The organism is Flavobacterium olei (genome assembly GCF_039749035.1).
Lineage (GTDB): Bacteria > Bacteroidota > Bacteroidia > Flavobacteriales > Flavobacteriaceae > Flavobacterium > Flavobacterium olei.
Genome location: NZ_JBDKWC010000009.1, coordinates 1 through 165,568, shown reverse-complemented (window position 1 = coordinate 165,568; position 165,568 = coordinate 1). Strand labels below are relative to the sequence as shown.

The following is a 165,568-nucleotide window of genomic DNA, read 5'->3' as shown; positions in this document are numbered from 1 at the left end:
TAACTAACTAACTAACTAACTAACTAACTAACTAACTAACTAACTAACTAACTAACTAACTAACTAACTAACTAACTTTGTACTAATTTCACCTTTAAACAACATGACCTTTGCTGCCAACTTCGTCCTCAAGGGTAATACTACAAAACATTATAAATAGAAAAACAACCCGGAGGTTGTTTTTCTATTTATGCAATACTAATATAAAGCATATGCAATTTTCATCTGCTTTATGATTTAACTAACCGTCAGAAAATATGATTGATCCATCTCATTTAACGTGTTTAATAAAAGATGTAATCACCTATGATTTTTTCTAGTATCCAGTTTTCCTTTTCTCTTCTCATGATGACAAGGCATGGCTGAGAGCTTCCGGAAAATGCATAGGTGTTATAATAAAACATCGCATAAGCGTTGTCTTTATAATACATAGGGTCGGAAAGTGCGATCACCCTGTCTATTCCAGAACCGAAATATCTTCTCATAAAATCGGACCGCATAAGCCCCTTCTTATCCTCAAGCACGAAATTATATGCAGGAAAATCTTCTTTCCGCCAGTATTTTTTTATTGTGTCTCTCGAATAATCTGCATAGAGCTGCCTCCAGTACCTTTCTTCAAACAGCTCCTGCTCCTTCCCACTGCCACCGGTTTTGTCGGGGATATGTTCAGGCCCCTCTCCGCCGCTAAACAGCCGTAAGGCTTCCGTATATTTTACTTTATCACGCTGGAGAATGTACTTTTTGTTTTTCTCAAGATCCTGTGTTTTAAGAAAACAATCTACAGGATCGGTGCCTTCATTCTTCTGCGCTGATGCACAGGACAGAATCAAAGAAAATACCAGCACGCTTAAAATGGTGTTTTGTAGTCTCATAATTTATTATTATTAAATCATTTACACGATTTTCCAACCGGTGTATTCACTCCATATACAGACCCAAGTCTTTCAGCAGTAATTCTGCCGAGAATACGCTGACGGTCCTGATAATTTTTATGCGACGGATCATTCGGGTACGTTCTATTAAAGATTGTTGTGCCAATAAGTCCACCCCATGCTATATCAATATAAATCTGCTGGGGAAAACCTGGACGCCCCCTGCTTCCGGTATGAAACTCTTCAAGTGTTTCCGCAATGGAGTACACATAATCTCCAGCAATTACCTCATGATGCCTTTCAGGAAGAATGTTTCTATTTTTTTTAATCTCTGAATTCACATAAGCTTCATAAACTGTAGGAAAATCAGAGAGACAGGATTCACCGCAGGAATCATATTCCTGAGCAAGGCTGATAAGGTAGGCATGAATTACTTCATGCGCCATTGCCGCAGCAACAGACAGATCAGTTGGCGGCGAATCATTGCCCAGCCCGCTGATATAATCCTGATTGAAAACTATGCTTACGTCCGAATACGAATCCTTAACACGTTTTGTCTGTGCCGCTACGTTTGGATCATTATCCTGAACCTCTCCAGTACTCATGTTAATATTAAAAATGGAGCTGGGCATTTTGAATCTTTCAATCATTATTGCTATATCACCCTGCTGAAGGCTGATCAGCTTCTGATAAACGGCCCTTGTGCAAGGATCAAGCTGATCTGTTATTATGCTTTTTTCTATTTTTTGTGACTTGGTGAGATTTGAATTATTGGTCGACCCACCGCTGCTTCCTGCTCCGCCACCGCCATACCCGGGAGCTGGATCCCTATAATCATCAGGATCACCTCCCCCTCCATAACATCCCACTTCATACAAAGCTTCAAAATGTCCGTCTTCATACCAGTATCCATAATATACGCAGGCCTGCTCCCTCATCTTTGAAGTTAGCGACGGCTTAACTTTTCCGCCGTTTTTAAATTCAATCCTGCTTCCTTTTTTTGTGGATAGTTCCTGCACATACACTTCTCCGTCAAAATTATCATCGATTGAATAATAATTGTAATCCATATCTACAATATCAAAATCTTTCTGATCAGAAAAAATCTGGACATAAAAAAGTTTGTAGTTCTGCTTTTCATCTTTCACAAACAGGAAGCGGTGGTGGTCATTATAAAGCTTGACCTCCTTTCCAGAAGCACTCAGATTATCTTTAAGCGTAAATGGAACTTCAACTATTCGGCCCAGAGCACCTTCAGAAGTAATGCTTTTTTCCCAGCTAATTTCTTTGATGTAAGGCATAAATTCTATTGTAGAATCATTTTTTTTGCTGTAAAACCAATCTCTCGCACTTGAAACATCAGAATTATACTCTGAAATTGCGTTGGATTTTCCAGCTTCATCCGATCCGCAATTAATTAGTATTATCAGCAAACTTAAAGTGGCAAATAGCCGCAGCACCTTAATGGGATTCATTCTTTTTTCTTATTAATTAATATATAAAATAACAAGCATCAAATATATAAATTATAATATTTTACACACATAATTTATCCGACAAAAAAGCGTTCCCTTACAAAAAAAAGTATTAGGAGCACATACGTTCCTTCTGTATATACCAGATCTCACGCCTCTATACTATTTTAATAAAATTCCCGGTGTTTAAACATTCCTTTCCACGCTGCATACGCAGAAACTTCATAAAAACTGCTATGACAAACTGATGCTGAAGCATCTATTTGCTGTAAACCATTTAAGGTGTAATGCATCCCGGCTATAAAATCCCAATAAAGCGGTGCCTTTGCATTTTCCTGCTTCACCCATTGCCAGCCGTCGGAATGCCAATATCTAAAATCACAATAACAGCCGTCTTCAATAACGGAGATAATCTGCATTGTTTACCAATGTACTGGAGATTTCGAAAGATTCTAAATACGTTTTATGTCTGGCTGATTCATTATCAAAACTAAAACCCTTGCCTTTAAAACCTATTTCATAGACACCTTCTTTAATCGCAATGAATCCGTATTCCGCATCTATCCTTCCTATCTAAAATCCTCAAAACCATCACCGCATCCACGGTTGCCGGCCAAAATAATCATAAAAAAGCCTGCTTTACGCCTCAATTAAAAAAAATTGTAAACCTTCATCTCTTTTTCTTCTTCACCACCAGATGCCTGAGCGCCGGATCATTTAAAAGCCTGTCCATCTCGGTGTAGATAATCTCCTGCACATCCCGCCTGATCTGCAAAAAATTCTGCTGGATCATCGCACTATCCAGCTTCCGCACAGGCGGTATTTCTTTATAGCTTTCTTCCTCTTTCCTTAAAGCTTCATGGTCGTTGACGATCGATGAATGAAAGGTCTTCAGCTCGATCTTACAATCCGGATTATCGGCTGTCATCCCCACAAACTCTCCTGAACTTAAGGACGAAATCTTCGATGCGGGAACAGCCGATTCCAGCTGTCTGGAACGGCTGACCGAGGTATCGGAACTGTTAATCGAAATGCTCTCGCGGTCCTGCATGATCTTACCAAAACGTTCGGAAAGCTGCTTTGCCGTATCCCCTGTCACCTGTCCCGAAATAATGTTTCCGGTAATGTTCAGTATCACATCGGCCTGCTCGCGCCCGTAGTCTTTTCTAAGCTGGCTAAAGTCCTGCACGCCCAGGCACGTGCTTACCTTATTGCTTCTTGCCGTCGCTATCAGGCTGTCCATATTGTTGAGATAGATGGTCGGGAACTCATCAAAAATGAGGCTGGATTTGAGCTTGCCTTTTTTGTTTACGAGCTTGATCAGGCGGTTCACATAAAGCGATAATACCGCGCCATAAATCTGGATTTTCTGCGGATTGTTACCCATGCAGACGATCTTCGGTTCATCGGGATTATTGATATCGAGCGTAAAATCATTTCCAGAGAGTACATAGTAGAGCTGGGGCGACGACAGTCTTGCCATAGCTATTTTAGCTGAGGCAATCTGCCCTTCGAGCTGGTCCATCGCATCGTTGAGATAGGCATTGATAAAGGGGTTGATTAATACCTCGATTTCCTTATCAGTACGCAAAAGGGTAAAGAGGCTGTCGTAGTCGATCTGCATGAGCTCGATGACATGCGGCAGAGTGCAGAACTCTCCGTCGTTGTATCTTCGAAGGTACCAGATTACAGCCGATAAAAAATTGATTGGCGACTCCACAAAAAAGTCCCCCTGACGCTTGATCCATTCGCGGTTAAGTCCCATGAGAATCGTTCTTGCGGACTCCGACGCGTCTGTAATATCTTCCATGCTTTGCGGATCCAAAGGATTGCATCGGTGCATGATATTGTCAAAATTAATGAAGTAACATTTCGGCATTACAGCATAGACATGCTTGTATTTCTCAAAGGTATTGTACACGATTTTAGAAAGGTCATCATATTTGAAATCATAGACAAACATGCTGAATCCTTTGGCGATATGCTGGGTGATGACATGACGGATGACAAAATAGGATTTCCCAGATCCGGGCGTACCCAAGACCATCAGCCCGCGGAACGGATTGATGATATTAATCCAGCTGGAACGCAGCTTTTTTTTCAGATAATACTGAGCCGGAAGATTGATGGAATACTCATTTTCCAGAAGCCTTTCCTCCTGCGGAAAAGTTTCATTTTCGCTGTTGAAAATATCCCTGTCGGCCAGCCTGTTTCTAATCAGTCTGGACAGCAGCGTGCCTCCCGAAAGTACCAGCAGAAATCCCAATGCCGTAACACTCATATACAGTACTGCCGCATACAAAAAGTCGGTATTAAAAATCAGAAACAGTGCACTCAAAAAGTACACGACCAGTCCCAAAATCATTTTATAAAGCGCCGTCTTAAGCGCCAGTTTTTCGTCTTTCTTTCCCTTTGCCCCGAGCAGTGATATCAAGAGAAAACCAAGGGCAGCGAGCTTGGAAATATAAAAGTTCCCGAACAGCCCTGTTCGGTAAACCCCTTGAAAGATCCTATCGCCAAACTCCCCGGTAAGGCTCCATACTTTAAATGCCTCATAACAGTAATAGTAGCAGTGCCCCAGCAGCAAAAGAATGCTGATGAGCCTTGTCATGTCTACTATTTTTCTAAGCGCCTGTTCATTTTCTCCTGTCTGCATGGCTGTAGATTTTTAGTATTATTTTTATCTTTTAATTCAGATCCGAACCGCCTCTTTTTTTTCTTCGGCGGCGTTTTTTCTTCCATGCGGCAGGCACCTGATCCGCCTGCCACTCGGGCGTGAAAAGTTCCTCGAGAATCTGGACTAAAGTACCTTTTGAAGGGGCTTCAAAAGCCGTTTGCTGCTGCTCTTTAAAATCATGTTTCAATGCTGATTTCTCCTCTGAAAGACCTGCCACTTGGCTGCCGGTATCCAGGCGTTCCAGCATGCCTTTAGCACTATACTTTTTTCCCAGGGCGTTGCCGTTCAGAACACAGCGCGTGACGTGATCTACATAGGTGATCCCATAAAGTTTTCCTGTCTCACTCTTTCTGAAAACCATATCAATCCCCTCTTTCTTCAGCTGGGCGGACAGCCTGTTTATATCTATTTTTTTTCCAAGAAAAACAGCGTCCACGGCACTTCTTACCCGCTTCTTTTCAAAGGTCTTTTCACCGCTGTTCAACACGTAGCGTTTCGCTAAAAAAGCCAGGGTAGGTCTTATGGCAAAATCACTTGCCTTGACTGGAACTCCTGTGGCTTTCTGGTCCTTGTCCAGTATCCGGTAGACCAGCCCTCCGCTTTTAAAAATCCTCGAATCTTCACTTCCCCTGTCCGCCTTTATATTGTATAGCTGCAGCACCGCATTGAGCTCTGCCAGCGAGGTATATTTGTAATTGAAAAGCACCGAGCCCAGCACACCGGACATCGCTTTTTTGGATTCTGTTTTTCCATAGGAAACCTTACTTACTGCCACAGGCTTTACAAGAGAAATTACTTCGGGTTTCCTGCCTTCCGCCCTCACCAGATTAAACTGTTTTTCAATCTCTTTCCGGGCTTTTCCGGACTGGTTTTTCCCGATGTTCTGCATGTCGATCCGCGAGCCGTCGTCCCTTACTTTTACAGAGACCAGATGGATGTGCGGATGACCTGCGTCCTCATGCCGGTAGACCAGATACGGCTGCTGCCCAAAACCTATTTTTTCCATATAGGCTTCTGCTATTCTCAACAACTTTTCATCAGCATATTTTTCACAGGGATGGAAGTTCAGCGAGATGTGCACGCTGTTTCTTTTTACGTTGGCGTTCAGGGCATTCTGGCGGGTCAGTCTGCTTAGTTTCATAGACGCATCCATGTCCTGTATAGCAGCAGGATAATTGCCTTCCCCGATGCACTTTGCAACACCTTCTTTAACCTTGTTTTCATTGTAATGGAATATACTGTGCACCGAGTGTCCGGTTTTTATGACTGCAACCATTTCTGTGTTATTTTACTGGTCATTTTTTGGATTTCCAATACCTGAAACAGCAGTTTCTCGCGCTGTGCTGCAGTACCTACAATCCACTGTCTAAACTCAGGAATCTGCTGCAGGGTGTGCAGTTTTTTAACGGTCTGGTTGAAGTTGTTCCCCAGTGCTGTGAGCTCCTTTCGCAGTCGGATGAATTCGAGCATAAATTCATCCAGTGAGGCATCCCGGTGTTTAACTGTAACGGGTTTATGCAGCAGGCAGTTTCTCAGGTATTCGCTCATCTGCCTGCACGTAGTGGTCTTGAATCTTCTCTCAAGGGTGGCATATTCAGCCGCTGTAAAGCGCACCGCTGCAATACGGGTTCTGTTTAAAATCTTTTTTTTCATCTTCTTTCCCTTTCATTTTTTAAACTCTTTTCTTTTGATTTCACTGCCAGCGAGTTCCGAGCAGAGGGCAGCCGGATGCGTTTGTTTAACAAACGGACATCTGGCCGACTGCAGGAACGAGGCAGTCCAACCGCTTTATCAAAGCAAAATTCTTTTTAAGCTGTCTTAACTTTGTTTTAGCAGATTGTGAAAGCGAAAGTAGAAAACACTTATGGACTGCGCCTATCCCGTCCATATTTTGAACGGGGTGTTTTCAGGGCTTCTTCCTATATTTGAATCAATAAATTATTAATTTAAAACAAGTGGATTATGCTGACAGAAAATGATGTTGCCCAAGTTTTTGATACCATACTAAGTACCCCTGGTATGAACGAGCCGGTGAGGATTGACCTGAAGATCTCGCGAAAGAATGTGCTGTTGCTGAGCCATGTCATTGAGCGTGGCCTGTTTGAAAATGACGGCAGTCCGTCGGTGCTGCTGCAGCGCACAGCAGAAGAAAATATTACTGAACTCAAACAGCTTTCCGCAGACTGTCTGGCCAAAGCAGGCCTTACCGAACTTAGCGAGAAACTTACTGCATTAGGTGCAGAAAAAAAGAAGTAAAAAAGAAGAACCAAAGCCACCAGCCAAAATTTGCCGGTGGCTTTTTTATTTCTGAAAGGCAGACTATTTTATGGTATTAAAGGATGGATTCCAATGCTTTTTTATGCTATTTTTGAATAAATATTCCAATGCCCTATGAGCCCAGAAGAATTAAAAGCCTTTGAAGAAAGACAGTCTGAGATGCAGCGGACACGTGAAATTTTTGACCTCATCTGCAGCAGGCTCAACCTCAAACACGGGGAATTTTTCGGACTCCGCGATACAAGGGGATTCGTTGTCCTGAACCTCTATAACCATCAGGGCGGTAAGACAAGGGTGCTCAAAGTTTCGGAAACCGCAGAAATCCTCCTTGACACTCATAAATACCAATCAGTCCATCATCCGCAGACCAAAAGAAACGTTCTTTTATTCAGCGAGCAGAGAGATAAGCCTGACGGCTACAAGACCACCAGAGAGGGAGTGCTCGATGAGAATTTTGAGATACTGGTTCCTGCTGTGTACGACGCAGTAAGGGACATCAATGAAGACAGCTTTCTTGTCGTTATTGATGATAATGCAGGAATACTCAACTCTAAATTTGAAACCATAATCCCTTTAAAATTCAGGGAAATTGAGTACAATAAAACCCTGAAAATCTTCAAAGCCAGAGAAGAGGTCCATAAAGGAAAAGATGAAGACGGCAATGATATTCAATCCAGCAGGTATTGGATCTATGACCGGAACGGACCGCTGCTTCAAACCCTTGAATATGGTCTGGTCAATTTTGTCCATGATCCCTGCTTTTATACGGTTTATGATATCGGGACGTTCTACTCCCATTATGCCGACGATACCGCTATGATCAAACAGCAGGGGCTGCTGGACCAGAACTTCAAAACCATAATTCCGCCGCTTTACGACCTGATCTCCAAACGCGGCAAATCTATTCTGGTTTACGAAAAAAGAAACGCGGTATCCGGCAATGATTATGAATCGGAAGAGGCAGAAGCTGCTGAGTGCTATTATACTATGGATGGCGGAAAATGGGGTGCTTTTGATCAGGAAGGAAAGCTCGTTATCCCGATTGCGTATAACTGGATTGATCACACTTTTAAGGATGATTTATTTGTTATCAGCCGCACAGGTCTGATGTATTATTACCAGGGAGAACAGGAAGATGGGGTCTGGTGTCCAAAAGACGGGCTTTATGGACTTATCAATTCCAATAATGAAATCATAGTAGAACCTGCCTATAAATACTATCAGCACTACGAGGACAGAATCATATTCTTCAACAGTCATTCTGCCAATTTTGAAATCCTTGATATCGAGGATGCTCTTACCATCCATTTTTAGCGATCTGCCTTAAGACTGCGCATAAAAAAAACTCCCTAAAAAAGGGAGCTTTGGGCGGCCGGCGGTTGCCTGAAAAGTAGGTAATTAACTAAATCATTTGGGACAGAACCTCCAGACGAACCCCGCCGGTTCCCTTTCTTTTCTGACTGATTTAAACAGTAACATTACCAGTATTAAGACAAATTTACAGCGATATAAACAGCGGTGCCTTACAGGATCTTCCTCTAATCTTACAGCATTTCAAGCCTCCATGATAAGGGCAGAAACAATATTTAAAAAAAAAGAAAAAAGGCGCTATAAGGCGCCTTCATCTGCAAAGGAATAGTAGCTGTCAGCTGTCACGATCAGATGGTCCAGCAGCTTGATGTCCAGCAGCTCTCCTGCTGATTTAATCTTTCTGGTAATGCCTTTATCGGCTTCTGATGGGACAGTATTTCCTGATGGATGGTTGTGGGTGATTATGAACCCTACGGCATTGGCTTTAAGGGCTGCCGCAAAGAGCAGTCTGATGTCAACGACAGTTCCGGCTATGCCTCCTGAAGAGGCTTCATAAATGCCCAAGACCTTATTGGACTGGCTCAATAGCAGCACTTTGAACTGCTCGATGAATTCAATTTTATCGGGATCCCAGCAGTCCCTGAGAATCGCATAGGCAGATCTTGAAGAAGTAATAAGGGGTCTTTCGGAGCTTTTAATTTTGGTTCTGTAGATCAGGTCGATTTCCGATACGGTTTTCCAGCTGCTGTTTTCATTTGTTTTCATGGTACTGTATATTTAAGATTAATAACAGCACCTGCACCGGGCACGGGAAAGCGAGCGCAGAAAGCAACGCAATAAAGCAGGACGGATGTCCTGCATTTATGGGGGAATTTTTTGCGGCGAACCGAAGTCCTGCGCCCGAACTTTGTGATGGAATTAAACGAAAGTATGCTTCTTCACATTCCCAAGGCATGAATGGAAAAAAGGATGCGGAACACGGAAAGCAACCATGGCACAATAGCGGGAAAATATTCAACTGCTTTTTGCTATTTTTATTTTATTATAAAAAATTCCAAGAAAAACCATATCATATTGAACTCTGGCAGTTTATTAATATCTTTATTTTTTAAACTTATTTTATGGATCCTTTGTTCTCAGAAAATTTCCTTTCGAATTACATTCCCAACTTCAAATTATCTAATGTGCCCAATATAAGACTGGCCAGAAATATTATTGACGGCTTGCTAAGGGAGATGCATTCGGGAAAAATTGGAAATGCAAAGGAGGAAGAATTTAAATCTAGATTTTTAAATGAATTTTTCGGTGACATTTTAGGCTTTAATTACGGCACCCCAAACTATTGGACATTAAGAGAAGAAGCAAAGAGCAGAATAGACGGTACTAAACCAGACGGTGTGCTGGGCTTTTTTTCCAAGGACAAAACCCTTAATGATGTCAGGGCGGTAATTGAAATCAAAGATGCAAATACTGAACTGGATAAAAAACAGAACAGAACTGATGCAAAATCTCCTGCTGCGCAGGCATTTGAATATGCGACGAAAATGGGAGTAAACTGCAGTTGGGTCATTGTTTCAAATTTTAGAGAAATAAGATTTTATTCTTCAAAATTTCAAGGCAGCTATCAGGTGTTTTTTCTTGAGGACCTCGCCACTGAAAGTAAACTTAAGGAAATTCTATATCTATTCCATAAAGACCGGTTTATAATAAAAGAAGGAAGATCAGCCACCGATAAACTTTACGATATCAGCCTGAGAAAAATAAATGAAAATGAAAAACCAAGACACATCTTAGATGAGATACACACTTCATTAATCCAGTTCAATGGCCTTCAATATATTGACCCTAATTACCTGGTAGGCATCAAGCCATTTAATATCCTGAATGAAAATGTTTGGCACTACAGAGACAATAACCTGCTTAGCATAAATCCAAAGATTTACGAATTATTTACAGGTCTGGATTTTAACGAAGGGGCCATAACAATTAGTGAAGTTCTAAAAAAAGATTTAGAGGAAAGCCGGGTAATAGAATACAAGGACAAGATTTATGAAGTGGTAAGGATTCTAAACCACTGCCAGATTACCAAAATAAGCTGTATTGAAGATTATAAAAAAGTGATTATTGCCCGATCAAACGTAATAGGTTTTTCCCATAAGCAGCATTTTCAGTTTTCAGATAAAGAAGGATTTTCCAAAAATATTGACATCCTAAAATACAATCCTTGCGACTGCCTTTCCTGCAATTTCAAAACTCTGGATTTCAAAAACCTTTTAAGCAGACTTAAAGCTGGGAAAAATAAAGAAGAGCACGTAACACTAGAATATGCTTACGGCAATTACCTTGTATCGGCAAACAACTACAAGGATGCTTTTAATATATACAAGGCTTTAAGCGAAAGAATTAAAGGAAAAGAAGGTTTTGAAGTCCAGTACTTCTTGGCAAAGCTGAATATGAAATACCTTCTGAATTTAGTATGGGAAGATGAGACTCTTCAAGACACTTTTGAAATTAAGCAGGAAATACGAAATATTGATTTAAACAAAATCCTCTATGAAGAAATAGAATACAGCATTAGCGACGAGGTCAGGAATTATCTGCACAATATCAAAGACAATAAGCTGTTTTTATCAGTAAAAAATGAAGTTGAAAAATTAGCAGAAAACATTTCTGTCTTAAAGGCATATTACGATAAGGGCGAGCATCAAAGTCCCTTTGGTTCAAATCATATCAATGAACTGGCATATGAATATGACCGGCTTCAATTGCATCTAAACACAAACAGAATCATTTACAATGTTTTCAGCGATTATAAACTTCTCACTGCCAGAGTTTTTACGGCCTTTGTGGATAGCTATTTAACAAAAGGCGAAGGAATAGCTTCTTTCAAATCTTATTATTTAAAGGAGTTCCTGATCAATGTAGATATTGCTCAATTTAAAAAAATCCTTTCAAAAACCGATTCAGTAAAAATCAATGAAAAATCCGAAATTGAAATTGTAAACAGTATCACCAATCTGTTAAAATCATACTTCGGAATTGGAATGTTTGCAAATACCCCATATAAAAACAGCATCACAAAAGAGTATCTGATTGACTTTCATTTTCAAGAAAGATATTTAGGGCTCGTATCAAATGCATTTACCCTTTTATCAAAAATTGATATTTCAGAAAAAAACTTCAGTCCATTATCTCAGGTGCTTATTAATTATTTATTAATTGAGGATGAATTGGCATGGTATCATTTAGAAGAATTAGGAACCTTTATTCGGAAAAAAGGAGGATCATTTTTACCAGAACAGCTCATTAAAATATTAGAAATTGCTGTCGACAGAGATAAACCTAACAACAACAAGTACGAAGGGCTTTTAAAAGACACGTCAGTGGCTCTGCATAAGTTCTTTCCAGATACAAAAATCAGCAATAAACGGCTAATAAATAAGGTAAAAGGCAATATTGACGGCATCCATAAATGGAGAACGGTCTCTTATTTGCTCAACGTTACTGATGATCCATGCAGACAAATCTTGCATACTGAAATTGAAGAAATGCTCGACCAAAAATTCCATTCCCAAATTTATGACCATCTGATTAGAATGCAGTTATACGATTATAAAAAGAAAGACTATTTTAAAACGTATATCGAAGAAATAAAACTTAACCGGGAAAAAGGTTTTAATAATGAATTTATTCAAGGGAAGCCTGTTTTTGAAGGCCACACGTTTCATAATTTTATAATCTTATTAAATATTCTGGAAATTGACAGAAAATCAGAACTTCTGGAGGGATTCGGTCATATTTCCGAATTTGAAAAATGGCTGCTGGATCCTAATGAATATGACTATAGAGACTTTGATGCAAAATGGATATTAGCTGCAGACAACATATATATACTGAAGAGTCTCAAGGGTATTAAACCATTAATTAAATCGGTTGAAACAGAACTTAAGCAAAATTATAATGGACGGATTTCAGAGATATATTATAAAAATTTATTGTGAGCAAGATGTAAAGAATTAACGCTCGATTTATGTAACTATCATAGTCATTATTTAGCCCCGATAGCAGAGAAAATCCTTCTGCGACGGGGTTCGGCGCAGAAGATTGAAACGGATAGCGGGAACAGCTCCTAAAAGAGAATATAGATCCAGCATAAAAAAAAACGCCCCCATTATCCCGCGTCATCCCTTGACCCGTCTGCACTAATTGCTTATTTTCGCGATATGAATCCCGAAGAAATTAAACGTTATTTTGAGAGCAATCCCCCACCCGGGGAAGTCCAGTTGACCCCCTGGGCCAACATCACCGATACCCAGGTTTTTTTAAAGAGCTGCTACAGCACGATCCGGAACTTTAACGGTCCGGTGGAACGTTGTTCCGCATGGTGGCACCTGAGGGATTTTTATAACCTTATGAAAAAAACGGACCAGAAGGCTGCTGTGGAAAAAATACAGCAAACCCCTTTCGAAGAAATCAGCACTGAAGCTGCTTCTGAAACCCAGACCGCTGTTTAATTTAAGAGACTGCCTCCTGCAAGACAGCCCCGCATTATTTAAGCGGGGCTGTCTTTTTTATATCTGATGTATCACTCCAAAACAGCTGCATTTAAAATGCTCTATTAGCAGGTAGTACAAAATAACTTTATAAAAAAGGGCGATGCGTAAATTCTGAATAAAGGATTTCGGGCCTAAAAAAGCATGCTTTTGAAATCCCTGAAAAATAAGGATTTTAGAATTTTGTTATTATTTAGAACAAAATATTTTTAACAACTGTTAGTATCTGTCACTAATTTTGATTCGTATAAAGGAATAGAAATTATGACAAGGGCAATTGTACACATCGACATGAACACGTTTTTCGTTTCCTGCGAAAGACTCACCAATTCAGAGCTTAACGGCATCCCGCTGATCATCGGCGGCGGGGAAAGGGGCGTTGTGGCTTCGTGCTCGTACGAGGCCCGAAAATTCGGCGTGCGCTCTGCCATGCCGATCCATATGGCCATGAAGCTCTGTCCGCAGGCCAAAATCATGAAAGGAGACATGGAGCTCTACTCGAGGCTTTCACACGACATTACCGAGATCATCCAGGAAAAAGCGCCCGTGGTGGAAAAAGCGAGCATTGATGAATTTTATCTGGACATCACCGGAATGGATAAATTCTACGGCAGCTACAAATGGACCGATGAGCTCGCCCAGCGCATCACCAAGGAAACTGGCCTTCCGCTCACCTTTGCGCTTTCTGTGAACAAGACCGTATCGAAAATCGGGACCGGGGAAGGCAAACAGAAACAGAACCTGGAGATCCCCGAGCATCTGGTGCAGTCGTTTTTAAACCCGCTCTCCATTAGAAAAATCCCGATGGTTGGCGAACAGACCTTTCAGACGCTCTCGCGGATCGGGATCCGGACCATCCGCACGCTTTCAGAAATGCCCGCTGATGTACTGATGCAGATGATCGGCAAAAACGGCATGGAACTCTGGAAAAAAGCCAACGGCATTGACCACCATCCCGTAGAACCCTATACGGAGAGAAAATCCGTTTCAACCGAGCATACCTTTAGCCAGGACACCATTGACATCCCAAAATTAAACAGGGTGCTTTTGGGCATGGTGGAAAAACTTTCCTATCAACTCCGCGCCGAGCAGTGGCTGACCTCGACGGTCACGGTTAAAATCAGGTATGCCAATTTTGATACCGAAACCAAGCAGTGCCGCGTGCAGTATACCTCGGCAGATCATATCCTGACCAAAACCGTGCAGGAACTCTTTGATAAACTCTACCAGCGCCGTATGCGCCTTAGGCTTATCGGCGTGCGTTTCAGCGGACTGGTACGTGGCACCTATCAGATAGATCTTTTCCAGGATACCGAAGAAATGCTGGCCCTTTACCAGGCGATGGACCGCATGAAAAGCCGCTATGGTTTTGATGCGGTAATGCGTTGCGCCGGCGCATCCTTTAAGCCCAATACCAAAAATGAAATCTTAAAACGCAAACCCTGAAAAGCCATGTACCTCAACTGCCACTCTTTTCATTCCCTGCGTTATGGCACCATACCGCTGGAGGAGCTCGTGCCTCAGGCCGTTGCCTGCGGGGTTACCGCTATGGCCCTTACCGATATCAATACGGTAACGGGCATTTACGATTTTATCAAACAGTGTGGTGATGCCGGCATAAAGCCACTAGTAGGAATGGAATTCCGCTCGGAATTCCAGCTTCGCTTTATCGGGCTTGCCCAAAATGCGGCGGGACTCTCTGAGATGAACCGTTTTTTGACCGGGTATAATTTCGAGAAGAAACCTTTGCCACAGTTCGCGCCCTCTTTTTCAAATGTTTTTGTGATTTATCCCCTGGAAAATGCACCAGAAAAACTTCGTCCTCATGAATTTATCGGTATATGTCCCGACCAGATGCAGCAACTGGTGTTATCCAGGTGGAAGGACCGTCAGGATAAAATGGTCATTCTCCAGCCGGTGACCTTCCGGTCTAAAAAGGAATACAACCTGCACCGGATATTATGTGCCATCGACCGCAATGTAATTCTCTCCAGGCTGGCTCCCTCCGATACCTGTGGAAAGTCAGATAAAATGATTCCCATAGGAGAACTTCTAAGCTTCTATGAACACTTTCCCCACATCATTGCCAACACACAGAAAATTATAGACCACTGTAATTTCAGCTATGATTTCCAGACACCGAAAAATAAAAAATACTATACCAACAGCCAGAAAAGCGACATAGATCTCTTAACCTCTCTGGCAAAACAGGGACTGGTATGGCGTTACGGCACCCGAAATATTCGCGCAAGGGAACGCATGGAAAAGGAACTCAAGGTTATCGGCCAGCTCGAGTTCAGCGGTTACTTTCTGATCACCTGGGATATTATCCGTTTTAGCAACAGTCAGGGCTTTCTGCATATCGGCAGGGGAAGCGGCGCCAATAGTATTGTGGCCTACTGTCTGGGCATCACCGATATCTGCCCACTGGAACTGGATCTGTATTTTGAGCGTTTCCTAAATGAGAACCGCAAAAGCCCGCCCGATTTCGATATCGACTGGAGCTGGAAAGAACGGGATGTCATCCTGGAATATATTTTTAACCGCTACACTTACGAACATGTGGCCTTCTGCGGTACGAATGTCGAATTCAAATACCGGTCAATTTTCAGGGAGGTCGGAAAAGTATTTGGTCTTCCCAAAGAAGAACTCGATGTGCTGGCCAAAAACCCGATGAAGTTTCATGAACCCAATTCCATTGTAAAATTGGTGCAGCAGTACGGCATGATGCTAGAGAAATACCCCAATCAGAGAAGCATGCATTCCTGCGGCATCCTGATTTCCGAAGAGCCGATCACCAATTACACCCCGCTGGAGATGCCTCCAAAAGGATTTCCGATCGCACTTTTTGACATGCACGTGGCGGAAGACATCGGATTTGAAAAATTTGATATCCTGAGCCAGCGTGGTATCGGGCATATTGACGAGAGCGTCAGGCTGATCGAAAAAAACAGGGGCATCCGGATCAACATCCGTGATACTTCGATATCCAAAAATGAGCCTGCCGCTAATTTATTTCTTTCCGAGGGAAAAACCATCGGCTGCTTTTACATTGAAAGCCCGGCCATGCGCGGTCTGCTGCGAAGATTAAAATGCGACAATTATAAAACGCTCGTTGCCGCCTCCTCGATCATACGTCCCGGAGTGGCACAGTCCGGCATGATGAAGGAATACATTTTCCGTCACAACCACCCTTCCCAATTTGAGTACTTCCACCCGGTTTTCCAGGAGCAGCTGGGCGAAACCTACGGCATTATGGTCTATCAGGAGGATGTGATTAAAATTGCCCTGCATTACGGCGGGCTTCCGGCGGCAGACGGCGATATCCTAAGACGTGCCATGTCCGGAAAGGGACGCTCCAAGGCCGCACTGCAGAAAGTAAGGGATAATTTCTTTGCCTGCTGTGCGTTAAAAGGACATCCCAGACAGCTCAGTGAGGAGATTTACCGCCAGATTGAGTCCTTTGCCGGGTACTCCTTCTGTAAGGCGCATTCCGCCTCCTATGCCGTGGAAAGCTACCAAAGCCTTTATCTCAAGGTCCATTATCCTGTAGAATTCATGGTTGCCGTCATCAATAACGGGGGCGGTTTTTACAGGCTTGAGGTCTATGTGCATGAGGCCAGGATGGCAGGCGCGGTAGTCCATAATCCGTGCGTGAACAAAAGTACTTTTGAGACCACCCTTTATGGAAATGAGGTTTACCTGGGCTTTATGCACCTGATGAGCCTGGATTCCAAAATGGCGCAGTTCATCGCATCAGAGCGGGAAAGAAACGGTTTGTACCAGTCACTGGAAGAGTTCATCAACCGCGTCCCGATAGGAATTGAGGGGGTAAAGATCCTGATTTTCATCGGCGCTTTCCGTTTTACGGGAAAAACCAAAAACCAGCTGCTGGTCATTGCCAGCCTGCTGCTAAATAATTTCAAGCCCGAAAACCGGGGACTCATGCTGCTTCAGCAGCCGGTAAAGGAATACAAGCTCCCAACGCTCGAAAGGTCCGTATTTGAAGATGCCTTTGATGAAATCGAACTGCTGAGTTTTCCGGTATCCTGCACGGTCTTTGACCTGCTCCAGACCAAGCACCGCGGGGATATAAAGGTGCGCGACCTGCCCTCCTGCCATAAAAGACAGGTGCGGATGCTGGCCTATCTGATTTCGACCAAACAGGTCCCGACCAAAAAAGGCAATATGTATTTCGGCACCTGGATCGATAATGAGGGCGCGTATTTCGATACGGCCCATTTTCCGGATTCCCTTGTGCAGTATCCTTTCAAGGGGGGAGGCTGTTACCTGCTGCTCGGGACCGTGGAAATTGATTATCATTTCCCGACGATCACCATCCACAAAATGGCCAAAATGCCCTTTATACCGGATCCGCGTTATATGGACGCCAAAGACCAGTTCAGGACACAGGAGCTTATCCGTGAAGATGTCAGCACGACCGAAAGACTTCCCTATCCGCAGGAACATGAGATCAATCTGCCAAGGCATAAAATGAAAAAATGATAAATTTACAACATCAATATAACTAATTTACAGCAGTTTAAATTACAAATACCAAAGTTTGACTCAAGGACTTAGAAACTGAACATCAAGAATCGGTTTTTTTAAACTGAAAATTAATATACATCTGACACTTATATTAATATCTTGAAGCTTCAACAGCGTTATTTTTCCATTAAGTTTACACAAAAGACCAGGAGCTATTAACTTGTATAGTATAAATACTTTTAATAAAAATTTTCAATTATTTTAATAAGAGAAACGAAATCATTTAATTCCATAAGTTTAATGAGCTTTGCACGGTCATAGAATACTTCAAGATTTACTGCCCTGAAATTTCCATCGTTAAGTGCCGCTAAGTGTTCAATCCCTTCTTTTTCAAATTTACTGGAAGTTATATAAGCTGCTTTTAGCTTATAGCCAAAATCAATATCTGCCTGAAATCTTTCTTTTATAAATGGCAGCGTCCTGTTAAAGAACCATTTTATTGAATTCTTTGTTTGATAGGTTCCCAAAGGTATTTCATATTCTGAATGATAGCCCTTTAATTCAACTATCACTATCTCTTTTGGATTTGAGGACCTAATCACGTAATCATACTCGAATCCGCGCTTTTCATTTTTATTAGTCTCTTCATTGAACATTTCCTTTGAGTAATAATAGTTGGCAGTAATTTCAGCTGAAGGATACCTGTGTCTTAAAACCTGATATATCATTACTTCAAAAAGAGCTCCTTTCATAGCTTTTAACTGATCTTCTTGCCCAGAATTTTTTATAGCTGTTAAAGTCTCTTCAATCGTTTTTCCAAATTCTTCATATCGCTCAAGATTCTGGCTTATCTGAAGTTTTGACATGTTTTCCAGAATTGCAAATATATTTGACCCGTATATAGACCCAATATCGTAACATAGACACCCCAGAGCTTTAATTTTTTTTAATAGAAACGACGGACAGCTTTTGTAAATTATTACAGGAATTATCTTGCGTATTCCTGTCTTCACAGAATTAATATTAATCTGGACCCTGCTTATAAAACCATCTAAATCTATCTGGGAATACTCCTTTGACAAGACAATATCCAGCGCCACTAAAGTCTGTTTCTCAGCATCTGTATCAGCCGAACCGGAATATGAATGAAACCCCGTAGCTTTTGTATATCCAAATGCATCCCAAAAAACATTGTTATGTTCTGCACCTTTGTCCGGAGTGTTTTTATTTCTATACCTGCTGTCGGCTGAAAGTATAAGATTTGATTTTGTCAGCCAGTCCAAAACATCTTTCACAAATAATGAATCGACAAACATTTTACTGTAATGCTCTTTGACCAAACGCTCTTCAGATTCTTTTAAGCTGCTTAATATAATGTAATTAATATTGTTCAGATCAGCTGTCATATATATATAATTATTAGACCTTAATAATTCAACAAGATCTGCCAGATCATCTATTTTTGAGCTTGACCTATGTACTGGTGTGCCTGTAATTTTTATTGCTTCGTAATAAGAAATTATCCCGGAATTCAGCAGCAGGCTTTCAATTAATCTGTAAAGCGGAGGACGGTATTGTTTGGCTATCTTCTTTATGGTATCAAGGGTCAGTTTCTCATGTACCGAAAAATAAGCATACTGTCCTTTACCAAAAGTAATTGGAGATGAGGATTTGATAAATCCCTTGGTTACGGCCCGTTCAATTATTTTTCGGGCATAAACATCCGTTACTCCAAACTTTGCAGAAAGTACTGTTCCTATTTCTCCGCTGACAAGAAATTTTTTTTCACCGAGATAATCGACAAGGAAACGGTCATGCTCATTTTTGGATTTTGTTTTCATATTTAAAATAATTGTCACACTGCCCTTATATTTTTACCTATTACTTCTTTAGGCAGTGCAGAAAAAAGTTTATTCTGTGCATTTAAAAAATACAACGAATTTAAAATCAATAAATTAACAAAAACAAAATTAGTCAAAATTCTGCCTTTTAAAACCTTTTTTGTCACGCAGTACCTTTAAAAATGTTTATTTAAAAGTTTTCACGATAAAACCTAATTTTTGAATTTTTGAAATAGAACTGCTGTTTTTTCCTTTCGGAATAGCCCAGATAAGCAGGTGTTTAGGTCTTGAACTAGCCACATATGCAAATCTTACATATTCGCTTTCATTTATGCTGCCGCTGATCCATTGTTCAAAATGCCCTCCTCTGCTCTTTTTGCTGTCAGATGAAATTATCAGCGCAGCATCAAGAGTTTCGCCTTTGATATCGTGAAATGTAGTCAGCCTGAGCTTTTTGGAATACGAATTTTGGGATGATTTAAAAAATTCTCCAACCTCCATTTTTGCGAAGCCGCTGGGAGAACGCACTTTGCTCTTTGCGCTTTCCCAGTCACTTTCCGGTGTTTTTAGTTTTTCCCAGTATCTTTCCAGAACATTTTTTACCGAAGAAACCCAGTTTGTCCAGTTAATCTGCCCAAAAGGGAAAATACTATGCTCATTTAGATTTAATTCTGTCATTAAATTATAAAGCAGATCCCTCCATTCAAAGTTGGTATAAGATTGTGGACAATACTGATTCTGGTGGTTGCCTTCCCCCTTATAGGCAAGCTGGCACAAGGCTTTACCCAGCTGATGCAGAGCATCCTGAAGATCTCTTCCGCTGCGCGGACTGCTTGCCCAGCAGTTTATCGCACTTGCTATAAGCTCAGCTTTAGATAATTTTCCGCCGCGTGAATTTTTTAATGGAGAAAGAGAACTGTGCGATCTGGCCAGAACAGCAGATTTATCAATTTTAATTTTCAGGCTGTTTTCTTCCAAAGAATTATTAATCTGCTCGATTTTGTTTATAAAGTGCTGTGGAAGCAATTTATAATCCTGCTCTTCATATTCCCAAAGAAGACAGCATTCAGTAAACAATATTTTTTCGATTCCGATAATTTGCTTTCCGTCATCCCTTTTCCCTGATGATCTCAGACCGTCGGACACATTTACAATATGCTGATTGCTTCGGAAATTTTTAGTCAGACGCATTTCCAGCAGTTTATTAAGTTTTATAAATTTACGTATCTTCTCAATGGAGACTTTCTTAAACTCATATATCGACTGATTGCTGTCACCTACAAAATGTATCTTTGCACCGGCATCAAAGAGCTGCTGAAAAATCTGAAGCTGATTGTACGACAAATCCTGGCATTCGTCAACATAAAAAACGGAAAAGCGCTTTACGATCAGCTGTAATAAAACAGGATCATCCTTTAGAAGATTGTAAGAGATGTATTCGCAGTCAGCATAGGTTGCAAATCCGGCTTTCAAAAACTTATTTTTCCTGTAAATCATTGCACTTTTGATTTCATCAGAAAGTCCAACACAGCTCAAATATCTGCTTTGGGATTCCAACACGGGCGTAGAACCGCATTGGTAGTAATATTCATTGACCCAGGCTTCCTGATAGGGCTTTAGATTGATAATCGTCTTGTAGCCGGTTAGAAAATCGTATCTTTCTTTATTATCAATTATTCTAAAGCTTTTATCCTGATTTTTCCCCTCATAGCCGCCCGCTCTATGTCCGAATGGATGCATGATATAGGAATGAAGCCAGGAATCTATCGTGCCCACAAAGTGCGGATGGTGCGTATTGTCGTTCAAAGTATATTTCTTGATACGCTGTGAAATTTCCTTAGCCGCATTTTTAGTAAAACTCAGCACTGCAATCCCCATGAATCTCTCATCCCAATGCGCAAATTCATAAGCAGCCTTTATGCCTACTACCTCAGTCTTTCCGCTGCCTGGACATGCGCTTAAAAAACTGCTTGCAACTGAGGGGTTAACTATAAAATCCAGCTGCTCCTCACTTAAGTCTATTTCAAGCTTATCTATCCTTCCAAGAACATCATTAAGTTTATCTGCTAAAGTCAAATCCTCCATAATTATTTATTTATTACCCAGATTATCGCATCCTTAATATATTTGGGAACAGTAAAAGCATTTGGAGAAATACTGATGCTATATGCCGTTTTCTGTGCAAATTGTCCTTTGCCTAACTTCTGGCCATTTTTATTCTGGTAGTTTTCAATAAAGTACAATAACTGAAAAGCTATGTCAGCTTTCTCTGTATTTTTGGTTTTCCAGTCGTTATCTGTCCAGCAGTTCAAATCAGTGATCCACTTACTGATTGTAGTCTGGGTTGAACCTGCAGTGTCAATCCACTGATCAAAAATGGAAATCATAGGTATTAGATTTCTTCCCTCCATTGCAAGGTCATACTCAAAGGTCTTTAGATTGCTGAATAGTCGGCAGGTAGCCGAATTCTTTGCCATTTCCTCCTTTAAATAGATTTGCGGATTGCAGCATTTGCATTTGTTTTTGGGATGGGGCTTTTTTTCCTTTTCCGGATCGCAGTCTGTTATGCACGCAGACCGAACGGGAAGACATTCCACCGGCTGAACGGTATTAGTATCGCCATGAATTTTATAGCCTTTAAACAGCTGCATGAAATGCTGAAAATAAATACCATTTAAATTTATGATCGAAATACCGAAATCTTCCAAGCACTTTGCATTAGTCTTTCGGAGATATTTTTCCTGTATTATAATCGCAGACAGCTCTTTAATCACCAATGCCTCTGCAATTCCCTCCACAAAGATCAGTCCTTTTGCAAAAAACAGAGTTGACTTGGTAATATCTAACCATCTCTCTAAAAAGAATTCTGTTTCCGGGCTGATTTCACAGTCAGCTATTAATGTCGCTATTGGGTTCTCATTATCCTGCACCGTTAAAACATTTAATGATTTTAGTTTACAGGACGCAGTAATAGTAGCTGAATGGGTCGTTAGAATCACCTGGATATTGCTGCTTTCGGCCTGCTGCTCCATGTACTGGAGCAGTTTAACCTGAAGCTGCGGGTGAAGATGAGCCTCAGGTTCTTCAATGAGAAGAATCTTGTGCTTAGTGTCGCTTTGTTCTAATCCTTCCAGCTCAGCCAAAACCGTAGCGAGATATAAAATATTGTTGTAGCCTAAACTATTTTCTGAAATGTCTCTAAAATTACCGGGTACTGCCCCAGCAGAAATCTTTGGATAGAAAAGCAGCCGCAGCCGCTCTACAATGCGGTCATAACTCACTTCAGAAAATTGTATAATTGCATCCTGCCCCATAACTGCCCCAAGACTCTCTTTAAGATACTTTTTTATTGCATCATTTACAGTAATTATAGTGTCGTCATTAGCAAGTTTCTTGTTGAAGGCACTAAACTGCTTCTCCAGATTATGTACCTCTTCCCCCTTTTTCGGTTTATATCGTTTAAAGAGACGTGAAAGTCTTGATCCTCTATAAGCTTCCAGCTTATTCTGTGCATCACGCAGCGGAGGAAGATAAATACAGCTGATCGCGTTTAGCAGGTCCCATTCAAAGATGCCCAATGTAGCTTCACCTCCCCACATACTGTGATCAAACTGCCCCCTCCCGTTTAATTTATTTGTAATCTTTTTACTAAGAAACGCTTCGGAACTATCTGATTCATTAAGCCACGGCAGATAAGCCACCTGCTCTTCAATATCTAAATCTGCAAATACTGCGTTTACTTCGATGCTATCTGTGCTTTTTTCCGCTGTAACAGGGGTCATCTGCTTATGAAAATGCGAGTCCTGGATACCAATTCTTCCATATTCATCTTCATTTAAAAGCAGTCGGACCGCATCTATGACAGCAGATTTCCCGCTGCCGTTCTCACCTATAAGAACCGTCAGACCAGGATTGAACTTAATTGAAAACTCTTCATTAAAAGCCTTATATCCCTTAATTTTTAATTTAGATAAATACATTACAGTTAGATAGTTTGAAAGATAAAAATAGTTTTTTTTTATACATGTGCGCTTTTTCTTTCACTTAAAGTTTATTTTTTATCTTTAAACAAAATTAATTACTTACCAAACTTATCGCTTACTAAAAGATATGAATCTAATTTACTTGTGGGTTAGAAAATACAAGAATATTGAAAAAACCGGCTTTAACCTGTCAGGTAAAGTTTCTCTGCATACTATTATAGAGAGTACTGATTCCGACGGTACACTCAACCTCAATCTGTCAGTTGAAAACGAATATTCCCTAGACATTTTACCTGAAAACATCATCGATATTAAGGCTGTGTTAGGGCAGAATGGAAGCGGCAAATCAAACCTTTTATTCTCCCTTACCAATTTCTTAATGAATAACCAGACCAAATTCTTTGGTTTTCTTGTTACTGCAGATTACATAATTGTACGGGATAAAATAAATTTCACACACATTCCTGACCAGCTGCTTGGCAAAAAAATTAAGATTTTTGAACCGCATGATATTGTAAATTATACTAGAGGACATCATAAAGCAGAAGTAAGCAAGGAGGATGCATTCGGTTTTCCCTCCAATAATCTCATGGAAACTTACTTTGAAAAGAATTACTTAATTTCGTATTCACCGGCATTCAATCAGGACAATATTTTCAATAGTGAAGGGGTGCAGAACAGTTATGCCCTATACCAAAGTAGTGCACGCAACTATTTTGACCTATCAACCGAATCCCTAATGATTGGTGATTATAATGCCCATAAAAACAATACTGATTATATGATTTCAGGTGAAAGCGAGCTGCTGTCTTTTAAATCTTGGCAGTCAATCAGAGACCTTAATTTTCTAAGTATTGAAAAACAGCTTAACCTTACTATTACTTTTCCGATCCATAATATTGACATAGGTTTTACTGGTTATAATGCCAAATACTGGCAAAGCATTGACTTTTTAACATCAGGTAATTTCAAAGAAAATACAATCATTGAGGAATACCTTAGCTTTCACCGTTTTGATCTTTTTAACATGAGCTATAAAAATCAGTTCCTTATAGAATATTCTAAAGAGATCATGTACTGCGTTATGAGCTATCAGTTAAAGTACTATTACAGTTCCCCGGCAGGTGCACAAATTCCCGTGAGCAGACTCATTAACAATCTGCGTGATAATTACAACTCTAATCTGACCTCTTACAGGGCATTGTATAGCTACATAATAAAATGCGGTTTGTTTGAGCCTGAAGATGCTGATTTCATAATTGACCAGATTAAAAAAGCTAAAAGCTATTTCGAAGATAAAATCAAATCTGGAGAGATTCTCTGCGGGGGAATGCATGGTTTATCCATTCCAGAGTCTTCTGTTCGGAATATTATCAAAGATTTTATGCAGGGACCTCTTTTTGAATTAAAGACTTCTTTGCTTGAACAGGATGATGATGACGTAGAATCGATCAAATTAAATATTTTTGAGTTTAATCTTCATGGACTAAGCTCTGGCGAGAGAACATTCCTTTCGCTCTTTTCCAGATTGAATTACATTAAAAATAGAATCGAAACTAGAAGAGAAATATTATTCTTAATTGACGAAGGGGAACTTGGATTTCATCCGCAGTGGCAGAAAGAATATCTGATGGTTCTTACTGATTTTTTAAATAAATTTTTCCCAGATAATCAGATACAGCTAATTTTGACTTCCCACTCTCCTTTTCTCGCTTCCGATCTGCCTAAAGAAAATATAATCTTTCTGGAACTTGACGAAAATTTAAAGACAAAAATTAGTGACTTGGAAAAACATCAGCTGACATTTGCATCCAACATTCACTCGCTATACTCTGATGCTTTCTTTCTGAAAGGTGCCACAATTGGTAGCTTCTCAAAAACAATTCTCAATGAAATCATTGAGTATTTGAAAAGCAGTGAGTTTTCTGCGTCCAAAAACGAAAGATACCGGCAGATTATTCAGGTTATAGGAGAACCTGTCATAAAACGGAAAATGGAAGATTTGTGGATGCAGAAATTAGGGAGAGATGAAGAAATACAAATGCTGAAAGACAGAATTAAATACCTTCAGTCGCTATGATAAAAATCTTAAAATCTGATTTTGAACTGAAGCAGATGGCCAATAGATATTACAGTTTACTGGAGTCCGAATTTACTTTAAGTAAAAAGGCAGATGACATAGTGAAGGATCACCGTCTTGCTGCGTATGAACGTGATTTCTTTCGAAAACTCAGAAAGAACCTCAGAAAGATTATTGTGAGCCCTCCAGATGTTCTTGCTGGCCTTCAAACAGAGATTCATCCCCTCTACCAGTCCTATATTTCAAAAAAGACGCATGGTCTTCATGGAAATAAATTAAAAGCGGCAGTTAAAAAAGCAAATGACAAAATATTTACCGTCTTTGACTATAAATCTTTTACTAAAAGAAAAGATGGGAGATTTGCATATCAGTTCACAGAAAATATGGATATAAATGTATGTGTTTACTGTAACAGACAATACACATTCACGCTCAATGTGACGGATGGGAAATGCAGGCCAACCTTGGATCATTTTTTAGACAAATCGAAACATCCTTATTTTGCTTTATCTTTTTACAACCTAATCCCCTCGTGTTATACCTGTAATTCCTCTTTGAAAAACCAGAAGAAATTTACTTTTAAAGACAACCTTCACCCGTACTCCCATTCAATGTTTGAAATCTTGGATTTTAGCATAGACATCAATAATGTGGATTTTGTGGATGGGAGCAAAAAAGATTTCGAAATTTTTCTTAAAGAATCAACGCATTGTAAAGACAAGTCTTTGCTTGCAAAAGCACAGAAAAATGCTTCAGCATTTAAATTGCAGGAAATCTACAGACAGCATAAAGATTATGCGTCGGAAATTATTCTGAAAAGCTACTATTATGACGCCACCCGAATAGATGAACTCTTCGGGTTCAAAACTTCCTCAGGAAAAAAACTATTCGAATCCAGAACGGAGGTTTTAGAATTTGCTTTAGGAAATTATATTTCTGAGAAGAAACTCGGCAAAAAGGTATTATCAAAATTTACCCGGGATCTGGCATTTGATTTGGGGTTAGATAAGCTGATCTGAATCTTAGAAGCTGTAGCCGGTCAAATTCTATAATATTTGCAGATAAATTATTATTTCAGTTAAAAATGACAGAAATGTTTTTTGAACTTATCCGACTATTTATAGGCTCTTGCACTAAATGCTGTTAATCCTGCAGCACCAGCATCAACATTTTGCAAATAAAGTGATAAAAAGAGAGCAGCTTGGCGCTAAAAAAATCTATTGCAGCAAGCCGGCACTTTGTTTTGCATCTCTCCCACATTCAATGGCCTGTCTATGCCATATTGATTAGAATATGATATAAGAATATTTCTCGTGAAGATCTATCATATTTTGATTTAAAAATTTTAATCTCGGTTTCCTGTATCAGGCTTTCTGATTCATCAGTTGTACTTTTGAATACAAAATTTTCGATTTCATAATCCTTCATATAATTGAAATATTTTTTTGTGAATGAATCAAAATCTCTGCCTCCATAATAGGCTCCGACATACTTTTCGGGAAGTCCATTCGGATCATAATTTGAAATCGTTTTTTCAATGTGATTCGACAAATTAACCGTGTCAAGGCTTTTTAGGTTCAATCCTTCAAAAATGCTCACAATATTGCCTTCTCCGTCTTCTATCTTAATATCTAGTTCTCCCTGTGCCACTCCGGAGCTGGAAGATCCCCACTTGGACTGGTCCTTGGCAACTATTCCATTTTTTGAAAGCCTTTCGCTGATAAATGAATTTCTGGCATCCTCAGTCCCTATAATAATTTTATTCTGTCCCTGAAGCTGAGATGCTGCCGATAATATATCATGTATCAGCTTTTTGGCTGGTTTTAAAGAATTATAACCTAAAATCAATTCATTAATCCCAACGGTGAGCGTCGATAAATGGCAGTCGATCTCATTCTTGCCTCTCGATAAAAATTTCTTAAGGACACTGTAACTGTAATAGAATGGTTTTCCTTTTGCACACTGTACACAACTGCACGGAATTTCTTCCCAAAAATCAATTCCTTCTTTCATATTAAAATCTAAGTGGATGGATTTTACTTCATTTCGGATAACAGCCAGAAGATTTATCTTCTGCTGTCCCGAAATTGATACGGTAATCATTTTATTTGACCTTACTACTATGCCTTTGGCCAGATCATCCATAAATACAACACCATTCTTCCAGTAGTTGCTTTTGTAAATCAGGAAATAAAGTCTGCATATTAATTTAGTGATCAGACCGGAAGGCATGAATTCGTATCTGATCTGAAACTTTAAAGAATCGCCGTTTTGAATCTCATCGGCCAATTCACTGTCAGGTATTTCAGTTTTCAAAAGTTCAGGAATAACATATGTATTTTTAGCACCTACCAGTTTAAAGCAGATTTCAAAACGTTCCATCAGCTGTATGATTTCCACATGTTTCTCCATCGGATATAATTTCAGATCCCAGTAATTCTCCAGCTCGCTGATATCGAAAACACCGTTGTTTCTCTGTACTTGGATTGTATCAATTAGTTTATAAACTGCTTTTGTTGCCCATTGGGGATTAATTATGACAATGTTTTTCAATATGGGATCCTCCTTAAAATGAATGACATCTCCAATATCGTGCATGTATTCGCTGAATAGTGAAATCTCTCTTTTATCTGTTATTAGATTTTCATCCCCGCAGATGGATATAAAGGTTGAATAGCTGATATAATCTTCCGTGACCGCCTTTACTTTCTCTCTTACCTTTATCCATGATGCAGGAATTTTATCACCGATATGCGGCATTCTTTTGATGCAGTTCTCAATCTCCTCTTTCAGTTCCACTATTCCCTGTTTATTTAGGCAGGAGACCTCAAAAAAATTATGGATATTTTGAAACTTTTCCTTATAAGATTTCTTGTCAATATTCTTATATCTTATATCTAATTTATTCATTACAATCATAACAGGACTTCCGCCGCTTAAAAGTTTAATGGTGTTGAGCCAGTAATCAAAATCTTCTTCTTCATTGTCTTTCCTCGGTTCCCATACAAACACATAAATTGAACGTTTGGTTAAAAAAAATTGATGTGTTGCATGATAAATTTCCTGTCCGCCAAAATCCCACAAGTTGATTTTGACTTCTTTTTTGACAACAGTATTTCTGTAAAGTTTCTCCAGATCCTTGGATAAGAAAATTTTGGATCTTTCGTCTTCACTAAAACCATCTAAGATTTGTGCAACAGGCATATAGTGCATTCCATCTTTAACAAAACTGGTAAAATCAGCTTCCTCTCCATCGTCCTCTTCATCCTCATAACGGCCAAATGAGAAATCATCTTCATCCTTATCTTCATCTTCATCGTCCCAGTCATTATATCCTATTGAACTTGTGAATTCATTGAAAATATAGACATCATCTATATCATTGAAATTATTATAATGCGGCGGTCTGGCAGGAAATAAAACATCATAAATTAAGGAGTTAATATTGATGCCGTGTGTGGTTGCCTCTTTTCCTACTTCTACTTTGTAATTAGGTTTTTGCAGCACCTTCATCAGTGTGGTCTTGCCAACTTCTCCCCCGCCGACAAATATCAGTTTAGTTTCATAAAATTTATGGATGTTTTTCTCTTCTTTTAATAAATCCAAAAAATAAAGAATCTCATGAAAATTATAAAATTCGGTTTCTGCCGGCAGTCCTACCAGAAAGGGATTATTTTCAAATTCTATTGCTGCATTTTTTAGATAGCTGATACATCGTGGAATAGAATACAGAAAATTATGGGATATATCCAGGCTCATCAGGCAGCAGAAATCAGTAAAGCCGAAATCAATTTCCATAATGTAGTTATGGCTCAGATTCAGATGCAGTAAATATGGAAGTCTGGCAAGCTCCACAGGAAGTTTTTCAAATTTATTGTAACTCAGATCAATTTCCAGCAAAAAAGTTAACTCTAGTACTTCTTCGGGCAGCTCTGTGAGCATAAGTCCTCTCAAATCTAAAAATAGCTGCTTACTTTTTTTTACCTCTTGAATTCTTTCTTTAGCTTTTAAACTGCTCATGAACTTATATTTTATTTTGCTTTGCTGCCCAGTATGAGCCTCTATGAATTTGGTCTTGAAATATTAGGAATAATCCGTATAACTGAAAATTACTGCACGTGATAAAGATATCAAATTTCAATCTTTCTGCAATCGATTTTTATTTAAGGCGGTGCTCCGAAGCATGTGTATGTAAAGCTATTTTTATTCGAAACGGGTTAAAAGGTCAGCCAAGATAGTGTCCCCCGGACGCTGCATGCGCATAACGGCTTCGTTTCACTCCTCCGCCCTTCGGGACTTATAGCACTGCGCATCCTCAAGCGGTACACTTGATTCTTGCTTTCTTTTTTCCCGTTTTTTCTTTTGAAAATATTCTTTGGGAGAGCTAGAAAGAGACTTGAAATTTTTACTCATTTAAATTTTAAAATCATGGAAATCATTGGACGACTTACAAAAGATGCCGTAGTGGCAAAAGTAAACGCAGAAAAACAGGTGGTTAATTTCTCAATTGCCATAAACGACAGCTACAAACCTAAAAACAGCACCGAGGTTAAAAAAATTGTAACCTACATCGATTGTTCCTACTGGCTCTCGACAGGAGTAGCGCAGTATCTTAAAAAAGGGACTGCTGTTGAACTATTCGGACGAATCGGTCTGAATGTCTATATCGGTAATGACTCCGAGGCGCACGGAAACCTGACTTTTCACACTTCAAACATCAAGATTATTGCCTTTGTCAGCGATAACCCTCAGCACCCAAGCAAATAATGCAGTATCAAAACAGAATGAAAAAGAACCTGACGACTTGCCTTTCTAAGGTCGGAATTAATGTATAAACCTGAAAAAAAAAATAGTTATGTACGCCTTTTCAAACTCAATATACGCCAATATTCTGTAAGCAGGGTATTCAATAAAATCATTCTCTCGGATTTAGGGTCTTATGACGGGACTAAAAAAGAACAGCTCAAATCCTTTTTGGAGGATTTGCAGAGAATGGGATGCATCAGCGGGATGATTGGAGATTTTATCTATCACACCGACTGTAAAAATTTCTATATCAAACATCTTGATGATTTGGAAAATATCCGTGAGGAAATCGAGGATTCCCTTGGCGAAGCGGTGAAAAATCGCCACCGTCTGCCCCATTACACTTTTATGTGCTGGCTCTGTTTTGAGGAATATTGCTTTGACCTCTACGGAAGCACTTTTGAGAAATAGCTGACAATCTTAAAACATCCCTTATGAAAGGTTCAGAAAAATTCAAAACAAGGATAGAGGATTTCCTTAAAAAGAAATCCCAGTCGGATTCCGTTTTTGCGCCCATGCTTGAAAAGGCTTTAAAGAATGTGGAAAACTGCCTTAAATACATCATCTCAGAAGTAAAGAAAACGGGCGAATGCACCTTTGACGACAGCGAGATTTTCGACATGGCGGTAACATACTACACTGATGACACTATCGGAAATATACCCGAAATAAAATGCAGAGTGACCACAAATAAGTCCAAAGAGGCTGATTTGTTCTCCGCTCCCGCACCTATTGCAGAAAAAGCCGAGCAGGTAATTCCCGATGCACCTGTTCCGTTTTTAAAACCTGAGATATTAAACTCCCAAGTTCAGCTTCGTTTTTTGGCATATTAACATATTAAGTCTGCAAATATAAATGGAAAAACATACTAGAAAAACACGTATAAATACTTAATTTCTCATAGCTATTGATGTAAAAAGTATGCGTTGCACATCATAACCGTTCCCTCGCAAAAAAATAAGGCGAATTATACTGATTCTTCACTGAGTCAAGTTTATTGTAGAAGAGTGGCACATTATAAATTTAGTAAATCAAAAATTCATTAAAAAAGTTATGGCGTATTTTAGTGATGTTCTCACCAGTTTTAGTTTTGTGGCAGAATCGTGGCACATTGCTTTTCTCCAAAATAAAAACTCAGCAAAATTAGGGCCTCCCGAGTTTAGGTTCGAATCGGAGATGGAGATGGAAACCTAAAATAGTCGTAATTTTTACTGTTCTAAATTTTGTACCAAAATCGTGGGACAAGGAGTTTGAAAAAGAAAGATCAGTAAAAAACAAAGCTGTAGAAGCGTAGGCTCAAAACTGTATAGAATTTTACTGCTCTTCGGAGAACCAAATAACTCATCTATCTCCTACTCATAAACAGAGAGGCAATTACAAAATAAAGAAAATAAAACAGCCATCATTTCTGAGCGCTGTTGATTCTAACGGGCATACTTTTTATTAAGAACTCGCTTTTATCCTTACAAACTTGTTTACTAATAATCATAGCAAAAATTTTACCCTAACTTTTTTACAAGACCTCAAAATCAATAGTATTGCATTTTATTATAAAATTGGAATTAAGATTTTCTTCGAGATAATCAAAATAATCAATGGGGAAAAAATTGAACATTATTCTTTTCACTATAGCTATTTCAAAAAAAGTACGCTCCTAAGTAAACACTAATTTTAACTTCATGAGAATGAATGTTTCCATCAAATGTAAATTTGGAACCCAGTTCATTTTACCTACATCTACATTTCTCGAAGTAATAATATAAATATCAGTAGTCGTTCCTGATGTCTGTGAGCTTATTATTAATTGTTTGCAACGGTAGGAGCTATACTTCTGTAAATAGCTCTAAAAATAAAAGAGACAACCAACTAGGTCGTCTCTTTTTCTTCTCATGATTAATAATTTATTTTCTTTTTCAATTTCTTGCATTGTCATTCTATAAAAACATGTAGTCCAGGAATCACACTATAAAAAGTCTAAAAATTATTATCTGTAATTTTAATAAAAAGAATAATCAACAGTTGTGAACTTACAAAACATAGGCTCGAAAAACTCGAACTGGTTCTCTTTCGATCCGTTGTCACACATTCAGATGGATGTATACAGATAAAAGTATCAGGTTTATAAATGACAGAAACCAGCTAACAATAGATATATACTTAGCATTTCCTTTTTTAAATGCGAGAAATAATAATGCAGGCAAAATAAAAATTATATAATAATAAATATAATCATTAAACACCTCATATTTTCTAAAATTCCCAGAATTAGAGAATCTGAAATAAGATCTCACAATCAAAAGACCTATTACGCTTGTAAGTAGGATTACTAAAGATGATTTTATTTTACCACGTTCCATTTCCTATAAGTTTTCCTGAATAATTATCATATATTTTATAAAAGCTAGTACCTGCTCCCCCGCCTCCAAATGCTGGAATCGAAATTCGTGTCTCTTCTAATCGGATACCTTTCATGTGTGAAGGATTATTTTTATGTAATTCTAAATAATTACGCTGAATTTTAATCAATGTTTTAGACCCCTCTGATAAATCATCCGCAGCAAATTTAGCGACTTGTCCCACGAACATCAATGGTGTTGGTTTAAACTCCAATTTCCACATATCTTTCACAAAGTCTGCAACTCCTACTGATCCCAGCCAGTCTGAAGCTGTATCCATATAACCTGACCAACTATCATTAAATTCTAAATTTCGATGAACAAAATTTAGGAACTCTTTATGAGACATTTTAATCGAACTTTTTGTCGTGTAAGGATCTTTCTGATTGTCCCCAGTATGAAAACTATGATTTAAGCCACTGACAAATAAACCTGTAACGGCTCCCCTCCAAAAATTCCCTCCTGTCAAAGCTGCTCCAGCACCTCCTGAAATAGTACCAAAGGCAATCATTCCTATTGCATTATTTGCACCAACTGCCCCCCCTATTCCCTGATGGGAAAAAGTTTGTGTAACAAAGTGACCTTCTGTAAGGTTAGCGTTTGATTGAAAACTGGTTTCTGTTGTAGCACCTCCGTTCCAGGCACTAGATGCAATACTGCTTAATGCCCCAGCTGCGAAACCACTCCAAAATTTCCCTCCCGATATTGCGGTCATTCCCCCTTGAAATGTACCATGAGCAGCAGCACTAAATGCCGCCTGGGAGTAAAAATTAGAAAACATACTCGTCGCAGCACTTCCGATACCAAAGGTTACTGCAGAACTGGCCGCACCGATAAACGTAGCTTTTACTAATCCCCCGACACTGAAAGGAACATCGGCAACTAATGCTGTGATAGTATAAGTCAGTGCTGCTATAGCCGCTCCAATACCCACTGCAATAGCAAACTCATAAGATTCACCACTTGGATCAGTATACTTTAATGGGTTGTTAAGAACGTAAGCATACTTATTATAATTCTGAGTATTGAAAGGCTCCTGTACATAATTATCTGGCTGCAGGAATCTATGCAATTTAGGATCATATAGACGCCCATTCATATGGATAATCCCGACACTCTGTAGATGTTCGTGGCCTGTATAACCACGGTCTAATAGCATTAATCCTGTAAGGACATTCCCAGCGCCATCCTGAACCTTAATAATAGCTCCCCAGGCATCAAACAGTCGTTTCTCCACTACAGTGCCTCCCTGATCACTAATAGCCACAATAGTCCCTTGATAATCTCGGTGTAAATATAAATAATTTTGCGTTACTCCATTGCTTTTTAACACGACAGGCGCACTGTAAGCGTCACCACCGATATAAGTAATAAATTCAACTGTTCCGGCAGTAACATTATGCTTAATCTCCATACTTCCATCTGCTGAAAAATGTTTACGCATTGGCCTTAAAAGTTTGTCACTATCCAGACTTCCGTAAAAAATCGAACTTCTTTCATTTGAGTCATTGTAAGCGAAACTGATTTTATCTACTCCTGTTTCTTCAATCTCTACAGGGCTTTTGAACACATTATAACTTATTGTCTGGTTTGCCCTTGCTATATAATAACTTAATGCTTCAGGCGTGGGTGTTATAGCTTTGTTCTGATAGGTTTTGGAGCCATCATATTGGTAAGTCCCCACACTATTTTGTGTGATTCTTCCCCTGTCATCATACGCCTGGGTTTCCTGTATGCCTGCTACGTTAGTATATTCTGTGAGGCGATCCAGACTATCATACTTAAATGTTTCGTTTCTACTAAAAAGACTGTTCGTTCGACTATTCAGATTGCCTCTCTTAATCTCAAAATCAGTGTCAAGTGTCATTATATTTACAGCCGTTGGACTGGTCTTATCATGTTTAACCTGCTTGATATAACCGTATTGGTCGTAGATATTGGTCAACACAATTCCGTTTCCGAATGTCGCTCCTGTCACCTGAATCCTTTCATTTAACGAATTGGTCTGCCATAAAACCTGCTGGGTGGCATCATCAAGAATCTGCCATGGAAAACCATTCTGGTAGATGTTTTTGATAGTTTTTGAGCTTGTTTTACCCTCTGCAGTGGCAGAAGTTGTTTTTTTATCCAACCTTCCTAAAATGTCAAATGACAGTTGATTGACAAAAACTGCATAAGCACAACTCTCTGTAGTTTTATATAGTCTTTTCAGGCTATCGTATTCATACATAGTAGTGATGGTTTTACCTTCGGTATTATCCATGAAGGTCGATGCCGTAATTTGGTTTAATGCATTGTAAGCATAAGTTGTCTTACTATTTGTATTTGTTCCGGAAATTGTTTTTTCGGTTGTTTTTCCTGAAGCATCATACACAAACGCAGTTGTACCGTTTGGTGTGGATTCTGTTAGCAGCTGCCCGAACGCATTATAACTGTAGGAATACACTCCCGCAGTTGGATCGGTTAGTTTTATTTTATTCCCCCATCCGTCAATAACAACATCAACTTTGTTGCCTTGATAATCAGACTCTTTTAGCTGACCGTTGGCAAAATAGATAAAATTAATTGCACCTCCCGAATCAGTGCTTTGAACTTTATTACCAAAAGCATCAACTGTTGAAGTGGTAATTTTTCCATCGTCATTACCTGTAGTGGTCACCCCGGCGTAAGAAAAAGTCTGTATCTTCCCTGTCGAGGCAGTAATCTTAGTGGGTCTCATTAAAAAATCATATTCATAACTGTTCCAGAGGCTTGGTGAAGAAAAGTAAGGTTCGCTTTCTTTTTCCTTCCTACCCAGCCCGTCATAGACAGTTTGCCTGCTCACCATGGAATTGACAGCGAAACCTTTAGCAGAGTTTTTAACAATTCTTCCCAGAACATCATATTCTATTACTGTCTTAGCATCTAAATTGTTTGTAGTAGTTATAGTGTAACCTCCGGTACTCAGCTTTAGGTATGCATTTGCAGATGTAATCGGAATCAGCGATGAACCTGTCACTGTGGAACTCGTTAATTTTCCCCAATTGTCATAAACAAAATCACTCACTACCCCTAAATAATCTGATGACTGCGTCACCTGTCCCAGATCATTATATGTAAAGTTACTAATAAATCCCCGATGATCCGTTTTTTTGATAACAAAACGTTTGGTTGAATCGTACTGATCTATAATTGTTCGTGGAGCAGGAACAGGAGACGCACTCGGAGCAGTTATGGTCTTAGTCAAAAGATTTCCTAACGCATCATATGTCATATCTTCGACAATGGCGTAGGTATTATTTCCCTTTTTCTCTGTTTTACTTAAATTAAAACCGGAATAAGTAAAAACTTCCTCTGCATTCCTGGTATCGCCAGAAGCAGTATTTCGAGCTGTTGAAACCACTTTTTTGGGTCTTCCTATATAATAGGACGCTCCTGCTCCCAATGGATTATTTTCATACTCAGTATCAATGATAGTACTTCCCTGGAACGTAGAACCCACATAATGGTTTGTAGTGGCCCTTACCTCCAATCCATAATAATTACCACCTTCCGAACCACCATCATAAGAATAAACAGTCTCTGTCCTTACTCCGCTAACATGATCTTCCACTCTTTGTCCGGCCAAAAGTACATTAAAAGTACTTTTATTGGAATCCGGTGCTCCTGCATTTGGAGCAGCTGCCACTGTCGGTGATGCTGTAAATTTAGCATTTCCTGTACTGGCACTTGCTATAAAACCAGGCTGTAAAATAATCGTAGGGGCATTATAACTGACCGCTAAATTATCTCCAACAATGGATGACGCCATAATCAAGCTGCCTGCCCTAAATGTCTGGCCAGATGTCACATCATCGGTGATATTGAGTTCATCATCAATAGTAATTGTATTGACTTCATCTCCTTCCGAATATTTAAATGTATTAAAGAAATTGCTTTTTGTACTAAGCAGTTCCCCTGGCACATTATCAAATACAGTGGATTTCGATGTACTGGTCCATGTAAAAACATTAGCTCCTCTCAAATAGGGAATGTTATACTGAGTTGTCCATATCTTTTTATCAGAATCAGACAGGTACCAGCTGCTTCGTGTCGTCTTTTTAAAGCCAACCGTCCCGTAATTAAAATTAGATACAAATCCAAAGTATCTGAAATCCTGAAACTTAGAAATCCCGTTAATGGTAGCAGTCAGCTTGGAAACCAGATAATTATCTGAATTTCGCGTAATTTCAATATCAGGGTAATTAACCGCATTTTCTGAAGAATAAAAATCAGTAGAAGGTGCTCCCAGACCTCCACCAGCGGCTTCCATCGGCTTATAATCTATGGTTTGTTTGATATTTCCGCCAGATTCTGTAACAATAACCAATCTATTTTCCGTGTTGACATTTTTATTGAACTGGTAATATTCAATTTTATTATAATGTCCTCTTACCACAACTAAATCAGTATCACCACCATTATATCTGTAATTGGAGGTAATCGGGATAGGAATATCAGGAGAATTAGAAAACAGTACTCCGGAATCATATCCAGCACTAAATCCCGCTGATCCTACCTTGCCAATGTTATTAATAAAGCCTGTTACCTGCCATTCTGTATCGTGATTGTTGATGGTCCAGTCGTCTTTAAAGTATTTTCTCCAGACGCGTACCAGATCTGACTTGCCATCTTTATTAATATCTATAGCATAATAATTGCTAAAATGTGCCTGGGTAGTGTAGGGAACAGGTTCCTTGGTACTGTCGGGACGATATTCAACTATATTATGAGATTCTTTAACAAAAAAACTTCCTCCTGCCGAATTTGGATTGCTATAATAAATATCCCATCCCGTTTGCCCTGATCCGCCAGAGCCGCTTGCGAACATCACATCGGTTTTAGTATCACCATTAAAATCCCCTAACAAGATCTGCTTAGTATCATTATAATTAGTAAAATTACCATATCCAATTCTTACCATGTTGTACCAAGGTGCAGCATTGAGAGCCTGCAATTCTAAAACAGAATAATTACCACTCGGACTTATATACAGAATATCTGATTTACCGTCCCCATTCATATCAGCAATAAACCTTTGTCCTTTTGCAAACATGTAGGCGGCATCTCCCGTTAGGACCATATTGCCTTTTGAATTATCGGAAGTTGAAGCATTCGTGCTCAGGTCAATTAACCTTGCTTCCCTAAAATTGTCATTTTCATTAAGCTTCCAATAAAACCCTTCTGAATAACCACTCGAATTTATGTAATCTGTCCAGGTATACTTCTGGTCTTTTGACATAACTAGCACTTCAGAGATACCATCACCATTAAAATCACCTGATAGATAAACATTTCTTCTCTCCGACTCCGGAAAGGGAATTGTCGGCACATAACTTTCGTCTTCGTCCATGTAGGAAGGGTCTATATGAATTTTATTGTTCATAGGGACACTTTTAATGGCTGCACTGGTCAATGTGTTGCCAGAAAGTTCAAAAGTATTAAATTGAATATTGGTATTTGAACCTACCGGAACAACAACGGACTGATATTGATTAATTTTACTATAATTTTTAAGTAAGGTTGCCGAAAAAATCAGACTGTAAGGAATGTTATAGGGGAAATTTATAGGAGCATTACCGGAGGTACCTTCAAAGAGTTTGGTGAACATTTTATTATCTGAAACAAAATCAAGCCTTCCATCGCCATCAAAATCACCTGCCAGATCCGTTTTATCAAAAGCAAGATTATTGGTATAAGTCTTCTCTGTTCTTTCCTGATTTGCTGGACTTGGTGCATAGCTAAAGGTAACCGGATTGGAGACTTCCATCTGCCCGTTTATTTCCTGAATACTTTTCACCCTTTCATAGCCTAATCCTGAATCGGTATCATGCTGGAGCTGATAAGTTCTAAATAAATTATTATTAGCATAAACCTTTATATTGTCCAATATCTGGGTTGCATAAACAGCCTGGCCTTTGAGATAATCCCTTTCGATACGCTTGGCATCCCTGTAAGTAAATGCAATCTTGTTCTGCGCGGCAATTCCGGCTACGGTGTTACCACTGAATGTAATGGTATCGATATACAACTGACTGGTGCTGTTATAGGAAACGGTTTTATAATTATAATCCACAAAGTTTCCATAGGTATCCTCGTAATGGACAATATACCAGGAGTTCAGCGAAACCGAATTCTGCAGGCTTCCCGATCCTTTTGAACCATACCATCTTCTTGATCCGTCGGGAGCCGTAACTACAAAATACATCGTACTACCTTCCACTTTCATCTCTATCCGGGTATTGCTTTTATATTCTGTTTCGTAAGTAGATCCTGATGCCCAATAGGTGCCGGTTTTGATCAAAAGACGCTGACCGTCAAGTGCAAGTTTATCGTTATCATCAAAATCAACCCCATCCACAAATCCGTCTATATCGCGTCTTGTTGCGATACGGCTTATTGTCGAAATACTATTGATGCTCCATCCCTGTCCTGCAATACCTCCTCTTACCCCACTGCTGTAAACTAAATTTATTGCAGGAGCTACATTTTTAATACTTGGCGGCACAGCTATAGGAAGCGTATAGACAGCTGACCCTGATGATGAAATCTGAAGTTCCCCTTTAGTATCGGCAAAATTCTGCGAAAAGGAATAAACTGAAAATAAAAAAAAAATGAAATAATATAGTTGCTTCATAATTAAATTTATTGCTTGATGATTTTAATGGTTTTCTGGTCTCCGTCTTTATAATTAAGGACTACCAAATAAACCCCTCTGGAATATTCCCCAAAGGAAATAATCTGATTGTCTATGTTTTCTGTTCTGGAGAGACTCTGCAGCACTTGGCCTGATATTCCATAAACTACAATGGAAGAAACCTTATTGTCGTTTATAAGCTCCCATTTTATATAAAGCTGCTCTTTTACCGGATTGGGGTAATAGGAAATGACATCTTCTTTTGAGAATTTAAGCAGATCATCATCAGTAACCGCTTCAATCTCTTTAACTTCTTCTGCAGATTTCCCTGTCGGATTGCAGCCTGAAAGGCATAGACTCCGCACAATCTGGTTTCCAGCAGAATCATAGCTGAAAGTGATTTTCTGCTGGGCATTCGAGAAAGCGCAGAACCCAAATAACAAAAGTGTAATTAGTTTTTTCATTGTTTATTTTCAAGTTTATCTAAACGCTTGTTTTGTTCTGAAATAATCATTTTTAGGTTTTCAGTTCTCTTTTCCTGTTCAATCATATATAGTGTCAGTTCTTCAATTTTCTGCAAAAGCTTGGAATTCATTTCTCCCAAATTGATTCCGTTTTTTAAAACTTCTTCTTCACTTGGAATATTTTCTAAATGCCCTTTCTCTGTGATATGTCTTTCTACTTCTCCAAGTGTAGGAAGAGCATAATCCTTTTTGAAAACAAAATCTGGCCAGCTCCAGTTCATATCCACTTTTACTTCTTGTGAATGTATCGTTCCTTTGACATCTAATTTGTTGGTTGGGTTAGATTTTCCAATCCCTACATTTCCATCTCCAGATATCTCCATCGCGATGGCTCCTGAAAAAATCTGATTCTCTGTCACTGGAGCAGGATTAGAGGTGTAGAAAAGAATCTTTCCTTGATTAGGTCGGCCATTTCCAGGCAACATTATTGCTCCTCCAGACAGAGACGGATGTGTATTTGCAGTTTTTAAATCTTCATTATTAGAAAAATAAAGATTCGATGATATTAGAACACTTCCATGATTATTAGTGCTGAAATTTGCATAGTTTTTAGTACTTGTTTCTATATCCGACTGGCCAAATGCCGCATTGAAACTATTAATCTGCCCCGCAACCTCCAGTTTAGACTTTGGACTTAGCGTACCAATGCCTACATTTCCATTTTCTATTAGCCTTATAAAAGCGCTATTCAGATTTTTGCCAACAACATTTAATTCAGTGAAATCGCCAATTCCTGATGTCCAGCTGGTGTAAAGTATATTTTTACTTGCCCATCCTGTACCTCCTACAGACAATTTAATCCCATGGAACTCTCCGACCGTCAATGGAGACGTTAGCTGATTGGTGCCTATCCCGATATTGCTGAAAATGACATCTCCGCGGTCATCATTTAAAGCGTTACTAGTCAAATCTTGCGAAAAACATAGTGCATTAGAAAATAAAAGGAATAAATAAAGTATTCTTTGTTTCATTTTTTGTTTAATTTTTACGATGATATAATTAATTATTCAATTGATTCTCTAATCCTGAGATCCTTTCTTGCATCGATTTTATAGCTCGATTTTCTTTTTTAAGAGTATCAATTTCGTCACTTTGCTTTTTGTTTATCTTTTGCTGTTCGATCATATATAAAGTCAACTCTTCAATCTTCTGTAAAAGTTTTACATTCATTTCTCCCAGATTAATGCCGTTTTTCAAAACTTCTTCTTCGCTTGGAATGTTTTCCAAATGTCCTTTCTCAGCAATATGCTTTTCAATTTCTTCAAGTGTTGGCAGTTTATGATCCTTTTTGAAAACAAAATCGGACCAGCCAATCATATCTACTTTTACTTCTTGCGCATGCATGGTTCCTTTGACATCAAGTTTGTTCTTTGGATTAAGAATGCCAATACCTACATTTCCATTCCCTAAAATTCTTAGTTTCTCTGTCTGTCCTGTTAAATAGGATTCTTGAGTAAAAAACTGCATCCCATATGTATTGTTTCCTCCACTTTGAGTAATTGTTTTTATTGATGTACCAAATGTGTCTATATTTGCGATATTTATTGAGTGTGCAATCATAATTGTTGACTCATTATCAACATTTGAAGAGTTTCTAACCAAAATACTTCCATTATTGACCTCTAACTTGGCTAAGGGATTCCCCGTCCCAATTCCTAAATTTCCCAATGAAGAAAAAATAAACGTATCTTTAATTGCTGATGTCGTTGAAAAAACAATTGATGCGGCATCGTTAGCTGGATTGTATTCAGATCTTATTCGTGCCATCTCTTGATTATTATACTTTGAAAAAATAATATCGCCAGCATCATCTTGCCTAAAGGAATATGCTTGAAAATTCAAGTCTGTACCATTTCCCAATTTAATTCCCTGCTCAAAGTTTGTTTGCCCAAGAAGTAAAGAATTACTTGTTATCAATAAATAAAAAAATAATTTGTTTAAAATTCTCATAAAAGGTTAGTGATGTTTGCTTCCAATTTTTCTACACGTTCTAATAATGATTTATTCAGATCATCATTGTTTTTCTTTATCAAGGTATTTTCATTTAATAGATAATTAATCTGCTTATCCTTATTGATTAAATACAAAGTCAGTTCCTCTATTTTCTGAAGAAGCTTAGCATTTATCTCTCCCAAATTAATTCCATTCTCTAGAACCTCTTTTTCACTTGGGATATTTTCCAAATGCCCTTTTTCTTTGATGTGTTTCTCAACTTCCTGAAGTGTTGGCAACTTGTATTCTTTTTTGAAAACAAAATCTGGCCAGCTCCAGTCCATATCAACTTTTACTTCTTTAGAATGGATGGTTCCGTTTACGTCTAATTTGTTTTTTGGATTAATAGTGCCAATGCCTATATTACCTTTATTAATAGTCAAATAGGTTTGAGCATCAGTTCCCCATGATTGAATATTATCTAAAGGATCTCTCTCCCACCATGTTTTTGTATCGACATTTGGCGTTTTAAAAGAATTATCTATAGAAATACCATCGTGGAGCCTAGAATTGTACCAATTGTTTAGAGTTCCATCTCTAAAAGTCCATAATCTATTGATAATAGTATTTTCCCCCACGTTTCCACCTCTTTCATTTATTAATTGAAAAGAATTGATTGTATTCCCTAGAGCTAGTGGCTCGTAACTTTTAATTGTTCCATAAACATCCAATTTTGCAGACGGAGAAATTCCAATGCCGACATCCCCATTATGGCTAATATTCATTTTTTCATTTAAAACACTGTTTTCTCTAGTGAAAAATTTTAACCCACCTGAACCACCATTTGCAGAATCTAAATAATATGACGAAATTCTGCCTACTGTATGATATTGATTAGCGACATTAAAATCAATATCTATACGAGTTAAGTCAGCATTAGGGCTATCATTTGCTGACAATATTAGGTGCCCCATTTTAGCATTGTTAAAAACTTCTAGTTTAGCACCTGGCTGATTTGTTCCAATACCTACATTTCCTGAAGACGATTCAAAAATATTCTGAGCATACCCCATATTTATAGCAAAAACAGCAGAGATTAAAAAAATCTTTTTCATTATCTTATTTCTTTTTCAATTTTCTCCATTCTTTTTTTCAAGTCTGTATTTTCCTTTTTCATTTCAATTATATATAAAGTCAATTCTTCAATTTTCTGCAGAAGCTTGGCATTCATTTCTCCCAAATTAATTCCTTTTTTCAATACTTCTTCTTCACTCGGAATGTTTTCTAAATGACCTGTTTCGGCTATATGTTTTTCAACCTCTTCTAATTTAGGTAGAATGTACTCTTCTTTAAAAACAAAATCAGGCCAGCCAAAAATGTCAACCTTCACTTCTTTGGAATGAACTGTTCCATTCACATCTAACTTATTTAATGGAGTGCTTGTCCCAATACCAACATTCCCACCACCACCCTGAATAATCAAATCGCTCCACGCGTTTAATTGTGAATTATGTGCCCCAAACCAGGACTTACCACCATATTCTCCCATCACAATTGCATTTTTATCACCTGTTGCGACAATTCTTCCACGCCAAATATTGTCTGAACTTCCAGTTTCCTTAACGTACAATTTGCTTTGATATCCTTCTTCCCATGTTCCAATACTAATACTTTCATTAGCAGATATCGTAAAGGCAGGAGTAGATTGATTGACAGACCAATTGTAGATTGAAAAGCTTGATTCTGTAATCATATTAGCCCCCGAACTAATTGCCCAGGTATTTCCAGCTGGATTTTTAAGAAATATTTTTGTCGTATTTGCATTTACGCTTCCGCTGCCCAAAGTGAGTGCTCCATTTACGTGTAATCTAGTATCTGGATTAGTTAAACCTATTCCAAAATTTCCAGTTGAAATAAAGGAAGTGCCATTATCTTTAAAATATACAGTATTACCTATTAAAGTTCCACCACTAAAATCTTCTTCATGATTTAATGATAAAACATTCGATGGTGAATGGACAAAAGCTCTTCCTCCTGCTCCTCGACCTGCAAACCTAAAAGTCACTTCAGCCATTCCATTATAAGAAAAAATATTATTTCCATTGGGTGAGTTAATTTGGGAATAGGAACTTATTGTAAGGAAAAGAAAAATTTGAATATATGATTTCTTCATAACAAATTATTTAATTTTTGATTTAATAGACACAGATAAAAATTAACGGCGAAAAACTTTAGCAGTTGGATATTTAACATTGAGCATAATTATCAGCGAAAATAATTTAATATACTTACAATCCTTTACGGTTTTCCGTAAAATTTAGTCTTTTATGGCTTTTATTAAATTTTTCGATTTTCCTTAATAGTAAAATAGACTGACACATTTTAATCTCCATACCACTTCGCCTCACAATCATTTTTCAGTGTGCATCGGACTGTCGAATGAACTCTTGGGATCAATCCTTTATATTACAAACTACTGATCCCTATTGAGGTCCAGAGAAAAATTTGATACCAATGATCTTAAATAGTGGTATCATCATTTTGGAGGCATGTGATTATTCATGTTGTTCTGTTCTTACCCTAATAATTATTGGCAACTTCACCACGGCGAAAGATATTCACTACTTAAAGATCATTATCTTATTAAATGAAATTGATGAATTTACCTCCGAAGAAAATCGTCTTACCATGGCGCGAGACTTATTGTAATAAATAGTCCCCTAGCATCCAAATATAGTTTCGTAACTTAAAATCAGTTTAAATTCCGTACTCGAAATTTAGGTGGATTCTGTTGCATCTGTCGTATAAATTCGAAAGAAATCAACGGTCCCAAATTTATGCAGCCAATTTACAAAACAATTAAACATGCTTGTTCCGGGCTTAAGCATCTGATTCTTTCTCAATATATGTACCACTTCCATTCCACCCAAGGTTCATTTGGCAGATTCAAAACTTTTGAAACCCAAGCTATTTTGTATTCGCCATTTAATAAATCGATGATTCTGCTCAACTATATTGTTAAAATATTTGCACTCGCACGTTGCACTCCTAATACTTCTTCCATTGTTCGTCCTGAAATACCGGCGTGTGAGATGGCGGCGTTATTTACCAACAATGTAAGATATCCAAATTCACCTTTAATTCTTTTTACTGCTACATTAATAGAATCTGAATCTGTAATATCCAGCTGAATTGCTTTTGAAATATCGCCAATTTCTGCAGCAGCAGCTTGTCCTTTTTGAAGATCGCGAGAGCCTATATAAACTATATATCCATTGTTGGATAGCGCTTTAGCTATTTGAAAACCTACACCTGTATTAGCACCTGAAACTACTGCTACTTTATTTCCATTTGTCTGCATAATTTTAATTTATTTAAATTTTATGTTCAAAGATCCGCATTACTTAAACAGGTCATGTAGCCAAATCAAGAACATTTGTAGCCGAATCGAGGAATTATAACTCCACATTTCGATGGTAATATTATTTATATCAATAAGTTAGAATTACATTAATACAGTGACAAATACTGCCAAGCACGGCCATCATCTGCGAAATTTCACAGATTTTGTTTTGAATCATTAAATTCACGCACAAACATTAAAATTAAACTAATGCAGGGAGAAGACGATTTAAGAGGACTTGCCAAGATTATGGCTTTAATGAGAGCACTAAGTATCATTATAATATTGATGCACCTATATTGGTTCTGCTACGGTTTTTCAAGAGAATGGCTGGACATTGGAAATAATCAATAAAATATTAGGAAATTTCCATCGTACCGCCGGACTGTTTTGGCATACGTTATATACCAAAGTATTCGCTTTAATATTGTTAGCATTGAGTTGTTTGGGTACAAAGGGAGTTAAAGACGAAAACATAACCTGGAATAAAATTTATATGCCTTGGGGAATTGGTTTTACTCTTTTCTTTCTTATGTGGCCATTATTTAAACTCTCAGTGAACACGGCTACATTTTTTTAGGTCTTAACCACTGCTTTAGTTTATATCGCTTTAATGGTAGCTGGAGTTTGGATGAGCCGTTAACTACAGAGAATCCGAATAGAGGACAATAAAAAACAATATTCATAGAACTTATATATATTATTGAAATTTATTATTAAAAGAAACATACTAATTAGTATGTTTTTTTATTATCTTTACACCGTCAAATTATGTTCCGGATTAAAGATGGCGGAAGACGAGGAAAAATATAATATAATTTGTAATATTTAAACCATTGTATGCCTGAGGCTTTAGTCTTCTACTATCATGCATCTGTATAATATGCGATAAAATAATATTTGATAGTACTTAAAAAATCTATGAAGAAATCCGTTCTAGTAGCAGTTATCATCATTTTGGTCGGCTGTCTTTATTTTCTGATACGTAATGGAGATTTAATCTCAAAGAATGAAGATACAGTGCTGTTTAATCAAAAACTTTCACATTATGGTTTATTCCAAGGTAAAATTTCCGATTTAAAACCTTGTGACCAAGCAGAAATAATAGAACTGGCATCTCAACTATTTACCGATTATGCGGAAAAGCAGCGAATAATAGTATTGCCTAGAGGGAAAAAGATGAAAGGAAATGGTTCCGGTCTTCCAGATTTTCCTGACGGTACTATAATCGCCAAATCATTTTATTATTCGAAAAGAATTTTGGGTAAATCTACAAGTAGGTATATAGTGGAAACGAGGCTTCTATTAAAAGATAAAGCTATATGGAATGCTGCAACATACAAATGGAATGCTTCGCAAGATGAAGCTTATTTGTCTACCAACGGTGCAATGGTTCCTATTTCGTTTGTGGATGAGAAAGGTAAAAATAGGCAGATAAAATATAGAATCCCATCATCGCAAGATTGCATTTCATGTCACCCCCAAGAAGGACAGTTGATGCCAATCGGCCCAAAACTAAGAAATATTAATCTAGCTGTTAGTCGAGACAAGCAGCTTTTAAATCAAATAGAATACCTCAACCATAAAGGCAAATTAGAAATACTGGATACAAAATCTATAAAGACAATAGCTAACTATAAAGATGAATCTCAGCCATTGTCTAAAAGAGCACGGGCATATCTTGATATTAACTGTGCGCACTGTCATAATCCCGCCGGTTTGGCTTCATATACACAACTTGATTTGCGTTATGAATTACCTTTTAATGAGACAGGAATCAGACTGAAGCAAGGCAATATACCTACACGATTGACAATTTCTGGAGAAATGCACATGCCGAAAATAGGAACTACAATAAATCATGAAGAAGGAATAAATATGATTATGGACTATATCAGAAATCTTACAAAACACTAAAAATAAAGTAACATGGATATGGGATTTTATTTTATTGATTCATATTGTTTGGCGATAGCTATAGCTCCTTCTGTCTGGATTGCAGTAGGTCTTGGGTTAATTATAGATGTTACGAAACATAAAGAAATTAGTAGGTGGACAATGCCTATGTAGTTGTATGTAAGCCTGCGCGGCATTATTATCTACAGTCGTGATGAGACCTTATTAACAATAACCTCTAGTTAAGCGGAAGTATTGTATCTCCCTTATCAGACGAACTTTAATTTACTTTCTAAAAAAATAAACATAACTTTAAATAACTATCACATGAATCTAACAAAATTAATTGCATTATCAGGCCTAGTACTATTAAGCTGTAAAAAAGAAGAAAGCGAAAGACCGACTGTCACCACTTTCGAAAAAAACGTTTCTAAAAAGGACAGGCAAATTGATGTTGAAAATATACAAACTGCAAGTTTTAAAATCGAGGGAATGACCTGTGCGATAGGATGTGCAAAAACGATTGAAAAGGAATTATCTAATCTTGATGGAGTAGAAAAAGCTATAGTTGATTTTGAAAAAAAATCAGCAATAGTTGTGTATGACAGAACAGTACAAAATACTGAAATTTTAACTGTGACAGTGAAGAAAGTTGGAGACGGTAAAACGTATAAAGTTTCTGAAATTAAAATATGATCAGTCAAGGAATAGACAGCATTCAAGTGAGCGCTGTCTTTTTATTTAAAAATTAAATCTGTCGCTGCAATCTAGAGACGCTCTAAAATTACTAGTTTAACACTATGTCAAAAAGATAATTATTTTTTTTGCTGACAAGTACTATTTTTTGTTATTTTACAAAATACTAATTAGTATCTTTTATAAATATGAAAAAGGCAGAAGCTACACGATTGACGATTTTATTAAAGGCCTTTGAATTAATATATGCTAAAGGATATCAGACTACCAGTGTTGATGAGATTATTGCTACCACGCAGGTTACAAAAGGAGCATTCTATTATCATTTTAAAACAAAAGATGAAATGGGACTTGCTATCATCAACGAAATTTTAATACCAAAACTTACAAAAAATTTTATTGAGCCTTTTCAAAATGAATCCAATCCAGTCAACATAATTTATAATCTTATGCATTATCTTTTGATTGAAGATGATTTTTTAAAGGTTGAATATGGTTGTCCTGCTGCTAATTTTACACACGAAATGACTCCCTGGAATGAAGAGTTTAGAATAGCTTTGGATGCATTAACTCAACAATGGACAAAGGCAATGATCGTAATCCTCGACAAAGGAAAAGAAAATGGGCATATTAGAAAAGATGTAAATTCACAGCAAGTGACATTGCTCATCTTGTCAGGATACTGGGGCATACGAAATTTCGGAAGACTTGAAAATAGCAAAAAGATCTATCTACCTTATTTAAAAGAACTTAAAAATTATTTAAATAATTTAAAATAATTTTTTTACCAAAAAACATACTAATTAGTATGTTTTTGTTTTATCTTTGTACTTGAAATTAAAAAAAATTAAAAAAATGAACACACTTACTCATATTGTTCCCGAGTTTACATTTACAACTGCTCTTGCTGCTGTTGCAATCGCCATTATCTTCATATCAACAATGTCATTCGTTAAAGAACCACATAGGCAAAAAATAAATGCTCTTCTAATTGCAGGTGCAGGTGCTGTCTATTGGAGTGGTGGTTTGGGAATTTGGGAATTCATATTTGGTACGATTATGTTAATCGTTGCTTTTAAAGGGTTGAAGAATTACTATTTTATCGGAATTGGATGGCTACTTCACAGTTGTTGGGATATCCTTCATCATTTATATGGCAATCCTATTGTTTACCTTGAACCGTCTTCTTCGGCCGGGTGCGCTGTATGTGATCCAATTTTAGCGCTATGGTTTTTCTTTGGAGCACCTTCCATTTTTGACCTATTCAAAAAACAAAAATCAATAACAGCATAAAATGCAAACTTCTCTATTATTGTTACATTCATTTACCCGCTGGCTGGTATTGATCTTTATTCTTTATTCCATTTATAGAGCGTTCATTGGCTTTATGAAAAATAAGACGTTTACTAAAACCGATGATTCTTTACGACATTGGACGGCAACAGTCGCACACATCCAATTAATAATTGGAATAATACTTTACACAAAAAGCCCAATCGCAAAAGCCTTTTGGTCAAATTCAGATACATCGGTAAAAGATTTTGACATGATTTTTTTTGGAATAATACATATTACATTAATGTTGATATCTATCGTTTTCTTAACCATTGGTTCAGCAATGGCAAAAAGAAAATCAACTGACCGAGAAAAATTCAAAACTATGCTGATTTGGTTTACTGTTGCCTTGATAATCATTTTTATCGCCATTCCCTGGCCCTTTTCACCCTTATCAAACAGACCCTATTTAAGAACATTTTAATTATGACAAAGTATTTTACTACAACAGTCGGGCGTTTGAGGCTCATTGCCTTTTTAGAAGGTATTTCTCTACTTATACTTATTTTTATCGCCGTTCCGCTAAAGCATTATTTTGAAGATCCTTCATTAGTAAAAGCTATGGGACCAATTCACGGAGCACTATTTCTACTCTTTATTATCAATGCTTTAAGTGTAGGTGTAGAAAAAAAATGGAAATTCATAGACACAACTTGGAAAGTCCTTTTAGCATGTATCATTCCTTTTGGAACTTTCTACATAGATCATAAGATACTTCGGAACTTAAATACAGATTAATAACTGTAGGAAAAATATTTTGTAGACCAGCAAAATCAAATAATATTCCAACATATCTTTTATGTAATTTGGATATTAAAAAAAAAAAAAAATGTGAGTAGAAGTTGTCTCCAAACAGAACAATTAAAATAGTTTTGAAGTTTACTTTAGAACTATTTTAAACTCACATGTACAGAAACTATCAAATCAACTGAAATTGCCGTTAAAATGGGATTCACTATTCAGAGATAATCAATAAAGTATTTGTTTTTCCAATAAGATTAAAAGAATAACTTTCGAAATGCTTATTATAATATTGTTACTATATTTTAAAGTATGTCAATGGAAAAATTTTATAATGAAATTCTAGTAAAATAGAAGAAGAGTTATATGAATTAGAAATACTTGATGATTTGGACTCCAGGCACTTGACAGCCATAATCGAATTACTCTTTTAGAGATCATAGAGGACAGGCATAATAACGGCTATATAATCTTGACATCACAAATCCCAGTCCAAGGCTGGTATGACAAAATTGGAGAAAAACCGATGCCGATGCAATATTAGACAGTCTTATACACCAATCTCACAGGCTTGAATTACATGGAGAATCGATGAGAAAGAAAAGAGGAGTAAACAAAGAGTGATATTTTATTATATTTGAATACTAATTAACAGATGAAAAAATATGGTTTTTAATCAAAACGGAGGTGGTCATTTTGCTCCGAATTAGGTGGTCATTTTGAACTGGAATCAGGTGATCACTTTAAAACGGAATGGGGTGATCAATATAACCGGAATTTGCAAAAAACATTTGAAAATATATTTAATATTGATTTAGGGGACTTTTATCATACCTACTTAGAACTCGTAGCAGAAAAACTACCCGAACTAAATTCCTTGATGCACTGCGTATTAGTCTAACGTGAAAAATGGATGGACAAGATGAAAAATAGTTGTCGCTTTTAACAACTATTTTTTACTAATTTTTTATTATGTAAGTTCTTCACAGTGGTAGCCGATGTTTTGAAGTAAATTTATTGTCTTTTCTGCAATTTCTATCTGACTATCAATACGTAAAATTTTGTCACAGTCTTCTAGGTCAAAATTCCAAATAGAATTAGGTAACTGCATGTCAAGTAAAGGTTTAAGCTCCATTGCAGCTAAATCGTCAAATACATTTGTTTTGAATACAAAAATCATATTTTATTTTTTTTGCTCGTTTATAATCTTTTCTAGGTCAGTCCAAGCGCCACCATTATATATGTTTTTAAAACCTAGCTCCTTTAAAAGATCTTCTACTTTTACACTTCTTAGGCCATGAGAACAATTCGTTATATAAGTTTTTTTTGAATAAAGTTCGTTGTATCTCTCCCTTATAGCCCCTAATGGAATGTTGATGGAGCCATTAATGTGACCTGTCGCATACTCACCAGTTGTTCTGACATCTAATATTATTGCACCATTTGCAATTTTTTTATCAAGTCCATCGGCAATCATCACAAACGATAACTGCGGTATCCAACATATACCACTAAAAGTGATATTAGCATAATTACTGCTAATACGCAACTATATATGGGGTGGCTTTGAAAATACAATATTATTCCAAGGATTAATTGTATATAAGCTATAGCAACTGTCCAATGTATAACAGCATCGTCAATTTTAATAGATATAGATTTAAAAAAATATATTTTGTATGCTTTGTAAATTGCTAATATCAGGCTTGCTAATACGAGCCAACGCATAAAGTTGTGATAAAATGTGAATAACTGATACATCTGCTTCTGTAAATATTATGCAAATATACTCAAAAACATACTACATAGTATGTTTTATAGAATAAAATTTGGTCGCCGTTATATCCTCACATAATTATTTTTTGCTACGACTTCTGGATTCGAGGTACAAATAAGGTACAAATTTTAGCAAAAAAGTACCAAATATTGCAAAAAACAATTCAATAAAAAAAGATCTACAATGTTAATTACCAACATTTTAGCTCTTTTCGTTATTTTTGTATTGCGTTATTTTGTGCCTGTTACTTTCCTGCAAAAAAAAACAAATAAGCATGCTATTTCAATATTATAAGTAAGTAGTATGTAATTTGAACTAGGAATCAATATAAAATCATATTTTTTTTAAGTCGTCGACAAAATGGTTCGAGAATTGTCTCGTTAGGGTTAGAATAAAATAGAATTTTATAATTAAAAAAAGTTACAAATTACTATTCTAAGTTTTGTGGCAAAATCATGGCACACTTTACTTGGAAGAACTAGAAGTTCAAGCTGGAGTTGAAGCGAAAAAAAATAACTTAGACAAAGCAATCGTATTTTTAAAAAAAGCAATAGCAATTGAAGACCAGTTAAATTATAACGATCCTCCTGATTGGTTTTTCTCCGTGAGACATTATTTAGGTGTTGTTTTGCTTAAAGCAGGAAAATATGCCGAAGCAGAAAAATCTACAGACAAGATTTACAAACACTCCCAAAAAACGGTTTCGCCTTAATCGGACTTTATAATGCTTTAACCTTACAGAAAAAAGAAAAAGAGGCTTTAAAAATTAAAACCTCTTTTGATAATTCTTGGCAATATGCCGATGTGAAAATTGTGGGGTATTCTAATATTTTATAGTGAAAAATTAGATGTATTTCGATTTTACAAATTTAATTTATTAAAAAAAGCAGCTAAAATTACAATCAAAATCAAAGGTGAAATTATAAAGAAAATCACCAAAATACCATTTCTAATTTTCAATGTTTTAGATTCATTAATCCATCTTTCTCTAAAAACAAAATACATATTATTATATCTTTTTTTATTGTAAAGAAAAATTAGAAACATTATTGTTAAAACAATAGCTTTTTCCCATACAGGAGTATTATCTCTATCAGGAACCTCAAAAAAACTAAACAAAACAGCAAAAAATAAAAACAAAATGTATAAACTCATTATTAAAGTTAAAGTCAGGAGAGCTGTGATCGATTGTGATCCATCTCTTTTGAAATATTTTTTTGCTATTCGATAGTATGTGTAATCAAATATCTTATTCATTATTCTCATTATTCTTATATGTTTATCTTCCCACCTTTTCGTTAACATAATTACCAACACTATCAGTTATAGTTGTTCCTGTTATCAATCCAACACCTATATCAGCAGCAGCATAAGTTAGAGAGACTGGTGCTGATGCAAATAGCAGTGCTCCCCCTATTACAACTTTTGCTCCTGTTCCCCATGTCAGTCCGCTCTTGCTTGTGAAATCCTCATATACTGTTAATCCCATTCTTGCAACTCCAAGAGCTTTTCCTGCACCTGCAGTTAATTTAAGAGTTTTCGAAGCATGTCGCAGATTTGATACATTAGCACCCTTAGCACTATATTGGATTAAAAGTTCACTTTTGTTTAAAACCATTCCTTCGTAGCCTATTATCGCCGATCCAGATTTAAAATCACTTTTATTCTGCTGAGCTTTGGATCTGTTTTGTGAATTTTTACTTGGCGGATCGATCCTGTCTCCCCACATTTGATGAGCAGCATGATTTAATCCACTAACAACTAAACCCGATACAGCTCCCTGCCAAAAATTGCCTCCCGTCATGGCTGCTCCTGCACCTCCAGAGACAGTTCCGAAGGCAATCATTCCAATCGCATTATTTGCTCCCATTGCACCGCTTAATCCCTGATGAGAAAAAGTCTGTGTTACAAATTGCCCCTCAGTAAGATTCGCATTTGACTGGAAACTTGTTTCTGTCGTCGCGCCTCCACTCCAAACGCTGGAAGCAATACTACTTAAGGCTCCTGCTGCAAACCCACTCCAGAAATTGCCACCAGAAATTGCCGTCATTCCTCCCTGGAAAGTTCCATGCGCAGCAGCACTGAATGCTGCCTGAGAGTAAAAATTAGTAAAAAGGCTTCCAGCCGCACTTCCTATTCCAAAAGTCACTGCAGAACTCGCCGCACTAATAAATGTTGCCTTAACCAATCCTCCAACAGTGAATGGAACATCAGCAACCAAGGCGGTAATAGTATATGTCAGAGCTGCTATGGCAGCTCCAATACCAATAACTACACCAATGCCAATTTCTGCAACCTCCCCGCTAGGGTCGGTATACTTCAGCGGATTATTCAGAACGTAGGCATACTTGTTGTAATTCTGCGTATTGTAAGGCTCCTGCACGTAATTATCCGGCTGCAGGAATCGGTGCAGCTTCGGGTCGTACAGACGCCCGTTCATGTGGATGATCCCTACGCTCTGCAGATGCTCGTGCCCTGTATAGCCTCGGTCTAAAACCGTCAATCCTGCAAGAATATTTCCTGCCCCGTCCTGAACTTTTACAATGCTTCCCCAGGCATCAAATAAGCGCTTCTCTACAACAGCTCCGTTCTGGTCGCTTATGGCGAAAATGGTTCCCTGATAGTCTCTGTGCAAATATAGGTAATTCTGAGCAGTTCCGTTGCTTTTCAGCACGACTGGAGCGCTGTAGCCATCACCGCCTATGTAAGTCACAAATTCGATTTCTCCAGTAACGGTATTGTGCTTAACCTCCATAGTGCCGTCAGCCGAATAGTGCTTGCGGTAAGTCCTCTGCAGCTTGTCATCAGTCAGGCTTCCGTAAAACATCGAGCTTCTGTCATTTCCGTCATTATAGGTGAAGCTTATTTTGTCCACTCCAGCCTCTTCAATCTGCACTGGGCTTTTGAATACATTGTAGCTTATTGTCAGATTTGGTTTAGCCGTATAGTAGCTTAGCGCTTCCGTGGTCGGTACTATGGCTTTGTTCTGATAGGTTTTGGATCCGTCATATTCGTAAGTCCCCACGCTGTTCTGGGTGATTCTTCCCTTATCGTCATAAACCTGCGCTTCTTGGATGCCCGCTCCGTTGGTGTATTCCGTCAGACGGTCCAGTCCGTCGTATTTGAATGTTTCGTTTCTGCCGAACAGGCTGTTGTTGCGGCTGTTCAGATTGCCCCTCTTAATCTCAAAATCAGTATTGAGGGTCATTATATCCACTACAGACGGACTTGTCTTATCATGCCTCATCTGCCTCACATAGCCGTACTGGTCATAGCTGTTCGTAACGGCAATGCCGTTTCCGAATGTCCCTCCTGTAAGCTGCGCCCTTTCATTTAAGGAATTGGTCTGCCATAAAACCTGCTGGGTGGCATCGTCTACAATCTGCCATGGAAAACCGTTCTGGTAGATGTTTTTTACCGTTTTTGAACTAGTTTTTCCTGATGCTGTCGCTGTTATTTTTCTTTCTCTACCCTTCAACGGAACTCAGACTGTTCTTTACAACAGAGCCTTTCACTAACAGAAGCGGTCACCACAACCATTTCGTTATCGCTTTGGTGCTTATTATAAATTTCTTTAAATCTTCATATTTCATTTTGGTGGCTTGTTAGTATCTTGTTATTGGTTAGATACAAGAACTCCATACAAGGGAGTTAGTCAAGTATCTTGTTTATAAATACAAACGAATCTGAAAAAGTGTAGCTTATTGGCACTTTTTTTCAAAAATATTTTTTTACTGGGTAAATAACTGTTCCAAAATGAGACACTGTTTTGGGAGATTTGAAAAACTGTAAGTTTTCGCTTGAAGCACGGATGGTATCGGTTGGAACAGGTACACAATTTTATAGTACGGGAGATAACCTGAATCTTAAAATCTTGGCATTTGGTATCAAAACAGACGATACAGGGAGGGCGGTGGCCGTGAACAGTTACTTATCGTTTTGTTAAGGTTTCCTAGCAAAAGCAGGCTAATCTGAGTTCTATACTAACAGTTTGGTACCCTTTAAAGTGCCACAAAAGCAAAAGCCACTCCGTTATGGAATGGCTTGATAGTTTTGATTCTCTTCAGGAACGGGATATTTCTTTATCAACACATCTGATACATTAATTAAATTTTATTTCTATTACTTATAACAAAAACTTTTTTAGTAGCTCTAAATTCATTTGTTATAATTCTAGTTCTTTTCTCTTTCCTATTGTTTATGATTTCTATCGTATCAATCCATACTTCGTCTTTAATTATACCATCAATATAATTAATTCCTAATTTATCAAATTTTGTAAATAATGGAATAAATCTATTAGATTTTGTAAACATTGTATCTGTTGTTAGTTTTTTTAACTTTTCATCATCGTGAACTATTAATTTAGTTGTCACAAAACTATATTCTATCATTCTACTTTTTTTTCCTACAATTTCATTCAAAACTGTTGTTATAGTATCAAGGTCACTTTTATAATAAATCTTTCCTTCATAATATTTATTTATATCAACAGTATCTGGAAAATTAATATTAAATGTTGCATGTACATACTTTTTAGAACTTAAGTCTTTTTTAGTTTCATTTTTACAAGAAAACATAAAAAAACTAATTGTTAATATTAAGATTGGAGTTAATCTATTCATTTTATTAGTGAGTTTGTTTGTAAATAATTGTCTTCATTTCTGCTTCTTGTTTCTTTATCTTATAATTCTGTTTATTTAAAGAATTTATTCTTGCCGAGTCAGAAGGAACGACAGATGTATCTCTAGGTTTTCCTACATGGACTTGTGAATCATTTCCTCTTAGCGGGTCAGTTGTAGAATAATTCTGAATCTGCATATCTATCATTTGTGGATTAGTTGGACTTGTACTTTCGGTAGCTGGTTGATTATTGGAACCTCCATATTGTAATTTTAATCCTAAACCTATTGTTGTAGGGTTGGACATTAAGAAACTATTAAATAAATTACCTAGTACGTCTCCTAAATTAAGTAAATCACTTAAAACTCCACCACCAGTTGTATCTGCATCTATTGAACCAGAACCTCTGTCACTTCCTAAATCTCCGCTTCCTGCAACAGGGTCGCCTCCAGCACCGAATACTCTAATACCATCACTAGAAGCGTCATAATTATCTGATGCCGATATAGTACCATCAGAGTTATAATTTAGGTCATAAGTACCTGCATCATTAGAGACTTTTTCTGTAGCAGTTGCCCCAACATAGGTTTCTCCTTCCTTTAACTGAGTATAAGCATTTTCGCTTGTAAGGTTTGCATCAAAAACCATATTCCCATTACCATCTTTTTTCCAGTCATCAGGAGCCATTCCATCTGGGTCAATAAAATAAACAGGATTATTAAAAGCATAATTGTACGGACTAAATCTTCTCATCTGTTCTGCTAACGGGTCAATATTCATCCAGCGACCAAGTGCGGGGTCATAATTACGATTACCAAAGTCGTACATGTTAAGCCCCAGCTCGTCTTGGAGCTCTTTTCCGTTGTACTTATACTTATAAGGATTTACAAAATTTCCTTATACTAGTTTAGCAAAACAATCTTCATGTATATTTTGATTCAAAGAACTTTATTTTACGAAAATATAAGTATTCTAATTGAAAACCTAATATTTCATAAAAGAGGTTCTATAAAAAAATCCACCCGTTTTTGGGTGGATTATTATTTTAGATTATAAATGGTTGTTGTAGAGTTTTTGACTAATATTGTAAGGCTAAATATTATGAAATGAATCCTATCGATATCTCAAAACATACTAAAAATACATTAGAATTTATTTTCAATGAAGCTGATAAAATGGCTACTGAAATTTTAAAATCACTTGCAGAAAATACTAGTAAGTCTTTTATTTTAGTGGCAATTTATTCATCAATTTTATCGTATTCATTTTTTCAGATTGTTGATAAAAGCTATCTGTATTTAATTTTATTAGTTGGGTGCTCGATAAGCACAGTTATTCTGGGTAAAAATCTTTTCCCTAACAAAATAGTGATTAAAGGTTCACTACCCGAAATTATGATTGATGAGTATTTTAACTCATTTTCAGGCGAAGAATTGGAAAAAGAATATCTAGCGACTCAAATTGAAAACTATAATTTAGCTATAAATCAAAATAGAAAAACAATAGAAAAAATGGTCAGTAGATTTAAAAACTCAATTTATTCAATGTTGGTTTTTATGCTAATTTTTCTTGTTTGGTTTCTTCTCAGCTCTACAGAAAGTTTTCAATGTTGAGGTGGTATTTGGACGTAACACAGGTTTGGCTTCCGTTTTCACAATTTTACTACTTATTGTAGTTTTCTTTCCTTCTTCTGCCATAGTAGTGTAAATTTATCTGTCATTAACTTATCAAAGATAAGAATTATAGCGGGAAAAATCTATTAATCAATTCTCTTTGTTGCAAGTTATCAACTTTGAAGTACTTCTCTGTAGTGCCAGGCCACTTATGACCCGCCAACTCCTGAACCTTTTCCAAAGACAGTTTCTTTTCGTTGAGCCAATTGGAGATTACGCTCATTCGGATGGTCTTCGGGTTGAGGTTCTTGTCTGGGAACAATGGCTTTAACGGCTCAATCATGGCATGAATGCTGTTCACCGTTATGGGTTTTCCAAGCTTTGTAATGATTAGCTTATCGGTTGCGCTTCTGAGCATTTTGGGTCTGATTTCGTTGATGTATTTAAAGAAAAGCATTATTTGTTGCGGTAACAATTTCAGTTTTCTATTTTTCAAATTGGTGGAGGCTTTGATATAAATCGTTCCTGCATCCAAATCAATATCCTGGACATTGAGCCGTATAATCTCATCGCTGGTCAATCCTTGGTATATCAGTAAATTGATAAGAACGTTATTGCGTGTGTCCAGATTCTCGTATCGGTTCTCACGGTTCAAAAGAAGCTGGAGCTCCTCTGAGCTGAACAAATCCTGAACCTGAACCGCCTTATTACTGTTGACCTTGATATTAAGCTTCTTGCAGGGATGGTCTGCTCTGTAACCGCTCATAACCAGAAAATCATAGTATTTCTTGATGGCTGACAGGATAACGACCCGATATTGAGCATTGGGCTGTTGCTCACTGATTTCTTCCATGTACTCAACGATATTCTTGTACTTGTATCGTTTAGCTTTGGAGTTCATCTTCAAAAAGTGGTTGATGGCAAACATATAGCTGTCTACGGTCTGCTCGCTGTAACTTTGGAGCAGGAAATTTTCAATTGTCGGTTTAGTCATAGGCTATGTGGTTTAAAAGGTTGTAACTGGTTTTCTTTTCTTGTTTTTGATGGCGTAGATGTAGGTGGTATTGATTTGGGAATGACCTAAAAAGCCACGGATAAAATCAATTCCTGCATTCTTTTCCATGAGGTGGCTGGCAATGCTGTGTCTCAGGCAGTGGAGCGTTATGTCTTTCTGGATAAGCTCATAGTTGCTGGTCTGTTCAATGATTTTCTTTAGTGTATTGTTGAGGTATTCGCCATTCATTCGCTTACCGCTGTCATGAATGAAAAATGCATCTTCAATCTGGCTACTTCCGTTCAGCTTTTCTTGTCGCTCTTCGGCTATGTATCTTCTGACATGTCCAGCAACCATATCACTCATGGGAACTTCACGTCTTTTGCTTCCTTTTCCGTCTCTGACAATGAGCATTCCTCTAGTGAGCTGAATGTCTCTTGTGTTCAGGGCTTCAATTTCCAACGGACGTTCATCAGACAACATAACCAGCGATTGGGATGAGCAGACTCCAGTTCCTTTATCACTTGGTAGTATTCAATCGGAAGCTGGAAGTAAGCCTTCTTATGACAAACAATACAGGACACTTGGTGATTGCAGTTACGGAACATATACGGTCGAGTATAGTGAAGATATGGGAAATGTACTAATTTTTAAGGATATTAATACTAGTGAGGGCGATTTTCATAGTGGTAAGCTAGACAGAGGTTGGGAATATTGATAAACCATTTTAAACTCTTAATCTTAATTTAAACAAACTTTTATGAAAAATTTTTTACTGCTGTTACTAGCCAGCTTTCTTTTTATCAATTGCTCAAACTCTGATGAGTCTACTGATGATGTAAACAATCCCGTAAAGTCATCGGCAATAAATTTCAAATTAAACCAAATCGAGTACGAACAAAACTACTTGATGTCTGATGTAAATTGGATGAAAAATGATGATACAACAACTAGTGCTAATGAGTTTGAAATAACTGCATCCCCAAAAGTAAAAGGAAAGACTTCTGATATTTTAGAAATATTTAGTTTAACAATCAGGACAACTGATAATGTATTAGTTGCAAATAAAACATATAATTTATACACAAAAAACACATTTTACTTTTTACCTCTAAATGACTCCTCACTTTGTTATAAAGAAGTTAATCTTTGGGATAGAGACGAAACATCAGGAACAATAAAAATCACTAGTTTTGATGGAAAAACCTTAAAAGGGGAATTCAATATTAGTAACTTAACCAATGACAATGGTTTTCCATTAGGTTACTGTGACGGTACTAAAATAGTAGAAAAAAGATTCAATATCACAACAGGTACATTTACGGCTATTCCCTAAACCCGTAGCAACTCTATAAACAGTAAAAAGCCACTCCGTAATAGAAGTGGCTTTTCTTTTATTATTTACATCTTGACAATGCTAGTTCCAGTGCTTTTTCTAATTCTGTTTTGGGTGAATCGAATGGCAAGCTTACCTTTATGTCTTCTTTAAAACCAACAAAACCTTCTTTAGAACCTTTATTTTGGGTTGGTGAAAAAGTAATAGTATCATCTTTGACATAAATTCCTAAATTGATTGCTCCATCATGTAGAGCTTTCATTGTTTTTACTCCCATTCCTTTTAAAAACTCCTTTTGAAATTCTTTCCAATTATCGGGTTTTTCTAAAATCTCTTTACTAAATTCTAAAGTATATAAAATTTTCTCTAATAGCTCAGCATTAGACAAATTATATTCTATAATGAATGGCGCAGAAGCTATCGATATGAAACCTTTAATCTGTAAAAGAGGATGTAAAACTACTTTATTGTCCTTTATAAACTTGTAAATATTTATGGATTTAATCATTTTTTTTACTTTATAAATCTTATTGTTACATTAATATTTTTGTCTTGAGCATATTTTATCGCATCAGCAATCTGACTCCATTGTGATTCTGTACCTTTTCCTGTTTGAACAGCCAATTCTAATGATTTAGAAGTATAAGTAACTCCTTCTGTTACAGTTTGTCCTCCCCAAGTTGCACTTGTAAAATCATCTAGCTTATTGATATACCCTTTTAAAGTATTCAATACACTATTTCCTTTTTGATAAGTTCCAGCGGTCAAATCCATACTTTTTATGCTTGTGGCAACACCATCTTTTATTTTGTCGATAGTTGGGAAATTCCAGCCTAAATTTTCTCCTAGCATTGTTTCAATTCTTCTTCCTCGTTCAAATGCATTTGCCATCCAAACATTTCTCCCTTTACTTAATGCCCCAAACCCTTGAAAGACCTTTCCAATTGCAATATCCGTAGCCATCATTTCAGCACCGATACGAGCACCATCTGCTATCATCATTCCTGGGTCATCAAATCTAGCAACATTTATATCTCCTTTAGCAGGACGAATATCTCCAGTAGGAATACTTCTTGGGTCGCCTGACATAAGTTTATTCATAGCCCTGTCTACCTGAGCTTGTTTTTTAGCCATATGGCTTTTTAACTCTTGGAGTGTATAATTTCCATTAACCCCTCCTGTAACTCTTGGACCATTTTGTGCTGTGGCTAAATTTCCGTTTAGATGAAATGAAAGCTCCAAACCTTCAAGGTCTGTTCCACTTGAGACATTATTTTCTGCATATGCATAAGTCGAGTTATGCGCATATGTTCCTGCTAAAGGGTCTATCTGCCAAAATCTACCTAACGCAGGGTCGTAACTTCTAAATTTAAAGAAGTAGATGTTCAGTCCTAACTCGTCTTGGAGCTCTTTGTCGTTGAACTTATACTTATTCACAGCCGCCAAATAATCATTATATCCTTTATGCTTTAATCCGAAAGGGTAATAATTATTCTCTTCAATAATTTCAAGAACCTGTGTTGTCGGATTTTTAGCATAGCTTATACGAACGTTTCCTAAGTGATCTTTATATTGATAAACATACGAAAGCGCTCCTGCCGTATTTTTAACATAACCCTCTGCTGTCGGGAAAAACTCTAAAACATTATCCTTGTACTGGTAACCGTCTAAATAATCGGTAACAGTCGTAACTGTACCTTCCGTAACAGCTTTCTGTACTTTTTGCCCAGACGCATTGTAAAAGTATTCAATAGTTCCCGATGTTCCAAATGTTATTTTTTTTGGCAGGTTTAAATGATTATAGGTAATCTCGGTGATATTCTTATTTTTATCGCTAATCAGATTTCCATTATTATCATAACTATATTCATCATCCGTTTTAGTGGCATCATTAAATCCGCTGCTGTTGTTAGAATTATCTACAACTTGAGACAATTGGTTTGAATTTGTCGGATAAGTATACACCAAATCGTCAATATCCACATTGCCTACCTGAGAATCGTAATCTCCTTTACGGCTTAGGGTTTTAATATTGCCGTTTTTGTCGTACGACAGATACTCATCATAAGCACTTGTAGTTAAACCGTTATTTTCGTAAATCGCATTGGTTAGGCGGTTCAGATTATCGTATTTATAGCCGTAAGCTCTTTCGTTTAAGTCTGAAGCTGTTTTCCAGAACGTTTCTGAAATATTGCCGTTGTAAAGTTTTTTTACATCTGCTATTTCTGTTTCTGTATTATCATAATTAATCTTGAAAGCAAATAAATCTACAGGATCGGTATCCTGCTGAAGATTGGCTGTTTTATTAATTTCTTTCAGCCAGCCTCTGATGTTGTACTGAAAATCTACTTTCTGAAGCGGGTTTCCAGCATTATTCCCAACTTTTTTGCTTGTAAGCTGTCCTAAGGCATCATAGGTGTTTTCTGCCAGCAGTTCCACTATTCCGCCATTGATCTGGTGCGTGTGTGTAAGCAGTCGATCCTGAGGCGAATAGGTAAATTCTTCCCGCACTGTAATTTCAGCATGTCCTGATGTTCTTTTATGCTTGGTAACAGTATAAAGCGTTTTTCCTGAAAAATCAATTTTACTCTCGCTAGAGGTATAACCTCCCAAATAATTCTGCAGGTAATTTTTTATTGGTCTGGCTCTGTCATCATAAAATATGGTGCTGGTTTCACCTGCTGTGGAAGAGGCTATAGTTACTGCTCTTGTCCAGATTCCTGTTGCCATTCCTTTCGTATTCGTCAAAACATCCTGTCCCTCAATTGTAGATGGAACTGCCTGTGCATTCGGAAAATCATAATTGTCATAATAATTAACCGTCAGCAGCTTAAAGCTTACCGGTTCAATTGCATTGCTGTAATAGGCTTCGATTCCGTCAATATTTCCAGAAATCTGTTTGGTTTCAAATAAAACTGTAGCACTATTTTGAGCATCCTGCAACGATTTTCGGGTTGCAGCATTTGAAGTCTGATTGCTCCATCCTGTATACACCGGTCTGCCAAAAGCATCGTATTTTGTAATTATCCATCCTTTAGTATTCTCGCCTTTAAAAGGTGACAATGCTGGACCTGTAGCCACTGGCCTGTCCAGTTTATCGTATACAATAAATTCCCAATCTTTTCCAGGGAGTTTTTTCTCTACCAGACGGTTTTTATCATCGTATTTGTACTGGTAACATAAGCCATTTAAAACATTATAGTCTATTGTTCCCTCTGCTTTTGGAGGAATTACATAGGTCAGATTTCCATAAATATCATAAACATAGTAGGTATCATGTTTTTCTCCTCCATTATATGTTCTTTTTAAGATAACCTTTCCTTCTCTATTTTTAAATTCTACCGTAGATCCTGAACCTTCTGCGGGACTGGCTGTTGTATTTTCATCATAAGTAACGTTTTTATACAATTCATTATCCGCATAAGTTCCTGCATCTGAAAACGAAATATCATACAAACCGGAGCCTGCAGCCCAACTTGCGGTTGCTTTATACAGTTTGACAGCATCAGCTGAACCATTGGACTGGTATTCTAATTTTATTTCATGGCCATTATCCATAGCCCAAGAATTTCCTGGAGCCGCTTGTTTTAGTACTCTGTTTAATGGTGAAGACTCTAATTCCTTCTGTGAGTATGGGACAGCTGTATTCTCGTATTTTTCTGTATTGTAAAAAGCTTTCGTATTGTCTTTTGCATTTGGCTCGAATGCCATATTGGATGACGACAACACATACGGAAGATATTCAATATCTTGTCTCCCCATGTTATCATAACCGATGTGAGTAACAATATCTTTGCCTGTTGATGATTGTCTGTTTGCAATTTGCTGAATAGGTCGTCCAAGTCCGTCAAAGTAAGTAATACTAGTTTGGGCCTGTTCTAACGAAGGAGAAGATATAACTGCCTCTGTTGGCTGTTTATACTTTTTAGTAATGATGTAATTGTAATCTGAAGGAGATACAATATCATTACAATCTGTGCTGCTCCCAGCAATCTGAGGGCAATTATCTGAGATATTACGTACGTAGTTGCCGTTTGGTACCGAACATTGTTGCATGTAATTTGAAGGATCCCCTAATCCGTCTAAATCATTGTCGGTATACCATTTTGTGTTTGGGTTCAAGCTCGCATCTGCATCATTACAATCCAAATTATTTGTAACATATCCATTAGGCACTACACTGTAATAAAGACTTACTGAAGGATTTCCGAAAGCATCCCGATCAGCATCTTGATAGAATGTCTGCGGAGCTACATTAGTAATGTATGTTGTTGAATCATTATAATCAGCGTTATTATTCACATAACCAGACGGTTTAACACTGTAATAGATACTACTATTTGGATTACCAAAGCCATCACCATCTAGGTCTTGATAAAAGTATTGAGGGGCAATATTAGTTATGTTCCTTGTCGTATCATTGTAATCTGCAGCATTACGTACGAATCCTGCCGGTTGAGTACATGAACCAGTAGATGCTCCGCCATTTCCAAAACCATCCCCGTCGGCATCCTGATACCTGTAACCAAAATGGGGAATATCCCAATTCAAGGGCCGGCATTTCGCATCGACGGCATTAGTAGGGGGCAAATTTACGATAATATCTTCCACATTGTCTGTGCCAGAATCGGACGACAAATGGAAAGAAATTAAGGTGGTTTGGCAACAAACTTATCAATAAATTCAAAATTCAATTTATTTGATGAGGACCGGCAATAAATTTACTAATTTCGTTTTCTCTAAATTGCAGGACTGCAATTTTTATCAAATAATTATAAATTGCTTTAGCTTTTTTGTATTATAAAAATCTGGACTTCATACCTTTTCTGCCACAAAAAACTATGGCAAATTTTGCCGATGTTAGATTGTTTTAACTTTCGTGTGAAAATCGTGGCAAATCATTTGTGCAAAATTAAAACATCAATTAAAGGAAGGCATGCCGAGTTTAGGTTCAAATCGGATGTAGAAAGTAATATTGCCTTATGTAATAATGATCACCTATGGTTCGAGTCCCTTTCCCGCTACAAGGTAAAAGACCTATCTTTTTAGAAGATAGGTCTTTTTTTATGAATTTTTTCGAGTAAAATAAGGTTTTACCTCACAAAATAACGCGATTCATAAATCCCGTTAAGTGACCATGCTGGGGTTCGAACCATACTCCATCAGAATCTATTTCTCCATATTTTATCATCTTTGGACTATCACCAATACATCTGTAACAAACCGAGAGTCTTAGTTTAACTCCATTTTTTTCGACTCATGGCATCATAAAATAAAAACAGCCTGAAGGCTGTTTAAATTTTTATGCGATATTAATATAAATTATCTACAACCTTTAAATGTTAGTTCAATAATAACCACCAAACATTTGATAGATTATCTCTTTTTTTCATGATAAAGTACCTCCTAATTCCTCATATGACGGAATGCCCTAAACATCATACGTTTTCCATGTTTATTTCTGCTGACATCAGTAGGCTCTGAGGGTAATATCCACCGCAATACACTCCGTTACTCCTTCATTTTCCCTTACCAGAAAAATTTTATAGTGTTTAAGAAAATCCATAAGCTCCTGATTAGCGAGTTTGCGTGATCCTTCATTGATATAAAATCTTGAGTTCCTTATAAAATATTTTAAATCCAGCACTTTCATTGGTCTTAGATTTTTAAAAACTGTAGTTTCGGCAAAGCAGAACTCTTCACTTGTGTTGCTGTCCTGAATGAAAAACATCTTAGGAATATTTTTATTCTCAAAAATATAGGAATTATCTATTTTAAAAAAAAGCGTATCCTTAGTTTTTTCCTGCGCCTGAAAACTGATTGGAAACAGTAACAGAAACAAATATGTGATACAGATACTTGATTTACGTGTTAAACTTTTAAAGAAGGTTACCATATTTGATTTTTTTTAATAGAAAGGCTATTTGCAGGGAATCTTTAGACAATTTAAGAATTTTGTTGACAAATAGATCGTCAATGGAAGCTATTTTTCTTTTGGAAATTCTTTCCAAGCCAGTATCTTGTAATCCTCCCCTATAATTAACTGAAATTTAGCAGCAATTGAATATTTCAGTATTTAAATTGGCAAACAGGCCTTTTTTAATTGAGGAAGACACACAAAAAAACCTCAAAAAATAATTTTGAGGTTTAGACTTTATCTTTATATTATCCAAAAATCATAATTGAAATATTTACTTTAATATAATCGGTCCTTCCTTCACTTTCCCTTATTAAAATAATTTTATAATTTTTCATAAAATCCATCAGCCCTTTTATATCTAAAGATATTTTGCCTTCATTTATAAAAAATTTTGAATTTCTGATAAAATATTTCAAATCCAAGACTTCCATAGGTTTTAAATCAAACAAAATTTCAGCTTCTTGAAAACAAAATTCGGTGTGTCCATTTCTATCTTTAATAAAAAAGGTTTTAGGAATATTTTTTGTTTCAAAAAGATAGGAATTATCTATTTTAAAATACAGCGTATCTCTTTTTTCTTTTTCCTGAGCTTGTACATTATTTAAAAACAACAAATTTATAATAACTGTACATACTATAAAAACATAGATTCTAAATCTCGATATCATCATTCAAATCGAATTAATTTTTATATTATTTATTACAAAGACTAACTTGTGTTAGCTTTTTTGCTACATTATTGAACATCGTATTTATAGATGCTTTTTTTTCAGGAGTCAAATTGTTCCAAGCTACCACGTCCACCTCTTTCAAGCCATTCCAAGCCATTGCTTCATATAGTTCATCATTAGGCTCTGCACCGTAAAAATTTACGTATTTATCAAAATCTTCTCGCAAAACATTTTTGTGAAAATCTTTTAGAGCCGATTTCATACTACTCATATATTGGTTAGCCATAGCACTATGGTATTGCTCACCTGCATATCTTGAATAAACTTCTCTAAAATTTGCTGCCTCTATATCATTAACATCTGTTGTAAGTAATTTTCGCAGCATATCAGCGTGTATATATTCGTGTAAAATCAATCTGGCTGATTCTAAAGAACTTATACCTTCAACTTTAGAAGTACTAATTAATATTTTTATATCATTACTACCAACAGTATAAGTTGTACTTCCATTTATTTCTTCGTTAGAACTATTAAAAACTTTATCAGCTGAACCAATTACAATATTAAATTTCGCGTTTCCTTCAAAGTTACTTAATAATTTTTCAATAAAAGAATTTCCATTCTGATTTAGTAAATCATTTATACATTTTGCCTTACCAGTAAGATTATCAGTAATTTTTACTGGTTTTGGCAAATTTGTGTTTCCCCCACTGCCAGTTCCACCTCCACCGCCGCCATACTGAGGATAAGGTTCTCCATCATCAAAACCGCCTCCATCGCAATATAACAATTTTATTGGATGAAAACTTCCGCCTTCTCCCCAGTAGCCTAAAAAAGTGCAGTCATAAGTTTCCTCACGCCATTTAGAAGTGCTTGATAATTGAATTGTATTACCGTTTTTAAATTGTATAACATTAGTTTTATTACTTCTTAAGTCTTGAACAAAAACCTTTCCATTAAAATTATTTTTCATACCATAGTAGCTGTAACTTTTGTCTGAGTCATCTTTACTCGCATCATCGGTAAATATCTGTACATAATATGTTTGGAAACTTTCTTCTCCCTTTATAAAAACCAAACGATGGTGGTCGTTAAATAAATTGGCTTTTTCATTTGAAGACTTCAATTGGCTTTGTAAAGTAAATGGAACTTCAATTACTTTACCATCAATACCATCCGATATTAATGCATTCTCCCATTTTATAGAATCTATATATTCCAAAATAGCCGAGTTAAGTTCACCTTTATGACCAGTGTACCAGTTTTTCACTTCATCCACTTCACTAGCAGTCGAATTATCTTCAATTTCATTTGTACCACAATTCGCAAGTAGTAACAAAAAGCATAAAAGCATAAAGTTCTTGAGAACCATTGTAATTTTGCTCATGTTAATTTTTTTTAAATTATTGTGCTAATTTAAACTTTTCAATAAGTAAAAGATTACGGAAAACCGTAAAAAGAATAAAATTTAACTTTCAGTATTGAGTAGTTCTTTTTCAAAAAAATTTAAGACTGTCTTTTTTAGATTAATAAATATGGAAATTAAATACAATTTTCGATCTAGACTTTACACTATTTTCACCCTAAAAGCTAAGGTGAATTTGATTCATATTTCTCCCTTTAAGTTTGCGGAAGAAATTGAGGACATCACCTTTGAATTTCATTATTTTTTCAAACAGAAAGCTCCGGAGGATTATAAAAAAATCCTTTCACTTTAAAAATGGATGCCAAAAATCTGTCTTAATTTTATCTTCATTTTGGTCAGCACAATCAAGATTATAAATAAGATCCAAACTATTTCTGACAGCTCCTTTTGTTGGAGAGTTATTAATTTTAGGGTAAATGAAATTATCCGACCTTCAATTAAATAATAAGTTATCTTTTGCAAATCATCTTTAAAATGGTTCGAAAATTGTCCTTTTGGGGCTACTAAAGTGAGTTTTTGAAAGTAATTGTCGATAGCGGGAAGCATTCAATTATCTAACCAATTTATAAAGGATTATTATACGATTATTGCACTTGCATCTTAAATCTAATTTCGAAATATTAAGATAAATTTTTTAAAGAATAAAAAGAACCCCTTTATTTTTATAAAATGGGATCATATTCAATTTGCATGAAACTTTGATTCTTTATTTTTAGTTTAAAACCAAAATCATTTTGAAAATAGTCATGCAAAATAATTTCAATATTAAAATCGTAATTTTTTTCAATACAAATATCAAAGTTCGAAATGCTTAGACCATCAAACCAATCTTTTCCAACATTTGCAAGTTTGTGTGGAAAATTTGCTTCATTGTAAAAAAATAACATATCTTCTTTTGCTCCTCCAAGCCATACAATATATTCAATTACTACTTCTAATAAATTATTGTCGGGTTTTATATCCGAAAAAATGAAACAAGCATCATCTTCGTAAACAGGTTCATTTGGAACATTTTTATTCAAAATAACGATGTTCTTAATCTTGTCAGAAATTTTTATTTTATAGTTGCCATACATCTCTTGAGAGATAATAAGATCTTCAATAACTAATTTTGTTGAATCCTTTTTTATTTTGGAATCACGTAAATCTCTGTAAACTTTAGTTTCCCACGGATCTTCACTTCTCATTTCTGATTGTAAATTTTTTAATTTGATAGTTTGAAATGGATCACTAGTTTTTAAACTTTCTTCGATAATTCTTGAAGATAATGCTCTGCTTCCTACTAAAATATAGATCTTAATAAGGATGTATTTTTCTTCAAAAGTTATATCCTTCAATCCCTTTAAAAAATAAATTAGATCATATAGCTTTTCTACACTGTCTTCAGAAGCATTCGATTCTAAAAATTTAGATTTAGCATAAATAAATTTTTCGGTTATATTTTCCATTATTGTGTTTTATTAAAACGAATATAGAGAGTATTTTTTTCTAATGTCATTTATTTTGAAATTCTTGCAAATTATATAATGGTTTATAACAGATTTGAATATACTGACAAGAATGTTGGCAAAGTTAAAGATGTATGAAATATATCCTGAAATTGTTAAAAACCCACGATCGCTCCGATATATAGACAAAGATAGCGCAGATTTGTAATCTGTGCCCGTAAAGAGAATCAGAAAAAAGGTAAAAACCAAAAAAAAAGCTTCAGATTTCTCTGAAGCTTTTTATCGTTGTAGCGGGAACAGGACTCGAACCACACTTTACAAATCTTATTATAGTAATTTCCTTAAATAAATTACACTCCCCTACCATCATCGCTCTCACCGGCCAAAATCAATAAAAAAAAACTATCTTAATAAAAGCTGTCAACAACTAACTAACTAACTAACTAACTAACTAACTAACTAACTAACTAACTAACTAACTAACTAACTAACTAATACAGTTTGAAAGAAACTATATACTTATGGAACACCCTAGTATTCAGCTTGTTTAAGGCAATCTTAGAACAGAAGATAGGACCAATAATTCTCATCTTAAAAATTGTTCTTATTAATATTCAAGTACTTTCGAATCTTAATTTCATTAACTACGATTAAAATACTCTTAATTTTACGATCAATACAATGTGAAAACTAATATGATATTAATTACAAAGATGCTTTTACAGAACGAGGCATCTTTCCTAAAACTACATTTAAGCTATCAGCTTTTCTTCCATTTTTTACAATTCCTATACCCTCTTTATTTAATAATCTTAAATAATTTATACTCCCAAAATCATTGTTTCTAGCCCCTAAATCGATAAAGTACAATAAATATTTTCTCTGATTTTGATTCAATTTTTCAAAGTTATTTAAATACATTATTAAGCTAATTTCAGTGCCGTTATACTGAAACTCTTTTCCAGTATAAAATTCTATAAAATAATTAAACAAAGTACTACAGTACTTATACTTTTTATATTTCTCCACCATTATAAGGCAAAATGGTATAATTTCTTCACTTCTAAATTTACTTGATGAATAATGAAGTTCTAATTCACCAAATGCAATGTCACTTCCTTCATATTTAATTTTGTATTTGTCATCAAGTACTCTATCTTCTTTAAAATAGTTTGACTTTTTCGAAACATTTTCTTTATCTGATACATACAAATTGGACTTGTCGTTACAACTGAAGATTAACAATACTAAAGCAATTGATAATATTGCACGGTTTATTATATTCATTCTTATTTGTTTTATTTATTTTATTTATTTTATTTATTTTTTTACTTGCTTAACATATGTACCATTTTGAAATTTGTAAATCCAACTTCTGCCGGTTTTAGGTTAGAATCGCAGATGGAAACCTAAAATAGTTGTAAATTTTACTGTTCTAAATTTTTTTCCAAAATCGTGGAACAAATCCCCCGGCAGAATACTAAAAACCGGCTCTCCCATTTTAATAGTCTGATAAGAGGTCAGAAACTGCATCATATCTACTTTTCCATCTACAGGCACTTTAAGCACATACTTTGATTCCCAAAAATTTATTGACTGAATTAACTGCTGGTAGGACGATAAAGCCTTTATTTGCAAATCTGAAATGTTTACTTTTCTTTGAAAGCTTAATAAATCTATATTCTGCAAATTATCATTTATATTCAACCTATTTTCTATATCCCTTGCTTCGTAATTTTTCAGGTTTTCTTTTTCCCGCAGATAATTTCTCTGATCCTGTTCATATTCCGACTTAACTATCAAACCTTTTGCAAATAGGATTGAATCTTCTTCTACTCTGTTCTTTAATAATAAAATATCTTGATGCTTAATTTTCTTTATGCTTTTTCGCTGATCTATCATTTCAAGATATTTGCCTGTCTGATGATTTAAAACTGATTTTTTTTTATCAAACTCGTTAGGTATTTTTGCTTTTTCTAATAAATATAGAGAATTCACCAATTCTAAATAGTAATCTTCAATTTCTCCCAATTTGTAATCGACTGCAAAAGTGATATCAGCTTGCTTTAAATCAAAAATCCTGTTTTTAAATGTTTTCAGCTTTTTTTTCAATTCCATTACATCCTTATCGTCAGCAGAATTTTCAATTACTGCCAAAAAAGCATCTTTTTTTAAAACCTTATGAGCAATAAACTCTTTCAGGATAATTCGTCCCGAATTATGGGCAATAATTTCAATAGGTGGTTTTTTAGCAGTAATTTTTGCTTCTCCCATGATTATTTCAGGAGATTTAATAATTGACAGTATTAAAATTGTAATCCCGATAATCCCGATTAGAGAGTAAAATAAAATGGTATTAAATTCGGGAAATTGGCTCACAGTATCACTAAACTCTTCTGAGTATCTATTGTCCTTGTTCATTAGTTTCCAATATCATTTGGTTTTGAATTAATCTATAATAATGCCCTTTTCTCATCATCAGCTCCTGCTCTTTTCCCATTTCAACAACAGTACCTTTATCGAGAACTATAATATTATGTGCATTTTTAATAGTAGCTAATCTATGTGCTACAATTACCACGGTTTTTTCAACGAAAATTTCTTCCAAATTTTTTACCAAAATACTTTCATTTGTCGAATCCAAAGAATTCGTGGCTTCATCTAGAAATAGATATTCTGGATTCTTATAAAACGCTCTGGCAATCATTATTCTCTGCTTTTGCCCCTCGCTTAATCCCCGTCCGTTTTCTCCCATCAATGTATTAAAGCCGGCTGGAAGATTTTCAATTTCTTGTAATAAATTTACTTTTTTAACAGTATCATAAAATTTATCCATCTCAAATTCACCACCTAAAATGATATTATCTTTAATAGTCTCCTTGAAGACATCTGAATTTTGATTCACGACACCTAACTTATCTCTCCAAATTCCTAAATCTACAGATGCCATATTAGTACTTCCAACAAAATATTCTCCCGTAGTAGGTTTATACAATCGGGCTAAAATTTTTAACAAAGTACTTTTTCCGCTTCCGCTTGCTCCTACAATTGCAGTAATTTTTCCTTGTTCTATAGCAATGTTTATATTTGACAATGTATGTTTTGGAGAACCGCTGAATCCAAAATAAACGTTTTTTAATATTAAAGATTTATTCTCGGGTAATTCCCTGTGATAAATATTTTCTTCAATTTGTTCATCAACAGTGCTGCTGGATTCATTTATTCTGACAAAACTCATATAAGCAGCCTGATATGAAGATATAAATTGAATAATTGCTGAAAGGGGGCCTTTTAGCTGACCAAGGATATATTGAACCGCAATCATCATTCCCAGACTAATCTGTCCTTCGATTACAAAATAGACAGTTAAAAAAGTAAGTGCAATATCTGAGAGGGTACTTATAAGATTACCTCCAACTCCATCAATCTGATTTACTTTTAATGTTCGAAGATTTATATGATATAATTTAACCTGTATTTTTTCCCAAGACCATCTTTTGCCCTGCTCGTAATTGTTATTCTTAATTTCTTCAATATGAGTTAAGAGTTCAATCCAATGACTGTTACTTTTTGCTTTTAACGTAAAAAACTCAAAATCTAATTTTTTTCTTATATTCCAGAAAAACATTGTGAAGCAGATATACATAGTCGCCCCCACTAAAAAAACCAAAAGTAAAAGAGGTTCATAAAGACAGAGTATAATACCGAAAACTAATAAATTAAAAAATGCCAAAATGATGCTAAAAGCAGAATTCATTATGAAACTTTCCATTCTATCATAATCAAGAGCTCTCTGAAAGATATCTCCGACCAGTTTATTTTCAAAGTAACTTAAAGGCAGTTTTAATAATTTTATGATATAATTGGAAAGAATTGAAATTTTTATTCTAGAAGAAATATGTATGTTTATGGACTGCCTGATCCAGTTTCCTAAGCTGATGCTGACTACTAATACAACATTAGCAACCAGAAGCAAGACAATAAAACTGTAATCCTTTGATGTTATACCAGTGTCAACAATAGACTGTGTAATAAATGGAAGAACGGCCTGGACAAGAGTTAGAATTAACATTGTTAGCAAAAGCTGTACAGTCTGCTTTTTAAAAGGCCTTAAGTGGTTAATAAAATAATTAAAGGCATAAATTCTTGATGGATTTGCAGAAGGTTTGATTTCATTAAATTTATCAGTTGTTTCCAACAGAAGTAAAACACCTTTCTCTGCTGTTTCATCTGCAGTCTTGCCCATTTTCTGAAAAAATCATTCTTTGTATATTTAACCAATCCCAAAAGAGGATCAGATATATAGCAGTACTTACTGGTAATCTTGTATACCACTACATAATGTCTATTTCCCCAATGAGCTATACATGGCAATGGTATTTGATTTTCCAGATTAAACATTGTAGCTTTTACCGGCAGTAATTTTAACCCTAATCTTTCCGATGTCAGCCCTAAGTCATATAATGTTAATCCCTCTTTAGAAACTGAAGAGAGGTTTCTTATATCACTTAATGAAATGAACTTTCCATAATGTTTAGCTATAATCTGCAGACATGCAATACCGCAGTCTTTCGAATCTAATTGTTTATAATTAGGAAATCTTTTCATTGATTTTTTTTAAACAGTGTATATAAAATAGTTTTTCAGAATCATTTTTCAACAAAAGACTTATCAATCGGTCTACAACCTGAAAATGAAACCAGTTCGGCATATTGGTAACAATCTCAAACTTCACATATAAATTGATTTTTGGAAACTCCGCTAGATGTCTTAAAAGTTTTTTTTCATTTTTTATATTAGATGTTAAAAAGTCAGATTCTATTTTAGATTTTTTTTGTTCAAAATAACTTGACGACCTCCTTTTAGCGTTTAATTTCATTAAATAAAAATCATATAAATCTTTTATCTTTAAATTTGTTTGAGTCAGGTAATTTTCTAAAAAGCAAATCAGATAGTTTTCTTTAGGCAGCTCATTTTCATGAATCAAATTGATACATTCAATTAAAATCTGATTTATTTTTTTTTCATTGATTCTTCCTAAAAATTTAATTTCCGGATAATAATAGATGTTGTTGAAGGGAAAAATGTAATTATAATCTAAAAATTGCTTGTTGAAATAACTGAGCCATTTCTCCCTTTTCTTTTGAATATTTGCTTCAGTATTATTATAAACAATATAACAGCCGGATTTCTCCTGATTTTCTTCATCTACCTGATAAATAAAAAACTCAATAGAATTATCCATTGATTTGATTTTATCAATTATATCTTTGAGATCACTAAAAGAAAACAATTTTTCAATGTATAAAATCAGACTAGGCTGATTATAATTATCAAAAGACAAATCATTTGAATAATGGTCTCTAAAGGGTATTAAGTACTCATCGGCAATATTCTTATAACTTTGAAGAAATTTTTTCTGATCATAATTCTTTGGCGAATTGATGAGTTTTAGTATTTTCTTATTTTCGACAGGGAATTTTTTCTCAAAAAATGTTGCTTTAAATTTATTATCCGCTTTAACGTGATGAATTCCATTTGTGAGTAGAAACCAATCTATTAAATGATATATAATTTTTGATGATATCATGAAAAACTCTATCTCTGATAAGTAATTTTCAAGAGTCTGCTGGTATTCCGCCAATCGAAAACTGGTCTCATTTAAACTAACAGCAAGAATGTCCTTAATATGATGGGGATAGTCTTTTATAATAAACTGTCTAATGAATTGTATATCTTTTTTTTTATCCGACAAAACAATTCCCTCTTGAAAAACCACTTTATAAAAATCTCCCTGCATAAAAATGTTTGCAAGAATAGAGGAAACTTCTGATGAGGCAAATTTTATGACATTGAACTTTTTACCTTTGTAGATAATTAATTCTTTTGAAGAATACAAAAAGCCATCACTGATCAAAAGTAAATCAACATCATTTGCTTTAGAAGGATTTTTTATATAGCTTCCAAATAAAAGCACGCCATCAATTTCAGGAAAATTAATATCCAGAACGGATTTTAATAAATCATCTTTCATTACCTTATTATCAATTCTCTTTTTACAGTGCTGTCAAAAGGACATCCGCATTCTGATAAAATTTTGTTAGCGAAATTTTCATAATCGCCATAACTATCAGTTTTAAGAAAACCATCTTTCCTTAAAACCGCTATTGAATAATTACTTCTAAATGTTTTAAAAATATTCTTTGCATCTTGATTTTCAGCAGGAAAATATATATCAACATAGTTCTTGTAATTTTCAAATTGCTTCACTGTTAAAACATCAATCAGTTCGTTTGTTATATTGGCCCCGTAAATTAAATAATCATATGCCCCAGTAAATTTGATCACTTTTTTTTCTGCTTCATTATACTCTATTCTTTCATTTGCAGATATACGATACTTGTTATCTGTTGCTTTGGACATGACACCTTCCAGATAAGTTAAAGGATCTATTTTATTTTTAATTCTTCTAATTAAATTGCTTTCCTGTTCTTTTGTTATTCCTCCTGATGCCAAATTAACCCATTCAGCCATTTTTTTTATAACAAGACTGGTGTCTTTAGGACAGTTATACTGATAATTGGCATAATTATGTTTTATAACATTAATAGCATCTTTGCCTGTTATTTTTTTTCTCTGTTTCTCAATTTCTAATATCTCCTGATACTTTTCAAAGGAACCATATCTTAAATTAATGAACTGCAATACATCAGTGTATCTTTGTTCCCTATCTAAAATAAAACTCAAATTTTGATCTGATATCAATGTCTTTAGAACAAAATTATTAGAGTAAAATGAATCTGTAAAATATACAATCGATATTTTTTTCTTCTCTTTTACAGATTTCTCAATCTGCTGAATTAATGGATCATTTTCAAATAGTCTTACACTATTATTATATGTAAAAACGTATATCCTTCCAATGTAATAAACTAAATAGCAATCTTCATTTTTAAGCAATTTTATTTTTTTTTCTTTATCAAGATCTGCCTTATAAACCGGAAAAATCATCGCTTTATTAAATAATTCTTCTTTATTAGAAATGGTGATAATTTTACCCGTAATATTTTGACCTCTTGAATCCCTGTTTATATTCTCATAAATCATCTGTTTTTGAGACTCCGTTTGAGAAAAAAGAAATACAGTTATCTTAAAACAGATAACTGTATAAATGTATTTTTTTTTATTTATCATTTCACCCCTGTTATTTCCCAAGATTGCATTGATGTATTTATTGCATTAAATCCTACATAAGAATAACCTCCATAGATTGTATCTGCAATTGTAAAATTTCCTGTCGAGTAATCATAGCCGACTATTGTTACTTCATGTCCTGTATTCTGCCCAACCATTATAACACCCATTACCGGATGTCCCCTGTCTATGGCGGCTGTCATTTCAGTAACAGTACTAAGCCCAGTCATATTAAATTGCTGCAAAAGAAATGCCACCTGCTGATCGTGACCTAAACCGTTAAACAGAGCTAAAGTATGCTGCATCTGATTCATATTGTTTTTTGAACCATATTCACTCATCATAAACTCTGGGCTTTGAACTGAACCAAACAAACTTGCAACAAAGGAAGCCGAAGTCATAACACATGCTCCCTTATATTGTTGTACAGGAGGATATTGAGGAAGGTTAGGTAATGTTGTATCTACATAAGAATAATCCCCACCTCCGCCTCCTTGATTTTGTCCATTGCCATAATCCCATTGTGAACTATGATCCTGTCCCCAGCCCGAAGACCCCCAATCACCATAACTTCCAGAATTTGAACCTCCAGAACCATGACCTATAATTGTGATGCCATCTCCATTGTTATAATATCCTCCATTCGGTGGTGAACTTGAACTTCCATCGCCAGACCATCCACCACCTGGATTTTCATCATACAAATATCCACCGAGAATTGTTTTACTTTCAATTGGATCTATAATTTCTAAATCCAGATCATTGATTTCATTCCTTAGTTTTTTATTAGTTTTAACCATAATTAAAAAATTAAATTAATTTCATTTATTTTCAATTTAAGCAAATACAAATCATTAACTGCTTTTTGATGTTCGACAGTAATATTAAAAGATTCCGCTATTTGACTTTTATATTCCGCAATTGTCTTCCTCCCATTCTTTAATAAATCTACAAACATCTCATCAATATTATTCGAAATCAAAATCTGTTCTTTCAAGGACTGTATTTGAAAAACCAAAGACGACTTATAGTTTGACATATTATCTAAATCTTCATCTATTTCGCCCTCGTTTTGTAAAAATTCAAGTTCGGCCTTACTTTTTTCTAAACAAGCAATTGTATATTTTTTTTTAGAAACTCCCCAATCTATTATAGGAATTTTAGTTCCAATAGAGAAAAATTGACTTTGCGATGGCGTATCATATAGAAATTTCAATTCATCTGATGTAGAATTCAATCCCATGCCCATTTGGAGATTAATAGATATAGCCCCTTCTTTTTTAACTTTTTCTATATTAGATTCTATTTGTAATAATTTGATTGTCTTATCTAAATCAAATCCATTATTGATAATAGAAGATTTTAAATCCTTTTTATTAAATACAAATTCTTCCTGTGTAACGGGCTGTAACTCAAAATCTAAATCAGTTCCAATTTTCCTTTTTAATAACTGCAATCCAGCTGAATACTCCCCTTTACTGATTTCAATCTGTCGATTGAGTTGCTTTAAAGTCATTTTGGTTTGTTCAACTTCTAGTTTTATAGTCCTCCCGAATTTTAATTTCTCTTCTAATTCAAATAAAATACTCTTGGTTTTTTTTATGTTTTCAGCGATTTTATCAGTTTTTAGTTGCTGTAATTGGGTGTCTACATAAATTTTCGAAATTTCGTACTTCAGTTTTATTTTTTCTTTTAGATAATTCAAGGAATCTTTTTTAATTATCAAAAAGTTTAATTTTTTATTCCATTTTAAATTATTATATCCATTAACCGTTTGATTATAAGAAATGTTTGCCCAGTTACTTGAAAAATTAGAAACATTATTATTAAAATCCCGAGCACCATTTATTGAACTTGAAAAATTTATTGTGCCTCCTGTAAGCGGTACAACTTGAGAAATATCAAAATTAATAGTTGAATTTAAGAAATTTCTCTCTATAAATCTTTGACTTCCATCAGACTGAATCACTTCGCTTATGGATCTTTGATACGGAAAATTAATACTTGAAGTGATTTTTGGTAATAGTGATAAATTATAAAAATCAGCTTCTATATTTTGCTGACTAAAATTGTTTTCTATAATTTTAAATTCATAAGAGTTTAAAAAAAATAATTCATTCACCTTCTCTATTGTCATTACATTTTGAGAACATACTTTAACAGTGATAAGAATAAAAACAATATTTAAAAATTTTTCCAAAAAAAACTATTTTACCGCAGTCACTCAATTATTTAATTCTTTGAGAAACTTCTTATTTATTACTACTTATTTACATTAGACAATTCAGATTAATGATACTATTCTAAAAAAGCGATCAAAAATTTCACAGACCTCAATTACAAATTTGAGGCAAAAAAAAGCGTTTATTCTTACGGAAAACCTCATTTTAGTTATAAATAACATTGATTTGACACAGAATACAAATTAAAAAACTGGTTTTCAAACAAATAAACACAGACTATTTTATTTATTTAAACTTAAAACTCTTGATTCAATCTTTTTAAAACATAAAAATTAAAGCGAATTTTTAAATATTTGCTTTCATTTAAATATGATATTTAAAAAATAAGGGTTCAAAAATAAGGCCTTCCCTTTATATTTTTTTTTCGTTAGCATATCAATTTAAACCGAAACAGAAATTCATACGGCAAAAAAAAGACAATTCTGCATTAGGAATAGCAATTTGTCAATCCTCTATTAAAATTTCTATTTTATTATATTAGTTTACATAAACCAGCTGAGCTTTTAATTTTTTTACATCAATCCCCAGCAGGACAACTAAACCAAATTAGCAAAGCCAATGAAAGACAGACACTAAATATAGTAAGCCAATTTCTTCAAATCGCCCAAAAAAGATGTTGAAATTTGTCCCGTCCCCGTCACAGCCAAATGGCGCCAATTGAAGACAATTGGCCATTTTTTTATTATACTATTAATTAAAATTACTTCGACCTGCAGATTTTAATTTATCTTTCGCAATTCTAAATCCGAATCCGTCATTTCGTGTACCTTTTGGCGATTGATATCTCACTTCTGGCATATGAATTCCATATTCTAAGGGTCTTCCACTTACATCTTGTGTTTCGTAAAACCAACTGACACCTTTTGAAATTTTATATTGTCCATCTACAGGTCCTTGAGGGTTTCTTTTACTAACCAAGCTATCCTTTTCGGGGTTATACCAATCAAAAACCCATTCTCCAACATTTCCAGTCATATCATATATACCAAGTTCATTCGGTTTAAGAAGTCCTACTTTATGAAATGTGCTGTTTGAGTTTTCTTTAACCCAGCCAACTTCAATTGGATTATTACTACCACTATATTTGTATCTTTTTGTTTTCATTCCACCTTTAGCTGCGTATTCCCATTCTGCTTCTGTAGGAAGTCTTCCTCCTACCCATTTTGCAAATTCATTTGCTTCTTCCCAAGTTGCAAGCATCGGATTTTCGTCTATCCATTTGTAATAAACTTTAATACCATGAGCATTTTCAATAGGCGGATCAGGCATTTTTCTACCTGTTTCTTTACAAAACTCTTTAAATTGTTGAACCGTTACTTCATATTTACTAATATAAAAATCATCAAGTTCAACTATCCTATGCGGACTTGTAAATCCTTTTATAGAGTCCCCTTTCGGACTCACAACAATTTGGTTTTTGCCTTGTTCAAAAGTTCCACCTTCTACAAAAATCCATTCAGTTTTCTCTTCATTTTTTTTACAAGAATTAAGAAATAAAAATCCAATTAAAATTATAAATGTTCGTAAAGTCATTTAAATATTAGTTAATGTTTATTAAATATTACTGCCAGCTACTATGATATAACCTAGCAAAAGTTCACTATCATTTACTCAACAACCACCTTTCTGAGGTTTACGTTTATAAATTATCTTATTATCTCGTTCTACATAGTCGCCAGATATAATTGGATATGCATACTTTGGCGCGTGGGATATACTATGGCTTTTTATAATTATTGTGTCTTTAACTCTTAAGTTTTTTAACTGCTGGAATTCATCGCTGCCAGACTTTTCCAATCCAAAACTAAGTATATAATCATGATGATTAATCTTTATCATAATTCCAAAACCTAATCTTGACCCAGCCGGAAGAGAAAGAGAGGTTACAACTCCCATCATATTGGCATTATCATTAATAGGCTTTCTTATTATAGCTTCACTAGCGTAAACTCTATTGCCTGCGGGCGAAGCTTCCCATTTTTTAAACATTATGCTATCTGGGGTAGCCTCCCATTTTTTTTGGAGAGCTTTGTTTTCAGCTGCAGAAAGTTTTTTGACTAATGGCTTTTTAGAAATTTCATTTTTCATTTCACGATTAATAAATACAAATCCGCTTACTACAACCAAGAATAAGATTAGCACATAAATATTTTTTTTCATACTTTTTACAGCTTTAATTAATAACATATTTACCTTTTAAAAATTTATGCAGCAAAATTACTTTGATATATTTCGGCTTAAGAGATAAAAATTGTAAATAAAAATGTAAACTTTGTAAATAAATTATTGACAATATGCATCTTAGTCAAAATATGATCTCTGGAAAACGTACATATCTATTTGTATTGATATTTATCTTGTTTTCTGCTATAATCTACGCAGCTTTCCGCACAGAAGGTAGTGATGACTTTAACTTTGCCAGAAGAGAAATTTTACTTCGAAAAATCGGACATGAATTGCTTTTACAATCAGGCGACAGTACATCAAGAGTACTCCCTGTAAAAAAAATTTCAGAAAATGAATATCAGATTAGGTTTGAGAATAATTTTAGTTGGCAACCGGATTCATTGGTCAATATTACAAGTCGTTTATTAATCAAAGACTCGTTTGCAAGTCATTATATCGTTAACGTCCTGAATTGTGGCAACTCTAGTGTTGCATATGGATATGTTATATACAAAAATAAAAAAGATGATATTGTAGCCTGCCTAGGGAGAAAACAGCCCAGAGCCTGTTACATAATTAACATAAAATTCAAATCAACAGAAATAATTACAGTAAACAGTAAATATGTCTTGGGAAGTCTTTTAATTTTAGCATTTATCGGTTTAATTCTTCTGAAATCTGTTAAGTCAAAAAAAGGAACATCTGATAATCAAAATATTGATGTTTATTCTTTAGGATCAGTGTTGTTTGATGCAAATAGCCGAAAGCTTATTATAAATGAGAATATAATAGACTTAACTGGAACAGAAACCCGGTTATTGCTCATTTTCGCTTCTTCTCCAAATAAAATAATAGAAAGGAATCACTTACAAAAAGAGATATGGGAAGATGATGGTGTAATCGTTGGCCGCAGTTTAGATATGTTTATTTCAAAACTTAGAAAAAAACTTGAATCTGCCCCAAATATCAACATTGTTGTTGTACGCAGCAAAGGTTATAAACTTGAAATAACTAGCAGGAAATATACGCAATGATCAAAGAATTTCAATACTTTATTTTTGAAACTAAATGTACTGAATTAATAGGTTAAGTTCTTTTTTTATTGCATTTCTATCAATCCCCAACAGGACATCTAAACCAAATTTAGAAAACCAATGGAAGACAGACATTACATATAGTACGCCAATTTCTTCAAATCATCTAAAAATGATGTTGAAATTTGTCCTGTTCCTGTCACTACTCGGGACAAAAGAAAAATATCATCTTTTGTCCCGTTTTTTTTTGCCCGTAATCTATTGTTTACCAAATAGATACAGTTGACCATTTCATTCACTCGAGCGGTTTTTATTTTACTTTCTTGAAATGTGAAATTTTCGGGAAAAATTAAACCAATCATCTCCCGAGAATTAGCTAAAGTCCCATTTTCAAAGGCTTCACCCAGCTTTAAAAGGTTTTCCAATCCAGTCGTTGTTAAGTGCTCTATACTGGCTCTATCATCTTCCACATTTCCAATGTCTTTTTCCAATTTACTAATAATTGCATTGTACTCAATTTTCATAAGATTGTAATCTTCAGCATCGATTTTCTCGGTAACTAATAAATTTCTAGCCACAGATAATTTCTTTTCATAAACTGCAATCTGTTCAAGGGACTTCTTTTTTTCACCAGCTACTACTCCTGTATGCTCTCTATAACCTTCAAGCAGAGTTGTCTCATAACGACAGCTTTCTTTTTCAAAAAGGGGCATTTAGCTATGATTCCTGCATTCCCTATCCAAAGCTCAGTTCGTCTTTGATTATTGATTCAATAAATTTATAATTTTATCAAGCGCCGCTTTCGATTCACGCATCAAAGGCAATAAAGGCCAGATATGGGGCATTCCCTCCCCTAAAATTACAGTATGCTCGACTTTCAATTCTTTAAGCGCACTGCACAACAACAACTGATCTGGGTAGGTTATATCGTTTTCAGCAAGGAATAAATAGGTATTTGGAAACCCCGCAAAGCTGCCGAATAAGGGAGAAATCATAGGATTTTTTAAATTACCGTCATCGCAGCACATCTTCTTTGCACTTAACACTCCATTTTTAGAAAGCATAGGATCTATTTTGTCCATTGCAGCGATATCAGGATTTTCCATCGAGGCATCCATGACAGGAGATATTAGCAACAGCTTTGAAGGCAGGCCAATGCCATTTTTTATTAATCGCTGGACCATAGCAATAATTAAAGTGGCGCCTACTGAATCCCCTATCAAGGAAATATCTGCAGGATCATATTTACTTAGGGTCAGGTTGTAAACCAAATCGATATTGCTGGAAATTTCAGAAATTTTATGCTCAGGTGCCTTGGGATAATTACAGATCCATACGGTTTGCTGTATATTTTTTGCCATCTTCTCGACACTGTCCCAGTGATGCTGCGAGGGTCCCGACACAAATGCCCCACCATGAATGAATACCAATAATTTATCGGAATCACCCTTGGTCTTTATTTCAGTCACCTTTGTACCACCGATGAGGAAACTCGTGCTGCTGGTTTTAAAAAATATACTTTTAGGGAAGTAAACGTCCTCTTTTCTCAGTTTTAACAAATCAATAGGATTCTGCGAAAAGGTTTTTTTTATGCCCTTAAATTTAATAACAGATAATGTGAGGTAATAGGTGAAGCTTTTTGCCATCGGTTTTTACAGATACAGGTTAAATTAATTCTTATACTTTGCAGCAGGACTCAAGTCATTTGCGGGCAGGAACGAAGATATTGAAAAATGCGGCATTTAAAGAGTGATTGGCTTTTAAATAGGAAGCTTTAGCAGTGGTACTATTTCTTTAATAAAAGGGCCAAGTTATTTTTTTTTTTGCTTTTATTTAAATACACATGGAAGTAACGTGATTTTAAAATATATGCCTTTCGGGTATCCACCAATGCAAACTCAAAAGTGAATTCGGTTGTGAGAGGCCACTGTTTTTCAAAAGAATTTTTTCCCTAATTTACCTTTGTAGATACTAAATAGATATCACCAAATCCAGCAGTAGATAGTATTTATATACAAAATCCACTTTTTTCCCTACTGCCATAACTACTTTTGCTATTTTAAAACCATTAGCTAATAATACTTTCAAAGATTTTGATGGTAGTTTAAATCAATGTCAAAACTTATAGATTATGAAATCAAATCCGGAGTTAGGTACGTTTATACTAAATAGCGCAGTCTCACAAGCATTTCTTTATTTTTCATACGTAATACTTGCTTTATTTACAGCAATAAGCCTTTTTATTTATTTCAAAGCGATTATACCTATTAATGAAGGTACAATGAACTTTTCTGGGAACGTTAGTATTTTATATTACTGCATCGTTTTTATTATGGCACTGAGCCTGATTATATGTACAATAGCCATTTATTTATCAAAAGGAGCTGTCTTTAATTTATACCAAAATGCTATTGTTATAGATAATAAAGGCAGTAAGGAAACTTTATATTTTAAGGAGATTCAGGATGTTTATTGGTTTACTTCAGGCAAACGTATATTTGACATCAACAATATTGCGGTTCGAAAAAACAGCACAGCTCAGTGGCATACTATTTCGGCAAGATATTCAAATATTTATAAAGTAATTGCCCTTATACGATCCACACACCGTTCTGTCAATGTGCCCATTCTTTTGAAAAAACTAAAAGACGGTGAAAGCCTGACTTTTACTTATGTCGAATTTAAAGATTTAGCCATGAAACAAATTATGGCTATAAATACCAATGCCTATTTAAATATAAAAACGAAAACTATTTTCTTATTTCAGGATAAATTAGTTTTTGATTCGCAGGTTATTTACTTTAAAGAAATTCACCATTTTTGTATTACTGATTTGACAAATCAAATCCAGCTTATCAATAGTGATGACGAAACAGTGTTTAAAAAATCATACAATTCGGTTTTTAGCGCCGATACTTTTACAGCACTTTTAGATGAATTAATCAATAAGAATAAATTCAAAGACTAATATTTCACTCCCAAACATTAGTTGATTTATAGGAGGTAAAGAATTACATTTTCCTTTAAAGGACCTAATTACCAAAATTAAACTCATAACGTATATGTTAATTTTTATTTATCAAATTATAACCAAGCCTTTACAGACAAAACCAGTTATGGACGAAGTGTGTCCTGTTTGCCATCATAAAGACACGATAGAATTAACGCTCTACATGAGATATATCGCGATGGGAATACCGCTTTTTGGAATGGGCAGGCGAACCGGCGTTTTCTGCACTAACTGCGGAAATATCCTTAAGAGTCCGGATAGCTCCATATTTGCCAAAAAAAGATACTCCCCAAAGGTAGCGCAAGCGATTACTGATATCAGGCACAACCACAAAAGAACTTTATGGCAATTGGTATATCCTTGGTCCATTTGGTTTGTTATGCCGTTCCTGATTTTAATATTATGGGGAATTACTTCGATAAATAAAAAAAGGACCAGCGAAAAAGCAAAAGAATACAAAGAACTACTAATGCACCCTACACCAGGCGATATTTATAAATCAACATGGGTAGAAAACAGTATATCAGCAGGTGTATTGGTAAAATTAATGCGTATAAATGGTGATACTATGTATATAGTTAAAACCAAAAAAAATATTCCTTTTAGTTTTTCTGAAGACGAATGGCATAAACTGGAGGCAGATCCCGGGTCATTTGAGACTAAGGAATATAAAGTAAAGAAATTTTCGGCATTAAAAGAGGCAAATTATGGTGACTTCTTCATGTATCATACTGATGCAAACGGAAGAGAATACCCTAAATATCTGGGCGCGGTACTTAATAGTGAATGCGAAATGGACCTGGGCTTTGAAACTATATACCGCAAAAAATAAACTTTGTGCTATTTATATGCGCAATTAGAAATACCAAAGAAAATATATAAATTCCCCTGGCTTTTTGTATCAAATGGTATATGCTTATTTGAAAGTGACAAGCCTGGTAGCGATGGAATACTGTCATAGGCAGTGAAAGAAATAAACACTAATTATAATAGTTAGTAAAAACCTCTTCGAATTAACAGGTTTTACTATTGAGGCAAATCGGAAATTAATATGCTTTTTTATCCACAAATATCTTAATTCATTTTTTTAAGAAAAAAAAATTAACGCTATTGCGTTAGAATGAAATTTTGTTCTTAGAAGAGTTCCTGCTTCGACGAGGGATCGGAAAGATAAGTTGTTCTAGAATGGGCTTCATCTCCTACTATTGTTTTTTTTTACGTGCCCATATCGTTAAGTGTATATGCACTGATTTATTATATTTTCAGAATAGTGATAACTAACTAGACGAATTATCGATTTAGGGCAGATAGTTTTCCAAAATTAATTAGTTTTATTCCCTATAAAAGCATACAAATCAAATAATGGAGCATACCGATACGAAAAGGCTTTCAAGACTAACTGCCATTTTACTACAATTGCAAACACAGCGTATTATTACAGCACCCGCCCTTGCAGATAAATTCAATATCAGTGTCCGGACCATCTATCGTGATATTAAAGCACTGGAACAAGCAGGCGTTCCCATTTTAACAGAAGAAGGAAAGGGATACACCTTGATGGAAGGTTACAAAATTCCACCTGTGATGTTTACCGAGAGCCAGGCCAATGCATTGATTCTGGCTGAGCAACTGGTATTAAAAAATAAAGACCATTCTTTCATTAAGGACTATTCAGAGGCGATTGATAAAATTAAAGCCGTGCTGCGACAAAGCGAAAGAGATAAAGTGAATTTACTTAGCCAGAGAACGCGATTTAAACAAAATAGCAATAGAGAAAGAACAAGCAACAACCTGTCTTTATTACAGACCACAGTTACAAATTTTTCCCTTACTAAAATTACTTATGTTAACGAAGCCAATATAGCGACAGTTCGTACCATTGAGCCATTTGCGCTGCTTAGCACGACCGAAAACTGGCTAATGATTGCCTGGTGTCACAACCGGCAGGAGTTTAGGTACTTTCGCCTGGACAGAATCAAAAAAATAGAGGTACTCGAAAGGAAGTTCACCCCCCATAAATTAACCCTTCAGGAATTTTTTGACAAATACCATTAAATTTATTTGCACCCCTGACATAAGGCTGTCAAATGACTGTTTTATTTTCGCAAAGTCAATAATGGCAAAGTAAAATTAAACAAAATGATTCATTCAATCTCTGACTTTAACTGGCTGTCTGTCATCGCAGCATTTATTCCTTACTTTCTCCTGGGTGCCCTTTGGTTTACCCTGCTTTTTAAAAAACAGTATATCATTTCACTGGGAAAGGAAAACCATCCCGAACAAAAGCCCGCACCAATTTTTATAATTGGTCCCGCGGTCTGTTGTTTGTTTATCACAATAGCAACGGCATTGTTAATGCACCTTCTAAAAATTGACAGTTATCAATCTGCAGTCGAGTTCGCTATCATTGTTGGTATTGGTTATCTAGTTGCCAATACGATGAATATAGCAATTAATCCCAACATACCAAGGCCGATTTCCTACGGTCTAATCAGCGGTGTTTATCACCTTACAGGAATTCTTATGGTTTGTATTATCCTTTTCGCCATGCAATAATCGTGTATTTTTTTAATTTCAAATATTTGCCATTACAATTGTAATGGCAAACCTAATTATGGACTTTTGCATTTTTAGGCAATTGGACTGCATAGTAGATTTGATGCACGTTGTTGTTGTGGAAATGCGTTTTTGCAGACCTCTGCTATGATATCCGTTGTAATAAAACTCCTTATTCAACGTTTTAGCCCCGATAGTAGCAGAAATCCTTCTGCACCGGGGTCCGGCGCAGAAGATTGAAGCGGATAGCGGGAAAAAGCTCCCAAAAATATATATAATTGACATTAACCGGGCAAAGAAGATCGCAACGCAAAAGATAGAGTTCCAAAAAAACAGCATTATTTTAAGCACACACAGGAAGCGACTTTTGAGAAAATCCCGGAGAAGTTTCTTCCACAGCCAACGCGGCCCTTTAAATTATTCGTAGGCCCGCAGCAGGGGAGCCGCATTATTGCTCCATGCCTTTGTTTTTTAAATCCGGTTTCGCCTCCAGAGAACAGCATTAAAAAAATTTAAAATAAAAAAAGAGCTGCCAGGCAGCTCTTTGTGCGTATATAAATGTCAATTGGCAGGTACTGTAACAGGGATGATCTAAAATCATACCAAACTAATCATCTGTCTTAAATATCCCTCCAAGTACAGGTAAAACAGAAAAAGAGGTCATCTTAAATTGTAATCCATCTTAGAGTCCGGAATTATCGTTTTCCCTATGGTAGATGTCGCTGAATATTGCCGCGAGCTTTGAAGGCTCCTCTTTCCAGGCATTAAACATGCCGATACCCATTTCGTCGGGAACGATGTCTAAGTCGCCCTGCTCCACCCTGTCCAGTATTATTTTGGCTATGCTGTCGGGCGCCGGCATTTCCCAATCACTTCCCTTATTCATATCGGTATCAATTGCGCCGGGATTTACCATATGAACGGTTACCCCTTTTTTAAATAATTCTATTCGTGCCGACAATGTGGCCGAGAACAGTGCCGCTTTTGAAGCTGCATAACCCGCGATGGAAGGCAAGGGAGAGTATGCAGCAATAGAAATTATATTTATCATATTGGAAGGCGCATTGCTTTCTAAAGTTGGAGCAAAGGCCCTGATCATACGAACTGTCCCGTAATAATTAGTATCCATATCATGCTCCAACCCGGAAATTTCCCCTTCCAGGATGGTGCCGGCATTTAGTGAGCCTGCATTATTTATAAGTATTTGTACATCTTTAGTCCTCTGAGCCAGTGCGGCAATCTGATGGGGATCGGTGATGTCCAGCTGCAAGGGAACTACCCTGTCGCTTCCAAAATCGGGCATGGTATTTAAATCCCTGCCAGCAGCATAAATTTTCGCTGCACCTTTTTTCAATGCCGCGGTCACAAGCTCTTTTCCAATTCCTCTGTTTGCTCCTGTTACCAGCAGCACTTTGTCTTTTAATGTTTGCATATCCATATTTTTTAATTCCTAATTGTTACACAAAAATATACCGGCCAGATCGGTTATAAAATCTGAAACTTGCTCAATGGTTGCCTTCAGGGACATCTGATGCCATTTGGTAGATTCTATTCTGCAGGCTCTCAAGGCCTTCCCATTGGAATAAATTCCCTAAATTTGTGCATCACAGCGCTCTGTCCCTATCGCTGTATAAGGGGTGTGCCTTATAGTCTGCCTTTAATTATTTTAATATTATTCTGTTATGACCGATCCGATTTTAGAAAACCTTAATCCCAAACAGCTTCAGGCAGTTAAAACCACTGAGGGCTATGTGCGTGTTATTGCCGGTGCCGGTTCGGGAAAAACAAAGGCCCTGACCTCCCGTTTTGCCTATATCGTGGACAGGCTCGGCATCAATTCTTCCAATATCCTGTGTGTGACCTTTACCAACAAGGCCGCCCAGGAAATGAAAAAACGCGTCAAGGCGCTTATCGGCGATCTTTACGATGTGAGTTTCATCACCACCTATCACGGTTTTTGCGTTCGCTTTTTGCGGGAGGAAATAAACAAGATCCACTACCCAAAAAACTTTATCATACTGGATGCCGAGGACCAGAAAACCATACTGCGCGATGTTTTCAATGAACTGGAAATCAATTCCAAAAACCTGACTTTCAAGCAGGTCCTGCGCTTTATCTCCAAACAGAAAAGCACCTCGGATTACCTGGGCTATATGATTGAAAACAAAACCTTTATTGCGGATGAAAAAGACACGCTTTCCAGTCAGGTCTACCAGAAATACCTCGACAAACAAAAACGCAACTATGCCCTGGATTTTGATGACCTCATCCATTTTACAGCATTTATACTGGACAGCAATCCCGACGTGCTTTCCAAATGGCAGCAAATGCTGCATTACATACAGGTAGATGAGGCGCAGGACAGCTCCGACAGCCAGTTCCACCTCGTGGAGATGCTCTCGCGCGTACACCAGAACCTTTTTCTGGTAGGCGACCCGGATCAGACTATCTACGAGTGGCGTGGGGCTAAACCTGAATATCTTGTCGACTTCGACCAGATGTTCCCCGATACCCAGACCATCATCATGAACCAGAATTACCGCTCCACTCCCAACATCCTGAAAGTCGGCAACCATATTATCAAAAACAACAAGATCAGGGTAGACAAGGATATGGTGACCGACAACCCAGAAGGGGTTGAAGTGGTGCATTTCCACGGTAAAAATGATTTTGAGGAAACGCTTTGGGTGGCAACAGAGATCAAGGGAATAGTAAAGGATGAGAATGCGTCCTATTCCGATATCACGATACTCTACCGCTCGAACCATCTCTCCCGAAATATAGAGCAGGCGCTCATCAAGGACAATATCCCGTATATCATTTTTGGCGGGGTACGTTTTTTTGAACGCAAAGAAATCAAGGATGTACTCTCTTTTTTAAGGCTGATTGTCCAGGGGGACAACTTCTCGTTCCTTCGCCTGTTCAACCATCCTACAAGGGGACTGGGCAAAAAGTTCATCGAAAGGCTGAGCCTTCTGGCCGGGGAACAAAACCTCTCGCTGCTTCAGGCATTAGAAAGAAATATACAAGATAAGGAACTCCATAAAAAAGGTGCGCTAGATTTTCTCAGCCTGGTCGCCGAATTAAAAAAAGATGCTGAAACTAATTCTATATCAGATCTTGTAAAGATTATACTGGACAAAAGCGGGCTTTCCGAGCTCTACCGCAAGGATGGCGATGAGGACAGGCTCGAGAACATCAAGGAACTGGTAAGCTCCATGCTGCTGCTGGAAAAAGAAAACAACGGTCCGGTGAATATTATCGAATACCTGCAGGAGGTTTCCCTTTATACCGATCTGGATAAGGATACCGAAAATCAGGACAAGGTGCGCCTGATGACCATTCACATCTCTAAGGGGCTGGAATTCCCATACGTGTTTTTGTGCGGGTTTACCGAAGGGGTGCTTCCAAGTGCGCTTTCGATCAAAGAAAGGAGAAAACGCGCCATCGAGGAAGAAAGACGATTAATGTATGTAGCGGTGACAAGGGCCGAGAAAAGGTTCTACATGACAGACTCGGAAGGCTTTAATTTCACAACAGGACTCAACAAATACCCGTCCCGGTTCCTTTTTGAAATCAAAGAGGAATTCTATGTGCGCAAAGGAAAACTCTCTGCTGGGATCCTGCAGAACGCCCAAACTAGCGCTGCTGCAAAAACATTAGAAGATACCGCCTTCTCCGTCGGGGATATGGTCATGCACCCGGTATGGAACAAAGGGCAGATACAGCATGTGGACAGGGAAAAAAACCAGTATAGGGTCCACTTTTTTGAGATGGGAAAAGAAAAACCCATTGATTTTGCTTTTCGTTTTCTCACGGCCGCATCCGATGGACATCAGGATTCTTCCCCTGCTGAACTCTTAAGCCTGCAGGAAAGCCTGAAGACCGCTCCGGATCCCTTTCAGGATGAGTGGCAATCCGGCGCTGAAGCTGATGCTGTTTTCAAAAACGAAGACAACACTGAGCTGTTTGATGACGACAATAAAAAAAACGATTCCCAAAAAAAATGGTACAAGCCCTGGGAATAACTCCCCGCGGGATCAGTATCATTTTTCAGGATCCGGCTGCTTCTCCATACCGTCTATAATTTTGCCCACTTCGGTCTCGGTGGCCTTAAGCCTGCCCTGGCAGAACGCAATAAGCTCAGAAGCCCTTTTTACCTTAGCGGCAAGTTCATCTACTGAAATGGTTTCATTTTCTATTTCCCCGGAAATTGCTGTAAGCTCATTCCAGGCCTTCTCATAGGTCAGTGTCTCTTCCATCATAGGTTTCTTTGTTTGTAACGGTGGTTTTAAGTAGGGTATCGTAAAGGAGTACTTCAATCTGGTCTCCTTCTTTTATCTGCTCTGTACTGCTGGTAATTTTCCCTTGGGCCCTCACAACGGCATATCCTTTTCTAAGGATGTTCCGAGGGGACATCATCCGGATGCTTTTCTGCATATGCTCCAGATTCAGCTTCCCGGTTTTAAGGTACCCGGCTGTAAAAAGCTTGAGGTTTGCGGCCACAAATACTATCTCACTCCTGCGGCGTTCCATAAGGTTTTGCGAGAGGTTCGCGGTCCTCTGCCCGGTTAAGGCGAGCTGCCGATTGTTCTCATGCAGGATGTCCTTCACATTTCCCGCGAGTTTTTGCCTGGTACCATACAGCTGTTCTTTGTGCCGGGTCAGCAATTCCACTGAACTGCGGGAAATATTTTTCTTGAGCACTTCGAGCTCCCTGTATTGGTTTAAGAACAGCTTCTGGGACTTAATTACGATATGCTGCTGAAGCGAAAGCAGTCCCAGTTCAAATTTTCGGTTGTGGGCAATAATAAATTCCGCGGCCTTGGTAGGTGTTTTGGTATGGGTGTGCGCCATTAAATCTGTAATGCTTACATTTTTCTGGTGTCCGATCCCCGTGATAATGGGAATGGGGAATTTGGCTGTTGCCCTTCCGATGCTGTAATTGTCAAAGATCAGAAAATCGGACTGCGCCCCGCCTCCCCTTGTAATGACCAGGGCATCGTACGGGATACCACTGTTATAGACTTCGATGAGTTTATCCAGAAAAAGTTTTGCATTGTTGTCTCCCTGCACTATCGTATAATAAGCATCAATCTGGAAGCTATAACCAAAATCATTGTGCTGCAGGGTATGACGGAAATCCTCATTACCCGCCGAATTGCTCGCTGATATAACGGCAACCCGCTGGATCACCAACGGGAGTTTCAGACGGCTGTTCAGAGTGGAATATCCCTCAGGGGTCTTTATGATATAATCATTCTCGGCTTCCAGTCTTTTAAGGGTGGCATTTCGCTGCTGTTCCAAAACACCCAGCGTAAAATTTACGTCTATATCCAGCACATTTACAGAGAGCCCGTACAGCGGATGGTAATCCACACTGACCTTCACCAGTACATGAAGGTTATTGGTAAAACGCTGTCCGGTCTTCTTTTCAAAATCAGATAAATGAACTGCCCCCTCACCCCATGCCTTTCCCATGATTTTCGCGGTTATGGCGCTGTTCTTTTCCCCTTTCTCGACCAGTTCAAAATAATGGATCGTTTTATCGGCCTTATAACTATGGCTGGTCACATCGGCCACTACCCAATAGGTGTGCCCCTGGAAACGGTCCTGGACCGCCTGATGGATCTGGTAGTTCAGCTGAGAGAGTGTGATAAAATTTTCCGGTCCCATAGTGATTTAAGAAAGGGCGGCTTTCTATTTTCTGCCGAAAGGCTAAGATAGCAATAATATGCTCTAATGTAAAAATATGCCCCCAAGGTGGTCGTCTTGTCATCTAAAATAATGTAGACAGGCAATACTGCTCTGCCTATTATTTTAAGGTAATGCTATCGCTGAGGTTCTCTGAATTTATAAACGCTGCGATATACTGCTGCACTTCATTGCGCTTCTCACGGGCCGTTTCAAACGTATTGATATGAAATTCATCGTCCTGGTCCAGGATATGGATAATCTCGGTGTAGCCTTTTGAAATAAGGCTGCCTTTGAGCTTAAGTATCGTATGCTGCTGGCGGGCATCCAAATCTTTTCTCACCTTTAGTTGTATCGCGTTTTCCATTGTGAAAGATCAGCTAATTTGTTTTCGTATATTTCTGTATTCAAATATAATTATTTAGATCTGATGCACACTACGCCCCAATGTTAAAAACAATGTAAAAACTCAAATAAAATTTACCACTAAACAATTGGAAATCCTAATTATATAAAGGAAACAAATTCTATGAATGATCTCACGATTGTTTTTGAATATTACAAATGCATCAAGATTGATTTTAAAAATCAAACAATTGAAGCATATTATCGTGACCTATCTTGTAAAGACACTATTTTGTTTACTAAGAATGACCTCCTTAAACTAAATCAGGCAATATCACAAAATAAAATTGATAAACAAACGAGAGAATTCAGCTATCCTAAATGCAACTGGCTAATGCCTAGTTTTGAGGATAAGATAGAAGTGCTTAAAGATGGGAAAATAATTAATTCCATTAAAATAAATTATGCTCCCAATTGCGCTGACGACAAAAAACCTGGGGATGTGGAAAACAGAATTAGAACATTTGGAATTGAAGTTAGAAATTTAATCCTAAAAAAACCATTTTTCAAAAGAGCCTTAGATTCCTTAAAAGTATTTACATCAAAAAGAAAAGGGATAGTTTAATTCTGGCAGTTGAAACCATTCTTTCAATATTCTTGTGGATGATATTGAAGTGGTTCTTCTATGTAATTCCTCTTTGGTTAATTGAAAAATTTTTAATTATTATTTAATTTGTAAGCTTGATATGTATAATTTTCTATAAAACGGTTAGCAAATTTTATAATAGTATTGCTGTTTATTGCCAATTGTTCAGCAATTTTTAATAATTTTTTTCTCTTTATATAAACTATTTATAGCTCTGTAACTTTAAAACATTAAGTTGGATTTTTACTCACTTTATCTCGTTTAAGACAATATTAAAACAAAAAAAGATGAGCAGTACTGCTAGTCCTGCACTGATTGATATAGTGAGCGCAATAAATTAAAATTACCTAATAATATAAAAACCCGCCGATTTAATAGTATCAGCGGGTCGCATTGTGGCGTATAAATGATATACAAATTTACAAATATTACTCTAAAAACCAATTAATAACTTAATGTTTAACACTTTAAAAATATTCTCGCTCAAAATTATTACCTCTTACAGGTCAAAATTCAGCTATTTCCTGAAGTTTTACAACAGACGTTCCCTGGGGTAATTTCCAGGGTGCCTTGGCCAGTTTCATCGCCAACACTTCTGTTGAAAGAGGTTTATATCTCTTCAGTAGGCTGATGCTGTTGAAAAATCCTAGAAGTTTTACCAATATTTTCTCATTCGTTCTTTTACTTCCTTTGCGCACAAGGAGTCCGGGCCTGAAAATTATAAATTGTCCGAAGCCCATCGTTGTTATAGCGCTTTCTAATTCGCCTTTCATTCTGGAATAGAAAACCCTGCTTTTTGGTGATGCGCCAGATGAAGAAACAAGAACAACGGAATTCACCCTGTTATCCCTGGCTATTTTTGTAAAACCGACAGGAATTCCATAATCAACCTCCCACTGCCTCGGTTGGGAGCCGGCATCGTTGATAGTAGTTCCCAGACAGGAAAATAAAACATCTCCCGTGATATATTCACTGTATTGACTCAGCTGGGAAAAGTCAATCACATGCTCGACTAGTTTGGGATGTGACCTTCCGGTAGGACGTCTTACAAAGATGGTTATTGCGGTGTAATTGTCATCCTGTATTAATTCGTCTAAAAGGAATTTGCCCGTAGCTCCTGTCGCCCCTATTACTAATGCCTTCATATCCTGTGTATTAAATAATGAGTTTAAGTTTATCTGCTGTGTATCGGAAAATTTACTTACCTAAGTTAGCAAAAAATTATTTAATTACGATTTTAGACTCCCAATAGGATGTTTTCAGATTTATTGAAATTCTACTGTCTTACAAAGTTCGTCTTTTCCTGATTAGGCTTTTAACTACATCTTAACAATTAAAAAAGCAAAAATTAGTTTTAATTAAATGCTACATTAATTTTTTATGAAAGAACAGGCTAAGGCTTTTTTATCAAAACTCGCATGCCTAGTTCTCTCATATATTTGAGCACTGTAGTGTGTGATAATACAAAACCAGATTTTTTAAGCTCCGCAGCAATCCGATGGCATCCGTAAGTTTCTTTGGAAGCAGAAAAAATTGCGCTAATTTCCTTTTTCAAGTCAACTCTCCATTTTTGACTTTCCAACGGAATTCCTCTTTTCCAAATTCTATAGGTACCTCGATTTAATCCCAATGCCAGGCACATCAGTCTTACTGAGTATCTTTTCTCGTTTTCTACCATAAAAGAGAAAAGCGATTCCCTCCCGGCATTTATGCATTTACTTGCATTTTTAATGACTTCGAATCTCATTTCATTCTCTTTAATTTTCTTTTCGAGATTGTAAATCTTTTTTTCATCAGAACTCAATATCAGGTTTCCATATCCTGGAAAACTTGCACTTCCATATTTTTTAAACTCTTTACGCCAAAGAAAAAGCAGGTTTTTATCAATCTGCAGCTCTCTCGAAGTCTGAGCCAGATTTCCATTCTGATAGCTTAAGAATACCGCCTTGAATTTGAATTCACGATCATAATTTTTCCTTGCGCTTTTCATTCTTACCAGTATTTTCGTCATTGAACTCTTCTATTGTTGTATAATCAAGATAAGAATGGATTCTCTTTTTATTATACCAGTTTTCTATATAATCAAAAATTTCATTTCTCATTTCCATTGCTGATAATAATCTGGTTTGTTTATAAATCAATTCTCTTTTTAATGTATTAAAAAAACTTTCAGCTACAGCGTTATCAATACTGACTCCGGTAAAACTCATACTTCTTAGACAGTTCCATTCAGTTAGTTTATTTGTAAACATTTTATTGGCATATTGTGCGCCTTTATCTGAATGAAATACCAATCCTTCTGAAATAGGACGATTAGTTACTGCCTTTTCAAATGCAGGTAAAATGGTTGCTTGAGCAGAAAGTCCGTGACTTAAATGCCAGCCTATAATCTTTCGATCATATAAATCCATAATAATAGTCAGATATAAAAATCTTTTATGTATCTGAATATAAGTTATATCTGAAACCCATACTTTGCACGGTTCATCAATCTTAAATTGTCTGTTTAAAATATTTGGAGCAATGTATAGATTATGTTTTGAGTCAGTTGTCGCTTTGAATCTCTTTTTTACTTTACTGCGTAAACCAAGTTGCTTCATATAAAATGACACCTGTGTATCAGAAATTTGAAATCCTCGGTTTCGGAGTTCTCTAGTAATCAATATACTTCCCTTGTATTGTTTGAATTGAAAAAAAATAGAAGTTATTTCTTTCTTAAGCAGATGTACACGGTTTTTCGTCTTCGAAAAAGGTTGTCTAGTCCATAAATAATATGTTGAATGTGAAATTCCTAAAATTTCAAACATTTTATAAACAGAATATTTTTCTCTGTTTTGATATATAAAACTGCAAATTTCGTGCTTGCCTTTGTACATGTACTGAAGCCCTTTTTTAAATATTTCCAGATTCAATTCAGATTCGGTCAGTTTTACTTCTAAATCGTAAATTTTTTTATTGGTGTAATATACTCTTTTATGACCTAGACCCGGAAAGCTTCCTTTTCCAAACCTGCTGTAAATAACACGCCATTTGGAAAGTATTTTGGCGCTTATATTTAATTCTTCAGCAGTCTCTTTAACTGTGTTTCTTAGATAACTTAACAAAACCGCATTTTCTTTAAAAATAGGATCGTAATGTCTAATATTGTCCTTCATAAATCGTGGTTTTAATGACACAATAGATTCTACCAAACTGATAATACGCAAGTTAAAAACTATAAAATTAAGAATTAAAACGAAGACTATGCAAATTGAAATAAATCAATTTATTGCTGTGGCAGAAAAACTAGTAAGAATGAGCTAAATATTTATGTTAGGCCTTTCAAATAAAGGGTTCTATTTTATTTATAGAATATTTCAAATACCCTCCATCCTAACCCACTCCTTCTTCACCGGTCAAAATCATACTAAAAAAAGTTTCAACAATTAAACAATCTGAAAATAGAAAAGTATTAATAAAATATAAAATTGATAATATACAAAACAATAAGTACCTACCTACTTCACTAACTAACTAACTAACTAACTAACTAACTAACTAACTAACTAACTAACTAACTAAATAAATAACTAACTAACTAACTAACTAACTACAATAGTCAGGAAGCCCACATAGCAGTAATAGTAAGTGGGCTTCTTTTGACTTTTTATAAATGGCGTAATCGTATTCAACTATTACAACTTTTTATAAATGGCGTAATCGTATTCAACTGTTACAAATTGGATTCGAAGAAAGTCACCATTTTATCCCAAGGGATATAGTCGTTATCCCCGCCATCATAAAGATCAACATGTGTAGCATCTGGAACGATGTAGAGTTCTTTATTTTCCGGATAACGGTTACCCTTTATCATATATTTGAATGCATCTTCGCTGAAGAATCTACTATTAGCTTTCCCCCCATGTATCACTAATACCGGCGTACGAATTTCATTACTATAATGAAGGAAATCAGCATTGGCATAGGCTTGGGTGCCCCAAATATGCATGCCATTATTTCCGCTCCGTTCGTGATAAGCACGAGAAGTCTTGTAATAATTACTTAGCTCCTTTAGATAGGCAGGTGCATCCGCAGGAAGGTTTTCAGGATTAGGAATGCCACCTTCCATCACATAGTTCCCTGACAGTGCATCAGCAGTTCTTTGTTTAGACATAGTATCGCGCGCAGCATATCTTTCCTCTTCACTGCCTAATGCTTTTACGCGTGTCATGTTGTACATGGTTGATGACACCGTTGCCTTTATACGCGTGTCAGCTGCTGCCGCATTAAGGGCTATGCTTCCCCATCCACAAACACCTATAATTCCTATTCGATCAGCATCTACGTTGGATTGTATGCTTAGGCAATCTACTGCTGACATAAAATCGTCTGTATTTATGTCAGGGGAGGTAGTTTGCCGAGGTGTTCCCGAACTCTCGCCCGTAAAAGACGGATCAAAAGCCAATGTAATAAAACCATGCTCTGCCATAGTTTGTGCATAGAGACCTGCCGCTTGCTCTTTACAAGCGCCAAATGGACCACTTACAGCGATAGCAGGAAGTTTTCCATCAGCGACCTTGGGTATATAGAGATCTGCTGCTAATATGATTCCAAACCCGTTTTTAAATGTAACTTTACTGTGATTTACCTTTTCACTTTTCGGAAATACCTTATCCCACTCTTTTGTTAATGCCATTTTGTTATATATTTTAGTCAATACTTTTAATGTAAATTGCTCAAAGTGCAAATTTCGGTTGCAAATTTCAGTTATGATGTATACATAATATAGATTTGTTTACCATTTTTACAGATTTATGAATAAGTCAAAAAAAAAATAAAACCCTTAATTAACTTTGTGTTGTGATAAGATTGAAAATGGAAAACGTGACCAGAATTGATACAGTCAGAAAGTACAATGATTTAATGAATACTGAAACTTTACACCCTTTAGTAAGCGTAGTAAAGTTTAACGAAGTTCCGATTGTAGTGAACTTAAAGGCACAGTTTGGCCTGTATTCTGTATTTCTTAAAGATATTAAATGCGGCGACCTGACTTATGGTTGCAAGCCTTACGATTATGAGGATGGCACGTTAGTTTTTGTTGCGCCCGGGCAGGTGTATCGCTCAGACAGCGGGGGGAAGGAGATTATACCGACAGGCTATTCACTTACTTTTCATCCCGACTTACTCAAAGGTACCACGCTAGATAAATCGATAAAGAATTATAATTTTTTTAATTATGAAGTTAATGAAGCACTTCATTTATCTAAGAAAGAGCGGCAAACATTAGTTGAAAGTTTTCAGAAGATTGCTGAAGAAATTGAACATAAAATCGATAAGCACACTAAAACTCTTATAGTGTCAAACATCGAGTTATTCCTAAATTACTGCATGCGTTATTACGAGCGGCAGTTCGTCACAAGAAGCAATATTAATCAAGATGTGCTTATAAAGTTTGAACAGCTTCTTTCCGACTATTTCAACTCTGATAAAGGCCAGACTTTAGGTTTGCCAAGTGTAACGTGGTGCGCAGAACAGATACATTTATCGCCGAATTACTTTGGTGACCTCATTAAAAAAGAGACAGGAAGCACTGCCTTAGATTACATACAACGAAAAATAATTGAGGAGGCAAAAACGAGAATCTTGGATAGCTCAAAAACTATCAACGATGTTGCGAACGAGTTAGGATTTAAATACCAACAACACTTTACAAGACTTTTTAAACAACGCACAGGATTTACACCCAGTGAATACCGGAAGCTTAACTGAAGACTTTGCTATTTCAAACTAAATCAATTTCTACTATGATTAACCATCGTTTGAATAATTCAACGCGGAACCTCTTCATCCGCAACAAATTTACAATAACTCATCTCTAATCTACTTTGAAATTAGAAGTATGAAGTTTTGTGGCTGAATTATGGCACATTTCTTTTTGAAAAAAAACTAAGCAAGATGGGCTCTTTTTTACATAATAGGCACAGGCAACCCGATTGTCTATTACTACTTCTATAACTGAGCTTAACTTTTGTCGTATAACTATGCTATATGGCATCCATTAAACAATAAAAAACCCGCCGATATGAAGCATCAGCGGGAGCATAGGCGTATAAGTAGCAAACAAATTTGTGAATTTAAAATAAAAAAACAATAACAATTATAATTTTTAACACTTTAGCGAGCCATTGCTTAAAGTTGTAGTACCCCCTACTATTTACCTGTAGAATTTGTACCGACAAAACCCGATCATCTTCAAACAATATGCCAGATTACTTTATGGGTCCTGACAAAGGGGTACACAGAAAACTATTTAATTGTTATACTCATATTGGGCACCACAATATTTCCGTTACTGCCACTGTACCTTTGGGCATATACTTCAATATAGTCATTGGTTTGCATTTCGGTGCTTGCATTCAGTGGCAACACTACAATATCGTTTGTTGCGGCACCACGTCCATAGATTTTGTACTGGCTGATCACCACGTCATTCTTTGCTATATAAACTATATAGGTTCCTGCGGCCGGAACCTGAAAAGAGATCGAACCTGCAATGCCGAAAATCCTCTTCTTTTTGCCAACATATCTTAACCTGTTGGCGGCATCAGTGGAAAATCGAAACAAATTGGAATATACCGTAGAAGGACTTCCAGAACCGACCTTAACAATGTTGCTCGGGTTCGAGTTATTAAATGCAACTGCCAAGCCACTTCCAACAGGATAATCCATGGCAAAGTCCCCTGCGGCATCCGCATCGGTCTCACTAGGAAGACCTGCCGCCTTCACGGTCCAGCTGTTGTTGAAGTTATATCCTGTATAAGTTCCAGTGGTATAAGGCTTAACATAATTTGAGGGAACCGGTCCTGTAAAGACGACCGATTCCAATACTGCGTCGCCTTTTATATCAAGGCCTGCTGTCGAGACATCCAGTCCGACGGCGCCCGTATTTACATTGGAAAAACCACCTTGCTTTGCGACCAGATTAAAAGTGCCGGTCAATTTTTCATAAGTACCGGTGTTATTACTGAACCACGCCTGGTTGCTTAACAGCAGTTGACCAATATTGCTGTAGGTGATCCCGTTCGTATTTCCAGAAAAATTTACTATACTAAGGAAAGCAAGTCCATACCCTGCTACTGTTCCAACGCTTCCTGAATTCGCAATGATGCAGTCCCGAAGAAGAAAGCTCTGCGTTGGAGTTCCGTTAAGGTTGAAAACCGTCGCGCCAGGTGCAGCGATAGTGAGGTTTCGTAAACTACCACCTGTTGTGCCCTCGAAAAGGTTTCCTGATGTCTTCACTATTATGTCTTCATTAGCATCCAGACCGTCTAAATAGGCATTATTAAGATCAATTGGAAAATTAAACACAATCTGGCCATTTATTTCATATAAAGTATTGGGGTTAAGAACATACTTTGCACCGCCGCCCGAGGATAGTTCTTCACCAAGCACAGCAGTCAGATCATCTCCTGCACGTATGCGTTTAAAATTTTTCCGAAGCACGGTGCCGCTATTGATCTGGACCCATTGTCCAGACAAAGCGGAATAAAAGTAAAACAAACCTAAATCTAAATCAAAAACCTCGAGACCATTGGCCGGTGATACTATCGCATTTCTTTGGGCAGTTGTCATTCGCGGCAAAAGAAAACCCTGCGAAGTGGAAGATACATCCAGTATAGAACTGGCCTGTGGCGTTATTGTTCCAATGCCCACCTGAGCATTTGTCGCCAGTGAGAGTAAAAGAAAAACCGCTAGTCGGATGCGGTACGTATTAAAAACCTTTTTTTCTATCATGATTCTGTTTTTTTAGTAGTTGGTAATTAAATCTATTATTTGTAAGTAATTTTAGTCATCTTACATCTTACTCTTACTGCACACCGCTATTAGTTATAACTATTTTCTGCACTTTCTTCCCGCCTGTTGTGGACATAAATACCACCACATACATTCCCGATGCAATAGCGGCAGTTGGGAATCCATAATTCGTCTGAACTTGAAGTGCACTATCGGAAAGAATGATTCGGCCCAGGAGGTCATAAACAACCATCGATTTAAGGGGTATAGCATCAGGGTTTATTACTTTCAATACCTGGTGTTTATTATCCTGAATTATAAAAAAATTATTTTTTATCTGTTCTTCAACCGTAAGGGCTGCTTTGCTAAACGTGATGCTGAATCGCTTATCATATACTCCTGGAGGAATGGTTGTTTCATAAGTTTTAAATTTGATGTCATGATATGAATCATCAAGAGCGTCATAGAGATATATACTTTCAGAGAGATCAAAATTAATTACTTCAGGAATATAGAACTTCATCGATGAAGAAGCAGATGATTTAACGGTAAGGGCTATTTTCTTCGAGGGTTCAAAAGGTACTCCCTGAATCACGTAGGCTTTTTGTTCTATGAGGAAAGAAACATCATTGGGGAAACTCTGATCCATAGTAAGTGCATCGATTCCTACATCAATTCCATCGGTAGCCTCTTCCATAAGTGCCAAAGCGAGCTGTCGGGTAAACTTCTCATTAATAATCGTATTTATTTTAAAATGGGGGATTTGAGAATCTTCTTTCTTCTGTATCAATTTACCTGTCGAAAACTTAGCAAATTGGGAAAGTCCTGTATCTTCTTTATAATATGCCCTGTGTGAATTTTTAAACGTTACGGTGGCATTTTTGTTGCCATTTATTAAAAATCCCTGTCCCACAGGACTATATTTTCGTTCTATGCTTAAATTCGAGGATGTCCCTGTTGCATTTAAAGTGCCGTCACTGTTATAACTGTTAAATGTTGCGGCAACATAGATCCCATTAGAACCTAAAGATACTGGTGAATAAGTTCCATATCCACCTTTATAAGCTGAAAGATAATGCGAATTCACATTTTTATCCTGTTCCCAGAAGTACGCAACACCCGTACAGGCACTATTGGAGGGGTCCAACAAAAAAGCATTGAGATTTAAGGCAGAGGGATACGGATTGCCGGTTAACGTTGCGGCAGTACCTGTTGCCACACTCACGGTAATGTTACCGTCGTTGGGCCTTCCTCTGAAATCGTATCGCTGTTGACCTGAACCTGTATTGTTGATAATCCCTGTACTCTCCGGATCAGTATTATCTACGCCACTAGTCCCCTTCATTGTAAAACCTTCTCCCGCCGCAATTGTGCTGTTCGCTCCTACCTGTACCCACTTGGAATAACTGTCTGCACCAATTAATTTATAAATCCAATACGGAGCAATAGCCAAGGGATTGGCAGTTCCATCGTATGATCCTATTGGAAGAACTGTAACGGGGACCGAATTGGTAGATGATAGTGGTCTTCCCAACATGGTTATCCCAAAATTGGAGTTACCAGCTGCTGCAGTACTCGCACCTACAGGAGAGCACCAATAATTATATTCAAAATTATCTGACGTACCTTCCTGATATACCGACAAAATACCCAAACCCTTATTTGTGGAAACTCCGGACGTACCCTGCAATAATTGCGATTTATTTCTCAGATAAAGCCCGGCAGTGGATTCTAAATTCAAATCCTGATTGACAAATAATACCTGATCCCTGACATATATGGACGACCCCACTCCGACATAGAGCTGAGAAAACGATTGCACCGTAATAAAAAAGAAGAGTAAAGCTATTTTCATATGGGTCAGTTTAGTGGTTTTTAACATTTTTTGATTGCACCTTAACCTTTGTAATGGTTATAACGAATCCAAATAAAATTCCTGTACTCAGTAAGAGGTATAATGAAGAATCAATTGTGAGCACTACCGGTTGATCTGGTAATCCTGGGGGCGGCGGATTCTGAGACCAAGCCATTAAAGGGCTCAAAAATAAAGTCAGTAAGATAAATTTTCTCATAGTATCAAATTTTTAGCGAATTCTGAACTGGCAACGAAAAGGAAATACCTTGAAAATGAGATCCTGTCTCGATGCGTTACAAACATACTGTCATTGGCCGAGGGCTAGTTAATAAAAAGTAATAACTGTAAGGAGATATAGAATAAGTGTTTTTCCGTATTTTTACATTTAGTAGATGAATCACTATCCCTTGCCCTTCATCGATGTAAAATAAATTTACCATAGAGTCCTTTGCTATCAGGCAGTATAGTCCGGGAATCCTATTGTATTGACACTGATAATTAAAATAATGATTGTACCCGACATTTAAAGATGGCATTAAACTCTCCGTTTGTACTTCAAGTATTCAATGCTGTAGACAAATACATATTGTATCGTAATAAAATTAAATGCTTTGCAGGTATCACTAGCATGTTGAGATAAGATGATTTATGCCTATTATACCCATTATTTTACAGTTATTCCTTGTCGCAATTAACACGCAACAGTTTTAACTACATTTCGATATGCATGCTGATGATCTCATATAGTGCAATTTATAGAAATGAAGGATGCTCCATCGCGACCTACTAATGGATTTGCAGATGCCAAATCGGGACGGCTACCAGATAGCCAATATATCCGTTGCAAATTAAAAACAGTATTTCAATTATGGCGATTACAGCCCTTTACCGGTGGAAGAACTGGACCGATGTGGGAATGCTGGAATGACGGATATGTTCGTAAGGCCTTTAAGCCATAAGAACTGCTCGAAGCAATAAAGATTACTTTGAAAAAACAATTCCCGCTCGGCTATTTGTTAATAAGCTGATGAACTATAGCAGACCAACTTGTTTAGCTTAAAGTTTCTAGCAATTTAAAACTATCAGCACGGGTAACTGCAGGTCATTGCAATTACTTATAAATCCGAATTGAGCTCTTTTTCGTATATTAAAGCGGAAGTGCGATAAGAGTTCGATAAGGAAATAAAGCGAAAGAGTTTGAAAATGATCCCAATCTTCCAAAAAAACAATCATTTAAGAACGTCTCCCGCTTTTTTACTATTCATTGAGCAGTCTTTGAGTGGTATTTGCATCATTATATGAAAATGTCCTATATTCCGCAAACCTGTCGCTACTATTTTTTATAATTTCATAAAAAGATTAGAAGAATCTAGGCGAAGTGATTTGTCTAAAATTATTCAGGAATTCAAAACGCAGAAAGATCTCATGTGATCCTGAATTGTACTTACTTAAATCTGTGGTCTCCTGATCATATGCATACCCTATAAAAAATCCGTCTGTAATCTGAAACCCCGCGATGGCACTCCAGGCTGCAAATGATAACTATATTGAGACAGCAATTATTGCTGGTGACTTGCTGCTGCTGATTCTAAAAGAAAGATTACAACACCGATGAAAAAATATTGGAAGTCCTATCGGATGGTACGATTAAGTTTGTAATATAAGAAAACGTCTTATTCAGATCTAACGAACAGCTGCATGATTCTATGCAACACCTGAAATGGTAAGCTAAATAAATATTTTTAGTAATTACTATATTATAATTCTGATGGTTACAGTAAGCCATAACTAGTATTTATGTTCTAAAAAGAAAGTTTATGACATTAATTAGAAATATCTCATTTACCCGCATTAACCCTGAGAGTGTTAGATCTCTTGACATTAAAATTAAAAGACTTATAAAAAAACAGTAAAAAGATTTAAACATAACAACTACCAGTAAAATACATATGGCTAAAATGGTACACCAAGAGCGATTAGAAAGAAATCTTTCTGCACTTTATAGTATACTTACTACAAAACTATTGTAAAGGAAGTACAGCCTTACAGCTAAAGTAATAACTGTGGTCAATGGAGAATAACTGTTTGCCATTAAGGAGCGCACCGTGTCATTTCATACCGCTACCAAAATTGCATTATCTATCAAGGGAAATATCTGCTACCTATAAAGTAAGCAACTCATCCGGACCGAATAACGCTATATTAAGGTTTAATCATATCTTTTTGGCAAAAAAGTAAAGTATTCAGTATCCTTATTTAGCCATCCAATAATTTTTTTTATGTTTTGCATGTCGTTTGTCTAAATATGTGTAATTTTGGATTATAATACATAAAAAAACTGTAAATGAGAATTTTACGTGTAATTGTTATAGACAGCGATACTGAAACCATTAATCAACTGAAGCTTTTCGAAATTAACAATTCCGTCTTATTTACAATAACCAAGATTATTAACGATTTTGAAGAAATTATTGCGCACCTCAATTCTCACAAGCCCGATGCCATTATTGTAAAAATTGACAATTTTTTTATAACGGAAAAATTGGAGGACGTGCTAAATAATCTGGAAATCCAAAGGCCTAAATTAATTGTTATATCCAATGAGAAATCGAATGCTTATGACGCCTTTAAGCTTAATGCTATAGATTTTTTACTAACTCCCATTAACAACAATGAATTAATCATTTCTTTATATAAGTCTTTGAGGGCAATAGATATGGAGACCGCCTATCAAAATGATAAGATCACCAAGATAAAAGCAATCAATTCGCTTCACGATAACTTTGAATATATAGCAGTAGCTTCCATGGATAAGATAGAATTATTAAAAAACAATGATATAATTTTCTGTAAGGCTGACGGAAAGTATACCGAGTTCCATCTCACCGGCAAATCGAAGATTTTATCCAGCAGAAATCTGGGCGAATATAACGACAGCCTTGGACCAACTTTTTTCAGGATACATCATTCGTATCTAATTAATATTCGATATCTGACTAAAATTGTGAAAAAGGATGGATTATACTGTGAATTATCTAACGGTATAACCATACCCGTTGCAAAGAGGCGTCAGGAAGAATTTATTAGATATATAAAATTATAATCAATCAACCAATGAGTAACAAATACAAAAAAATCATGCTTATTGATGATAGTGAAATAGATAATTACATCATTAAATCATTAATTAAAAACCACAACAAATCTGCAGAAGTAAGTGTATTTTGCAAAAGCGAACAGGCGCTCGGTTATATACAGCAAAATAAGGACACGTACAATAATCTTCCCCACATTATTATTCTGGATCTTTATATGCCGGTTATTGACGGATTTGAATTTTTAGAAAAATTAATCGAAATGGATTCTATCTACGTAAACGCCATTCGGGTATATGTTGTTTCGAGTAGCATTGATGACAGAGATATAAAACGCTCAAAACTATATCCACTAGTAGAAAGATATATTAGTAAACCTATTCCGAGTGATTTTTTTGAAACAATTTGAACAACTGCTTAGCATCCGGCTAAAATTTGTAGGTATATCAGCTATTTTAAACATCGTTTGCTTTTTCCACAATATTTTTCAGGACTGCGTCCACTTCAAGGGATGTCTCCATTAGCATTTGTAAAATCATTTTTTTTTCGTTTTGTTTTGTCAACTCATTTACAAAAAGTTGGATCAACCCCATAATTCTTGCAATCGGTGCCCTGACCACATGTGATTGAATCCACGCTATTTCCTTTAACTTTTTATTCTGTGTCTGAATGGATTGAAAGTATCTAATTTCCTTGGTCAGATTTTCAATTGATAGTATAATTGATTCGCGGCCTTTGTACACAATCTTATTGGAGCGACAAGCTACATAGAGTAGTCCTCCTCCTTTTTTTTGATGACATTCGATTTTTTTAGCTAAGCTTTCAGTAACATTATGCGATAGATACTCGTTTAGGTCAGATATATATATATTTTCAACATTGAGATTTTCTACTTGCTTTGTGGTAAACTCCTCATAGGTATATTGATATGTATTGACTGCTGAGTAATTGACATCCACGATTATATTGCTCTCTTCGTTATATACTATAAGGGGATGCGGGCTTAGTTGAAAAAGGTCTAAATAGTACTGCTCAGAATTTTTAACTGTTATAATACTCTTATAGCGCTCTATATTATAGAGGATGCATTTATATAAGACAACCGAGGACAATTCCTCTTTCAAAAGATAATCCGATATTCCAAAAGAAAGGGACTGAATTGCAAAATCAAAATTGGGATGGCTGGTAAGAATAACTATAGGTATTGCATTTGCTATGTTCAAAGCTGATGTAATTAAATCCTCACCGCTTTTATCGGGCAATAACAGATCTAGAAATATAATATCGAAGTTGTTATTAATATCTTCAACTTGAGAAAGCCCAACAAAATCTTTCACATGAATTACCTCACTACTAAAAAAGTAATCATATACGTAATTTTTTAATAAAGTAAAGTCATCTATATTGTTTACCACCACTAAAAATCTAAGAAATTGATGTTGTTTTAGCATTCTACACTACTTAATTTTAATACTGTTACCGATTATTATAATGCTTGCAAAAGTGAAGTTTAATTACACTGCAAAGTAATGAATCACACACGCAATTCTGATATATAATCCTTGTTACTATTATTATAAACGAATTACGATATCCACCATCCTCTTTTTCCTACACTACTTTTATCAAGCCATATCTATATTTTTTTTCTAAAGTAGTAATTTCAAAACAATAAACATTAAAATTAGATAGGAAAATTCACCTTAACTAAGTTAACTCTTTTTTGAATTTAGGAGTTAAATTTAAATTTTAAATCCTAACATTTAAAAGGCAATGATTTTCATTATAGCTCCCTTCCATAGTATTGTGCATTTAAAGTGCACTTTTTAACGTATCACAATCATGTAAATACCTGTTTTATTGGTTTTTACAATAGGGCTCAATTCGTTGGGATAGCTCTACTAATTTCGCCGAATAAGGCACCATGCTATTTTTCTTGGGAAACAGCATATGTCCCCCCTTACTAAGTTTTACAGTAGAGAAATGCAGAGCAATAGTACCTAAACTTATTTGGCATCAATAATACCTTATGATAATTAATAAGTAAAAACATATAACTAAAACAATGCATTTTTTTGACTATTCTAGCGCGATCTACTAATGCTAGATTTTGTAATTAAAAACTAGCGAAATTATAAAATCTACCTGTTTTGTAAATAACGCACATTTTTCAGATGATACTTAGGTAGCATGGCAAGCAACTAATCTCAATACACTCATTATTCTGGTTTGCGTACAAACTCAGATGAAGGAAGATGATATTAGTTGCTATTGCCAAAAGATTAAGGCAAAAATTGCCACTCTTTTCCGGATAATCCGGCCTCATTAGTCTCGCTTAAATTCACAAGTCCCTGGTCTCTTAACAATAACAAATTTTCTAAAATTACCAGCTGCTGAATTTTTTCATATGCAATGCTGTCTGAAAATTTAAGAGAAAAACTAAGCAACGGATTAATAATTTTAGCAAGTTCCCGCACCGTCAAAGTACTAGTAGGATAATCTTTAAGAGTTAATAAAATTTCTGTAGGTAAATTGGAATGCACTATATTTTTTTTTCAAAGATAAGAAAAACGGCCCTATACAGTATAATTTTTAAATCAACTGGTCCCTTAAATTCGAGGTCAATGGCCTATCGTACTGCCATAGCCTGTGCGCTTGATTTAGTATTGTCGAAGGTTAATTAATAGAACAAGGTAATGCCAATTTATTATTATGAATTGCTAATATGGATATATTTCAGCTGCAAAAAAGCCACCCCGTCTCCTTTGAGGACCCTCTGAAAGGACCATTCTTATACACTGCGAGACTTTGTAAAAATAGCGAAGCATTAAGGGAATTGTGAGAATTAAATACTCCGCGTACAGTCCAATTTACCATCTTGAAATTTTTAAAATCACAAAAACCACCTCATATTAAATAAGTTGACTGTCTGCAGAATGTGCTTTTTCTTTATTTTTTCGCTGTTGAGCCGAAACTACGTTTACAGCAATAGGACCTTTACCATCTTTACTACATCCTATCAATCCTATAAGCCTGAATATTATCTGATAATCTGTTGCATGAAGCAATATTTCGCTACTCACTTGTTGGAGTTATAAATTCAAAACCTTATACTTAGCTGAAGAATTGTACTGTAACTTCTTGCATGTTATAAAATATAATTTCGCTAAAGGTGCGCTTATTTACAATACGAAACGGCAAAAAGAATTTTTATGTTTTCAAGATAATCTTAATATCGTACCTAGGTTAAGGCAGTTTACATGATCTCCCGCTCACAACTGATGCACGGGCTGCTTTAAACAAACATTACAGCTATGAGATACAGCTGTATATATTAAAATGTTCCGGCTGATTCCCTTTAGCGCACACCAATATCCTAAATAAAGGTTTTTATACGTAATCAAGGCGACAAACCCAGTACGAGCCTTAAATTTTATGAAATAATAAAATTTGAAAATAAAACATTACTTTTGTTTAACTTATTAATTAAAACATTAGACAGTTTATCATGAAACATATTGCGCAAAAAATCGACACTAGCTTGCTGCGTGATTTCCAAATCGATCGCATTATTGAGATGGCCTGGGAGGATCGGACTCCTTTTGATGCCATAGGCTTTCAATTTGGTCTCACTGAGGCCAACGTGAAAAATTTAATGAAAAAAGAATTAAAGTTCCGCAGTTATACGTTATGGCGCGAGAGGGTCGAAAAATGCAAAACAAAACATGCAGCAAAAAGACCTGATGGAATCGATCGGTTTAAATGTAAGAGGCAAAGAGCAATTTCCAATAATAAAATCTCCAAGCGATAAAAAGATAGCAATGAGCAGCAAAAACAAACCCGATAATGTGGTGTTTTCTAATGAAGACGGTTACAATGCAAACATTTTAAACTATGGTACCAATTTGGGCGCACCTGTAATTAAGGCAGATGATGTAGCAGGCTGGAAAAACTTGGGCATCCATAAAGTAAACAAAGAATTTGAAAGCAAATTTCACGAATTAAAAATGCAATATGAGCAATTGATCCAGGAATTCCAATGGAATGAACTGGTGTATAATGCCAGGTTCGCTTTTGAACCTATTGTGGGTGAAATATATCACCTATACCAAGACGCAGTGGGCTCTAACTTTCTTTCCCTGATAGGACCAGATGAATGGGATAAAAAACATATGGGCACTTTTAGACTTAACAGCGATAAAAAATGGGCGCGCATCGATTTCTAGTAATCTCTTATCTGGCTAAAATGAATTGTTGGATCCTATAGGTATATTTTAAAAATTCAGAAATTTGCACAAATTTACACCCACGTTCCTTTATTTTAACCCCTATAAATGGCCAGATGTACATCTGGAATCTACACTATTGCATGCTTAAATGGATCACTTAACTATCCGGTCCAGAAAATCTTTGGTGATGGGTTTTACCTGAAAACAGACCACATTTTTATTCGCCTCGGATCTGGCAATGTCTTGCTTATCTATAGTGGAAGACACAATATAAGTCCTGATTTCGTTTTTTAAAGAGGCATCAAATTTGTCGTACTCTTCCAGAAATTCAAACCCTGACATTAAAGGCATGTAGATATCCACGAAGATGATCTCAGGAAGCAAGGCTTTATCATCCTGATGGTCCCTAAGGTATCTCAGGGCCTCTTCGGCCGAAGTATAAAGCAATATGTTTTTGCCAAAATTATTTTTGGAAATCATCCGTGATGTAATATACAGATCTACATTATTGTCATCTATTATCATTACGGTTTCAAATTTTTCCCCCGATGCTGTACTCATGGTTTTAAATTTTTTAGTGCGATGGTAAATGTTGTCCCCATACCTTCTTGTGACTGAAGTGTTATGGAGCCCTGCAGTATTTCCAGGGCATCTTTAACTATATACAGCCCAATGCCCGAACCGCTTTGCTTTCCCGAGAGACGAAAAAACATCTCATATATTTTTTGATGGTACTGCTCAGCTATTCCAATTCCGTTGTCTTGAATGGTGAACTGAAAGCCTTTATCATCTGAATACCCGTTAATTTTTATAAATCTTCCGGACTCTTCTTTTCTGTGGTATTTGATGGCATTGGATATCAGGTTCTCCAGAACTGTGTTGAGCCGCAGGCCATCTGAGTAGAAAGGCTCTATTTCTTTGATATTAACTTGATAATTAATCCCCTTTGCTTGGGGAAGGCCTTGCAGTGAATCTACGACTTCAAGTATGGTTTGCTGAAGCGGAATTTGTTCAACTTCGAGCCCTCTGCGGTTATTTCGCGAATAGCTTAATATATTTTTAACGAATTCATCCAGGCGATTGACGCTCGTGCGTATTAGTCCGACATGAAAAAGCGTGTCGGCTTCCTGGCTTTCTGTTTCAATGAAAGCCAACAGCCCTAAAATTGAAGTAAGGGGCGATCGCAGGTCGTGCGATACACTGTATACAAATTTATCCAGTTCTGAATTGGTTTTAATCAGGTCCCGGTTTCTTTTTTCTAGATTTTTTTCTGCTTGAATGCGTTCCGTGATATCATTGGAGAGAATTAACCTTGCCGGTGATCCTTCGTACTTAATATCGTGCGCCACAATTTCCACAGGAATAATAGTGCCATTTTTTTTCAGATGATTCCATTTTCCCCGATTATAATTTGATCCGTTAATTTTGGAGGGGTCACTTGATTTTATAAAATGTTGCTGATCATCTAAAGGCCTTATGTCCAGAGCGGTCATGGAAAGAAATTCTTCCCGGGTGTATCCGTATTGAAGAATTGCCATTTTGTTTACATCAAGAAATTTAAAAGTCTTTAGATCAATCACCCACATGGACATTGGATTGTTATCAAAGAGATGTCTGTATTTTTTCTCGCTTTTCCGTAGCTCCTGCCGTGCAAGTCTTACCTCTGTAAGGTCGGCCAGCACAATCACAGCTCCTGTAATTACGCCCTGATCGTTACGAAATGGTACAGGATAAGGAAGCACATTACGTTTGTCCCCGTTAGGACGTTCGATAATTATTTCCCTGCCGAGGTTGGAATGTTCTTCCTCAAGTTCCGCAATGAGTTCACCTAAACTATGTTTCCGCATACTTTTATTATTATAAATATTCCAGGAATCGTACCATAAATCCTTCCCGATTTCCGGCTCTCTTCCCCACAACACGGCAGCGGCCTTATTATAGGTCAGGATCCGCCCATCAGCATCGCAGGAATAGGTTGCGACGGGTGATTTATCAATTAGATCCCGGTACATCTTTTCGCGTTCTTCAATTTTTTTTCTCGATATAACCTGTTCTGTAACGTCATTGGCAAAGAAAAGAATCCCATCCACATGGTTATCAACATCTCTGTGCGCCTGATAGATAAAGTTTAGATAAGCATCGGTTAAGGTGCCGTTGCCCTGTCGATCCAATTGAATCAGCATTTCATTGGCAGAAAAAGGTTTCCCTGTTAGATAGACCTCATCTAATATCTCGAAAATTCCCTGTGAGCCCAGTTCCGGCAGTACTTCTTTTACCGTTTTACCAATAATATCCTTCTTACCGATTAATTGTAAAAAAAGCTCGTTTGCCAGTTCATAAACATGGTTGGGGCCTTTTATAATCCCCATGCAAGATGGTGCCTGCGAATACAGATTATAAAAACGCCTCCTTTCTATCTCAAATGCTTTTTCAATGTTTTTTTTCTCGGTAATATCCCTTCCGATACAATAATTCACTTTATATTGTTGGTCCCAGATAACAGACCAAAGCAGGCACACCGAGCTGCCGTTTTTATGCAGAAATCTTTTTTCAGGTATATCAGAATGTTCGCTTTTTTTAGGAATATCGACAGTGTCCAATTCACAGCAATCTTTCTCAAACAGCAAGTCCTTGTAATTTGTGCCAATGAGTTCCTGGTCGTTGTAGCCCAAAATGTTCGCAACGGCTTTGTTCACATACAATAAGCTGCCATTTTCATCGCAGCAGCAAACCAGATCCATCGTTAGATCCAGTATTTTGGCAAAATCTAATGCAAGCCGTTCAGGAATAGTTACGTCGCTTTGGCTTTTTTTATACAATGCAGCTTTAACACTACCGGCTAATATGGTAAGATTCTCTTGCTCAATTACGTCATAAATCCCGATACGGATCAGCGCAATTGCTTCTTCCACCGTAATGCTCTGGGCGATAAAAATAAATGGCGTCTGCGGTGCCAATTGCTTTTGGATTGTGAAAAACGAAATACCATCCTGACCCTTAGACGCATAATTACAGATAATGAGATCGGGTTTAAAATTTCGGATAGCGGTTTCATATTCCTTTTCCGAACTGGCAGTTTCTGTAATACATATAATATCGCTGTCTTGAAGCGCATACTGGATCGCCTCAACAGCGGCATGATCCTGCTCCACAATTAATGTTTTTATTTTCATAGATATTGCACCTTTATAGACTGGATTACTAGTGAAACCATTTTACTCCACGCTAATAATCAATTTAAGTGATATTGTCGTGTTTTCTCAATTGCCTAATAGCTTATTAGGAAGTTCTTCTAGCCGCCATTTTTTTAATTCAAGAATGTGATGCTTCAATACGTCTAAATGTAGTAAAAAAAGCCGTTATGATAGCGAGAGTATTGTCCGTTCCCGCACTTCTCTGAATCTGGTCTAAGTCGACATTAAACGTTATGTTAGTAGTATTTCATGATGAATCCTCGCTATGATAATGCGTATTTGAATTTGGATCTTTTCATTTATTTGAATATAACAAAAATTTATTAAACTATTTTAAAATTTAAAGATTTTTTTTTAGAGAATTTCCAATCCTATATCAGCATAAAACTACGTAAGAATAAAGACTACGCCAACTAACCTTTTTTATAACTTAGTATTACAATTAAGTTATTTATAACTTACTATTGTCTCCCCTGCGCCGTGCAACTTTAAAGTCCAATTGCATAGCTCACAAAGGAAATGTCGCAACTCTTCCTAGGCTTCTTTATAAATATATGTTTAACAGAGGTTTGTGACTATAAAGGCTGGTAAATTACCAGTAGGGATATCGTGGAGTAAAACTCTTTTCTTTGATCCTCTCATTTTAAATAGTTGTCTATACGCTAAGGTTGTACATCAAATGACATGTAATAAAAGAGCACCTATTTCTAATTTTGATTCGACTGTCAAATTTTAAATACAATAAAGTGTCATAATGGACAACCAACCAAAGACGCCAAGTGAATACTATTGGTTAATCTCATTTCCAACACATTTTTTTATATATGTCAAAAATCTGAAATAATCGTTAAAGGGCGGTCATCACCTCTATTTACTATTTAATGGACCGCACTCAAAATTTGCGGTCATGAAAAATTATATTACAATCTGAGAAAGTTTTACGATCTTGCAAGAGAATCTAATACTAATTTGTAGTACCTTTCATTAAAATAATAACTATAGAAGCATACGCCATGGTGCGGATAGTAAACATAAAGTTGGAAGATTATGTTTATGGACAAGCCCTCCAAACTATAGTGAAGTGATTAATCACTATAATTGGAGGGTTATTTTTATGAAGACCAGAATTGTTTCAAGGATAAGATAAGGTACGTTTACTACTAATAAAAGTTAGGTTTACCAGCACTTAATGACTGTTGCCAAAGTTAGCAACACGCGTCAGGAGCTATGCTATGGATACAATAAAAAAGCATTGAGATTAAAGGCAGGCGGATACAGATAACTGGTTTGGGTTACGGCATTGCCTACCGTCACACTCAAGCAATATTGCCGTCAGGGTATCTTCCCCTAAAGCATACCGCTGTTGATCAGCACCGGAATGGTTGAGAATCCTTTTTCCCTAAGGATCGGCATTATCTTCGGCAAGTTCCCCTTGATTGTAAAAACTTCTCTTGCTGCAATGATGGTATTGGCCCCTACCTGTACAACAGAATAAGTATTTATTAAGGATTCGTTATTAATAAATTTCCACAGTGTCCTGTTATACCTTCACTTTAGGGATGCTTTAAAATCATGCGGATATTTTGCAAATAACAGTTCAATGTGCTATTAAAATAAAAAATAAATCTGACCGCCACCTTGCACTTATTTGCCGTGGTGCGGTTTAAAGGGGCTGGCAGAGGCTGCGTTAAAATAAAGCAAATTTCCGGCGATTAACTATAGCATGACGGATAAATTATTATGATCGGTTATACCTTGATATGTACCAGTTATTACTTCTAATATTTGAAACTAAAGACGCTTTCTTAAATTTGACAGTAGATCTTGATGATCTTGAGCCTGTTAAAGGAGAGCGCTCCAAGTGTGATTGCTGTATTAATATGATCAACAAAGTATATGAACAAAACACTATTGTTACTATCTGCATTAATTTCTTTGACAGGCTTTGCACAGGCTTCGAGAAGCAACGCCGAATTACTTGCAAATAAAGCAAAACCAATAGAACTACAAAATGTCGCATCAGCAACAAGCAGTGACGACCCGCCGGTTCCCCCTCCCTTGAACCCGTATTTTACCATCAATATTGCTATAAATAATGCTTTCACAAGACAACTGGGCATGTCATTTCATTTGGATGCGACGGACGGCGTAGATCAGGACTTTGACATTAAATACACTGGTATAATGCGTCCCAATGACGTTTTTTTTACTATCGCAAACGAGAATTATATTTTCCAGGGTTGCCAGTATTATGCCGGTATCGAAATTCCGCTTTCTGTTAAAGTCTCTGTACACAGTACTTTAAAATTTTTCATCTCAGAAATTGAAGCTTTTGATCAGGCAGAATCCATTTTTATTTATGATAGTTTAGATAAATCATATCATGACATAAAAAGCGGTTTTTATGAAGTCTCGGTAGCGCCAGGCACTGATTCAGAACGGTTTAAAATAGTGTTTACAAAAAATGCTGTCTCTCTACCACACGATGTCCATGCTCGCCTTTTAATTTATCAGGATACTACTCATCAGCACATCACAGTCTTAAATCCTGATAATGCGGATATAACATCCTTCACTTTGTACGATCTCCAAGGACGAGCTGTTATAAAAAAAGACTACTTAGGGACGCAAAAAAATCCAATAATTTCAACCGCGGGATTGTCCGTTGGATTGTATATCGCTGTTTTCATTACATCGGATAATTTGAAAGCCGTTCATAAGATTTTGATCAGTACAGGAAAATAGGTTCATACGCTTGTCCTACTAATTTTAAATTAGGAAAAGTAATCTCTAAGATTGCTTTCAATAACGATCATATCAGACATACCAGTTGCAATTAAAATATTTACTAAGGCAATGAAATCCCTTTCACTCACCCATGATGAATCCAAACGTATTGAAGCGCTACAGCGCTACAATATACTTGAAACATTACCAGAGCGCGCGTTCAATGATGCCACTGCCCTGGTATCTTATATCTGCGAGGTGCCCATTGCCTATATTTCATTTGTCTACCAGACCAGACAGTTCTTCAAATCACAAATTGGAATGGGCGATCCTAATATACGCAGGGAAGTTACATTTTCACGCTATACAATTATGGGTTCAAGACTATTAGAAATTCAGGACACGCTGGTAAACGAACGCTTTAAAGACGACCCGGACGTTATAGGCGGCCTGCAAATGAGATTTTATGCCGGAATACCGCTCAGAACACCCGATGGTTATAATATAGGGGTATTGTGTGCTGCGGACCATAGTCCGAGGAAACTCAATACCACTCAGCGCCTGGCCCTTAAAATTGTTGCCCGCCATGTCATAAATACGCTGGAACTAGGAATAAAGAACAGTGAGCTGGCCAGCCAGAAAAAAATAGCAGAATGCGCCGTGGCGGCCAAGGATGTTTTCCTTGCCAATATGAGCCATGAAATTAGAACTCCGCTCAACGCTATTACAGGTTTTACTGAATTGCTGGCTCAAACCAAATTAAATAGGCAACAGCTGGCTTTTGTTAAAAATGTGCATACTGCCGGGGAGCACCTTCTTCTGATTGTTAACAATATATTGGATCTTTCTAAAATTGAATCGGGAGGTCTTTCTCTTGACCTACGTCCCTTTGGTCTCAAAGAAGCCCTCCTTCGCGTCCATGAACTCTTGAAGGTAAAAGCTCGAGAAGGTGTGGAATTTAACCTTTATCTCTCTGTCGACCTCCCTGAAATGGTATCAGGGGACCAGGTAAGACTCACTCAGATATTGATTAACTTGGCCGGAAATGCACTTAAATTTACCCAGTCTGGCGAAGTGACACTGGCAGTAAAAAAGATAAAAGAAACCGTGGACAACTTCCAGATCCGATACTCGGTGAAAGATACGGGAATTGGTATCCCTAAAGATCGTCTTGAATACATTTTCGAACGCTTTACCCAGGCAGAACAGGGTACCAGCAGAAAGTATGGAGGTACCGGACTTGGACTCAGCATTGTAAAACAGCTCCTAGAATTGCATGGTTCTAAAATTGAGGTCCGAAGCGCTGAAGGACTTGGATCTGAATTTTTCTTCACCATTACTTATCAAAAAATAGCCCCGCAAGCCCCGCAAGATGAATCCCCCCTCTACAACGATCTGGGCAGGCTCCGAATTTTGCTTTGCGAGGACAACCATTTAAATCAGAGACTGGCCCGCCATGTCACGGACGGGTTTTGCTTTGATCTGGATATTGCCGATAATGGTAAGGACGGTATTCAACTGTTATCCACAAATTCCTATGACCTGATATTAATGGATTTGCACATGCCTAATTATGACGGCTACCAGACCGCCAGTTATATACGAGGCGAATTAAAAAATCCTATTCCGATTATAGCCATAACGGCAGTTTCAGCTCTAGGGGAACGGGATCGCTGTTTGACTGCCGGCATGAACGGTTATGTGAGTAAACCATTTAAGGCTTATGAACTGCTCGAAGCAATAACGCTTGCTTTGAAAAAGAAATCCCAATCGGATGCATTTAATTAGGAACAAAGGGAAATTTACCAGTGTGAGAATGACATAACAAATAAAGGATGAAGCAATAAAACTTGTAAATATTTTGGAGTTGACCAGTATATTTTAATTAATAGGGATCCAAAAGGTCAATACAAAGTAATCATATCATCGATTTACTGATTTAGTTATGTATTGCATTACCACATCACTTCGAGTGATGTCTACATGATCATTGCCAAAATCACTTTTGAGATGAATTCGCTATACGTAAATGTATAGTATGGCCTGCCGAATAATTAACATTACCTATTCTTTATTTCACTATTTTTCATTATAAACTATCGAACAATAAATTGGGGATTTTATATAAATAGCGGACACACGCACTTGACTCAGGGCGCACCCAATAGTAGGATCGGAGCTACTACATGCCTGCAAAATAAAATTGGTAAAATCAGTGTAATTGCTTAACTTGCTCCTTTGGGCTGCACTGCAATTTGGCTACCTTACCACAATAAATTTAATACAGATATGGATATCTTGGCAGCAAATCAGTTTTTTGCATCGGAACAACTCTTTTTTAAAATTAGCAGGCTTTGAGGCGCCAAAAGGAGCACTGCCGGTACTTCCCCCGTTATGTTACATCCTGACCCCAACTGCCCGCTACACTATGGGAGGGCACGCTGTTAAAACCGAAACCTTAGACAACCTTTGCATATTGCTTTCACGTGCCCTTAACTAATGGGATCTACAAGCCGTCCCATTCCGTCCTGGTCTTACCACACTTTTAGATGGACAAGATCAGAAAAACCCGGCTTATTGTTATTTAATTAAAAATCATATGAATATCGCAAACCAGCAGGAACTTTATACCATGTTAATGAATGCACCGGTAGGCATCTGCGTCCTGGATGCTAAATCCCTGATCGCCGAGATCGTAAATGACAGCTATATAGCCGTTACGGGCAAACCACGAGAAAAAGTGCTGGGACACTACCACTGGGATACTTTTCCCGAGGCGCGCCCCTATTATGAAAATGCCTTAGCCTACGTTGTCGCTAAAGGGGAGCCTTATTCGGTCAGCGAAGCTCAAGTTAAACTGGTCAGACACGGTAAAGAAGAGATAGTTTACCTCAGTTTTGTTTATATGCCCCTCTTAGACAGTACGCAAAAGATACAAAAAGTGGCCGTCTGGCTCATGGATCACACTCAGGAGGTACTGCAAAGGCATAAGGTGGAAGAAAGCGAGAAATTTGCGCGTTCGGTTTTTTATAATTCACCGGTGGCAAAACTGGTCTACACCGGCCCTCAGATGGTATTACAGGAAGCCAACGAGAAAATGCTCGAAATATTTGGCCGTGGCCCTTCCATCATTGGTATGCCAATCATGGAAGCAGTGCCCGAAATGAAAGAAACCTATTTGTTTCAGGCCTACCATAGGGTTTTAAGTACCGGTGAGACCCATACTGAAACCGCTGCCCGCATCATGTTCGTGCACAATGGGTCGCCATATTACGGTTATTATGACTACACCTATAAACCATTATACGATGCGCAAGGGAAGATTTATGGCGTTATCTGTACCGCCATTGATGTCACCAAGCAGGTACTGGCGCGCAACAAGCAGCAGGAAGCCGAAGAAAGCATGCGCGGCGCAGTAGAGCTTGCCCAGCTGGGCACTTGGAGCATTGATGTAGCATCGAACGGATTAACCTATTCCGATCGTCTGATTGAGTGGTTTGGTTATGACCCCGCATCAAAAAACTACACTGAAGTCATACCCATCCTGCAGGTCGAAGATCGCGAGAGGGTCGCCAAAGCAGTAGCATGGGGTCTTAACCCTGACTCGGGCGGACTTTATGATGAGACTTACACCGTCATCCATCCGGTTACCGGAAAAAAAAGAATTTTACATGCCCAGGGCAAAACTGTTTTTGACCCCGAAGGGAACCCGCTACGAATGAATGGGACGGCCCAGGATATTACCATTCAAATGGAGCTGCAGTCAGAACTGGAAAGTCAGGTAAAGCAGCGAACAGAAGAAATAGAAACCGTATTGGAGGAATTACGGATCACAAACGAAGAATTGGAACAGACCAATGTACAGCTAATCTATTCGAATCAGGAACTGGAGCAGTTCGCGTACATCGCCTCACATGACCTGCAGGAACCGCTTCGCAAGATCAGCGCCTTTACAGGATTGCTTGAAGGCCGGATCACCGCGCATCTCGACGAAAAGTCCCAAGGCTACCTAGGTAAAATAAAAGATGCTTCGGCGCGGATGACCAAGCTCATACGGGATGTTCTCGCCTATTCGGCGCTGCCGAAGGACGATCAGGTTTTCGTTGAAGTAAACCTGGAAGAAGTAGCCACAACAGTACTGGAAGATTATGAGGTGGCGATCGAGCGAACGGGCGCCAAAGTGACCTGGAGCACGCTGCCGGTTATCAAAGGGATCCCACTACAAATGTCCCAGCTGTTTTTTAACCTGATCGGCAATGCCTTAAAGTTTATACGCCCTGATGTGCAGCCCGAAATCCGTATTAATTGCACACTGGCCTCCACGGAAGAAATTCGTTCGGTAAATCTGAAAGAAGGGCATTGCTACTATAAAATTCAATTTGCCGATAATGGCATTGGCATGCAGGCTGAAGATACGAAGAAAATTTTCCATATTTTTCAAAAACTGCATGGCAATGCGGAATTTGCGGGGACCGGAATCGGTCTTGCCATGTGCAAGAAAATTGTACAGAATCATAATGGTGAAATCAATGCGGATCAAAGCAATAAAAACGGCGCGGTATTTACCGTTTATCTGCCAAAAATATAAGATAATTGCCGCTGTTTCATTTTATTGTGTCCTTAAAAGCTGGCTAAATGTATATATGGATAGCACATATAATAAGCAATAAACTGTTTTCATGGAACAGGGTTTATTATTGGCATTTGATCCCCAGTTAACAAGCACCAGACTAAGCCAAAGAGGTTGCAAACCTACACGGTAGAATCAAAAGTTAACCAAAAACGATTCCATTTAGGCAGATCATGCCCGCATATTAAAAGCATTGCTTCTACCACTGTATCATTTTACAGAAGCAGGCTCATTTAAAATAGTATTTTTTTAGTTATGGTATTTCCATCTTCAAAAAGTGCTTTTATTAGTAATACCTGATTACCAGACCCAATGTCATTAAGCACCAGATCAAATGTATTTAGATTGGGACTGTTATAAACCAGTCTTCCCGCTATGTCATAGACAGCAACGTGCTCCATTGCAGATCCGTATGATTTTAATGTCACAACTTTATTGTTTGAAGCAATGAGTACTTTCGAATCAGCAATTGTAACTTCCTCTGTACCCAGGCTCGCAGCGGTGCTATAACGAAGTATAAAACGATCTGTAAATACACCTTTCTCTGTTGAAAATGTATATAAACTTTTCTTCAAATTATGTATTGTACCTGTTTTTCGATCTTCAATATAAATATCCTGATCCGTTAATTTACCATCTGCCTGATCAATGGAAATCTTTAACTCTCCCGCGATTTCAGATCTGTAACCCAAAGGGATCATATCTGTTGTAAGGAATGGGAGACCGCGTCCCTGAATGACTAATTTTTTACCTTCATTAATACTGTAAAAATCTGCATATTTATTTGCGTTTGCAGTAACGGCATCGTAATTCTGATCAAAACCATTGGTTGCTCCATCAATGTAACCAATTAAAAGCTGCTTAAATAGCCCCTCATTATTGGTTAGATTAAGCCACACTCTGTGTTTTTCAATTTCATATGCAATACTATTATTTGAAATAAAAGATTTATAGTTACGAACTGCTGGCTTCTCTGTTGCAGTACGGGCATAAACAGGATTAGATAAAGAAAAGAAAATGGACAGCAAAACTACAAGGGATGAGTATTTTTTTTTCATAACATATAATTTAAGTGGGTAGATCTGATTAAAATTGGAGCATGATTATAATATTTAGCTTGAAAACCCTAGCCTTGTTGGACATTAAAGGAGTACATCACGGTAATGGAGAAATTTATAGGCACTTGCGAGCCAAAAAGGGAGGTGAATTAATTTGTATAACCATGGGATGAGAAGTTTACTTTTTAGTGTTAGTATCAAAAAACCTTGTGATTTTATACCGCCTCCCGCCGGCCTGTATTTTCCACCACTTTACTGAAAGTAGCCAATAAAGGAAAGCGAAATGTAAATCTCAAAAAAAAAAAAATGGTTCATGTTGGTGATTCGATACAGAAAAAAGAAGGAACTTTTCAGCACCTCACAGCTATCCATCCTGCATTGAACTAATATACAGGTTTCAAATCAGTACTTCACAATGCACGTCTGTGTACTTCCAGATATGTAGAATGTCCCTGACTGATAAATTAAAAGTACAAAAAGAAAACGTTGTAGTAAAAAATATTTTATTTTTTTTTATAAGATAATTTCTTGGTAACAGAGCTGCTCATTAGCATAGTTATCTGTGGACGATTTCCATATTATACTTAGGAAATCCCAGAGAGAGAGAGAGAGAGAGAGAGAGAGAGAGAGAGAGAGAGAGAGAGAAAGAGAGAAAGAGAGAGAAAGAGAGAGAAAGAGAGAGAGAGAGAAAGAGAGAGAAATTGGCCGTGGTTCACGAGTATATTTATTGAAAATAATCCACAGCACCAATAATTAAATCTGATAAAAATACAAAATCCCTAAAATGTATTCAGAACAAAGTCTGGAGCAGGCTCCCAGCTGTTCATGCGCAAAACTTTTTCTAAAAGCTTTTTCAAATCCGTAACATTTTTCGGCTTTACAGCATAAAAGTCCGCACCCAGCTCACGGGCTGTTCGTATAGTATCCGGATTAGCAGAAGTCGAATACATAATCACTTTAATATCTTTGAGATTATCCCCGCGGCTTCTTATTTCCCGCAGACAGTCAAATCCATTTTTAAGAGGCATATTAACATTTAAAAAAAGCACATCAGGCCAAGCCGCACAGCTTTTTCCCAGTACATCCATTAATTCCTGGCCACTACTAAATTGCCAAAATATCGCTGTTGAATCCGCATCGAATAATATCTCTGAGAAAACAATCCTGTCATCCTCATCATCGTCTGTCAGATAGATATTCCGTATCGCTTGTACCGACAACTGCATTTTATTAGACATCGATTTATCTACATGTTTTAAAAAATCGTGCTTACTATCAGTATGCATATAAAGTATTGTTTAACAATTTACAATTTTTGTTAAACAAAAATAAACTTTTTTTATTTAAAAATTTTAAGGTTAGAGATTAAATTTTTTATTTAATTACTCTGCTCCTAGGTTCTGTCGCGTCTAGTATTTAACTCAGAGGGAGATCAACAATCTCAAAATTATGCAGCAAATTTACAAAATGATTTAAACATACTTATCCCTGGCTTAACCATCTGATTCTTTCTCAACATGTGTACACCAAAGCTCTTGTAAAAAAAAATGTCCTTTTTATAAGCGTTTTTTTTAACCTATAAATTCAAAAATAAATTAGTTTTTAGGACAAATCAATCAATTTTGAAACATTTAGCAACTTTTTTTATGATAAATTAGATTTTACAAAAAAAGACTACTCAAGAACATAAAAATCAGTATATTAGCCATTTATTTTACATGTAAAAAGTTTTATGGCAAAATCATGGCACTCTGACTTTTAAAAAATAAAAAAGCAGGAAATATGTGGGTTTCAAACCTTAGGTTCGAATCCTGCTCTCCCCACGGAAAGGCCTAAAAGGCGGAAAACTTAAAGTTTTCATTCTTTTTAAAAAGCCACAAAAAATGTCTGAAGACCTGCAAATTCAAGGATTTGCAGGTTTTTTTTATTTTAGGCCTGTTTTCAATATTTATAAATCCTCACAAAATTAAAGGTGCAGAATCGGTGCACTTTTCGGCACACTGAAAAGTGCACCAGAAACAGCAAAAATCCCTTATATCATAGGGGTTAACGAGATTAACGACTTGATTTGGCAGTAATATTATTCTACATTTATTAATTTAAAAAGTAGGATTATGTTGGAAAGCAGTTTTGGTTTGGGATTCTTTTTAAAAAGACCCAAAATAGAAAGTAAAGAATGGATCGTATATTTCAGAATAACTGTTGACGGTATTCGTAAGGAAAGCTCAACTAAGAGGAAATGGGATAATACACGATGGGACCAAAGGTTCGAAAGAGCGGTCGGCTCAAAGGAAGATGCAAAGTCACTAAACTTCTTTTTGGATTCGCTGACTTTAAAAATCAATGAAATCAAAACCGAAATGATGTACAGCGGCAAAACCATAACCGCTGAGAAAATTATGGACGAGGTTCTAGGAAGGACAGCGCCAAAGATTAAGGTACTGGAAGAATTTCAGAAGCATAATGATGAAATGGAGGCGCTTCTTGGAAAAGGCTATGCAAAAGGCACCCTTGACCGGTTTACCATTACTAAAAACCATTTGACTGCGTTTATAAAATTCAAGCTTAAAAAGCACGATCTTGAATTTGCGGATTTGAATCTTGAGTTTGTAAAGGACTTCGAGTTTTACCTTAGAACTGTACGCGACTGCAGCAACAACACCACCCTAAAGTATATTGCAAATTTCAAAAAGATTGTAATCCGCGCCATTGATAAGGAGTTAATCACCAAGGACCCATTTAAGAACTTTAAGGGCCGTAAAACAAAACTGGTAAAAAAACCACTCACCGCACAGGAATTGTACGAACTTGAAAGTCATTATTTCACTACTGACAGGCTCAATGTCGTAAGAGATGTATTTGTCTTCCAATGCTACACTGGCCTGGCTTACATAGACGCTTATCAATTAAAGAAAACTGATATCAAAGAAGGCATTGATGGAAATCTATGGATTATGTCAGAAAGGCAGAAAACAAACTCATCATTTAATGTCCCTCTTCTTCCCCAAGCACTGAAAATAGTTGAAAAATATAAAGAGCACCCGCTGTGTATCCAGCGTGGATCTGTACTGCCTGTTTCATCCAACCAGAAAATGAATGAGTATCTAAAAGAAGTGGCAGTCTTGTGCGGCTTTCCTTTTACATTAAACACGCATATGGCCCGCCGTACTTTTGGAAGCACTGTGACATTAAATAACAACGTCCCTATTAATGTAGTTAAAGAACTGCTAGGTCATGCATCGGTAAAACAGACTGAGGCATATGCTATAACTGAGCAGGCCACAATCGGACGTGAAATGTCTATTCTCAATAAAAAACTCAATAAAACTGGGTCCAAAATGTCTAAACCTGATTTGGCGATTCTCAACAGGCTCGAAAAGGAAATTCAGGCAATCAAAAAGAAATACAACATTTCTTCGTGATAAATAATTTCAAAATATATTTGAACTTAAAAGAGGCTATCTCAAATGTTGAGATAGCCTCTTTTTACACAACTTAACTTCGCTTTTATATCCTGGATGATAAGATGGGGTGTACTTAATATATCCCAAATCCTGAAGCTGTTTAAAATACTTATGATAAGTCGGCAGCGTATTCACATGTGACAGCTCCATAAGTTTACTTCGGCTGACTTTAATCCTATGCCTCTCCCCTTGCCTGAATCCTAAACTTAGAATTGCTGCTAAAAGAGCCAAATGCCAAACGTTGAGTTTGGGATCATCCATATAAATGGATAAGTAACCTATGATTTGTTCTTCTCCTTTATTATTAGTTTGGCTCATCATTGAAAAGTTTTAGCAGATCTTCTTTATTGTAGTAGTACGAGCCAAGAACCTTTTTAAATCGGACTTTCTGTGTCATTCGAAGATTTTGAATCGAACCTGCAGAAATATCAAGCAGTTTCCTGACAGCTTTACTTTTTAACCATTGGGGTTCCAACGATTCTTTTTGCTTAGAATTCTTTTCTTTAAATATTGTTTGTATTTTATCCAGTAATAGCAGACCAAACTGCCTTAGATCTTCCTTAGTAACAATTTCTTCCATAACATCTTTATTTATGATTCTAAATAAAATAAATGCTGCTCCTTCTATTTTTATTTTTCGTTGGAACATAAAAAAGGTATCCGTATTCATGCAATTCACGCATGCACTTATGATATGTCTTAGGTGACATTATTTTAGCAATGTTCTGAATTTCTATGCTGTACGCTTGTATTGGGTTTATAAAACCTCTGTTTGCGCGAAATTCAAGCAGGGCGGCAAAAATTGCAATGTGAGTTGTGCTTATTCGGAAGTCCTTGTCAATCGCCTGAAAAAATCCCGATAAAAGTTTAAGATTTTCCATAACTATATACAATATATTAACATCACATGTGATGCGACTTTTTTGCGGTCTGAGTCTCAATATTCTGCTGCGGTTTTCGCAGCGGACTAATTTTACAGCCGTTTCTAATTTCTGTCAAACTAACTTTCTGCATCCTGTCGTTATAAAAAGTCAAGGTCTTAAAGCGTGGATTTGCTTCCAAAAAAACTTTCATTTCTCTCCCTTGAATCAGAAGCACGGCTTCTTCCCTCCTGCCCTTTTTCAAAGAATCGGCCAAGGATTCGAATGTCTCATGTCCATCATTTTTAAGAGGAATTGCTCTTAAAGCATTGCTGACGTTATATCCATACGCTTCCGGAAATTCATGCATCCGATAATTGTCATTAAGATCTTTATCGTAGAAGTTAAACTGTTTCCAAGTCCCGCTCTTAAGAACTGCTCTTCCTGCAAGCATTTCGTATGCCTCTACAGCGTTAAAGCTCTCAGATTTTTCATTCTTAAAGTAGTGCGTACTGCGGCTAGATGGCGACGAATCTGTATGAAGAATAGATCTGAATCCATCAAACTGGTAAGCTCCCTGTGCATCTTTTACAAATTGCAGTGAATGTTCAAGTCTTTCATTTTCTGAGATGTGATAAGAAACGGAAACAGAAAAATTTAACTGCTGTTCCTGTATATGCTCCAATACTTTGCCGTAAGCCTCATGAAAACCGCTTTTTAGAAGCTGTTCCTCTAAAGTCTTCTTGTTTAATTCCAGATCTCTAAGATAATCTCGTTTATCTATCCTTTCAAAAACAACAGCACTAATCGCTTCATTTAAAAGCCGGTCAACGATATTGGGATAGACCTGACGCCTCAATTTATTATATTCATGCTTAAGAAATCTCAAAGTTATTTTTTCGTCTACTGCTTTCGTCTTTTTATATTTAAAAAGCAACATCTTAAAAAATTTCAGTTTCTCTATGCCAAAAGAGCGTTCTATCGGTGGGCTATTTTGAAATAAAAATTTTAATTTTTCTTCCTTGGACATCCACAATTTTATCTCGTTTTCTACTCTATTGTTTTCAGAAGACATAGCTGATCCTTATTACTGCAGAGCCTTAAACCGATCTGCCCGTTTTTTTTGAACGGGAGTTACTGTTCTTTTCCTTCTGAGAGGGCTCATCATCGTTATTACTCTGGCTGTGATCTTTCTGCTTTGACTCAGCCTTTTTTTCCTCCTTGCTTTCGCGATGATTAATTCGCTGTTTATCGCCGTCGTAGACATTCAAAGTTTTAAATTGCGGGTTTGCCTCTACGTACATTTTGCTTTCCACGCCCGCTACAACAAAAGTTACAGACTGCAGGTTTCCTTTTTTTAGCGAGTTTAAAAGATCTTCTTTGTACTTTGGAGTATTGAGTTCTTTAATTGAATGTTTCTCAAGACTTGCTTCCAGATCGTAACCGTAATTTTGGTGGTAGTGATCCAGTTTGAAGTTTGAATTGCCGTCGCTTTCTTTGAAATTTAATTTCAGCCACGCGTTATAAACTTCACCCTCTTTGGTTTTCAGGTCTTTATTCACCGAGCGGCCTTCCATTAAATTATAAGCTTCTTTAAGGGTAATATTACTGCTGTTGTTATTAATATAAAAAGTCTGTTCCAATCCTTGTTTGGAATCTTCTTTTTTAAGGCTTACATGATAGGAATTAAAAAAATACAAATCGCTTTGATCTGATTTTTTAAAATTCAGCACTGCAGTCATGGAATCTGTTCCATAGACACCTTCCTTCATAAGCTTAAATTCTGTTTCTCCTTTAAGCATTTTCTCCTTCAAGTCCTGGTCGAACGTTTCTCCAAAGCCGTTATATTTCAGCTGATCTTTCAAGAATTCTAAATTTTTCTGATTCATGACAATTATTTTTTTTAGTTATTACTCATTTATAAGCTGTTTAGAACATCCAGATTTATTAGATCGTTATTCTTAATATCTATTTCTATATGCCTGCCGCCATTTTTTTCAATAAGCTGTATAGTGAGGTATTTCTTTTCGGGGATCGTAAATTTGGATACGGCATAAACTATATTCACTTCAGATTTGTCCGGAATTACAGAAGAGGCAGAAGTTGAATACAGAGGTATTACCTCTATTTCCTGAGAGGCTGTTCGCTTTGATTTCTTGCGGTCGCGTATAAAAAACCTCAGCTGGTCTATCTCATAATTAATTTTTGAATTATTGCCCAGCAAAAGCCTGAAGTACAATATATCCTGATGAATAAATATACCGGTAACATTCAGTTTCATTTCAAATCTTGAACGTTTTAGTCTTTCTAATTTTTTCTTTTTAGAAAAAGCAAGGCTAGCATAGTGCTCAATTTTCTTTTGATTGTCGTTGTCTAATGAAAACAAAATATCTCCATTTACAACAGCCGTATTATCAGCTTTAATATTTAAATCAGGACATGATTCATCATAGTTCAGAACAAATACATACAGCCGATTGTCAGCTGTTACTACAGTGAGGTTAGTCTGATTGAAATTCTCCTTTGCCGCTTTGACCAGTAAAATATTCTCAACCCCTTTAGCTTTTTGCATTAAAACATCCTGACTTCCTTTGTCGATACTTTTAATAGCATATGGAAAAACGATACTGGTAGTTTTCGAATATCCTATGTGAAGATTTTTAAACTCTTGTTGATTCAAACCTATTTTTTCATTAATAAATTGCGCATAGCCTGACAGCATTGTCAGCAAACAGCATAACATAAAAGTCCAATTTCTAATTTTCATTTTTTCATTTTTTAATTGTTCAAATTCTTTTGTTTCTCATCATACAGCAGTACCTGATAGCCGGCTTTAACAACTACTTTAATCAGTTTTACTTTTTTGCTCATCAGGCTTTTCGCCGCCTCAATTCCCATTCCAGCTGCCTGCGCTCCCCAGGAATCTGTAACTCCGGTCAGCCCTAAGGTTTGAATAGAACGGTCAACAGAAGCCTTGGCAACATCCCTGTTAATCGCACCTGGAATATAAATCCCGTCAATACCATCCATATCATACACCGTTAATTCCACCGGAAAAATTGAATTTAGAAACTGAATGTTGTTGATTTTAACTTCCAGCCTCTCCCCTTTTAAAGATGCTATTCCGTATAAAAATGTGTTTTTGGGAATCATAGTGCCTTGCAGAGATATATCACTGCTTAGTCTGAGCTTGACCACTGACCCGTTGACGATGGTCTGAGTTTCATGGATCACTGCCTCTATTGAATTTTGCTGTTTCTCCTCGTGCTCCAGACTCTCATCAGCTGTATAAAAGGAATTACTCTTTAAAGAACTTGAGATAGAATTATCCTTCTGAAGCGATGTTGTATTATCTTCTTCTTTTTTACGGTTAACCGTAAAGATTTTTCCCTTTTTATTATTTGAAGACTGTTTTAGTCTTTCCTGCACACGCGATGGATGCTGAATATCCAGTATGTTCTCAAGCATTCCTCCAAGCTGTTTGAGTTCCGGGTCAGGTTCCTGGGATTCTCCCATCTTACTCATCATTTGCTCAAGGTTCTTTACCTCATCGGAAACGCCTTTTGAGGATCCGTAGTTTTCAAACTCTCTCATGTCCTGACCATAATTGTCGGTTATTGCAGGCTGGCTGATCGCTTTTTGAAGTGCCTGCAGTTTTTGATAAACTTTCTGCTCGTTCCTGTTTTGAAATGATGACGAATTAAAACCTGTTTTGCCTTTTTGAAATCGTTGAACTTCAAAATCCGTATCTGAAAACTCTCCTATAGATTCTTGTACTGTTTTTTGATTGGAATAATTAGGATCCTTTTTGATCTCTTCCTGAAGCTTAATAGAATCTACTGCTGCCTGATCATAATAACTCATTTTATCAAGTGCTGAATCTTCTTTAAATTTTGGAAGAGGCAGATTAAAATTAAATCCCTTTTTAATTTCATCTTTTCCTCCCATCGCTTCCATTTTTCCTCCTCCCAAAGTGTAAAACAGAATAGTGATGAAAGGAAGTGTTATAAGGGGCAGAACCAAAAGCATTTTTCGCTTTTTGGATTCTTTGGGTGATATTGTTTTATGTTCCATAATTTTACTTTTTAAAATTGATAGTTCTAATTTTTGAAATGACAGCTGTCTTTTGAGTGGTTGGAAAATCACTTTCTGAAAATGCTGTATAAATGTTATAGATAAAGTAACTTCCTGTTAGAATGGTAAATGAAATCAGAAGGCAGATAAGCTTTCTTCTGGAAAGACCATTGATCAGTACATCCATTTTCTGAGCCCATTTTGTCTGTGCAGAATGATAATACCTGTGATACACAAAAGGCGTTTTCTGTTTTTGGAATAGTGATTTCATAGCCGTCTATTTTCTATTCTCAACGGTTAGATCTTTGTTTTCGATGGTATTGAAGCGTTCGATTAAAAAGCCGTGGGGATTATTATCGCTCCTTGAAACATTGCGAAGACTTCCCTCTGTTACAAGGTTTCTTTTTAAAATACTGGTTGTTCTTATAATATTCTGTTTTGCAAAACATTTAAACCGGTACGGATATTCACGGGTATCAATCGCGATACTATCAATCTGAATGGTCTGACTGATATTGCCCGAGATAATTCCGGAGTAAAATCCGTTTTCTTTCAGGTCATCATAAATACGTTTGGCACTGTCATCAGCCAGATAAAGCGCTTTTGTAACATTGGTTTTAATGACTTTATCATCGGGATCAAGAGTAAAGAAAAACTTGTGAAAGGTCTTTACGTGATCTCTTGCTTCCACCGATACATTATCTTTTCTCTCCGACGCATAAGCTTCAAGCGCTTTTCCATTTGCCAGTATATAAACCTTATCCTGCATTTGGGTTACCGACTCAAAACTTTTGTAAAGTGTATAACAGCATATCATAATACATCCCACAATAACCAGCATCGTAAAACCTCTGACATATTTAAAAGCGGTATCAATATTTTTCATTTTGGTAAACATGAGCAGATTTTTTTTGATTATTTTGAATTCCCTTTAAGCCTGTCGCTCATATAGTTTCCTTTCTCCTCAAAATAAGGAGCACTTCCGGTCGATGATGACATGCTTTGAGACATCCGCCCTGCTGCATTTCCCATTGAATCCAGCACCATACCAGCTCCCATTGATGTTTTGGAAACTACTGAACTGGTTGAATTACTAAAGAGTCCGGTAACTTTCTGACCAAAGGCGCCTCCTCCGGCAGCGTGGACTATATAATTGGCAACCGATGGAACGGTAAAATACCCTATGATTCCGATAATCATAAAAATCAAGTAAGACATATCGGTCCTGCTGAAAAAGGTGTCTCCTGTAGCCTGCACCTGGGACAGATCCAATTTTAACATCAGTTCCTGAATTTTCCCTATAATACTTCCAAAGATATTGGCTACTGGAAGCCAGAGATAAATGTTGATATATCTCGCCAGCCATACCGTGAGTGTATGCTGAAAGCCATCAAAAACCGCTATTCCAAACACAAGAGGTCCCAATATAGATAACACCACCAATTGAAATGTCCTGAGCGTATCAATGCACAATGCCGCAGCCTCAAATAAAACTCTGAGTACCTCACTCATAAATTCCTTGACAGAGTTTCGAAAATTATAGGAAGCTTTTTCCATTGCAAATTTGACATCGTTGCCGATTCCTGCCAGCATGCTCTCATTGGACGGATCTTCATCATGGGTGTACTTATACCATTTATCCCTATCCCCTGTTCCTGTCGCACCGACATACATTTTCCATGGATCAGTTTCTTTGATGGCTTTTTCTTTCTCTTTCAGAAGAACTGCAACAGCATTATTGGAACCGGTAACCATAGCGGCAGTTGCTGTAACTGTGGGTTTCATCACGCCGTTTATAAGCGCTAATACCGAAGGAAAAATCATTATACAGAATCCAATCACAAAAGGTCTGAAGAGCGGATAAAAATCAATGGGTTCCGCATTCGCTATATGTCTCCATACTCTCGAAGCTATATACCAAATCGTTCCGAATCCGGCTATACCCTGCCCAACCGCTAAAAGATTACTGCATAACGGCATCATTTCATCATACAACTGTTCCAAAACAGAGTGAAGGCTCTGCATATTATCTCCAAGTCCTTGTGCATGTATAAAAAAAGGCATTAAAAATGCGATGGTTATGAAAAGAACCGTTTTGCAAGATTTAAAAATGTTCATCGATTTAGTTTTTTAGTTCCTGAAGTTCTTTGGAAGCATAAACATCCTTCGCTTCTTTTGCTCTTTGCAGTGCCAGCACATTTGATGTTGCATTAAAGTTTCTGAGAAACAAAAGCTTATCCTGCATCTGCAGATAAATATCATCTACCGCTTGGAGCCTTTCGTCATCAGACATCCTGAGCTTGTCGGCTGTTACAACCATTGTAAGTTCATCGAGATTCCTTAAACTCTGACTCAGAAGATTTTCATAAACCTTTTCAAAATAGCTGATTTCCTTTTCGCTAAAGTTGCCGCTCTTTACAAACCGATTGAGTCCGTTTTTACTTTCCTTCATCAGCAGCATCTGAAAATTTATGATATCCCCTACTCTTTTGTAATTTTTCACAACAGGGCTCACCTGCATAAGGGCATCCAGAAAAGTTTTATGTAGGCTGAAATTTCCTTCTGTCATATCCTTGACTGTTTTATAGCCACCGGAAAGAAGTTCATAACCCTTTTTCATATCGCTTAAGATCTTTTTAAACTGGGAGAGTTTTTCAATGTTTAAGATTAGCTGCTGAATCTCTGCTGATTGTGCATTTGCTTTGTGGGAAACAATTGCCATTGAGACTGTCAATATTAAAATCAATATTTTTTTCATCGCTTTTTATTTTATAATCCATAAATAGTTCCTGCATTCTGGACATCTCCTTTTTCACGACTCTTTGATAAATACAGAAGTTTAGCTTCATTGCTAAAAGACAAACAGAAATTATAGTCCTCCAGCATCGTTTTGTGCAGCGCATCAATACGCTCTAGCCTCTGGTCATCCTTGAGTTCCAATTTTGAATCCGTAGTAATAACCAAAAGCTGGTCAAGTGTATCACTGCAGTTCTCAAGCAGTCTCTCAAAAGAACGCTCGATGTAATCCAGTTCATTTCCGTGAAATAAATCACTTGTTTTCAGATCACTATAAGTTCTTTTACAGATTTTCATTATTTTAAATTGCATCGAGAGAATTTCAGCTGTCTTATAATAATTCTTAACCTTTGGATTTATCTTCAGTAGAGAAGTAAAATAATCACCATGAAGATTCACTTCTCCTCTCTTTGCATCGCCAATAAAATTCAGTCCTTTTGGTACAACTGAATATCCTTTTTTGGAGTAGTCAATATAAACCTGAAGAGCAGCAATCTGCAAAAGGAGTTCCTTTCTCTGCTTGGCCAGTGCCTGAATTCCCTGATGTAAAAACAGCACGATCAAGGATAATGAGATTATTTTTTTCATGATATTTTCATTGAATTACGGAATTCCGTAAAATTGTTTGACCTGATTTACATCTGCCTCTGTTTTGGCCCTCTGAAGACTGAGCATTACATTCTGCTGATTAAAAAGCGTGAGATCATCATAATTGGCATCAATCTGATCTGCAGCTTCATTAATTATTTCCAGCCTTTTCAGATCGCTCATCTGCGTGGTAAAAGAATCCAGTATTAAAAAGATCTGGTCAATATTTTTCACGCTTTCTTCCAAAATACCCGAATAAACACGCTCCATATATTGGATTTCATTGTCTTTAAAATGAGTATCCTGTTTGAATAAATTCCAGGATCTTTCATATTCCTCTACCAGTTTGGTCTGCTTCTTAGTAATATCTTTTATCCTTTGGTAATAGGTAATAATAGATTTTACTTTTGCCAGTTCTTCGTAATAGCCTTTATATAAATCTTTCTGCTTTTTAGTCCAGTCCGAAATTTCATCCAGCTTTAACTTAGAGAGTACATTTTCAATCTGTTTCTGGGCATTCTGAAGCCAGATCGTTTTGTTCTGAAGTTTCTGAATCCTAAGGTCAATTGCTTTTATCACTTTTTTGGTGACCGCTTTTACAATTTCCAGTATCGGCAGTGCAGCTGTCTTTTCTGCCGGCCTTGCCGGCGTGCTGATTAGCAATAGACAGATTATGCACGTAATTATTCTTTTTTTCATTTTTCTTTTCATTTAATTCCCATTCCTCATATCGCGGGCGATAGCTGCGATTCCTTTTTTGATGTCGCCTCCGAACTTTTTAGCATAGGCATTCATTTTCACCTTCTCGCTTTCCTCCGTTGTATAGGCCAAATACTCCTCCAGTGAAACTTCTGTTCGGTACACTTTGGAAACCATACTTCCCAGTGAAATAAACACTTCCTTGTATTTCTTATCAGGATCATTCGCTTTATTAACCGATAACACAAGTGCCTTTTCTTTTTCCGTCAGTCCCAGCAGTTCCTGTATCTGATCAAACTTATTCTGGTACTTGCTTTGGTCCAGCAGGATCTTGCAGTCACTGTTATTGATAATGGCCTGTTTAACTATTGGGGAAGAAATGATATCCTCTACCTCCTGAGTCACTACAATGGCTTCTCCAAAGAATTTCCGCACAGTCTTGAACAAATACTTAATATATTCGGACATCCCTTCTTTGGCAATCGCTTTCCATGCTTCTTCAATCAGGATCATCTTACGGATGCCTTTGAGCTTTCTCATTTTGCTGATAAAAACCTCCATGATAATGATCGTTACCACAGGAAATAGAATAGGATGGTCTTTGATGTTATCGAGCTCAAAAACAATAAACCTTTCCTTTAAAAGTTCCAGATTCTCTGTCGCATTTAAGAGATAATCAAACTCTCCTCCATTGTAATATGGCCGTAGTACATATAGAAGATTGTTTACGTCAAAATCCTTTTCTTTTACCTTATCGCCTTCCAATATCTTTACAAAATCATCTTTCAGGAATTCATAAAAGCTGTTGAAGCATGGAAAGAGATTGGAGTTCAACTCTAGTTTTTCATAATACAACTGAAGCGCATTTGATAAAGCAACATACTCACTTCGATTAAAGGTTTCATCGTCTTTTTTCCAAAGTGCCAAAAGCAGTGTTTTAATGCTTTCTTTTTTCTCGGTATCCAGAGTATCACCTTCCGAAATATAAAAAGGATTAAAGCGGATCGGGTTCTTCTCATCGTAAGTGAAATAGTATCCGCTAACCATATCGCAAAGCCCCTTATAGCTGTGACCAACATCCACCAGTACAATGTGGGTTCCCTGCTCATAATAACTTCTCACCATGTGATTGGTAAAAAACGACTTACCGCTTCCCGATGGACCGAGTATAAATTTATTTCTATTGGTGCAAATCCCCATTTTGACGGGCTCATCGCTGATATCTACATGAACAGGTTTTCCAGTTAGCCTGTCTCCCAGCCTGATTCCAGTTGGACTGAGCGAAGACCTGTAACCTGTTTCCATATTCAAAAAACATACTGCCTGCTCAATGAAGGTGTCAAAAGTATCATTCATTGGAAAATCAGCTGCGTTTCCCGGAATCCCTGCCCAAAAAATCTGTGGAGCACCGACGGTTTCCTGTTTGGCAGCTGCATCCATCTGAGCAAGGGCTGATGACACCTTGTTTTTAATTTCCTTAAGTTCCTCCTTATCAGCGCTCCAAGCCAGGACATTAAAATGCGCTTTAACAGGCAGCCTCTGTTGGGATACCGCTTCATTGAGAAAATCGTTCGTCGCATCTCTGGCAATCATATTCTCCCTGCTGTATGCCGATAAGGACTGAAGTCTTAATCTTTTACTTTCGAGTTTCTGAATAGTTTTCTGGGCGTCTTCAATAAACAGATACTGATTATAAATGTGATTACAGGATAAGAGCTGTCCCAAAGTGGATGCAAAACCGATACTGAATTTGGTTTTATCAGTGGAATACCGATCAAAATTGATTCTCGAACCGCACAACGCCGGCAGATCAGCCGCATCTCCAAGTGTGAAAAGCTGGCAGTGTTTATCGCCAACCGCTAAACCTTCATCAAATTTTATATCTTTAAAAATAAATGAATCATCACTCTCTGATAAAAAACAGTACTTTTCAATCAGTCCTAATTTTCTGCTTTGACTTTTAAGTGAATCATTTTTCATTCGGGTAAGCTTAACGAAACCGCTGTCTTCCAAAATTCTTTTAAACTGTCCTGTACAGTCGATAAAATCTTGTAATAGTTGTGCTTTTAAAGTTTCTTCCGGCACAATTGAACGTCGCAAAAGATTTGAAAAAAGGGAGCTTGAATTCTTTCTTCCCTGTGGCTTCTTTGTCAGCATAATGTAACAGGAATGATCCAAAAATGGTCTTTCATTAAAAAATCGCTCACTGCTTCTGGTTAGAAAACTACTGTCATCACTTGTAAAGTCCGCTTTGTGACTCCTTTCTAAAAACCAGTCCTGCTTGTGAAAAACACAGAATTTAGGAAGCACTTTTATTGCTTTTATCCACGACTGATGAAAAGCTTCATATTCCTGATCAGACAAAGTAAAAATCTCAGGCAGCTCAGCCTTAAACACAATTGTTACATCGCCCTGCTTTGATAAAATACAGTCATGCTCTACTGCCATAATCGGCAGTAAATCTTCCATCCTCTTCTCCATCTCCTCTTCATTTTCACCATTAACGTTCTATAGCTACATCTTTATAAAAATAGCCCTACTGTAAACTTTTATACATTTTGGAACCTGCTTTTTGGCCAGCGCCTTCATCATGCCGTATTCTCCGTACTGGTTACTCATTTTGTATATTTTAAAAACAAGAAATGTACCTGCAGTCCCGATAAAACCAACACACAATAGTGACGGAAGACCAATAATATACAGGACTGCAAAAAGTATCATTAGTGATACAACACCTCCTCCCAAATACCATATGTACTGAGCTTTTAAGCCTTTAAATTCTATACTCTGATTAATTCCTTTGTTGATCTGGTAAACACTGTTACTCATAAGATCTAATGTTTAAACCCCGAAGAAGGATTTAATTACCGTAGCTACAACAACTAGAAACACACAGCTTCCAAACCATGCTGCCGCAACTTTTCCAGTATCTGGATCGCCCGCATTCCATTTCTGATAGACTTTAACTGCTCCGATTAGGCCCAGTATAGCACCAACAGCATACATAAGTTCTGTACCTGCATCAAAATAACTCCTCACCTTTTGGTTTGCTTCATTAATTCCCGCTACACCATCCTGTCCATAAATTCTTGTTTCGTATACTAACATCAATGCAAGAATGCAATATGACATTACTTTTTCCTCAGCTAATTCCTTTAATTTCCACCAGCACTTTCTCATCACAAATCATTTTAAAATTTATATCAATTTAAAAAGCAGAGGAATATCGCCGTTGCAACTCTATTTCCTGTCACACAAAGCCATACCGCACCAGAGAGAACAGGGATTATTCCTCCGCTGAATTTTAAGAAATAGTCTCTTCCCACAGAGTATCCGCTTCGGCAAACGTCAAAAAGAACTGCGGGTGCTTTTCGCTTTCAGAGACTATTAGATTATTTATGTTTTCACGTAAAGAGGAGATCTTCACGTATGGGTACTCTTCCAATACCATTTTAAGGTAATTTTGAAATTGTTCTTTTGATAAGTTCATTTGAGAGCTTTCTTCTACTACCTGTAGTATACGGGTGGAGAGTTCCTCGGCATCTTCTAAAGTATCAAACGATTCTGAAAAAGCGGAAGACAACGATTTTTGCCCTCTTCTGTCTTCTAACTCGTTTTTAGAAGTTTTTTTTAATGCAGGAAATTTGAGTTTCTTATCTCCCGAGAAAAGTTCCCTTAAATCCTTACTGTAAAATTTTAGTATTAATACCAAATACCAAATCAATAGTAATATACCTATGGCAGCGAGGTAGCTGCCCCATGAAACATTTGTAAACATAGTCATCATCATTTATCATTCAACATTCATCTATTCTATGTAAATCATTATCACAAAATTTGATATGATTCATTCTACAAGTCAAAGGAACGATTAAGATAAGTCTGCTACAAGTACAACTTTTTGTTGTACCCTTTTTGTACCCCTGAAATTTTACAACAAAAAAAAGGCTTACAAAACAATAGTTGATTGTTTTGTAAGCCTCAAATTGTAATTTTTTAAATATCTTATTTACTTCTTAAACTTCTTATCAGTTTATTGTTGCGTTTATCTGCACGGGAATTCTGCAGTGAGATTACCGCCCAAATTGCGGCGGGAATCCATCCGATTAATGTAATTTGAAGAATCAAGCAAATAATTGCTGTAAAAATCTTTCCTCTTAGAAGAAAAGAAACACACGGAAAAAATATTGCAATTAGTGTCATAATTTATCTTATTTAGTAATATGTCGTGGATAATAAAATTTGTTACTCTAGTCATAGCAGTTTTTTCTTTTATATTGCGTACTGATTAAGAATCTCAGTACGATTGAATTTTAGTTATAATTTTCTCAAGTATTTCGATTGCTATCTCCTTATCCCTCTCCTCGGCATTGTATGACTTACTTCTAACTGATTGATAAGAAAGATCTTTTTTAAAAGGTGTAGATAAGTGAGGTACAATTGTTTTAAAAACGTGGCTCATCGATTTGGCTCTTAGAATACGAGATTCATCGCTTGCACGAAGTATAAGAGCAATTTGATCGGAAGATAAAATACATTCGATTTTGCTTTGTGTTAATTCACCTTTCTGCTCTGTCTGCGGTAAAGTATCTGCAGTATTAAGATCTCCTGACAATTCCATCTTTTGCTTCAGGTAATCAATTTCATGTCCGAACCATACACTTAGAGATTCTTTAATATTCTTTTGACTGGGATCGAAACTGAATTTTTCACAGGAATGAAATTGATTAAACTCTTTAAATAAATATAACAATTCATTCATACGGTCCTTTAAATTTCGCTGAATCTGTAACCTGGCATTTATTCGGTCACTGAGAGAATGAACATAATCCAAACCGTTAAAATTAGCTTCAATTAGAAGCTCATCAAACGCAGTAAAGAAAATAACCCTTTCTTGAGTAAAATCAAATTCTTCAATTTTTCGCAGTAGTTCTTTCTGATAAAGAAGATGTCGATAAGTGGTTTTATATCCAATATGGGATTGTAATACTTGATTTAAAGAGTTTATAATAACCCGCAGTATATTTTGATCCGTATCAAAAACTATTTTTTTTGATTTTAGTTTTTTGATTTTCAGCTGAAGTTCATTTCGTGATACCATCGTATAAGTCAAGGGTACGCGATGGTCCAGGCTTAAAAAACTTGAAAATCTGGCTTCAATAAACGAAAGAAGTCCATCTAAGCTTGTGATTACAAGATCGGCAATAGCTGCCAGTTCATCATTTTTATATAGTTGGTTGTTTTTATTCTCTACGATGTTGTCAAGGAGAAAAATAAAACTGGAATGATATTTCCTGACTAAAAGTCTAATCTGCCTTTTTTTTCGAATAGCAAAAACTTCGTTTTTAATTTGAACTTGGATTTTTCTAGATTCTTTTGAAAGATCTGCGCTTATCAGAGCTAAATCGTGCTTCGTTATTGAAGTACTACTTATATTTTCGGGTTTTAAGGTTTGTAGTATTAAATTATCTAACCACTCTAAAGGATATATTTTAATCATCGTACTATTGTTTAAATTGACATTTAATGCAATAAAAACTAGCGTGTTTTAAACTTTTCCATTGCATTCGAACGGTACTGAGATGGGGATATTGAAGTATGCTTTTTAAAGAAAACACTAAAACTGTTTGCCGTTGGAAACTCTAGTTCATCTGCGATATCAACAATTGTTAACTGCAAATCTTCAAGTAAGTTTTCAGCTTCGCTAATAATAGTTTCAATTATCAATTTTTTTACGGTTTTACCGGTCACTTGTTTGACAATTTTGTTGAGATGACCTGTTGTCACATAAAGGGCACCAGCATAAAACGGCGCATTATGTTGTTTTTTATAGTGAATCGCTAAAATCGTAAGAAATCGAATTATTAAGCTTTCTTTTCTTGTAAAATGTTGTGAAGTATCAGAAGTATACTTTGTGTAGATAAGTCGCAGCTCATACAGAAAAAGATTAAAACTAATCCGCTGTAATTCGGCATCAACACCATTTTGCTTAGCATCTTTATTTACAAAATAAATAAGTTTGTAAATTAGGGAAAGAACTAAAAACTCCTTCTCTTCAAGTGCAATTTTTAATGATGCCTTTCCTATAAAAAAATAAAAAGAATCAACAAGCTTTTTTTGCAAACCATGTTCGGCAGCAAATTCTGAACTGAATGATATTAAATACAATTGTAATTTCCCCTCCACTTCCAGTAATGTACAAAATGAATCTTTGGGAATAACAAGCAGATCTTTTTCAGACAAATCCTGAATAATTTCTTTAAGCTGAATCCTAAATTTACCAGACTTGATTAGCAGCAGCGAAAAATTGGAAACAACGAAGGATTCGGCTGGTTCACTCTTGACAACATATTTTTTTATAATATGAATGTCCAGACCTGGAATTGGCAGATCTTTTAATTCTATGTTTATTAAATCTTTAATCATGTTTTCGATATTTCAAAACAGTACTTAGAACTTTACTATTTTATAAGTTAGTTTTTACTTTCAAAAGCCCGTTCCATAATAACAAACGCCAAAAAATAAAGATTGGAAAGCGATGTTACGAAAAACAGAAAAGCGAAATCTCGTGGATCAATTATTCTCTTACCAGTAGTAGTTACACAGCCGATTATTTCATCATAGAAAAAAAGATCTATGATGAAATAAAGACTGATAAGATTAAAAATGGTCAGAGCAACGTATAAAAAATTTCGTCGTTTCATTTTTTTAATATTAGTTATAATAAAAATCATTGTTTAACTACGGTGTTGAGAAGTGCAATAATTGTAATTATAGGGGCTTGATTATTATCGAAAAATGCTTTTGCATGTCTGGTTCCTACAGAGGTTTCCCAATCTCTGTCCTTACGTTCAGCCTCTGCGTATAAAGCATAACTCGAAATAGTTGAAACAGTTAAAATAGCTTCTTTTTCCTCAGCCAGTAAAGTTGTATTTGCTATAATTCCTGTGTCAAAAGAAATTATGTAGTCCCGAATAGTCGCATACTCCTCATCTTGTTGAGCAATTAAGGTTTCTACAAAAAGTAAGAGTTGTGATTTACTAGCTGCACTTATTGAACAATTTTCAACTATTTCAAGAAGCACCACAGATGGATTATCCAAAATCGCAGCTATCTCTTCGGTTGTGTATCCTAAATTTGCACTTTTATGATTGTAATTAATTTTATACTGCTGGGATAAGAAAGTTATCTGGCGTCTAATCTCCTCTATTGAATTAGGATCATTATTGATTTGGATGTGCTAACTTAGCATGGAGTTCTAGTTAAGAACTAAATCTTAACTTTAGAGCATGAAAGAGAATCGTAAAACTTATGACCGCAATTTTAAAGAGAAAGCTGTCCAATTAAGTTATGAAAGAGATAATATCTCACAATTAGCGAAGGAACTTGGGATAACAGCACCTTTGCTTTACAAATGGCGTCAGGATTACCAAGAATTTGGAACAGGAAGTTTTCCTGGGAAAGGAAAATTAAAACTTAGCCCTGAACAGGAAAAAATCCATGAGCTTGAAAAAAAATTAAAAGAAACAGAATTAGAACGTGATATTCTAAAAAAGGCTATAAGCATCTTTTCCAAGGGAGGTCGATGATTTATCTTTTCATAAAAGACCATGAAAAAATATATTCGATTGAAAAGATGTGCAAAGTTTTAAAAGTAAGTCCAAGCAGCTATTATAATTGGAAGCGACAGATTCTATCAGAAAGACAGAGGAAGACTGCTCTGATTAAAGAAGAAATTACGTCAATATACTTTAATGCTAAACAGCGATATGGAAGCCCAAGAATTACTCTGGAACTCCAAAGCCAAGGATATCAGATATCCAGAATAACTGTAGCTAAATACATGAAGCAGTTAGGATTGTACAGTAAATTAAGTAAAAAATTCAAAGTAACAACCAATTCAAAACATAATCATTTTGTTGTGCCAAATATCCTGAAAAGAGAATTTACGGCAACAGAACCAGCAAAGGCATGGGTTTCAGATATCACCTATATACAGACAAAGGATGGATTTTTATATCTGACCATCATTTTAGATTTATTTGACAGAAAGATAGTCGGCTGGAGTTTAAGCAATGGACTAAGTACAAAACAAACTACAATGATGGCTTGGAAAATGGCAGTCAAGAATAGAACAATTGCAAATGAATTAATATTCCATTCTGACCGAGGCATCCAATATGCCAATAAAAAATTTGCTGATGTATTGGACTCTTATAAAAGTATCACAAGAAGTATGAGCCGTAAAGGAGACTGCTGGGATAATGCGGTTGCTGAAAGTTTTTTCAAATCTTTAAAAACGGAATTGGTTTATGGAAGTAAATTAATTTCTAGAGAACAGATGGAACTTGAAATTTTTGAATACATCGAAATTTGGTACAATAAAAAAAGAAGACATTCGGCTTTGAACTATAAAACAATTGAAGAATTTAATAAACTAACTAATTATAAAAATGTAGCTTAACTTTTTCTCCAGTTTTTGTTTGCATATCCACTCTTTTATAGGATATAAAAAATGATTAAGGGTGCAAAAATGCACCCTTATTTATGTCTCGAATTTTCGTTAGCAGATCCAAATTAATAATTAACATTTTATATTTTTTTAGTTTTTTAGGTTATTATTTTATAAAACACCTATTTTGAACACTACGAAACTCGCAATGTAAAACACTAATCAAATTTTGGATTATAGTATTCAAATTTTAATTCAGAATTATGAATTAGAAATTCAATAGCTCTGTTTGAACTTTTCTCCTTTTCTAAACGCAATAATCTTTTTCTTAAAGTATGTTTTACATTTAATAAGTTTATATCAAACGATTTCATTTCCAATGCAAGCTTTGGTTCCCATGGGCGCATAACATAATTATAGTTTCTCTTTTTATTAAAGATAAGTACTGATATTATGGGAAATCCTTCAACGAGAACTTCTTTTTTTGCAATTAATTTACCCAAAAGAAAATAGCCTATAAATACTTTTTTCTCTTTTATAACAATGCCTTTTTCTAATAATAGTAGAGAAATTAAAAGCAAGATTATTATACCCAAAATAATTGCAACGTAATACGTTAACATATTTAATTTAGAGTTTAATATTCCTAAAAAAACAAAGGCTATTATAAATAAAACAAAAAATAAATTTTTCCGCTGATTATATTCAAAATTCTTCTCTAATATAATTATCATTTACTTTTAATATTGGGTTCATTTACAACTATTACTTTGTGTGTCGCCCTTACTAAATTCTCGATATAACGAACTTTATCTATTGACTTTTGAGAAAATGTATCAACTGTCACATGATCATCAATAATACCATCCAAGTAATAAGTTCCTAATTCTGAAAATTTTATTCCGTAAATAGGTATTGATTTATTGTTAATTGCTCCAAAAGTATCTAATTCCATTTTTTTTAGCTCATCGACACTATACTTTATATCTTTTGTATTTCGCATATAGTAAAGTATATACCTGCTTCTTTTCTTATCATCAAAAGTTTTGGTAATGGTATCTAGTACACTTTTATAATTAATATTGCCTTTATAGACTTTATTAATATAGACTGTATCAGGAAAATCAAAATAAAACTCAACAGTTTCATTTTTAAAACCATTGTGAACAATACCTTCTTTTTTGACACGTCCTTTTTCAGCGTTTTGATTGTCTTTACAAGAACTAAAATTTAATATCAAAATAGCACTAACGGCTACTATTATTCTTTTTTGCTTCATCATAAGCTTTACTTTTTTCTTTAGCGTCATTAGCCCTAACTTTATTAATATCTCCTCTTTTTACAATTGTATCTTTTTTAAATGTCTGAACTTGTGATGGATTAATTCCCATTGCGGGTACAGCTCTTGAGTTTTCAGTTTCAATAGTTACATAATCACCTTCTTTACTTTTGCTCATCGTTGATTCAGATTTTACTTCTTCTCCGCCATCTGGAGTTTTGACAAAAGGATTACTACCATCTGGTGCTACCCCTGGTACCGTCGTCGGCGGACCATAAACATCTGTCAATCCAATAACTGCACTCATATCAACTTGTTTCGTTTCTCTACCCGCTTGGTCTGTTGTCATCCCGCCTGACTTTCCTCCTTCGGTCGCAAAACTAACACCAGAACCAGAAGCTTTTCTAGCTTTTTCGGGTTTACCTATTTTAATATCGGGAGTTATTTTATCTAAGATGGCACTAGCTTTTGGGCTACTTCATTTCTTAAATTGGAAACAACCGTACTTACCTTATTTGCAACGTAATTTCTCACTGCAGATTTAGCTCTATCGATTAATCCTGTAAAAGGGTTATCTGGCCACATACCATCCGGGTCAATAAAATACACAGGATTATCCATTGCATAGTTATAAGGTGACCATCTGCGACCTTGTTCTGCAAGTGGATCAATATTCATCCATCTTCCAACTGCTGGATCATAATTACGTGTCCCGTAATCGTAAAGTTAAGCCCCAGCTCGTCTTGGAGCTCTTTGCCATTGTACTTATACTTATAAGGGTTTGCGACTATTTTTACAAGGTTTTACCTGTTAAATACAAAATTTTTAAGAACAGGATTTTAAAGGATAAACTTACTATTTTATTACTCAAATCCAAAAATAAATCTTTAAAACAGCAGTCAAAACAACCAAACTTTTACTAAAGCAGATTGTACGTCTGTTGAGTCTTTTCAGATGAGTTCTGAGTGTCAGATTCTTCCTTTCAATATGATTTGTTCCGAAACGTTTGATAGAATGCATTTTCTCATCAATCAGATACCTGTAGTTTTTTAATCTGTCCGTAAATATCTTTTTAGCGTTAGATAATTTTAAAGTTTCCAGAACACGGTTAAGCGTATTATTGGTTCATTTCCCAACATTAAAACTCACAACTGTTTTAGAATTCTTTTCCAATGCATAAACCAGCCAGATATAATTTTTCTTGTGTCTGATATAAGTGCACATCTCATCGACTTCATAAGTTTTGCCTTTGCTGATAATTGGTTTGGTAATATTTCGGGCGATAAAAACGATTCTTTTTAATAATGTTGTCGTTGATATTTTCAGTATTCTTGCGGTGCTTCTTATTCCTAGTCCTTCTTTTGTGAACAACACTATCTCCTGATTGATATCCCTTTTGTAGGCGTTGTAGCTATAGTCAATCTGCTGTCTTCTTTGACAAACACAACATTTATAACGCTGATTTCCGTTAGATTGAAATCCATTTTTTATGCATTTACCATTGCAAAAATTACATTTTATTTTCATGACCTAATTTGAAACACTAAGGTAAAGTAAATGCATTTTAAGGTTTATTAAAAGACAAAAAATGAAAGAGACGACCTGCTAGTCGTCTCTTTTTTTATTCAATAATTAAAATTTAATCTTCTTTTTCAGTTTGTTAAGTAGTTAAATTATAAAAAACACCTAATCTGTAACACTACCCAGAAAAAAGGAGATATTTTAGTAGCAAATATTAATGCAACTAGTCCAATTTATTATTAAATTAAACTAAGAAATAATCATCTGTTTCTTTAAAATACTCTTTTATTACTACTTTAAATGGAGCATCTTTTAGACGAATCCTACAACTTTCAGATATCCATTGATAATATTGGATACCAATCTCTTCATCTATTTCATTTGACGGAAAGTAAATGTATTTTTTTAATATTGGGTAAAACAATATAAATTGTTCTGTTCTATTCAATTGAGCACTTTCTTTTACTTCCGGTAAATCAGCCTTAATTTCAATATAAACTCTATAATATTTTTTTCCAAATCTAATTACAGTTTCATTAAAAATAGCTATTTCGGAGATGAAACTATGGCAATTTTCTATAAACGAAATTTTTTCCTCTAGCCATTTTACAGTTTGTCTAATCTCATCATTTTTAAATTTATTATCCATTTATGTTTATATATTAATACCAGTATTTAAGAAATGGGCGATAAATGTTTTAAATAGTTAAGTGTTTTAATATACTTAGCATTACTAATATTTATATATACTATTTACGAGGATAATTCTATAAAAAACATAAATCATGTTAAATATTAAGCTAATAACTTTACATTCCCAAATATGCTTTTATACCTTCAGCTAGCAAAGTTCCAGCTGTTCCAATGCCAACTTGCCAAGTTCCATCCAATGTTTTTCCAAGCATTTTTTGAATCCATTTATTAGTTTTATCTCCAAATGTTCCATTTTCATAATTAGGTTTATCTTCATCAATAATTTCAATTAACTCATTTGCATCAATTTCTGATATTCCAATTTCGTTTAAATGATTTTTCAACTCATCTAAACCACCCTTACTAATACTTATTTTAGCATTTATTTTAGCATTCTTACCGGTGCTTAAAATATTGCCGTCCCCAGTATTGTTTATGATTGTTTGGTTCATTATTTTAGAGATTTCTTTTGATTTTTCAGATAAATCTTTTATTTCGGTTAAGTTTCCATACTCAGAATCTATTTCAAGCATAAAATCAAGTAATTTATTTCTGACTTGGACAAGTATTTCCTTAACAGCAGTTGTTGGAATAATTTTTCTCGCATTTATCAACCTCAAATAAGGATTTCCCATTTGAATCCAATTCTCTTCTATCATTCCAATAATTTCAGCTGGAAATGGATACATTAGAGTTGAAGATTTAGAATCACTTGTCAAAGATTCTAATGCTAGAATACTAATAGTAAAATTTGTTTGTGATAAAGATGATTTAAATGTCTCTTCCATACCAACTATTGGAACAGCTTGATTTGAATATTTCATATTTCCAACAATATAATCTCCTTTTATATAGCAACTTATATTTTTTCTATAAGAAGGAAGTTCTTTTTCAGAATTATAACCATTACTTTCCTTGCTTACCCATTCTGATAAATCTTTATTTTTAATTCTTGAAGCTAGAACTTTTGTTTTTAATAATGCACTATTTAAAGATTTATCATTATCAACTAGATCATTTATTATATCACTTATTAATTTCATATTATTTTTTTTAAGATATAATATTATGTAAACTACTATATCGTCTTCAGATGGTTTTGCTTAGAAGTTAGGCTAGAATTACTTAATTGACCAAGTTTTAAGTTCTCGCTAATATATAAATATTTTTACTACAAAAAACATACTCGCCTCGCTAGCACGAGGTATTATTTTTACTCATTTTAGTTCTTTTAAGGCTATATTAAAAATAAAAAGATGAACATTACTGCTCATCTTTAAACTTCTAGCTAATATTCGCTCTATTTCAATATGTTATAAATTTAAAATCTCATATCACTAACTCTGAAACACTACCTAAAACTTAAGTGTTTCGCCTAATTATTATTATCAAATAAAAGACAACCCGCAGGTTGTCTTTTTATACTTAAGTTAAAATCGCAATCTAATATCACTAACTCTTAAACACTACCAAAACTTATTGTACTGCTTTCAAATCATATTCTTTAGGAGAGCCATCGTTTAGAACAAAGCGCCAACCAGAATCTAATTTCTCTTTAGCTAATTCTCCGACATAACAATTACCAACTTTTATGAATCTTTTTTTTATTAAAGAAAAAAACATGTTATAAATTTCCTTGGAAAATGCATCGTCTTTAACCGTACCTATTCTTCCAGCTACAAAAATATCATTCTTAAAGATACCACCTGGTTCAATAATAACACTCTCCTCATTAATTAACTGATCAACTGCATATTTTACGCCTCCTTTTCTCTGAGGAACTGATCTTATTTTAAGCTCTTTATTACTTGAAACAATTAAAAAACAATCATTTAAACCTTGACTTCCAAAAGAAGCATTTCCTAAATTTTTATAATCAAGGAGTGAATTATACTTTACAATGTTAGTATCATCAAAAAGTCCAGTTTGAAAATACTTAAGTTTTTTTTTAGATTCAACTTCTTTTAATATGTCGTGAAAATCTGCTTTTTCACCAAAAAACACAAATTGTTTACTTTTCATTATTATTTCTTTGGAATTAATACTAAATGTTCATTAGGTACTTGCTTTCGTATTCTATTTGCATTGTTCATTTCTCTTTTTGTTATTGTTCCGTTCTTATAGGTATCAACTGTATTTACATGGATTTTTCTTCCATCTTTTGTGGCTGAAATATCAATAAATGATCCACCTTTTTTACCTCCATTTAAGGGCTTAAGATATGTTTCTGGTAAAACACCACCACCACCGGTAATCGTAAAACCTCTTTGCTCTAATTCGGCTGCTATTGTTGCATTCAACTCTCTAGTTGCAGCATTTCCAAGTCTGCCTTTTGAACCAAAGACAGGAGCTTTTTCAGTGATTGCAATTTCTGTTACTAATATTGCAGCCATTCCTAGTGCAGAACCTTGTTGCTCTTTATTCATATCTGGAATACTGGAAATCAAATCTGTTGCCCCAGCAATCGCATCACGAGTATTGTTATTCATCCCTAACGCATCGGTTAGTCCAATACCATCGCTTACAAAAGTAGCTGTCCCATTAAGTAAATCTAAAATTCCGTCAGCTGCTTGTGAAAATGGATTTCCTCTAAAAAATGAATCAACTTTACTGTTAAAATTACTATTATATTGCCCAACTGTCTTATTCCATCCAGCAAGTCTAGAAGTTTTATCTTTTTTTGCAGGGGGGTCAATACTTTCTACTGCCTCCATTCCATCAGGATCAATAAAATAGACAGGATTATTAAGAGCGTAGGTATAAGGGTTAAATCGTCTGGATGTTTCAGCCAAAGGATCAATGTTTATCCATCTACCAAGAGCAGGGTCATAATTACGTGCGCCATAGTCGTAAAGCCCAAGCCCCAGCTCGTCTTGAAGCTCCTTGCCATTGTACTTATACTTATAAGGGTCTGCAAACCTTTTTTTAAAGAATAAATATCCCCATGCAAAAAATCTCTATATAAAGAACGTCCTTGTGCATTTCACTCTAATGCGAAAATAGGTTTAGTTTAATTATTTTCCTAATAATTCAATTGTTACCATAAAAAAAACCCTCTGTTGAGGGCTTATCTTAATTTCTTTTATATGGATTCTTTTCTATTATCGCACTTCGGATTTTTGAACGTAAATAGTCTGGATAATCAATCTCTAACTCAAGAATCCTAACAAATTCTTCTAAATCAAACATTACAAATGTATTATTAACAAGTGATTCTTTTGCTGCCGAGATTGCTGATGGAGTATATCCCGATTCCGAGATAAAAATTCCGCGAGCATTAGCTCGATAATTAATCCTGCCTAAATGCTGATAAACATCACTGTTACTAATCGGATCCTTTTTCCATTTCATTTCAACAAAATAAATTTGGTGATCTATTTCTATAATACCATCTATTTGTTCAATTACTCCTTCACCATTTTCTCCTGTTCTCCTAAAGTCTTCTTTTACTAATATTCCAAAAGCCTTAAAATAATTACCAAGAACAATTTCTAATAATTTACCTCTTTTATGGGGATTTGTTTCTGAAAAAAGAGAATAGAACTCTTTTTTTATAAGCTCTAACTTTTCTTTTTTTCTTTGAATTTCATCAACCTTATTTTGATATTCTTTCTTTCTTAAATTTTGTTCGTTCTCCTTTTCCTGTTTCATCCTTGTGAAAGAATCTTTGACATTGATTACTTTTTGAATTTCAGCAACTAATCCTTTTGCTTTAAATTGATCATTTTCCCAACAAGTAGAAAATGCTTCAAACTCGCTAATTCTTTTTAAAAGTTCTCTTCTTTGTCTTAAATATTTTTCAGAGTTTTGATTTATTCGTTCAAGTATAGTTCTGCAAATGTCATACTTTGATATTGACTCAGGGTTAGTCTGCAAAGTTTTTGATATATCATTATATAATGTAATCTCAACCCCTGCACCATTAAAAAAGGTTAAAACTGCCTTTTTGGATTTATTTAACAATGGAATAGTTTGAACTATTAAGTCAAAAAGATCAGGGGGATAATGATAAATATCGTTCATATAAAACTTTTTTTATTTTCTCAAATTTTGATTAAGTTCTTCCACCAGTTCATAAACTTTTGTAACTGGATTTTGCTGATGATAAGGTAAATCTTTTACTTTTTCAAATAGCTTTTTGGCTCTTTCTATTGCCTTTTCTTGTGAAGAAGTCCCATCATCTAATAATATATTGTATAACTTCAAACAAAACTCATATTTCTTACCATCTTTAACATAATTAAGACCAAATTTTTTTCCTAGTTCATCATAGTAAAAGCCTCTTAGATGCTCGGCATCAGTATATTCAAAGTGTAAATAAAACCATAATTCAAATGAATCGTTTGAGTATGCAACATTGTATCCTAATTGAATTCCTTTAGCTATAGAATTGTCAAAATCTGCAAATTCTACTTCACCACGCTTCACATCCATATCAAAAACACACCAAATATCTTCGTATTCATAATCAGACCTTTCAACTATTTCTTTTGTAGATTCAATCAGCTTTAATTTCGACTGTCCCTTTAAATTAACAGTTCTTACTGTCATTCCCAATACAGGAAATGACTCAAAATATAATTCTTCTGTTTGCCCTTCACAAACAATCAATATTATTTTATTTGTAGGTATAGTATCTATTTTATAAGTAGACGGCTTAGCTTTTTTATTCCATGCCTTTCCCTTATCTGTTATTTTTATTGCACGAGTAGATTTAGGCATTATTCAAAATTTAACAAGTTAGAAAAATTACCTAAAAATGGAATTGCACCATATTTTCCTTGAATATAATCTTTTTCAAAGGAAGCATTATTTCTAATACCTTTAATTTCAACCAAGGTGTACAAATGACTTGCTCCATATTTATCCTTTTCAACAAAATCAATTTGATCTCGTCGCAATATTTCAGACGAAAGTAAATTAGTATCGTGAGTTGTAAAAATGAGTTGCGACTTTGTATTTTGATTTGAGTTAAATAACTCAACAATTTTTTTAGTCAATAGCGGATGAAATCTTGAATCAAATTCATCAATAATTAATGTTGTTCCATTTTTCAATGAACTGTAGATAAAAGGGCTTATCTCAAACATTTTTCTCGTACCTTCAGACTCCTGAGAAAGAAATGACAATGTAGCATTGCCATCTTTTTCTAGATTTTTATTATATCTGGCTCTATGAGATAAAAGAAATTTTCTGTCTTTTAAATTATTTGCCACATCCTCGTCAATATTTTCAGGTAAGGTATCTTTTGAAAAATCTACTGTTTCTAAATCTTGAATACCTATATCAGCATTTTTTAAAAAATTTAGAATAAATTTCTTTTGTTCTGAATCTTGCAAAGAATCACCTGCAAGAGCAAACATTCCTTGATGTCCCAAGCCACTAATAACCTCAATAGATCCAAGCGCTCTCATAATTTTTTTCGAAATCTTACCGAATCCAAATGAAGATAGAGAGGATAAGAACAAAGAATTAGCTCTAAAGATTCCTCCTTCATTATCCAGTTCCTCACTGAAGTCATCCATCAAAGTTTTAAATTTGAACCCCTCTGCAAAATACTTTTTACTAATTTCAAGTATCTTATTGTTTTCTCTAATAAATAATGTTTGTTCGCGAATGCTTGGTGTTGAAAATAGCCATTCACTTTTAACGGAACTTTCATCCGCTTCAAAACCATATCGATATCTGATGCCGTCAACTCTAAAAATTAATTGAAAAAATGATGGTTCTTCGATAGTTTGAGTAGATAGCTCAAATGGAGTGATATACCGTAAAGATCCATCATCTTTTACAGATTCTCTGATAATTCTCAAAAAGGACACCAAACTACGGATCACATTACTTTTTCCACTAGCATTAGCTCCATAAATAGCTTTCGATTTTAACAAAGATAAATTCTCTTTAATCGGAATTACATTTTGTTCATCTAAAAGTGAATTATTGGATTTAATTTTAGCTGCTGTCATATTTAAAGTTTGAACCTCTTTAAATGAGCACATATTTCCAAAACTAAATTCTTCGATCATAATTCTTAATTTAAAATTTGCATATTTTTTACAAATATAAAGATAAGAATTAACGTGCGCTAACTTTTAACATTCTTTATATTATTTCCAATTAAAATTGCCTCGCTCACTTTTTCATTTTGCGTAAATACTGGGAAATATCTATTTATCAATTCTCTCTGCTCTAACATATTTACTTTAATATATTTCTCAGTCGTTCCTGGCCATTTGTGCCCTGCCAGTTCCTGCGCCCTTTCCAAAGGGATTTTCTTTTCATTAAGCCAGTTGCAGATCACGCTCATTCTAATTGTCTGGGGATTTAGCTTTCTGTCAGGAAATAAATTTCTTAACGGCTCGATCATGGCATGAATACTGTCCACTGTAATGGGTCTGCCAAGTTTGGTCAATATCAACTTATCTGTCTTCCCTTTAAGCAGTTCAGGGTAAGTTCCATTAATATAATTATGAAACAGTATCATTTGTTTAGGCACAAGTTCCATTGTCCGTTTGTTGAGATTCGCAGAACCTTTAATATAGATTGTGCCGTTGTCAAGATCAATATCTTTTAATGTCAGCCTGACTATCTCATCACTTGCGAGTCCCTGATAGATCAGCAGAGAAATCAGAACATTATTTCGTATATCCAGATGCTTGTAGCGGTTCTCACGTTCCATCAAAAGCTGTAATTCTATTGAGTTAAACAAATCCTGTACCTGAATGGTCTGATTTCCTTTAATCTTTATATTAAGCTTTCGGCACGGATGGTCATTTCTAAATCCATGCATCACCAGATAGTCATAATACTTTTTAAGGGCTGACAATATTCTTACCCGGTACTGGGTATTGGACTGTTTTTTATTCACTTTCTCCATATAGTTTACCACATCTTTATACTGGTATCGTTTCGCTTTTGGATTGGTCTTTAAAAAATGATTGATGGTGTACAGGTAGCTTTCTGCTGTAGATTTAGAGAGTATTCCTGTAAGGTAATTTTCAAGATCAGGTTTCTGATTTTCCATTGTTTTAGTTTTTAAAAATTTACAGCTGGCTTTCTTTTCTTGTTCTGAACAGCGTATATGTAAGTAGTATTTATCTGGGTATGTCCTAGAAAACTGCGTATAAAATCAATTCCAGCGTTATTCTCTGCCAGATGGTATGCAATGCTGTGGCGAAGACAGTGAAGTGTGATCTCTTTCTGGACAAGTTCAAATTTCCCCGTCTGCTCAATCATTTTGTTTAAGATCTCATTGAGGTTTTCGCCTGTTGATCTTCTGCCCCTGCTGTTAATGAAAAAGGCTTCCTCGTTCTGGTTTTTCCCTGAAAGTCTTTCAGGTCTTTCATTCCTGATGTATTTTTTTAAGTATTCCAGAACCGTATCGCTCATAGGCACTTCACGTCTTTTGTTTCCTTTTCCCTGCCTCACTACAATCATTGCTTTGATAAGGTTTACATCTTTTAGATCAAGATTTGCAATCTCTGATCTCCTGAGTCCACACCCGTAGGCAATTGAAAGTAGGGCTTTCTCCATTTCATTCTCGGCATGCTGGTAAACCAGTTTTATTTCTTCTATAGTAAGAATATTTCTTGCCTTCTGCGTTCCAGCTGTAATCGAAGGCACATAATAACCGTTTTGGATTTCTTTATTTTCAAGTAAGTATAACTGAAAAAGCCCCTGTATAAAAAGATGAAATTTAATACTGCTCTCTGATAGAACTCCGTTTCCTCTTCGCTTGGGTCTTGAGATAAGATATTCTAAGTACTTTACAGATTCTTTTGAAGTTACATTCTGGATTTTAGTAATTCCTGATTCTTCAAGCCATATTAAAAATTCCGTTATGATGTTTTTGTAGTACACCTGTATTTAAAACTTCAATTGTATATGTTAAAGCCTTTTCAAAATCAGGAATATTTGATTCCCTATAAAATGGTGTAATAAATGCTGGACGGTCAAAACATTCACTGAGTAAATCAATTATATCTTTATCATTAGTAGCGTCCAATGCCTTCTCATACTCAATAAGCTCAGTAGGTGAATCCGGAAATTGTTCTACCATTACAAAACGTCTTATGATTTCAGGGGTTTCTTTACGAAGTTTTTCTTCAAGTTCTACACCACTCCATACTGCCATCTTATTAATACCTTTTGCTATTGAGTAATCCTTAATTTGTGTTCTGATTCCCGCTGTGACTTTTCCACCACAAACAAGTATCAATGATGATGGAATTGTTTTGTGCTTAATAAGCTTATCAATGTCGTCTTTGGCTTTTTTAAATGTTAAATTTTGATAATTAGCGCATAAGTAACAATATGTTTCACCGTTATTTCACCCCAAATATCACGACCACCATCCTTACCAGTTTGACCTAGCCATTCAATTGACTGCCAATTTTTTTCTCGTACTGCATATGCAAAAACCAATCTTTCAAACTCATTACCACTTCTATCTTCAAAGTGTATCGGTAACGCAGATACTTCCATACATAAATTATATTTTAAGACAAATTATTTTACTTGTAAAAATGAAACCTGATAATTAAATCAATAACAAAAGCAATACGTATTTATACGGAATTATATGCACCATAAAAACATGTAAATAAAACCCTAAGGGATTATAAATTTATTAAAAATAGTCTCCTATAATTTTAAGAATCTATTCAATTTTAATACAGCCAGAAATATCTCTTGGTCTTGGACTTTTTAACAAATAGCAACAACTTTTATCCTGGGGAATAGCAATATAATTCGACAGACTCATTGTATCTAGTAGCTGATTCTCTTTTATTAATCTAGTTTTCCAATTTGGAAAGTCTGATGGTGGAATAAAATTATTTATTAAATCTACTAATTGTTCATCAATTAATTTAAAAATCAATGTCTTAAAATATCCTCTGTACTCCTCGGAGTTTATTATATATTCAATTTCTCTATATGTATTTATAAGTTTTCTTTTTTCTCCATCAATCACATTCCATGATGACCACCAATAATTATAAAACTCAAAATTACCTTCAAAAGATATTGTTAATAATGCTCTTCTTAAATCATTATTTAGATTATTTTCCAGCCCTAAATTATTTATAAAAGCATCTCTAATTTGTAAAAATTGTTCATCATTGAAGTCATTAATGATTCCTTTAAAATCTAAGCAATAAAAAATAAAACTAATCTTACCTCTTAACAGATCGGTATCTTCTAAAGAATGTATAATCTCTTTTCTTGAAGGCTTATCTATAATTAAATTTGCTTTTAATTTTTCCTCTTCTATCTGCTCTTTTGCTGAAGTAGATTTTATATTGGGTGAATTTGATAAATATTGATAAATATCAGAGCATCCCTGAGCTAATTCAGAAATAAGGTAAATAATACCATCAAAAGTTTGAGGGCTTCTTACAATGTCCGTTCTTTTTCCATTTTTCTCTATATCACCTTGTGAAACAATATTTCTAACGACTCTCATCCATTCTACATACATGGTTTCATCAAAAACATCTACTCTTCTAAAATATTCAATTTGCGCATATAAAAGGACTTTTTGAGTGTAAGAAACATTATCTTCTGTTAACACTTCATTAAAAAAATCATTTTTAGGTTGATGTCTAAATAATGGAAATAATATTTGAATATTTTTAATTTCTGCGAGTTTAATCTGTAGAAAATCTAAACATTCTACTAAATATTCAAAACTACTCTCATTAAACATTTTGACTGAAACAATATTTGGATCATCATGCAATTTAGAAATCAAAGTAGCTCTATCTTCTAATTTTTCCTTCCTCTCAATTGATTTTCGAATCATGATAATTGTAGAAATAAACCTTATGAAAGCATTATCAATACTATTGTTTTTTCTAAAATATTTCCAAAATAAGTCTGTCCAAACTCCATCAATTTTATTAGCGAATGTTAAACTGAAATCACTATTCGTATCCCATTTCTCATCTCTGATTAATTTTTCAAAACTTGCTTTAAAATTTTCAAAAGGAGTAAGAAGTTTTCCTCTTGCATTCATTTTAATATACAAATCATCAGTCAGTCCGATATGTTCTAAATTGACATAATAGAATCTTATTAAATTGTCATCTTTTGCTATTAATTTTTGCCAAAGGTTTTCTACTTCAAAAAACATCTCATGTATATCCTCTAATGTTCTAAGCATTGCATCAATAGTAGGGTCGTTTTTCCATGATAGAAAGAACCAAGATGAATCAATAATTTTTTCTCGTGGTGAAGTGTCTTTATTTAAAATTACTTTGTTCGTGATAAGTGCATTACAGAATTCTCTAGATGAGATACGAGTTTCATAAGTAAATTTTAACAAAGTACTTTTGATTTCTCCATCTAATTCGGAATCTTTGGTGGATGCATACCAATGAAGTAAAAATAAAGTTGTTAGTCTTTGCTGTCCGTCTAAAGGTTGAAATGCTTCATTTGTAGAACTCCCATAAATGAAGTCCAACATGATCTGTTCATCACTTTTAATACTATTTAAAAGTGCATTTAGGAAATTAAGTCTTATCTTTTTTTCTGCAAGCCTGCCCTGAGCATAATCTCGTTGAATAATTGGAATCTCAATTTTTTGATTATTTAGTAACTCAAAAAAAGTAAGTATCTCACCCTTGTATTTTGTCTGTTCAGTTGCCATTGTTTCCTAAATATGAATTTAAAACTTTAAATAAGTCATTTTCGTAATTTTCTCGATCTTCTTGAGACCAAAAAGAAATCTTTGGAGGATATTCACTAAAATACTTTAAAAATACATTTTTAGTACAAATCGGAATAAATATTCCTTTTCTATCCCGATCTATGATAATCCTTCTTTTAAATGGGAAAACAGCATTTTTATAGCTTCTGTTAGTAGAAGAATCTAATAATGTTAAATTAGATAAGCTATTTATATCATCATCGACATTTAAGCTAGAATTAAAGTAGGCCACTATATCTTCAAATAGTTTTTTAAACTCATCATCATTGTCATCATTCCATAAATTAATTCTTTCTCTTAAACTTTTTTCTTCATCACTTTCCTTTCCAATAAAAGTGATTGCGTCACTTAACCACTGCCCCTTATTATGCTCAGGAATTTTATCTTTAATCGAAGTGATATGCTCAATATCCCATTTTTCATTTTTATATAGATCAAATGGAAAATAAGAATTATCTTTAGTAGTTGATAACATTGTCAATATATTATAAAGCAGTAAAACCTTTCTAACTTCCTTAGTATCTGAGTACTGTAATTCAATTAGATCGATACTTCTAAACTGATATTTAATCAAGTCATCTAGATACATTTTAAATTCTGATTTTGTTGTTTTATCAGATTCTTGATATAGTTTCTTAATATTAACGGCATCAACGCTAATTAAAAAACCTATCTTATGATATAATTCCCTTTCATTAAACCATTCGCTAAACCTTTGAAAATATCTTTTTACTTCTTGCCAATTATTATCCAAGGTTAAATTATTTCCAGTACTAAATTTTTTGCTAAAAAATCTAAAAGTTGCATAATTATCTTCATCATCAGGTTCATCATTCATCAGATTAAAAATAAATTCAATTCGATTGGTAGAAATTTGATTTTGATTAAGAAAATACCAAAACTTGTTGTTTTGTAAAGAATTTTCAATGTTATCCCATTCTGTCGCTATTTCAAGCTGTCTAAGCCTTAGCTTATTATCTTCTTTATTGAAATTTGAGCTATTTAAAAATAATGCTTTAATCAGCTCTGAATTGGTAAGTGGTATCTTGCCTATATTAATTCTTGTGAATATTGAAATAGAATCACTCTCTTTACTTAGATACCAAATTACTTTAGAATTAAATTTAAATTTTGAACGAAAATTTCCCTTGTCAAAATTTATACTCTTATTGCTAAACCAATTAGAAATTGTTTGATAAGCATTTGATATGTAATAAAAATCAATATTTTTATCATTTATATCTTCTTGCAAATTTAGCAAGAAGTCTTTTGAACTATCTCTTGTTTGATAATCTAAAGTGAATAATTGATCTCTTCTATTTTCTACAAAATCCTGATTTAAATAATGTAATATTAGATATATTGTTGTCAGTCTCTGCTGTCCATCAATAACTTCGTATTTAGAGTCTTCTCGTTCTTTTATTACAATTGGCTGTAAACAATACCATGTTCTTTCCTCGGTATTATCATTAACCAATCTAGGTGTGAAATTTGAAATATCATCTAATAATTCCAGAACTTCTTTAGTTGTCCATCTGTAACCTCTTTGGTAAGAAGGAATATAGAAGTTATATTCTTGAAGTTCATTTACTGTTTTAAGTTCTAATATGTTATTCACCTAAGTTGCTTTTAAATATATTTTTAGAAATTTTTAATTCGAAAAGTCTTTCAAATTTACTTATTTTATATCAACAAAAAAAGTTTCCTTTGTAAGTTTTACCTTGATATTAAAAGCAATCTTCGAGACTGCTTTTCGTTTTATTTTTTTACATTTATTCCACATTGAAATCTTGCCAGCACTTACAAATTGGGATATTACAAGCTTTACCAATCTCTATTTGAAATCAATTCTTCGATATCACCCGTAAAACCATATGATTTTGAAATAAAATCGAAATCCATAGCGATTGCTTCTCTAGCCCCCTGTCTCAAGTTCGCTCCCATTTTGATAGAAATCTTCTTGCAGGTTATTAATTTTTCTAGTGGCAGTATGAGACAATTCATATAATTCCTTAAGAGTCTTAGGTTTGCTTTTCTCAATATTGAAACAATATTCTAATAAAATTGCTTTGACTTTATCAACAGATTTTTGAGGAAAATAAGAGTCATTATACATTCCTTCTAAGATTCTGTAATTTCTAATTTTCTCATTTTTCAGATCTTTTTGTTCAATGGCTATAACCGTCCCCTCTGAGGAATAATTTTTATTTATACAACTTGTAAAAACCAAAGAGACTAATAAAATCATCATGTTTTTCATATTTCAAAAAATTAAAAGATTGAGCTAAATATTTCGGACAAGCGAAAATAAGGTTTAAAACATTAATTGGCCTAACTCCTAAATCATTTTTAACTGCAATAAGTCATCAATTTTACCATTTTAAATTTTCATAGTCATAATTATCATCATTTATTTCTAGTTCAGATATTTCACAGTTTAGCTTCTTGGCTTCTGTTTCTAAAAATGTTAGATAACTTTTATATTCTTCGGTATAAAACACACCTCTTTTTAGTAAATCAGGTAGTTTTCTGAAAGCTCGTTTTCCACCGCCTAAAAGAAAGAAATCAAGATTGATGCTTCTCATACATTGATAGATATAATCATTAGCTCCATAAAGTCCATCTTCTATAAAACCAATTAAATTCTTAGCTCCAATTTCATCATAATCATTCATTGCTTTTCCAAGCCAAAATTCAATTAAAAGAATTTGTGAAATATCAAGTTTATTAGTCTCGATATATCTCATGTTAAATTTCAATGAAGTCAATGAAAATAAAAATTGAACCCAAGATATTTGAACACCATAATGTATTTGTTGAGTAAAAGAAAAATGGCTATTATCTCGTTTTAATCTATCTCCGTCCTTTGCTTTGCGAATTTCATAAGAAAACCCACTGATTAAATCATCTCTGCTCTTAAATCCTTTTTTGCCTAATTTGTTTTCATCATTCCAAAACTTACTCATAACTTCATAGAAATTGTTTAAATCTTCAGATGTTCCCCAAATTTCTACCCCTAAACCTCCTTTTGTTGGAATTATATATATCATTTCTCTGCTTTTAAATTGTTGCTTACTTCTGAAATAATTATATTAGAGATAAAGTAGCATAACGGCACAATACTAAACAAAAAATATAGAAAAGTTGTACGGTTTCCCATAAAATTAAATGTTTTCTAATTATCAAATAAGATTGACGGTCAAAGTGCAGAGAAAATGGCTATTTGAATAATATTGAATACTATGTTTCGAAACAATTTAAACTAAAGAAGAAGAAGAAAAAATCCGAAGAGGACTTTAAAAATACAGGATGTAAAATCATCCTATATTTTACATGCGTTTTAACAATCATAATAAATTTAGGCATATCAATTTTCAAAAAGGCTTTCCCATTCAACTATATAAATTTTATTTGTTTTAAACAATGCAGATTTGTTATTCACATCATTTGTTGAAATATTTCCTATGCTGAAAAAAATATATTTATCATTAAAATACAATAATTCTTGCTTAGTATTCGGATATTTCTCCATCACTTTTATTTTTACATTATCAATATTAGCAAAATCAGAAGTCGACATAAAATGATTGTGAATACGTTTACAAAAGTAAAATGAAATGATAAAGTATAATATAATTAAGAATACATTACAAAATTTAAAAAACTCTTTATGCTTCTGGGGGGCTAAAGAAAAGCATTTATTTAAGCAACCATTAATCATTACAAGAAAAAGAAAAGTTTTACCAACTTCCCATTTTAAATCATTTAAAGCAGATTTAATAAACATCTTACTAAAATAGTTATACATAGCTAAAGAGTAAAAGAATACAAATAATATAAACCAAACTTTAATTTGTAATTTTCTTTTTTTCTCAAATTCTTCTTCACTTAATACTAAAGGTTCTCTATTATCTTTAATAAAAAACAATGAATTAGCAAACCAGCCTAGCATCGGATAAGATAATCCTAGAAGTAAAAACAGTAAAATAAGCAATCCATCAGGAACTATTTGTGATATAGAAAAAAATCTTATATAGGTTATTGAAATATTTGACAATTCTATTATCTGCCACAAGCCTCCTATAAAAGCAGGGACTATAACGAGAACACTTAAATAGTTTTGAATAAAATTAACAACATTTTTTACTGTTATACCCGTTTGAATCATTTGTTTACACTTTTATGAATTTCATCTATTTCATTTTAAATCTCCAAATCCTACTATAAAATTATCTGTAACTTTCAATTCCTTTATTGCACAAAATTGTTCTAATAACACTATATAAAACGCTAACATTCCAATCGTGATGATAATTATAACCTCTATTAGCATTCACGGGATTCTCTGCCGAGTAAATAGAGAAATAAGTATGATAGTTTTTTGTCCTAACATCATCCCATTGAATGTGTACTCGTTTCTGATTAAAAATTCCACTAACATTTAATGATATTTCTTCTTTTGAGAAATGCACATCACCAATAGTAAATTCAAGACCATCATTATACATATTTATAAAATCATTAATTATATCAGCAAAGTAATAGTCCCATAAGTTATCTACAATCTGGGAATACTGTTTATGGAGAATCTCCTTTTTATGCCCAAAGTAAGACTTAAAAGTGATTTTTAGGGTCTTGTCTTCCATATTTCGGACATAGATTTGATATTCTCTGCCGTAAGTGAGTTCAAATTTAATCCATCGAATTCCATATCTGAAGTCTTTTATCTCTTCTTTCTTAAAAACAGTATTCAAATTCTGAGCAGAATCTTTATCTTCAAATTTCAAGAAGTTGTGGTTAAAAACTAATTCCCGTAAAGCATTATCAAAATAACCTCTTTTTATAAAAAATACTTTTTCTTCCATTAATTTTCAAGCTTGTAAAAATTAAAGATATTACCTTTTTCAATTTCGTGATCTCTCTGCAACTGCTAAAAACTCTATTTTGTTTGGCTGATATTTAAAAACAATTTGTATCATGTTTTTTTTTTCAGCTTTATCAGGATAGCTTTCTCCTAACTGACCATTGTCAATGTAATCAGTAATAATATTTTATTACATTTTTATTGTCAGCAGACATATTTTTATGTTTTAAATTTTATTCTACAACAATCAAAAGAAAGGGTGTAAAAACACACCCTTAACTTTATCTACATTTTTTGTTTACACAGCCATTTCTTCTTTAAATTCTTTTTTATAAAGCTATTGCACCCCTCATATTAGCACTTTTACATCTATTCATTAAACTTTAAAAAACTTCCCATCTTTCTTAACATCCATTAATTTATCTACCAAATCTTCCACCATGGCTTTAATTCTATCTCTAATTCGATTTCTTTTTGAATATTCCAAAAATCTTGATTAAAATCTAAATGCAAAATTTCTTCAGTTAGTGAATAACCGTAATGATAGATGGAATCTTCTAAGCCATTTTTAACTCTTTTCATCACTCTCTGAGTGGGAAAGCAGATTGAGCCCTCAGCTAACTCAACGTAGAAATTTATTTCACCATCTGGATCTGCATCATCAGTTACTAATATAGAATTTGAAACATTTTTCAACAATACATGTGCTACATAACTTGATATTGAAAATATTATCCCTCCAAAGTTCTTTGATAACTTGCCACCTCTCTTCGGTTTGCCATCTAATAAATTTCTTTCAAAGAACCTATCAATTTCAATTAAACTATCAATCGAATAGTCCAATTCATAATTGCCTGTTTTAAAAGCCATAACTGTCCAGTCAGACTGTTTTAGAATATCTTCTTGTAAGGTAGCCATATTTATCTACATCTAGCTATAGCCGTTTCTAGTGCTTCAATTAATTTTTCTTCAGATGAATTCAAACTCAATTGCACACTTTTATCTTCTTTAAATCCTCTAAAGCCCTCTTTAGCGCCTTTATTTTCCCATGGAGTAAACGTAATAACATTATCTTTGATATTAGCACTTAAATAAATTGATCCATCATGTAATGCTTTCATCGTTTTTACTCCCATTGAATTTAAGTATTCTTTTTGTAAGGCTTTAAAATCAGTTGGTCTTTCAGTATTCTCCATACTTAAATCAAGAATTTTTAATATTAAATTTAGTAATTGATCTAAAGACAATTTATATTCCTTAATGTAGGGCTGACTTGCATAACCACCCCCTCCCTTTATCGAGTGAATTGGATTTATTATGTATTTCTGTTCTTCTTTTTTAATTGTTATTCCTGCTCTTTTCAACATAATGTCTTATTTAATAAATTTTATTGTAACATTTATATTTTTATCTAAAGCATATTGGACAGCTTCATTTATTTGATTCCATTGTGATTCTGATCCTTTACCTGCTTGAACAGCTAATTCTAATGCTTTACTTGTGTAATCAGTGCCTTTTTCTATAGTTGTACCCCCCCAAGTCGCTCCTTCGAATTTATCTAATTTATTTATATATCCTTTAAGCGTATTTAAAACACTGTTACCTTTTTGATAAGATTTAGCAGTTAGGTCTAAACTTTTAATACTAGTAGCGACTCCACCCACTACCTTATCAATTACAGGGAAATTGCTTGCCCAATCCGAGGCCGCTCCAAGCATTTTTTCAATTGCTCTTCCTCTTTCAATTGCTCCTGAAGCCCAAACACTTCGCGCTTCTGACCCTAATTTACCAAGGGCACCAAATGCTCTAGCAGCTCCGATATCCATAGCCATCCATTCAGCACCAATACGGGCACCATCTGCCATCATCATTCCGGGATCATCAAATCTTGCAACATTTATGTCTCCTTTTGCTGGCCGAATCTCTCCACTTGGAATACTTCGTGGATCACCTGACATAAGTTTGCCCATGGCTCTATCAACATTTGCCTGCTTTTGAGCCATATGGCTTTTTAATTCTTGAAGAGTGTAATTGCCATTAACCCCTCCTGTTACTCTTGGACCGCTCTGTGCTGTTGCTAGATTACCATTAAGATTAAAAGTCAGTTCTAAACCTTCTAAATCAGTTCCACTACTAACATTATTCTCTGCGAACGCATAAGTTGAGTTATGTGCATAAGTTCCAGCTAATGGATCTATTTGCCAGAATCGTCCTAAAGCTGGGTCATAAGTTCTGAACTTAAAGAAGTAAACCCCAAGCCCCAGCTCGTCTTGGAGCTCCTTTCCATTGTACTTATACTTATTTACACTAGCCAGATAATCATTATATCCCTTATGTTTTAATCCAAAAGGATAATAATTATT

The 165,568-nt window shown here is 35.6% G+C and carries 144 protein-coding genes and 6 pseudogenes; 41 read left to right on the top strand and 109 right to left on the bottom strand.

Annotated features, from left to right (window positions below; translation table 11 throughout):
• Positions 1 to 284: 284 nt before the first annotated feature.
• The 6 genes from ABEB31_RS21055 to ABEB31_RS21030 form a co-directional block, all read right to left on the bottom strand.
• The gene (locus ABEB31_RS21055; protein ID WP_347053633.1) at positions 285 to 872 is read right to left on the bottom strand and encodes a hypothetical protein; all 588 of its coding nucleotides are present in this window, start codon (positions 870 to 872) and stop codon (positions 285 to 287) included.
• 17 nt (positions 873 to 889) lie between these two features.
• Positions 890 to 2,347: a hypothetical protein gene (locus ABEB31_RS21050; protein WP_347053632.1), complete on the bottom strand. Its 1,458-nt coding sequence runs from the start codon at positions 2,345 to 2,347 to the stop codon at positions 890 to 892.
• A gap of 167 nt (positions 2,348 to 2,514) precedes the next feature.
• Positions 2,515 to 2,766 (bottom strand): hypothetical protein, encoded by a 252-nt coding sequence (locus ABEB31_RS21045; protein ID WP_347053631.1) that lies wholly within the window; start codon positions 2,764 to 2,766, stop codon positions 2,515 to 2,517.
• 251 nt (positions 2,767 to 3,017) lie between these two features.
• Entirely contained in the window at positions 3,018 to 5,003 is a 1,986-nt protein-coding gene (gene mobC / locus ABEB31_RS21040) for a conjugal transfer protein MobC (protein WP_347053630.1), read from the bottom strand.
• A 31-nt stretch (positions 5,004 to 5,034) separates the two neighbouring features.
• Positions 5,035 to 6,300: a relaxase/mobilization nuclease domain-containing protein gene (locus tag ABEB31_RS21035; protein WP_347053629.1), complete on the bottom strand. Its 1,266-nt coding sequence runs from the start codon at positions 6,298 to 6,300 to the stop codon at positions 5,035 to 5,037.
• The gene (locus tag ABEB31_RS21030; RefSeq protein ID WP_347053628.1) at positions 6,285 to 6,677 is read right to left on the bottom strand and encodes a plasmid mobilization protein; all 393 of its coding nucleotides are present in this window, start codon (positions 6,675 to 6,677) and stop codon (positions 6,285 to 6,287) included. The genes ABEB31_RS21035 and ABEB31_RS21030 overlap by 16 nt, the downstream gene beginning before the upstream one ends.
• A gap of 309 nt (positions 6,678 to 6,986) precedes the next feature.
• Between ABEB31_RS21030 and ABEB31_RS21025 the strand changes: the two genes are divergently transcribed.
• The gene (locus tag ABEB31_RS21025) at positions 6,987 to 7,280 is read left to right on the top strand and encodes a hypothetical protein (RefSeq protein WP_347053627.1); all 294 of its coding nucleotides are present in this window, start codon (positions 6,987 to 6,989) and stop codon (positions 7,278 to 7,280) included.
• 135 nt (positions 7,281 to 7,415) lie between these two features.
• Positions 7,416 to 8,615: a WG repeat-containing protein gene (locus tag ABEB31_RS21020; RefSeq protein ID WP_347053626.1), complete on the top strand. Its 1,200-nt coding sequence runs from the start codon at positions 7,416 to 7,418 to the stop codon at positions 8,613 to 8,615.
• Between the two features lie 294 nt (positions 8,616 to 8,909).
• On the opposite strand, the gene ABEB31_RS21015 is transcribed toward ABEB31_RS21020, so the two are convergent.
• Entirely contained in the window at positions 8,910 to 9,377 is a 468-nt protein-coding gene (locus ABEB31_RS21015) for a JAB domain-containing protein (RefSeq protein WP_347053625.1), read from the bottom strand.
• A 356-nt stretch (positions 9,378 to 9,733) separates the two neighbouring features.
• Here ABEB31_RS21015 and ABEB31_RS21010 point away from each other — a divergent pair, with 356 nt between their 5' ends.
• The 4 genes from ABEB31_RS21010 (at position 9,734) to ABEB31_RS20995 (ending at position 17,671) form a co-directional block, all read left to right on the top strand.
• Positions 9,734 to 12,613, top strand: coding sequence for a type IIL restriction-modification enzyme MmeI (locus ABEB31_RS21010; protein WP_347053624.1), 2,880 nt, complete (start codon positions 9,734 to 9,736; stop codon positions 12,611 to 12,613).
• Between the two features lie 222 nt (positions 12,614 to 12,835).
• Positions 12,836 to 13,126 carry a DUF6965 family protein gene (locus ABEB31_RS21005; protein WP_347053623.1) on the top strand — a complete coding sequence of 97 codons (291 nt, stop codon included), beginning with the start codon at positions 12,836 to 12,838 and terminating at the stop codon, positions 13,124 to 13,126.
• A 303-nt stretch (positions 13,127 to 13,429) separates the two neighbouring features.
• Entirely contained in the window at positions 13,430 to 14,611 is a 1,182-nt protein-coding gene (gene dinB, locus ABEB31_RS21000; RefSeq protein ID WP_347053622.1) for a DNA polymerase IV, read from the top strand.
• Between the two features lie 6 nt (positions 14,612 to 14,617).
• Positions 14,618 to 17,671 carry a DNA polymerase III subunit alpha gene (locus ABEB31_RS20995; RefSeq protein ID WP_347053621.1) on the top strand — a complete coding sequence of 1,018 codons (3,054 nt, stop codon included), beginning with the start codon at positions 14,618 to 14,620 and terminating at the stop codon, positions 17,669 to 17,671.
• Positions 17,672 to 17,895: 224 nt separating this feature from the next.
• Here the strand turns inward: ABEB31_RS20995 and ABEB31_RS20990 are convergent, their stop codons facing one another.
• From ABEB31_RS20990 to ABEB31_RS20980, 3 genes are all read right to left on the bottom strand, one after another.
• On the bottom strand, positions 17,896 to 19,497 hold the full coding sequence (locus ABEB31_RS20990; protein WP_347053620.1) for a hypothetical protein: 1,602 nt from the start codon (positions 19,495 to 19,497) through the stop codon (positions 17,896 to 17,898).
• A gap of 186 nt (positions 19,498 to 19,683) precedes the next feature.
• Complete coding sequence (locus ABEB31_RS20985; protein ID WP_347053619.1) at positions 19,684 to 21,582, bottom strand: UvrD-helicase domain-containing protein; 1,899 nt, start codon at positions 21,580 to 21,582, stop codon at positions 19,684 to 19,686.
• Positions 21,583 to 21,584: 2 nt separating this feature from the next.
• Positions 21,585 to 23,477 (bottom strand): ATP-dependent nuclease, encoded by a 1,893-nt coding sequence (locus tag ABEB31_RS20980; protein WP_347053618.1) that lies wholly within the window; start codon positions 23,475 to 23,477, stop codon positions 21,585 to 21,587.
• Between the two features lie 130 nt (positions 23,478 to 23,607).
• Here ABEB31_RS20980 and ABEB31_RS20975 point away from each other — a divergent pair, with 130 nt between their 5' ends.
• Both ABEB31_RS20975 and ABEB31_RS20970 read left to right on the top strand, forming a co-directional pair.
• The gene (locus ABEB31_RS20975; protein ID WP_347053617.1) at positions 23,608 to 25,560 is read left to right on the top strand and encodes an AAA family ATPase; all 1,953 of its coding nucleotides are present in this window, start codon (positions 23,608 to 23,610) and stop codon (positions 25,558 to 25,560) included.
• Entirely contained in the window at positions 25,557 to 26,579 is a 1,023-nt protein-coding gene (locus tag ABEB31_RS20970; protein ID WP_347053616.1) for a hypothetical protein, read from the top strand. The genes ABEB31_RS20975 and ABEB31_RS20970 overlap by 4 nt, the downstream gene beginning before the upstream one ends.
• Before the next feature lie 253 nt (positions 26,580 to 26,832).
• Here ABEB31_RS20970 and ABEB31_RS20965 read toward each other — a convergent pair whose 3' ends face one another.
• Positions 26,833 to 29,580 carry a COR domain-containing protein gene (locus ABEB31_RS20965; protein WP_347053615.1) on the bottom strand — a complete coding sequence of 916 codons (2,748 nt, stop codon included), beginning with the start codon at positions 29,578 to 29,580 and terminating at the stop codon, positions 26,833 to 26,835.
• A gap of 408 nt (positions 29,581 to 29,988) precedes the next feature.
• On the opposite strand from ABEB31_RS20965, the gene ABEB31_RS20960 reads away from it, so the two are divergent.
• The 4 genes from ABEB31_RS20960 (at position 29,989) to ABEB31_RS20945 (ending at position 31,560) form a co-directional block, all read left to right on the top strand.
• Positions 29,989 to 30,327, top strand: a complete 339-nt coding sequence (locus ABEB31_RS20960; protein WP_347053614.1) for a single-stranded DNA-binding protein — start codon at positions 29,989 to 29,991, stop codon at positions 30,325 to 30,327.
• A gap of 60 nt (positions 30,328 to 30,387) precedes the next feature.
• Positions 30,388 to 30,777, top strand: coding sequence for a DUF7222 domain-containing protein (locus ABEB31_RS20955; protein ID WP_347053613.1), 390 nt, complete (start codon positions 30,388 to 30,390; stop codon positions 30,775 to 30,777).
• A 23-nt stretch (positions 30,778 to 30,800) separates the two neighbouring features.
• Positions 30,801 to 31,199 (top strand): Cas9 inhibitor AcrIIA9 family protein, encoded by a 399-nt coding sequence (locus ABEB31_RS20950; protein ID WP_347053612.1) that lies wholly within the window; start codon positions 30,801 to 30,803, stop codon positions 31,197 to 31,199.
• A gap of 220 nt (positions 31,200 to 31,419) precedes the next feature.
• Positions 31,420 to 31,560, top strand: a complete 141-nt coding sequence (locus ABEB31_RS20945) for a hypothetical protein (protein WP_347053611.1) — start codon at positions 31,420 to 31,422, stop codon at positions 31,558 to 31,560.
• 1,149 nt (positions 31,561 to 32,709) lie between these two features.
• Here the strand turns inward: ABEB31_RS20945 and ABEB31_RS20940 are convergent.
• The 7 genes from ABEB31_RS20940 to ABEB31_RS20910 all read right to left on the bottom strand — a co-directional run bounded on the left by ABEB31_RS20940 (position 32,710) and on the right by ABEB31_RS20910 (position 45,234).
• A complete protein-coding gene (locus ABEB31_RS20940) occupies positions 32,710 to 39,417 on the bottom strand; it encodes an RHS repeat-associated core domain-containing protein (RefSeq protein ID WP_347053610.1) in 6,708 nt (2,235 codons plus the stop codon).
• 8 nt (positions 39,418 to 39,425) lie between these two features.
• The gene (locus ABEB31_RS20935) at positions 39,426 to 39,881 is read right to left on the bottom strand and encodes a T9SS type A sorting domain-containing protein (protein WP_347053609.1); all 456 of its coding nucleotides are present in this window, start codon (positions 39,879 to 39,881) and stop codon (positions 39,426 to 39,428) included.
• The gene (locus ABEB31_RS20930) at positions 39,878 to 40,912 is read right to left on the bottom strand and encodes a hypothetical protein (protein ID WP_347053608.1); all 1,035 of its coding nucleotides are present in this window, start codon (positions 40,910 to 40,912) and stop codon (positions 39,878 to 39,880) included. The genes ABEB31_RS20935 and ABEB31_RS20930 overlap by 4 nt, the downstream gene beginning before the upstream one ends.
• 28 nt (positions 40,913 to 40,940) lie before the next feature.
• Complete coding sequence (locus ABEB31_RS20925) at positions 40,941 to 41,891, bottom strand: hypothetical protein (RefSeq protein WP_347053607.1); 951 nt, start codon at positions 41,889 to 41,891, stop codon at positions 40,941 to 40,943.
• The gene (locus tag ABEB31_RS20920; RefSeq protein ID WP_347053606.1) at positions 41,888 to 42,988 is read right to left on the bottom strand and encodes a hypothetical protein; all 1,101 of its coding nucleotides are present in this window, start codon (positions 42,986 to 42,988) and stop codon (positions 41,888 to 41,890) included. Before ABEB31_RS20920 ends, ABEB31_RS20925 begins: the two co-directional genes overlap by 4 nt.
• Positions 42,988 to 44,046 (bottom strand): hypothetical protein, encoded by a 1,059-nt coding sequence (locus tag ABEB31_RS20915; RefSeq protein ID WP_347053605.1) that lies wholly within the window; start codon positions 44,044 to 44,046, stop codon positions 42,988 to 42,990. The genes ABEB31_RS20920 and ABEB31_RS20915 overlap by 1 nt, the downstream gene beginning before the upstream one ends.
• A gap of 837 nt (positions 44,047 to 44,883) precedes the next feature.
• Positions 44,884 to 45,234, bottom strand: coding sequence for an SDR family NAD(P)-dependent oxidoreductase (locus tag ABEB31_RS20910; protein ID WP_347053604.1), 351 nt, complete (start codon positions 45,232 to 45,234; stop codon positions 44,884 to 44,886).
• 252 nt (positions 45,235 to 45,486) lie between these two features.
• Here ABEB31_RS20910 and ABEB31_RS20905 point away from each other — a divergent pair.
• The 5 genes and pseudogenes from ABEB31_RS20905 to ABEB31_RS20885 all read left to right on the top strand — a co-directional run.
• Positions 45,487 to 45,916, top strand: a pseudogene (locus ABEB31_RS20905) (YWFCY domain-containing protein); the annotation flags it as partial.
• 281 nt (positions 45,917 to 46,197) lie between these two features.
• Positions 46,198 to 47,193, top strand: coding sequence for a hypothetical protein (locus ABEB31_RS20900; RefSeq protein ID WP_347053603.1), 996 nt, complete (start codon positions 46,198 to 46,200; stop codon positions 47,191 to 47,193).
• A gap of 306 nt (positions 47,194 to 47,499) precedes the next feature.
• Entirely contained in the window at positions 47,500 to 47,868 is a 369-nt protein-coding gene (locus ABEB31_RS20895; protein WP_347053602.1) for a heavy-metal-associated domain-containing protein, read from the top strand.
• A 188-nt stretch (positions 47,869 to 48,056) separates the two neighbouring features.
• Positions 48,057 to 48,647, top strand: coding sequence for a TetR/AcrR family transcriptional regulator (locus ABEB31_RS20890; RefSeq protein ID WP_347053601.1), 591 nt, complete (start codon positions 48,057 to 48,059; stop codon positions 48,645 to 48,647).
• Between the two features lie 76 nt (positions 48,648 to 48,723).
• Positions 48,724 to 49,161, top strand: coding sequence for a DUF6010 family protein (locus ABEB31_RS20885; protein WP_347053600.1), 438 nt, complete (start codon positions 48,724 to 48,726; stop codon positions 49,159 to 49,161).
• Positions 49,162 to 49,347: 186 nt separating this feature from the next.
• On the opposite strand, the gene ABEB31_RS20880 is transcribed toward ABEB31_RS20885, so the two are convergent.
• Entirely contained in the window at positions 49,348 to 49,575 is a 228-nt protein-coding gene (locus ABEB31_RS20880) for a hypothetical protein (RefSeq protein WP_347053599.1), read from the bottom strand.
• Positions 49,576 to 49,629: 54 nt separating this feature from the next.
• On the opposite strand from ABEB31_RS20880, the gene ABEB31_RS20875 reads away from it, so the two are divergent.
• The 3 genes and pseudogenes from ABEB31_RS20875 (at position 49,630) to ABEB31_RS20865 (ending at position 50,568) form a co-directional block, all read left to right on the top strand.
• A complete protein-coding gene (locus tag ABEB31_RS20875) occupies positions 49,630 to 49,941 on the top strand; it encodes a DUF3817 domain-containing protein (RefSeq protein ID WP_347053598.1) in 312 nt (103 codons plus the stop codon).
• A gap of 406 nt (positions 49,942 to 50,347) precedes the next feature.
• A pseudogene (locus tag ABEB31_RS20870) lies at positions 50,348 to 50,488 on the top strand (hypothetical protein); the annotation flags it as partial.
• On the top strand, positions 50,482 to 50,568 hold the full coding sequence (locus ABEB31_RS20865; RefSeq protein WP_347053635.1) for a hypothetical protein: 87 nt from the start codon (positions 50,482 to 50,484) through the stop codon (positions 50,566 to 50,568). The pseudogene ABEB31_RS20870 and the gene ABEB31_RS20865, both read left to right, overlap by 7 nt.
• A gap of 346 nt (positions 50,569 to 50,914) precedes the next feature.
• Here ABEB31_RS20865 and ABEB31_RS20860 read toward each other — a convergent pair whose 3' ends face one another.
• Together ABEB31_RS20860 and ABEB31_RS20855 are read right to left on the bottom strand one after the other, a co-directional pair.
• Positions 50,915 to 51,124 (bottom strand): hypothetical protein, encoded by a 210-nt coding sequence (locus ABEB31_RS20860; protein ID WP_347053597.1) that lies wholly within the window; start codon positions 51,122 to 51,124, stop codon positions 50,915 to 50,917.
• A gap of 3 nt (positions 51,125 to 51,127) precedes the next feature.
• Complete coding sequence (locus ABEB31_RS20855; protein ID WP_347053596.1) at positions 51,128 to 51,493, bottom strand: rhodanese-like domain-containing protein; 366 nt, start codon at positions 51,491 to 51,493, stop codon at positions 51,128 to 51,130.
• A 697-nt stretch (positions 51,494 to 52,190) separates the two neighbouring features.
• Between ABEB31_RS20855 and ABEB31_RS20850 the strand changes: the two genes are divergently transcribed.
• Complete coding sequence (locus ABEB31_RS20850) at positions 52,191 to 52,433, top strand: tetratricopeptide repeat protein (protein ID WP_347053595.1); 243 nt, start codon at positions 52,191 to 52,193, stop codon at positions 52,431 to 52,433.
• A 149-nt stretch (positions 52,434 to 52,582) separates the two neighbouring features.
• Here ABEB31_RS20850 and ABEB31_RS20845 read toward each other — a convergent pair whose 3' ends face one another.
• The 4 genes from ABEB31_RS20845 to ABEB31_RS20830 form a co-directional block, all read right to left on the bottom strand.
• Positions 52,583 to 52,978, bottom strand: coding sequence for a hypothetical protein (locus tag ABEB31_RS20845; RefSeq protein WP_347053594.1), 396 nt, complete (start codon positions 52,976 to 52,978; stop codon positions 52,583 to 52,585).
• 22 nt (positions 52,979 to 53,000) lie between these two features.
• The gene (locus tag ABEB31_RS20840; RefSeq protein WP_347053593.1) at positions 53,001 to 55,199 is read right to left on the bottom strand and encodes an RHS repeat domain-containing protein; all 2,199 of its coding nucleotides are present in this window, start codon (positions 55,197 to 55,199) and stop codon (positions 53,001 to 53,003) included.
• A gap of 628 nt (positions 55,200 to 55,827) precedes the next feature.
• Complete coding sequence (locus ABEB31_RS20835) at positions 55,828 to 56,346, bottom strand: hypothetical protein (RefSeq protein WP_347053592.1); 519 nt, start codon at positions 56,344 to 56,346, stop codon at positions 55,828 to 55,830.
• A 4-nt stretch (positions 56,347 to 56,350) separates the two neighbouring features.
• Positions 56,351 to 57,172, bottom strand: a complete 822-nt coding sequence (locus ABEB31_RS20830) for an RHS repeat-associated core domain-containing protein (RefSeq protein WP_430408239.1) — start codon at positions 57,170 to 57,172, stop codon at positions 56,351 to 56,353.
• A gap of 278 nt (positions 57,173 to 57,450) precedes the next feature.
• On the opposite strand from ABEB31_RS20830, the gene ABEB31_RS20825 reads away from it, so the two are divergent.
• A complete protein-coding gene (locus ABEB31_RS20825; protein WP_347053591.1) occupies positions 57,451 to 57,957 on the top strand; it encodes a hypothetical protein in 507 nt (168 codons plus the stop codon).
• A 127-nt stretch (positions 57,958 to 58,084) separates the two neighbouring features.
• Here ABEB31_RS20825 and ABEB31_RS20820 read toward each other — a convergent pair whose 3' ends face one another.
• Together ABEB31_RS20820 and ABEB31_RS20815 are read right to left on the bottom strand one after the other, a co-directional pair.
• A complete protein-coding gene (locus ABEB31_RS20820; RefSeq protein WP_347053590.1) occupies positions 58,085 to 58,951 on the bottom strand; it encodes a tyrosine-type recombinase/integrase in 867 nt (288 codons plus the stop codon).
• A 12-nt stretch (positions 58,952 to 58,963) separates the two neighbouring features.
• Positions 58,964 to 59,413, bottom strand: coding sequence for a tyrosine-type recombinase/integrase (locus ABEB31_RS20815; protein WP_347053589.1), 450 nt, complete (start codon positions 59,411 to 59,413; stop codon positions 58,964 to 58,966).
• On the opposite strand from ABEB31_RS20815, the gene ABEB31_RS20810 reads away from it, so the two are divergent.
• Positions 59,391 to 59,669 (top strand): hypothetical protein, encoded by a 279-nt coding sequence (locus ABEB31_RS20810; protein WP_347053588.1) that lies wholly within the window; start codon positions 59,391 to 59,393, stop codon positions 59,667 to 59,669. The two genes, ABEB31_RS20815 and ABEB31_RS20810, sit on opposite strands and share 23 nt — an antisense overlap.
• A gap of 42 nt (positions 59,670 to 59,711) precedes the next feature.
• Positions 59,712 to 60,287, top strand: coding sequence for a hypothetical protein (locus ABEB31_RS20805; protein ID WP_347053587.1), 576 nt, complete (start codon positions 59,712 to 59,714; stop codon positions 60,285 to 60,287).
• Between the two features lie 61 nt (positions 60,288 to 60,348).
• On the opposite strand, the gene ABEB31_RS20800 is transcribed toward ABEB31_RS20805, so the two are convergent.
• The 16 genes from ABEB31_RS20800 to ABEB31_RS20725 all read right to left on the bottom strand — a co-directional run bounded on the left by ABEB31_RS20800 (position 60,349) and on the right by ABEB31_RS20725 (position 81,349).
• Positions 60,349 to 60,795, bottom strand: a complete 447-nt coding sequence (locus tag ABEB31_RS20800; RefSeq protein WP_347053586.1) for a contact-dependent growth inhibition system immunity protein — start codon at positions 60,793 to 60,795, stop codon at positions 60,349 to 60,351.
• Positions 60,796 to 60,800: 5 nt separating this feature from the next.
• Positions 60,801 to 64,925 (bottom strand): DUF6443 domain-containing protein, encoded by a 4,125-nt coding sequence (locus tag ABEB31_RS20795; RefSeq protein WP_347053585.1) that lies wholly within the window; start codon positions 64,923 to 64,925, stop codon positions 60,801 to 60,803.
• A gap of 832 nt (positions 64,926 to 65,757) precedes the next feature.
• Positions 65,758 to 66,183, bottom strand: a complete 426-nt coding sequence (locus ABEB31_RS20790) for a hypothetical protein (protein WP_347053584.1) — start codon at positions 66,181 to 66,183, stop codon at positions 65,758 to 65,760.
• 269 nt (positions 66,184 to 66,452) lie between these two features.
• On the bottom strand, positions 66,453 to 66,878 hold the full coding sequence (locus tag ABEB31_RS20785) for a hypothetical protein (protein WP_347053583.1): 426 nt from the start codon (positions 66,876 to 66,878) through the stop codon (positions 66,453 to 66,455).
• A 22-nt stretch (positions 66,879 to 66,900) separates the two neighbouring features.
• Positions 66,901 to 68,265, bottom strand: a complete 1,365-nt coding sequence (locus tag ABEB31_RS20780; RefSeq protein WP_347053582.1) for a hypothetical protein — start codon at positions 68,263 to 68,265, stop codon at positions 66,901 to 66,903.
• A gap of 701 nt (positions 68,266 to 68,966) precedes the next feature.
• Positions 68,967 to 69,752, bottom strand: coding sequence for a hypothetical protein (locus ABEB31_RS20775; protein WP_347053581.1), 786 nt, complete (start codon positions 69,750 to 69,752; stop codon positions 68,967 to 68,969).
• Between the two features lie 705 nt (positions 69,753 to 70,457).
• Positions 70,458 to 71,039, bottom strand: coding sequence for a hypothetical protein (locus ABEB31_RS20770; RefSeq protein WP_347053580.1), 582 nt, complete (start codon positions 71,037 to 71,039; stop codon positions 70,458 to 70,460).
• A gap of 102 nt (positions 71,040 to 71,141) precedes the next feature.
• Positions 71,142 to 72,173 (bottom strand): hypothetical protein, encoded by a 1,032-nt coding sequence (locus ABEB31_RS20765; protein ID WP_347053579.1) that lies wholly within the window; start codon positions 72,171 to 72,173, stop codon positions 71,142 to 71,144.
• Positions 72,157 to 73,824 (bottom strand): peptidase domain-containing ABC transporter, encoded by a 1,668-nt coding sequence (locus ABEB31_RS20760; RefSeq protein WP_347053578.1) that lies wholly within the window; start codon positions 73,822 to 73,824, stop codon positions 72,157 to 72,159. The genes ABEB31_RS20765 and ABEB31_RS20760 overlap by 17 nt, the downstream gene beginning before the upstream one ends.
• A 38-nt stretch (positions 73,825 to 73,862) precedes the next feature.
• Complete coding sequence (locus ABEB31_RS20755) at positions 73,863 to 74,360, bottom strand: cysteine peptidase family C39 domain-containing protein (protein WP_347053577.1); 498 nt, start codon at positions 74,358 to 74,360, stop codon at positions 73,863 to 73,865.
• On the bottom strand, positions 74,344 to 75,786 hold the full coding sequence (locus ABEB31_RS20750) for a hypothetical protein (protein WP_347053576.1): 1,443 nt from the start codon (positions 75,784 to 75,786) through the stop codon (positions 74,344 to 74,346). Before ABEB31_RS20750 ends, ABEB31_RS20755 begins: the two co-directional genes overlap by 17 nt.
• A complete protein-coding gene (locus tag ABEB31_RS20745) occupies positions 75,786 to 76,859 on the bottom strand; it encodes a hypothetical protein (RefSeq protein ID WP_347053575.1) in 1,074 nt (357 codons plus the stop codon). Before ABEB31_RS20745 ends, ABEB31_RS20750 begins: the two co-directional genes overlap by 1 nt.
• 83 nt (positions 76,860 to 76,942) lie before the next feature.
• Complete coding sequence (locus ABEB31_RS20740) at positions 76,943 to 77,746, bottom strand: C39 family peptidase (protein ID WP_347053574.1); 804 nt, start codon at positions 77,744 to 77,746, stop codon at positions 76,943 to 76,945.
• A 2-nt stretch (positions 77,747 to 77,748) separates the two neighbouring features.
• The gene (locus ABEB31_RS20735; RefSeq protein WP_347053573.1) at positions 77,749 to 79,146 is read right to left on the bottom strand and encodes a TolC family protein; all 1,398 of its coding nucleotides are present in this window, start codon (positions 79,144 to 79,146) and stop codon (positions 77,749 to 77,751) included.
• Between the two features lie 733 nt (positions 79,147 to 79,879).
• Positions 79,880 to 80,722, bottom strand: coding sequence for a formylglycine-generating enzyme family protein (locus tag ABEB31_RS20730; RefSeq protein ID WP_347053572.1), 843 nt, complete (start codon positions 80,720 to 80,722; stop codon positions 79,880 to 79,882).
• Positions 80,723 to 80,800: 78 nt separating this feature from the next.
• The gene (locus ABEB31_RS20725; protein WP_347053571.1) at positions 80,801 to 81,349 is read right to left on the bottom strand and encodes a hypothetical protein; all 549 of its coding nucleotides are present in this window, start codon (positions 81,347 to 81,349) and stop codon (positions 80,801 to 80,803) included.
• A 152-nt stretch (positions 81,350 to 81,501) separates the two neighbouring features.
• Here ABEB31_RS20725 and ABEB31_RS20720 point away from each other — a divergent pair, with 152 nt between their 5' ends.
• Positions 81,502 to 82,389: a winged helix-turn-helix domain-containing protein gene (locus ABEB31_RS20720; RefSeq protein WP_347053570.1), complete on the top strand. Its 888-nt coding sequence runs from the start codon at positions 81,502 to 81,504 to the stop codon at positions 82,387 to 82,389.
• Between the two features lie 134 nt (positions 82,390 to 82,523).
• Here the strand turns inward: ABEB31_RS20720 and ABEB31_RS20715 are convergent, their stop codons facing one another.
• Together ABEB31_RS20715 and ABEB31_RS20710 are read right to left on the bottom strand one after the other, a co-directional pair.
• Entirely contained in the window at positions 82,524 to 83,102 is a 579-nt protein-coding gene (locus tag ABEB31_RS20715) for a hypothetical protein (protein ID WP_347053569.1), read from the bottom strand.
• A 48-nt stretch (positions 83,103 to 83,150) separates the two neighbouring features.
• Positions 83,151 to 84,035: an alpha/beta hydrolase gene (locus tag ABEB31_RS20710; RefSeq protein WP_347053568.1), complete on the bottom strand. Its 885-nt coding sequence runs from the start codon at positions 84,033 to 84,035 to the stop codon at positions 83,151 to 83,153.
• 485 nt (positions 84,036 to 84,520) lie between these two features.
• Between ABEB31_RS20710 and ABEB31_RS20705 the strand changes: the two genes are divergently transcribed.
• The 4 genes from ABEB31_RS20705 (at position 84,521) to ABEB31_RS20690 (ending at position 87,955) form a co-directional block, all read left to right on the top strand.
• A complete protein-coding gene (locus ABEB31_RS20705) occupies positions 84,521 to 85,357 on the top strand; it encodes a DUF6585 family protein (protein WP_347053567.1) in 837 nt (278 codons plus the stop codon).
• A 94-nt stretch (positions 85,358 to 85,451) separates the two neighbouring features.
• Positions 85,452 to 86,231, top strand: coding sequence for a hypothetical protein (locus ABEB31_RS20700; protein WP_347053566.1), 780 nt, complete (start codon positions 85,452 to 85,454; stop codon positions 86,229 to 86,231).
• Between the two features lie 530 nt (positions 86,232 to 86,761).
• Positions 86,762 to 87,454: a helix-turn-helix transcriptional regulator gene (locus ABEB31_RS20695; protein ID WP_347053565.1), complete on the top strand. Its 693-nt coding sequence runs from the start codon at positions 86,762 to 86,764 to the stop codon at positions 87,452 to 87,454.
• An 84-nt stretch (positions 87,455 to 87,538) separates the two neighbouring features.
• On the top strand, positions 87,539 to 87,955 hold the full coding sequence (locus ABEB31_RS20690; RefSeq protein ID WP_347053564.1) for a DUF1761 domain-containing protein: 417 nt from the start codon (positions 87,539 to 87,541) through the stop codon (positions 87,953 to 87,955).
• A 682-nt stretch (positions 87,956 to 88,637) separates the two neighbouring features.
• On the opposite strand, the gene ABEB31_RS20685 is transcribed toward ABEB31_RS20690, so the two are convergent.
• The gene (locus ABEB31_RS20685; protein WP_347053563.1) at positions 88,638 to 89,387 is read right to left on the bottom strand and encodes an SDR family oxidoreductase; all 750 of its coding nucleotides are present in this window, start codon (positions 89,385 to 89,387) and stop codon (positions 88,638 to 88,640) included.
• Between the two features lie 250 nt (positions 89,388 to 89,637).
• On the opposite strand from ABEB31_RS20685, the gene ABEB31_RS20680 reads away from it, so the two are divergent.
• Positions 89,638 to 91,983: an ATP-dependent helicase gene (locus ABEB31_RS20680; protein WP_347053562.1), complete on the top strand. Its 2,346-nt coding sequence runs from the start codon at positions 89,638 to 89,640 to the stop codon at positions 91,981 to 91,983.
• An 18-nt stretch (positions 91,984 to 92,001) separates the two neighbouring features.
• Here ABEB31_RS20680 and xseB read toward each other — a convergent pair whose 3' ends face one another.
• From xseB to ABEB31_RS20665, 3 genes are all read right to left on the bottom strand, one after another.
• Positions 92,002 to 92,220, bottom strand: coding sequence for an exodeoxyribonuclease VII small subunit (gene xseB, locus ABEB31_RS20675; RefSeq protein WP_347053561.1), 219 nt, complete (start codon positions 92,218 to 92,220; stop codon positions 92,002 to 92,004).
• Entirely contained in the window at positions 92,195 to 93,631 is a 1,437-nt protein-coding gene (gene xseA, locus ABEB31_RS20670) for an exodeoxyribonuclease VII large subunit (protein ID WP_347053560.1), read from the bottom strand. Before xseA ends, xseB begins: the two co-directional genes overlap by 26 nt.
• Positions 93,632 to 93,770: 139 nt before the next feature.
• Positions 93,771 to 94,016 carry a hypothetical protein gene (locus ABEB31_RS20665; RefSeq protein ID WP_347053559.1) on the bottom strand — a complete coding sequence of 82 codons (246 nt, stop codon included), beginning with the start codon at positions 94,014 to 94,016 and terminating at the stop codon, positions 93,771 to 93,773.
• A 162-nt stretch (positions 94,017 to 94,178) separates the two neighbouring features.
• Here ABEB31_RS20665 and ABEB31_RS20660 point away from each other — a divergent pair, with 162 nt between their 5' ends.
• Positions 94,179 to 94,619 carry a hypothetical protein gene (locus tag ABEB31_RS20660; protein WP_347053558.1) on the top strand — a complete coding sequence of 147 codons (441 nt, stop codon included), beginning with the start codon at positions 94,179 to 94,181 and terminating at the stop codon, positions 94,617 to 94,619.
• A gap of 527 nt (positions 94,620 to 95,146) precedes the next feature.
• Here the strand turns inward: ABEB31_RS20660 and ABEB31_RS20655 are convergent.
• The 4 genes from ABEB31_RS20655 to ABEB31_RS20640 form a co-directional block, all read right to left on the bottom strand.
• Positions 95,147 to 95,785 carry an NAD(P)H-binding protein gene (locus ABEB31_RS20655; RefSeq protein WP_347053557.1) on the bottom strand — a complete coding sequence of 213 codons (639 nt, stop codon included), beginning with the start codon at positions 95,783 to 95,785 and terminating at the stop codon, positions 95,147 to 95,149.
• A 248-nt stretch (positions 95,786 to 96,033) separates the two neighbouring features.
• Positions 96,034 to 96,630 (bottom strand): IS3 family transposase, encoded by a 597-nt coding sequence (locus tag ABEB31_RS20650; RefSeq protein ID WP_347053556.1) that lies wholly within the window; start codon positions 96,628 to 96,630, stop codon positions 96,034 to 96,036.
• Positions 96,605 to 97,795, bottom strand: coding sequence for an IS3 family transposase (locus tag ABEB31_RS20645; protein WP_347053555.1), 1,191 nt, complete (start codon positions 97,793 to 97,795; stop codon positions 96,605 to 96,607). Before ABEB31_RS20645 ends, ABEB31_RS20650 begins: the two co-directional genes overlap by 26 nt.
• A gap of 557 nt (positions 97,796 to 98,352) precedes the next feature.
• Positions 98,353 to 99,315, bottom strand: coding sequence for an alpha/beta hydrolase (locus ABEB31_RS20640; RefSeq protein ID WP_347053554.1), 963 nt, complete (start codon positions 99,313 to 99,315; stop codon positions 98,353 to 98,355).
• Between the two features lie 179 nt (positions 99,316 to 99,494).
• On the opposite strand from ABEB31_RS20640, the gene ABEB31_RS20635 reads away from it, so the two are divergent.
• Entirely contained in the window at positions 99,495 to 100,391 is an 897-nt protein-coding gene (locus tag ABEB31_RS20635; RefSeq protein ID WP_347053553.1) for a helix-turn-helix domain-containing protein, read from the top strand.
• 537 nt (positions 100,392 to 100,928) lie between these two features.
• Here ABEB31_RS20635 and ABEB31_RS20630 read toward each other — a convergent pair.
• The 3 genes and pseudogenes from ABEB31_RS20630 to ABEB31_RS20620 form a co-directional block, all read right to left on the bottom strand.
• Positions 100,929 to 102,416 (bottom strand): hypothetical protein, encoded by a 1,488-nt coding sequence (locus ABEB31_RS20630; protein ID WP_347053552.1) that lies wholly within the window; start codon positions 102,414 to 102,416, stop codon positions 100,929 to 100,931.
• Between the two features lie 73 nt (positions 102,417 to 102,489).
• Positions 102,490 to 104,298 (bottom strand): T9SS type A sorting domain-containing protein, encoded by a 1,809-nt coding sequence (locus ABEB31_RS20625; protein WP_347053551.1) that lies wholly within the window; start codon positions 104,296 to 104,298, stop codon positions 102,490 to 102,492.
• A 1,332-nt stretch (positions 104,299 to 105,630) separates the two neighbouring features.
• Positions 105,631 to 105,804, bottom strand: a pseudogene (locus tag ABEB31_RS20620) (type IX secretion system membrane protein PorP/SprF); the annotation flags it as partial.
• Positions 105,805 to 106,615: 811 nt separating this feature from the next.
• On the opposite strand from ABEB31_RS20620, the gene ABEB31_RS20615 reads away from it, so the two are divergent.
• Both ABEB31_RS20615 and ABEB31_RS20610 read left to right on the top strand, forming a co-directional pair.
• Positions 106,616 to 107,374: a LytR/AlgR family response regulator transcription factor gene (locus tag ABEB31_RS20615; RefSeq protein ID WP_347053550.1), complete on the top strand. Its 759-nt coding sequence runs from the start codon at positions 106,616 to 106,618 to the stop codon at positions 107,372 to 107,374.
• Between the two features lie 11 nt (positions 107,375 to 107,385).
• Positions 107,386 to 107,775, top strand: a complete 390-nt coding sequence (locus tag ABEB31_RS20610; RefSeq protein WP_347053549.1) for a response regulator — start codon at positions 107,386 to 107,388, stop codon at positions 107,773 to 107,775.
• Positions 107,776 to 107,821: 46 nt separating this feature from the next.
• On the opposite strand, the gene ABEB31_RS20605 is transcribed toward ABEB31_RS20610, so the two are convergent.
• The 3 genes from ABEB31_RS20605 to ABEB31_RS20595 form a co-directional block, all read right to left on the bottom strand.
• Positions 107,822 to 108,817: a response regulator gene (locus tag ABEB31_RS20605; RefSeq protein ID WP_347053548.1), complete on the bottom strand. Its 996-nt coding sequence runs from the start codon at positions 108,815 to 108,817 to the stop codon at positions 107,822 to 107,824.
• An 831-nt stretch (positions 108,818 to 109,648) separates the two neighbouring features.
• Positions 109,649 to 109,909 (bottom strand): hypothetical protein, encoded by a 261-nt coding sequence (locus tag ABEB31_RS20600; protein WP_347053547.1) that lies wholly within the window; start codon positions 109,907 to 109,909, stop codon positions 109,649 to 109,651.
• Positions 109,910 to 110,278: 369 nt separating this feature from the next.
• Positions 110,279 to 110,449, bottom strand: a complete 171-nt coding sequence (locus tag ABEB31_RS20595) for a hypothetical protein (RefSeq protein WP_347053546.1) — start codon at positions 110,447 to 110,449, stop codon at positions 110,279 to 110,281.
• Positions 110,450 to 110,874: 425 nt separating this feature from the next.
• Between ABEB31_RS20595 and ABEB31_RS20590 the strand changes: the two genes are divergently transcribed.
• Both ABEB31_RS20590 and ABEB31_RS20585 read left to right on the top strand, forming a co-directional pair.
• Positions 110,875 to 111,177: a TIGR03643 family protein gene (locus tag ABEB31_RS20590; protein ID WP_347053545.1), complete on the top strand. Its 303-nt coding sequence runs from the start codon at positions 110,875 to 110,877 to the stop codon at positions 111,175 to 111,177.
• Positions 111,178 to 111,187: 10 nt separating this feature from the next.
• A complete protein-coding gene (locus ABEB31_RS20585) occupies positions 111,188 to 111,592 on the top strand; it encodes a DUF2452 domain-containing protein (protein ID WP_347053544.1) in 405 nt (134 codons plus the stop codon).
• A 156-nt stretch (positions 111,593 to 111,748) separates the two neighbouring features.
• On the opposite strand, the gene ABEB31_RS20580 is transcribed toward ABEB31_RS20585, so the two are convergent.
• Positions 111,749 to 112,156, bottom strand: coding sequence for a response regulator (locus ABEB31_RS20580; RefSeq protein ID WP_347053543.1), 408 nt, complete (start codon positions 112,154 to 112,156; stop codon positions 111,749 to 111,751).
• Positions 112,153 to 114,768, bottom strand: coding sequence for a PAS domain S-box protein (locus tag ABEB31_RS20575; protein ID WP_347053542.1), 2,616 nt, complete (start codon positions 114,766 to 114,768; stop codon positions 112,153 to 112,155). The genes ABEB31_RS20580 and ABEB31_RS20575 overlap by 4 nt, the downstream gene beginning before the upstream one ends.
• 1,917 nt (positions 114,769 to 116,685) lie before the next feature.
• Between ABEB31_RS20575 and ABEB31_RS20570 the strand changes: the two genes are divergently transcribed.
• The 3 genes from ABEB31_RS20570 to ABEB31_RS20560 all read left to right on the top strand — a co-directional run bounded on the left by ABEB31_RS20570 (position 116,686) and on the right by ABEB31_RS20560 (position 122,104).
• Positions 116,686 to 117,534 (top strand): T9SS type A sorting domain-containing protein, encoded by an 849-nt coding sequence (locus tag ABEB31_RS20570; protein WP_347053541.1) that lies wholly within the window; start codon positions 116,686 to 116,688, stop codon positions 117,532 to 117,534.
• A 111-nt stretch (positions 117,535 to 117,645) separates the two neighbouring features.
• Positions 117,646 to 119,304 (top strand): GAF domain-containing hybrid sensor histidine kinase/response regulator, encoded by a 1,659-nt coding sequence (locus ABEB31_RS20565; RefSeq protein WP_347053540.1) that lies wholly within the window; start codon positions 117,646 to 117,648, stop codon positions 119,302 to 119,304.
• An 811-nt stretch (positions 119,305 to 120,115) separates the two neighbouring features.
• Entirely contained in the window at positions 120,116 to 122,104 is a 1,989-nt protein-coding gene (locus ABEB31_RS20560) for an ATP-binding protein (RefSeq protein ID WP_347053539.1), read from the top strand.
• A gap of 275 nt (positions 122,105 to 122,379) precedes the next feature.
• Here ABEB31_RS20560 and ABEB31_RS20555 read toward each other — a convergent pair whose 3' ends face one another.
• Together ABEB31_RS20555 and ABEB31_RS20550 are read right to left on the bottom strand one after the other, a co-directional pair.
• Complete coding sequence (locus ABEB31_RS20555; RefSeq protein WP_347053538.1) at positions 122,380 to 123,204, bottom strand: T9SS sorting signal type C domain-containing protein; 825 nt, start codon at positions 123,202 to 123,204, stop codon at positions 122,380 to 122,382.
• A gap of 779 nt (positions 123,205 to 123,983) precedes the next feature.
• Positions 123,984 to 124,490: a response regulator gene (locus ABEB31_RS20550; RefSeq protein WP_347053537.1), complete on the bottom strand. Its 507-nt coding sequence runs from the start codon at positions 124,488 to 124,490 to the stop codon at positions 123,984 to 123,986.
• An 828-nt stretch (positions 124,491 to 125,318) separates the two neighbouring features.
• Between ABEB31_RS20550 and ABEB31_RS20545 the strand changes: the two genes are divergently transcribed.
• A complete protein-coding gene (locus ABEB31_RS20545) occupies positions 125,319 to 126,626 on the top strand; it encodes a site-specific integrase (RefSeq protein ID WP_347053536.1) in 1,308 nt (435 codons plus the stop codon).
• 346 nt (positions 126,627 to 126,972) lie between these two features.
• Here ABEB31_RS20545 and ABEB31_RS20540 read toward each other — a convergent pair whose 3' ends face one another.
• The 19 genes from ABEB31_RS20540 to ABEB31_RS20450 all read right to left on the bottom strand — a co-directional run bounded on the left by ABEB31_RS20540 (position 126,973) and on the right by ABEB31_RS20450 (position 142,787).
• Positions 126,973 to 127,248: a DNA-binding protein gene (locus ABEB31_RS20540; RefSeq protein WP_347053535.1), complete on the bottom strand. Its 276-nt coding sequence runs from the start codon at positions 127,246 to 127,248 to the stop codon at positions 126,973 to 126,975.
• Between the two features lie 323 nt (positions 127,249 to 127,571).
• A complete protein-coding gene (locus ABEB31_RS20535) occupies positions 127,572 to 128,603 on the bottom strand; it encodes a hypothetical protein (RefSeq protein WP_347053534.1) in 1,032 nt (343 codons plus the stop codon).
• Positions 128,604 to 128,628: 25 nt separating this feature from the next.
• Positions 128,629 to 129,417 carry a hypothetical protein gene (locus ABEB31_RS20530; RefSeq protein WP_347053533.1) on the bottom strand — a complete coding sequence of 263 codons (789 nt, stop codon included), beginning with the start codon at positions 129,415 to 129,417 and terminating at the stop codon, positions 128,629 to 128,631.
• Positions 129,418 to 129,446: 29 nt separating this feature from the next.
• The gene (traN, locus tag ABEB31_RS20525) at positions 129,447 to 130,295 is read right to left on the bottom strand and encodes a conjugative transposon protein TraN (RefSeq protein ID WP_347053532.1); all 849 of its coding nucleotides are present in this window, start codon (positions 130,293 to 130,295) and stop codon (positions 129,447 to 129,449) included.
• Between the two features lie 11 nt (positions 130,296 to 130,306).
• The gene (gene traM / locus ABEB31_RS20520) at positions 130,307 to 131,602 is read right to left on the bottom strand and encodes a conjugative transposon protein TraM (protein ID WP_347053531.1); all 1,296 of its coding nucleotides are present in this window, start codon (positions 131,600 to 131,602) and stop codon (positions 130,307 to 130,309) included.
• A gap of 4 nt (positions 131,603 to 131,606) precedes the next feature.
• Positions 131,607 to 131,873, bottom strand: coding sequence for a hypothetical protein (locus ABEB31_RS20515; protein ID WP_347053530.1), 267 nt, complete (start codon positions 131,871 to 131,873; stop codon positions 131,607 to 131,609).
• Positions 131,874 to 131,879: 6 nt separating this feature from the next.
• A complete protein-coding gene (traK, locus tag ABEB31_RS20510) occupies positions 131,880 to 132,500 on the bottom strand; it encodes a conjugative transposon protein TraK (protein WP_347053529.1) in 621 nt (206 codons plus the stop codon).
• A gap of 17 nt (positions 132,501 to 132,517) precedes the next feature.
• Positions 132,518 to 133,720, bottom strand: coding sequence for a conjugative transposon protein TraJ (traJ, locus tag ABEB31_RS20505; protein ID WP_430408238.1), 1,203 nt, complete (start codon positions 133,718 to 133,720; stop codon positions 132,518 to 132,520).
• A 4-nt stretch (positions 133,721 to 133,724) separates the two neighbouring features.
• Positions 133,725 to 134,360, bottom strand: coding sequence for a TerB family tellurite resistance protein (locus ABEB31_RS20500; protein WP_347053528.1), 636 nt, complete (start codon positions 134,358 to 134,360; stop codon positions 133,725 to 133,727).
• 11 nt (positions 134,361 to 134,371) lie between these two features.
• Entirely contained in the window at positions 134,372 to 134,986 is a 615-nt protein-coding gene (locus ABEB31_RS20495; RefSeq protein ID WP_347053527.1) for a hypothetical protein, read from the bottom strand.
• A gap of 15 nt (positions 134,987 to 135,001) precedes the next feature.
• The gene (locus ABEB31_RS20490) at positions 135,002 to 135,685 is read right to left on the bottom strand and encodes a conjugal transfer protein TraI (RefSeq protein WP_347053526.1); all 684 of its coding nucleotides are present in this window, start codon (positions 135,683 to 135,685) and stop codon (positions 135,002 to 135,004) included.
• Between the two features lie 12 nt (positions 135,686 to 135,697).
• Positions 135,698 to 138,166 carry a TraG family conjugative transposon ATPase gene (locus tag ABEB31_RS20485; RefSeq protein ID WP_347053525.1) on the bottom strand — a complete coding sequence of 823 codons (2,469 nt, stop codon included), beginning with the start codon at positions 138,164 to 138,166 and terminating at the stop codon, positions 135,698 to 135,700.
• Between the two features lie 33 nt (positions 138,167 to 138,199).
• On the bottom strand, positions 138,200 to 138,514 hold the full coding sequence (locus ABEB31_RS20480) for a DUF4133 domain-containing protein (RefSeq protein WP_347053524.1): 315 nt from the start codon (positions 138,512 to 138,514) through the stop codon (positions 138,200 to 138,202).
• Between the two features lie 12 nt (positions 138,515 to 138,526).
• Positions 138,527 to 138,865, bottom strand: a complete 339-nt coding sequence (locus ABEB31_RS20475; RefSeq protein WP_347053523.1) for a DUF4134 domain-containing protein — start codon at positions 138,863 to 138,865, stop codon at positions 138,527 to 138,529.
• Positions 138,866 to 138,989: 124 nt separating this feature from the next.
• The gene (locus tag ABEB31_RS20470; protein ID WP_347053522.1) at positions 138,990 to 139,463 is read right to left on the bottom strand and encodes a hypothetical protein; all 474 of its coding nucleotides are present in this window, start codon (positions 139,461 to 139,463) and stop codon (positions 138,990 to 138,992) included.
• Positions 139,464 to 139,690: 227 nt separating this feature from the next.
• Entirely contained in the window at positions 139,691 to 139,888 is a 198-nt protein-coding gene (locus tag ABEB31_RS20465; RefSeq protein ID WP_347053521.1) for a YqaE/Pmp3 family membrane protein, read from the bottom strand.
• 94 nt (positions 139,889 to 139,982) lie between these two features.
• Complete coding sequence (locus ABEB31_RS20460) at positions 139,983 to 141,185, bottom strand: hypothetical protein (protein ID WP_347053520.1); 1,203 nt, start codon at positions 141,183 to 141,185, stop codon at positions 139,983 to 139,985.
• A gap of 38 nt (positions 141,186 to 141,223) precedes the next feature.
• A complete protein-coding gene (locus tag ABEB31_RS20455; protein ID WP_347053519.1) occupies positions 141,224 to 142,111 on the bottom strand; it encodes a helix-turn-helix domain-containing protein in 888 nt (295 codons plus the stop codon).
• Positions 142,112 to 142,415: 304 nt separating this feature from the next.
• A complete protein-coding gene (locus ABEB31_RS20450) occupies positions 142,416 to 142,787 on the bottom strand; it encodes a hypothetical protein (protein ID WP_347053518.1) in 372 nt (123 codons plus the stop codon).
• Between the two features lie 187 nt (positions 142,788 to 142,974).
• Between ABEB31_RS20450 and ABEB31_RS20445 the strand changes: the two are divergent.
• Positions 142,975 to 144,149 (top strand): annotated as a pseudogene (locus tag ABEB31_RS20445) (IS3 family transposase).
• A 206-nt stretch (positions 144,150 to 144,355) separates the two neighbouring features.
• On the opposite strand, the gene ABEB31_RS20440 reads toward ABEB31_RS20445, so the two are convergent.
• The 27 genes and pseudogenes from ABEB31_RS20440 to ABEB31_RS20315 form a co-directional block, all read right to left on the bottom strand.
• Positions 144,356 to 144,871, bottom strand: coding sequence for a hypothetical protein (locus tag ABEB31_RS20440; RefSeq protein ID WP_347053517.1), 516 nt, complete (start codon positions 144,869 to 144,871; stop codon positions 144,356 to 144,358).
• Complete coding sequence (locus tag ABEB31_RS20435) at positions 144,868 to 145,419, bottom strand: hypothetical protein (RefSeq protein WP_347053516.1); 552 nt, start codon at positions 145,417 to 145,419, stop codon at positions 144,868 to 144,870. Before ABEB31_RS20435 ends, ABEB31_RS20440 begins: the two co-directional genes overlap by 4 nt.
• Positions 145,385 to 145,765: a hypothetical protein gene (locus ABEB31_RS20430; RefSeq protein WP_347053515.1), complete on the bottom strand. Its 381-nt coding sequence runs from the start codon at positions 145,763 to 145,765 to the stop codon at positions 145,385 to 145,387. Before ABEB31_RS20430 ends, ABEB31_RS20435 begins: the two co-directional genes overlap by 35 nt.
• Positions 145,766 to 145,866: 101 nt before the next feature.
• The gene (locus ABEB31_RS20425) at positions 145,867 to 146,037 is read right to left on the bottom strand and encodes a hypothetical protein (RefSeq protein ID WP_347053637.1); all 171 of its coding nucleotides are present in this window, start codon (positions 146,035 to 146,037) and stop codon (positions 145,867 to 145,869) included.
• Between the two features lie 246 nt (positions 146,038 to 146,283).
• Positions 146,284 to 146,943 (bottom strand): annotated as a pseudogene (locus ABEB31_RS21735) (IS1 family transposase).
• Between the two features lie 238 nt (positions 146,944 to 147,181).
• On the bottom strand, positions 147,182 to 147,586 hold the full coding sequence (locus tag ABEB31_RS20410) for a hypothetical protein (protein WP_347053513.1): 405 nt from the start codon (positions 147,584 to 147,586) through the stop codon (positions 147,182 to 147,184).
• 160 nt (positions 147,587 to 147,746) lie between these two features.
• Entirely contained in the window at positions 147,747 to 148,673 is a 927-nt protein-coding gene (locus ABEB31_RS20405; RefSeq protein ID WP_347053512.1) for an AbiTii domain-containing protein, read from the bottom strand.
• A 433-nt stretch (positions 148,674 to 149,106) separates the two neighbouring features.
• Positions 149,107 to 149,652, bottom strand: a complete 546-nt coding sequence (locus ABEB31_RS20400; protein WP_347053511.1) for a hypothetical protein — start codon at positions 149,650 to 149,652, stop codon at positions 149,107 to 149,109.
• Between the two features lie 2 nt (positions 149,653 to 149,654).
• Positions 149,655 to 150,566 (bottom strand): annotated as a pseudogene (locus ABEB31_RS20395) (RHS repeat-associated core domain-containing protein); the annotation flags it as partial.
• A 136-nt stretch (positions 150,567 to 150,702) separates the two neighbouring features.
• Positions 150,703 to 151,653, bottom strand: a complete 951-nt coding sequence (locus ABEB31_RS20390; RefSeq protein WP_347053510.1) for a restriction endonuclease — start codon at positions 151,651 to 151,653, stop codon at positions 150,703 to 150,705.
• A 12-nt stretch (positions 151,654 to 151,665) separates the two neighbouring features.
• Positions 151,666 to 152,352: an RloB family protein gene (locus tag ABEB31_RS20385; RefSeq protein WP_347053509.1), complete on the bottom strand. Its 687-nt coding sequence runs from the start codon at positions 152,350 to 152,352 to the stop codon at positions 151,666 to 151,668.
• Complete coding sequence (locus ABEB31_RS20380; protein ID WP_347053508.1) at positions 152,352 to 153,656, bottom strand: AAA family ATPase; 1,305 nt, start codon at positions 153,654 to 153,656, stop codon at positions 152,352 to 152,354. The genes ABEB31_RS20385 and ABEB31_RS20380 overlap by 1 nt, the downstream gene beginning before the upstream one ends.
• A 59-nt stretch (positions 153,657 to 153,715) precedes the next feature.
• Entirely contained in the window at positions 153,716 to 154,654 is a 939-nt protein-coding gene (locus ABEB31_RS20375; RefSeq protein ID WP_347053507.1) for a tyrosine-type recombinase/integrase, read from the bottom strand.
• 11 nt (positions 154,655 to 154,665) lie between these two features.
• Positions 154,666 to 155,490 carry a tyrosine-type recombinase/integrase gene (locus ABEB31_RS20370; protein ID WP_347053506.1) on the bottom strand — a complete coding sequence of 275 codons (825 nt, stop codon included), beginning with the start codon at positions 155,488 to 155,490 and terminating at the stop codon, positions 154,666 to 154,668.
• Positions 155,447 to 155,848, bottom strand: coding sequence for a hypothetical protein (locus tag ABEB31_RS20365; protein ID WP_347053505.1), 402 nt, complete (start codon positions 155,846 to 155,848; stop codon positions 155,447 to 155,449). Before ABEB31_RS20365 ends, ABEB31_RS20370 begins: the two co-directional genes overlap by 44 nt.
• A gap of 62 nt (positions 155,849 to 155,910) precedes the next feature.
• Positions 155,911 to 156,114: a hypothetical protein gene (locus ABEB31_RS20360; protein ID WP_347053504.1), complete on the bottom strand. Its 204-nt coding sequence runs from the start codon at positions 156,112 to 156,114 to the stop codon at positions 155,911 to 155,913.
• A 175-nt stretch (positions 156,115 to 156,289) separates the two neighbouring features.
• Positions 156,290 to 158,281: a GmrSD restriction endonuclease domain-containing protein gene (locus ABEB31_RS20355; protein ID WP_347053503.1), complete on the bottom strand. Its 1,992-nt coding sequence runs from the start codon at positions 158,279 to 158,281 to the stop codon at positions 156,290 to 156,292.
• A complete protein-coding gene (locus ABEB31_RS20350; protein WP_347053502.1) occupies positions 158,271 to 159,959 on the bottom strand; it encodes a DUF262 domain-containing protein in 1,689 nt (562 codons plus the stop codon). The genes ABEB31_RS20355 and ABEB31_RS20350 overlap by 11 nt, the downstream gene beginning before the upstream one ends.
• Positions 159,960 to 160,165: 206 nt before the next feature.
• Positions 160,166 to 160,243 (bottom strand): hypothetical protein, encoded by a 78-nt coding sequence (locus ABEB31_RS21730; RefSeq protein ID WP_430408241.1) that lies wholly within the window; start codon positions 160,241 to 160,243, stop codon positions 160,166 to 160,168.
• A gap of 13 nt (positions 160,244 to 160,256) precedes the next feature.
• Positions 160,257 to 160,601 carry a DUF5713 family protein gene (locus ABEB31_RS20345; RefSeq protein WP_347053501.1) on the bottom strand — a complete coding sequence of 115 codons (345 nt, stop codon included), beginning with the start codon at positions 160,599 to 160,601 and terminating at the stop codon, positions 160,257 to 160,259.
• Positions 160,602 to 160,713: 112 nt separating this feature from the next.
• Positions 160,714 to 161,391, bottom strand: coding sequence for a DUF6904 family protein (locus tag ABEB31_RS20340; RefSeq protein ID WP_347053500.1), 678 nt, complete (start codon positions 161,389 to 161,391; stop codon positions 160,714 to 160,716).
• Between the two features lie 317 nt (positions 161,392 to 161,708).
• On the bottom strand, positions 161,709 to 162,509 hold the full coding sequence (locus tag ABEB31_RS20335; RefSeq protein WP_347053499.1) for a hypothetical protein: 801 nt from the start codon (positions 162,507 to 162,509) through the stop codon (positions 161,709 to 161,711).
• Positions 162,510 to 162,570: 61 nt separating this feature from the next.
• Positions 162,571 to 163,206: a hypothetical protein gene (locus tag ABEB31_RS20330; protein WP_347053498.1), complete on the bottom strand. Its 636-nt coding sequence runs from the start codon at positions 163,204 to 163,206 to the stop codon at positions 162,571 to 162,573.
• A gap of 39 nt (positions 163,207 to 163,245) precedes the next feature.
• Complete coding sequence (locus ABEB31_RS21725) at positions 163,246 to 163,374, bottom strand: DUF6572 domain-containing protein (RefSeq protein ID WP_430408240.1); 129 nt, start codon at positions 163,372 to 163,374, stop codon at positions 163,246 to 163,248.
• Between the two features lie 254 nt (positions 163,375 to 163,628).
• Entirely contained in the window at positions 163,629 to 164,123 is a 495-nt protein-coding gene (locus ABEB31_RS20325) for a hypothetical protein (RefSeq protein ID WP_347053497.1), read from the bottom strand.
• Between the two features lie 2 nt (positions 164,124 to 164,125).
• Positions 164,126 to 164,572, bottom strand: coding sequence for a contact-dependent growth inhibition system immunity protein (locus tag ABEB31_RS20320; protein WP_347053496.1), 447 nt, complete (start codon positions 164,570 to 164,572; stop codon positions 164,126 to 164,128).
• 6 nt (positions 164,573 to 164,578) lie between these two features.
• On the bottom strand, positions 164,579 to 165,568 hold a 990-nt coding region (locus ABEB31_RS20315), incomplete at its 5' end, for an endonuclease toxin domain-containing protein (protein ID WP_347053495.1).

Coding starts and splice junctions, on each gene's coding strand:
- ABEB31_RS21055 (WP_347053633.1), bottom strand. CDS start 872: ATGAGACTACAAAACACCATTTTAAGCGTGCTGGTATTTTCTTTGATT.
- ABEB31_RS21050 (WP_347053632.1), bottom strand. CDS start 2,347: ATGAATCCCATTAAGGTGCTGCGGCTATTTGCCACTTTAAGTTTGCTG.
- ABEB31_RS21045 (WP_347053631.1), bottom strand. CDS start 2,766: ATGCAGATTATCTCCGTTATTGAAGACGGCTGTTATTGTGATTTTAGA.
- mobC (WP_347053630.1), bottom strand. CDS start 5,003: ATGCAGACAGGAGAAAATGAACAGGCGCTTAGAAAAATAGTAGACATG.
- ABEB31_RS21035 (WP_347053629.1), bottom strand. CDS start 6,300: ATGGTTGCAGTCATAAAAACCGGACACTCGGTGCACAGTATATTCCAT.
- ABEB31_RS21030 (WP_347053628.1), bottom strand. CDS start 6,677: ATGAAAAAAAAGATTTTAAACAGAACCCGTATTGCAGCGGTGCGCTTT.
- ABEB31_RS21025 (WP_347053627.1), top strand. CDS start 6,987: ATGCTGACAGAAAATGATGTTGCCCAAGTTTTTGATACCATACTAAGT.
- ABEB31_RS21020 (WP_347053626.1), top strand. CDS start 7,416: ATGAGCCCAGAAGAATTAAAAGCCTTTGAAGAAAGACAGTCTGAGATG.
- ABEB31_RS21015 (WP_347053625.1), bottom strand. CDS start 9,377: ATGAAAACAAATGAAAACAGCAGCTGGAAAACCGTATCGGAAATCGAC.
- ABEB31_RS21010 (WP_347053624.1), top strand. CDS start 9,734: ATGGATCCTTTGTTCTCAGAAAATTTCCTTTCGAATTACATTCCCAAC.
- ABEB31_RS21005 (WP_347053623.1), top strand. CDS start 12,836: ATGAATCCCGAAGAAATTAAACGTTATTTTGAGAGCAATCCCCCACCC.
- dinB (WP_347053622.1), top strand. CDS start 13,430: ATGACAAGGGCAATTGTACACATCGACATGAACACGTTTTTCGTTTCC.
- ABEB31_RS20995 (WP_347053621.1), top strand. CDS start 14,618: ATGTACCTCAACTGCCACTCTTTTCATTCCCTGCGTTATGGCACCATA.
- ABEB31_RS20990 (WP_347053620.1), bottom strand. CDS start 19,497: ATGAAAACAAAATCCAAAAATGAGCATGACCGTTTCCTTGTCGATTAT.
- ABEB31_RS20985 (WP_347053619.1), bottom strand. CDS start 21,582: ATGGAGGATTTGACTTTAGCAGATAAACTTAATGATGTTCTTGGAAGG.
- ABEB31_RS20980 (WP_347053618.1), bottom strand. CDS start 23,477: ATGTATTTATCTAAATTAAAAATTAAGGGATATAAGGCTTTTAATGAA.
- ABEB31_RS20975 (WP_347053617.1), top strand. CDS start 23,608: ATGAATCTAATTTACTTGTGGGTTAGAAAATACAAGAATATTGAAAAA.
- ABEB31_RS20970 (WP_347053616.1), top strand. CDS start 25,557: ATGATAAAAATCTTAAAATCTGATTTTGAACTGAAGCAGATGGCCAAT.
- ABEB31_RS20965 (WP_347053615.1), bottom strand. CDS start 29,580: ATGAGCAGTTTAAAAGCTAAAGAAAGAATTCAAGAGGTAAAAAAAAGT.
- ABEB31_RS20960 (WP_347053614.1), top strand. CDS start 29,989: ATGGAAATCATTGGACGACTTACAAAAGATGCCGTAGTGGCAAAAGTA.
- ABEB31_RS20955 (WP_347053613.1), top strand. CDS start 30,388: ATGTATAAACCTGAAAAAAAAAATAGTTATGTACGCCTTTTCAAACTC.
- ABEB31_RS20950 (WP_347053612.1), top strand. CDS start 30,801: ATGAAAGGTTCAGAAAAATTCAAAACAAGGATAGAGGATTTCCTTAAA.
- ABEB31_RS20945 (WP_347053611.1), top strand. CDS start 31,420: ATGGCGTATTTTAGTGATGTTCTCACCAGTTTTAGTTTTGTGGCAGAA.
- ABEB31_RS20940 (WP_347053610.1), bottom strand. CDS start 39,417: ATGAAGCAACTATATTATTTCATTTTTTTTTTATTTTCAGTTTATTCC.
- ABEB31_RS20935 (WP_347053609.1), bottom strand. CDS start 39,881: ATGAAAAAACTAATTACACTTTTGTTATTTGGGTTCTGCGCTTTCTCG.
- ABEB31_RS20930 (WP_347053608.1), bottom strand. CDS start 40,912: ATGAAACAAAGAATACTTTATTTATTCCTTTTATTTTCTAATGCACTA.
- ABEB31_RS20925 (WP_347053607.1), bottom strand. CDS start 41,891: ATGAGAATTTTAAACAAATTATTTTTTTATTTATTGATAACAAGTAAT.
- ABEB31_RS20920 (WP_347053606.1), bottom strand. CDS start 42,988: ATGAAAAAGATTTTTTTAATCTCTGCTGTTTTTGCTATAAATATGGGG.
- ABEB31_RS20915 (WP_347053605.1), bottom strand. CDS start 44,046: ATGAAGAAATCATATATTCAAATTTTTCTTTTCCTTACAATAAGTTCC.
- ABEB31_RS20910 (WP_347053604.1), bottom strand. CDS start 45,234: ATGCAGACAAATGGAAATAAAGTAGCAGTAGTTTCAGGTGCTAATACA.
- ABEB31_RS20900 (WP_347053603.1), top strand. CDS start 46,198: ATGAAGAAATCCGTTCTAGTAGCAGTTATCATCATTTTGGTCGGCTGT.
- ABEB31_RS20895 (WP_347053602.1), top strand. CDS start 47,500: ATGAATCTAACAAAATTAATTGCATTATCAGGCCTAGTACTATTAAGC.
- ABEB31_RS20890 (WP_347053601.1), top strand. CDS start 48,057: ATGAAAAAGGCAGAAGCTACACGATTGACGATTTTATTAAAGGCCTTT.
- ABEB31_RS20885 (WP_347053600.1), top strand. CDS start 48,724: ATGAACACACTTACTCATATTGTTCCCGAGTTTACATTTACAACTGCT.
- ABEB31_RS20880 (WP_347053599.1), bottom strand. CDS start 49,575: ATGGCGATAAAAATGATTATCAAGGCAACAGTAAACCAAATCAGCATA.
- ABEB31_RS20875 (WP_347053598.1), top strand. CDS start 49,630: ATGACAAAGTATTTTACTACAACAGTCGGGCGTTTGAGGCTCATTGCC.
- ABEB31_RS20860 (WP_347053597.1), bottom strand. CDS start 51,124: ATGATTTTTGTATTCAAAACAAATGTATTTGACGATTTAGCTGCAATG.
- ABEB31_RS20845 (WP_347053594.1), bottom strand. CDS start 52,978: ATGAATAAGATATTTGATTACACATACTATCGAATAGCAAAAAAATAT.
- ABEB31_RS20835 (WP_347053592.1), bottom strand. CDS start 56,346: ATGAATAGATTAACTCCAATCTTAATATTAACAATTAGTTTTTTTATG.
- ABEB31_RS20830 (WP_430408239.1), bottom strand. CDS start 57,172: ATGTACGACTTTGGTAATCGTAATTATGACCCCGCACTTGGTCGCTGG.
- ABEB31_RS20825 (WP_347053591.1), top strand. CDS start 57,451: ATGAATCCTATCGATATCTCAAAACATACTAAAAATACATTAGAATTT.
- ABEB31_RS20820 (WP_347053590.1), bottom strand. CDS start 58,951: ATGACTAAACCGACAATTGAAAATTTCCTGCTCCAAAGTTACAGCGAG.
- ABEB31_RS20805 (WP_347053587.1), top strand. CDS start 59,712: ATGAAAAATTTTTTACTGCTGTTACTAGCCAGCTTTCTTTTTATCAAT.
- ABEB31_RS20800 (WP_347053586.1), bottom strand. CDS start 60,795: ATGATTAAATCCATAAATATTTACAAGTTTATAAAGGACAATAAAGTA.
- ABEB31_RS20790 (WP_347053584.1), bottom strand. CDS start 66,183: ATGGTAACCTTCTTTAAAAGTTTAACACGTAAATCAAGTATCTGTATC.
- ABEB31_RS20785 (WP_347053583.1), bottom strand. CDS start 66,878: ATGATGATATCGAGATTTAGAATCTATGTTTTTATAGTATGTACAGTT.
- ABEB31_RS20780 (WP_347053582.1), bottom strand. CDS start 68,265: ATGAGCAAAATTACAATGGTTCTCAAGAACTTTATGCTTTTATGCTTT.
- ABEB31_RS20775 (WP_347053581.1), bottom strand. CDS start 69,752: ATGGAAAATATAACCGAAAAATTTATTTATGCTAAATCTAAATTTTTA.
- ABEB31_RS20770 (WP_347053580.1), bottom strand. CDS start 71,039: ATGAATATAATAAACCGTGCAATATTATCAATTGCTTTAGTATTGTTA.
- ABEB31_RS20765 (WP_347053579.1), bottom strand. CDS start 72,173: ATGAACAAGGACAATAGATACTCAGAAGAGTTTAGTGATACTGTGAGC.
- ABEB31_RS20760 (WP_347053578.1), bottom strand. CDS start 73,824: ATGTTAATTCTAACTCTTGTCCAGGCCGTTCTTCCATTTATTACACAG.
- ABEB31_RS20755 (WP_347053577.1), bottom strand. CDS start 74,360: ATGAAAAGATTTCCTAATTATAAACAATTAGATTCGAAAGACTGCGGT.
- ABEB31_RS20750 (WP_347053576.1), bottom strand. CDS start 75,786: ATGAAAGATGATTTATTAAAATCCGTTCTGGATATTAATTTTCCTGAA.
- ABEB31_RS20745 (WP_347053575.1), bottom strand. CDS start 76,859: ATGATTTATGAGAATATAAACAGGGATTCAAGAGGTCAAAATATTACG.
- ABEB31_RS20740 (WP_347053574.1), bottom strand. CDS start 77,746: ATGGTTAAAACTAATAAAAAACTAAGGAATGAAATCAATGATCTGGAT.
- ABEB31_RS20730 (WP_347053572.1), bottom strand. CDS start 80,722: ATGACTTTACGAACATTTATAATTTTAATTGGATTTTTATTTCTTAAT.
- ABEB31_RS20725 (WP_347053571.1), bottom strand. CDS start 81,349: ATGAAAAAAAATATTTATGTGCTAATCTTATTCTTGGTTGTAGTAAGC.
- ABEB31_RS20720 (WP_347053570.1), top strand. CDS start 81,502: ATGATCTCTGGAAAACGTACATATCTATTTGTATTGATATTTATCTTG.
- ABEB31_RS20715 (WP_347053569.1), bottom strand. CDS start 83,102: ATGCCCCTTTTTGAAAAAGAAAGCTGTCGTTATGAGACAACTCTGCTT.
- ABEB31_RS20710 (WP_347053568.1), bottom strand. CDS start 84,035: ATGGCAAAAAGCTTCACCTATTACCTCACATTATCTGTTATTAAATTT.
- ABEB31_RS20705 (WP_347053567.1), top strand. CDS start 84,521: ATGAAATCAAATCCGGAGTTAGGTACGTTTATACTAAATAGCGCAGTC.
- ABEB31_RS20700 (WP_347053566.1), top strand. CDS start 85,452: ATGTTAATTTTTATTTATCAAATTATAACCAAGCCTTTACAGACAAAA.
- ABEB31_RS20695 (WP_347053565.1), top strand. CDS start 86,762: ATGGAGCATACCGATACGAAAAGGCTTTCAAGACTAACTGCCATTTTA.
- ABEB31_RS20690 (WP_347053564.1), top strand. CDS start 87,539: ATGATTCATTCAATCTCTGACTTTAACTGGCTGTCTGTCATCGCAGCA.
- ABEB31_RS20685 (WP_347053563.1), bottom strand. CDS start 89,387: ATGCAAACATTAAAAGACAAAGTGCTGCTGGTAACAGGAGCAAACAGA.
- ABEB31_RS20680 (WP_347053562.1), top strand. CDS start 89,638: ATGACCGATCCGATTTTAGAAAACCTTAATCCCAAACAGCTTCAGGCA.
- xseB (WP_347053561.1), bottom strand. CDS start 92,220: ATGATGGAAGAGACACTGACCTATGAGAAGGCCTGGAATGAGCTTACA.
- xseA (WP_347053560.1), bottom strand. CDS start 93,631: ATGGGACCGGAAAATTTTATCACACTCTCTCAGCTGAACTACCAGATC.
- ABEB31_RS20665 (WP_347053559.1), bottom strand. CDS start 94,016: ATGGAAAACGCGATACAACTAAAGGTGAGAAAAGATTTGGATGCCCGC.
- ABEB31_RS20660 (WP_347053558.1), top strand. CDS start 94,179: ATGAATGATCTCACGATTGTTTTTGAATATTACAAATGCATCAAGATT.
- ABEB31_RS20655 (WP_347053557.1), bottom strand. CDS start 95,785: ATGAAGGCATTAGTAATAGGGGCGACAGGAGCTACGGGCAAATTCCTT.
- ABEB31_RS20650 (WP_347053556.1), bottom strand. CDS start 96,630: ATGAAAAGCGCAAGGAAAAATTATGATCGTGAATTCAAATTCAAGGCG.
- ABEB31_RS20645 (WP_347053555.1), bottom strand. CDS start 97,795: ATGAAGGACAATATTAGACATTACGATCCTATTTTTAAAGAAAATGCG.
- ABEB31_RS20640 (WP_347053554.1), bottom strand. CDS start 99,315: ATGGCATTAACAAAAGAGTGGGATAAGGTATTTCCGAAAAGTGAAAAG.
- ABEB31_RS20635 (WP_347053553.1), top strand. CDS start 99,495: ATGGAAAACGTGACCAGAATTGATACAGTCAGAAAGTACAATGATTTA.
- ABEB31_RS20630 (WP_347053552.1), bottom strand. CDS start 102,416: ATGATAGAAAAAAAGGTTTTTAATACGTACCGCATCCGACTAGCGGTT.
- ABEB31_RS20625 (WP_347053551.1), bottom strand. CDS start 104,298: ATGTTAAAAACCACTAAACTGACCCATATGAAAATAGCTTTACTCTTC.
- ABEB31_RS20615 (WP_347053550.1), top strand. CDS start 106,616: ATGAGAATTTTACGTGTAATTGTTATAGACAGCGATACTGAAACCATT.
- ABEB31_RS20610 (WP_347053549.1), top strand. CDS start 107,386: ATGAGTAACAAATACAAAAAAATCATGCTTATTGATGATAGTGAAATA.
- ABEB31_RS20605 (WP_347053548.1), bottom strand. CDS start 108,817: ATGCTAAAACAACATCAATTTCTTAGATTTTTAGTGGTGGTAAACAAT.
- ABEB31_RS20590 (WP_347053545.1), top strand. CDS start 110,875: ATGAAACATATTGCGCAAAAAATCGACACTAGCTTGCTGCGTGATTTC.
- ABEB31_RS20585 (WP_347053544.1), top strand. CDS start 111,188: ATGAGCAGCAAAAACAAACCCGATAATGTGGTGTTTTCTAATGAAGAC.
- ABEB31_RS20580 (WP_347053543.1), bottom strand. CDS start 112,156: ATGAGTACAGCATCGGGGGAAAAATTTGAAACCGTAATGATAATAGAT.
- ABEB31_RS20575 (WP_347053542.1), bottom strand. CDS start 114,768: ATGAAAATAAAAACATTAATTGTGGAGCAGGATCATGCCGCTGTTGAG.
- ABEB31_RS20570 (WP_347053541.1), top strand. CDS start 116,686: ATGAACAAAACACTATTGTTACTATCTGCATTAATTTCTTTGACAGGC.
- ABEB31_RS20565 (WP_347053540.1), top strand. CDS start 117,646: ATGAAATCCCTTTCACTCACCCATGATGAATCCAAACGTATTGAAGCG.
- ABEB31_RS20560 (WP_347053539.1), top strand. CDS start 120,116: ATGAATATCGCAAACCAGCAGGAACTTTATACCATGTTAATGAATGCA.
- ABEB31_RS20555 (WP_347053538.1), bottom strand. CDS start 123,204: ATGAAAAAAAAATACTCATCCCTTGTAGTTTTGCTGTCCATTTTCTTT.
- ABEB31_RS20550 (WP_347053537.1), bottom strand. CDS start 124,490: ATGCATACTGATAGTAAGCACGATTTTTTAAAACATGTAGATAAATCG.
- ABEB31_RS20545 (WP_347053536.1), top strand. CDS start 125,319: ATGTTGGAAAGCAGTTTTGGTTTGGGATTCTTTTTAAAAAGACCCAAA.
- ABEB31_RS20540 (WP_347053535.1), bottom strand. CDS start 127,248: ATGGAAGAAATTGTTACTAAGGAAGATCTAAGGCAGTTTGGTCTGCTA.
- ABEB31_RS20535 (WP_347053534.1), bottom strand. CDS start 128,603: ATGTCTTCTGAAAACAATAGAGTAGAAAACGAGATAAAATTGTGGATG.
- ABEB31_RS20530 (WP_347053533.1), bottom strand. CDS start 129,417: ATGAATCAGAAAAATTTAGAATTCTTGAAAGATCAGCTGAAATATAAC.
- traN (WP_347053532.1), bottom strand. CDS start 130,295: ATGAAAATTAGAAATTGGACTTTTATGTTATGCTGTTTGCTGACAATG.
- traM (WP_347053531.1), bottom strand. CDS start 131,602: ATGGAACATAAAACAATATCACCCAAAGAATCCAAAAAGCGAAAAATG.
- ABEB31_RS20515 (WP_347053530.1), bottom strand. CDS start 131,873: ATGAAATCACTATTCCAAAAACAGAAAACGCCTTTTGTGTATCACAGG.
- traK (WP_347053529.1), bottom strand. CDS start 132,500: ATGTTTACCAAAATGAAAAATATTGATACCGCTTTTAAATATGTCAGA.
- traJ (WP_430408238.1), bottom strand. CDS start 133,720: ATGAACATTTTTAAATCTTGCAAAACGGTTCTTTTCATAACCATCGCA.
- ABEB31_RS20500 (WP_347053528.1), bottom strand. CDS start 134,360: ATGAAAAAAATATTGATTTTAATATTGACAGTCTCAATGGCAATTGTT.
- ABEB31_RS20495 (WP_347053527.1), bottom strand. CDS start 134,986: ATGAAAAAAATAATCTCATTATCCTTGATCGTGCTGTTTTTACATCAG.
- ABEB31_RS20490 (WP_347053526.1), bottom strand. CDS start 135,685: ATGAAAAAAAGAATAATTACGTGCATAATCTGTCTATTGCTAATCAGC.
- ABEB31_RS20485 (WP_347053525.1), bottom strand. CDS start 138,166: ATGGAGAAGAGGATGGAAGATTTACTGCCGATTATGGCAGTAGAGCAT.
- ABEB31_RS20480 (WP_347053524.1), bottom strand. CDS start 138,514: ATGAGTAACAGTGTTTACCAGATCAACAAAGGAATTAATCAGAGTATA.
- ABEB31_RS20475 (WP_347053523.1), bottom strand. CDS start 138,865: ATGAGAAAGTGCTGGTGGAAATTAAAGGAATTAGCTGAGGAAAAAGTA.
- ABEB31_RS20470 (WP_347053522.1), bottom strand. CDS start 139,463: ATGTTTACAAATGTTTCATGGGGCAGCTACCTCGCTGCCATAGGTATA.
- ABEB31_RS20465 (WP_347053521.1), bottom strand. CDS start 139,888: ATGACACTAATTGCAATATTTTTTCCGTGTGTTTCTTTTCTTCTAAGA.
- ABEB31_RS20460 (WP_347053520.1), bottom strand. CDS start 141,185: ATGATTAAAATATATCCTTTAGAGTGGTTAGATAATTTAATACTACAA.
- ABEB31_RS20455 (WP_347053519.1), bottom strand. CDS start 142,111: ATGATTAAAGATTTAATAAACATAGAATTAAAAGATCTGCCAATTCCA.
- ABEB31_RS20440 (WP_347053517.1), bottom strand. CDS start 144,871: ATGATAATTATATTAGAGAAGAATTTTGAATATAATCAGCGGAAAAAT.
- ABEB31_RS20435 (WP_347053516.1), bottom strand. CDS start 145,419: ATGATGAAGCAAAAAAGAATAATAGTAGCCGTTAGTGCTATTTTGATA.
- ABEB31_RS20430 (WP_347053515.1), bottom strand. CDS start 145,765: ATGACAACAGACCAAGCGGGTAGAGAAACGAAACAAGTTGATATGAGT.
- ABEB31_RS20425 (WP_347053637.1), bottom strand. CDS start 146,037: ATGGATAATCCTGTGTATTTTATTGACCCGGATGGTATGTGGCCAGAT.
- ABEB31_RS20410 (WP_347053513.1), bottom strand. CDS start 147,586: ATGGATAATAAATTTAAAAATGATGAGATTAGACAAACTGTAAAATGG.
- ABEB31_RS20405 (WP_347053512.1), bottom strand. CDS start 148,673: ATGAAATTAATAAGTGATATAATAAATGATCTAGTTGATAATGATAAA.
- ABEB31_RS20400 (WP_347053511.1), bottom strand. CDS start 149,652: ATGAAAAGTAAACAATTTGTGTTTTTTGGTGAAAAAGCAGATTTTCAC.
- ABEB31_RS20390 (WP_347053510.1), bottom strand. CDS start 151,653: ATGAACGATATTTATCATTATCCCCCTGATCTTTTTGACTTAATAGTT.
- ABEB31_RS20385 (WP_347053509.1), bottom strand. CDS start 152,352: ATGCCTAAATCTACTCGTGCAATAAAAATAACAGATAAGGGAAAGGCA.
- ABEB31_RS20380 (WP_347053508.1), bottom strand. CDS start 153,656: ATGATCGAAGAATTTAGTTTTGGAAATATGTGCTCATTTAAAGAGGTT.
- ABEB31_RS20375 (WP_347053507.1), bottom strand. CDS start 154,654: ATGGAAAATCAGAAACCTGATCTTGAAAATTACCTTACAGGAATACTC.
- ABEB31_RS20360 (WP_347053504.1), bottom strand. CDS start 156,114: ATGGAAGTATCTGCGTTACCGATACACTTTGAAGATAGAAGTGGTAAT.
- ABEB31_RS20355 (WP_347053503.1), bottom strand. CDS start 158,281: ATGGCAACTGAACAGACAAAATACAAGGGTGAGATACTTACTTTTTTT.
- ABEB31_RS21730 (WP_430408241.1), bottom strand. CDS start 160,243: ATGGATTTCGATTTTATTTCAAAATCATATGGTTTTACGGGTGATATC.
- ABEB31_RS20345 (WP_347053501.1), bottom strand. CDS start 160,601: ATGAAAAACATGATGATTTTATTAGTCTCTTTGGTTTTTACAAGTTGT.
- ABEB31_RS20340 (WP_347053500.1), bottom strand. CDS start 161,391: ATGATATATATAATTCCAACAAAAGGAGGTTTAGGGGTAGAAATTTGG.
- ABEB31_RS20335 (WP_347053499.1), bottom strand. CDS start 162,509: ATGATTCAAACGGGTATAACAGTAAAAAATGTTGTTAATTTTATTCAA.
- ABEB31_RS20330 (WP_347053498.1), bottom strand. CDS start 163,206: ATGGAAGAAAAAGTATTTTTTATAAAAAGAGGTTATTTTGATAATGCT.
- ABEB31_RS20325 (WP_347053497.1), bottom strand. CDS start 164,123: ATGGCTACCTTACAAGAAGATATTCTAAAACAGTCTGACTGGACAGTT.
- ABEB31_RS20320 (WP_347053496.1), bottom strand. CDS start 164,572: ATGTTGAAAAGAGCAGGAATAACAATTAAAAAAGAAGAACAGAAATAC.